Origin of the sequence: Arthrobacter sp. StoSoilA2 (assembly GCF_019977195.1) — a bacterium.
Taxonomy (GTDB): domain Bacteria; phylum Actinomycetota; class Actinomycetes; order Actinomycetales; family Micrococcaceae; genus Arthrobacter.
This window is the reverse complement of the sequence record NZ_AP024643.1, coordinates 1664704-1895389: the sequence shown is the minus strand read 5'-3', so window position 1 is coordinate 1895389 and position 230686 is coordinate 1664704. Positions and strand designations below refer to the sequence as shown.

General features: G+C 62.3%; 208 protein-coding genes, 2 tRNA genes, 3 rRNA genes and 1 pseudogene (2 of these 214 running past the window's edge). 71 read left to right on the top strand and 143 right to left on the bottom strand.

Annotated elements, in window-relative coordinates; all coding sequences use genetic code 11:
• The 8 genes from murF to dinB form a co-directional block, all read right to left on the bottom strand.
• Positions 1-997 carry the 5' portion of a UDP-N-acetylmuramoyl-tripeptide--D-alanyl-D-alanine ligase gene (gene murF / locus LDN82_RS08690; protein ID WP_224167052.1) on the bottom strand. 494 nt of this gene lie to the left of the window's left edge, so only the first 997 of its 1491 coding nucleotides appear in the window; its start codon is at positions 995-997; its stop codon lies off the left edge, out of view.
• Between the two features lie 6 nt (positions 998-1003).
• The gene (locus LDN82_RS08685; RefSeq protein ID WP_224089550.1) at positions 1004-2641 is read right to left on the bottom strand and encodes a UDP-N-acetylmuramoyl-L-alanyl-D-glutamate--2,6-diaminopimelate ligase; all 1638 of its coding nucleotides are present in this window, start codon (positions 2639-2641) and stop codon (positions 1004-1006) included.
• A gap of 104 nt (positions 2642-2745) precedes the next feature.
• Positions 2746-4542 (bottom strand): penicillin-binding protein 2, encoded by a 1797-nt coding sequence (locus tag LDN82_RS08680; protein WP_224089548.1) that lies wholly within the window; start codon positions 4540-4542, stop codon positions 2746-2748.
• A 42-nt stretch (positions 4543-4584) separates the two neighbouring features.
• The gene (locus tag LDN82_RS08675; protein WP_224167051.1) at positions 4585-5241 is read right to left on the bottom strand and encodes a hypothetical protein; all 657 of its coding nucleotides are present in this window, start codon (positions 5239-5241) and stop codon (positions 4585-4587) included.
• Positions 5238-6266, bottom strand: a complete 1029-nt coding sequence (gene rsmH / locus LDN82_RS08670; protein ID WP_224089544.1) for a 16S rRNA (cytosine(1402)-N(4))-methyltransferase RsmH — start codon at positions 6264-6266, stop codon at positions 5238-5240. The genes LDN82_RS08675 and rsmH overlap by 4 nt, the downstream gene beginning before the upstream one ends.
• Before the next feature lie 136 nt (positions 6267-6402).
• Positions 6403-6834 (bottom strand): division/cell wall cluster transcriptional repressor MraZ, encoded by a 432-nt coding sequence (gene mraZ, locus LDN82_RS08665; protein ID WP_216922947.1) that lies wholly within the window; start codon positions 6832-6834, stop codon positions 6403-6405.
• Between the two features lie 446 nt (positions 6835-7280).
• Complete coding sequence (locus LDN82_RS08660; protein ID WP_224167050.1) at positions 7281-7649, bottom strand: DUF3040 domain-containing protein; 369 nt, start codon at positions 7647-7649, stop codon at positions 7281-7283.
• A 237-nt stretch (positions 7650-7886) separates the two neighbouring features.
• Positions 7887-9149, bottom strand: a complete 1263-nt coding sequence (gene dinB, locus LDN82_RS08655) for a DNA polymerase IV (RefSeq protein ID WP_224089540.1) — start codon at positions 9147-9149, stop codon at positions 7887-7889.
• A gap of 74 nt (positions 9150-9223) precedes the next feature.
• On the opposite strand from dinB, the gene LDN82_RS08650 reads away from it, so the two are divergent.
• Both LDN82_RS08650 and LDN82_RS08645 read left to right on the top strand, forming a co-directional pair.
• The gene (locus LDN82_RS08650) at positions 9224-9793 is read left to right on the top strand and encodes a hypothetical protein (RefSeq protein WP_224089538.1); all 570 of its coding nucleotides are present in this window, start codon (positions 9224-9226) and stop codon (positions 9791-9793) included.
• Positions 9790-10884, top strand: coding sequence for a polyprenyl synthetase family protein (locus LDN82_RS08645; RefSeq protein ID WP_224089537.1), 1095 nt, complete (start codon positions 9790-9792; stop codon positions 10882-10884). The genes LDN82_RS08650 and LDN82_RS08645 overlap by 4 nt, the downstream gene beginning before the upstream one ends.
• A 116-nt stretch (positions 10885-11000) precedes the next feature.
• Here the strand turns inward: LDN82_RS08645 and LDN82_RS08640 are convergent, their stop codons facing one another.
• The gene (locus tag LDN82_RS08640) at positions 11001-11354 is read right to left on the bottom strand and encodes an Rv2175c family DNA-binding protein (protein WP_216922937.1); all 354 of its coding nucleotides are present in this window, start codon (positions 11352-11354) and stop codon (positions 11001-11003) included.
• A 260-nt stretch (positions 11355-11614) separates the two neighbouring features.
• Here LDN82_RS08640 and LDN82_RS08635 point away from each other — a divergent pair, with 260 nt between their 5' ends.
• Positions 11615-12949, top strand: coding sequence for a lytic transglycosylase domain-containing protein (locus LDN82_RS08635; RefSeq protein ID WP_224167049.1), 1335 nt, complete (start codon positions 11615-11617; stop codon positions 12947-12949).
• 76 nt (positions 12950-13025) lie between these two features.
• Positions 13026-15116, top strand: coding sequence for a Stk1 family PASTA domain-containing Ser/Thr kinase (gene pknB / locus LDN82_RS08630; RefSeq protein ID WP_224089534.1), 2091 nt, complete (start codon positions 13026-13028; stop codon positions 15114-15116).
• Between the two features lie 60 nt (positions 15117-15176).
• Here pknB and LDN82_RS08625 read toward each other — a convergent pair whose 3' ends face one another.
• Together LDN82_RS08625 and LDN82_RS08620 are read right to left on the bottom strand one after the other, a co-directional pair.
• On the bottom strand, positions 15177-16580 hold the full coding sequence (locus LDN82_RS08625; protein WP_224089531.1) for a 3-deoxy-7-phosphoheptulonate synthase class II: 1404 nt from the start codon (positions 16578-16580) through the stop codon (positions 15177-15179).
• A 72-nt stretch (positions 16581-16652) separates the two neighbouring features.
• A complete protein-coding gene (locus LDN82_RS08620) occupies positions 16653-17438 on the bottom strand; it encodes a lysophospholipid acyltransferase family protein (RefSeq protein ID WP_224167048.1) in 786 nt (261 codons plus the stop codon).
• 109 nt (positions 17439-17547) lie between these two features.
• On the opposite strand from LDN82_RS08620, the gene LDN82_RS08615 reads away from it, so the two are divergent.
• Genes LDN82_RS08615 through LDN82_RS08605 form a run of 3 tightly spaced genes read left to right on the top strand, consistent with a single transcriptional unit; the run spans position 17548 to position 19683 of the window.
• The gene (locus LDN82_RS08615; protein WP_224167047.1) at positions 17548-18336 is read left to right on the top strand and encodes an alpha/beta fold hydrolase; all 789 of its coding nucleotides are present in this window, start codon (positions 17548-17550) and stop codon (positions 18334-18336) included.
• Positions 18333-19136: an alpha/beta fold hydrolase gene (locus tag LDN82_RS08610; protein WP_224167046.1), complete on the top strand. Its 804-nt coding sequence runs from the start codon at positions 18333-18335 to the stop codon at positions 19134-19136. The genes LDN82_RS08615 and LDN82_RS08610 overlap by 4 nt, the downstream gene beginning before the upstream one ends.
• On the top strand, positions 19123-19683 hold the full coding sequence (locus LDN82_RS08605) for a hypothetical protein (RefSeq protein ID WP_224167045.1): 561 nt from the start codon (positions 19123-19125) through the stop codon (positions 19681-19683). Before LDN82_RS08610 ends, LDN82_RS08605 begins: the two co-directional genes overlap by 14 nt.
• A gap of 30 nt (positions 19684-19713) precedes the next feature.
• Here the strand turns inward: LDN82_RS08605 and LDN82_RS08600 are convergent, their stop codons facing one another.
• A complete protein-coding gene (locus LDN82_RS08600; protein WP_224089521.1) occupies positions 19714-20772 on the bottom strand; it encodes an ROK family protein in 1059 nt (352 codons plus the stop codon).
• Between the two features lie 187 nt (positions 20773-20959).
• On the opposite strand from LDN82_RS08600, the gene LDN82_RS08595 reads away from it, so the two are divergent.
• On the top strand, positions 20960-22771 hold the full coding sequence (locus tag LDN82_RS08595) for a long-chain fatty acid--CoA ligase (protein WP_224089519.1): 1812 nt from the start codon (positions 20960-20962) through the stop codon (positions 22769-22771).
• A 70-nt stretch (positions 22772-22841) separates the two neighbouring features.
• On the opposite strand, the gene LDN82_RS08590 is transcribed toward LDN82_RS08595, so the two are convergent.
• Entirely contained in the window at positions 22842-26237 is a 3396-nt protein-coding gene (locus tag LDN82_RS08590) for a pyruvate carboxylase (protein WP_224089517.1), read from the bottom strand.
• Between the two features lie 304 nt (positions 26238-26541).
• Here LDN82_RS08590 and LDN82_RS08585 point away from each other — a divergent pair, with 304 nt between their 5' ends.
• Complete coding sequence (locus LDN82_RS08585; protein ID WP_224167044.1) at positions 26542-27351, top strand: ParA family protein; 810 nt, start codon at positions 26542-26544, stop codon at positions 27349-27351.
• 91 nt (positions 27352-27442) lie between these two features.
• Here LDN82_RS08585 and LDN82_RS08580 read toward each other — a convergent pair whose 3' ends face one another.
• From LDN82_RS08580 to gcvH, 5 genes are all read right to left on the bottom strand, one after another.
• Positions 27443-28036 carry a MerR family transcriptional regulator gene (locus tag LDN82_RS08580; RefSeq protein WP_275965381.1) on the bottom strand — a complete coding sequence of 198 codons (594 nt, stop codon included), beginning with the start codon at positions 28034-28036 and terminating at the stop codon, positions 27443-27445.
• Positions 28037-28272: 236 nt separating this feature from the next.
• Complete coding sequence (locus LDN82_RS08575; protein WP_224089514.1) at positions 28273-28776, bottom strand: bifunctional nuclease family protein; 504 nt, start codon at positions 28774-28776, stop codon at positions 28273-28275.
• The gene (locus tag LDN82_RS08570) at positions 28776-29492 is read right to left on the bottom strand and encodes a MerR family transcriptional regulator (RefSeq protein ID WP_224089512.1); all 717 of its coding nucleotides are present in this window, start codon (positions 29490-29492) and stop codon (positions 28776-28778) included. The genes LDN82_RS08575 and LDN82_RS08570 overlap by 1 nt, the downstream gene beginning before the upstream one ends.
• 23 nt (positions 29493-29515) lie before the next feature.
• On the bottom strand, positions 29516-29992 hold the full coding sequence (locus LDN82_RS08565) for an FHA domain-containing protein (RefSeq protein WP_224089510.1): 477 nt from the start codon (positions 29990-29992) through the stop codon (positions 29516-29518).
• A gap of 138 nt (positions 29993-30130) precedes the next feature.
• Complete coding sequence (gcvH, locus tag LDN82_RS08560) at positions 30131-30517, bottom strand: glycine cleavage system protein GcvH (protein WP_216922914.1); 387 nt, start codon at positions 30515-30517, stop codon at positions 30131-30133.
• A gap of 117 nt (positions 30518-30634) precedes the next feature.
• On the opposite strand from gcvH, the gene LDN82_RS08555 reads away from it, so the two are divergent.
• Positions 30635-31216, top strand: coding sequence for a hypothetical protein (locus LDN82_RS08555; protein WP_224089508.1), 582 nt, complete (start codon positions 30635-30637; stop codon positions 31214-31216).
• Between the two features lie 88 nt (positions 31217-31304).
• On the opposite strand, the gene LDN82_RS08550 is transcribed toward LDN82_RS08555, so the two are convergent.
• A complete protein-coding gene (locus LDN82_RS08550; protein ID WP_224089506.1) occupies positions 31305-32513 on the bottom strand; it encodes an MFS transporter in 1209 nt (402 codons plus the stop codon).
• Between the two features lie 174 nt (positions 32514-32687).
• Here LDN82_RS08550 and LDN82_RS08545 point away from each other — a divergent pair, with 174 nt between their 5' ends.
• Positions 32688-33134, top strand: a complete 447-nt coding sequence (locus LDN82_RS08545; protein WP_216922909.1) for a MarR family transcriptional regulator — start codon at positions 32688-32690, stop codon at positions 33132-33134.
• A 182-nt stretch (positions 33135-33316) separates the two neighbouring features.
• On the opposite strand, the gene LDN82_RS08540 is transcribed toward LDN82_RS08545, so the two are convergent.
• The 10 genes from LDN82_RS08540 to LDN82_RS08495 form a co-directional block, all read right to left on the bottom strand.
• Positions 33317-33393: transfer RNA gene (locus LDN82_RS08540), tRNA-Pro, on the bottom strand.
• Between the two features lie 141 nt (positions 33394-33534).
• Positions 33535-35085: a ribosome biogenesis GTPase Der gene (gene der / locus LDN82_RS08535; protein ID WP_216922908.1), complete on the bottom strand. Its 1551-nt coding sequence runs from the start codon at positions 35083-35085 to the stop codon at positions 33535-33537.
• A 10-nt stretch (positions 35086-35095) separates the two neighbouring features.
• Positions 35096-35842, bottom strand: a complete 747-nt coding sequence (locus LDN82_RS08530; protein WP_224089505.1) for a lysophospholipid acyltransferase family protein — start codon at positions 35840-35842, stop codon at positions 35096-35098.
• Positions 35832-36545, bottom strand: coding sequence for a (d)CMP kinase (cmk, locus tag LDN82_RS08525; RefSeq protein ID WP_224089503.1), 714 nt, complete (start codon positions 36543-36545; stop codon positions 35832-35834). The genes LDN82_RS08530 and cmk overlap by 11 nt, the downstream gene beginning before the upstream one ends.
• Complete coding sequence (locus LDN82_RS08520) at positions 36545-37651, bottom strand: prephenate dehydrogenase (protein WP_224089501.1); 1107 nt, start codon at positions 37649-37651, stop codon at positions 36545-36547. Before LDN82_RS08520 ends, cmk begins: the two co-directional genes overlap by 1 nt.
• A 3-nt stretch (positions 37652-37654) precedes the next feature.
• The gene (locus LDN82_RS08515; RefSeq protein ID WP_224089499.1) at positions 37655-38860 is read right to left on the bottom strand and encodes a pseudouridine synthase; all 1206 of its coding nucleotides are present in this window, start codon (positions 38858-38860) and stop codon (positions 37655-37657) included.
• A gap of 142 nt (positions 38861-39002) precedes the next feature.
• A complete protein-coding gene (locus LDN82_RS08510) occupies positions 39003-39644 on the bottom strand; it encodes an SMC-Scp complex subunit ScpB (protein ID WP_224167503.1) in 642 nt (213 codons plus the stop codon).
• A gap of 7 nt (positions 39645-39651) precedes the next feature.
• Positions 39652-40527 (bottom strand): ScpA family protein, encoded by an 876-nt coding sequence (locus LDN82_RS08505; protein WP_224090947.1) that lies wholly within the window; start codon positions 40525-40527, stop codon positions 39652-39654.
• A gap of 44 nt (positions 40528-40571) precedes the next feature.
• On the bottom strand, positions 40572-41471 hold the full coding sequence (locus LDN82_RS08500; RefSeq protein ID WP_224089498.1) for an AAA family ATPase: 900 nt from the start codon (positions 41469-41471) through the stop codon (positions 40572-40574).
• Positions 41472-41733: 262 nt separating this feature from the next.
• The gene (locus LDN82_RS08495) at positions 41734-43080 is read right to left on the bottom strand and encodes a cation:dicarboxylase symporter family transporter (RefSeq protein WP_224167043.1); all 1347 of its coding nucleotides are present in this window, start codon (positions 43078-43080) and stop codon (positions 41734-41736) included.
• 139 nt (positions 43081-43219) lie between these two features.
• Here LDN82_RS08495 and LDN82_RS08490 point away from each other — a divergent pair, with 139 nt between their 5' ends.
• The 8 genes from LDN82_RS08490 to LDN82_RS08455 all read left to right on the top strand — a co-directional run bounded on the left by LDN82_RS08490 (position 43220) and on the right by LDN82_RS08455 (position 52884).
• Entirely contained in the window at positions 43220-44866 is a 1647-nt protein-coding gene (locus LDN82_RS08490) for a sensor histidine kinase (RefSeq protein WP_224167042.1), read from the top strand.
• Complete coding sequence (locus LDN82_RS08485) at positions 44863-45576, top strand: response regulator (RefSeq protein WP_224167041.1); 714 nt, start codon at positions 44863-44865, stop codon at positions 45574-45576. The genes LDN82_RS08490 and LDN82_RS08485 overlap by 4 nt, the downstream gene beginning before the upstream one ends.
• A gap of 57 nt (positions 45577-45633) precedes the next feature.
• The gene (locus LDN82_RS08480) at positions 45634-47259 is read left to right on the top strand and encodes a helix-turn-helix transcriptional regulator (protein ID WP_224167040.1); all 1626 of its coding nucleotides are present in this window, start codon (positions 45634-45636) and stop codon (positions 47257-47259) included.
• Between the two features lie 148 nt (positions 47260-47407).
• Positions 47408-48508, top strand: coding sequence for a class I SAM-dependent methyltransferase (locus tag LDN82_RS08475; protein ID WP_224167039.1), 1101 nt, complete (start codon positions 47408-47410; stop codon positions 48506-48508).
• A 71-nt stretch (positions 48509-48579) separates the two neighbouring features.
• Positions 48580-49221, top strand: a complete 642-nt coding sequence (locus LDN82_RS08470; RefSeq protein WP_224089489.1) for a GntR family transcriptional regulator — start codon at positions 48580-48582, stop codon at positions 49219-49221.
• Positions 49222-49243: 22 nt separating this feature from the next.
• Positions 49244-50764, top strand: a complete 1521-nt coding sequence (locus LDN82_RS08465) for an MmgE/PrpD family protein (RefSeq protein ID WP_224167038.1) — start codon at positions 49244-49246, stop codon at positions 50762-50764.
• Positions 50765-51670 (top strand): methylisocitrate lyase, encoded by a 906-nt coding sequence (gene prpB, locus LDN82_RS08460; RefSeq protein WP_224167037.1) that lies wholly within the window; start codon positions 50765-50767, stop codon positions 51668-51670.
• A gap of 74 nt (positions 51671-51744) precedes the next feature.
• Positions 51745-52884, top strand: a complete 1140-nt coding sequence (locus LDN82_RS08455; RefSeq protein ID WP_224089483.1) for a bifunctional 2-methylcitrate synthase/citrate synthase — start codon at positions 51745-51747, stop codon at positions 52882-52884.
• 112 nt (positions 52885-52996) lie between these two features.
• Here the strand turns inward: LDN82_RS08455 and LDN82_RS08450 are convergent, their stop codons facing one another.
• Positions 52997-53491 (bottom strand): NUDIX domain-containing protein, encoded by a 495-nt coding sequence (locus LDN82_RS08450; protein WP_224089482.1) that lies wholly within the window; start codon positions 53489-53491, stop codon positions 52997-52999.
• Between the two features lie 74 nt (positions 53492-53565).
• Between LDN82_RS08450 and LDN82_RS08445 the strand changes: the two genes are divergently transcribed.
• Positions 53566-54351 (top strand): hypothetical protein, encoded by a 786-nt coding sequence (locus tag LDN82_RS08445; protein WP_224167036.1) that lies wholly within the window; start codon positions 53566-53568, stop codon positions 54349-54351.
• A gap of 8 nt (positions 54352-54359) precedes the next feature.
• On the opposite strand, the gene xerD is transcribed toward LDN82_RS08445, so the two are convergent.
• The 15 genes from xerD to LDN82_RS08370 form a co-directional block, all read right to left on the bottom strand.
• A complete protein-coding gene (gene xerD, locus LDN82_RS08440) occupies positions 54360-55319 on the bottom strand; it encodes a site-specific tyrosine recombinase XerD (protein WP_224167502.1) in 960 nt (319 codons plus the stop codon).
• 2 nt (positions 55320-55321) lie between these two features.
• On the bottom strand, positions 55322-55984 hold the full coding sequence (locus LDN82_RS08435; RefSeq protein ID WP_224089477.1) for an NUDIX hydrolase: 663 nt from the start codon (positions 55982-55984) through the stop codon (positions 55322-55324).
• Between the two features lie 53 nt (positions 55985-56037).
• Positions 56038-57783: a CTP synthase gene (locus LDN82_RS08430; protein ID WP_224167035.1), complete on the bottom strand. Its 1746-nt coding sequence runs from the start codon at positions 57781-57783 to the stop codon at positions 56038-56040.
• Between the two features lie 146 nt (positions 57784-57929).
• Complete coding sequence (recN, locus tag LDN82_RS08425; protein ID WP_224167034.1) at positions 57930-59669, bottom strand: DNA repair protein RecN; 1740 nt, start codon at positions 59667-59669, stop codon at positions 57930-57932.
• A gap of 3 nt (positions 59670-59672) precedes the next feature.
• Positions 59673-60767, bottom strand: coding sequence for an NAD kinase (locus LDN82_RS08420; RefSeq protein WP_224167033.1), 1095 nt, complete (start codon positions 60765-60767; stop codon positions 59673-59675).
• Between the two features lie 13 nt (positions 60768-60780).
• Positions 60781-61593 (bottom strand): TlyA family RNA methyltransferase, encoded by an 813-nt coding sequence (locus tag LDN82_RS08415; protein WP_224167032.1) that lies wholly within the window; start codon positions 61591-61593, stop codon positions 60781-60783.
• Between the two features lie 3 nt (positions 61594-61596).
• Entirely contained in the window at positions 61597-61860 is a 264-nt protein-coding gene (locus tag LDN82_RS08410; RefSeq protein ID WP_224167031.1) for a hypothetical protein, read from the bottom strand.
• Positions 61861-61869: 9 nt separating this feature from the next.
• A complete protein-coding gene (locus LDN82_RS08405; protein ID WP_224167030.1) occupies positions 61870-62856 on the bottom strand; it encodes an HAD-IIA family hydrolase in 987 nt (328 codons plus the stop codon).
• Entirely contained in the window at positions 62849-64795 is a 1947-nt protein-coding gene (locus tag LDN82_RS08400; protein WP_224167029.1) for a hypothetical protein, read from the bottom strand. The genes LDN82_RS08405 and LDN82_RS08400 overlap by 8 nt, the downstream gene beginning before the upstream one ends.
• Positions 64796-65143: 348 nt before the next feature.
• Positions 65144-65260, bottom strand: a 5S ribosomal RNA gene (rrf, locus tag LDN82_RS08395).
• A gap of 147 nt (positions 65261-65407) precedes the next feature.
• A 23S ribosomal RNA gene (locus LDN82_RS08390) occupies positions 65408-68549 on the bottom strand.
• 517 nt (positions 68550-69066) lie between these two features.
• Positions 69067-70589: ribosomal RNA gene (locus LDN82_RS08385) — 16S ribosomal RNA — on the bottom strand.
• The 16S, 23S and 5S rRNA genes sit together here, the layout of an rRNA operon.
• 935 nt (positions 70590-71524) lie before the next feature.
• Positions 71525-72835, bottom strand: a complete 1311-nt coding sequence (gene tyrS / locus LDN82_RS08380; protein ID WP_224167028.1) for a tyrosine--tRNA ligase — start codon at positions 72833-72835, stop codon at positions 71525-71527.
• A gap of 37 nt (positions 72836-72872) precedes the next feature.
• A complete protein-coding gene (locus tag LDN82_RS08375; RefSeq protein ID WP_224167027.1) occupies positions 72873-75101 on the bottom strand; it encodes an AAA family ATPase in 2229 nt (742 codons plus the stop codon).
• A 99-nt stretch (positions 75102-75200) separates the two neighbouring features.
• Positions 75201-75848, bottom strand: coding sequence for a DNA-3-methyladenine glycosylase (locus LDN82_RS08370; protein ID WP_224167501.1), 648 nt, complete (start codon positions 75846-75848; stop codon positions 75201-75203).
• Between the two features lie 94 nt (positions 75849-75942).
• Here LDN82_RS08370 and LDN82_RS08365 point away from each other — a divergent pair, with 94 nt between their 5' ends.
• Entirely contained in the window at positions 75943-77433 is a 1491-nt protein-coding gene (locus LDN82_RS08365; RefSeq protein ID WP_224167026.1) for an AlkA N-terminal domain-containing protein, read from the top strand.
• Positions 77434-78080: 647 nt separating this feature from the next.
• Here LDN82_RS08365 and LDN82_RS08360 read toward each other — a convergent pair.
• The 9 genes from LDN82_RS08360 to argC all read right to left on the bottom strand — a co-directional run bounded on the left by LDN82_RS08360 (position 78081) and on the right by argC (position 87548).
• On the bottom strand, positions 78081-78815 hold the full coding sequence (locus LDN82_RS08360; protein ID WP_224167025.1) for a maleylpyruvate isomerase family mycothiol-dependent enzyme: 735 nt from the start codon (positions 78813-78815) through the stop codon (positions 78081-78083).
• Positions 78816-78891: 76 nt separating this feature from the next.
• On the bottom strand, positions 78892-80307 hold the full coding sequence (gene argH, locus LDN82_RS08355) for an argininosuccinate lyase (RefSeq protein WP_224167024.1): 1416 nt from the start codon (positions 80305-80307) through the stop codon (positions 78892-78894).
• A complete protein-coding gene (locus tag LDN82_RS08350) occupies positions 80307-81512 on the bottom strand; it encodes an argininosuccinate synthase (protein WP_224092452.1) in 1206 nt (401 codons plus the stop codon). Before LDN82_RS08350 ends, argH begins: the two co-directional genes overlap by 1 nt.
• Positions 81513-81584: 72 nt before the next feature.
• Positions 81585-82121: an arginine repressor gene (locus LDN82_RS08345; RefSeq protein ID WP_223936621.1), complete on the bottom strand. Its 537-nt coding sequence runs from the start codon at positions 82119-82121 to the stop codon at positions 81585-81587.
• Positions 82121-83125, bottom strand: coding sequence for an ornithine carbamoyltransferase (gene argF, locus LDN82_RS08340; RefSeq protein ID WP_224167023.1), 1005 nt, complete (start codon positions 83123-83125; stop codon positions 82121-82123). The genes LDN82_RS08345 and argF overlap by 1 nt, the downstream gene beginning before the upstream one ends.
• On the bottom strand, positions 83122-84387 hold the full coding sequence (locus LDN82_RS08335; protein WP_224092443.1) for an acetylornithine transaminase: 1266 nt from the start codon (positions 84385-84387) through the stop codon (positions 83122-83124). The genes argF and LDN82_RS08335 overlap by 4 nt, the downstream gene beginning before the upstream one ends.
• Positions 84384-85343: an acetylglutamate kinase gene (argB, locus tag LDN82_RS08330; protein WP_224167022.1), complete on the bottom strand. Its 960-nt coding sequence runs from the start codon at positions 85341-85343 to the stop codon at positions 84384-84386. The genes LDN82_RS08335 and argB overlap by 4 nt, the downstream gene beginning before the upstream one ends.
• Positions 85344-85353: 10 nt before the next feature.
• Positions 85354-86520, bottom strand: coding sequence for a bifunctional glutamate N-acetyltransferase/amino-acid acetyltransferase ArgJ (gene argJ, locus LDN82_RS08325; protein ID WP_224167021.1), 1167 nt, complete (start codon positions 86518-86520; stop codon positions 85354-85356).
• Complete coding sequence (argC, locus tag LDN82_RS08320; protein WP_224167020.1) at positions 86517-87548, bottom strand: N-acetyl-gamma-glutamyl-phosphate reductase; 1032 nt, start codon at positions 87546-87548, stop codon at positions 86517-86519. Before argC ends, argJ begins: the two co-directional genes overlap by 4 nt.
• Before the next feature lie 178 nt (positions 87549-87726).
• On the opposite strand from argC, the gene LDN82_RS08315 reads away from it, so the two are divergent.
• The 4 genes from LDN82_RS08315 to LDN82_RS08300 all read left to right on the top strand — a co-directional run bounded on the left by LDN82_RS08315 (position 87727) and on the right by LDN82_RS08300 (position 95264).
• Positions 87727-88815, top strand: a complete 1089-nt coding sequence (locus tag LDN82_RS08315; protein WP_224167019.1) for an acyl-CoA desaturase — start codon at positions 87727-87729, stop codon at positions 88813-88815.
• 85 nt (positions 88816-88900) lie between these two features.
• Positions 88901-89866: a quinone oxidoreductase gene (locus LDN82_RS08310; protein ID WP_224167018.1), complete on the top strand. Its 966-nt coding sequence runs from the start codon at positions 88901-88903 to the stop codon at positions 89864-89866.
• 87 nt (positions 89867-89953) lie between these two features.
• Positions 89954-93910 carry a Pls/PosA family non-ribosomal peptide synthetase gene (locus LDN82_RS08305; protein ID WP_224167017.1) on the top strand — a complete coding sequence of 1319 codons (3957 nt, stop codon included), beginning with the start codon at positions 89954-89956 and terminating at the stop codon, positions 93908-93910.
• 13 nt (positions 93911-93923) lie between these two features.
• Positions 93924-95264, top strand: a complete 1341-nt coding sequence (locus LDN82_RS08300; RefSeq protein WP_224167016.1) for a M1 family metallopeptidase — start codon at positions 93924-93926, stop codon at positions 95262-95264.
• Here the strand turns inward: LDN82_RS08300 and LDN82_RS08295 are convergent.
• The 4 genes from LDN82_RS08295 to pheS form a co-directional block, all read right to left on the bottom strand.
• On the bottom strand, positions 95261-95923 hold the full coding sequence (locus LDN82_RS08295; protein WP_224167015.1) for a 4'-phosphopantetheinyl transferase superfamily protein: 663 nt from the start codon (positions 95921-95923) through the stop codon (positions 95261-95263). The genes LDN82_RS08300 and LDN82_RS08295 overlap by 4 nt on opposite strands.
• Complete coding sequence (locus LDN82_RS08290; RefSeq protein ID WP_224167014.1) at positions 95920-96603, bottom strand: nuclease-related domain-containing protein; 684 nt, start codon at positions 96601-96603, stop codon at positions 95920-95922. The genes LDN82_RS08295 and LDN82_RS08290 overlap by 4 nt, the downstream gene beginning before the upstream one ends.
• Positions 96604-96956: 353 nt before the next feature.
• A complete protein-coding gene (gene pheT, locus LDN82_RS08285) occupies positions 96957-99500 on the bottom strand; it encodes a phenylalanine--tRNA ligase subunit beta (RefSeq protein WP_224167013.1) in 2544 nt (847 codons plus the stop codon).
• Positions 99501-99502: 2 nt separating this feature from the next.
• Positions 99503-100564 carry a phenylalanine--tRNA ligase subunit alpha gene (pheS, locus tag LDN82_RS08280; RefSeq protein WP_223936608.1) on the bottom strand — a complete coding sequence of 354 codons (1062 nt, stop codon included), beginning with the start codon at positions 100562-100564 and terminating at the stop codon, positions 99503-99505.
• 148 nt (positions 100565-100712) lie between these two features.
• Between pheS and LDN82_RS08275 the strand changes: the two genes are divergently transcribed.
• A complete protein-coding gene (locus LDN82_RS08275) occupies positions 100713-101132 on the top strand; it encodes a hypothetical protein (RefSeq protein ID WP_224167012.1) in 420 nt (139 codons plus the stop codon).
• Positions 101129-101761, top strand: coding sequence for an SIMPL domain-containing protein (locus LDN82_RS08270; protein WP_224167011.1), 633 nt, complete (start codon positions 101129-101131; stop codon positions 101759-101761). Before LDN82_RS08275 ends, LDN82_RS08270 begins: the two co-directional genes overlap by 4 nt.
• On the opposite strand, the gene pcp is transcribed toward LDN82_RS08270, so the two are convergent.
• Entirely contained in the window at positions 101730-102377 is a 648-nt protein-coding gene (gene pcp / locus LDN82_RS08265; protein WP_224167010.1) for a pyroglutamyl-peptidase I, read from the bottom strand. The genes LDN82_RS08270 and pcp overlap by 32 nt on opposite strands.
• A 77-nt stretch (positions 102378-102454) precedes the next feature.
• On the opposite strand from pcp, the gene LDN82_RS08260 reads away from it, so the two are divergent.
• Positions 102455-103549: an Rv2578c family radical SAM protein gene (locus LDN82_RS08260; RefSeq protein ID WP_224167009.1), complete on the top strand. Its 1095-nt coding sequence runs from the start codon at positions 102455-102457 to the stop codon at positions 103547-103549.
• 20 nt (positions 103550-103569) lie between these two features.
• Here LDN82_RS08260 and LDN82_RS08255 read toward each other — a convergent pair whose 3' ends face one another.
• Positions 103570-104004, bottom strand: a complete 435-nt coding sequence (locus LDN82_RS08255) for a (deoxy)nucleoside triphosphate pyrophosphohydrolase (protein ID WP_224092383.1) — start codon at positions 104002-104004, stop codon at positions 103570-103572.
• Positions 104005-104138: 134 nt separating this feature from the next.
• Between LDN82_RS08255 and LDN82_RS08250 the strand changes: the two genes are divergently transcribed.
• Positions 104139-105350 (top strand): MFS transporter, encoded by a 1212-nt coding sequence (locus tag LDN82_RS08250; protein WP_224167008.1) that lies wholly within the window; start codon positions 104139-104141, stop codon positions 105348-105350.
• Between the two features lie 93 nt (positions 105351-105443).
• On the opposite strand, the gene LDN82_RS08245 is transcribed toward LDN82_RS08250, so the two are convergent.
• The 5 genes from LDN82_RS08245 to infC form a co-directional block, all read right to left on the bottom strand.
• Positions 105444-106361, bottom strand: coding sequence for a cation diffusion facilitator family transporter (locus LDN82_RS08245; RefSeq protein WP_223936600.1), 918 nt, complete (start codon positions 106359-106361; stop codon positions 105444-105446).
• 92 nt (positions 106362-106453) lie between these two features.
• Positions 106454-107374 carry an RNA methyltransferase gene (locus LDN82_RS08240; RefSeq protein ID WP_224167007.1) on the bottom strand — a complete coding sequence of 307 codons (921 nt, stop codon included), beginning with the start codon at positions 107372-107374 and terminating at the stop codon, positions 106454-106456.
• Positions 107375-107400: 26 nt separating this feature from the next.
• Positions 107401-108081, bottom strand: coding sequence for a 50S ribosomal protein L20 (gene rplT / locus LDN82_RS08235; RefSeq protein WP_224092379.1), 681 nt, complete (start codon positions 108079-108081; stop codon positions 107401-107403).
• 119 nt (positions 108082-108200) lie between these two features.
• The gene (gene rpmI / locus LDN82_RS08230; protein WP_059387794.1) at positions 108201-108395 is read right to left on the bottom strand and encodes a 50S ribosomal protein L35; all 195 of its coding nucleotides are present in this window, start codon (positions 108393-108395) and stop codon (positions 108201-108203) included.
• Positions 108396-108514: 119 nt separating this feature from the next.
• Entirely contained in the window at positions 108515-109693 is a 1179-nt protein-coding gene (gene infC, locus LDN82_RS08225; RefSeq protein ID WP_224167006.1) for a translation initiation factor IF-3, read from the bottom strand.
• Between the two features lie 225 nt (positions 109694-109918).
• Here infC and LDN82_RS08220 point away from each other — a divergent pair, with 225 nt between their 5' ends.
• Positions 109919-110335, top strand: coding sequence for a DUF1844 domain-containing protein (locus tag LDN82_RS08220; protein WP_224167005.1), 417 nt, complete (start codon positions 109919-109921; stop codon positions 110333-110335).
• 158 nt (positions 110336-110493) lie between these two features.
• Here the strand turns inward: LDN82_RS08220 and LDN82_RS08215 are convergent, their stop codons facing one another.
• The 8 genes from LDN82_RS08215 to LDN82_RS08180 all read right to left on the bottom strand — a co-directional run bounded on the left by LDN82_RS08215 (position 110494) and on the right by LDN82_RS08180 (position 116703).
• A complete protein-coding gene (locus LDN82_RS08215; protein ID WP_224167004.1) occupies positions 110494-111798 on the bottom strand; it encodes an MFS transporter in 1305 nt (434 codons plus the stop codon).
• Between the two features lie 53 nt (positions 111799-111851).
• A complete protein-coding gene (locus LDN82_RS08210; protein ID WP_224092375.1) occupies positions 111852-112781 on the bottom strand; it encodes an SseB family protein in 930 nt (309 codons plus the stop codon).
• Positions 112781-113524, bottom strand: coding sequence for a bifunctional 1-(5-phosphoribosyl)-5-((5-phosphoribosylamino)methylideneamino)imidazole-4-carboxamide isomerase/phosphoribosylanthranilate isomerase PriA (gene priA, locus LDN82_RS08205; protein WP_224092367.1), 744 nt, complete (start codon positions 113522-113524; stop codon positions 112781-112783). The genes LDN82_RS08210 and priA overlap by 1 nt, the downstream gene beginning before the upstream one ends.
• Before the next feature lie 34 nt (positions 113525-113558).
• A complete protein-coding gene (locus LDN82_RS08200) occupies positions 113559-113699 on the bottom strand; it encodes a hypothetical protein (protein WP_224167610.1) in 141 nt (46 codons plus the stop codon).
• Between the two features lie 18 nt (positions 113700-113717).
• Entirely contained in the window at positions 113718-114479 is a 762-nt protein-coding gene (gene hisH / locus LDN82_RS08195) for an imidazole glycerol phosphate synthase subunit HisH (RefSeq protein WP_224092365.1), read from the bottom strand.
• Positions 114476-115102 carry an imidazoleglycerol-phosphate dehydratase HisB gene (gene hisB / locus LDN82_RS08190; protein WP_224167003.1) on the bottom strand — a complete coding sequence of 209 codons (627 nt, stop codon included), beginning with the start codon at positions 115100-115102 and terminating at the stop codon, positions 114476-114478. The genes hisH and hisB overlap by 4 nt, the downstream gene beginning before the upstream one ends.
• 46 nt (positions 115103-115148) lie before the next feature.
• Positions 115149-116267 (bottom strand): histidinol-phosphate transaminase, encoded by a 1119-nt coding sequence (locus tag LDN82_RS08185; RefSeq protein ID WP_224092364.1) that lies wholly within the window; start codon positions 116265-116267, stop codon positions 115149-115151.
• A 76-nt stretch (positions 116268-116343) separates the two neighbouring features.
• Positions 116344-116703: a LysM peptidoglycan-binding domain-containing protein gene (locus LDN82_RS08180; RefSeq protein ID WP_224167002.1), complete on the bottom strand. Its 360-nt coding sequence runs from the start codon at positions 116701-116703 to the stop codon at positions 116344-116346.
• Between the two features lie 356 nt (positions 116704-117059).
• Between LDN82_RS08180 and lexA the strand changes: the two genes are divergently transcribed.
• Entirely contained in the window at positions 117060-117803 is a 744-nt protein-coding gene (gene lexA / locus LDN82_RS08175; protein ID WP_224093932.1) for a transcriptional repressor LexA, read from the top strand.
• A 9-nt stretch (positions 117804-117812) separates the two neighbouring features.
• On the opposite strand, the gene LDN82_RS08170 is transcribed toward lexA, so the two are convergent.
• Together LDN82_RS08170 and hflX are read right to left on the bottom strand one after the other, a co-directional pair.
• Positions 117813-119870: an ATP-dependent DNA helicase gene (locus LDN82_RS08170; protein ID WP_224167001.1), complete on the bottom strand. Its 2058-nt coding sequence runs from the start codon at positions 119868-119870 to the stop codon at positions 117813-117815.
• Positions 119863-121425, bottom strand: coding sequence for a GTPase HflX (gene hflX / locus LDN82_RS08165; protein WP_224092358.1), 1563 nt, complete (start codon positions 121423-121425; stop codon positions 119863-119865). The genes LDN82_RS08170 and hflX overlap by 8 nt, the downstream gene beginning before the upstream one ends.
• A gap of 492 nt (positions 121426-121917) precedes the next feature.
• On the opposite strand from hflX, the gene LDN82_RS08160 reads away from it, so the two are divergent.
• Positions 121918-122532, top strand: a complete 615-nt coding sequence (locus LDN82_RS08160; protein WP_224167500.1) for a methyltransferase — start codon at positions 121918-121920, stop codon at positions 122530-122532.
• Here LDN82_RS08160 and dapF read toward each other — a convergent pair.
• The 6 genes from dapF to LDN82_RS08130 all read right to left on the bottom strand — a co-directional run bounded on the left by dapF (position 122513) and on the right by LDN82_RS08130 (position 128138).
• Positions 122513-123481: a diaminopimelate epimerase gene (gene dapF, locus LDN82_RS08155; RefSeq protein WP_224167000.1), complete on the bottom strand. Its 969-nt coding sequence runs from the start codon at positions 123479-123481 to the stop codon at positions 122513-122515. The genes LDN82_RS08160 and dapF overlap by 20 nt on opposite strands.
• A 62-nt stretch (positions 123482-123543) precedes the next feature.
• Positions 123544-124449: a tRNA (adenosine(37)-N6)-dimethylallyltransferase MiaA gene (gene miaA / locus LDN82_RS08150; protein ID WP_224166999.1), complete on the bottom strand. Its 906-nt coding sequence runs from the start codon at positions 124447-124449 to the stop codon at positions 123544-123546.
• A 20-nt stretch (positions 124450-124469) separates the two neighbouring features.
• On the bottom strand, positions 124470-125999 hold the full coding sequence (miaB, locus tag LDN82_RS08145; protein ID WP_224167499.1) for a tRNA (N6-isopentenyl adenosine(37)-C2)-methylthiotransferase MiaB: 1530 nt from the start codon (positions 125997-125999) through the stop codon (positions 124470-124472).
• A 98-nt stretch (positions 126000-126097) separates the two neighbouring features.
• On the bottom strand, positions 126098-126640 hold the full coding sequence (locus LDN82_RS08140; RefSeq protein ID WP_224166998.1) for a regulatory protein RecX: 543 nt from the start codon (positions 126638-126640) through the stop codon (positions 126098-126100).
• The gene (gene recA, locus LDN82_RS08135) at positions 126630-127670 is read right to left on the bottom strand and encodes a recombinase RecA (RefSeq protein WP_224166997.1); all 1041 of its coding nucleotides are present in this window, start codon (positions 127668-127670) and stop codon (positions 126630-126632) included. The genes LDN82_RS08140 and recA overlap by 11 nt, the downstream gene beginning before the upstream one ends.
• A gap of 270 nt (positions 127671-127940) precedes the next feature.
• Positions 127941-128138: a DUF3046 domain-containing protein gene (locus LDN82_RS08130; protein WP_263422287.1), complete on the bottom strand. Its 198-nt coding sequence runs from the start codon at positions 128136-128138 to the stop codon at positions 127941-127943.
• A 68-nt stretch (positions 128139-128206) separates the two neighbouring features.
• On the opposite strand from LDN82_RS08130, the gene LDN82_RS08125 reads away from it, so the two are divergent.
• On the top strand, positions 128207-128755 hold the full coding sequence (locus LDN82_RS08125; protein WP_224166996.1) for a MarR family transcriptional regulator: 549 nt from the start codon (positions 128207-128209) through the stop codon (positions 128753-128755).
• 122 nt (positions 128756-128877) lie between these two features.
• Here the strand turns inward: LDN82_RS08125 and LDN82_RS08120 are convergent, their stop codons facing one another.
• The 7 genes from LDN82_RS08120 to LDN82_RS08090 form a co-directional block, all read right to left on the bottom strand.
• A complete protein-coding gene (locus tag LDN82_RS08120; RefSeq protein WP_216925260.1) occupies positions 128878-129312 on the bottom strand; it encodes a helix-turn-helix transcriptional regulator in 435 nt (144 codons plus the stop codon).
• A 138-nt stretch (positions 129313-129450) separates the two neighbouring features.
• Positions 129451-129963 (bottom strand): nicotinamide-nucleotide amidohydrolase family protein, encoded by a 513-nt coding sequence (locus LDN82_RS08115; RefSeq protein WP_224166995.1) that lies wholly within the window; start codon positions 129961-129963, stop codon positions 129451-129453.
• Positions 129960-130562 carry a CDP-diacylglycerol--glycerol-3-phosphate 3-phosphatidyltransferase gene (pgsA, locus tag LDN82_RS08110; protein ID WP_224092346.1) on the bottom strand — a complete coding sequence of 201 codons (603 nt, stop codon included), beginning with the start codon at positions 130560-130562 and terminating at the stop codon, positions 129960-129962. Before pgsA ends, LDN82_RS08115 begins: the two co-directional genes overlap by 4 nt.
• Positions 130563-130571: 9 nt before the next feature.
• The gene (locus LDN82_RS08105; protein WP_224166994.1) at positions 130572-133436 is read right to left on the bottom strand and encodes a DNA translocase FtsK; all 2865 of its coding nucleotides are present in this window, start codon (positions 133434-133436) and stop codon (positions 130572-130574) included.
• A 73-nt stretch (positions 133437-133509) separates the two neighbouring features.
• A complete protein-coding gene (locus LDN82_RS08100) occupies positions 133510-135201 on the bottom strand; it encodes a ribonuclease J (protein ID WP_224092342.1) in 1692 nt (563 codons plus the stop codon).
• 27 nt (positions 135202-135228) lie between these two features.
• Positions 135229-136140: a 4-hydroxy-tetrahydrodipicolinate synthase gene (gene dapA, locus LDN82_RS08095; RefSeq protein ID WP_224166993.1), complete on the bottom strand. Its 912-nt coding sequence runs from the start codon at positions 136138-136140 to the stop codon at positions 135229-135231.
• Positions 136141-136214: 74 nt separating this feature from the next.
• A complete protein-coding gene (locus tag LDN82_RS08090) occupies positions 136215-136550 on the bottom strand; it encodes a hypothetical protein (protein ID WP_224092341.1) in 336 nt (111 codons plus the stop codon).
• Here LDN82_RS08090 and LDN82_RS08085 point away from each other — a divergent pair.
• The gene (locus LDN82_RS08085) at positions 136549-137175 is read left to right on the top strand and encodes a TOPRIM nucleotidyl transferase/hydrolase domain-containing protein (protein ID WP_224166992.1); all 627 of its coding nucleotides are present in this window, start codon (positions 136549-136551) and stop codon (positions 137173-137175) included. The two genes, LDN82_RS08090 and LDN82_RS08085, sit on opposite strands and share 2 nt — an antisense overlap.
• A gap of 71 nt (positions 137176-137246) precedes the next feature.
• On the top strand, positions 137247-138482 hold the full coding sequence (locus tag LDN82_RS08080) for a heparan-alpha-glucosaminide N-acetyltransferase domain-containing protein (RefSeq protein ID WP_224166991.1): 1236 nt from the start codon (positions 137247-137249) through the stop codon (positions 138480-138482).
• Here the strand turns inward: LDN82_RS08080 and LDN82_RS08075 are convergent.
• The 9 genes from LDN82_RS08075 to LDN82_RS08035 form a co-directional block, all read right to left on the bottom strand.
• Positions 138458-138946 (bottom strand): hypothetical protein, encoded by a 489-nt coding sequence (locus LDN82_RS08075; RefSeq protein WP_224092337.1) that lies wholly within the window; start codon positions 138944-138946, stop codon positions 138458-138460. The two genes, LDN82_RS08080 and LDN82_RS08075, sit on opposite strands and share 25 nt — an antisense overlap.
• 4 nt (positions 138947-138950) lie before the next feature.
• The gene (gene dapB, locus LDN82_RS08070) at positions 138951-139709 is read right to left on the bottom strand and encodes a 4-hydroxy-tetrahydrodipicolinate reductase (protein ID WP_224092335.1); all 759 of its coding nucleotides are present in this window, start codon (positions 139707-139709) and stop codon (positions 138951-138953) included.
• Positions 139710-139827: 118 nt separating this feature from the next.
• Entirely contained in the window at positions 139828-140283 is a 456-nt protein-coding gene (locus LDN82_RS08065; protein ID WP_224166990.1) for a molybdenum cofactor biosynthesis protein MoaE, read from the bottom strand.
• Positions 140273-140776 (bottom strand): MogA/MoaB family molybdenum cofactor biosynthesis protein, encoded by a 504-nt coding sequence (locus LDN82_RS08060; protein WP_223948552.1) that lies wholly within the window; start codon positions 140774-140776, stop codon positions 140273-140275. The genes LDN82_RS08065 and LDN82_RS08060 overlap by 11 nt, the downstream gene beginning before the upstream one ends.
• Positions 140773-141327: a cyclic pyranopterin monophosphate synthase MoaC gene (gene moaC, locus LDN82_RS08055; protein WP_224092331.1), complete on the bottom strand. Its 555-nt coding sequence runs from the start codon at positions 141325-141327 to the stop codon at positions 140773-140775. Before moaC ends, LDN82_RS08060 begins: the two co-directional genes overlap by 4 nt.
• On the bottom strand, positions 141315-142547 hold the full coding sequence (glp, locus tag LDN82_RS08050) for a gephyrin-like molybdotransferase Glp (protein ID WP_224166989.1): 1233 nt from the start codon (positions 142545-142547) through the stop codon (positions 141315-141317). Before glp ends, moaC begins: the two co-directional genes overlap by 13 nt.
• Positions 142548-142606: 59 nt before the next feature.
• Positions 142607-144184 (bottom strand): molybdopterin-dependent oxidoreductase, encoded by a 1578-nt coding sequence (locus tag LDN82_RS08045; protein ID WP_224166988.1) that lies wholly within the window; start codon positions 144182-144184, stop codon positions 142607-142609.
• Positions 144181-145425 (bottom strand): HAMP domain-containing sensor histidine kinase, encoded by a 1245-nt coding sequence (locus LDN82_RS08040; RefSeq protein ID WP_224166987.1) that lies wholly within the window; start codon positions 145423-145425, stop codon positions 144181-144183. The genes LDN82_RS08045 and LDN82_RS08040 overlap by 4 nt, the downstream gene beginning before the upstream one ends.
• A complete protein-coding gene (locus LDN82_RS08035; protein ID WP_224093930.1) occupies positions 145412-146143 on the bottom strand; it encodes a response regulator transcription factor in 732 nt (243 codons plus the stop codon). The genes LDN82_RS08040 and LDN82_RS08035 overlap by 14 nt, the downstream gene beginning before the upstream one ends.
• A 204-nt stretch (positions 146144-146347) precedes the next feature.
• Here LDN82_RS08035 and moaA point away from each other — a divergent pair, with 204 nt between their 5' ends.
• Positions 146348-147472 (top strand): GTP 3',8-cyclase MoaA, encoded by a 1125-nt coding sequence (moaA, locus tag LDN82_RS08030; protein ID WP_224166986.1) that lies wholly within the window; start codon positions 146348-146350, stop codon positions 147470-147472.
• 4 nt (positions 147473-147476) lie between these two features.
• Positions 147477-147743, top strand: coding sequence for a MoaD/ThiS family protein (locus LDN82_RS08025; protein WP_224092308.1), 267 nt, complete (start codon positions 147477-147479; stop codon positions 147741-147743).
• 33 nt (positions 147744-147776) lie between these two features.
• On the opposite strand, the gene LDN82_RS08020 is transcribed toward LDN82_RS08025, so the two are convergent.
• From LDN82_RS08020 to truB, 8 genes are all read right to left on the bottom strand, one after another.
• A complete protein-coding gene (locus LDN82_RS08020; RefSeq protein WP_224166985.1) occupies positions 147777-148238 on the bottom strand; it encodes a DUF1579 family protein in 462 nt (153 codons plus the stop codon).
• 101 nt (positions 148239-148339) lie between these two features.
• Entirely contained in the window at positions 148340-149683 is a 1344-nt protein-coding gene (locus LDN82_RS08015; protein WP_224166984.1) for a pitrilysin family protein, read from the bottom strand.
• A gap of 75 nt (positions 149684-149758) precedes the next feature.
• Positions 149759-152008, bottom strand: coding sequence for a polyribonucleotide nucleotidyltransferase (locus LDN82_RS08010; RefSeq protein ID WP_224167498.1), 2250 nt, complete (start codon positions 152006-152008; stop codon positions 149759-149761).
• A 240-nt stretch (positions 152009-152248) separates the two neighbouring features.
• A complete protein-coding gene (gene rpsO, locus LDN82_RS08005) occupies positions 152249-152518 on the bottom strand; it encodes a 30S ribosomal protein S15 (RefSeq protein WP_144652206.1) in 270 nt (89 codons plus the stop codon).
• 158 nt (positions 152519-152676) lie between these two features.
• The gene (locus LDN82_RS08000; RefSeq protein WP_224166983.1) at positions 152677-153660 is read right to left on the bottom strand and encodes a bifunctional riboflavin kinase/FAD synthetase; all 984 of its coding nucleotides are present in this window, start codon (positions 153658-153660) and stop codon (positions 152677-152679) included.
• A gap of 67 nt (positions 153661-153727) precedes the next feature.
• On the bottom strand, positions 153728-154183 hold the full coding sequence (locus LDN82_RS07995) for a hypothetical protein (RefSeq protein WP_224166982.1): 456 nt from the start codon (positions 154181-154183) through the stop codon (positions 153728-153730).
• 20 nt (positions 154184-154203) lie between these two features.
• Positions 154204-154557 carry a hypothetical protein gene (locus LDN82_RS07990; protein WP_224092294.1) on the bottom strand — a complete coding sequence of 118 codons (354 nt, stop codon included), beginning with the start codon at positions 154555-154557 and terminating at the stop codon, positions 154204-154206.
• Between the two features lie 2 nt (positions 154558-154559).
• A complete protein-coding gene (gene truB, locus LDN82_RS07985) occupies positions 154560-155492 on the bottom strand; it encodes a tRNA pseudouridine(55) synthase TruB (protein ID WP_224166981.1) in 933 nt (310 codons plus the stop codon).
• Positions 155493-155526: 34 nt separating this feature from the next.
• Between truB and LDN82_RS07980 the strand changes: the two are divergent.
• Positions 155527-156722, top strand: a pseudogene (locus LDN82_RS07980) (pyridoxal phosphate-dependent aminotransferase).
• On the opposite strand, the gene LDN82_RS07975 reads toward LDN82_RS07980, so the two are convergent.
• From LDN82_RS07975 to LDN82_RS07960, 4 genes are all read right to left on the bottom strand, one after another.
• On the bottom strand, positions 156716-157198 hold the full coding sequence (locus tag LDN82_RS07975; protein ID WP_224166980.1) for a nucleoside deaminase: 483 nt from the start codon (positions 157196-157198) through the stop codon (positions 156716-156718). The pseudogene LDN82_RS07980 and the gene LDN82_RS07975 overlap by 7 nt on opposite strands.
• Before the next feature lie 75 nt (positions 157199-157273).
• Complete coding sequence (gene rbfA, locus LDN82_RS07970; RefSeq protein WP_224092287.1) at positions 157274-157786, bottom strand: 30S ribosome-binding factor RbfA; 513 nt, start codon at positions 157784-157786, stop codon at positions 157274-157276.
• Between the two features lie 77 nt (positions 157787-157863).
• Complete coding sequence (gene infB / locus LDN82_RS07965; protein WP_224092285.1) at positions 157864-160740, bottom strand: translation initiation factor IF-2; 2877 nt, start codon at positions 160738-160740, stop codon at positions 157864-157866.
• Positions 160741-160892: 152 nt separating this feature from the next.
• Positions 160893-161147, bottom strand: a complete 255-nt coding sequence (locus LDN82_RS07960) for a YlxR family protein (RefSeq protein WP_309928035.1) — start codon at positions 161145-161147, stop codon at positions 160893-160895.
• On the opposite strand from LDN82_RS07960, the gene LDN82_RS22630 reads away from it, so the two are divergent.
• Positions 161067-161270: a hypothetical protein gene (locus LDN82_RS22630; protein ID WP_309928041.1), complete on the top strand. Its 204-nt coding sequence runs from the start codon at positions 161067-161069 to the stop codon at positions 161268-161270. The genes LDN82_RS07960 and LDN82_RS22630 overlap by 81 nt on opposite strands.
• Before the next feature lie 157 nt (positions 161271-161427).
• Here the strand turns inward: LDN82_RS22630 and nusA are convergent, their stop codons facing one another.
• Together nusA and rimP are read right to left on the bottom strand one after the other, a co-directional pair.
• On the bottom strand, positions 161428-162408 hold the full coding sequence (gene nusA, locus LDN82_RS07955) for a transcription termination factor NusA (protein ID WP_224092281.1): 981 nt from the start codon (positions 162406-162408) through the stop codon (positions 161428-161430).
• A complete protein-coding gene (gene rimP, locus LDN82_RS07950) occupies positions 162408-163019 on the bottom strand; it encodes a ribosome maturation factor RimP (RefSeq protein WP_224092279.1) in 612 nt (203 codons plus the stop codon). The genes nusA and rimP overlap by 1 nt, the downstream gene beginning before the upstream one ends.
• Positions 163020-163134: 115 nt before the next feature.
• Between rimP and LDN82_RS07945 the strand changes: the two genes are divergently transcribed.
• The 3 genes from LDN82_RS07945 (at position 163135) to LDN82_RS07935 (ending at position 166087) form a co-directional block, all read left to right on the top strand.
• Complete coding sequence (locus tag LDN82_RS07945) at positions 163135-164217, top strand: DUF4439 domain-containing protein (protein WP_224166979.1); 1083 nt, start codon at positions 163135-163137, stop codon at positions 164215-164217.
• A gap of 93 nt (positions 164218-164310) precedes the next feature.
• Positions 164311-165039: a VIT family protein gene (locus tag LDN82_RS07940; RefSeq protein WP_224166978.1), complete on the top strand. Its 729-nt coding sequence runs from the start codon at positions 164311-164313 to the stop codon at positions 165037-165039.
• Positions 165040-165073: 34 nt separating this feature from the next.
• Positions 165074-166087, top strand: a complete 1014-nt coding sequence (locus LDN82_RS07935; RefSeq protein ID WP_224166977.1) for an aminoglycoside phosphotransferase family protein — start codon at positions 165074-165076, stop codon at positions 166085-166087.
• Here the strand turns inward: LDN82_RS07935 and LDN82_RS07930 are convergent.
• Together LDN82_RS07930 and LDN82_RS07925 are read right to left on the bottom strand one after the other, a co-directional pair.
• Positions 166080-166874 (bottom strand): TSUP family transporter, encoded by a 795-nt coding sequence (locus tag LDN82_RS07930; RefSeq protein WP_216925296.1) that lies wholly within the window; start codon positions 166872-166874, stop codon positions 166080-166082. The two genes, LDN82_RS07935 and LDN82_RS07930, sit on opposite strands and share 8 nt — an antisense overlap.
• Positions 166871-168682 (bottom strand): proline--tRNA ligase, encoded by a 1812-nt coding sequence (locus LDN82_RS07925; protein WP_224092270.1) that lies wholly within the window; start codon positions 168680-168682, stop codon positions 166871-166873. Before LDN82_RS07925 ends, LDN82_RS07930 begins: the two co-directional genes overlap by 4 nt.
• 501 nt (positions 168683-169183) lie before the next feature.
• Between LDN82_RS07925 and LDN82_RS07920 the strand changes: the two genes are divergently transcribed.
• The 3 genes from LDN82_RS07920 to LDN82_RS07910 are packed head-to-tail and all read left to right on the top strand — an operon-like array spanning position 169184 to position 171305.
• Positions 169184-169945, top strand: a complete 762-nt coding sequence (locus LDN82_RS07920; RefSeq protein ID WP_224166976.1) for an ABC transporter ATP-binding protein — start codon at positions 169184-169186, stop codon at positions 169943-169945.
• Between the two features lie 8 nt (positions 169946-169953).
• Positions 169954-170697 (top strand): ABC transporter permease, encoded by a 744-nt coding sequence (locus tag LDN82_RS07915; RefSeq protein ID WP_224092267.1) that lies wholly within the window; start codon positions 169954-169956, stop codon positions 170695-170697.
• Positions 170694-171305 (top strand): TetR family transcriptional regulator, encoded by a 612-nt coding sequence (locus LDN82_RS07910; protein WP_224166975.1) that lies wholly within the window; start codon positions 170694-170696, stop codon positions 171303-171305. Before LDN82_RS07915 ends, LDN82_RS07910 begins: the two co-directional genes overlap by 4 nt.
• Before the next feature lie 60 nt (positions 171306-171365).
• Here LDN82_RS07910 and LDN82_RS07905 read toward each other — a convergent pair whose 3' ends face one another.
• From LDN82_RS07905 to dxr, 5 genes are all read right to left on the bottom strand, one after another.
• On the bottom strand, positions 171366-172244 hold the full coding sequence (locus LDN82_RS07905) for a GNAT family N-acetyltransferase (RefSeq protein WP_224167497.1): 879 nt from the start codon (positions 172242-172244) through the stop codon (positions 171366-171368).
• The gene (ispG, locus tag LDN82_RS07900; RefSeq protein WP_216925300.1) at positions 172207-173373 is read right to left on the bottom strand and encodes a flavodoxin-dependent (E)-4-hydroxy-3-methylbut-2-enyl-diphosphate synthase; all 1167 of its coding nucleotides are present in this window, start codon (positions 173371-173373) and stop codon (positions 172207-172209) included. The genes LDN82_RS07905 and ispG overlap by 38 nt, the downstream gene beginning before the upstream one ends.
• A gap of 49 nt (positions 173374-173422) precedes the next feature.
• Positions 173423-173716: a YciI family protein gene (locus tag LDN82_RS07895; RefSeq protein ID WP_224166974.1), complete on the bottom strand. Its 294-nt coding sequence runs from the start codon at positions 173714-173716 to the stop codon at positions 173423-173425.
• 73 nt (positions 173717-173789) lie between these two features.
• Positions 173790-175121: a site-2 protease family protein gene (locus LDN82_RS07890; protein ID WP_224166973.1), complete on the bottom strand. Its 1332-nt coding sequence runs from the start codon at positions 175119-175121 to the stop codon at positions 173790-173792.
• Positions 175122-175166: 45 nt separating this feature from the next.
• Positions 175167-176351 carry a 1-deoxy-D-xylulose-5-phosphate reductoisomerase gene (gene dxr / locus LDN82_RS07885; protein ID WP_224166972.1) on the bottom strand — a complete coding sequence of 395 codons (1185 nt, stop codon included), beginning with the start codon at positions 176349-176351 and terminating at the stop codon, positions 175167-175169.
• A 100-nt stretch (positions 176352-176451) separates the two neighbouring features.
• Here dxr and LDN82_RS07880 point away from each other — a divergent pair, with 100 nt between their 5' ends.
• Positions 176452-177930 carry a lipase maturation factor family protein gene (locus LDN82_RS07880; RefSeq protein WP_224166971.1) on the top strand — a complete coding sequence of 493 codons (1479 nt, stop codon included), beginning with the start codon at positions 176452-176454 and terminating at the stop codon, positions 177928-177930.
• On the opposite strand, the gene LDN82_RS07875 is transcribed toward LDN82_RS07880, so the two are convergent.
• Positions 177927-179021, bottom strand: a complete 1095-nt coding sequence (locus tag LDN82_RS07875; protein ID WP_224166970.1) for a LacI family DNA-binding transcriptional regulator — start codon at positions 179019-179021, stop codon at positions 177927-177929. The genes LDN82_RS07880 and LDN82_RS07875 overlap by 4 nt on opposite strands.
• 247 nt (positions 179022-179268) lie before the next feature.
• Between LDN82_RS07875 and LDN82_RS07870 the strand changes: the two genes are divergently transcribed.
• The 7 genes from LDN82_RS07870 to LDN82_RS07840 are packed head-to-tail and all read left to right on the top strand — an operon-like array spanning position 179269 to position 186584.
• Positions 179269-180594 carry an extracellular solute-binding protein gene (locus LDN82_RS07870; protein ID WP_224166969.1) on the top strand — a complete coding sequence of 442 codons (1326 nt, stop codon included), beginning with the start codon at positions 179269-179271 and terminating at the stop codon, positions 180592-180594.
• The gene (locus tag LDN82_RS07865) at positions 180591-181520 is read left to right on the top strand and encodes a sugar ABC transporter permease (RefSeq protein ID WP_224092251.1); all 930 of its coding nucleotides are present in this window, start codon (positions 180591-180593) and stop codon (positions 181518-181520) included. Before LDN82_RS07870 ends, LDN82_RS07865 begins: the two co-directional genes overlap by 4 nt.
• A 1-nt stretch (position 181521) precedes the next feature.
• Positions 181522-182427, top strand: coding sequence for a carbohydrate ABC transporter permease (locus LDN82_RS07860; protein ID WP_224166968.1), 906 nt, complete (start codon positions 181522-181524; stop codon positions 182425-182427).
• A 34-nt stretch (positions 182428-182461) separates the two neighbouring features.
• Complete coding sequence (locus LDN82_RS07855) at positions 182462-183721, top strand: Gfo/Idh/MocA family oxidoreductase (RefSeq protein ID WP_224166967.1); 1260 nt, start codon at positions 182462-182464, stop codon at positions 183719-183721.
• 11 nt (positions 183722-183732) lie between these two features.
• Positions 183733-184737, top strand: a complete 1005-nt coding sequence (locus LDN82_RS07850) for a sugar phosphate isomerase/epimerase family protein (RefSeq protein WP_224166966.1) — start codon at positions 183733-183735, stop codon at positions 184735-184737.
• 57 nt (positions 184738-184794) lie between these two features.
• Complete coding sequence (locus LDN82_RS07845; RefSeq protein ID WP_224166965.1) at positions 184795-185496, top strand: ThuA domain-containing protein; 702 nt, start codon at positions 184795-184797, stop codon at positions 185494-185496.
• Positions 185481-186584, top strand: a complete 1104-nt coding sequence (locus LDN82_RS07840) for a Gfo/Idh/MocA family oxidoreductase (protein ID WP_224166964.1) — start codon at positions 185481-185483, stop codon at positions 186582-186584. The genes LDN82_RS07845 and LDN82_RS07840 overlap by 16 nt, the downstream gene beginning before the upstream one ends.
• Positions 186585-186654: 70 nt before the next feature.
• Here the strand turns inward: LDN82_RS07840 and LDN82_RS07835 are convergent, their stop codons facing one another.
• The 7 genes from LDN82_RS07835 to LDN82_RS07805 are packed head-to-tail and all read right to left on the bottom strand — an operon-like array spanning position 186655 to position 194590.
• The gene (locus LDN82_RS07835) at positions 186655-187530 is read right to left on the bottom strand and encodes a CoA ester lyase (protein WP_224166963.1); all 876 of its coding nucleotides are present in this window, start codon (positions 187528-187530) and stop codon (positions 186655-186657) included.
• A 45-nt stretch (positions 187531-187575) separates the two neighbouring features.
• Positions 187576-188061: a MaoC family dehydratase gene (locus tag LDN82_RS07830; RefSeq protein ID WP_223948528.1), complete on the bottom strand. Its 486-nt coding sequence runs from the start codon at positions 188059-188061 to the stop codon at positions 187576-187578.
• Positions 188058-188810, bottom strand: a complete 753-nt coding sequence (locus tag LDN82_RS07825) for a CoA transferase subunit B (RefSeq protein WP_275965343.1) — start codon at positions 188808-188810, stop codon at positions 188058-188060. Before LDN82_RS07825 ends, LDN82_RS07830 begins: the two co-directional genes overlap by 4 nt.
• A complete protein-coding gene (locus LDN82_RS07820) occupies positions 188807-189595 on the bottom strand; it encodes a CoA transferase subunit A (protein ID WP_224166962.1) in 789 nt (262 codons plus the stop codon). The genes LDN82_RS07825 and LDN82_RS07820 overlap by 4 nt, the downstream gene beginning before the upstream one ends.
• Before the next feature lie 20 nt (positions 189596-189615).
• Positions 189616-190779: an acyl-CoA dehydrogenase family protein gene (locus LDN82_RS07815; protein WP_224092238.1), complete on the bottom strand. Its 1164-nt coding sequence runs from the start codon at positions 190777-190779 to the stop codon at positions 189616-189618.
• Positions 190776-192977, bottom strand: a complete 2202-nt coding sequence (locus tag LDN82_RS07810) for a biotin carboxylase N-terminal domain-containing protein (RefSeq protein ID WP_224166961.1) — start codon at positions 192975-192977, stop codon at positions 190776-190778. Before LDN82_RS07810 ends, LDN82_RS07815 begins: the two co-directional genes overlap by 4 nt.
• Before the next feature lie 2 nt (positions 192978-192979).
• The gene (locus LDN82_RS07805) at positions 192980-194590 is read right to left on the bottom strand and encodes a carboxyl transferase domain-containing protein (protein ID WP_224166960.1); all 1611 of its coding nucleotides are present in this window, start codon (positions 194588-194590) and stop codon (positions 192980-192982) included.
• A 119-nt stretch (positions 194591-194709) separates the two neighbouring features.
• On the opposite strand from LDN82_RS07805, the gene LDN82_RS07800 reads away from it, so the two are divergent.
• The 3 genes from LDN82_RS07800 (at position 194710) to LDN82_RS07790 (ending at position 198786) form a co-directional block, all read left to right on the top strand.
• Complete coding sequence (locus LDN82_RS07800; protein WP_275965342.1) at positions 194710-195360, top strand: TetR/AcrR family transcriptional regulator; 651 nt, start codon at positions 194710-194712, stop codon at positions 195358-195360.
• A gap of 50 nt (positions 195361-195410) precedes the next feature.
• Positions 195411-197516, top strand: a complete 2106-nt coding sequence (locus LDN82_RS07795) for a DUF222 domain-containing protein (protein ID WP_346347114.1) — start codon at positions 195411-195413, stop codon at positions 197514-197516.
• A gap of 397 nt (positions 197517-197913) precedes the next feature.
• Positions 197914-198786 carry an NAD(P)-dependent oxidoreductase gene (locus LDN82_RS07790; protein WP_224166959.1) on the top strand — a complete coding sequence of 291 codons (873 nt, stop codon included), beginning with the start codon at positions 197914-197916 and terminating at the stop codon, positions 198784-198786.
• 99 nt (positions 198787-198885) lie between these two features.
• Here the strand turns inward: LDN82_RS07790 and LDN82_RS07785 are convergent, their stop codons facing one another.
• From LDN82_RS07785 to pdhA, 3 genes are read right to left on the bottom strand one after another with little or no spacing between them, the layout of a single operon-like run.
• Positions 198886-200319, bottom strand: coding sequence for a dihydrolipoamide acetyltransferase family protein (locus tag LDN82_RS07785; protein WP_224166958.1), 1434 nt, complete (start codon positions 200317-200319; stop codon positions 198886-198888).
• Positions 200316-201326: an alpha-ketoacid dehydrogenase subunit beta gene (locus LDN82_RS07780; protein ID WP_224166957.1), complete on the bottom strand. Its 1011-nt coding sequence runs from the start codon at positions 201324-201326 to the stop codon at positions 200316-200318. Before LDN82_RS07780 ends, LDN82_RS07785 begins: the two co-directional genes overlap by 4 nt.
• Entirely contained in the window at positions 201326-202468 is a 1143-nt protein-coding gene (gene pdhA / locus LDN82_RS07775) for a pyruvate dehydrogenase (acetyl-transferring) E1 component subunit alpha (RefSeq protein WP_224092220.1), read from the bottom strand. Before pdhA ends, LDN82_RS07780 begins: the two co-directional genes overlap by 1 nt.
• Positions 202469-202689: 221 nt before the next feature.
• Here pdhA and LDN82_RS07770 point away from each other — a divergent pair, with 221 nt between their 5' ends.
• From LDN82_RS07770 to LDN82_RS07750, 5 genes are all read left to right on the top strand, one after another.
• The gene (locus tag LDN82_RS07770; protein ID WP_224092218.1) at positions 202690-203160 is read left to right on the top strand and encodes an Lrp/AsnC family transcriptional regulator; all 471 of its coding nucleotides are present in this window, start codon (positions 202690-202692) and stop codon (positions 203158-203160) included.
• A 150-nt stretch (positions 203161-203310) separates the two neighbouring features.
• Complete coding sequence (locus LDN82_RS07765; protein ID WP_224166956.1) at positions 203311-204036, top strand: hypothetical protein; 726 nt, start codon at positions 203311-203313, stop codon at positions 204034-204036.
• 130 nt (positions 204037-204166) lie between these two features.
• Complete coding sequence (locus LDN82_RS07760) at positions 204167-204574, top strand: DUF4383 domain-containing protein (protein ID WP_224166955.1); 408 nt, start codon at positions 204167-204169, stop codon at positions 204572-204574.
• A gap of 61 nt (positions 204575-204635) precedes the next feature.
• Complete coding sequence (locus tag LDN82_RS07755; RefSeq protein ID WP_224166954.1) at positions 204636-205232, top strand: hypothetical protein; 597 nt, start codon at positions 204636-204638, stop codon at positions 205230-205232.
• 70 nt (positions 205233-205302) lie between these two features.
• The gene (locus tag LDN82_RS07750; protein ID WP_224166953.1) at positions 205303-206322 is read left to right on the top strand and encodes a PHP domain-containing protein; all 1020 of its coding nucleotides are present in this window, start codon (positions 205303-205305) and stop codon (positions 206320-206322) included.
• Between the two features lie 77 nt (positions 206323-206399).
• Here the strand turns inward: LDN82_RS07750 and LDN82_RS07745 are convergent, their stop codons facing one another.
• On the bottom strand, positions 206400-208016 hold the full coding sequence (locus tag LDN82_RS07745) for a cation acetate symporter (protein WP_224167493.1): 1617 nt from the start codon (positions 208014-208016) through the stop codon (positions 206400-206402).
• An 11-nt stretch (positions 208017-208027) separates the two neighbouring features.
• The gene (locus LDN82_RS07740) at positions 208028-208408 is read right to left on the bottom strand and encodes a DUF485 domain-containing protein (protein ID WP_224092207.1); all 381 of its coding nucleotides are present in this window, start codon (positions 208406-208408) and stop codon (positions 208028-208030) included.
• 306 nt (positions 208409-208714) lie between these two features.
• Here LDN82_RS07740 and LDN82_RS07735 point away from each other — a divergent pair, with 306 nt between their 5' ends.
• From LDN82_RS07735 to LDN82_RS07715, 5 genes are read left to right on the top strand one after another with little or no spacing between them, the layout of a single operon-like run.
• Positions 208715-209917 carry a histidine kinase gene (locus LDN82_RS07735; protein ID WP_224166952.1) on the top strand — a complete coding sequence of 401 codons (1203 nt, stop codon included), beginning with the start codon at positions 208715-208717 and terminating at the stop codon, positions 209915-209917.
• 22 nt (positions 209918-209939) lie between these two features.
• A complete protein-coding gene (locus LDN82_RS07730) occupies positions 209940-210659 on the top strand; it encodes a LytTR family DNA-binding domain-containing protein (RefSeq protein WP_224166951.1) in 720 nt (239 codons plus the stop codon).
• Complete coding sequence (locus tag LDN82_RS07725) at positions 210656-211018, top strand: hypothetical protein (protein WP_224166950.1); 363 nt, start codon at positions 210656-210658, stop codon at positions 211016-211018. The genes LDN82_RS07730 and LDN82_RS07725 overlap by 4 nt, the downstream gene beginning before the upstream one ends.
• Positions 211015-212481: a cation acetate symporter gene (locus LDN82_RS07720; protein WP_224166949.1), complete on the top strand. Its 1467-nt coding sequence runs from the start codon at positions 211015-211017 to the stop codon at positions 212479-212481. The genes LDN82_RS07725 and LDN82_RS07720 overlap by 4 nt, the downstream gene beginning before the upstream one ends.
• A 48-nt stretch (positions 212482-212529) precedes the next feature.
• Positions 212530-213198, top strand: a complete 669-nt coding sequence (locus LDN82_RS07715; RefSeq protein ID WP_224166948.1) for a hypothetical protein — start codon at positions 212530-212532, stop codon at positions 213196-213198.
• A 13-nt stretch (positions 213199-213211) separates the two neighbouring features.
• Here the strand turns inward: LDN82_RS07715 and LDN82_RS07710 are convergent, their stop codons facing one another.
• From LDN82_RS07710 to rpsB, 6 genes are all read right to left on the bottom strand, one after another.
• The gene (locus LDN82_RS07710; RefSeq protein ID WP_224166947.1) at positions 213212-213796 is read right to left on the bottom strand and encodes a DivIVA domain-containing protein; all 585 of its coding nucleotides are present in this window, start codon (positions 213794-213796) and stop codon (positions 213212-213214) included.
• A 22-nt stretch (positions 213797-213818) separates the two neighbouring features.
• Positions 213819-214754, bottom strand: a complete 936-nt coding sequence (locus LDN82_RS07705) for a phosphatidate cytidylyltransferase (protein ID WP_224166946.1) — start codon at positions 214752-214754, stop codon at positions 213819-213821.
• Positions 214754-215311, bottom strand: a complete 558-nt coding sequence (gene frr, locus LDN82_RS07700) for a ribosome recycling factor (protein ID WP_216925335.1) — start codon at positions 215309-215311, stop codon at positions 214754-214756. Before frr ends, LDN82_RS07705 begins: the two co-directional genes overlap by 1 nt.
• 117 nt (positions 215312-215428) lie before the next feature.
• Positions 215429-216166: a UMP kinase gene (pyrH, locus tag LDN82_RS07695; RefSeq protein WP_224092194.1), complete on the bottom strand. Its 738-nt coding sequence runs from the start codon at positions 216164-216166 to the stop codon at positions 215429-215431.
• 121 nt (positions 216167-216287) lie between these two features.
• On the bottom strand, positions 216288-217124 hold the full coding sequence (gene tsf, locus LDN82_RS07690) for a translation elongation factor Ts (RefSeq protein ID WP_224092177.1): 837 nt from the start codon (positions 217122-217124) through the stop codon (positions 216288-216290).
• A 121-nt stretch (positions 217125-217245) separates the two neighbouring features.
• The gene (gene rpsB / locus LDN82_RS07685; RefSeq protein ID WP_224166945.1) at positions 217246-218088 is read right to left on the bottom strand and encodes a 30S ribosomal protein S2; all 843 of its coding nucleotides are present in this window, start codon (positions 218086-218088) and stop codon (positions 217246-217248) included.
• 422 nt (positions 218089-218510) lie between these two features.
• Between rpsB and LDN82_RS07680 the strand changes: the two genes are divergently transcribed.
• Positions 218511-219053, top strand: coding sequence for a M23 family metallopeptidase (locus LDN82_RS07680; RefSeq protein ID WP_224166944.1), 543 nt, complete (start codon positions 218511-218513; stop codon positions 219051-219053).
• On the opposite strand, the gene LDN82_RS07675 is transcribed toward LDN82_RS07680, so the two are convergent.
• A complete protein-coding gene (locus LDN82_RS07675; RefSeq protein WP_224166943.1) occupies positions 219028-220218 on the bottom strand; it encodes an acyl-CoA dehydrogenase family protein in 1191 nt (396 codons plus the stop codon). The genes LDN82_RS07680 and LDN82_RS07675 overlap by 26 nt on opposite strands.
• A 213-nt stretch (positions 220219-220431) precedes the next feature.
• Here LDN82_RS07675 and LDN82_RS07670 point away from each other — a divergent pair, with 213 nt between their 5' ends.
• Positions 220432-223200 (top strand): AAA domain-containing protein, encoded by a 2769-nt coding sequence (locus tag LDN82_RS07670; protein WP_224166942.1) that lies wholly within the window; start codon positions 220432-220434, stop codon positions 223198-223200.
• A gap of 64 nt (positions 223201-223264) precedes the next feature.
• On the opposite strand, the gene LDN82_RS07665 is transcribed toward LDN82_RS07670, so the two are convergent.
• The 5 genes from LDN82_RS07665 to LDN82_RS07645 form a co-directional block, all read right to left on the bottom strand.
• Positions 223265-223338, bottom strand: a tRNA-Ile gene (locus LDN82_RS07665).
• Between the two features lie 81 nt (positions 223339-223419).
• Entirely contained in the window at positions 223420-224616 is a 1197-nt protein-coding gene (locus tag LDN82_RS07660; protein WP_224092169.1) for a glycosyltransferase, read from the bottom strand.
• A 111-nt stretch (positions 224617-224727) separates the two neighbouring features.
• Positions 224728-225633 (bottom strand): DMT family transporter, encoded by a 906-nt coding sequence (locus tag LDN82_RS07655; RefSeq protein ID WP_224092167.1) that lies wholly within the window; start codon positions 225631-225633, stop codon positions 224728-224730.
• A complete protein-coding gene (locus LDN82_RS07650; RefSeq protein WP_224166941.1) occupies positions 225633-226256 on the bottom strand; it encodes a CDP-alcohol phosphatidyltransferase family protein in 624 nt (207 codons plus the stop codon). The genes LDN82_RS07655 and LDN82_RS07650 overlap by 1 nt, the downstream gene beginning before the upstream one ends.
• Before the next feature lie 49 nt (positions 226257-226305).
• The gene (locus LDN82_RS07645) at positions 226306-227154 is read right to left on the bottom strand and encodes a phage holin family protein (RefSeq protein ID WP_224166940.1); all 849 of its coding nucleotides are present in this window, start codon (positions 227152-227154) and stop codon (positions 226306-226308) included.
• 176 nt (positions 227155-227330) lie between these two features.
• Between LDN82_RS07645 and LDN82_RS07640 the strand changes: the two genes are divergently transcribed.
• The 3 genes from LDN82_RS07640 to LDN82_RS07630 form a co-directional block, all read left to right on the top strand.
• Positions 227331-228560: a multidrug effflux MFS transporter gene (locus tag LDN82_RS07640; RefSeq protein WP_224166939.1), complete on the top strand. Its 1230-nt coding sequence runs from the start codon at positions 227331-227333 to the stop codon at positions 228558-228560.
• Between the two features lie 56 nt (positions 228561-228616).
• Complete coding sequence (locus LDN82_RS07635; protein WP_216925346.1) at positions 228617-228796, top strand: glycine zipper domain-containing protein; 180 nt, start codon at positions 228617-228619, stop codon at positions 228794-228796.
• 111 nt (positions 228797-228907) lie between these two features.
• On the top strand, positions 228908-230686 hold the 5' portion of the coding sequence (locus LDN82_RS07630; protein ID WP_224166938.1) for a DUF2156 domain-containing protein. It continues 720 nt past the right edge of the window; only the first 1779 of its 2499 coding nucleotides appear in the window; its start codon is at positions 228908-228910; its stop codon lies off the right edge, out of view.

Here is a 230686-nt window from a genome sequence, read left to right as displayed (position 1 = left end):
AGCGGCTGGCGGCGGACTGGGAACTAAGCGAGGAAGCAATGTCGGCCGCCGGGATGCCCGCGGCAAATGCCGCAGCAGCGGCAGCCAGCAGGTTCGTCACGTGATGGCCGCCGATCAGGCGGCTGCGGACGCGAACGGAAGGGCCGCCGTCGGGCAGTACAAGATCAAACTCGGGGTGGCCCTCTGCGTTGACCACAACGTTGCGCGCTTCCACGTCTTCGTTCGTCGCTGGAGAGGCGCTAAAGCCCAGGACTTTCGCCGTGGTGCGGCTCTTCATGGCGGAAACCCGGCCATCGTCCAGGTTCAGGACAGCCGTACCGTGCTCACTGAGCCCTTCAACGAGTTCGCCCTTGGCCGTGGCGATGTTTTCCACACCGCCGAATTCCCCGGCGTGCGCGGTGCCGACCACCAGCACCACACCAATATCGGGCTGCACCATCCCAGCGAGGTACTTGATGTGCCCGATGCCGGTGGCTCCCATCTCAATGACGAGGAAGCGAGTGTCCGTATCGGCAGCAAAGACCGTCAACGGGACGCCGACCTCACCGTTGTATGAGCCGCGCGGAGCCACCGTGGGCCCGGCTTGGGACAACACGCCGGCGAGTAAGTCCTTGGTGGTGGTTTTGCCGGCGGACCCGGTAATGCCGATGACCGTAAATTCCTCGCCGCGCTGTTCCCTGGCGGAGCGGATGCGGCGGATTGCTTCGGCAGCAAGGGCTCCCATGGCGAGCACGGCGTCATCGACGACGACGGCGGGATACGGCTTGCCGTCGACATCGGTGACCTCGCGTTCGGCCAGCACCAGGACGGCACCCCGCTCGAAGGCAGCGTCGACGAAGTCATGACCGTCCGCGTGTTCGCCGGGCTTCGCCACGTAGAGCGAACCAGGTGTAGCTTCCCGGGAATCAGTGACGACGGAAGTGGGCGCGATGTCCCCGTCTCCGGTTAAACGGCCATGGGTGATGTGGGCGATCTCCGCCGCAGTAAGTGCAATCATCTCGGTTTAGGACTCTATCCGCTGGTCCGTTGAAACGCTGAATCCCCTGGATGTCAAGGCGGCCCGCAATTCCACTCTGTCGTCAAGGGCGAGGTTGACTCCCTTGACCTCTTGCCATACCTCGTGGCCGCGACCTGCGATGAGGATGGTGTCCTTCGGGGTGGCCAACTCCACTGCACGTCTGATGGCGGCATCCCGCGGCGAGGTTTCGATGATTTCACTGGTCAGGTTGCCGGCCTCACGGGCAGCATAGGCACCTGCCAGCACCTCTGAACGGATAGCTGCTGCATCCTCGTCGTGGGGGTCGTCGTCGCTGACGATGACAATGTCTGCCAAGCGTGCGGCGATGGCGCCCATCGTAGGACGCTTGCTTTGGTCCCGTTGCCCGGTAGCCCCGAACACCACGATCACACGGGAGCCTTCTTCGCGGGACCGCACAGCCTGAAGCGCGCGGGCCAGGGCATCCGGGTTGTGGGCAAAGTCCACCACGGAGGCCGGCGCGGTGGAGATGAGCTGCATTCGTCCGGGAACGGCCACGGTAAAGGGATCGTGGGCGTCGAGTGCGCCCTGGAGGGTCTCTGCATCGACGCCTGATGAAAGGACCATGATCGTGGCCAGGGCCGCGTTCGCCACGTTGAAGTCACCCGGCAAGCCAGTGTGTACGCTCAGGACACGGCCGTCCGTGTGCCGCAGTTCAAAATCGGTGCCGAGTCCACGGGCCGTGGTTGAGGCAACGGACCAATCGGCAGGGCTGCCTCCCGTCGTGGCAGTGAGTGTGGTTACCGGAATGTCCGCTGTTCGCGCCAGGTTGCGGCCCCATTCGTCGTCCACCATCACCACTGCCTGGCGTGCCCGTCCCGGGGTGAACAGCTCAGCTTTGGTGCGGAAATACTCGTCCATGCTGCCGTGCAGGTCCAGGTGGTCCTGGGTGAGGTTCGTGAACCCGGCGACGTCGAACATCACGCCATCCACGCGGTGATAAGCAACGGCGTGGGAGGACACCTCCATGGAGGCCGCCTCCAGCCCACGTTCCCGCATCAAGGCAAGCAGTGCATGGACGTCGGTGGATTCCGGCGTCGTCAACAAGCTCGGAATGGGATCTCCCCCGGCCAGGATTTCGATTGTTCCGATGAGCCCCGGGGTTTTACCCAGGGCACGGAGCAAGGAGTTGATGAAGTACGTTGTGGTCGTTTTACCGTTGGTCCCGGTCACTCCGAACAGTGTCGGGAACCCGCCGTCGTCCGGCTGGCTGCGGTAGATCAGGGCAGCCAAACGCCCGACGACGGTGCGCGGCTCCTCGACGATAAGGACAGGTACGGGCTGCTCGCCTGCCAAGGCAAGCTGCCGTGCCCCGGCGTCGTCCGTGACTACGGCGACCGCGCCGGCGTCGACCGCTTGGGGGACGAAGTCGGCACCATGGCGCGAAGCGCCGGGCAGGGCCATGTAAAGGTCACCGGGTTCAACGGCCCGGGAGTTCAGCGAGATGCCCGTCACTCCCCTGGTTCCGCCGTCCGCCGGGACGGCGACTCCCAGGGCTTCTGCAATGGTCGACAAAGGCACTGCAGCCACAGACGCCGGACGAAAGCCGGATGTGCCGGTCTCCGGCGTCTCGGCATGGAAAGCGGCCTCTTTGTGCTCTGACACGTGGTTCTCCGTTGATGCTCGGTGGAACGACCGGCTTGGGGCCAGCGGCGCCCAGCCGGTAGTGATGGATCAAATTCTTTGGCCGAAACAGACGCCCAAGAAGCTTACTTGACGAACTGCGGCAGGCGCGCGGGGGTCCCGGTGGATGGCGCCACGTTGTAGGTCCTGAGGACCTGCGACATGACCGAACGGAACACGGGCCCATTGGTGATGCCGTAGATATTTCCCCTCGGCCGCTGCAGCACGACTTCGACGATGAACCGGGGATCATCCATGGGCGCCATGCCCACCATCGAGGCCGTGTACCCGTCAAAGCCGGCGAGCCCATCTTCGCGGGGCGCCTGCGAGGTTCCTGTCTTGGCGCCCACCCGGTAGCCGTCGATGGCTGCGTCCTTGATCTGCCCCTCGGTCACTGCGCTTTCCAGGATGTCCCGCATTTGCTGGGCAGTTTCCTTGGACACCACCTGCCGGGACTCCTTGGCGGGAACCTTCTGCTCTTCACCCTCGGGGGTGATGTAACTGTCGATGAGCCTGGGCTGCAACATCACGCCGTCGTTGGCGATCGACTGGAAGGCCCGCACGGTTTGCAGCGTGGACTGCGATACGCCCTGACCGAACAGCACCGTGTATTGCTGGCGTTCATCCCACTGATCGGGCTTGGCGAGGATACCCGTGGCCTCCGCGGGAAGGCCGATGTCCGTTTGCTCGCCGACGCCGAATTTCTTCAGCCATTCATAGCGCTGCTCTTTGGTCAGCCTGCTTCCCGCCATCACGGTCCCGGTGTTCATGGACCAGCCCAGAATTCCGGCCAGCGTGCGTTCTTCGGTGCCGTGCTCGAACGCATCGGTGAACGTCTGGCCGTCAATGGTGTAGGACGGCGGGATAGTGAAATGGTCCAGCGGGAAGGACTTACCCTCCTCGATCACGGCAGAGGCAGTGATCATCTTCTCGACGGATCCGGGCTCGTAGGCGGCCGTTACAGAACGCACACCCCTGTCCTTGGCATCAACTTTCCCGGGATCGTTGGGGTCCGGGGCATTCGTGTCGGCCAAGGCAATGAGATTGCCTGTCTTGGTGTCGATCACAATGATGGAACCCCACTCGGCGTTCATCTTGTTGACCTGGCTTTGGATGGCCTGCTGTGCGAAGTACTGGATGTCCGTGTTGAGCGTCAGCTTGACGTCGCTTCCATCAACAGCCGGCGTGAGTTCATCAGTTGCCACGGGAATCCTGAGGCCATCGGCGCCAATCTCGAAAACACGCTTGCCCTCGGTACCGCGGAGGACCTGGTCCTGGGTTTGCTCGATGCCTGCCTGGCCTGTGGTGCCGTCCTGGAGGAAACCCACCACCCCGCCTGCCACGCTGCCGTTCGGATAGACACGCTTACTGACGCCTTCGGCGGCAACACCGGGAATATGCAGCTTGGAAATGCGGTCTTCAAGCTCGGGTTTCACATCCTTGGCCACCGTGAAGTACTTCTTGTCGCCAGTGAGGGACTCCCTGACCTTGGCGGGATCGGCCCCGAGGAGCGAAGCCAGTTCGGAGATACCCTGGTCCCGCGGGATGGTCTCTACTTCTTCGGTCTTCTCGTTGTAGCGCTTGAACTCAGCGGTGGCGGTGTTCAGGACCTGATCCACCACAATGTTGTAGCGGATGACACTGCTGGCCAGGACAGTGCCGTTGGCGTCCAGGATCCTGCCGCGTTCGGCCGGCAGTACCTGCGGCGTGAGGCGGTTCGCAAGGGCCGCCTCGGCCATGCCACCGACATCAAGGCCTTGCACCATGAAGAGTTTCCCGCCCACCACCAACAGCAGTGTCAGCATGATGCCAAGACCAACCCGGAGCCGCTTCCTCGCCGCCGGCACCTTCGTCTTTTTTGATTTGCCGGGGTTTTGCGCCACGTGGATTCCTTGCTGCTGGCCTTGCGTCGGTGATCTTGCGGGCTATTGCCCTGGTGCCTTCTGCCGGGGAGCGGGAACGGATCCCCCGTGAAGCTCTGCAGGCGCCTGGGCTGCGGGCTTGGCAGCGGGCGCAGCCGGTGTGGCCGCAGGCGCTACGGGTGTTGCCGGTTTGAGGTTTTCCAACGGATCCTTGGTAGTCACCGAGGGCACCACATCAAGCTGGCCGGCAACGGCGGGAGGGGCGATCACGGCCGCAGGGTTGTCACCCTTTACAGCCGGGGTCGCCTTTCCGGTGACCGTCATGGTGTTCAGATCGATCTGGCCCTTGACGGTGGACTGTACCATTCCCAATTCTGCAGCCTTTGCAGCCAGACTCTGGGGAGCCTCGAAGTTCTGCTTCTTCTGTGTCAGATCCTGGTTTTCCTTGTTCAGGGTGGCTGCTTCTGATTTGAGCTGCACCAACCGGTACTGGGCCGTGGATACAGAAATGTTAAGGACGAGCACTGTCAGCAGAGCGGCCGCCATCACCACGAAGCACAGGACGACAAAGGGAGTGCGCCGCTTCCCTGGGGCGCTGCGCACAAGCGAAAGCGGCGTACGGGCCTTTCGACCGGCGTCGGGCTTGCCGGCTGGAGCCGGAAGTGCCCTGGCCGTGTTGCCTACCACGGAGGGCAGTGTCTTCGCTGCGGCGGTGCTCATGCGACTCTCCTTGGCTTGATGCGCTCCACGGCCCTGAGTCGGGCAGACGCCGCGCGCGGGTTCTCGGCAATTTCTGCGGCCGTAGGCACTTCCGTGCCTTTGGTCAGTGTTTTCAGTTCGGGTTTGTGTTCTTCGAGTTCAACGGGGAATCCGAGCGGTGCTGAGGACTTGGATCCGGCCTGGAAAACGGACTTTACGATCTTGTCCTCCAGGGAGTGGTAGGACATGACGACAATCCGCCCACCCACGGCAGTCGCTGCGACGGCGGCTGGAATAGCCCGCTCCAGGACGTCGAGTTCTTCGTTGACCTCGATACGCAGTGCCTGGAAGGTCCGTTTAGCCGGGTGGCCACCACTCTTGGCGGCAGCAGCAGGTACTACACTGCGGATTTGCTCAACGAGTTCTCCGGTAGTGGCGAAGGGCTTCTCGGCGCGGGCGTTCACAATGCGATTGGCGATCCTGCCGGCAAATTTTTCCTCACCCCACTTGCGGATGATACGAACCAGGTCTTCTTCGCTGTAGTTGTTGACGACGTCCGCAGCTGTCTGTCCGCGGCTGGTATCCATCCGCATGTCCAGTGGCGCGTCATACGAATAGGCGAAGCCGCGTTCGCGCTCGTCCAACTGCAGGGACGAAACACCCAGGTCCATGAGGATGCCATGGACCTCCGGGATGCCGAGATCGGCAAGGACGTCCTCGATTTCGTCATAGACGGCATGAACCAGGTCCGTGCGGTCGGAGAAGGGCTCCAGCCGCGCGCCAGCCAAGGCCAACGCTTCCTCATCGCGGTCGATCCCCACGAGGTGCAAGTCCGGGAATCGCTGCAGCATGGCCTCGGAGTGGCCGCCCATGCCCAAGGTGGCATCAATAACAATCGGGGTCTCACCCCTGGACCGGGCTGCTTCGAAGCCCGGGGCGAGCAAGTTGATGCAGCGGTCCTTCAGGACGGGCACGTGGCGCTCAGATGTGGGCTTTGCCGCGTCCTGCTCTTCCACGTTGCCTCCTCTTTCCTCAATCGCTTGCATTCAGTTCCTTGGATCGGATCCCCATCCGCGCCTATCGTTCCGCCGGCCTGGCCCAGGGGAAGTTGAGCCAGGAAGACAGTTCGATGGGCGGCTGGAGATCCCATCCAAGGACCGGGGCCAAGGCCCCATCCCCCGGTTAGATGAACCCGGGCAGATTGTCATCGTCGGTTTCCGAGAAGGCTGCTTCCTTCTCGGCGAGGTATTCATTCCAAGCCTCGGCATCCCAGATCTCCGCGCGGGTACCGGCACCGATAACTGCCAATTCCCGGCCGAGCCCTGCATAGGCCCGGAGCGCCGGCGGAATCGTCACGCGCCCCTGCTTGTCAGGTACCTCGTCAGAGGCCCCAGACAGGAAAACCCGAATGTAATCACGAGCCTGCTTGGAGGACAGTGGTGCCTCCCGCATCGATTCGTGAATGCGCTCGAATTCCCTCTGGCTGAAGACGTAAATGCAGCGTTCCTGACCCCTTGTGAGAACCAGGCCCTCGGCAAGTTCCTCACGGAACTTCGCGGGAAGTATGATCCGGCCCTTTTCATCAAGGCGTGGGGAATGGGTGCCAAGAAACACCGGCCCACCGCCCCTCAGTCAAGGTGCCCGTTCAAACCCAACCCTGCCAATACCCTCTTATGCGCTCCACTTTACTCCACAAAGCCCCACAGTCAACGCACCACGGACCGTTTCTCCACCACTTTGAGTTTCCGAAGGCGCGTGAATGCGCGGATTCAAGGGCGTGGTGGGAAGTGGAGGGCAAGTGGAGGGCAGAGGAAGGCCTGGGGCATGCCCCATGCTCCCCGGTCGGAATCGGGTGCAGGGATGGCCGCGCTCCGCGTCCACAGCGGCTTATCAACCTCGAAGGGGTGGAAAGTGGAGGACAGGGGTTAAACGCAAAAAGACCCGTGAAGGGTCCTTTGTGTCCCCTGCCACCCAGGGGCATGCACCAGGTATAGGCGCAGGTTATTCAGGAATCGTCGCGTGGAAGGGATCCGGTTCCGGGCTAATGCTTGCGGCCACGCTCAATTGTCGTCGCGGCGGCGCTCGTCCCAGCGCTCCTCTAGATTGCTCATGAACGAACTCTTGGACTTTGACTTTCCGGCTTTCCCTTTCCGGGCCTTGCCGAACGCCGCGCCCCTAAGAGTCGCAAAGTAGACACCTGCGCCCATCACCACAAAGCCGAGGACGCCAACAAAAATTTGTTGAAGCGACACGCCGACCAGCAGCAAAAGGATGCCTGCGATGGCACCAAGGACACCAATTATCACGTGCCGGGTTGACCAGCTGCGGATGGGATCCGAACCCATGGTGTTGGCAAACTTCGGATCGTCCTCATGAAGCTGCTTCTCAAGTTGCTCAAGCAGCTTCTGTTCATGCTCCGAGAGGGGCATCGCGACCTCCTTTAGTCAGCCAGCGTCTGGACGAATCGCGGCCTGTGCGTCTGTTTCCAAAACGATCGGGCCACGAAAAGCGTTCCCCAAAAATTTCCGCCTTGTTAGCGGACATCCTGGGACCGACTGCTCAGGAAACAGCTGTCCAGACGATCTAAATATCTGTACTAATTAGGATAGTTTGTCAGGCGCTGTTCTGAAAGACGCGCGGAAGGCGCCTGCGTGGCATCGCAGCGGTCATTTCACGTCAGGAGTCTTGCCCGGATCCAGGAGCCTGGCCGGGAGCAATGTTTTGGAGCCGAAGCGTTCGGCGACGCGGTCAAGGGCCTGCTCCGCGGCCCGCCAGTTGTCATCGCGCCGGTCAAGGCTGAGCTGCATGGACGCTTGGCCGGCCGGTTCCAACTGCTCCGCACGGACACCCACGAGACGAACGCTCATGGATCGTGCCCCCAAGGACTCCAGCAGTTGCACGGCAACCTGGTAAATAAGCTGGGCGCTGTCAACGGGAGTATGCACCGTCCGGCTGCGGGTCACCGTGGAAAAGTCGGCGTACCGGAGTTTCAAAGCTACCGTACGGGCCAGCATCCCGGAACTGCGCAGCCGCGCCGCCGTGCGATGGGACAGCCTGAGTAGCTCCCTGTGCAGCAGGGCATCGTCCGCCGAATCCGTGGCGAAAGTCTCCTCCGCGCCGATGCTCTTTTCCAGCCTCGTAGGAGTGACCGGCCTGGGATCTATTCCCATCGAAAGCCTGTGGACGTGCTCTCCGCTGGCGCCAAGGACTTTTTTCAGCGATGCCACCGGCGTAGCCGCCACGTCGGCCACCGTCCGGATGCCGAGGCGTGCCAGCACCTCGGCGGTCTTGCCGCCGACGCCCCAGAGGGCACTGACCGGCAAGCTGTGAAGGTACGCGATGGTGTCCTCGGCGTCGATCTGGAGGATGCCGTCCGGCTTGCACCGCGTGGACGCGATCTTGGCCACAAACTTGGTTCCGGCAATCCCCACTGAAGCGGTGATACCAAGTTCAGACCGAACACGACGACGGATGAGATGTCCGATGTCCAAGGGAGATCCGAGACGTCGGATTGCCCCACCAACGTCCAGGAAAGCCTCGTCAACGCTCAAGGGCTCCACGAGGTCCGTAATGGAGGCGAAGATCTCCATGAGCTGTGCCGAAACCTCGTAGTAGAGCTTGTGGCGCGGGTGGATGATGACAGCGCCGGGGCACATCCGCATGGCAATGGCCATGGGCATCGCTGACTTCACACCTGTGGCCCGGGCTTCGTAGGACGCGGACAAGACGACGGAGCGTTCGGCAGGGAAGCCGACGATCACTGGCTTTCCACGCAAGTCCGGCCGGCTGCGCAGTTCCACGGAAACGAAAAAGGCGTCCATGTCCACGTGCAGGATGCTGGTTCGCCGCTGTTCCCGCAGGGCGTCTTGCGCGCTGCGGGCTGGTTCGCTGCCGGCGCTTTGGGCGCCACCGAATGCTTCCTGCCTCACAACGGCAATACTATGCCCGGCCACTGACTAAACTGGAGGCACAGTCCCCCGTCAGCCCAAGGAAGGATACCCCTGTGAAGCTCTTTGGAACTCCTCAATCGCGAGGGTTTACCCTGCTCGCAGCGAGTGTCGCCCTGGCGGTTTCCGCCTGTACTCCATCCCCCGGCAGCCCGGCTGCCACACCCGCATCCGGGAACTCCCCTGATTCCTCCACGGCTACGACCTCTTCCCCGGCCTCCGACCCATCGTCGTCACAGGCTCCTGACACGTCCGCGTCAGCCGGACCCGTGCCCGGCGCGACGGCCACAGTTGGCGCTTTGGTCCCGGGCTTTCCGGAACAGCTCATCCCGGTGATGCCCAAGACGTCCGTGCGCTCCAGCAGCTTTGACAAGAACGTATCTCCTGCCACGGTTGCCCTCGTAGGAACGGTCAAAGCTCCGCCGGAAAGCGTGGTGGATTACTACAAGACCTCGCTTGAAGCACAAGGATTCAAGGTTGTTCCAGGCCCCGAAGCCGTAGGAAACGTCACATCAATCGACTTCATCCGCGGTGACGGTGAGACGGTCAACGTGTCGGTGAGGCAAAAGGAAGGCGTTTCCACGTTCACCATCGGCGCCAACGTGGCGGCCGGGTCCGTCAAGTGACGCCGGTTTCCCAACTCCACACGGAGCAACTCGAGTTTATTGCCGGCGTCGCCGGGAAGCTGAACGGGTTCCTGGCGGTCCAGCAGGACATGATGGCTACGATTTCCCCGGACGTCGCCCCCCTCATGGGGTCAATATCCAGCCTCGTCACAGGCGGAAAACGGCTTCGTGCACTGATGTGCTACTGGGGCTGGCGGGGTGCGGGCGGTCCCGCGGGTGACGCGGACATCCTAACGGCCGGCTGCGCTTTGGAACTTTTCCAAGCCGCGGCCCTCATCCATGACGACATCATTGACCGTTCCGATACGCGTCGCGGAGGCCCCAGTGTGCACCGCCGCTTCAGCCAACTCCACGAGGCCAACGGATGGGCGCTGGACAATGAACGGTTCGGCCACGCCGCGGCGATCCTGACCGGCGATTTGTGCCTTTCCTTCAGCGAGGAATCCTTCACGGAAATCGGCCCCAGGGCAGCCGCAGGAAGTGAAGCACGCCGTATTTTCAACCTCATGCGGGCCGAGGTAATGGCCGGGCAATACCTGGACATTCTTGAGGAAGTAGCCGGTCCGGTACGCGATCGCGCGGGTTCCGTAGAGCGCGCCACCTCGATTATTCGCTATAAATCCGCCAAATATTCCACCGAGCACCCCTTGGCCCTGGGCGGAGCATTGGCGGGCGCATCGAAGGACCTGCTGAAGGCATATTCGGCATTTTCATTGCCCTTGGGCGAGGCGTTCCAATTGCGCGATGACGTCCTGGGCGTTTTCGGCGATCCGGAGACAACGGGAAAACCTGCCGGCGATGACCTCCGGGAGGGCAAGCGGACAGTGCTCGTTGGGTTTGCCATTAATCTGGCTCCCACGGATCAAGCCACGTACTTGGACGAAATGTTGGGGAAACCGAAGCTGGGTGAGGACGAAGTTTCCACAATCCGCAACATAATGGTCGAGTGCGGCGCCCTTGATGCCACGGAATCCCTCATCGACGAGCTGAGCGACAAAGCCTTCGCTGCCCTGGAACAACTGCCGCTGGAAGAATTACCGCTCACGGCATTGCGCCAACTGGCCGAGGCAGCTGTCAGCCGGGCCGCCTGACCGGGCATTTCCAGACGTTGAGACGACGACGGCGGTCAAAAACCGCCGTCGTCCACTGTTTAACTACTTATGGGAATCTAAGCGCCGGCTAACCGGCAACCAGGCGAGCGACTGATCTACCAGGCGAGCGATTGGGCGCGACGCCGAATCTCCGTCTTGCGTCCTTCGCGCAACGCATCGACAGGCCGTCCCCGCAATGAATCGTCAGGCGTAAACAACCACACGATGAGTTCTTCGTCGTTATAACCAGCATCGCTAAGAACCGCGATGGTCCCCTTCAAGCTGTCTACGACATGTCCATCTTGAATAAACAGCGCCGGGATCGAGCGGATATTCCGCTCTCCCCGCCTGATGGCCACCAGCGCACGCTCATCCAACAGTCCATGGACTTTGGTGATGGAAACTCCCAACAGCTCGGCGACATCCGGCAGCGGCAACCAGTCGGAAACAAGGCTTTCTACATTACTCACGGAACTAGGTTGCCACGCCGGGCTGCCAGTCGCCTAGCCGGAGTACGACGACGGTCCCTCCATGCGCGAGAAAGTCGCCTTTCCAGGGGGATGAATTCAGCGACGGGATTTCCATAGTGCAGGAATTGTTGTGCCGAATGAATAAGTGTGAGAGATTCACACTGATCACACTTGCAACATTGATAACATCAGTAACATTGGCAACACTGGTAACAGCGGCAACACAAACTATTCCCGCTGCTGAGATGAGGACACACTCCATGACGACGCCCCGCTCGCCGAAACGAACCATGAGCATGCCGGTAATTGCGGCAACCACGGCTGCGCTTCCCGCCGTGGTTTTGTCCTCGCTTGCCTTGGCCCAGCCAGCCACGGCTGCACCGGCACCCCAACCGCGCAAGATTCCGGCTACCCTCGCGGCAGCCATGAAGGCCCAGGCCACCAAAGTGGGCAACGTGATTCCCGCCCAAGCGGTTGCGGCAACGCTTCCTGCCGCCCTGAGGCCCATGGCCCCCGCTGTCCCGGACACCTACAAGATCGTCCGCGGAGACACCATCAGTGCCATTGCACGCCGCTTCAACCTGGACACGGCCGCTGTCCTGCAGCTGAACAAGCTCACGGCAACAACGCTGATCTACCCTGGCCAGACCATCAAACTCACTGGCACCGCCCCGGCCGCCCCTGAACAGACGCCGGCGCCTGCGGCACCTCCGAATGCCACCACCTACACGGTGGTTCCGGGCGATACGCTGGGCGCGATCGCCGCCCGGCACGGTGTCCCGCTGTCCAGCATCTTCAGCTGGAACAATCTCGGTGGAAGCTCCATCATCTACCCTGGCCAGAAGATCAAGGTCAGTGGCGGCTCTTCGCCTTCGACTCCGCCTGCTCCTGCCCCCGCCCCGGCACCTGCGGCCACTCCTGTCGCCAGCACAGGCTCGTATACCATCAAAGCGGGCGATACCCTCAGCTCCATTGCATCGCGTCACAACGTTTCGTTGTCAGCGCTGATGAGCGTGAATACAGTTTCGGCGACGACCGTCATTTATCCCGGGCAGAAGCTCACCATCCCCGGCACTTCGTCGCTGCAGCCCGCCGGGGAGACCAAGCCACTGGTGCCGAGCACCTTCCTCGGCTTTACGTACCCGCCCGCTGTTGTCAGCTCTGCGAACGAAAACAAGGCGCTGTTGAACGCTTCGCCGGTCCCGAGCCGGGATGAAATGAAGTCAATCGTGGCTGATACCGCCCGCCGCATGGGAGTCAGCCCCTCCTTGGCACTCGCTTTCGCCGAGCAGGAATCCGGCTTTGACCAGCGCGCGGTCTCCCCCGCCAACGCCATTGGAACCATGCAGGTCATTCCTTCCTCGGGCCAATGGGCATCGGATTTGGTGGGCCGCAAGCTCAACCTCTTGGATCCATATGACAATGCGACGGCCGGCGTCGCCATCATCAGGGCACTCATCGCCACCAGCAAAGACCTTGACAACGCCATCGCCGGTTACTACCAAGGGCAGTACTCGGTCAGCAAGTACGGCATGTACGACGACACGAAGCGCTACGTCGAATCGATCAAAGCCCGGCAACGCACTTTCGGCTAGGCCGTCCCAAGCACCTTTGGACGAGGCCCGGATTCCCCGCGGATTCGGGCCTCTTCCCTGCCTCGTTTAGGATCGTATGGTGCAGGAACCAACGCAGGACCACCTCATCGGGACCACGGTGGACGGGCGCTACCACGTCCGCTCACGCCTTGCCAGAGGTGGAATGTCCACCGTTTACCTGGCCACGGACCAGCGCCTGGAGCGCGACGTGGCCCTCAAAGTCCTGCACCCGCACCTGGCCAACGACGAAACATTCCTGTCACGGCTCAGCCGCGAGGCCAAGGCCGCCGCGAGCCTGTCCCATCCCCACGTTGTCAGCGTGCTGGACCAGGGCGAAGACGGGCATATCGCTTATCTGGTGATGGAGTATGTCAAAGGCCATACGCTCCGCGACGTCATCAACCAACAGGGCGCACTTCCACCGCGCCTGGCCCTCGCCCTGATCGATCCGGTCATCGAAGGCCTGGCGGCCGCCCACGGATCCGGACTCATCCATCGGGACATCAAGCCCGAGAACGTGCTCATAGCGGAAGACGGCCGGATCAAGGTAGGGGACTTCGGATTGGCCAGGGCTGTCACGGCCACCACAAGTACTGGCGCCTTGATCGGCACGGTCGCGTACCTCGCCCCCGAATTGGTGCTCGGCAAACCCGCTGACGCCCGCAGCGACGTCTACTCAGCGGGCATCATGCTCTACGAAATGCTCACAGGCAAGCAGCCATATGCTGGTGAATCCCCGATTCAAGTTGCTTACCAGCACGTCAACGCCGTGGTTGGCCGCCCCTCCGAGGCTGCCCCCGGTCTTGCCGAAGACCTCGACGAACTTGTGCAGTGGTGCACTGCCGTGGACGCCGAAAACCGGCCCGTGGACGGCTCCGCCCTGCTATCGGAACTGCGCCACATCCGGACCACACTCAGTGACGAGCAACTGGACCACAGGCAGCCGTCCTCCCGGCCTCTCTCCCCTGCAGCTGCTGCCGGGGCAGTTGGTTCCGTTGGGGCAGCTGCTTCCGCGGGCCCCGGTTCCGGCGCAACCCCGCAGGAGAATCCCACCGAGGCCCTTGCCACTACAGCATCGCCCACGGAATTCATTCCACATCAAAGCAACCCGACAACCGTCATGGCAGCGCGGCAACCACACAACGCCGGCCTCGCCCTTCCCGGTGCGAACGATGACCCGCGCCAGCCCGGCAAACGGGAGCAAAAAAAGCTGGAGCGGCAACAGGCTAAAGACCAAGCCCGGGCTGCTGCTACTCCTGTGCGCCCCCTTCGTGAAGGCAATCCCCGCCGACGCGCTGCGATTTGGACAGTCGTGATCGTGATCCTGGCCCTGCTGGCAGGTTCTGCCGGTTGGTTCTTCGGCATGGGCCCTGGATCTCCAGGCACGGTTCCCGATGTCAAGAACAAGACAGTGGCCGAGGCCCAACAGCTCTTGCGAACGGCAGGATTCCAGTCTGAGCCCCAGGACGTATTCGACGACGACGTCCAGGCCGGTCTCGCCGTCGGGACTGAACCAAAATCGGGGGAAGTGGTACGGAAATTTCAACCCATCGCCCTTTTCGTTTCGAAAGGCGCACAGCTCTTTGCACTGCCCGGGCTGGCAGGCGGAACCCTTGATCAAGCTAAGAGTGCCCTGAACGCCGCCCAAATGACCCTCGGAAATGTCACGGAGGCGTTCGACGAAAAGATCCCTGCGGGCATTGTCATCTCCCAGGACCCTGCACCGGGCAAGGAAGTCCGCCACGGCACGCCGGTATCCTTCGTCGTCTCCAAGGGACCCCAGCCCATCCCCGTTCCCGATGTTCGCGGCTTACAGCAGGATGCTGCCGTGAAAGCAATTCAGGACGCTGGCCTGAAGGCAGTCATTGCCCCTGAGGCTGTCAACGACAAAACCGTGCCCAAAGGCGCCGTGGTGGCACAGACGCCTGGCAACGGCACGCTCATCCGCGGCGAAACAGTGACCCTGACGGTCTCCAAGGGACCCAAACTGGTTAAAGTGCCTAACTTCATCGGGAAAAACGCAGATGCGGCGCAGAAAGAACTGGAGAAGCTAGGTTTTGTGGTCGTCAGAGAGCAAGACCTGGCAATCCTAAACGTCGTCCTGAAGCAGGATCCGAAGGACACGGAAGTCGCGGAAGGTTCAACCATCAAACTTTCCGTGGTTTAGCCGAGATACACGAAAGGCGCGGTTCGGACTTCTCCGAACCGCGCCTTTTGCGTTTTAGCGTTACCGCTTGGACAGAGCCCCTGCGACCAGGAAGGCCATCTCAAGTGACTGCATGTGGTTCAGGCGCGGGTCGCAGACAGACTCATAGCGGTCCAGGAAAGCGTCCTGGTCGATGGGATCTGCGCCACCGAGGCACTCGGCGACGTCGTCGCCGGTCATTTCGACATGCAGGCCGCCCGGAACCGTACCCAGCGAGTGGTGTACTTCGAAGAATCCACGTACTTCGTCAATGACGTCGTCGAAGTTGCGGGTCTTGTATCCGTTGGGCGAGGTCACCGTGTTGCCGTGCATCGGGTCCGTCACCCACAGGACCTGGGCGCCGGAAGCGGTAACGCGCTCGACGACGGCAGGCAGCTTCTCGCGGATGTTTTTGGCCCCCATGCGGGTAATGAATGTCAGGCGCCCGGGTTCGCGGTTCGGGTCCAGCTTGTCGATAAGGCGCAGGGCATCGTCGCCGCTGGTGGTGGGGCCTAGCTTGACGCCAATGGGGTTCCGCACACGGGAGAGGAAGTCCACGTGCGCATGATCGAGTTCGCGGGTCCGCTCGCCGATCCAGAGGAAGTGGGCGGAAGTGTCGTACGGCAGGCCCGTGCGCGAGTCGATGCGGGTCAATGCGCGTTCGTAGTCCAGCAGCAGCGCCTCGTGGCTGGCGAAGAACTCAACCCGCTTGAGGGCCTCGAAGTCAGCACCACACGAGTCCATGAACATGATGGCGCGATCAATGTCACGGGCAAGGGACTCGTACCGGGCATGTGCCGGGTTCTCAGTGAAGCCCTTGTTCCACTGGTGGACCAGCCTCAGGTCCGCGAAACCACCCTGGGTGAATGCCCGGATCAGGTTCAGCGTTGATGCGGACGTATGGTACGCCTGCAGCATCCTGCCGGCGTCGTGCGCGCGGGACTCGGGCGTGAAGTCGTAGCCGTTGACGATATCTCCGCGGTACGCGGGAAGTGTCACGCCGTCGCGGGTTTCATCGTTGGACGAGCGTGGCTTGGCGAATTGGCCTGCCATGCGACCCATCTTGATGACCGGCATCGCCGCACCGTACGTGAGCACGACGGCCATCTGGAGGATCGTCTTGACGCGTGCGCTGATCTTGTCCGCCGTGGCGGCTTCAAAGGTCTCTGCGCAGTCTCCCCCCTGCAGGAGGAAAGCCTTGCCCTGGGCGGCCGCAGCCAGGCGCTCCCGAAGAACGTCAACTTCGCCGGCAAATACCAAAGGTGGAACGACGGAAAGTTCCTTAACAGAGGCCTTGAAGACTTCAGAGTCAGACCACGTGGGCTGCTGGGAAATCGGCAGGTCCCGCCAGGCGTCGAGACCGGGGTAGTTTGCAGCCCCACTCTGGGCGGTGCTGGCGAGTGGGTCTACTACAGGGGGTGCGGTGTTCGCGGTTAGCTCAGTCACCCTTCAAGAGTAGTAGCCTCCGCCAAGGTTGGGGCACTGTAGGCGTAACTGTCCTTGCCGGATGCGTCACAGTCACCCGCTGGTTGCTCCCCCGTTTTCCTTGGGCCCGTCCTTGTCATCAGCGATGTCCGAAGGAGCCTCCTCGGCTTCTTTGACTTTTCCAACCGTCCCGGGTCCTTTGCCATCCATCCGGGCCTTGACCACAGCTGCGTATTCGTCCACATACTCCTGGCCGGAAAGCCGCATCAGCTCGTACATGATTTCGTCAGTTACGGCCCTTTGAATGAGCCGGTCATCTTCCATGCCGTAATAGCGGCTAAAGTCCATGGGCTGGCCGAAGATCACACCGATACGCCGGATGCTGGGCAGCCTCTTGCCAATGGGCTGGACCTTTTCCGTTCCAATCATGGCCACCGGCACTACAGGGACCCGGGTCTGGAGCGCCAGCTTGGCGACACCGACCTTGCCGCGGTAGAGCTTGGCGTCCGGACTGCGGGTGCCTTCGGGGTAGATTCCCAAGAGGCCGCCGGAATTCAGGACGTCCTTCCCGGCTTGCAGCGATAGTTCCGACGCGGCTCCGCCGGAACGGTCCATTGGCAGTTGGTTGGTCAACCTGAAGAACAGCGCCGTCAAGCGGCCCTTGATGCCCTTGCCGGTGAAGTACTCGGACTTGGCAAGGAAGATCACCGGCCGGTCCACCATCAGTGGAAGGAAGATGGAGTCCGAAAAGGACAAATGGTTGGATGCAAGTATCGCTGGGCCGTTTTCGGGGACGTTGTCCAGCCCCTTGACCCATGGCCTGAAAAGGAGTTTGAGAACAGGACCAAGAAAGATCCTCTTCATGACCCAATAGAACACGTTTGTCCTCTCACGGCCGGTTTACGGGCGTCCATCCGGTCAAGCCGGCGGCACTCAACAGCAACCCTACTCCAGTGAGAAATGTCGGGAAGAGTGACACGATGGAGCCATGACGGAACGCAACCAACCAGCCGCGCCGCTCGCCTTCCACCACCCCGGCCATGGAGCGAACGCTTCCACCGGAGTGGCCATCTGCCACGGGTTTACGGGTAGCCCGCTGAGCGTCCTGCCGTGGGCCGAGTATTTGGCCGGGCAGGGCTTTTCCGTTTCAGTGCCTTTGCTTCCCGGTCACGGAACCAGCTGGCACGATCTGGCCACCACACGCTGGCAGGATTGGTACAGGACGTTCGAACGAAGCTATCTGGATCTCGCGGCCCGGACGGAATCATGTTTTGTGGCAGGCCTGTCCATGGGCGGTGCCGTTGCCCTCCGTGTGGCTTCACTGCATGATGTTCCGGGCCTGGTCCTGGTGAACCCGGGTTTGAGTTTCTACGATCGCCGGGTCAGGTACGTCGGAGCACTCAAGTACGTCATGCGGACCACCTCACCCATTGAGGAAGAAAAGCCGACGGCGGCCGCCACGCAGGACGGTGACTACTCCAAGACGCCTTTGAGGTCCGTGCACGAACTGAAGAAGCTCTTCCGCCAGGCAACCCGCGCCCTCCCACAGATTCAAGCACCGGCGCTTGTCTTCAAATCTTCAGTGGACGGTGTCATCCCGCCCAGTTCCGTAGCTATGATCAGCAGGCATATGGACCCGTCCCGGCTCAAAGTGGTGACCCTCCCGGCGAGCGGCCACGTGGCCACGTTGGATGTGGATGCACCCACCATCTTTGAAGAATCGGCGGAGTTTTTCCGTCAGCATGCCGCGGACAGAGTAGCCTCAGAGTCATCATGAAAATGCTTCCCGATTTCTCCCCGTTCCTCAGCAACTGGACCGGCTCAGGCCCCAGGGTTGGCGTCGTTATGTCCCACGGCTTTACGGGAAGCCCGCACAGCGTCCGGCCCTGGGCCGAGCATCTGGCAGCGGCAGGATATGCCGTCAGGGTTCCATTGCTCCCCGGGCACGGAACTACTTGGCAGGACATGGCCACGCGTTCATGGCGCGAATGGCACCGGGCCGTTGACGATGCCTACAGGGAACTGGCAGGCGAATGCGATTTCGTCTTCGCGGCCGGACTGTCCATGGGCGGAACACTGGCACTGCGCATCGCGGCGACACGACCCGTGGCCGGCACCATTGTGGTCAACCCTGGCCTGGTCCTTGATGACCCACGGGCTGTCATTGTTGCCGCCCTCAAGTACGTCATAAAGAGCACTCCGGCGATCGCCAACGACATTTTGAAGCCGGATCAGGACGAAGGGGCCTATTCCCGCACCCCGGTTGCCGCGGCCCACGAGTTGAAGAAGATGTACAAGGATACGGCCGCGCTGCTGCCCCGCATTGGTTCGCCTGTCCGCGTCTTCCGCTCCACAGTGGACAATGTCATCTCCAATGCCAGCCTTGAGTTCCTCCGTGCACGGGTCCAGGCGCCCGTTGAAGTCACCTACCTCAGCAACAGCCATCATGTTGCGACCCTGGACAACGACGCCCCTGAAATCTTCGCGGGAACTGTCGACTTCATCCAAAAGACCTTGGCGGCACTGGCCGGCAGCGGGTCTTCCCTCGAAAAGGACAAAGCCGATGAACAGGCCTGATCCCAACTCTGCCGATCAGAGTGCCAACAAAGATGACGACGCCGTCTGGTTGGATTTGGTGGCACGGCTGGAAGCGACGGAATCCTCACCGCTCGGAGAGACCGCCGAGCCGGGTCGGCAGGAAAGGGAGCAAGCAGGAGCCGGGCCAGCCAGGGAGGACGCTCCGAAGGCCTTCAGGGACTTTGATCCGCTGGGACTGTCTACTCCGGCCACGGCAGCAGCGCCTGATGCCGGCACGACACCAGGAGAAAAGGAACAATTGAACGGCGGGCCCCTGGGTCCCCGCGATTTCGAGGTGGACGACGACGACGGCGCCTTTGTGCCCGAGGAGCCTCCCAGCCTGGTGGGAACAGACCCGCTGACCATGCTGGCGTGGATCGGCGCTGTGGGCGGCCCCCTCGCCCTGCTTTTTACGGCGATGTTCTGGCGTTCCGCACCGTTGCTGGCCATCCTTGGCATAGTGGTGGCCTTTGCAGCTTCCGTGGTCTACCTGATCATGCGGCTACCGCACGAGAAAAACGAGGACGACGACGGCGCCCGCATCTAGCTGGACGGGTCCGATTGCTTGTGGGCTTTCCTAGCTGTGGGCACGCCCGCTGACCCGGGAAAGATCAGCTGCGCCGATCATGCCTGCACGGGGTCCGAGAGCGGCAAGCTCAATCCTTGCCATCGGACGGAATCCACGCCCAGTCAGATTTCTGGCGAACGCCTCACGGGCCGGTCCGGCGAGCAGGTCCCCTGCGTCGCACAATCCGCCTCCGATCACGAACATACCGGGATCCAGTGCCGCCGCCAGGTTGGCCAGCCCCAAGCCCAACCATTCACCCTGGTCCGCCAACAGTTCCCTTGACGTGGAGTCCCCGGCCAGCGCCAATTCGGTAACTGCAGCTCCGGTGATGCTCTCCGCCACACCGCCGGCCCGCTCAAGGAGTGCGCGGCCTTCAGGCGAGTTGGTTCGCACCAATTGGCGGGCCTCACGGCCGAGGGCGTTGCCTGACGCATATTGCTCCCAGCAGCCACGGTTGCCGCATTCACAGCGGTGCCCGCCGGGGAAAATGATCTGGTGGCCAAATTCGCCGGCTACACCGTAGCGGCCGCGTTCAACTCTCCCGTCCATCACCATTGCGCCGCCGATGCCTGTGCCCAACGTGATGCACACGAGTCGGCTCTCACCTTGGCCGGCGCCAAAGCGCCACTCCGCCCAGGCGGCCGCATCGGCGTCGTTCGTTAGCAATACCGGCCGCCTCAACAGGTTCTGCAGGCTTTCCCTCAGGGGTTCGTTGCGCCACGCAAGATGCGGGCTGAAGAGGACCGTACCGCCGTCGAGGTCCATCCAACCGGCCGCGCCTATACCCACGGAGGCAATCCGGTGGTCCGCGCTGAGTTCGTCAACCAGTTCCACGATGGTCCGCTCCACGGCCCGGGGGTCGGCGCCAGGCGTGGACCTGCGTGCCTCTGCAAGGATCCTGCCCTCCGCGTCAACCACGCCGGCAGCTACCTTGGTGCCGCCGATATCGATGCCGATGGCCAGCCCCCGTCGGCCCAAATGGCTCCTGCGCCCAGCCCAGGGAACGTCCTTCAAGGCAGCGACGGGTGGCCGGGGCCGGGCACGGGAACTGGACCGTAGTGAAGGCATCCCAACATCCTATTCTGCCGGGGCAAGGCAGGTAGCCATCGGAAGGATTGGACAGCGCCAAGTTGCCCGAAACGGAGGGTCATCCGTAAAGTTACTCGCCAGTAGGTGAAATAGGACACACCTCCGCGGGTGGGCATACTAGAGTGAAAGCAGCCCCACGCGGCCCGTGCATATCAAAGGAGCTACCGTGCGTGAATTCAGTGTTCCGCCCCTTGTCAACGTTGCCCCTGAAACCAACATCACGGACCTCGTCGTCCGGGAAGCCGCCAAGGCTTCGAACCCGGCCCTGTTCGCCAAGCTGGACAGCAACAAAGAGTGGCAGGACATCCGGGCCACGGATTTCCTTGCCGACGTCAAGGCCTTGGCCAAGGGCCTTATCGCCAGTGGAGTGGGCGCTGGCGACCGCGTCGGCATTATGTCCCGGACCCGTTATGAGTGGTCGCTGGTGGACTTTGCCATCTGGTTCGCAGGCGCTGTCTCTGTCCCGATTTATGAGACCTCTTCCCCATCGCAGGTGGCTTGGAACCTGGGCGACTCCGGTGCTGTGGCCGCCTTCGGTGAAGCCGCACACCACGAGGACATCATCAGGCAGGCCGTCGCGGCCGAAGACATACAGTCAGTGGCCAACGTTTGGCAGCTTGAGGGTGCCGGCCTTGATGCCCTTCGCGCCGCTGGCACCAGCGTCACCGATGAAGAACTTGAGAAGCGCCGCTCCGCTGCAGGCCTGAAAGACCTGGCCACCATTATCTACACGTCAGGAACCACGGGCAGGCCCAAGGGCTGCGAACTGACCCACGGAAACTTCGTGGAGCTCTCCGAGAACGCCCGTGCGGCGCTGGGCGAAATCATCAACGAGTCGGCCAAGACCATCATGTTCCTGCCTCTGGCCCACGTCTTTGCGCGCTTCATCTCCGTCCTTGCCGTTGCAGGGGGCGTCAAAGTTGCCCACACGCCGGATATCAAACATTTGCTGGCCGATCTGCAGAGCTTCCAGCCAACGTTCATCCTTGCTGTGCCGCGTGTCTTCGAGAAGGTCTACAATTCCGCACTGACGAAAGCCGAGGACAGTGGCAAGGGCGCCATCTTCCACCGTGCAGTGGACACGGCGATCGAGTACTCCAAGGCGCGCCAGGCGGGTTCCCTGGGCTTGGGGTTGAAGCTCAAGCATGCGGTGTTCGACAAACTCGTCTATGGAAAGCTCCGCGCCGCCATGGGCGGACATGTGGCACACGCTGTCTCCGGTGGCGGCCCCTTGGGCGAACGCCTGGGCCACTTCTTCCAGGGCATCGGCCTGCAGATCCTGGAGGGATACGGCCTGACGGAAACCACGGCACCCATCTCCGTCAACACACCCTCGATGATCAGGATCGGCACCGTGGGCGCCCCACTTCCCGGCAATGCCGTCAAGATCGCGGACGACGGCGAAATTCTCGCCAAGGGCGTCTGCGTCATGCGTGGCTACTACAAGCGCGAGGATCTCACGCAGGAAACTTTTGCCGACGGATGGTTCCGCACCGGCGACATCGGCGAGCTGGATAGCAACGGCTTCCTCAAGATCACCGGCCGCAAGAAGGAAATCATCGTCACGGCAGGTGGAAAGAACGTGGTTCCTGCCCTGCTGGAAGACCAGATCCGTGCAGACGCCTTGGTTTCCCAGGTCCTGGTAGTGGGCGACAACCGTCCGTTCATCGGCGCTTTGGTAACCCTGGACGAGGAGGCGTTGCCGGGATGGCTGGAGCGCCATGGGCTCCCGTCCGGTACCACCCTGGAGGAAGCTGCCGGGAACCCGGTAGTACGGGCTGCCGTCCAGGACCTCATCAGCAAAGCCAACCAGTCTGTCTCCCAAGCGGAGGCGATCAAATCCTTCCGGATAGTCCCGGCGGACTTCACGGAGGCCTCAGGCCACCTCACTCCGTCGCTGAAGGTCAAGCGCGCGCAGGTCATGAAGGACTTTGACGCCGTGATTGAAGAGATGTATTCGGCGCCCCGGCCGCAGTAGCCAAGGCGCCACCGCAAACGAAAAACCCCTTCCGGAATTCCTCCGGAAGGGGTTTTTCGTTGATGGATCGTTAGCCGATCACCAGCAGCAAATCGCCGCCCTGGACCTGCTCCACCGAGGAGATGGCGAGGCGGGAAACCGTGCCGGCCACCGGCGTCGTGATGGATGCTTCCATCTTCATTGCCTCGATCGTGGCAACGGTATCGCCGGCGTTGACCACATCGCCTGCCTTGACCGTAACGGTGACCGCCCCCGCGAACGGGGCTGCAACCTGCCCGGGCTGTGCGGGGTCGGCCTTCTCTGCGGCCTTGACGTTGCTCACCACGGAACGGTCGCGGACAACCACCGGACGCGACTGGCCGTTGAGCGTACACATCACTGTACGCATGCCCTTCTCGTCGGCTTCGGAGACAGCCTCAAGCTGGGCGATCAGCCGTACGCCCTTCTCCAGCTCGATGACGTGCTCAGCACCGCGCTGCAGCCCGTAGAGGTAATCACGGGTGTCCAGCACGGAGATGTTGCCGTAGGTCTCCACGCTCTTGAGGTAGTCCTTGGTAGGACCTGCGAAGAGAAGCCTGTTCAGGGTGTGCTGGCGGGTCTTCGAATCACCCTTCAGCGCGGCGCTGTCCTCTGAACTGATCTCAACGTCCCGGACCTTGATGCTGCGGCCTTGGAGGGCCTTGGTACGGAACGGCTCCGGCCAGCCTCCGGGAGGGTTGCCGAGCTCGCCGGAGAGGAAGCCGATGACAGAATCCGGAATGTCATAGTTCTGCGGATTCTCGTTGAAGTCTGCGGGATCCGCGTTCAGTCCAACGAGGTGCAGGGCAAGGTCACCCACCACCTTGGAGGACGGCGTCACCTTGACCAGGCGGCCCAGGATGCGGTCTGCCGCCGTGTACATGTCCTCGATGGCTTCGAACTGCTCCCCCAGCCCCAAGGCGATGGCCTGCTGGCGAAGGTTGGACAGCTGGCCCCCAGGGATTTCGTGCTGGTAGACACGGCCTGTGGGACCTGGCAGCCCGGACTCGAACGGCGCGTACACGCGTCGGACCGCTTCCCAGTAAGGCTCCAGTGCGCCGACATTGGCAAGGCTCATCCCGGTGTCGCGCGGTGTATTGGCCAAGGCCGCAACGAGGGCGGATGCAGCAGGCTGGCTGGTAGTGCCCGCCAGTGAAGCAGAAGCGACATCGACGGCGTCGACTCCGGCATCCACGGCCGCCAGAATTGTTGCGAGCTGGCCACCGGCGGTGTCATGCGTGTGCAGGTGCACCGGGAGATCGAAGCGTTCACGCAAAGCCGAGACGAGCTTGGCAGCCGCAGCGGGACGCAGGAGACCTGCCATGTCCTTGATGGCGAGGATGTGGGCACCGGCATCGACGATCTTCTGGGCAAGGTCCAGATAGTAGTCGAGGGTGTACAGGTCCTCGTTCGGGTCAAGGAGGTTGCCTGTGTAGCAAAGCGCCACCTCTGCGACGGCCGTTCCGGTGGCACGCACAGCCCGTATTGCCGGGGCCATCTGGTTGACGTCGTTGAGGGCGTCAAAGATGCGGAAGATGTCAATGCCCGTAGCCGCGGCCTCGTTGACGAAAGCCTCGGTCACCTCTTCCGGGTAGGGCGTGTAACCAACGGTGTTCCGTCCACGGAGCAGCATCTGGATACAGGTGTTCGGCAGCGCCTGGCGCAAAGCAGCCAAGCGGTCCCAAGGGTCCTCGCCGAGGAAGCGCAGCGCGACGTCGTACGTCGCACCACCCCAGGCCTCCACGGAAAGAAGCTCCGGCAGCAAGGCAGTGACGGCCGGGCCGGCAGCCACGAGGTCGCGGGTACGGACACGGGTAGCCAGCAAGGACTGGTGCGCGTCACGGAACGTGGTGTCCGTAACGGCGACTGCCTGCTGCTCTCGCAGGGCTTTCGCGAAGCCCTCAGGACCGAGCTCCAGCAGCTTCTGGCGCGATCCTGACGTGGGAACCGGACCCTCGACGACGGGCAGTTTCTTGGCGGGATCGGAGTGGACCGTCAGCTCGCCATTGGGCTTGTTCACCGTGACATCGGCCAACCACGTCAGCAGTTTGGTGCCGCGGTCCGCGGAGATGTGCGACTTGAGCAGCTCCGGCCGCTTATCGATGAAGTCCGTGGCTACGTTGCCGGCGTTGAAGTCCGGATCGGCCAGCACGGCCTGCAGGAACGGAATGTTGGTTGACACGCCACGGATCCGGAACTCTGCCAGGCCGCGCCGCGCACGGGCAACCGCAGCCGGGTAATCGCGTCCGCGGCAGGTCAGCTTGACGAGCATGGAGTCGAAGTGCGGGCTGATCTCGGCACCGGAGTAGACGGTACCGCCGTCGAGACGCACGCCTGCGCCACCTGCGGAACGGTAGCCGGTGATCTTTCCGACGTCCGGGCGGAAGCCGTTGGCCGGATCCTCCGTGGTGATGCGGCACTGCAACGCGGCGCCCTTGATGGATACTGTCTCCTGGCTCAGGCCAAGGTCCGCAAGGGTCTCCCCTGAGGCAATACGCATCTGCGCCTGCACGAGGTCCACATCCGTGATTTCTTCTGTCACAGTGTGCTCAACCTGGATGCGGGGGTTCATTTCGATGAAAACGTGCTGGCCGGCCCGCTCACCCTCGGTGTCCACCAGGAACTCCACCGTTCCGGCGTTGACATAGTTCAGGGCTTTGGCGAAGGCCACGGCGTCACGGTATAGCGCCTGGCGGATGTTCTCATCCAGGTTGGGCGCGGGCGCGATTTCCACTACCTTCTGGTGGCGGCGCTGCAAGGAACAGTCACGTTCGAACAGGTGCATGACGTTGCCTTCGGCGTCCGCCAGGATCTGCACTTCGATGTGGCGCGGGCGCAGCACCGCCTGCTCGAGGAACATCGTGGGATCGCCAAACGCGGCATCGGCCTCGCGCATGGCGGACTGCAGGGCCTCGGGGAGGGCTTCGCGGGTCTCCACGCGACGCATTCCACGTCCACCACCGCCGGCAACGGCCTTGGCGAAGATCGGGAAGCCGATTTCGTCGGCTGCCGCAATGAGCTCGTCGAGGTCCTTTGAAGGCTTGCTCGACTTCAGCACGGGGACACCGGCCTTGCGGGCAGCTTCCAAGGCAGCAACCTTGTTTCCCGCAAGCTCAAGCACCTCAGCTGGCGGACCCACAAAGGTGATGCCCGCGGCCTTGGCAGCGCGCGCGAGGTCCGGGTTCTCGGACAAGAATCCGTAACCCGGGTAAATGGCGTCAGCGCCGGCTTCCTTGGCGACGCGGACAACCTCCTCTACGTCCAAATAGGCGCGGACAGGATGGCCCACCTCGCCGATCAGGTAAGCTTCGTCGGCCTTCTGACGGTGGATCGAGTTACGGTCCTCGTGCGGAAAGACGGCTACGGTCTTGGCGCCCAGTTCATAACCAGCGCGAAACGCCCTGATCGCGATTTCGCCGCGATTGGCCACCAGAATTTTCGAAAACATACTTCTCCTGCATCATTGCGGGTGGATCGGTCGGTGGTCACAGTGTGTAGTGCCGCCAGCATCAAACACAAATCTTTGTGGCAACCATCACAATGGAATCGTCATCTGGGCTGTATATGCGTGCGCGCGACTCCCTGCCGTGCTAATGCCCGCACCATCCAACGCTGCCCGGGCGCGTAGAAAGCGGGATTCCACCGCCCCGCCCCATATGATGTTGGAGGGGCTTCGGCAAGCCCCGGCTTCGGCGGTCCCGAAGCGGAAAACAGCGCGATACGGCAACCGGCGTTAGGTTTTGGGTTTTCAAGTGCAAGTAGTCAGCATCAGCAGCCTCAAAGGCGGAGTGGGAAAGACGTCCGTGACCACCGGCCTGGCGTCGGCGGCCCTCGCGGCCGGCATTCCAACCCTCGTGGTGGACCTCGATCCCCATGCGGACGCGACGACGGCACTCGGCGTCCAGCGAGGCGGGCAGTTGGACATTGGCCGCATGCTCAAGAGTCCCAGAAAAGCCAAACTCCCCGAGAACGTCGCCAGCAGCAGCTGGGTCTCCAACGGTTCCAGCGGCGGCAAGCTTGACGTTGCTGTCGGATCGGCTTTCACGGGCATCTATGATCGCCCGGACCTCGGCCGACGGGACCTTCGCAGGCTCTCGGCCGTTCTTGCAGGGACCACCAACTACGAATTGATTCTTGTGGACTGCCCTCCTTCGCTGAACGGGCTCACACGGATGGCATGGAGCGCGAGCGACCGCGTAGTACTCGTGGCCGAACCCGGCCTGTTCTCCGTGGCCGGTACTGAACGAACCATGCGCGCCATCCAGTTGTTCAGGCAGGAGTTTGCTCCGCACCTGGCGCCAGCGGGAATCGTCGCCAACCGGGTTCGTTCCGGATCAGCCGAGCACACCTTCCGGCTGTCCGAGATGGAGTCCATGTTCGGCGAGCTGCTCCTGACTCCGCACATTCCGGAACAGGCGAACTGGCAGCAGATCCAGGGCGCAGCGCATTCGGTACATCATTGGCCAGGCGATTCCGCCAAAAACTCCGCAAAACTTTTCGATGCACTCTTGCAGAGCCTGCTGCAAAGCCAACCCGTTTCGCGGAATCGGCAGCAGCGCTAGCCCTCAACTCAACAGCCATACAACGGAAGAAGCCGCACCCTGTATCCAGGGGCGGCTTCTTCCGTTGCTGAGAGATCCAGTGGGGGCGTTCTTAGCCGATGCGGCGTGCAACGCGCCGCTTGCTCAATTCGTCGTCCGGAAAGGACTGCTCGGCGGCATGCTCGCTCGGAAGCGCGGCAAGGCTTCCCTCGACTTCCCGCCATACACGTCCGACCGCTATGCCAAAGACACCCTGTCCGCCTTGCACGAGGTCAATCACTTCGTCGGCAGAGGTACATTCATAAACGCTGGCGCCATCGCTCATCAGCGTAATCTGCGCAAGGTCTTCAACGCCACGCTCGCGAAGATGCTCAACCGCGGTGCGGATCTGCTGGAGGGAAACGCCGGTATCAAGCAGGCGCTTGACCACCTTGAGCACCAGGATGTCGCGGAATCCATAGAGACGTTGCGAGCCCGAACCCGCAGCACCACGGACGGCCGGCTCGACCAAGCCCGTGCGTGCCCAATAGTCCAGCTGACGGTACGTGATACCTGCAGCCTTGCAGGCAGTCGGCCCGCGGTAGCCCGCGTCCTCGTCCAGCACTGGAAGGTCCTCTGTGAAGAGCAAACCTTGGGCGCCGGATGCGGGCGCAGCAATGCCGGTCGAGGCCTGCTTCAGCTCGCCTGCTTCGCCTTTCGGACTCACGTGACCTCCTTGTTCTCAGTTCCCTTGGGGACGGTGCGTACCACTGATCACAACGCCGAAATTCAGCCGTGTAATTCCCACAAGCCGCACCTTCCAGTGTGACTTGCGCGGGCAGTGTATGCAACGGGAACTTGATACCTTCGACGTTAGGCCCGGGAGGGCCCTAGGTCAAAGACCCCGGACGCAAAATCCGGTCGTGTCGAAAGTTTCACCCTCAACTTTAGGCTTAGGGTGATTCAGCCTTCGAAATCCTCAGGTTCGACGTCGTCCAGGAACTCGCGGAAACGCCGCATTTCGCGTTCTTCGTCCACGCTGGGATCCGGCTCTGAATCTTCGCCTTCATCATGCTCAGTGATCCGGACACCGGCTTCCTCCATCACTGCATCCGCGCACCAAATGCGGCACTTGGCCCGCAACGCAAGCGCCAACGCATCAGAAGCGCGCGAACTGACAACCGTGCCATCGTCGAATTGCAGCTGCCCATAGAAGATGTTGTCCTCAACCGCCACGATGTTAACGCTGATGATCGAATGCCCCAGGGCCTCCACGACGTCAATCAGGAGATCGTGGGTCATGGGTCGCGGTGGGACAACACCTTGCTGGGCCAGGGCGATGGCGCTGGCTTCGGGTGTTCCAATCCAGATGGGTACATGCCGCTCCCCCTTGATTTCGCGAAGGAGGACCAAGGGTTGGTTGGACGGCAGTTCGATCCGGACGCCGACAATTTCAACTTCGATCATCAGGTGTCCATCCGGGAGATACGGTCGTGGACGAGCGCCCTGTGCAGCGTAAGGCACAGTTCGCTGATTTCACGCGCCGCCTCGGCAGCCCGTGCTTGGGAGGCTGCGTCGCGCCTGGACGTCAGGGGCGCAACCGCTCTTTCCACCAGTCCGAACTCACGCTCGGCTGCGGCCTGGAACGGCCGGAGATGGCGGGGTTCCAAGCCGTGACCCTCCAACTGAACGCAAGCACGCGCAACCTGGAGGGCGTGCTCATCGAACTTGCCGCCAACGTGGCTGATAAGCCCGAAGCTCAGGAGCGACTCCAGCAAGGGCACACTGGCACCCGATTCGGCCCGGAGCTGCTCCTCGCTGAGGGCGCGCGCCCGGCCTTGGATTTCCGCAGCCATCTCCGCGGAAACCACCCGGGGAGACACCGTGACGCCCGGAGGCAGGTTCTCAGGCCGCTCCCCGCGGTCAATCGCGTCCAGGTAATCCTTAATCACTTTCAGTGGTAAGTATTGGTCCCGCTGAAGGGCAAGAACAAAACGGAGGCGCTCAACGTCGCTGTCCGTGTACTGCCTGTACCCGGCAGGGGTCCGCTTGGGGTTAATGAGGCCCTTTTCCTCAAGAAAGCGGATTTTGGACGCGGTCATGCCAGGAAAGTCGTCGCTCAATTGAGCCAGGACTTCCCCGATGTTCAGGACCTGCGGTCCGCGACGTTCCGGCTGGGCCATTGCCACAGGCAGGTACCCCGGGGTCAGACTTGGCCCGCCGGGCGGCCAGGGCTCAAGTAGTAAGTCAGCCGGAACTTGCCGATCTGGACCTCATTGCCGCTCTTCAACTGCACCCGATCCACGCGGTCGTGGTTCACGTAGGTTCCGTTGAGGCTGCCCATATCCACGAGTTCGAAGCCCGTTGGGGTCCTGTGGAATTCCACATGCTTACGGGACACCGTGACGTCATCCAGGAAGATGTCCGCGTCGGGGTGCCTGCCCGCAGTAGTGGTATCGGCGTCCAGAAGGAAGCGGGCTCCTGCGTTTGGTCCGCTGTGTGCGATGAGCAAGGCAGAGTCCGGCGGAAGGGCTTCAACGGACGCGCGCTCTTCCGGTGCAAGCCTGGGTGCAACCCTGGGCTCGTCCCACGTTGGCGTAATGCTGATCGAGGTGGTCTCCGACGTGGGTTGCTCTTCCGCGCCCTTTCCGACATTGGCTTGATTCTGTTCTCCGCCAACCATGGAATTTCCTCCTCATCCGCCGGCAGTTCCAAACCCCGCCAGCCACTTCCGCCTCCCGGTACCGCCGGGCAAATCGGTTGCTGGCCCGCCTTCCCGCGTCCTTGGCTAAAAGAACGCAGCCGGGCGGGCCAGATAACTTTAGCCTACCTGCTGTTCGTACTCCGATGCACTGAGCAGGGAATCCACTGCATCCGCTTCTGCCAGCTTTACTTCAAAAAGCCAACCGTCGCCGTAAGGATCAGAGTTGATCAGTGCCGGATCCTGGTCCAAAGAGTCATTCCGGTTAATGACTTCACCACTAACGGGAGCATAGATATCACTGACGCTCTTGGTGGATTCAACCTCGCCAACAACTTCATTCCCGGTGATCTTGGTTCCGGGTTCCGGCATCTGGGCGTAGACAACGTCACCCAGGGCGTCCTGTGCGAAGTCGGTGATACCAATCCGCACCACGCCATCGGCGTCAGGAGCGGAAACCCACTCGTGCTCTGCAGTGTAGGAAAGATCGGCTGGAATATTGCTCATGGGTCGCCTTTCATCGGGACATTTACGGATCTCGACGGCGGCCCGGGCATCCGGCCACCGCTGAAAGTATAGGCACAATTCCCCTGTGCCTGATGAGGTCTCTGCCATGATTGACCCATGACTGAACAAGCACAAGTACCGGCTCGGAAAAAACGCAATTGGGGCGTCAAAATTATTCTGATCCTGGTGGCATTGCTTGTCGCTGTGGCAGCCTACTTTATCCTTGGGGCCATCCTGCCGCGTTGGTGGTCCGACGTCGTGGCGGGGCAGATCCGACGGGACCTCGGCGCGAGCGTGCTGGTGGGCATGTTCTACGGCTTCGTCTTTACGTTCATTCCCCTCGCGGTGGCATGGCAGGCAACCCATAAGGCTGTCTCTTGGCCTTGGAAGATCGCCATCGTGCTGGCGGCCGTCGCCATTGCCACGCCCAACCTGCTTACGGCAGGCATTGTGTTCGGTTCCACCGAGTCCGCGCACGCCGGCCAGCGCACTTTGAGCGTGGATGCCGGATTCTTCACCACCTGGACCGCGATCTCGGCCGTAGCGGCTGCAGTGGTTTTTGTGGTGGTTACAGTTCTTTGGGCCCTGTGGCGCAGGCGGGGCAAGCAGATGAAGGTGTTGAAGCAGGCAGAGAGCGAACGAACCAGGGCTGCTAAGAGAGCAGAGCAGGCAGCCCGCGAAAGTACGCCCAAGCCCTAAGCGACCCCTGGGACGCTGAAGAGCCCGCCTGGAACGGTTGAACCGTTCCACGCGGGCTCTCACTTTCCCGGTCGGACGTCAGGAGACGTCAGGAGACGGCCGCCCCTTGGGGTTCGCGTTCGACGTCGGGCCTGGCCGTTGCTGCCGAATCTTCCTTGCGCTTGGCTGCTGCAGCGGCAGCCAGCATGACCAGCAACGCGGCCAAAGTAATCGCGGCCCCTGCCCAGATGGGCGAGGTGTAGCCCAAGCCGGCCGAAATGGTAACCCCTCCGAGCCAGGCGCCCAGAGCATTACCCAGATTGAAGGCGCCAATGTTGGCACCGGATGCCAGCGTGGGCGCGGAGGATGCATAGTGCATCACGCGCATCTGCAGACCCGGGACAGTAGCGAAACCGAAGCCGCCCATCAGTGCCAGTGAGAACAAAGTTGCGATGCTGCTGGCCGCGGTCAGGGCAAAGAAGCCCAGGACCAGCACCAAGCCGGCGAGGATCTTGACGAGCGATCCGTCCAGGTTTTTGTCGGCCGCCTTCCCGCCCAGGAAGTTGCCGACGAACAGTCCGCCGCCGAACAGCACCAGCAACCATGGGACGGCGCCCGGTTCAAACCCGGAGATTTCGGTAAGCGTGAAGGCAATGTACGTGAAAGCACCGAACATGCCACCAAAACCCAAAATCGTCACCAGGATGGAAAGCCAAACCTGGCCGGATGTGAACGCACCCAGTTCGCTGCGGAGACCCTTGGCCGGCTGCGTACTCCCCTTCGGGACCATCAACGCGATGCCAAGCAGTGCCATCACGCCGATACCGGTGATGGCCCAGAACGTTGAACGCCAGCCCAGGTTCTGGCCGAGGAGAGTACCGAAAGGAACACCAAGGACGTTGGCAGCTGTAAGCCCAGTGAACATGATGGCAATGGCACCGGCCTTTTTGTGCGCAGGGACCAGGCTGGCTGCCACCACCGAGCCGATTCCGAAGAACGCACCATGGCACAACGCCGCAATGATCCGGCCCACAAGCATGGCCATGTACGAGTCCGCGATTGCGGAGAGGAAGTTGCCGGCGATGAACAGAACAAGCAATCCGACAAGGACCGGCTTTCGCGGAAGCCTGGTAACGGCGGCGGTAACCAGGAGGGCGCCGACCGTGACGCTAAGTGCATAGCCGGAAATGAACCAGCCTGCCGAGGCTTCGCTCACCTGGAAATCTGCCGCTACTTCCGGCAAAAGGCCCATGATGACGAATTCGGTTAGTCCGATGCCAAATCCGCCAAGGGCAAGGGCTATCAACCCTGCGGGCATGTGGAACTCCTTAAGTGGGTGGCTCCTGAAAGCAAAGTGGATGTGCGCCTTCGGGAACCCGTAGAATAATAGTTGCAGACGCTGTATATATAGTTGCACACGCTAGATAATTGCGCAAGCAACTACTTTCGGCGACTGCGCTGATACGCAAACCAAGGCAGGAGCACAACAGGCATGGGCATCAAGGATGACGCCGTAGAAGTACGGGCACAGGGTTGGCGCACCCTCGCCGCCCTGCACGGAAGCATCGAGGCGGAACTCGAAAAAGCACTCCAGGCTTCCACCGAGCTGTCGGTAGTGGAATACACGGTTCTTGACGCCCTGAGCCGCCAGGACGGATGGCACATGCGGATGCAGCAGCTTGCCCGCGCCACGGCCCTTTCCAGCAGCGCCACGACGCGCCTGGTTAACCGCCTCGAGGACCGGGGGCTGCTGACGCGGATCCTCTGCGCCGATGACCGCCGCGGGATCTACACCGAACTCACGGTGGCGGGCCAAAAGCTGCTTGAGGCAGCAAAGCCCGTGCACGATGAGACCCTGGCGTCGGCGTTGGAGGCCGCTGAGCAGGTTCCGGAACTCGAACCTCTGGTACGCGCGCTCGGAGCGCTGCAGAAGGCCTAGGCAGGCACAAAGTCCGTCCTTGTTCGCTGAACGCCCCCTACAACGTCGAGTTCAGCGAACAAGGCCTTGCCTTGCTGCCTACAGCCCTGACTTGCCTTGCTGCCTACACCCTGAACCGAGGCCACCAACTCGTTAACGACCAAAGGCCGGAACCCCGCGTTTCCGCGTGGTTCCGGCCTTTATGGTCGGGCTGACAGGATTTGAACCTGCGACCCCTTGACCCCCAGTCAAGTGCGCTACCAAGCTGCGCTACAGCCCGCTGGTTCCACCGTTCTCCGCCCAGGTTTTCCTCCGAAGAGTCCCACCTAAGCAGTCCGGCCGAACCACCTCCAAAAGCTTACACGAAGTTGGAGGGTGCCAACGCCATCACAGCCAAACTCGGCTGTGATGCCCGTCTCATTTAGCGTTTCTTGCCGCGCTTCTCGCGGACGCGCATGTTGACCTCGATGGGCGTGCCTTCGAAGCCGAACGTTTCGCGCAAGCGACGCGTGATGAAACGGCGGTATCCGGGATCCAGGAAGCCGGTGGTGAACAGCACGAATTTCGGCGGGCGGCTGGAGGCCTGGGTGCCGAAGAGGATACGCGGTTGCTTGCCACCGCGAACCGGGTGGGGGTGGGCAGCAACCAGTTCACCCAGGAAGGCATTCAGGCGGCCAGTGGGGATACGGCGGTCCCAGCTTTCCAATGCGGTATCCAAGGCAGGAACCAGGCGGTCCTTATGCCAACCCGTCTTCGCAGAAATGTTGACCCGCGGAGCCCACTCAACGTGGGCCAGGTCCTGCTCGATTTCACGCTCAAGGTAGCGGCGGCGTTCGTCGTCCAGCAGGTCCCACTTGTTGAACGCGAGTACCAAGGCCCGGCCGGATTCAATGGCCAACTGCAGGATACGGACGTCCTGTTCGCTGAGGACCTCGTCCACGGCGAGGAGCACGACGGCGACCTCCGCCTTTTCGAGCGCAGCCTGCGTACGCAGTGACGCGTAGAAATCGGCGCCCTGCGCCATGTGCTGGCGGCGGCGGATACCTGCGGTGTCCACGAAGCGCCAGGTCCGGCCGCCAAGTTCAATGAACTCGTCCACGGGGTCACGCGTAGTGCCCGCCAGTGGATCCACGACCACGCGCTCAGAGCCGGCCAGCTTGTTCAGCAGCGAGGACTTTCCGACGTTCGGACGGCCGATCAGGGCGATGCGGCGCGGTCCACCGGAACGCTCCACGCCCTCCACCAGGGAGAACTCGGGCAGGGTGTCCATGACGTGGTCCAGGAGGTCCGCTACGCCGCGGCCGTGAAGGGCGGACACAGGGTAGGGCTGGCCGAAACCGAGGCCCCACAATGCTGCGGAGTCAGCTTCCTGTGCAAAGTCATCCACCTTGTTGGCCACCATGATGACCGGCTTCTTGCTCTTGCGCAGCATCTTCATGACGCCTTCATCCGTGGCGGTCGCGCCTACGGCGGAGTCCACGACGAAGAGGACAGCGTCGGCAAGCTCAACAGCCATCTCGGCCTGCTCGGCAACACGGGCGTGGATGCCCTTGGCGTCGTGCTCCCATCCGCCAGTGTCTACCAACGTGAAGTTGCGGCCATTCCAACGCGCGGAGTACATCACGCGGTCGCGGGTAACACCCGGGGTGTCCTCGACAACAGCTTCGCGGCGCCCCAGGATGCGGTTGACCAAGGTGGACTTGCCCACGTTCGGACGGCCAATGATGGCAAGCACGGGATCCAGCTTGAGGGGACCTTCATCGCCTTCGTCGTCGTAGTCGCCGCTAAGCAGCGCGGCGTCGTCTTCGTCGAGGTCGTAATCATCCAGTCCCGCCCGGAGGGTGGCTGCACGGAGTTCGGCCTCTTCATCGTCCAGGGCAGCCAGGTTTTCAGCCACCTGGTCGGTGCCGGTGGGCGTGTATTCGTCGTCGCCGGCTCCGTGGAGGCCGGATTTTTGAGTCGTATCGCTCATTGCACGTTCCTTAATGGTGGTCTGCCGGCGTCCCGGCTACTTCTGTTTGGCGGTGCTGCGGTGCGGATGGTCCGGACGGAGGTTCCTGGGGAAGGCCCTGCCCTGTAGTCCTGACTGCATCCTGGACGTGTCCTGCCAGTGCATCGCGGATTGCCGCAGCCGCCCTGTCCATTGAAACACGCCCCGGTTCGCCCTTCCGGCGCTGCACCGTGAGGGGTTCGCCGAAGCTGACATACAGCCTGCGGCGGGGTTTGGGAATATGGTCGCGGTGCTCATCGCCCTTACGGGTTCCGAGGATCGCGACTGGTATGACGGTGGCCCCGGAGTTGATGGCCAGCCAGGCGACACCATTGCTGATGCTGTCAGCGGAGCCGCTCCCCCGGGTACCTTCGGGCAGGATCCCAACGCAACGGCCGGCGTCGAGCAGTTGTTTGCCCACGTGCAGTGCGCTGCGGTCACCGCTTCGGTCCACGGGAATCTGCCCTGATCCCCTGAGGACGCGCCCCAGGAATCCACGGAACATCTCTTTCTTGACCAGGATGTGCATGGGGCGCGGCGAGGCGCCGAACATCACAGGACCGTCCAGGAAGCTGATGTGGTTGCCTGCAAAAATCACCGGACCAGCAGCGGGTATGTTGCTCTTGCCCGCCACGACCGTGCGGTAGATGACATGATCCAGGACCCAGCCAACGGGACGGCTCCAGATGCGTGTCCACTTGGCTGGGAGGCGGACCGCAGGAGGCTGGTTAGTCGCCATAGATGACCTTGCTAACGATCGCCAGGGCTGTTTCCACTGTTTCCTCAAAGTCCAGCTCCGAGGAATCGAGGGTCACGACGCCGTCAGCCGCTTGGGTAAAGTTCACCACCGTGGAGTCCTTGGCATCACGCTGCGTCACCTGCGCGGCAAGCTGTTCCTTGCTTTGCGTCCCACCCAACTGAATTCCACGACGCCGGAGCCTGGCCTCTTCGCTTGCGGTCAGGAGCATGCGGACCTCGGCATTGGGGGCAACCACCGTGGTGATGTCGCGTCCCTCCACCACCATCCGGTGATGGTGCTGGTCGATGAGCTGGCGCTGGCGGCGGATCAACTCCGTGCGCGCGCCCAGCGTAGTAGCCACGGCGCTCACGGAAGACGAAATCAAGGGATCGCGGATTTCATCGGTAATGTCCGTGCCGTCCACTGCCACGTACTCGGTGGCCGTGCTGGTGCTGATTTCCAAGGGCATGACCTTGGAAGCCTGCTCCACCGCAGCGCCGTCCTGGAGGTCGAGGCCTGTTTTGAGGCAGTACCACGTGAGTGCGCGGTACATCGCACCTGTATCCAGGTACGCCAGCTTCAAGCGCCGGGCTACTTCCTTGCTGACGCTGGACTTACCCGATCCCGAGGGGCCGTCAATCGCGATCACGAGCGGCTTGCCGGGGCGGGCAACTGTCTCCGGCCCAAAGAATTCACGCGTCATTACTGGAGTACCCGCCATCCACGGTCGGTCAAGGCTTCTACAAGGAGGTCGTGCTTGCTCGGCAGGACTGAAAGCTCCACCATGCCAACGTTCTGACCCGATGAATGATCGAGCCGGAGGTCTTCGACATTCACGCCGATCTCGCCAATTTCGGTCAGAAGCTGCGCGATCTGGCCCGGCCTGTCATCCACCAGGATAGTCAGCCAGGAATACGCCTGCGGAGGTCCGCCGTGCTTGCCCGGTATCCGGGCCTGTCCGGCGTTGCCTTCACTGATGAGCTGGGCGAGATCCAACCGCGCTCCGGGCGCAGCCGGCGCTTCCAAAGTCCCTATCAAGCGATTCAGGTCCTCACGAACGCCGTGCAGGATGGAAACAACCTTTTCCGCGTTGCCACCCAGTATCTGCACCCACAGGGTGGGATCACTGGCAGCGATGCGGGTGGTGTCCCGCAACCCGTTACCGGCCAAAGACAGCGCATGCAGGGGTGTTCCTTGCAAGCGGCTCGCCAGCAGCGAAGACATGATCTGCGGCAGATGCGAGACCAAGGCCACCGCTTCATCGTGCTCGTCGGCAGTGAACTGGGAGACAATTGCCCCCAGGTCCCCCGCCAGCGCACGTGCCGTTTGCAGTGCGTCGGTGTCGGTTTCCTCCGTTGGGCAAACCACCCATGGCATGGACGTGAAAAGTTCGCCCCTGGCGGCGACCGGCCCCGACTTTTCGCGGCCGGCCATCGGATGGGTCCCCACGTACCTCGCCAGGTCCACGCCGCGCTCCCGCAATTGGGATTGGATAGTGGCCTTAACGCTGGCAATATCAACGACGACGGCGGACGGGTAGTCCGCCAGGGCCTTCTCCACGACGTCGGCCGTCACGTCCGGCGGTGCAGCGACCACAACCAGCTGAGGCTGCCCGTCAAGCTCAGCCAAGGGCCGCCCAGCACCAATGTCTACAGCGACCGCCTGGTTGGTCGGCGACGGATCGAAAAGGAAAACCGGAACGCCGCGTCCGCGCAGGCCAAGGCCAATGCTGGCTCCAAGCAGGCCTGTACCAAGAACCACGACCGGGCCATCAAGATGGCCGCGGCCGTGCGTGCGGAATGCCGACATGCCCTAGAGCCCCACAGATGCCAGGAGGTGACCGACTTCCTGCCTGCCGAGGTTGCGGATGCTGCCCTGGCGCTGGTCTCCCAAGCCAATGGGACCGATCTTGACACGGACAAGACGCTCTACCGGGAAACCCACAGCATCGAACATGCGGCGCACAATACGGTTCTTGCCGGAGTGCAGGACAACCTCGATCAGGACGTGCCCGGGCGTGGAGTCAACCAGGCGGAACGAATCCACGGTTGCCAGGCCGTCTTCAAGCTCGACGCCGGACTTCAGCTGCGCGCCGACGCCCTGCGGGAACGGACCACGAACCTGAACCAGGTACGTCTTGGGCACCTCATAGGAAGGATGTGTCAAACGGTTGGCGAGTTCGCCGTCGTTGGTCAACAACAGCAGGCCTTCCGTGGCGACGTCCAAGCGCCCGACGTGGAAGAGCCGCTCACCCTTGGCGTTCTTCAGGAAGTCGCTGATGCATGGCCGGCCCTCGGGGTCTTCCATGGTGGAGACAACGCCCTTGGGCTTGTTGAAGACCATGTAGACGAGGGTTTCGTCGAGCTGGATGCGGATACCGTCAACGTGGATCACGGCGGTTTTGGGGTCGACCCGCATGCCGAGCTCTGTGGTGACCTGGCCATCAACCTCGACGCGGCCTTCGAGAATCATTTCCTCGCATACGCGGCGGGAGGCCACGCCGGCCTGCGCCATGACCTTCTGCAGGCGCACGCCGTCGACATCATGGAGGTCCGACTGCGGGACTTCCTGGCGCGGACCGCGGTTGCGGGCAGGCTTGCGGATGGGGCCCAGGTTCTGGCCGAAGCGTTCGCTGCCAAAGGCCTTGGAGCCGTACTGCCTTGCGGGCTTGGCCTTGGGCTTCAACGCACCGGGTGTTCCGGGAGCCTTGCCGTAACCGGGCTTGTTGGAGCCGGGCTTGCGGAAGGGCTTTGCAGGCCTGGCGGCCTGGCCGCGATCGTAATCGCCCGCCGTCGTGGGGTTATCGGGATCGAAGGGGGCCGCTTCCCGTGGCTTTGAAGCCTTGAACGGGCGGCCTTCGCCCTGGTTGAAGTTGCGCTTTCCAGCGCCGGCACTTCCGCCGCGGCCGGAGAAGCCGCCGGCGTTGGAGCGGCCCGTGCCGCCCCTTGCCTCATTGCGTCCAGAACTGTTGCGTCCCGAACTGTTACGTGGTGAACCCTGGCGTCCCGCCTGTGTCATGACCCGTCCTTGTGTAGTAATGGCCGGCATTCAGTGCTGCAATCAACACTAGCCAGCCGGGCAGACATCGTCTGCCCCTTGTTGCCGTGGCACCGTCCATGCGGTGCCGTGAATCAGTATGTAGTTCTCGTGCAGTGCCGGCTTACATCCGGCTGGCGTCGTAGTACTCGTCGATCCCTTCCAAACCCGGAAGGTGCGGCGAGAGCTGGGGCAATTCCGACACCGAGCCGATGCCCATCCGTTCCAGGAAGTAGGAGGTTGTCCTGTACAGCACAGCCCCGGATTCGGGATCGTTCCCGGAGTCTTCGATCAGACCACGCTGGGTTAGAGTCCGGACCACAGAATCGACGTTGACGCCTCGAATTGCGGACACCCGGGCCCTGGAGACCGGCTGCCGGTAGGCAATGACCGCCAGAGTCTCAAGCGCTGCCTGAGTGAGCCTGGTGGTCTGCCCTTCGAGGACAAACCTGCCCACAATGTCCGCAAAATCAGACCGTGAATAGATCCGCCACCCACCGGCGACATTCCGCAATTCAAAACCCCGGGGGGCAGCGCTGGCAACGGCAAAGCCGACAGCATCCACGTCCGGGGCTTTAACAGTATAGCCGCTATACTCCCGCTGCAGGTCCTGCAGCAAATCCTCGACGACGGCGACCGTTACGTTCAATCCCGCGGCCAACTCCTCCGAGGTGGCTGGCTCGTCGATGACCATGAGCACAGCTTCCAACGCTGCCCGTGCCCCGCCAGGCAAAGTTTCAAGCTCGGCAAGGCCGGCTTCGGCCATGTCCTGCTCAGTCACTGGCTGTCCCTTCGCTCGATTCCTCGTACTCTTCGCTCAGGTTCGAACTGTCCCATTCGGCCACGTCCCCGGTCCACCTAACCGTCAGCTCCGCCAACGGACCTGCCTGTTCGAAGGCCACAACCTTGTCCCGGAACATCTCCAGCAAGGCCAGGAAACGGGCCACGACCACCAGGGTTGTCCCGGCGTCCGCTATCAATGTGCGGAAAGAGAGCGGGGCTCCGAGTTGCAGGCGGTATCCGATGATCTCGGCTTGCTCCTTGACGCTCACCGGCGGTGCGTGAAGGTGATCCAATCCCACCTCAGAGGGCACGGAGTCTTTCGGTTTGAGCGCCTTGGCGGCAAGCTCCGCAAATTGTTCGGGGGTGTGCCGCCACACGAGTTCCGGCAGCAGCGCCGCGAAATGGCCTTCCAACGCCACCTGGCGAGGGTATCTGCGGCCTTCCTGTTCCAGCGTCTCACTGATGAGACCTGCGACGTGCTTGAACGCCTTGTACTGCAGCAAGCGGGCGAACAGCAGATCCCGGGCTTCCAGGAGGGCGATATCTTCCTCGTCCTCTACTTCGCCGGCGGGAAGGAGCCGGGCAGCTTTGAGATCCAGGAGCGTCGCGGCAATCACCAGGAATTCGCTGGCCTCGTCCAGCGCCCAATCCTCCCCCAGTTCCTGGAGGCGGCGGATGTACTTGATGAACTCATCGGTGACGGTGGCCAGCGCCACCTCCGTTATGTCCAGCTTGTGCTTGGAAATCAGGCCCAACAGGAGATCGAACGGCCCCGTAAAGTTGGCGAGCCGAACCTCAAAGCCCGGCTTGCGGGCTTCGGAGGGGCCCGCGTCGGAGGTATCGGCGTCGGGCGTTTCTTCCGGAATGACCACCGCGGAGGGCGGGGCGAGTGACCGTCCCACGCCGTTGGCTACGGTGCGCCGCCGCGCGAGATAAGTTCCTTTGCGAGGCGGCGGTAGGCGTCTGCACCGATGTGGTTGCCGGCATAGCTGGTAATAGGTTCAGCGGCCACGGTTGCGTCCGCGAATTTGATGGAACGCTTGATGACGGTCTCGAAAACCTTGTCCCCGAAGGCCTCCACGAGGCGCGAGATAACTTCGCGGCTGTGCAGGGTGCGGGCGTCGTACATGGTGGCGAGGACACCGTCCACCTGCAACCGCGGATTCAAACGGTCCTGCACTTTCTCGATGGTTTCCACGAGGAGTGCTACGGCGCGAAGTGCGAAGAACTCGCAGATCAACGGAATGATGACGCCGTGGGCGGCGGTCAGCGCGTTGACCGTCAGCAGGCCGAGCGATGGCTGGCAGTCGATCAGCACGACGTCGTAGTCATCTTCAACGCTCTTGAGCGCGCGGTCCAGGACTTGCTCGCGGGCGACTTCATTGACCAGTTGAACTTCAGCCGCGGAGAGATCAATGTTTGCGGGCAGAAGGTCCACGCCTTCCACTCCGGTCTGCTGGATGGCATCCCGGATGTCCACTTTGCGGTCCATGAGGACGTTGTAGACAGTGAGGTCGAGCTCATGCGGATTGGCGCCGAGCCCGGCAGAAAGGGCACCTTGTGGGTCAAAGTCCACCAGGAGCACGCGCCGGCCGTATTCCGCGAGCGCCGCCGCAAGGTTGATGGTGGACGTGGTTTTGCCCACGCCGCCCTTTTGGTTAACCATGGCAATGACCCTTGCAGGGCCGTGGGAGGCAAGCGGAGCCGGTTCCGGAAAATCGCGGTGAGGACGGCCCGTAGGCCCCATGATGGCGTCTTCCAGATCGAGCTCGGTGTCTCCCAGCGTAGCTGTTCCCCGTTCGCTGCTCACGTATCTAACCACTCTTTCGACGACGATCTTCCCTGCCGCTGTTCCCCTGGGTACAGCGCTGCTACCCACCTAGGCTACAGCCCCCGACACGGCATTTCGGGGAACTTGACTTTCGCCGATCTTTGAGCCTTTACCCTCTAGTTGAGGTCGAAGGTTAGGAAGTTGGGCCATGATTCGTTGGCATCCGCGCGAACGGCAGAGGACCGACACCCCTGTACGGGGGCCGGTCCTCGTTGCTTCGTATCCCGCGAAGCTGATCCTGCTAGATGGTTGCCTTGTCGCGGGCTTCAGTTTCCGGAGCCGTCTCAGCCTCTGCGCCATGGGCGATCATTGTCGTCTCGTCGAACGGTTCGCTGCCGGAGAGAACGCGCTCCACCTGGCCGTTGTCGATTTCCTTGACCCAGGTGCCGATCAAAACGGTGGCAACGGCGTTGCCGGTGAAGTTCGTCAGTGCACGGGCTTCTGACATGAAGCGGTCGATGCCAACGATCATGCCGACGCCGCCCAGGAGCTCGGGCTTGTGTGCCTGCAGGCCGGCGGCAAGGGTTGCAAGGCCGGCTCCGGTGACGCCGGCGGCGCCCTTGGAAGCGATGATCATGAACACCAGCAGCGAGATCTGGGCACCCAGGTCCAGCGGCGTCCCCATGGCGTTGGCCACGAACAAGGAGGCCATGGTGAGGTAGATGGCCGTGCCGTCAAGGTTGAAGGAGTAGCCGGTGGGTACCGTCACGCCGACAACCGGCTTGGAGACACCCAGGTGTTCCATCTTGGCGATGAGGCGGGGCAGGGCCGCCTCGGAGGAGGACGTGGAGAAGATGAGGAGGTATTCCCGGGCCAGGTACTTCATCAGCTTGAAGATGTTGACGCCGGCCACAGCACGAAGCAGGGAGCCAAGGATGACCACGATGAACACAGCGCAGGTGATGTAGAAGGCCAGCATCAGTGTGAACATGCTGAGGATTGCCTGGGCGCCAGTGGCACCCACGACGGCGGCGATCGCACCGAAAGCGCCCACCGGAGCCAGCCACATGATCATGATGAGGATCCGGAAGACAAGGCGCTGTCCGTGGCCGATTGCAGTGAGGATCGGAGTGCCCTGCTTACCCATCTTCTGGAGTGCGAAGCCCACCAGGATTGCTGCAAGAAGGGTGGGCAGGACGGGAATGTCGCCAGGGATGATGCCCAGCAGGAAGTCCACCGTGCTGTCCGTGGCCGCCTTCTTGTTGGGATCGTACGGAGTCAGCTTCAGGCCCTCACCCGGGTGGATGAGGTTGCCGACGACGAGGCCGATAGCCAATGCGAAGGTCGACATGGCCACGAAGTACCCAAGTGCGAGCCCGCCGACCTTTCCGACGGTGGCAGCTTTGGCGATGGAGCCGATGCCAAGGACGATGGTGCAGAAGATGACCGGAGCGATCATCATCTTGATGAGCTTGATGAAGCCGTCCCCGAGCGGCTTCAGGGATTTTCCAACCTCAGGGAACAGCAGGCCGACCACGGCACCAAGCACTACGGCCAGGATGACCGCGATGTACAGGTAATGCGACTTGTCGAGCCCCCTGCGTCCACCGGTGGCGGCTACTGCCGACTCTCCTCGTTGAGAGGTCATGGGATTCTCCTTCTGGATACTGTGTAAGGCGCTGCGGTCCTGCACTTGTGTCCAATCCGCTGCCCTTGTGTGATATCCATCATTCAGCTGCGGGTGACACACATCACCCTTGCGGTCATATTGGTCATGGGAGGCCTATTTGTTTCATCGCTGGAGCATCGCCCGCCGCTTGTTTGTGGCAAACCTGCTGTTCGTGCTGGTGCTGACAGCTGTCTTCGGCGCGTTCTCGGTGCTGGAGGCCCGGGACAGGGCATACGAGGATGCGGGCAGCCGGATGCTTGCGATCGCAACGTCCATTGCCAACAACCCCTTGGTGTTGCAGGCGGCGGCAACCTCTGATCCGTCGGCCATACTGCAGCCCTATGCGCTGGAGGTCATGAAGGACGCGGACGCGGATTTCATCACCATCATGGCTCCCGACAGGACCCGATGGACCCATCCCCGTCCCGAAGAGCTGGGCAAGCCCTATATCGGCACGATCGAACCTGCCCTGCGGGGTGAGACTTTCACCGAAGTCACTGCTGGTACGTTGGGGCCCTCGGTCCGGACCATCGCGCCGGTGAAGGACTCCGGTGGAACCGTCAAAGCCTTGGTGGCGGCAGGCATCACCGTAAGGACCGTGGATACCGATGTGGCCGAAAGGCTGGGAGTGATTGGCGGCATCGCGCTGGTGGTGTTGTTCTTTGGCTCCATAGCTTCGTGGCTGCTCGGACGTTACCTGCGGTCCGTGACGCGCGGATGGGGTCCGGAACAGCTCGCGCAGCTCTTCGCCTACTACGAATCAGTCCTTCACTCCGTTCGTGAAGGCGTGATCCTGATCGATACCCGGGGAAAAGCAGTGATGTACAACGATCAGGCCGCGGAGTTGCTGGGACTGGAACCTTCCGAGGCCGATCGCTCCCCCGATGACGCTCCCAAGCTGTCCGACCTCCCCTTTGACGGGAGCCTGCGAGCGCTTTTCGAATCCGGCAGGCCAGCCCACGACGAAATCCATTTGACTGGTTCACGGATCCTGGTGGTAAACCAAGCTCCGGCCGTGGGCCCGGTTCCTGCCCGCAGCCGGCAAAAGCCGTCGGTCTACGGCACCGTGGCCACTATTCGCGACCGCACTGAGATTGAGTCCTTGGGAACCGAGCTGGAAACCATGAAGACTCTCTCGGATGCATTGCGGGCCCAGACCCATGAACATGCCAATCGCCTGCATATGATCGTTTCCCTTCTTGAGTTGGGCCGCACGCCCCAGGCACTCGAGTTCGCCACCAAGGACCTGGAGCTCAGCCAGCAGCTCACGGACGACATGCTTGCTTCGGTGGATGAACCGGTGATGAGTGCTTTGGTGATGGGCAAGGCCGCCGAGGCCCATGAGCGCGGGGTCGAACTGGTGGTTCGGACATCAGGGAGTTCGGGTGTCCGGGGTCTGGAAATCCAGGACCTCGTGACGATCCTGGGAAACCTCCTGGACAATGCCATTGATGCTGCGGCGTCCGGTGGGATGCCCCGAAAGGTGGAACTGGACGTCGAAGCCAGTGCGGCCGGTGTTGGATTTACCGTTAGGGATTCCGGGGCCGGTATCGATCCCGGTTCGATCGATGACGTGTTGCAGTACGGGTACAGCACCAAGTCCGCCCAGGAGGGTCCACGGGGAGCCCATGGCCGGGGTGTCGGCCTTGCCCTGGTCCGGCAGGCGGTCCAGCGGCTGAACGGTACTATGACGATCAGCAATCCAGGCGGCGCCCAGTTCCATGTGGTGCTGCCCGCGCCCATTCCCGAGGAAGAGAAGGCATGACAGACATCCGCGTCCTGGTGGTCGAGGACGAGCCCATCGCCTCGGACGCCCACTCCATTTACGTGGGCAGGCTCCAAGGGTTCACGCTGGTGGGAACGGCTCCGGATGGTCAGTCAGCACTGCGCATCCTTGGCGAGTTCGCTGGCTCCGGCTCGCCCGTGGACCTGGTTCTCCTTGATATGAACCTGCCGGACCTCCATGGGCTGGATGTTGCCCGGCGCATGCGCTCCGCGGGAGTCTTCGCCGACATTATTGCCATCACAGCCGTCCGTGAACTGAACATCGTGCGCAGCGCCGTTTCCATCGGCGTCGTGCAGTATTTGATCAAGCCCTTCACCTACGCAACCTTTGCCGACAAGCTGAACAGCTACCGCACTTTCCGTGATCAACTGGCGGGCTCAGAGTCCGGCATCTCCAAGGCCGGAGCTTCCCAGAGCGATGTTGACCAGGCCTTCGCGAGTCTTCGGGCCCCAACGGAACTACCGCTGCCGAAGGGTTTGTCCGGTTCCACCCTGGAGTCGGTCAAGGATTTCGTCCGCGCCCGGAAACAAGCCGTGTCCGCCAGTGAAGTCATGGATGCCTTGGGAATGTCGCGGGTCACGGCCCGCCGGTACCTGGAGTACCTGGCCGACGCCGGGACGGTCACCAGGGCGCCGCGATACGGAACACCAGGCCGTCCGGAGAACGAGTACGGCTGGAACCGGGGCTAGCCTCCTGCCGAAGGAACAGCTCCCGCAGTAAGCTGGAGCCGAACCCGTGGAGAGCCCATGTCCCAGCAGCTGCAGCAACTTTCCGAGGCCCGCGAAGCCTTTGCCCGTGGGGAATGGGACGTGGCGCGCCGAAGCCTGGAACGTGCAGCCGTGGACGCTCCTCTCAGCTCCGCGGACCTTGAGATCCTGTCCCGTTCCGCCTGGTGGCTGGGAGACGTTCAACGCTCCATGTCCCTCGCAGAGGAGATCTTCCATCGCTTGGATGACGACCACCAGAGGCAGGCGGCGGCCCGGACGGCACTGACGCTGTCCATGCAGTGGGGCATCCGCGGCAACCTCGCCGTTTCTTCGGCGTGGCTTAATCGGGCGCGCCGGCTGCTGGAGAACATGCCCGAGGTACCCGAACACGGCTACCTGCTCTACCTTGAGGCCAATGACGCAATGAACCTTGAAGGCGATCCGGTTCCGGCCCTCGCCGCCTCAGTTTCACTCAAGGAGATGACCCGGAGGCACGAATCACCCGAACTGGCCAGCTTTGCGTACATGTTGTCCGGCCTGGCGGCGGTTCGGACAGGACAGTCCGCACGAGGATTCCAGGACCTGGATGAGGCCATGCTGCCCGTAATGGCGGGGCAGGTTCCGGCAGAGTGGGGCGGAGACATTTACTGCTCCATCATCCACCTCTGCTACGAGATGGCTGATTTCGCCCGGATGCGCGCTTGGACTGACGCGCTGGCCACATGGTGCGCCGGACTATCCCGGTCCTTCATGTACAGCGGGATATCGCGCGTTCACGAACTTCAATTGCTCGGCACTGAGGGCAATTGGGGACAGGTTGAAGCTGAGATGCCCCACGAAGCCGAGCGCCTTAGGAATGCCCACGGCTGGATCGCCGCGGACGGCTACTGTGAGCTGGGTGAGATCCGTCGGCGCCGGGGCGATGTTGCCGGGGCTGGGTCCGCGTTTGAGTTGGCCCGAGGGCTTGGCGTGGATGCGCAACCAGGACGTGCCCTGCTACTTGCCGATGCGGGAAAGACAGAGTCCGCCATAGAGGCGCTTCAGGCTGCCTTGGCGGACCGCGGAACCCTGGGGAGGGCCAGCCTTCTCTTGCCCCTGGTGGAACTGCTGGCTGCCCGGGATCCCGGTGCGGCGGCCACCCATTGCATGGAACTTGAACAGACCGCCGCTTTTTACAGGACCCCCGGCTTCCTGGCCTGGGCCCACCATGCGCGTGGCGCCGTGCTGATGGCGGAGCAGAGTTGGACTGAGGCGATCAATGAGCTTGAATCCGCAGCACAGGCCTACCGCTCCCAACACATGCGCTACGAACTGGCACGGATCCACGAACGCCTGGCAACTGTCCGGGCTGCCCTGGGTGAAAGCGGACGTGCTGAGGCCGAGCGTGCCACTGCGGCCGCCATCCGGAACCAGCTCGGCGCCAAGAACATTTCCTGGACGCGTCCCGCCCAGGAGCCTGGCGGCTTAACCTCCCGGGAAGTGGAAGTACTGGGATGCGTCCTGGCTGGTTCCAGTAACCGTCAAATTGCCAGGTCGTTGACTATCTCAGAGAAAACAGCCGGACGTCATTTGGCGAACATCTTTACCAAGATCGGGGTCACTTCCCGGACGGCCGCCGCTGCTTGGGCCCACCAGCACGGCATCCCGGAGCGGCCCGGATCGTAGTTGCCGATCCAGGGGCCCTGCATGGTTCGCCCCACGACTACAGAAAAAAATGCAGAAAATGCCCGAAGAGGCTCGTTGGGGTCTGAATTTACCGTGGGATATGGGCAACAGGCCGGAGCCACCGGTCCCCGAAGACCAAGGAAAAGCCATGGAAAGCACCCAGTCCGGAAAGTATGAAACGGCGACGATGCCCGGAAAATCACTTGAAGAAGCGGTGCAGGAAGCGACCGGCAGGCTGATTGACATCCTGAACAGCTCATCCATCGGACTGCTCATTGCCGTGGGCCATCAAACCGGCTTGTTTGAGACGCTTGCCTCGCTGCCTCCTGCGACGAGCCAACTTGTGGCGGATGCCGCTGGAGCACAAGAGCGTTACGTCCGCGAATGGTTGGGAGGGATGACGACCGCAGGAATCGTGGACTTCGAACCCGGCGATTCAACCTACTGCCTTCGTCCTGAATTTGTTCCTGTTCTGTGCGGGACCGGAAAGGAAAACCTGGCGCGCACCCTGCAGTATCTCCCGCTGATGGGCGAGGTGTCCCCCAAGATTGTCACGGCGTTCCGGGAGGGCGGTGGAACAAATTACAGTGATTACCCGCAGTTCCACCACATCATGGCTTCCGAAAGTGCCGCAGTGAATGACGCCTCGCTTTTGGACTCGATTCTCCCCTTGACCGGCTGCGAAAAAGCCTTGCAGGCAGGAATCGCCGTGGCCGATATCGGCTGCGGCGAAGGCCATGCTGTAAACCTGCTGGCCAGCACTTATCCCCACAGCACTTTCACGGGATATGACTTCGCTGACGCGGCGCTAACTGTGGCGCGGGCCGAAGCGGCAGCGTTGAAACTTTCCAACGTCCGGTTCGTGTCCAGGGACGTAACGACGCTTGAGGAAGAAGGCCGCTACCATCTTGTGACTGCCTTCGACGCCATCCACGACCAAGCGCATCCTGCCCAGGTCCTGAAGAATATCCACAAGGCGCTCAAACCCGGTGGAACGTTCCTTATGGTGGATATCAACGCCTCCAGCAACCTGGAAAAGAACGCTGACCTTCCGTGGGCCTCCTTCCTCTACACCATCTCCACGTTTCATTGCGTGGCCGTCTCCCTGGGACAGGGCGGGGAGGGTTTGGGAACCGTCTGGGGCAAGGAATTGGCAGCGGCCATGATCCGCGAAGCCGGCTTCACCAGCGTGGAAGTCAAAGAGCTCGAGGAAGATCCGTTCAACGCGTACTACGTGGCCACATGCTAGGCATGTATACATAGGCGCGCGATTTTGAGCTGTTTCCTGTACAACACAGGCTTTATGTATACACTGGAGTCATGCGCGCCAGTGATCGGGCCTACGCGGCTCTTCGTGAAGACATCATTGAATGGCGCCTGCGGCCGGGCACGGTTCTCGCGGAAGTAGAACAGTCCGAGCGGCTGGGTGTCTCCCGCACGCCTGTCCGGGAGGCGCTGGGCCGGCTCACCGCTGAGGGATTGACGACGGCGGCAGGCGGGCGCGGCGTCGTCGTCACCGATATTTCGCTGGACAGCATCGACGAACTGTTCGAGCTTCGCGAAACGCTGGAGGTCCGGGCCGCAGCCCTGGCCGCAGAGCGCGGAGAGCCGGGCGTTTTTGCCGAGCTGCAGGCGCAGCTGCTCCGGGCGCCGGAGCTGCTCAGCGAGGAGGATCCTGCACGGCACGAGTATTACGCGTTGGTTGGCCGGCTGGACGAGGCGATCGATGCCGCAATCTCCAACTCCTACCTGGCCCAGGCCATGCGCAGCCTCCGGGTCCATTTGGTCCGGGTTCGCCGCCTGGCGGCCGATGACGCCGCCCGGCTCCAGGCCGCTGCGGCCGAGCATGCCGCCATTGCTGAAGCGATCGCCGCCGGGAATCCACGGCTGGCCGAAGCCGCCACCACACTTCATTTGCACCGAAGCCTTACCCACGTCAAGGCCGCTCATGTGGCCCGCTAAGACCCTCATTAGAAGGAGCACCATGGTCAAGAACAACCACGTCCGCGTCTACAAGTCCGAAGAGAATCTCCCCCGTGAGGAGCAGTTGGCGCACAAGATCGCCGTGGTCGCTGCCGACCCCGTCGACGTAACCCCCGAGGTCACGGATATGGTGATCAACCGGATCATCGACAACGCCTCCGTAGCGATCGCCTCGTTGAACCGTGCACCGATCGTCGCGGCCCGCGCCCAGGCACTGACCCACGGGCCGTCCGCGAACGGCAAGGGCGGGCACGTTTTCGGCATCACCGAGCGGGTTTCCCCTGAATGGGCTGCGTGGGCGAACGGGGTGGCCGTGCGTGAACTGGACTACCACGACACGTTCCTGGCCGCGGACTACTCGCACCCGGGCGATAACATCCCGCCGATCCTGGCCGTCGCGCAGCACGTGGGCGCCAGCGGTGCTGACCTGGTGCGCGGTATTGCCACCGGCTACGAGATCCAGGTGAACCTGGTCAAGGCGATCTGCCTGCACAAGCACAAGATCGACCACGTGGCCCACCTTGGCCCGTCGGCTGCAGCGGGCATCGGCACGCTCCTGGGATTGGATGTTGAGACGATCTTCCAGTCCGTGGGCCAGGCGCTTCACACCACCACGGCCACCCGCCAGTCCCGCAAGGGCGAAATCTCCACCTGGAAGGCCCACGCCCCGGCGTTCGCGGGCAAGATGGCCGTGGAAGCCGTGGACCGTTCCATGCGCGGCCAGACCTCCCCCGTGCCGATCTACGAAGGCGAAGACGGGGTGATCGCGTGGATGCTGGACGGCCCGGACGCCTCCTACGAAGTCCCGCTGCCGCTGCCCGGTGAAGCCAAACGCGCCATCCTGGACACCTACACCAAGGAACACTCGGCCGAGTACCAGGCCCAGGCGTGGATCGACCTCGCCCGCAAACTCCACAAGGAGCACCCGGAAACCACGGACCCGGCCAACGTGAAATCCGTGTTGATCAAGACCAGCCACCACACGCACTACGTGATCGGTTCCGGCGCGAACGACCCCCAGAAGTACTCCCCCACCGCATCGCGGGAAACCCTGGACCACTCCATCCCGTACATCTTCACCGTCGCCCTGCAGGACGGCGCCTGGCACCACGTGGATTCCTACGCCCCCGAACGCGCAGCCCGCCCGGACACCGTGGAACTCTGGCAGAAGGTCACTACCGTGGAGGACCCGGAGTGGACCCGCCGCTACCACTCCCTGGACATCGCAGAGAAGGCCTTCGGCGGTTCCGTGGAAATCACCCTGAACGACGGCACCGTGATCACGGATGAGATCGCCGTGGCCGACGCGCACCCGCTCGGTGCCCGACCGTTCGCCCGCGAGCAATACATCAACAAGTTCCGCACCCTCGCTGCAGGTTTGGTGGAGGACGCCGAGATCGAACGGTTCCTCGCCGCCGTCGAACGCGTCACCGAACTCGGCCCCGGGGAACTGGACCAGCTCAACATCACCGCGGCCCCCGGCGTGATCAACCTCGACGCAGCTCCGAAGGGACTGTTCTAAATGCTGTACTCCACCACCACCCCCGAACAGAAGCGGGTCAAGCTGCGGGAGCTCCTCGCTTCAGGGACCGTGCAGCAGTTCCCCGGCGCGTTCAACCCGCTCTCGGCCCGGCTGATCGAAGAGAAGGGCTTCGCCGGGGTCTACATCTCCGGAGCGGTCCTGGCCAATGATCTCGGCCTGCCCGACATCGGCCTGACCACGCTCACCGAGGTGGCCACCCGCGCCGGGCAGATCGCCCGCATGACGGACCTGCCCTCCCTCGTGGACGCGGACACCGGCTTCGGTGAACCCATGAACGTGGCCCGCACCATCCAGGAACTCGAAAACGCCGGCCTGGCCGGCTGCCACATCGAAGACCAATTCAACCCCAAACGCTGCGGCCACCTGGACGGCAAAAACGTCGTGGACATCGACACCGCCACCAAACGCATCCGCGCCGCCGCCGACGCACGCCGCGACCCCAACTTCCTCATCATGGCCCGCACCGACATCCGCGCCGTCGAAGGAATCCAAGCCGCACAAGACCGTGCCCGCGCTTTGGTCGACGCCGGCGCCGACGCGATCTTCCCCGAAGCCATGGCTGATCTGACCGAGTTCCAGGCCATCCGCGACGCCGTGGACGTGCCCATCCTGGCCAACATGACGGAATTCGGAAAGTCCGACCTCTTCACCGTGGACCAACTCCAAGACGTCGGGGTAAACATGGTCATCTACCCCGTCACGCTCCTCCGCATTGCCATGGGCGCTGCAGAGCGTACGCTGGAATCGATCAAGGCTGCGGGGACCCAAGAGGCACAGGTGGAAAACATGCTCACGCGTGCGCGCCTCTACGAACTCGTGGATTACGAGGCATATAACCAGTTCGATACCGGCGTTTTTAACTTCCAGGTTCCTGGCATCCGCTAGGTCCGGGAATCATCAAGGGGAAAGCAAGCACTCCGGCCCACGGGGCTCTTGCATAATGAACGAAGGAGTTCAGCATGGCTGCTGAAGACATCAAAAAAGGCCTTGCCGGCGTCGTGGTGGACTACACCGCCGTCTCAAAGGTCAACCCGGACACCAACTCCCTGCTGTATCGGGGATACCCGGTGCAGGAACTGGCCGCCAAGTGCAGCTTTGAAGAGGTCGCCTACCTGCTATGGAACGGCGAACTGCCCGACGATGCCCAACTGGCCGAATTTGTTGCCCGCGAGCGGGCAGGGCGTGCGCTTGATCCAGTGGTCAAGTCAGTCATTGACACGTTGCCCACCACCTCGCACCCCATGGACGTTTGCCGTACGGCAGCTTCCGTATTGGGAGCCCGGCACGAGCTGACGGAGGATTCATCCCCCGATGCCAACATGAAGAAAGCAATCGACCTCTGGGCCGCGATGCCCGCCGTCGTGGCCTACGACCAGCGCCGCCGGCGGGGTCAAGAGCCCGTGGAACCGCGGGAGGACCTGGACTACTCGTCCAACTTCCTGTGGATGGCGTTCGGCGAAGAGCAGGTTCCCGAAGTGGTGGAGGCGTTCAACGTCTCAATGATCCTCTACGCGGAGCACTCCTTCAACGCGTCCACCTTCACAGCCCGCGTGGTCACGTCCACGCTCTCTGACCTGCACTCCGCCGTGACGGCAGCGATCGGTGCACTGAAAGGCCCTCTCCACGGGGGCGCCAACGAGGCCGTGATGCACACCTTCGACGAAATCGGCATCCGCAGCGAAGAATCCATGGAGGAAGCCGCGGTCCGTGCGCGGGCGTGGATGGAGAATGCCCTTGCCCAGAAGAAGAAGGTCATGGGCTTTGGACACCGCGTCTACAAGCATGGCGACTCCCGCGTGCCCACCATGAAGGCCGCCTTGGACAAGATGATCGCCCACTACGGACGGCCTGAACTCCTGGGGCTCTACAACGGCCTCGAACAGGCCATGGACGAGGCCAAGGCCATCAAGCCCAACCTCGACTATCCCGCGGGCCCCACGTACCACCTCATGGGCTTCGACACCCAGACGTTCACCCCGCTGTTCGTCGCCAGCCGGATCACCGGCTGGACAGCGCACATCATGGAACAATTTGCTTCTAACTCGCTGATCCGTCCGCTGAGCGAATACAACGGGCCGGAAGAGCGGCACGTGCCGTAGCCTCTTGGCTTCTGGCCGCGCCGGAAGCCCACGATGGCGGAGGAAGCATACGACGGCGGGTCGGTCACCAAAAGGCGACCGGCCCGCCGTCGTATGCTGGAAAACCTGTCTTCTAGTCGGTTCCGGCCCAATCGATGGTGTGCACTTCAGCCACGCTCTCGTTATCGGCAGCCAAATCGACTCGAACTGCGATCCGCTGCCCCGAAATCATCGCGGGCAGCCAATGCTCGGCGTCGGCCCACATGCGTTCCACCGGTAGCTTGGACACCGGGAACCATTCGGGCGCAATCTCGTCGCTCTCCGACGGTTCGCCTGCCCAAGAACGCGTCAGATACACAGTGGTGTACATGTTCCATTCGGGTCGGGCAGGAAACACGAAGTCGATGATGCCGGCGGGGATGAGGTCCGCGGCCTGGACCACCACGCTGATTTCCTCCATGACCTCGCGGCACACCGCCTGCAGCGCCGTCTCCCCCGGCTCCACATGCCCACCCACGCCCACCACTTTCCCACGCCCAAAACCGGTCTTCTTTGTACCGAGGAGGACGTGTTCCCCGTCCACGCCGTCACGGAGGAGGAAGCACAGTGTCACATGGGCTGCTGTCATGCTGCCTACCTTAACCCGATCTCCTGCACCTGAGGTCCCATTGCCACAGTCAGCCCAATTGCTACAGTGAGCCCATGAACGAAGGTGGGGGCGAAGTGCATGCCGGGACACAGGCACAAGCGCAAGCCATCAACCAAGAGGTGAAGGCCCAGGCCGGGGAAGATGCCGAAACTGCCCCTCTGGCCGACGCCCCATCAGCCACCAGAGCCGGGCAGGAGCGCGACGCCTGGCTGCCCCGCTTGGTGGTGGCCCATCCGCTCTACGCCGGCTGGGCTTGGACGGTGGTGTGGGCCGGGCTCATTGTTCTGGATGAGGTGGTGGACCTGGCTGGTTGGACGTGGTACCTGCTGGTCCTCATCGCTGCCCTGCCAACGCTGCTGTCCACGCTGGCCGTGCTGCATGCCACCCCTCGCAGCCACCTCAAGGCAGTGGACGCCACTGTCCTGGGCCATTTCTTCGTCCGCTTCCTGGCCCTGGTGGTCGCCTTCGTGGTGTGGGCTGCCTCCGTGGTGATGAGTGCTTCCATCTCGACCACGGTGCAGACCGTCATCGGCGACTCCGAAAAGGAGGTGACCGCACTCGGCTTCAACCTCATGCTGGCGTCGGTCCCGCTGGTGCTCTCTGTCCTGTGGATGGCGTTCATCGTGCGGTGCGCCTGGTTCCTTCGCCGGCTACGCGGTTGGCGGCAAATACCGTTGAAGACGCGGGTACCCAAAAAGTTCCTCAAGGGACAGCCGCGGTTGAAGCGGGTGGTGGTGGGACTGGCCCACCCAGGCCTTCTGCTCGTGGCCGGTTTGGGGACGTCGCTGCTGGCATTGTTCGTCGATGCCGTGGAGTTGACGTTCAGTGTATTGGACTAACTGCAGCATCAACCGAGCGCGCGGGGATGGGCAGCAGCGTAAACCTCGCGCAAGGTGTCCGCGGTAACCAGCGTGTAGACCTGGGTCGTGGTAACCGATGCGTGCCCCAACAGCTCCTGGACTACACGCACGTCAGCCCCGCCTTCCAGGAGATGCGTGGCAAAAGAGTGCCGCAAGGTGTGCGGCGAAACATCCTTGGTGATGTTTGCCTTCTCTGCAGCAGCCTTGAGGATTGTCCAGGCACTCTGCCTGCTGATTCGGCCGCCACGGGCGTTCAGGAACAAGGCGGGAGTGCCCTTGCCCTTGGAAGCCAGCAACGGCCTTCCGCGGACCACATAGGCTCCGACCGCGCGTGCACCGTAAGAGCCCAAAGGAACCAGCCGCTCCTTGGAACCTTTGCCGAAGAGCCTGACTATTGCTGGTTCGCCGCCTGCGTGCTCCAGGGATACATCGTCAACGTCCAGCCCTACGGCCTCGCTGATGCGCGCGCCGGTGGAATAGAGAAATTCAAGCAAGGCCCGGTCCCTTAGCCCGGTCGCAGAGTCCGAACCCGCAGCTTCGAGAATCCGCGTTACTTCACCGACACTGATGGCTTTCGGAAGTCGTTTGCCCGGCATCGGCGGGTGGACATCGCTGGCGGGATCCGACGTCGTGGTTCCTTCAAGGGCCCAAAATTTATGAAGTCCGCGCACGGCCACTATGGTCCTGGCTGCGGAGCGGACGCCGAGGGCCGCAGCGCCATCGGAGCCGTCTGACAAGGCTTGGGCAAAGCCGGTGACGTGATGGCGCGTGACGTCTCCGGGGCGTTCCACGCCTTGGCCAGCCAGGAAGTTCGAATAACGGGCAAGGTCACGGCGATAGGCAGCCAAGGTATTGGCTGCCAGGCCGCGTTCCACGCCCACGTGCTGGAGGTAGTCGGTAACTCCTCGATCGATGCCGTTGGCAGGACGGGTGGCGGCCTCGGCCATTCTTAGCGCTGGCTCGGGTGCGCGGGCCACGGCGCGTCAGCGGGGCGCAGGCTGGAAAAGCCGTCGGCCTTCGCGGCGGCGGCAGCCAGGATTCCCAGGACCGCGGACGGATTGTGCAGGCGCCCTTCAAGGACAGCCTTCACGGCATCGTCGAGCGGAATCCAGTGGAACTCGATTTCCGACTCTTCGTCCGTGCGGACATGCAGGTCAGCCTCGGGAACAGCGCTCAACCCACGAGCCAGATATATCCGGACAGCCTCGCTGGAGGATCCCGGAGAGTTGAAGAAGTCCACCAGGACATTCCACGTGGCCGCAACAAGATCAGCTTCCTCAGCGAGCTCCCTGGCAGCGCCCGCCACGAAATCCTCGCCCTCAACGTCCAGCAACCCGGCCGGGATTTCCCAGAGATCCATACCAACAGGGTGCCTGTACTGCTTCAGGAGCAGGATTTCACCGTCAACGTTCATCGGCAGCACAGCCACCGCGCCGGGGTGGTCGATGTAGTCGCGAACCAGGGTGTCCGTATCCTCGCTGAGCTGGAAGGCGTCGCTGACCACATCCCAGATGCGGCCTTCATAGACCTTGCTCGTAGACAAAAGACGGCGCGGGCTCGGCGCATCCGAAACCTGCCTTGAGGTGCTGGGGGTTTCGGAAATGCCGGGCATCGCGCCGTCCTTCGTTAGTGCTTGCGTTTACGGTTTACTTGGCGGCCACCGCGCTACTTGGCAGCTACCGCACCGGCACCGGATTTGGTTCCCACAACGGCACCTTCACGACGCTCCAAGGCTGCCTTCACGAGGCCCGCGAAGAGCGGGTGCGGGCGCGTCGGGCGGGAGCTAAGCTCCGGGTGTGCCTGCGTAGCAACGTAATACGGGTGCACTTCGCGGGGAAGTTCAACGTACTCCACCAGCTTGCCGTCAGGCGAGGTACCCGAGAAGACGAGGCCCTCCGCCGCGATCTGGTCACGGTACTTGTTGTTAACCTCGTAGCGGTGGCGGTGGCGTTCGCTCACTGAAGTGGTGCCGTACGTCTCGGCGACAACGGAGCCCTCGTCCAGCTTGGCTTCATAGAGCCCCAGGCGCATCGTGCCGCCAAGGTCTCCCTTGCCTTCCACAATGTCCAGCTGCTCTTCCATGGTGGCGATGACCGGGTACTTGGAGTCCGGCTCGAACTCGCTGGACGAGGCGCCTTCCAGGCCAACCACGTTTCGCGCGTATTCGATCACCATGCACTGCAGGCCAAGGCACAGGCCCAAGACCGGCAGTTTGGATTCACGGGCAAACTTCAGTGCACCCAGCTTGCCTTCAAGGCCACGGATACCGAAGCCGCCAGGTACGCAAATGGCGTCGACGCCGGCAAGTGACTTGGTGGCACCGGCAAGGGTTTCGCACTCGTCCGAGGGGACCCAGCGGATCTTGACCTTGGCCTCGTTGGCGAACCCACCGGCGCGGAGGGCCTCGGTGACGGAGAGGTAAGCGTCCGGAAGGTCGATGTACTTACCCACCAGGGCGATCTCGACCTCGTGCTTGGGGTTGTGGACCGCTTCAAGCAGCTTGTCCCACTTGCTCCAGTCAACGTCCTTGAACGGCAGGTCCAGTGCGCGAACGATGTAGGAGTCCAGGCCCTGCGAGTGCAGCGTCTTGGGGATGTCATAGATGCTGGGTGCGTCCGCAGCGTTGACCACGGCGTCGATGTCGACGTCGCACATGCGGCCGATCTTCTCCCGCATGGCCTCGGGCACTTCGCGGTCCGAACGGATCACGATGGCTTCGGGCTGGATACCGATGGAACGAAGGGCTGCCACGGAGTGCTGCGTGGGCTTGGTCTTCAGTTCCTGGGAGGGACCGATGTACGGAACCAGGGAAACATGGAGGAAGAAGACATTGTTCCGGCCGATGTCCTGGCGCACCTGGCGGGCCGACTCGAGGAAGGGCTGCGATTCGATGTCGCCAACCGTGCCACCGATTTCGGTGATGATGACATCCGGAGCGTTCTTGCCTTCGGCGGGAAGGCGCATGCGGCGCTTGATCTCATCCGTGATGTGCGGGATGACCTGAACGGTGTCTCCGAGGTATTCACCACGGCGTTCCTTCGCGATGACCGTGGAGTAAATCTGGCCCGTTGTGACGTTGGCCGAACCTTCCAGGTTTTCATCGAGGAAGCGCTCGTAGTGTCCGATGTCGAGGTCGGTTTCGGCGCCATCATCAGTCACGAAAACTTCGCCGTGCTGGAAGGGATTCATCGTGCCCGGATCCACGTTCAAATAAGGATCGAGCTTCTGCATAGTTACAGACAAACCGCGTGCCCGCAGCAGGTGGCCGAGGCTGGAAGCCGTCAGACCCTTACCGAGCGAGGACGCCACACCACCGGTGACGAAGATGTGTTTGGTCGTCTTGGACGAGCCCGGGAACCGGGAATTTACACGGGAATTTGATCGCTGCACCACGGAATTCGAGCTTATCATCAATTACGCCTTCCAAGCGTCCGTCCGGATTCCCCAAATGGTCAATAGTTGCCCAAGACCATGCCTGCAATCAAGAGCCGGGCGGGACCAAGTGCACGGATGTGATAGTGGTCGCAGTCCGGCACCGGCCGCGTCCCCGGAATTTCCTACGCCCGCTGGGGAAGCAACTTCGCGTCGTCCAGCAACTCCTGCGCGTGTGCCTGGGCAGATTCCGAGTCTTCCTGCCCGGCCAACATACGGGCAAGCTCCTTCACGCGTTCGTCGTCATCCAGCAGTTGCACATCGCTGGAGGTGAATCCCGTGGACGTTTTTCCGTCGGCGCCCCGCACTGAGGTTTTGGTAACCCGGATGTGCTGGTCTGCGAAGGCCGCAACCTGAGGCAGGTGCGTCACAACGAGGACCTGGACGTGGCGGGCCAACATGGCCAGCCGGCGCCCGATCTCGACGGCCGCCCGTCCACCTACTCCGGCGTCCACCTCGTCAAAGACGAACGTAGGAACAGGATCCACCGCAGCGAGCACTACCTCGATAGCCAGCATCACCCTTGAGAGTTCACCGCCGGAGGCTCCCTTGCCCAGTGGGCGCGCAGGAGCGCCGGAGTGTGGCTGAAGGAGGAAGGCGATCTCATCCGTTCCCCAGGGGCCAAGCGATCCGCTGTCCTCTATTTGGATGATCAACGTGGCATCCGCCATGGCCAACGCCTTCAACTCTGCACTCACACGGGCCGAGAGGTCCTTGGCCGCCTTGAGACGGGCCTTGCTGATCGCTGCGGCCTGCTTGCGCAGGGTAGCTTCGGTCGAAGCCACCTCGGCATCCAAGGATTCGATGCGGCTTGAATCGTCCTGCAGCTCGTCCAAACGCACACGGGCCGTGGCCGCCCACTCCAGCACTTCATCGATGCTTGGGGCGTACTTGCGGATCAGTTTGGCCAAAGCGGCGCGGCGTTCCTCGATTTCGGAGAGCCGCTCCGGGCCTTCGGTGTCCAATGCGGCCTGGTAGCTGGACAAGTCAGCGGCGATATCGTTCAGCAGGAAGCCAACTTCGGCAAGCCGTGCAGCAGCGGCCCCCAGCGCCTCATCATGTTCTGCAACATGCTCCAGCGTCCGCTTGGCCGCATCCACCATCGATGTGGCATCGCCGGCATCCCCGAATTCCTCCGCGATGAGCGACTCATGTGCCGCCGCTGCTGCGAGCCGGAGTTCTTCAACGTTGGCAAGCTTCACGGCCTCAGCCTTGAGGGTCTCATCCTCACCCGGCTGGGGATCCACGTCATCGATCTCTTTGAGCGCAGCGTCCAGCGACTCCGCCTCACGAAGCCGTTCCCGCGCCTCGCTGCGAAGGGTCTCCAGCTCGGCCTGAATGGACTTCCAATGGTTGTACAGATCCTGGTATTCCCCCAGGACCTTCGCCAAAGGTGCACCCGCGAAGCGATCCAGGGCGTGTCGCTGCGCGGTAGCGCTCTTCAGCCTGATCTGGTCCGACTGGCCGTGCACCACCACCAAACTCTCGCCAAGTTCGGCCAGAACCCCCACCGGCGCCGCCCGTCCCCCAACGTAAGCCCGGCTGCGGCCATCGGCACCAACGGTCCGGGCCAGCAGGAGTTCAGCGACGCCGTCGAACTCCTCCGCCTCACCGCCGGCCTCCTTGGCCCGCTCCACCGCGCTGTGGGCTGGATCAAGCTTCAAGACTGCCTCGGCGGAGGCAGATTTGGCGCCGCTGCGGACGGCACCCGCGTCTGAACGGGCACCCAGGAGAAGCCCGACGGCGGTCACCACCATGGTCTTGCCGGCACCGGTTTCGCCGGTAACCACGCTGAGGCCGGGGCCCAGCGGCAGGGCGGCATCAGTAATGACACCGAGGTCACGGATTCGGAGTTCTTCAAGCATGCTTCACTTCGCATTCGTGGGGTCGGATGGCTCACCGTGCCCCGGGTACAGGGATGTTTCGGCGGCCCGGGAATCGTTCGGCTCCCGGGAATCGTTCGAGTCCCGGGAATCATTCGCTTCCCGGGGAGTGGGCAAAGGAGCCGGTGAAAGGGTTCGGATCACGGGGATTGGGCCAGTGTGGACTTCCCCCGACCGGGGAGCCGGACCGCGCCAGCCGTGGATGGGGAGCTGGAACTTCCGCACAAGCCGCGCCGAAAAAGGAGTCCTGTGCGTCCGTGCCAGTCGTACAGGCGTGGCTGAGCGGGTCACCTCGACACGCGCACCCGGAGGCAGATCAACAGAACGCCTGCCATCGCACCAAAGGACGCCCAGGGCATCCGTCCTGTTCATGATTTCCACGGCGAGCTTGGAACGCGGAGAGACCACCAAAGGCTTCGCGAAAAGGGCATGGGCGCTGATCGGCACAATGACGAGCGCTTCCACTTCAGGCCACACCACCGGCCCACCAGACGAAAATGCGTACGCCGTTGATCCCGTTGGCGTCGCGAGGACCACGCCATCACAGCCGAACGACGTCAGCGGGCGTTCATCCACCTCAGTGACGACCTCGAGCATCCGTTCCCGGTTGGCTTTCTCGATGGCGGCCTCGTTCAGGGCCCAGGTATGCCAGATCTTCTGGCCCTTGATCCACACCTGGACATCGATGGTCATGCGCTCTTCGACGGTGTACTGGCGGCTCGCGATCCACTCAACCGTCTGGGCCAGGTCAGCACGTTCGCTCTCGGCAAGGAAGCCCACGTGGCCCAGGTTCACGCCCAGCAAGGGAACGTCCACCTCCCGGACCAGTTCCGCCGCGCGCAGGATGGTTCCGTCGCCACCCAGAACCATCACCAATTCCACGTCTTCCAAACTCACGTCGTCGTGGAGGATCTCAATGGGGGTGTCAACGGCACCAAAAAAGCGCTCGACATCTGCCAATTCCGACTTCTGGAGGACCGGAACCAGGCCCGAGGAGTGCAGCTGCGTACAGGCATCCCACGCCGCCCGGAGCGATTCCTCCCGCCCTGTGTGGGCAAGGACAAGTACATGCCTGCTCATCGGGTTCTGCTTTCTAGTCGTTTGGCCAGAGGTTCTTTATCAACGCAGCAACGTCCTCGTCCCGCTCTTCGATCTTAGGCAACACAGCGGACATCCTGCGCTTCATCCACAGGAAGTACTCAACATTTCCGTCCTGGCCCGGGAGTGGACTTGCTGCCAGGCCATGAAGTTCCAGCCCGGCATCAAGTGCAGCGCGGGCCACTTGGGCCACCGCCCGGCGTCGTTCATTCTCGGAAGACACCACGCCGGTGCGGCTCAGCCGCTCCTTGCCGACTTCAAACTGCGGCTTGACCATCAGGACAAGGTCTCCGCCGGGTTCCGTGCAGGCAGCAAGGGGGCCCAGGACCAACGTCAGGGAAATGAAGGACAGGTCTGCAACTGTGAGGGCCGCGGTGCCGCCGATCTGGTCCGGCGTCACGTACCTGACGTTTAGCCCCTCATGGACCACCACGCGGGGATCATCGCGAAGGAGCGGCACCAGTTGGCCGTGCCCGACGTCGACCGCCACCACTTGCGCGGCGCCTTGCCGAAGCAGCACGTCGGTGAAGCCACCAGTGGAGGCTCCGGCGTCGAGACACCGCCTCCCGGAAACTGCGACCCCCGGAAACGCTGCCAACGCGCCAGCCAGCTTATGCCCGGCGCGGCTCACGTAGATGTCCTCAAGGTGGGATTGGACGTCCAGGTCTGTACCGGCGTCCACCTGCTGGGCCGCTTTGGCCAAAACGACCCCGTCTGAACTCACCTTGCCGTCGCTAATGAGCTTGGCAGCATGCGTCCGGGACCTCGCCAGCCCACGCGTCACGAGTTCCTGATCAAGTCTTGCCATCCGCTATTTGTCGCCTTCCGGGCGGGTAGGACTGGCATGCCGGTCAGAAGCCGGCGGGAGGCCAGGCTCAGCATCCAGCGCCTCCAGGAGAGAGTCATGAAGTGCTGAATACAGCCCGGCATGCTCGGCCACCGGAGCGCCATGAACGCCCTCCAATAAACTGAGGGCACGGTCCACCGGAGCATCGCCGGTGGAATCGAGAGCCTCCGGCCAGTGAACAGCGGTACGTTCAGCCTCAGCTTCCGGGAGATTGATGGGCTCAGTCATCGCACCAGTCTAATGAGTTCGCCATTCCAGCTTCGGCGCTTGGGCCACAGCCGTGTCCGGAACCGCAGCCCACCAGGCAGCGCACGCCGCCCGCCACGTGTCGAGGTCATCCTTGTGCCCTGTTAGCGTGACCTTGCCGTCCTCGGCAATCGCAGAAGCTGCACCGCAACGGTAGGTGCCGCCGTCGCTGACGATTTCGGGGTATGGATTGTAAAGATCACCCAGATCCGCCAACAGGTAATCCGGGCGCTCTTCCGTCCGTGCAGCCAGAATCGTCAGCGTGGTATCGACGCCGGTGAGTACCGCCGCCGTCGCAAATCCCGCACGATTACCGCCCAGGATATCCGTATCCAAACGGTCCCCCACTACCAAAGGACGGTCCGACTTCAAGCGCTTGGCCGCAGCGTGGAACAACGGTGCTTCAGGTTTACCGGCCACCATAGGCGTCTTGCCCGTTGCGGCCGCAACAGCGGCAACGAGAGTACCGTTGCCAGGAGCCATACCGCGCGCCTGCGGGATGGACATATCCGTGTTGGTCGCGAACCATTGGGCGCCACCGGCAACAACATAGGATGCCTCAGCGAGGTCCTTCCAGCCGATCTCCGGGTTAAAGCCCTGGACAACAGCAACTGGCGACTCCGCCGCACTATGCACGGGCTTGAGGCCCACGAGCTCAATCTCGTGAGCCAACGCCGCACTGCCAGTGATGAGCACGTGAGCCCCCGCAGGCAGCATGGAAGCAAGCAACTCCCCCGCGGCCTGCGACGAGCTGACCACCTGGTGATCCTCCGCAGGCGCTCCCAATTCCCTCAAGTGCGCTGCAACCTGGGCGGGAGTACGCGAGGCGTTGTTCGTCACGTAACCCAGCCCGACGCCTACCGTCTCCAGGCGCTGCAGCGACTCTACAGCTCCGGGAATGGCGTGGGGACCCGCGTAAACGACACCATCAAGATCGGAAAGAACCGCGTCAAAGGACGAAATGAGTGAATCAGCCATGCTGGGAGTCAGTGCCCTGTTCGTGGGTAGCCTCTTCATCGATGGATTCCGCGTGGGACACGATTTCGTCAGCCTCTGCTTCTTCTTCGGCTTCGTCAGACTCTTCTGCTGAATCAATATCCGATTCGGCATCGTCCGACTCGAAGTAATCCGATTCGGCATCATCGATGTCAACGTCGTCGTGTTCGGCATCTGCAGCAGCCGCCTCGGCGATCACCGATTCGCTTTCCGGCCTAACGACGTCGGAATCCTCGCCGCGCTTCTCGAAGCGCGGCTTCCGCGCCGCTGCTGCTTCTTCCTGCTCGTCCCAGCCGAGATCAAGAATTTCCGGTTCAGCGAAGTCGCCAACACCCAAGGCATTCTCGGCAACCACTGCCTGGCGGGCCCACTTTTCGGCTTCCTCGGTGCGACCCACAGCCGTCAGTGCTTCCGCATACGCGCGGAACAGACGGGGGCTGTAGGAGAATGCCCGATTAATGTCCAGCTGCGGGATCTCAAGTTCGGCAACAGCAGCGTCAAGCTGGTTAAGGTCAGCGCGTGCGCCCGAAGCCACAATCGCCAGCTCTACCTTGCCCGGAGCATCCAGGTCCTGCGCTTCCGGAGAACGGACCATGTCCAGTGCACGGTCAGGACGGCCAAGGCCACGCTCACAGTCCGCCATGACAGGCAGGTGAACGTTGGACCCGCTGATGCGGCGGTACGTACGGAATTCGCGGAGCGCTTCGCCATAGTGACCCGCAGCGTAAGCCGTCAGGCCAACAGCCTCCCGGACAGCCGAGAGCCGGCCACCCCTGCGGCTGGCAGCCAAAGCGTGCTGGAAGGCCAACTCCGGCTCGATGTCGATCAGGCGACCGGCCATGACCAGGTGCTTGGCAACCCAGCCTGCGCTCTGCTCTTCGAGGGTCTTGATCTGATGGCCGGTGGCGCGGTCAAGTTCCTTACCCGTGACATCCTCATCGATCTCGGGAGAACGTTCGCGGTCAGGGCGGTTGGCGCTGCGAATGTCCTTCGCGTTGGGAACCCGGGCCGGACGGTCTTCCCATGAGTTGGCGCGGTCATTGCTGAAGGGACGACGGTCGCCGCCACGGTCCGGACGGTCACCGAAGGGCTTACGCTCGCCACGGTCATTGTTGAACGGACGACGCTCCTCGCCATCACGACGAGGACCATCAAAGTTCCGCGGACCACGCTCAGGACGGCTACCGAAGGGCTTACGCTCGCCACGGTCGCTGTTGAATGGGCGACGCTCACCATCACGCGCCGGACGATCGCCACGGTCGCCACGGTCACCGCGGTCACCAAAGGGCTTACGGTCACGATCGCCACCGAAGGAACGACGCTCGCCATCACGGGGCGGGCGGTCACCGAACGGCTTACGCTCGCCACGGTCATTGTTGAACGGACGACGCTCACCATCACGCGCCGGACGATCACCACGGTCACCGCGGTCACCAAAGGGCTTACGGTCACGATCGCCACCGAAGGAACGACGCTCACCACCACGCTCGGGACGGTCACCGAACGGCTTACGCTCGCCACGGTCATTGTTGAATGGGCGACGCTCAACATCACGCGCCGGACGATCACCACGCTCACCGCGGTCACCAAAGGGCTTACGGTCACGATCGCCACCGAAGGAACGACGCTCGCCATCACGGGGCGGGCGGTCACCGAACGGCTTACGCTCGCCACGGTCGCTGTTGAACGGACGACGCTCACCATCACGCGCCGGACGATCACCACGGTCACCAAAGGGCCTGCGATCACGATCGCCACCGAAGGAACGACCCTGCTCATTGCCGTCGCGATTCTCCCTGGAACGGAATCCGCGAGGATCTCCACCGGAGTTATTGTTGGGGCGGAAAGAACCGCGGTCGCCGCGATTCCCGCCAAAGTTTCCGCGGTTGCCGTCGCGATTGCCGCCGTTGTGCTCAGCCATGGTGGATTCCTCCTGTTGCGAGCCGACCACTGGCGCGTGCGTAGTCGCTCATAACCCTTATTTCGTTGTCACGCCGTCTGCAGCACGGGGCTGCCGACTCGTATGTCTTATGCAATTCTAGGCGACAGCACCTCAGTCGCCGAACGTCAGAGCAGCTCCAGGGGTGTCCCGTGGCAAGTCTCACAGCGTTATTGGCGCGGTGTCTTCCGGGGGTTTAAATGGGTCAAGCCCCGGCCGTGGTGGACGGGGCTTGTCTTGTGTTGGTCTGTTTTTTCTCGTTTGAATGCAGTCGCTTTAATGCGGGAGACCCCCAACCCTGTGTGGGTTGGGGGTCTCTACCTAATGTGTGTCCGGCGGTGTCCTACTCTCCCACACCCTCCCGGGTGCAGTACCATCGGCGCTGTGGGTCTTAGCTTCCGGGTTCGGAATGGGACCGGGCGTTTCCCCCACGCTATGACCGCCGTAACCTTGTTACCCGTCCCGCGCACCGGTTTTGGGGTGTGGGGTGGGAAGACTGTGTGGTTACAACTGTGGTGTTGTGTATTTAGTTGTTGGTTCCTGGAACGGTTGTTGTTCGGGAACCACATAGTGGACGCGTGCAGTGTGTTGTGTGTGGTGTAAGTTGTTGGCCTATTAGTACCGGTCAGCTTCACGAGTCTTTGGTCCTCGCTTCCACATCCGGCCTATCAACCCAGTGGTCTGGCTGGGGGCCTCTCACACGTATTGTGTATGGAAATCTCATCTTGAAGCGAGCTTCCCGCTTAGATGCTTTCAGCGGTTATCCCATCCGAACGTAGCTAATCAGCGGTGCACTTGGCAGTACAACTGACACACCAGAGGTTCGTCCGTCCCGGTCCTCTCGTACTAAGGACAGCCCTTCTCAAATTTCCTGCGCGCGCAGCGGATAGGGACCGAACTGTCTCACGACGTTCTAAACCCAGCTCGCGTACCGCTTTAATGGGCGAACAGCCCAACCCTTGGGACCTACTCCAGCCCCAGGATGCGACGAGCCGACATCGAGGTGCCAAACCATGCCGTCGATATGGACTCTTGGGCAAGATCAGCCTGTTATCCCCGAGGTACCTTTTATCCGTTGAGCGACGGCCATTCCACAATGTACCGCCGGATCACTAGTCCCGACTTTCGTCCCTGCTTGAGATGTCTCTCTCACAGTCAAGCTCCCTTGTGCACTTACACTCGACACCTGATTGCCAACCAGGCTGAGGGAACCTTTGGGCGCCTCCGTTACTTTTTAGGAGGCAACCGCCCCAGTTAAACTACCCATCAGGCACTGTCCCTGACCCGGATCACGGGCCGAAGTTAGATGTCCAAAGTGACCAGAGTGGTATTTCAACGATGACTCCACCCGAACTGGCGTCCGGGCTTCAACGTCTCCCACCTATCCTACACAAGCCACTCCGAACACCAATACCAAACTATAGTAAAGGTCTCGGGGTCTTTCCGTCCTGCTGCGCGTAACGAGCATCTTTACTCGTACTGCAATTTCGCCGAGTTTATGGTTGAGACAGCGGGGAAGTCGTTACTCCATTCGTGCAGGTCGGAACTTACCCGACAAGGAATTTCGCTACCTTAGGATGGTTATAGTTACCACCGCCGTTTACTGGGGCTTAAATTCTCAGCTTCGCCCACAAGGGGCTAACCGGTCCTCTTAACCTTCCAGCACCGGGCAGGAGTCAGTCCGTATACATCGTCTTGCGACTTCGCACGGACCTGTGTTTTTAGTAAACAGTCGCTTCCCCCTGGTCTCTGCGGCCCACACCCGCTCACGGAGAGCAAGTCTCCATCACGGGGCAGGCCCCCCTTCTCCCGAAGTTACGGGGGCATTTTGCCGAGTTCCTTAACCATAATTCTCTCGATCGCCTTGGTATTCTCTACCTGATCACCTGTGTCGGTTTGGGGTACGGGCGGCTAAAACCTCGCGTCGATGCTTTTCTAGGCAGCATAGGATCACCGGATCCCCCCGAACGGGAGTCCCATCAGATCTCAGGATCGTGCTCGAAACACACAGGAACGGATTTGCCTATCCCTGACCCTACATCCTTGGACCGGGGCAACCATCGCCCGGCCCGGCTACCTTCCTGCGTCACACCTGTTAATACGCTTACCTCCCGGGATCAGGTCCCGCGCTCGGCCAAAACCCACACACCACAAGGGTGGGCGGGCAGGCTCCGGGCGGTTAGTATCCCCCGCTTGGCATGGGCGGTTTTTCGCCGGTACGGGAATATCAACCCGTTGTCCATCGACTACGCCTGTCGGCCTCGCCTTAGGTCCCGACTTACCCAGGGCAGATTAGCTTGACCCTGGAACCCTTGATCATTCGGCGGACGGGTTTCTCACCCGTCTTTCGCTACTCATGCCTGCATTCTCACTCGTGTAGGCTCCACCGCTGGTTTCCACCGCGACTTCACTGCCCACACGACGCTCCCCTACCACTCCACACCCCTGAACCACGAAGGCTAGGGTACCGTGTGAAATCCACAACTTCGGCGGTGTACTTGAGCCCCGCTACATTGTCGGCGCGGAATCACTTGACCAGTGAGCTATTACGCACTCTTTCAAGGATGGCTGCTTCTAAGCCAACCTCCTGGTTGTCTTCGCAACTCCACATCCTTTCCCACTTAGCACACGCTTAGGGGCCTTAGTTGGTGGTCTGGGCTGTTTCCCTCTCGACTATGAAGCTTATCCCCCACAGTCTCACTGCTGCGCTCTCACTTACCGGCATTCGGAGTTTGGCTGACGTCAGTAACCTTGTAGGGCCCATCGGCCATCCAGTAGCTCTACCTCCGGCAAGAAACACGCAACGCTGCACCTAAATGCATTTCGGGGAGAACCAGCTATCACGGAGTTTGATTGGCCTTTCACCCCTACCCACAGCTCATCCCCTCCATTTTCAACTGAAGTGGGTTCGGTCCTCCACGACGTCTTACCGTCGCTTCAACCTGGCCATGGGTAGATCACTCCGCTTCGGGTCTAGATCACGCCACTACACTCGCCCTGTTCAGACTCGCTTTCGCTACGGCTACCCCACACGGGTTAACCTCGCGACGTAACACTAACTCGCAGGCTCATTCTTCAAAAGGCACGCCGTCACAGCTACAAGGCTGCTCCGACGGATTGTAAGCACACGGTTTCAGGTACTGTTTCACTCCCCTCCCGGGGTACTTTTCACCTTTCCCTCACGGTACTGGTCCGCTATCGGTCATTAGGAAGTATTTAGGCTTATCAGGTGGTCCTGACAGATTCGCACGGGATTTCTCGGGCCCCGTGCTACTTGGGATCCTCTCCAGGCGGTACACAACATTACGGTTACGGGGCTCACACCCTCTCTGGCCGGCCTTTCAAGACCGTTCACCTATGCCTGCACCTCACCTCACCGGTCCGGCAGAACCAGTACGGAAAGTCCCACAACCCCGCCCATGCAACGCCCGCCGGCTATCACACATGGAAACGGTTTAGCCTGATCCGCGTTCGCTCGCCACTACTAACGGAATCACTCTTGTTTTCTCTTCCTGCGGGTACTGAGATGTTTCACTTCCCCGCGTTCCCCCCACGCACCCTATGTGTTCAGATGCGGGTCACACAATCACCCAAAAGCGTTGTGCGGGGTTTCCCCATTCGGACATCCTGGGATCAACGCTCGGTTATCAACTCCCCCAGGCTTATCGCAGATTCCTACGTCCTTCTTCGGCTCCTAATGCCAAGGCATCCACCGTGTGCCCTTAAAAACTTGACCACACAAGATCAAAAACTTACTCGAGAGAACCACGACCACAAAGGGCCAGGTTCATTCATAAGAAATTGCTGTAAGAACACACACAAACATGTGCGTGTTCTAGATGCTCGCGTCCACTATGTAGTTCTCAAACAACAACCCCGTCAACCAGACCCCCAACACCCACACAGGGTGCCGGTACGAACCGGAAGCAGGAACAAAAGAAACACCAGAACTGTGTCCCCCTGCATTGCTGCAAAAAGGTCCTGTTGCCTCAGGACCCAACAGTGCGCCAAACACAACCCACACAAACCACGCCCCGGCACGTTCCCAACACCACACACCCCCAAAAGGGGCACGCACTGCCGTACTAACACCAGGACACAACCGGTCAGGCCATGCCAAACAAACGTTTGATTCGTTGATATTCCACCCATGAGCACCCACCGCAGAACATACGCCTGCGCAATGGGCAACACTGACAACCACCAGCCCCCGCATGCACGGGAACCAGACACGGTTGTTAGCAGCTCCTTAGAAAGGAGGTGATCCAGCCGCACCTTCCGGTACGGCTACCTTGTTACGACTTAGTCCCAATCGCCGGTCCCACCTTCGACGGCTCCCCCCACAAGGGTTAGGCCACCGGCTTCGGGTGTTACCAACTTTCGTGACTTGACGGGCGGTGTGTACAAGGCCCGGGAACGTATTCACCGCAGCGTTGCTGATCTGCGATTACTAGCGACTCCGACTTCATGGGGTCGAGTTGCAGACCCCAATCCGAACTGAGACCGGCTTTTTGGGATTAGCTCCACCTCACAGTATCGCAACCCTTTGTACCGGCCATTGTAGCATGCGTGAAGCCCAAGACATAAGGGGCATGATGATTTGACGTCGTCCCCACCTTCCTCCGAGTTGACCCCGGCAGTCTCCTATGAGTCCCCGCCATAACGCGCTGGCAACATAGAACGAGGGTTGCGCTCGTTGCGGGACTTAACCCAACATCTCACGACACGAGCTGACGACAACCATGCACCACCTGTAAACCGACCGCAAGCGGGGCACCTGTTTCCAGGTCTTTCCGGTTCATGTCAAGCCTTGGTAAGGTTCTTCGCGTTGCATCGAATTAATCCGCATGCTCCGCCGCTTGTGCGGGCCCCCGTCAATTCCTTTGAGTTTTAGCCTTGCGGCCGTACTCCCCAGGCGGGGCACTTAATGCGTTAGCTACGGCGCGGAAAACGTGGAATGTCCCCCACACCTAGTGCCCAACGTTTACGGCATGGACTACCAGGGTATCTAATCCTGTTCGCTCCCCATGCTTTCGCTCCTCAGCGTCAGTTACAGCCCAGAGACCTGCCTTCGCCATCGGTGTTCCTCCTGATATCTGCGCATTTCACCGCTACACCAGGAATTCCAGTCTCCCCTACTGCACTCTAGTCTGCCCGTACCCACTGCAGAACCGGAGTTGAGCCCCGGTCTTTCACAGCAGACGCGACAAACCGCCTACGAGCTCTTTACGCCCAATAATTCCGGATAACGCTTGCGCCCTACGTATTACCGCGGCTGCTGGCACGTAGTTAGCCGGCGCTTCTTCTGCAGGTACCGTCACTTTCGCTTCTTCCCTACTGAAAGAGGTTTACAACCCGAAGGCCGTCATCCCTCACGCGGCGTCGCTGCATCAGGCTTTCGCCCATTGTGCAATATTCCCCACTGCTGCCTCCCGTAGGAGTCTGGGCCGTGTCTCAGTCCCAGTGTGGCCGGTCACCCTCTCAGGCCGGCTACCCGTCGTCGCCTTGGTAGGCCATTACCCCACCAACAAGCTGATAGGCCGCGAGTCCATCCAAAACCACAAAAGCTTTCCACCACCATGACATGCGCCAGATGGTCATATCCGGTATTAGACCCAGTTTCCCAGGCTTATCCCAGAGTCAAGGGCAGGTTACTCACGTGTTACTCACCCGTTCGCCACTAATCCCCCCAGCAAGCCAGGGATCATCGTTCGACTTGCATGTGTTAAGCACGCCGCCAGCGTTCATCCTGAGCCAGGATCAAACTCTCCGTTGAAAACAAAAAATCAAACAGACACAACCACACCCACCGGAAATAACGGCGAACACGGCTGCACAAAATTCGAAACCAGCTGAAAACCAAACCACCACACACGGGGGTGCGCAGCAGCCTGGCCATAATTTCAACCAATCAAAAAACAATCGGCATCAACAAACTTGGCACACTATTGAGTTCTCAAACAACAGGTCACTATTCCAAAGCAGTACCACCAGCCTTCGCTGGATCGCTCCGGAGCAACTTTTCAAACTTACCCGATCAACCCGATCTTGGCAAACCAACGTTTCCGCGATTCCCGATCCAGGCCCCGGCCCCACCCGGCAACCAGCACGCCCAAAAGCGCACCATATTCCAGGCTGTTATCAAAGGGGGTCGGCCCCCGCAGTTCCCAGCACCAGGCTGTCTCACTCGCGGCGACTCAGAAGACATTACACGCCCACCAGCCCCCACACAAATCCACCCCAACACCACCCAAAAACCGGCCAAAACCGCCCAAACACAGGCCAAACAACGCCACAGACCCGCCAAAACCACCCCAAAACCCCAAAAACCAACCCCAGTGAAGCCCGTCACACCAACCACACCCCACCACCCCGCCGCCAAACACCCACGCCAACCACCGCCGTCGAACACCACACCCCCAACCCACCAAAACCCCGCACGATCCGAGAGAACGATCCCCCAAACCCCGCACGATCTGAGAGAACATCCGAAGAAGGCGGCGCCCATCCGGCAACGCGCGTCCAAGGCAGGAACGACCGAGCGCGCAGAGGAAGACCACCGCCTTCGCGCCAACCACCCACCCACCTTCGCGCCGCGCCAACCACCCAACCGCCTTCGGCGCCCACCCACGCACAAACACGCTTAAACGCAGAAAAGACCGGCAACCACAACGGTTGCCGGCCCTTTCAGGTATTGCGATGTACGGCGAACTAGGCCGAAACCTCAATCGTCGCCAGGTTCTTCTTGCCCCGGCGAAGGAGCAGGTACCGGCCATGAAGCAGTTCATCCTGCGCGATAACGGCATCCGGATCGGAGACCTTGGTGTTGTTCACGTAGGCGCCGCCCTCCCCGATGGTCCGGCGGGCTGCCGACTTGCTGTCGGACAAACCGGCGGCCACCAACAAGTCGATGATTCCAAGACCGTCGGCGCTGATCTTCGCGGAGGGAAGTTCCGCGGTCGCTGCTTCCAGGGTGCGCTCGTCCAGGACGGTGAGATCGCCGTTGCCGAAGAGTGCTGCCGAAGCGGCGATGACCTTTTCAGTCGCATCGATGCCATGCACCAAGGACGTGACTTCGAACGCAAGCTTCTTCTGGCCTTCCCGTGCGAAGGGACGCTCCGCAACAGCCTGGCCAAGCTCTTCAATTTCCGCACGTGAAAGGAACGTGAAGACTTTGAGCCGGTCCACCACGTCAGCGTCGGCCGTGTTCAGCCAGAACTGGTAGAACGCGTACGGGCTGCACATTTCGGGGTCCAGCCAGATGGCGTTGCCCTCGCTCTTGCCGAACTTGGTACCGTCCGAGTTGGTGATGAGCGGCGTACCCAGGGCGTGGACGCTCTTGCCTTCCACCTTGCGGATGAGTTCGGTACCGCTGGTGAGGTTGCCCCACTGGTCCGAGCCACCGGTCTGCAGTGCACAGCCGTAGTCGCGGAACAGTTGGAGGTAGTCCATGCCCTGCAGGATCTGGTAACTGAACTCGGTGTAGCTAATGCCCTCTTCGGAACTCAAACGGGAGGCGACAGCATCCTTGCGAAGCATGGTGCCCACCCGGTAGTGCTTTCCGATCTCACGGAGGAAGTCGATGGCACTCAGCGGCGCCGTCCAGTCCAGGTTGTTGACCATGCGTGCCGCGTTATCGCCCTCGAAACTGAGGAAACGGCGCACCTGCCCCTGGAGGTAGCCGACCCACTCCGCAACCGTGTCCTTGGTGTTCAAGGTGCGCTCCGCCGTGGGGCGCGGATCACCGATAAGGCCCGTGGATCCGCCAACCAGGCCGAGCGGCTTGTGGCCAGCCAACTGCAGGCGCCGCATCAGCAGGAGCTGCACCAAGTTACCCAGGTGAAGGGACGGAGCGGTGGGGTCAAAGCCACAGTAATACGTGATCGGGTCCCCGGCGAGCAGCTTTTCCAGTTCCGTTTCGTCGGTGGAAACGTGGATCAGGCCGCGCCATTTGAGCTCCTGCCAGATGTTGGCAAAGGCGGGATCGTTGTGCTGGGACTCGATGTTGTTTACGTGTGACACGAGTTCTAAGTTAGCAGGATTGTTGGGTTCACTTTTCCTAGCGTTCGATGCCGGCGGGCAGCGGTGCCGCGGCGATGAGCCTGAGCCGCTGCGTGGGTCGGGTCATAGCGACGTAGAGGTCGCCCACCTTGCCGTGCTCGTGATTGAGCATGGCAGCCGGCTCCAGGACGATGACGCCATCAAATTCCAGGCCCTTCGCTTCCTTGGGGCTGATGACCACGATGTCCTGCTCGTAGCTTCCGGCTCCCGAGCCGATGCGGCGGCCGTAGATCCCGCGCAGCGCGGCAGCCGCCTGCGGCAGCAGTGGGCCGTCGGCGATGACAGCCAGCAGGCCGCCGTCGATTGCTTCCACTTCCTCAGGCAGGACCTCGACCAGGCGGGAGACAATTCCGTCCGCTTCGACGCGGTCCACGATGGGCGACCATTTGCCTTCGCGCACGGCCTTCGGAGCCGAGACCACCAGGCCTGCGCGGTTGGCCATCCGAACAGCGGCTTCCGCGATCTGGGACGGCGTGCGGTAGTTGACGGTCAGTTCTTCGAGCTGCCAGCGGTCACCGAACGACGGCGCGAGCGCGCTTTGCCACGAATTGGCGCCTGCCGCTGCACTGGTTTGGGCGATGTCCCCCACGATCGTGAAGGACTTCAGCGGGCAGCGACGCACGAGGAGCCGCCACTGCATGGCCGAAAGTTCCTGTGCCTCATCAACCACGATGTGGCCGAAAGCCCAGGAACGATCGCTCGTGGCGCGCTCGGCTGCGGTGAGCCGGTTCTCGCGTTCCTGGTTCTGGTCTGCCAGTTCTTCGGCGCTCACCAGGACATCCACGCCCATGGCTTCCATGTTGGCCAGGGTCTGCCTGGCGTTGGCCAGATCGCGGGCGCGGTCGGCTTCCTGCTGGGCCAGTCCCCTGCCCGCGGCAGGATCCAGCTCACCGAGCAGCTCGGCAGCTTCGTCAAGGAGCGGCACGTCCGCCTCGGTCCAGGGCGCATCCGCTGGGCGTTGCAGAAGGGATCGCTGTTCCGGTGTGAGGTGTGGCGTGCAGGCTTCCAGGATGGCGGGCTTGCTGAAGAGCTCGGAGATCAGCTTCTCCGGAGTCATCGGCATCCAGCACAGGTTCAATGCGATGCGGACGTCCCGCGCGGACCGGACGTCTTCGGCGAGGTAGGCGCGATCGGCGTTATTGCCGATGTTCGATTCCTCGACGAGGTCCGTTAGTTGCTCCGTGAGCTCACGCAGAAGGATCTTGACGAACGTCAGCCGGGCTTCGTTGTGCGGCTTGCCCGTGGCCCGGGCCTTTTCCCGTGCGCGGCGGACCTGGCGGACGGTCAGCGTCAGCTTGCGGGAATCGACTTCGAGAATGCGGTCTTCTACAGGCGTGCGCTGCCGGTTTGCCACGGCGTTGGCCACCACCGTGGCCATGTCGAGCTTGCCTTTGAGCGCGGCAACGTCCGGATCTTCCTCGGGAACAGCGTGGATTCCGGGCATAAGCCGGCCAAGACTGGCCATGACGACGCCGGTCTCGCCCAGCGAGGGCAGTACACGCTCGATGTAATGCATAAACGACGACGACGGTCCCACCAGCAGAACGCCGGCACTCTTGAGCCGATCACGGTGCGTGTAAAGGAGGTAGGCGGCGCGGTGCAGTGCCACTGCGGTCTTACCCGTCCCTGGACCACCTTGTACGACGAGCGCGCCCGAGATCGACGAACGGATGATCCTGTCCTGCTCCGACTGGATGGTTCCCACGATGTCCGACATGCGGCCCGTGCGCTTGGAATTCAGGGCCGCAAGGAGCGCGCCCTCGCCCTGCAGGGAATCGTTGTCCGCGAGCATGCCGGCATCCAGGACATCGTCCTCGATCGCCTTCACGTCCCGGCCTTGCAGGATCAGGTGTCGACGGCGGCGCACGCCTTGGCGGTCGAAAGCGGTGGCCTGGTAGAAGTGGCCGGCCTCCGGGGCGCGCCAGTCAACCATGAGCCGTTGGAGATCGGCGGTAGACAACCCGATACGGCCAATGTACTGGGCCTCCCCCGAGTCCAGATCGAGGCGCCCGAAGACCAAACGGTCATCGACGGCGTCGAGCTGGGCAAGGCGGTCCTCATACAGCGCGGCGAACGCGTCACGTTCGGACACGTTTTGCATGGTTCCCACTGCACCGGCCTTACGCACCTGGGCCAGCTGGGCACGCTTTTCTTCGCGCAGCTCATCGAGCCGGGCGTACAGCCCAGCAACGTATTCCTGCTCGTGGACCAAATCAGCGTCGTGCATCGAACCGTAACCCCTATCGCAAAAGACAGACCGTCCATTCTACAGCGATTTTGGTAAACGTGTTTGGTCCAGGTCATATGGCGGACCAGCGGCCAAAGTTCACGCCCGGTTGCGTGGCCGCGCTGCTTTGTACCGTGACACCGTGGGATCATCTTCGATCCAGAAGCGCCACGGGTAGTCCGTACTTCCACCGGGACCAGCTACCCCAACCCGCGGTCCGCTGGCCACGGCCGCTACCGGCGTCTTGGGCAGCCAAAAGCTGAACGGTGAGGCGAGCGCGTCACGGCCCGTGTCCGCCGTCGTAAGTCCCAGCGCCGATGCCAGGCGTGCAGGCCCACTGGCCAAGTCCTTGTGCGTTTTTGAGGCAGGCCTCCGTACCGTGGCAAGCCCCTCGCCTTCTACAATCTCGCCGGCCCGCAGAAGCAACGCCGACGGCGAGCCTGCTGGACCGCAGACGATGTTGGCGCAGTAGTGCATGCCGTAGGTGAAGTACACGTACAGGAAACCCGGTGGTCCGAACATCGGCGCGTTACGGGCCGTGGGACCGCCGAAAGTGTGCGATCCGGGATCGGGGTGTTCGGAATCGCGAGGGCCCATATAGGCCTCCACTTCAGTGAGTCTCACCGCGACTCGACCGGCTTCGGAGTAGTGGGTGAGCACCGCGCCAAGGACCAGTGGAGCGATGACACGGGGGTCGCCTTCGAGGAACTTACGCACTTTTTCGGGATCGCTGACTCCCTTCTCCATGGACGAGCTCATGCCCAGACCCTAGCAAAAATCGTGAAACGGCCATGTCCGATTTCCGCTAGCAGCGGACGTGCACTCCTGACAGGATGAAGGAATGGACTTCTGGCAGCGCTACAGGGCAATTGACGCCCGCGACACCCGCTTCGACGGACAATTCTTCACGGCCGTCAGCTCGACTGGTATCTACTGCCGGCCGTCCTGCCCAGCCCGTACGCCGAAGGCCGAGAATGTCACGTTCTACGAGACATCGGCCGCTGCCCACGAAGCCGGGTACCGGGCTTGCAAGCGATGCCTGCCCGAGGCCGTCCCCGGAACACCGGCCTGGAACATCCGATCCGACGTTGCCGGCCGTGCAATGCGCCTGATCAACGACGGCGTTATCACTCGCGAGGGGGTCGACGGCCTTGCGCACCGCCTTGGCTACTCCGCGCGCCAGCTCAACCGCATCCTTAGCCACGAACTTGGCGCCGGCCCGCTCTCACTGGCACGGGCCAGCAGGGCGCAGACAGCAAGGACGCTGTTGGTCTCAACGAAGATGCTCCTCGCGGATGTCGCCTTTGCCTCGGGGTTCAATAGCGTGAGGCAATTCAACGACACCATCGGCGAGGTTTTTGCGATGACCCCGACGGCGCTGCGAGCCACCGGTGCGAAATCGGGAGTACGCAGGGGTGCCGGGGAGGCAAGCGACGGGACACCAGCCGCTCTGACGTTGAATCTGCCATATCGGGAGCCCTTCGACCCGGGAATCTTCGATTTCCTGGCGGTTCGTGCTGTGCCGGGCATCGAGTCGGCAAGCACCGGACACGACGGAACCAGGACCTATGCCCGAACCCTCCGCCTCCCGCGCGGCAACGCCACGTTCTCGGTGGCCTACAGCCCCTCAAGGCAGGGCAAGCCATTGCAGTTGTCGGCTACGGTGGTGGACCTCCACGACCTCCCGGTGTTGTTGAGTCGTGTCCGCAGGTTGTTCGATCTGGACGCCGACCCAGAAGCGATCGACGACGCCTTGGCGATGGACCCCCGGCTCAAAGGGAGCATCAAGGAGGTTCCCGGAATTCGCGTGCCAGGAGCAGTCGACCCCCAGGAATTGCTGGTCAGGGCTCTGATCGGCCAGCAAATCACCGTTGCTGCTGCCCGGACGGCACTGACCCAATTATCGGCCCTCGGCTCCCCGATCGACGGCGGTGTCCCCGGCCTGGATCGCCTGTTTCCGACCGCGGCGGAACTCGCCGAAGACGCGCGCACCCTGCTGCGGGGACCCCAGCGCCGCATCGAGTCAGTGGTTGCCGTGGCCGAAGCGATGGCCACAGGGGCCCTCGAGTTCGGCTACGGCGACGTCGTTGCAGGACTGGAGCGAAAGTTGCTGCCGTTACCAGGAATTGGGCCTTGGACCGTAGGGTATGTCGCCATGCGCGTGCTGGGAGCGCCCGACGTTTTCCTGAGCAATGACGCGGCCGTTCGAAACGGGTTGCGGGTCCTCCCTCCTGGTCCCGGCCTCACCCCTGAATTCCGGGAAGTCAGTCCTTGGCGGTCCTACGCCACCATGCATTTGTGGCGGGCGGCAACGAAGCCCAAACACTCGTAGCTCCCGTTTCCGCTCTCACATCCCGGCGCCCTTCCGCGATCCTTCTCTCACATCCCGGCGCCCTTCCGCGATCCTTCTCTCACATCCCAGCGCCCTTCCGCCATCCTTCACTCACATCCCAACGCTCTTCCGCCATCCTTCTCTCACATCCCGGCGCCATTCGCCGTTTCCTCTCTCACATCTCAACGCCCTTCCGCCATCCTTCACTCACATCCCAACGCCTTTCGCCGTTTCCTCTCTCACATCTCAACGCGGCAGGAAGTGAGAGAGGAAACGGGAAAACGCCGCGGGAAGTGAGAGAGCGTCGCCGGAAAAGCCTCAGGATCTGAAAGAGCGTCGCCGGAAACACCTCAGGATCTGAGAGAACATCCCCAAGGGACAAGGACTCGCAGCTCCCTTTCGTCTCCCATAACCCCGCGTCGGCATTCAGCCGGGTGCCGACGTCGCACCGCTCCCCCGGTGCATCAGGACGTTAGCGACCACGACCCAAAAAACGGCACGAAGTGAGAGAAGGACGGCCGAAACTCGTCAGGAAGTGATAGAGCACCGGCCGAAACACGTCAGGAAGTGAGAGAGCACCGGCCGAAACACGTCAGGAAGTGAGAGAACATCCGCCGAAACACGTAAGGAAGTGAGAGAAGGACGGCCTAGCCGGCAGGTTGTGCCGCGGGCCATGGGAGCAGCTCGGGCAGGTCGACACCGTCGGCCGCCGCGGTAGCTCGTAGGCTTCCCAAGCTCGGTTCGCGGCCGGCGAGCCATGCCGCGATGTCCGTGAGCATGCCCGTAATGGCAATCGAGGTGCCCCCGTGGCCAATGACCCGCTGCGGCAGTCCTGTGGGCTGCAGGACAAGTTTGTACTTCTCCGGAACGCGTGCTTCGAGGAAAGTGAACAGGTGCTCGCAGAAGGGCCGGCTCCAGGTTTCAGGCCCATATCCCAGTCCAAGATCCGATGCATGGATGGTGAGTTCGCGCCACAGTGCCAGACCGCCGTCGAGGACTGTTCCGTCCCGGTAGCTGATGCGCGCTTCCCAGTCGGCTGGTTCCAGTGCGTCAAACGCCGCCAAGGCACGAGACAGCGCGGTGTCAACGGACTCCTTATGGTCTGCGAGGCTGTGTCCGGCGGCCAGCTCGATGGCCTTGTTGCGGCCGTCCATGCCGCCGTCGTACAGTTCCACGGCCTCACCGCGCCGGGCGTACTCGAGCTGGCGGGCCATGGCGCGCGAAATCCCGGCAATATGGGCGAGGACGTGGCCACGGGTCCAGCCCGGGAGCTCGGACGGTTGCGGGACGGATGCCTCGTCCATTTTGGTGAGGAGGCGGGTAACGATGTCGGCGGCTTTGTGAAGCTCTGCGGGCAACGCCCCAGTGGTGATCTGAGTCATAGCGCCATGCTAACGCACCCCTTAAAGCCCTGTGGGACGGCACGTGATGTGCCATCCCACAGGATTGATGGTGCGTTTAGCTGGCGTAGCTGCGTGCTGCATCCAGTTCTGCCGTGAGCGCCACCAATTGGCGTTCGACGGCGGCCGGTGCAGTTCCGCCCTGGGAGTTGCGGCTGTTGAGCGAACCCTCAGTGCTGAGCACGCTGCGGACCTCGGGAGTCAAGTGCTCCGAGATCGCTGAATACTCTTCATCCGTCAGGTCCCACAGCTCAACCCCACGGCTTTCAGCCTGCTTGACCGCGGCACCCGAAAGCTCGTGTGCTTCACGGAAGGGAACGCCCTGGCGGACGAGCCATTCTGCGATGTCAGTGGCCAGCGCAAAGCCCTGGGGAGCCAGGGACTCCATGCGCTCGGTGTTGAACTTCAGCGTGGCGATCATGCCGGACACGGCGGGAAGCAGCAGCTCCAGGGTGTCGGCGGCGTCGAAGACCGGTTCCTTGTCCTCCTGCAGATCGCGGTTGTACGCGAGCGGCAGGCCCTTGAGCGTTGCCAGCAGTCCGGTCAGGTTGCCGATGAGGCGCCCTGCCTTGCCGCGCGCGAGCTCGGCAACGTCCGGGTTCTTCTTCTGCGGCATGATCGAGGACCCGGTGGAGTACGAGTCGTGCAGGGTCACGAAGGAGAATTCCTTGGTGGCCCAGAAGATGACTTCCTCGGAGATCCGGGAGAGATCAACGCCAATCATGGAGCAGACCCACGCGAACTCGGCGAAGACATCGCGGGAGGCGGTGCCATCAATCGAGTTGTGGACAGCCGAGAAGAAGCCAAGATCAGCTGCAACGGCCTCGGGATCCAGCCCCAACGACGAACCGGCCAAGGCACCCGAGCCATACGGCGAAACGCCAGCACGCTTGTCCCAGTCCTGGAGTCGCTGTACATCGCGCAGCAGCGCCCAGGCGTGTGCCAGAAGGTGATGGCTCAGCAGCACCGGCTGCGCATGCTGCAGGTGCGTCCGGCCAGGCATCGCCACACCCTGGTGGGCCTTTGCCTGCTCCACGAGTGCGTCGATGGTGGCGAGGACACCGCTGGCAATGATCCGGGCATGGTCGCGCAGGAACATGCGGCCGAGCGTTGCCACTTGATCGTTGCGGGAACGGCCCGCACGGAGCTTGCCGCCCAATTGTGTTCCGGCACGCTCGATCAGGCCACGCTCAAGTGAACCGTGAACATCCTCATCGCTCTCGGCCGGGAGGTAGGCACCGCTCGCCACGTCCTCGTCCAGCTGGTTGAGGGCGGCAAGCATGCCTTCAAGTTCGGCGTCGTCCAGCAATCCGGCCTTCGCCAGCACGCGGGCGTGCGCCTTGGAGCCGGCGATGTCATAGCGGGCCAGCCGCCAGTCAAAGTGCGTGGACTTGCTCAATGCTGCCAGCGCATCCGCGGGGCCGCCGGCGAACCGGCCGCCCCACAGTGCGCCTTCGTTTGTTGCGGACGTCATTATTCGCCCGAGACCCGCAGGTCGCGGCCGGAGGCAACCTTGGAGGACATGCCCCACAGCTCGATGAAGCCGCGCGCCATGGACTGGTCGAAGGTGTCGCCGGTGTCGTAGGTAGCGAGGTCGAAGTCGTACAGCGAAGTCTCGGAGCGACGACCGTTGACGATTGCCTGGCCGCCGTGGAGGACCATGCGGATGTCGCCGGAGACGTACTTCTGGGTGTCCTCGATGAACGCGTCCAGGGAGCGCTTCAGCGGGGAGAACCACTGGCCGTCGTAGACCAGCTCGGCCCAGCGCTGGCCAACGGTGGCCTTGAAGCGGGCCTGCTCGCGCTCGATTGTGACATCCTCGAGGTGCTTGTGGGCGGTGATCAGCGCCATTGCACCCGGTGCCTCGTAGATTTCGCGGGACTTGATGCCAACGAGGCGGTCCTCGACGACGTCGATGCGGCCAACGCCCTGCGCGCCGGCACGGCGGTTCAGTTCCTGGATGGCCTGCAGCGGGGTGACCTTCACGCCGTCGATGGCTACCGGCACGCCGGCTTCGAAGGAAATGGTGACCTCGTCCGGCGCCGGCGGGAACTCCGGGGTGGCGGTGTAGTCGTAGATGTCCTTGGTAGGTGCGTTCCAGATGTCCTCAAGGTAGCCGGTCTCGACGGCGCGTCCCCAGACGTTCTGGTCGATCGAGTACGGGTTCTTCTTGGTGGTCTCGATCGGCAGTCCCTTTTCCTCGGCGAAGGCAATCGCCTTGTCGCGGGTCAGGGCGAGGTCGCGGACCGGTGCGATGCACTTCAGGTCCGGGCCGAGCGTCTGGATGCCAACTTCGAAGCGGACCTGGTCATTGCCCTTGCCGGTGCAGCCGTGGGCGACGGTGGTGGCACCGAATTCGCGGGCAGCCTTCACGAGGTGCTTGACGATCACCGGACGCGAAATGGCAGACACCAGCGGGTAGTGACCCTGGTAGAGGGCGTTGGCCTTCAGCGTCGGCATGGCGTATTCGTTGGCGAATTCGTCGCGGGCGTCGGCAACATAGGCCTCGACGGCGCCGCAACCGAGGGCGCGCTGGCGGATGGTCTCCAGGGACTCGCCGCCCTGTCCGACGTCGACGGCCACAGCGATGACCTCGGCGCCGGTGGCTTCACCGATCCAGCCGATGGCTACGGACGTATCGAGGCCACCGGAGTAGGCCAGAACAATGCGCTCAGTCACGAGAGTGCTCCTTTGTTGTTGCTTGGTTCATTTGAAATCAATGCTGCGTAAATCGGTTGTTGCCACCGCGGGCTAGTTTCCCGGTCCGGCTTCCTCGGCCATTCGCAGGAAACGGGCCGCCAGTTCGGCTCCGCCGTCGGGATCCCTGGCAACCAACAGCAGAGTGTCGTCGCCTGCGATCGTACCCAATACCGACGGCATTACGGAGTGGTCGATGGCCAATGCCAGGAAGTTCGCTGCCCCCGGAGGTGTTCGCAGGACAACAATGTTGCCCGAAGCCTCGGCAGTTACGAGCAGCTCACCACACAGCCGGGAGAGCCGCGCGTCCAGGATTTCCTGCGTGACGCCGCTTTTAGCGTTGCGGTCACCGCCCTCCCCCGGAACGGCATAGACCAGTGCGCCTTCCTTGCCGCGAACCCTCACCGCGCCAAGTTCCACAAGGTCGCGGGACAGCGTGGCTTGAGTGACCTGAACGCCGTCGTCCGCCAGCAGGGCTGCAAGCTCTGCCTGGGAACGCACGGACTCACCCGTCAGGATCGCGGTGATGCGCGCCTGGCGGGCAGTCTTGGTGGCCGGGCTGGCGCCCGGAACCGACGGATTCGTGGACACTAGAACGTGCTCTCCCCAGTGCCCTCGACGGGAGAAAGACCTTCCACGAACGCGAGTCCGGAACGGTGCATCAGCCAGGCCATGAGTGCCTTCTGGGCATGGAGTCGGTTCTCAGCTTCGTCCCAGACGATCGACTGCGGGCCGTCGATGACGCCAGCGGAAATTTCATAACCGCGGTAAGCAGGAAGGCAGTGAAGAACGACGGCGTCCGGCGCGGCCTGCGCCATGGCGGCCTCATCCACGGAGTAGTCGCGGAAGAGCTGCAGCCGGGCTTCCTTCTCGGCTTCCTGACCCATGGATACCCAGGTGTCCGTTGCCACGACGTCAGCGCCTTTAAGGGCTTCGGCAGCATCGCTGGTGATGAGCACAGAGCCGCCCGTCTCGGCGGCACGCTCTTGTGCAGCAGCCACAATCTCCGGGGCCGGCAAGTAGCCAACGGGACCGGAAATACGGACGTGCATGCCAGCTGTGACGCCAGCCAGAAGGTAGGAATTGGCCATGTTGTTGGCCGCATCACCGAGGTAGGCCATGCTCAGGCCCTTCAGTTCGCCTTTGTGCTCCTTGACCGCCAGGAGATCCGCGAGGAGCTGGCAGGGGTGGTAGTCGTCGCAGAGGGCGTTGATGACCGGGACCTTGGAGTTCTCCGCCATGGCAACCAGGCCCGAGTGGGCCCCGGTCCGCCACACGATGGTGGAGACCATGCGCTCAAGGACCTTGGCGGTGTCCTCCACGGATTCCTTATGCCCGATCTGTGCTTCGCCGGGGTTGATGATGAGCGCGTTGCCGCCCATGTCCGCGATGCCGGTGGCGAAGGAAACACGGGTACGGGTGGAGGTCTTGTCGAAGATGACGGCGACGGTCTTCCGGCCATTGCCATCGGCCGCGAAAGGTTGGACGCTGTACGGCGCCGCTTTCATGCGGGCTGCGAGCTCAAGAACCTCGGCCTGCTCAGCAGCGCTCAGGTCGGTGTCCTTGAGGAAGTGACGGGTGGTGGATGTAGTCACTGTGCGTCCTTAGCAGTTTGGGCGGTAGCCGTTGTAATGAGCTCAGGCAGTGCAGCCAGGAAACGGTCTGCCTGCTCGATGGTGAGGATCAGCGGCGGTGCCAGCCGGATGGTCTTTGGCCCCGGGCTGTTGATGATGAACCCGGCGTCAAGGCCTGCAGTAACCATGGCAGGAGCTACATCGGCATTGACGTCGAATCCGATAAGGAGACCTTCACCGCGGACCTCAGTCACGGCGTCCACCCGGGCAAGACCCTCGCGTAGGTGTGCCCCGACACTCAGGACGTTCTGGAGGACACTTTGGCTCTCGATCGCGTGGAGCGTGGCAAGGGCAGCAGCCGTGGCCACGGGATTTCCACCGAAAGTGGTTCCGTGCTGCCCGGCGGTGAGCAGGGCCGACGTCGTGCTTCCGAAAGTAATCAACGCACCGACCGGGAAGCCGCCGCCAAGTCCCTTGGCAAGCGTGATGGCGTCGGGGACAATCCCCGCGTCTTCGCTGGCCAGCCATTTGCCGGTCCGGCCGATGCCGGTCTGGACCTCGTCCAAAATCAACAGGGCGCCGGCCGCCGTGGTGGCTTCGCGGGCTGCCTGCAGATATTCGGCGCTCAGCGGCCGGACGCCCGCTTCGCCTTGGATTGGTTCCAGGAAGACGGCTGCCGTGGATTCGTCGACGGCGGAGCGCAGGGCTTCGATGTCACCGAACGGAATGTGGACCACGCCGCCGGGCAGGGGCTCGAACGGTGTCCGGTAGGCCTCTTTTGCCGTGAGTGCGAGCGCACCCATGGTGCGGCCGTGGAAAGCGCCTTCGAGGGCAACAATCTTGGTGCGCTCGGCGTCGCTGTTCCGGCGGGCCAGCTTGAACGCTGCCTCGTTGGCTTCCGTCCCGGAGTTGGCAAAGAAAACCTTGGATCCGGCGGGAGCATTGGTGATGGCCAGCAGCTTTTCTGCCAGAGCGATCTGCGTGGGGCTCGTGAAGAAGTTGGAAACGTGTCCAAGCGTGGCGAGCTGGCTGGAGATCACCGAGGTGACGAAGGGGTGGGCGTGGCCCAGCGCGTTCACGGCGATGCCACCGAGGAGATCCAGGTACTCCTTCCCGTCGGCGTCCCACACGAGGCAACCCGCGCCGCGGACCAGGACCCGCTGGGGCGTGCCGAAGACACCCATCAGCGACGAGTTGTAGCGGGCCAGCCAGTCAGCGCCTGAGCTGTGGCCAGTAATGGCGTCTGTTGGGGATTCCACCAGTTCTGCTTCGTTCGCGGTCATGCGTTCACTTCCTCGTCAGGGACAACTTGGGTGCCGATGCCCGCGGTCGTAAAGGTTTCCAGCAGGATTGAGTGCGGCAGCCGGCCATCCACGATGTGCGCGCGTTCCACGCCTTCGTCGATCGCTTTCAGGCATGCAGCCATCTTGGGGATCATGCCCGACTCGAGCTTGGGCAGCATCTCGCGGAGTTCGGATGCAGTCAGCGAAGAGATCAGCGACGATTTGTCCGGCCAGTTCGCGTAGAGGCCCTCGACGTCGGTCAGGATGACCAGCTTGGAGGCGCCCAGCGCAGAAGCGACAGCTGCAGCCGCGGTGTCTGCGTTGACGTTCAGGACCTGGCCGGTAGTGGGACCGGAACCGTTGCCGTCGTCGAGGATTTCCGGGGCGACCGTCGAGATCACCGGGATGCGGCCGGCGTCGAGGATGTCCGTGATCCCGGCGGGGTCCACGCCTACAACTTCGCCCACCAGGCCGAGGTCAACTTCCTCGCCGTCCACCACGGTTCCGGTGCGGACTGCGCGCAGCAGGCCGCCATCCTCGCCGGACATGCCAACCGCATACGGACCATGGGAATTGATGAGGCCCACAAGTTCACGACCCACCTGGCCGGTGAGGACCATGCGCACCACGTCCATGGCTTCCGGAGTGGTGACGCGCAGCCCACCCTTGAACTCGGACTCGATGCCGAGCCGGCCCAGCATGGAGTTGATCTGCGGACCGCCGCCGTGCACCACCACAGGGTGGATGCCCACGTGGTGGAGGAACACGATGTCCTCGGCGAAGGCACGCCGAAGGTCATCGTTGACCATGGCGTTCCCGCCGTACTTGATCACCATGGTGGTTCCAGCGAAACGCTGGATCCAGGGCAAGGCCTCGATCAGCGTGCCCGCTTTGTCCTGGGCTGCTTCGGCCGAGACGTGGCTCGCGGACGTGGTTTCCCGGGTGTGCGCAGTCATAGTCATCCGCTCAGCTCGAGTATGCACTGTTCTCATGCACGTAGTCGTGCGTGAGGTCATTGGTCCAGATGGTTGCCTCGGCGTCGCCGGCCTGAAGGTCGATGTCGACGCGCACCTCACGCGGTTCCAGGTCCACCAGGTTGCGGTCCTCGCCGATGCTGCCGTTGCGGCAGATCTGCACGCCGTTCATGGACACGTTGAGCTGGTCCGGCTCGAACACGGCATCGGTGGTGCCCACGGCAGAGAGTACCCGGCCCCAGTTGGGGTCCTTGCCGAAGATGGCCGCTTTGAAGAGGTTGGAGCGCGCAACGGCGCGGCTAACGATCTCGGCGTCGCGTTCGCTTGCCGCGTTGAAGGTACGGATGGCGATGTCGTGGCTTGCACCTTCGGCGTCGCCGATGAGCTTACGGGCCAACTCGGCGCAGACCTTCGTAATGGCCTCGCTCAGCTGTTCCGCAGAGGGCAGTGCTTCGGAGGCACCCGAGGCCATCAGCACCACGGTGTCGTTGGTGGACATGCAACCGTCAGAGTCGGCGCGGTCAAACGTGACACGCGTGGCATCGCGGAGGACGACGTCGAGCTCGTCCGCCGGTACCTCGGCGTCGGTGGTGAGGACAACAAGCATGGTTGCCAGGCCGGGGGCCAGCATGCCAGCACCCTTGGCGATGCCGCCAACTGTGAACTGCTTGCCTTCGGCGTCGGTTCCTGTGAAGACGGCCTCCTTGGAGACGCTGTCCGTGGTCATGATCGCCGTGGCAGCGGCCGAACCGCCGTCTGCCGAAAGCTCGCCGAACGCGGTTTCAACGCCCGGAAGGATCTTGTCCATGGGCAGTTGCTCGCCGATCAGGCCAGTGGAGCAAACCACGACGTCGGAAGCTGAGACTCCCAGCACTTCGGCCACTTTCTCGGCCGTGGCATGCGTGTTCTGGAATCCCTGCGGGCCAGTGCAGGCGTTGGCTCCGCCGGAGTTCAGGATCACGGCGTCCACACGGCCATCGCTGACCACCTGGCGTGACCAGTGAACCGGAGCAGCGGCTACGCGGTTTGAGGTGAAGACGGCGGCAGCGGACTTTCGCGGACCGTCGTTGACGACGAGGGCCAGGTCCGGGTTGCCGGAAGCTTTGATGCCGGCTTTGATGCCGGAAGCCCGGAATCCCTTCGGTGCGGTAATGGTCACGGTGCAACTCCCTCCAGGTTCAGGCCGGCGGTTTCGTCCAGGCCGAGGGCTATGTTCATGGACTGCACGGCTCCGCCGGCAGTTCCCTTGGTGAGGTTGTCGATAGCGCACGTGACAATGACGCGGCCGGTGTGTTGGTCGAAGGCCACCTGCATGACTGCGTGGTTGGAACCTTGCACTGACTTGGTGCTGGGCCACTGGCCCTCGGGGAGAAGGTGGACGAACGGCTCGTCGTCATAAGCTTCCGCCCAGGCTTGGCGCAGTTCGGCGTAGGTAACTCCGTGCCCGACTTTCGCAGTGGCCGTGGTGAGGATACCGCGACTCATCGGAGCCAGGGTTGGAGTAAAGGACACTGTCACCGGCTCGCCGGCGGCATTGGAAAGCCCCTGCTCGATTTCCGGCGTGTGGCGGTGCCCGCCGCCAACTCCATAGGGGCTCATGGATCCCATGACTTCGGAGCCGATCAGGTTGACCTTTGCCGCCTTGCCCGCACCGGAGGTACCAGAGGCCGAGACAATTACGACGTCGTCAGTCAGGAGGAGGTTATTGTCGAACCCCGGCGTCAAGGCGAGCAGGGCCGACGTCGGGTAGCAACCCGGAACGGCGATGCGCTTGGCACCCTTGAGGGCGTCGCGCTGTCCCGGCAGTTCAGGGAGCCCATACGGCCAGGTCCCGGCGTGGGCCGAGCCGTAAAACTTTTCCCAGGCAGCCGGATCCTGCAGGCGGTGGTCCGCTCCGGCGTCGATGACTACTGTGCCTTCCGGCAATTGGGCAGCGATCTCCGCAGAAGCGCCGTGCGGGAGGGCCAGGAAGACGACATCATGCCCGGACAGGTTCTCCACAGTGGTGTCTTCAAGAATCCGGCTCGCCAAACCGTGGAGATGCGGCTGCAACTCCCCTAGTCTGGAACCGGCGTTGCTGTGCGCAGTGATCGCACCGATAGTGACGTTCGGATGGCCCGCAAGCAGGCGCAGCACTTCTCCCCCGGCGTAGCCGCTGGCACCGGAGACGGCAACAGAAATAGTCATAGCTCCACTGTACAGCAAAACTATTCATGGTTGCCGATATTTATGCACGCCGTCTTCTGGCAAGTGCACGGCGTCACATAAGTTAGTGCGGACGGCGTATGCTTAGTGGAGGGTGATCCAGACCGTGCAGTCCGAACGTCGGCTGCAGCGTTGCCCGTTAGCGATACGGGGCACATATATGGCACCCACGTCCACCGCTGAGCGCCCCAAGACACGCGCAATTCAGCCAAACCCCGTTGTTCAAAGCTATTCGGAGCTCCTTAAGAGCGTGAAAGCTGCCGGTCTTCTCGAACGGCGCAGCGGGTTCTACATCTGGCTCTTCGTAGCCCTCATGATCCTCATGGCCGCCACCTGGACAGGCTTCGCCCTGTTGGGTGATTCCTGGTTCCAGCTCCTGATCGCTGCCGCCGTGGGTATTTTCTGCACACAATTGAGCTTCCTGGCACACGAGGCCGGACACAAGCAGATCTTCGCGTCCCGTCGCGCAAACGACTGGTCAGCCCGCCTCCTGGCAACAGGAATCGCAGGCATCAGCTACTCCTGGTGGGAGCAAAAACACGGTGCCCACCACAACCACCCCAACGTCATTTCCAAGGACCCTGACATCCGGAACAACGCGCTGGTCTTCTACGAAGATGCAGCCGCCGAACGCAAAGGACGCCTGGCCTTCCTGACCAAGAAGCAGGGCTGGTTTTTCTTCCCGCTCCTCACGCTCCTTGGCCTGAGCCTGCAATTCGACTCGCTTCGCTTTGTCTTCGGCAAGCAGAAGGTGCGCCACCGCTGGGTGGAGACGCCTATCCTGGTGGCCCGTCTTGCCGCCCTTCCGGTCCTCGCTTTCACCTTCCTGCCCATCGGTATGGCGTTTGCGTTCCTCGGTGTCCAGATCATGGTCTACGGCTTCTACATGGGCGCCTCGTTTGCCCCCAACCACAAGGGCATGCCTGTCCTTCCCAAGGACAGCCGAGTCGACTTCCTCAACCGGCAGATCCTTACCTCCCGCAACATCTCGGGCGGACGCTTCATGGACTTCCTGCTGGGCGGACTGAACCGCCAGGTGGAACACCATTTGTTCCCTGACATGGCCCGGCCCCACCTTCACAAGGCCGCAGGAATCGTCCGCGAGTTCTGCACGAAGCATTCCATCCCGTACACGGAAACCACGCTGATTCAGTCCTACGGGATAGTAGTCAGCTACCTCAACGAGGTAGGCCTGGCAGCTGGTCGTGGCTTCGACTGCCCCGTCGCTTCGACGCACGGACGCTTCTAGGCCTCCACAACCAAAGGCGTCATCCTTCATAGGATGGGTTCTGGAACCGGGCACCGGAAGGACCGTCCCGGAGTAAGGAGCCACCATGACGCACGCGATTGTTGCCAAGGAGCCGGGAGGACCTGAAGTCCTCGAATATGCTTCCGTGGAGCCACCCGTACCTGGTCCCGGGCAGCTGTTGATCAAGGTCGCAGCTGCCGGGGTCAATTTCATTGAGACCTACCAGCGCCGCGGCATCTACAAGGTTGAGTACCCCTTCACTCCCGGCGCGGAAGCCGCCGGAACCATCGAAGCAATCGGTGAGGGTGTAGAGGACTTCTCGGTAGGTGACAGGATTGCCACGGCCGAAGGTTCCAGGACCTACGCTGACTACGCAATCGTGGAAGCTGCGAAGGCGCTCCCCGTGCCGGCCGGCGTCGATGATCACACCGCAGCCGCCCTGCCACTGCAGGGAATAACCGCCCACTACCTGATGAACTCCTCCTTCCGCGTGGAACCTGGCCACACGGTGCTGCTGCACGCGGGAGCCGGCGGTGTGGGACTGCTTCTAACCCAACTGTTGAAGGCGCGTGGGGCACGGGTCATCACCACAGTTTCCTCAGACGAAAAGGCCGACCTCTCCAAGCTCGCCGGCGCCGACGAAGTCCTCCGCTATGAAGGCTTCGCGGACAAGGTCCGCGAACTTACCAACGGCGAGGGCGTCAATGTGGTGTACGACGGCGTAGGCAAGGATACGTTCGACGACTCCCTGCGGAGCCTGCGCATCAGGGGTTCCATGGTGCTCTTCGGCGCCGCTTCAGGTCCCGTCCCCCCGTTCGATCCCCAACGCCTGAACTCCGGCGGCTCACTGACATTGACCCGCCCCACGATGGGCCATTTCGTCCAGAACACGCACGAGCGGCGTTGGCGCTCAGCCGAGATCTTCGAGGCCGCAGCGAACGGCACGCTGGCGGTTCGGGTCGGCGCTACCTACCCCTTGGCCGAAGCGGCCCAGGCACACAGGGACCTCGAAGGACGCCTCACCACGGGGAAGGTCCTTCTGCTGCCGTAACGGCAAAGCGATCATTCGTGCAACAAACCGTGAACGGCAGGAAGCCGCCGACACCTTTTGTTCACCTTTCTGGGCAAAGCTGACTGCGTGAGCACAGAACAATCTGCCGTGGCCGGGAACTTGGATGCCTTGGCCACCTACCGCCCCCAGTTTCCGGGGGCGTCTGCAGCACCTCCTCAGCGGACCCTGGTGGATATCCTCGAAGCGACTGCGGCAGCTTTTCCGGAATCCTCGGCATTGGACGATGGCCGGAAGTCACTGAGCTACACCGAACTGCTTGGAGCAGTCCGCGCGTTCGCGCGGGTCCTGAACGCCGCTGGTCTTGGCCGAGGGGACAAGGTCGGCGTCCGCATCCCATCCGGCACCGGTGATCTTTATGTCGCCATCCTGGGAATCCTCATGGCGGGGGCAGCCTACGTCCCCGTGGATGCCGACGACCCCGAGGAGCGCGCCCGGCTGGTTTTTGGCGAAGCCAAGGTGGCCGCCGTCGTTGGTGCCGGCTTGGCCGTTGAAGTGGCAGGCGGTGCGCGGAAGGCCGTGACGGAGCCGCAGAAACCTGGGCTGGACGACGACTCGTGGATCATCTTTACCTCCGGTTCCACGGGTACGCCGAAGGGCGTTGCCGTCAAGCACCGCTCGTCGGCCGCCTTCGTGGACGCCGAAGCCCGTCTCTTCCTGCAATCCGATCCCATCGGCCCGCAGGACAGGGTCCTGGCCGGCCTTTCGGTCGCGTTCGATGCTTCCTGCGAGGAGATGTGGCTGGCCTGGAGGCACGGCGCCTGCCTGGTACCGGCTCCGCGCGCCCTTGTACGGACCGGCATGGATCTGGGCCCATGGCTCATCAATCACGGCATCACCGTTGTTTCGACAGTGCCAACCCTGGCTGCTTTGTGGCCAGTCGAAGCCCTCGAGAATGTGCGTCTACTCATCTTTGGTGGGGAGGCCTGCCCGCCTGAACTCGCCGAACGGCTCGCCGTCGACGGCCGGGAAGTCTGGAACACGTACGGACCCACCGAGGCCACGGTGGTCGCCTGCGCGGCTCCCCTGGGCGGACCTGGCCCTGTTCGCATCGGACTGCCGCTGGACGGCTGGGACCTCGCCGTCGTCGATTCGGCCGGCGTTCCCGTGGCTAAGGGTGAAATTGGGGAATTGATTATCGGCGGAGTGGGCCTGGCCCGATACCTGGATCCGGCTAAGGATGCTGAGAAGTATGCAGCCATGCCGACCCTGGCCTGGGAACGCGCCTACCGATCCGGTGACCTTGTGCGCTTCGAAGCCGAGGGTCTGGTCTTCGTCGGGAGGGCCGACGAACAGGTCAAACTGGGTGGGCGACGGATCGAACTGGGCGAAGTCGACGCCGCACTGCAGTCTCTGCCTGGGGTGGGAGGTGCGGCCGCCGCGGTGCAAACGACGTCTGCAGGTAACCAGATCCTCGTCGGATACCTGGCGCCCACCGAGGGCTGCGTACTGGACCTGGACGAGGCCCGCAGACAGTTGGGCGAGAGCCTTCCTGCAGCATTGGTCCCCCTCCTGACGGTTGTTGGTTCGCTGCCGACAAAGACCAGCGGCAAGGTGGATCGTCACTCGCTTCCGTGGCCTCTTGCCGGCGTTGCAGCCAAGGAGGCGGGCAAAGCACCGCTGAATCTGCCGGACGACGCCCGATGGATTGTGGAGCAGTGGGAATCGGTCCTCGGCAGCCCTGTCAGCTCCCTTGACGCGGACTTCTTCGCCTACGGTGGCGGCTCGCTGGCTGCCGCGCAGCTTGTTTCCGCATTGCGTGTTCGGTACCCGACCATCACGGTGGCGGACATCTATGCGACGCCGCGGGTTGGCGCGCTCATAGAGGCTGCGCGGCAGTCGCTTCCCGACGGCGGCATGCCGGCTCCCGCTGCGGAGCGCACCGTACGGCCCACAGCCCTTAAGTCGCAGGTTTTCCAGGTCCTCATGGGCGTACCCCTGCACATCCTGGTGGGCATGCGGTGGTTGACCTACGTCATGGCTGCCAACAGGCTGTTGGCCGATTTCGCTGGATTCACCGCAGCCCCCGTGGTTTCCTGGTGGTGGATCGGGGCTTCCTGGCTGGTTTTTGTCAGTCCACTGGGCCGCATGGCGATCTCGGTCGTGGCTGCCCGCATCCTGCTGGGCAAGGTTGAACCCGGAACATATCCGCGGTCCGGCAAGACGCACCTGCGGCTTTGGCTGGCTGAGCAAATACAGGACCTCTCCGGTGCCATTGGCCTGGCCAGCGCACCGTTCGTTCCCTACTACGCACGGGCCCTCGGCGCAAAGATCGGAAGGGACGTCCACCTGCATTCATTGCCGCCGGTCACCGGTCTGCTGTCCTTGGGAACCGGGGCCAATATCGAGCCGGAAGTGGACCTCTCCGGCTGGTGGGTGGACGGCGATTCTGTCCACATCGGCCAAATCCATGTTGGCGCGGGAGCAGTGGTCGGCTCCCGAAGTACCCTCATGCCCGGAGCCACCATCGGCGCTGGCGCGCGCGTCGAGGCAGGGTCCGCAGTGCTGGGCAAGGTGAAGGCCGGGCACCTTGTAGCGGGCTCCCCGGCCCGACGCCGGGGAAAAGCAAAACACGACTGGCCTGAGCCCAGCAGCCGAAGCCCCATCGCGGCCCGCTTGTGGTTCTCGGCATTCGCCACCGGCTCCGCCGTTCTGGCCTTGATCCCATATATGTCCGCCTTCGCCGGTGCTTTGGTCATCTTCGCATTTGTCCGTGGGCATGAGTCTCTCGGAGAAGCCCTGCCGCAGATCAGCATGGCGTTGCCGCTTGCCGCCCTCGCATGGTTTTTCAGCAACCTCATCCTGATCCTGGTTGTTGCCCGGCTCCTGGGCTTGGGACTCAAGGAAGGGTACTACCGGGTGCGGAGTCGCATCGGTTGGCAGGTTTGGGCCACTGAGCGGTTGCTGGACATGGCAAGGGACCTGCTCTTCCCCATCTATGCGAGCCTGTTTACCCCCGTGTGGCTCCGTCTTCTGGGAGCCAAGGTTGGACGGAACGTGGAGGCATCGACTGTGCTGTTGGTGCCCAGGATGACGACGATCGGCGACGGCGCATTCCTCGCCGACGACACGATGGTGGCCTCTTACGAACTCGGCGGCGGCTGGATGAAAATCGCCCCTGCCAAGATCGGGAAGCGTTCGTTCCTGGGCAACTCGGGTATGACGGCAGCGGGCCGCAACGTGCCCAAGAACTCTCTCGTCGCCGTGCTGTCCGCTACGCCGGCCAAAGCCAAGTCCGGCACCTCCTGGCTCGGCAGCCCACCTGTCAGGTTGCGCCGCACCGCCGTCGACGCCGATCAGAGCCTCACGTTCCAGCCGCCCTTGAAGCTGAAGCTGGCAAGGGGTCTCTGGGAACTGTGCCGCCTGGTGCCTGTCATCCTCACGGTGGCAATCGGCGTCGGGGTCATGCTGGTTCTGGACGCGATCGCTCGAGGCTGGAGTTACTGGTTGGCCGCACTTCTAGGCGGTGTGGTGGTCCTGGCTGCCGGAGCGGTGGCGGCATTGAGTTCCATCATTGCCAAGTGGGTCCTCGTGGGCACCATTCGCGCCGGTGAGCACCCTTTGTGGAGCTCGTTCATTTGGCGCAATGAGGTGGTGGACACCTTCATTGAAATGGTCAGCGCTCCATGGTTCGCCCGTTCAGCCGCTGGAACTCCCGCTTTGGTGTGGTGGCTCCGCGGCCTGGGCGCGAAGATCGGGCATGGAACGTGGTGCGAAAGCTACTGGCTCCCTGAAGCGGACCTCGTGACGCTCGGCGAGAACTCAACCGTCAACCGCGGCTGCGTGGTCCAGACGCACCTTTTCCACGACCGCGTCATGAGCATCGATACTGTGACGCTGGGCAACGGCGCAACCATGGGACCCCATGGCGTCATCCTTCCTGCCGCAAGCATTGGCGACGGCGGAACCGTTGGTCCGGCGTCGTTGGTAATGCGCGGCGAAACCGTGCCGGCAGGGACCTATTGGATGGGAAACCCCGTGAGTCCTTGGGAGGGTCCGGCAGCACCGGCCGCCCGACTCAAGTAGATTGGGGCAGACCATGACGGCACCGATAATTACTACTGCGACCAACGCCGACCCATACACCTTGGACCACGGCAGCACCAGCTACCGTGTGGATCGGTACGAATTGGACCTCGATGTCAGGCTGGGCAGCAACAAGCTGATCGGCAAAGCGGTGCTGCGTTGCACGGCCCTTGAGCCGGCTTCCCGGATAGTCCTGGACCTGGTGGGCCTGCGGGCGTCCAAGATCCAACTGGATGGCAGGAAGGTCCAAAAGTTCAGCCAACGGGCCGAGCACCTTGTGGTCACTACTGTGTCCCCGTTGAAGGCCGGTCAGCCCTTCGTCCTTGAGATCCGCTACGAGGGTAACCCGCAACCACGTCGCGGCTTGTGGGGCGAGGTCGGCTGGGAAGAACTGAACGACGGCGTCCTGGTGGCCGGCCAGCCCAACGGCGCGGCGTCGTGGTTCCCCTGCAATGATCATCCGCGCAATAAATCATCGTTCCGGATCTCCGTGACCACGGATGACAACTACCGGCCGGTGTGCAACGGCCAGCTAGTGTCCCGGTCACGAAAATCGAGCCGCGAGACCTGGGTCTACGAGCATTCCGAACCCATGGCCACATATCTCGCCACGATGCAGATCGGCCGGTATGTCATGGTGCCGCTCAACCCTGCAGACACCCATCACCGAGTTCCGCAGTTCGCCGCGGTTACTGCGGACATGGCTGACGACGCCCGCCAGGGGCTTCAACGCCAGCCGGACATGATGAAGACCTTCGAGGACTGCTTCGGCCCCTACCCGTTCAGCGATTACACCTCGGTTGTCACCGAAGATGAGTTGGAAATCCCGCTGGAAGCACAGACCGTCTCCATTTTTGGCCGGAACCACATGCGTGATGCCTGGGATGCGCAGCGATTGATCGCTCACGAGCTGTCCCACCAGTGGTTCGGTAACTCCCTGACCGTCAGCAATTGGAAGGACATCTGGCTCCACGAGGGATTCGCCTGCTACGCCGAGTGGTTGTGGTCCGAGGAGTCCGGAACGATGCCAGTTGCAGCCCGTGCCCTCGCCGCCTGGAAAAAGCTCGACGCCGGGCGGCAGGACCTGCTCGTTGGCGATCCCGGTCCGGAGCTCATGTTCGATGACCGCGTCTACAAACGAGGCGCCCTGGCGCTCCACTCCGTCCGGGTGGCAGCCGGTGACGAAGCGTTCTTCGGTCTCCTCCAGAACTGGACATTGGTCAACCGCCACGGCTCAATTTCCACAGCGTCCTTCATCGAAGCCGCCGACTCTTTCATTCCGGGGTTCAATGCCGGTGCGATTCTCCGGCCTTGGTTGTACGAGGCCGCCCTCCCGCCGCTGCCGCAGGGCTAGGAAATAGCCACCGCCGCCACGAATCCCTCCGGCAGTTCCTGGCGTTCGCCGTTGATGCTGGTGATGTCCCATAGGCCGGGCCGGTCCAATACGTCCACTTCCGCGGGGTTCCTCCGCAGGCCCTCCCCGGTCATCTTCAGCCAGGCTTCCTTGCGTGCCCACAAGCGTGTACGCTGCACCGCCTTTTGATTTTCCGGCACACTCTTCAGGAAGTGCTTCTCCCCCGGAGTCAAGGCAACATCATCAAAGCCCTGGAACGCTGCTTGATCAATAGCTTCAAGGTCGACTCCCAGCCGGGCGCCCTCGGATGGATGCACGACGCCGGCCAGCAGCACCCAGCCCTGGGCTTTGGATGCGCTTAGCGCGAGAGGCGCGGGGACGCCGTCGAGCATGAAACCCGGGCGGCCGTGGTCCTGGGCCGGCCCGCACTGTGGGCAGCTGTAGTCGGGCACTAGCCGGGCCGGATCCACGTCGAGGAGCGAAGCAGCGAAGTGCCATAACGCCAGTCGGCCCGCGATGAAGTCTTCCCGGTCCTTGGCGCTGGCGAAACGGAGCGCCCGTTCCTGGGCGGGCCGCCCGAGCTCCTGAAGGCGGGCGCCCGCAACAAGCACTTCGTCGAGCCTGCGCAGTTCGAACACAGGACTCTGCACTAAGGTCACGCTGACCTGAATCGGGCGGCCACCGCTTCCCGCACAGCCGCCACATCAACATCGCCGGCTGTCTCCGCTGCAAGCACCTTGGCTAGGCGTTTCGGCCACAGCACGTGAACGCCACGAATGGAGAACCAACCTCCGATGAGGGGCCAATCGGCCTCTATGAAGCACAACGCGCCGGTGACGGGGACATCCCCTACGAAGTCTCGGACGAGATCGACTTGTTTGAGCACCCCATCGACCAGTTTCGTGCAATTGCGCCGGCCGACCAGCAGCTTCTCCACGCGTGGGCGAAGGATGCCACCCTCGATCTCCAGTTCGGGCCGTCCCTTGTACCGCTTGGCGTCGATCACCCAGATTCCACCCGGAGTGATGGCAATGTGGTCGATGTTGGCCTTCGAGCCGGGGATGCGGCGGTCATGAAGGACGGCCAAACCATCGGTGGCAAGGGCACTTAGCCTGGCGCCGAGTCGTTCTTCACCGACCGCGCCCCGATCCCAGGACTTGGTGTGCGGTCGCTCGTCAGAGAGCGCGACGGCGAGGCCGCCGAAACGACCCCACTTCCCGCGCAGCCTCTCCTCGTCCTTCGCCTTTCGGCGAACGTACTCACGTCGGGCCGATGAACCGGCTACTCCGGGATCTGCGACCGCACCCTCCGTTCCAGGCGGTTCCGTGTCGGAGGACATAGCTTCCGTAGCCTCGGTGGCACACTCCAAGCAGAGGACAGTCCTGGTCTCGCTCTCGTAGATTGCCGCTGTCCCGGCCGGAAGAGATGCACCGCACTCCCGGCACACTCCGGCGTACCGGAGCCGCATCTGCTTCACGAGGTTACGTGGTTCATCGTCGGCACGGACCGAACCGGTTGATAAATCACGGCGGTTAGACCGCGGATACGCTTTGCCATGGCTCAATCCTCCCCAAAGTATTCCGAGTCTCCATTGTCTGGCCAAACGGACCGAGCTGTCGCTGATTCCGGAGGCAACTGAAAAAAAATCCCCGGAACCAGGAGGTTCCGGGGATTTCATCGCATGCGAAGGCGCTACCGCTGCACTGCACCAAAACGCTCTGCAGCAACAGCCACAGCGCCGGCGCGGGCCTCCGAAGCTTCGTCGGCAGTCAGCGTGCGGTCAGCTGCACGGAAACGGAGGCCGAACGCGAGAGACTTCTTGCCTTCCTCGATGCCCGGGCCAACGTAGACGTCGAACAATGCGACGTCTTCGAGGAGTTCCCCGGCACCTTCACGCAACGCGGCAAGCACCTGGTCAGCCGGAACATCCTGCGGAACCACCAAGGCGACATCCTGCGTCGCCACGGGGAACCCGGAGATGTGCTTGGCCACAATGACGTCGGCGGCTGCATCGAACAGCGCCTCAACATTGACCTCAACCGCCACAGAGCGTGCTGGCATGTCGTGGGCTGCGAGGAGCTTCGGGTGCAGCTCACCGGCGTAGCCCACAACGTCGCCGGACCGCAGCGCGAGCTGTGCAGCACGTCCGGGATGGAAGGCCTGGTGGCTCCCCTGGCTGACTACAAGTTCAACGCCGAGAACATCCGCGATGAGCCGCGCGACATCCAAAGCGTCGGCCCAGTCCCAGGCACGCGGCGTGTGCGTCGCAGCAGCCGGAGAATCGTGGCCAGTCAAGACAGCCGCGATGTGCAGCGGCTGGTGCGGGACGCCGTCGTACAGTGCATCCAGTACCTCATCGGAAGGCTTGACGCCCAGCGGCGGGATGGATTCAGTACCGAGCTTTTCGCCGGGAAGGAACACCGAGCCGGCCTCATAGAGTGCCAGGTCACGGAAACCGCGGGAGTGGTTCCGGCGGGCAACCTCGATCAGTCCCGGCAGGATGGACGTACGTAGGTAACCGTGCTCCTCGCTGATGGGGTTGGCCAGCTTCAAGGCCGGACGTTCTTCGCCTTCCGCTGGCACGCCGAAGGTCTCGTTGGATGCCTTGGAGACGAACGGATAGGACAGGACCTCCGTCAGTCCGGCGTCCGCCAGAGCTTGCACGACGCGGCGCTTCTGCTGCTGGCTGCGGCTCAGGCCACGGCCCGGAGGCGCCACGGGCAGCGTTGCCGGGATGTTGTCATAGCCAACCAAGCGGGCTATTTCCTCGGACAGGTCTTCCTTGGTTTCGAGGTCGTTGCGCCAGCTCGGAGCCGTCACCAGATAGCCGGTGGAAGTCTTCTCCACAGCAGCACCAAGATCCACCAGGGACGTTGTGATCTGCTCTGCCGTGAAGTCGATACCGATACGGGCGGCGGCGAACTCTGCAGGCAAGTCAATGGTGACGGCGTCAGGAGCGGTTCCGACGTCGGTACCTGTCTCGTCCGCAGTACCTCCGGCAAGTTCAACCAAGAGGTCCACCACGCGCTGCGCGGCGACATTCGCAACGTGCCAGTCAACCCCGCGCTCGAAGCGCTTGGATGCTTCGGACGGAAGCTTATGGCGGCGACGGGAACGTGCAATCGATACTTCGTCGAAGTGCGCGGCTTCCACCAGAATGTTCGTGGTGGAATCCGAAACCTCGGTGTGGGCACCGCCCATGACCCCGGCGATGCCGATAGCTCCGGAGTCATCGGTGATCAGCAGGTCTTCGACATCGAGCGTGCGCTCTTTGTCGTCCAGCGTGGTGATCTTTTCCCCCGCCACAGCGCGGCGAACCACGATGTCGCCCGCAAGCTTGTCGAGGTCGTAGCAGTGGTTCGGCTGGCCGAGCTCAAGCATGACGTAGTTGGAAATATCAACCGGCAGGGAGATGGAACGGACGCCGGCCAGACGAAGACGTGCAGACATCCACGGCGGGGTGGGACGGGAAGCGTCCACGCCACGCACTGTACGTGCCACGAAGCGGTCACAGCCCGGCTTGCCATAGATGGGGGCGTCGTCGTTGAGCTTTACGCCGTACCCGCCTTGGAGGCTGGCCGGAGCGTTGACCTTGGAGGCCGGGTCAACGAAGGATGTTCCGGTGGCGTGGGCGTATTCGCGTGCCACACCACGGATGGAGAAGGCGTAGCCGCGGTCCGGCGTGACGTTGATTTCCGCAGCCTGGTCATAGAGACCAAGGAGTTTCATGGCGTCCGTGCCGATTTCCGGATCCAACCCGATCCGTGAGAGGACCAGGATTCCATCATGGTCATCGCCGATGCCCAGTTCGCGGACGGAAGCGATCATGCCCGCAGACAGGTGACCGTAAGTTTTCCGCGCCGAAATCCGGAAGTTGCCGGGCAGCACAGCTCCGGGAAGCGTGACAACAACTTTGTCGCCTTCCACGAAGTTGTGGGCGCCACAAATGATGCCCTGCACGCCGGAAGGATCGATTCCCTCGCCAGTCAGGGTCTGTTCCTGCCCTTCAGGGACAACACGGACCTGGCACCAGTTGATGGTCTTGCCATTGGATTGCGGTTCCTTGACCAGGCTCAGCACCTGGCCAACCACAATGGGACCCGTGAGTTCATCCGTGGGACGGTGGACTTCCTCTTCTTCAAAACCGACCTTGACCAGGTCCGCCATGACGTCTTCGGCCGTGGCATCGGCCGGAACCTGCGCAAATTCACGCAGCCAGGAAAGTGGGATACGCACTGTTAGATCTCCATCCCGAAGTGCTCGCTGAAACGTACATCGCCCTCGATCATGTCGCGCATGTCGCCGACCTCGTTGCGGAACATGAGCGTGCGCTCGATGCCCATGCCGAAGGCAAAACCTGAATAGACGTCCGGATCGATGCCGGCAGCCCGGAGGACGTTGGGGTTGACCATGCCGCAGCCACCCCATTCGATCCAGCGCGGACCGCCCTTGGCACCGGGGTGCCAAATGTCGAGTTCGGCTGACGGCTCGGTGAACGGGAAGTAGTTCGGGCGCAGGCGAATGGAGGCTTCGTCGCCAAACATCTGGCGGGCGAAGTGCTCCAGCGTTCCACGGAGGTCTGCCATGCTCAGGTTCTTGTCGATCGCCAGACCCTCGAACTGGTGGAAGACCGGGGTGTGCGTTGCGTCGAGCTCGTCCGTGCGGAACACCTTGCCCGGGCACAGGACGTAGATGGGCACTTCGCGCTCCAGCATGGAACGGACCTGAACCGGAGAGGTGTGGGTGCGCATGAGCAGGTGTGCCTCGGGAGGTTCCACGAAGAACGTGTCCTGCATTTCGCGGGCCGGGTGGTCCGGCTTGAAATTCAGGGCGTCGAAGTTGAACCACTCGGACTCCACCTCGGGACCTTCGGCAATTTCCCAGCCCATGCCCACGAAGATGTCCGAAACACGGTCCTGCAGCGTGGACAGCGGATGGCGCGCTCCCGCACGGCGTCGACGCGGCGCCGCCGTGACATCAACGGTTTCCTCCACCAGGATCCGGGCGTCGTTCTCGGCTTCGAGTACTTCGGTCCGGGCGGCGAGCGCCTGGTTGACCCGGCCCCGTGAGGATCCCATGAGCTTTCCGGCGGCAGCCTTGTGCTCCTTGGCGAGGCCACCGATTTCACGGTTGGCCAGGCTCAGGGGCGACTTCTCGCCTGTGTGGGCGAGGCGGACAGCCTTGAGTTCTTCGAGGGAGGAGGCAGCCGCTATCGCGGCGATCGCATCCTCAACGGCGGCGTTGATGGCGGCTTCATCCAGCGGATTCGGGATGGCAGCGCCTGGCAAAGTGTCAGTCATCTACTGTTCTTAGCTACGAGTCGGGAGCGGCCGGCATGGCTGGCCTGCAAAACGAAAGGGCAGTGCTCACCGCGGACGGCAGGCACTACCCTTCAGTCTAGTTGAAGCTCACAGGCGCCATTTAACTCCACAGGTCTAGCATGTCTTCATGACTCCCGGGCAGCGACTAAGGCAAGTCGCCAACTTCCTGAACCTGACAACACCCTTGGGGCTGTTGGTCGCGCGCGCCTCCCGATCACGCATTTCGCGTGGACCCCGGGGCCTGCTGATAGCGGCAGGGTATGCGTGGAAGCTTCCACACGCCGGAGCGTTCACGGTGGGGAACGTCGTCCTCTACCGTGCAGCGCACGACGTGGCAGGACGCAATGAGCTGCTCCTTGCCCACGAGGAACGGCACAGCACCCAGTACGCCTACTGCCTGGGGTTGCCGTTCCTCGTTTTCTACGGTGTCGCCGCCGGCTGGTCCATGCTGCGCGCGGGCAATCCGGCGTCCAGGAATTTCTTTGAACGGCAGGCTGGACTCGCAGCAGGCGGCTACATTGACCATCGAATCGAGGCCGAAGCATGAAACGCACCATTACCGTTACGGGAACGGCGAGCGCCAAGGCAGTGCCGGACCTGGTGACACTGACGCTGGGCGTCGAGACGCGAAGGGAGACTGCGTCCAAGGCATACGACGACGCCGGCAAGGCGGCCGCCGCCGTCGCCACCAGTCTGCGGGCGGCTGGCGTGCAGGATGCGGATCTGCGCACCAGCGGCTTAAACCTTCGGGCAGACCTGGTGTGGGTGGAGGGGCAAGGACAGAAGGTCGCTGCCTATGTGGCATCCATCAATGTGCACGTCGGCATCCGCTCACACACGGAAGCCCCCGCAACCATTGCTGCGGCGGTGGCTGCCGGTGGGGACGACATCCGGATCAACGGGATCGAGCAGGGCTTTGCGGACGGCTCCCAGGTCACGAGGCAGGCGCAGGAAGCGGCGTGGCAGGACGCGCTTCAGCGGGCGGAGCAGTACGCGTCCTTGGCGTCCGCCCGGTTGGGCTCCGTGGTTTCCATTTCCCAGCAGCCCCTGCCGGGCTCCCCCATCCCGATGGGCGGACTGGTCAGGGCCGCTGCTGTTGAAGCACTTCCCCTTGAGGCCGGCGAGTCGTCCGTGGCGGCAAGCGTCACCGTGGAATGGGAACTTTTGAAGCCTTAGGTCCATCCACCGGCGCCTGGACTGCCGTCCGCACCACCACTGCGATGCCGGCAGCCATCGCATCTAGCGGCATGGACGGCGTCGCGCTCCCCTCGGGCACCTGCTCCGGAAGGTAAGGAAGATGGACAAATCCGCCCCGGACGCCGTCCCGGGTTGCGAGGGCATGCATCAGCGCATAGAACACGTGGTTGCAGACGTAGGTTCCGGCCGACTGTGAGATCTCACCCTTGATGCCGGCGATCTGCAGGTTCCGTAGGGAGGCTTTGATCGGCAACGTCGAGAAGTAAGCTGCCGGGCCACCGGGAACCACTTCCTCATCGATGGGCCGCTTGCCCTTGTTATCCGGGATGCGGGCGTCATCGCAATTGATGGCTACGCGCTCCAGGGAGAGCCTCTCCCTTCCTCCAGCCAACCCCGCGGACAGTACGACGTCCGGCGCCAGGGATTCGACTGCGGCCAGCAGGACAGACGCTGACTCACCGAACACGCAGGGAAGCTCTACTGCTTCAACCTTGTATCCCTCGGAGCGAAGGATGTCACGTGCACGCAGCGCAGCCGTCCAAGATGGATTGACACTTTGATCGCCAAACGGTTCGAACCCAGTCAGCAGAATCATGGGCCAACCTTAGCAAGGTCCTGAATCGGCATTCGCGGTCCTTGACATTGGTTCGAACATACATTCGAATAGAGTGCATGAGATGGGACGCACAAGCACTTTCGCCAACGCGTGGACCGGCGTCCGAAAGCCTTGACAGTATGGCTCCTGGCCCTGCCCCGGCCTTGGACGCCCTGCTGCCCTTGGCCGGGCTTGTGCGCTCCATCTCAACACCCGAATTCTCCGGAGTCACCTTCCATGAGGTCACCGCAAAGTCAGTGCTCAACAAGGTGCCTTCCGGTTCCAATATGCCTTTCGAATGGACAGTGAATCCCTACAGGGGTTGCAGCCATGCCTGTGTTTATTGCTTCGCCCGGAAGACGCACACCTACCTGGAGTTCGACGCCGGGCGTGACTTCGACTCCCAAGTGGTGGTCAAGATCAACGCGGCCGAGGTCCTGCGGAAGGAACTGGCCAAACCCTCCTGGGAGCGGCACCAGGTTGCCTTGGGAACCAACACAGACCCCTACCAGCGCGCCGAAGGCCGATACGCGCTGATGCCAGGGATCATCCGGGCCCTTGCAGATTCAGGGACCCCGTTTTCCATCCTGACCAAAGGCACGTTGCTGGCCCGGGACATTCCCCTGCTCAAGCATGCGGCCACCCAGGTCCCAGTGGACCTGGGCATCTCACTGGCCATGACAAATGAGGATCTTGCTGGGATTGTTGAACCCGGCACCCCTTCCCCTAGGGCCCGCCTCAAGCTTATTGCGCGGCTCCGTGAGGCAGGTCTGGGTTGCGGAGTGATGGCCATGCCTATCCTGCCTTGGCTCACGGATTCAGACGAGGCCCTTGAATCCTTGTTCTCAGAACTCTCCAAGGCCGGCGCCACAGGCATCACTGCAGGAGCCCTCTACCTGAAGCCGGGTACGCGTGAGTGGTACATGAAGTGGCTTGCCGCCCACCATCCCGAACTTGTAGGACGGTACCGTCGCCTGTACGGGCAGGGTTCTTATGCCTCCAAGGAATACCGGACCTGGTTATCGGGGAGGATTAATCACTTCAAAGCCAAGCATGGCTTCACCGGGACGCATGGCTTCAGCCACCGCAATGCCCGGCCAGCCACCGCTCCAGCTTCGGGCACGGAGCCTGCGGTCGGGACGCCCCTGCCAGGGCAAGAACCACTTTTCTGAACTGACGCCTATGAAGAGGCCTAGGCCCTTGCAGTCACTCTTTCCAGCAACGCCCGGACTATCGGGAAGTCAGCCGGGATCCACGCAAGCCCAAGAGCTTCTTCGTCATCAAGCAGGGATACCCAGCGCAGCTCGTCGTGATCCTCAAGGGCACGAGGTGTGCCTTCAGCGAGTTCAGCCAACCAGACACGCATAGCCGCGCGCTCATTGAGGGGCCACCCCGCGACCTCACCGGACTCCAGCTCCGCCCCGAGCTGAACCGTAACTCCCAACTCCTCCGCGAGCTCCCGATGAAGGGCAGCTTCGGCCGACTCGCCGTCTTCTACTTTGCCGCCGGGAAATTCCCACATTCCGGCGAACTGCGGGGGCGCAGTACGACGTGCTACAAGGAGTCGGGCCGGGGCGTCCAGGGAGTCGACGACGGCGGCGCCCACAACGTTTATCAGTCCAGTCACTGAAACAGTCTATGGGTGCCGCGCATCATGGGCATCGTCACATAGCGACGTCAAGTCACGGTTACGGGTCTAAGCTTGTTATCGGATTTTCTCCACCTTTTCCCAGCCCTCAAGGCACCTCACGAAGCAGGCTCATGACTATCACCGTGTCCCCACCCGCCGCCTCCACAACAGCAAGGCGCCACCTGGGCCTGGCTATCCTCGCGCTTGCCACGGGCGGGTTCGCCATCGGCACCACAGAATTCGCGATGATGGGACTTCTCAAGGAAATCGAGGAAGGACTGGGCATCAGCACGCCCGAGGCCGGCAACCTCATCTCCGCCTATGCCTTGGGGGTTGTCATCGGAGCCCCCATCTTCGCTGCATTCGGAGCCAAACTTCCCAGGAAGCGCTTGGCCCTGGGGTTGATGCTGTTCCTCTCCATCGCCAACCTGACCTCCTTCATTGCTCCCGACTACGGTTTCATGCTGCTCTCCCGCTTCGCGTCCGGGCTCCCCCATGGGGCGTTCTTCGGCGTGGCTGCCGTTATTGCGGCCGGCTTGGTGGCCCCCACAAAACGGGGTTGGGCCATCTCCATGGTCATGGCTGGCCTCACAGTTTCCAACGTCATCGGAGTGCCACTGGCCACCTGGGTGGGGCAGACCTTCGGCTGGCGCCTCCTCTTCATCATCGTGGGGGCCATCGGCCTCCTGACCGTGGCCATGGTCTGGAAATTCGTCCCCTTCGAAGCAGCGCACCCTGAAGCAAGTATTCGACGCGAGCTCGGTGCACTCAAGCGGCTTCAGGTATGGCTTGCTTTGCTGATCGGCATCATCGGCTTTGGTGGGTTCTTCGCCGTCTACACCTACATCGCGCACACCATGACCGGCGTGGCCGGCATACCCGAAAGCCTCATTCCGGCAGTGGTGGCGCTATACGGGCTAGGCATGGTTGCGGGCAACATCATCGGGGGCCGCATCGCGGATAAGTCCGTCATGGGCACCATCTACTGGGTCATGCCCGGCATCGCCGCAGCGTTGGTGGTTTACGCCATTGCCGCCCACTGGGCCTGGTCCGCCTTCATCATGGCCTTCGTCGTCGGCGGCATAGGCTCCATGCTCACACCAGCGTTGCAGACCCGTCTCCTGGATGCCGCTCCCGGCGCCGCCTCGCTCGCTTCGTCACTGAACCACTCCGCCCTCAACATTGCCAATGCCCTGGGAGCCTTCCTCGGCGGGACCGTGATTGCCTGGGGCTGGGGCTACGTGGCTCCGGCCCTTGTGGGCGCAGTCCTCGCCATCCTCGGGCTGGGAGTTGCCATCATCAGCGGGCTGCTGGAACGCAAGAAGCCGCTGGCTACCGCATGAATCGCTAGCGGATAATCCAACTGCTCGAAACCGCAACAAAAAAGATGGGCTCCTCGGTTTGAGGAGCCCATCTTTTGGTTAATGCTGACCTGACTAAGCCTGAACGCGCTCAACATCGGGTTCAAGGTAGATGACCCGCGCGATCGGAACGGCCGCCCGGATCCGTTGCTCGGCGTCGTCAATCACGCGGGCAATTGCTTGACCGGTATCGGCTGCACCCATGGTGATCTTGGCGGCAACCAGCAGTTCTTCCGGCCCCAGGTGCATGGTCTTGAGATGGATGATCCGGGTGCCATCCGCCTGCAGTGCCTCGGTGATGCGTGCGACGTCGTCCTTAGTGGCCGATTCACCCAGCAGGAGCGATTTGGTCTCCACAGCAAGGATGACAGCGATGGCGACAAGCAGCAGGCCGATCATGGCCGTACCCAAGGCGTCCCACACGCCGTCGCCGGTTACGAGGGTCATGCTGACGCCGAACAGGGCGAACACCAAGCCCAGCAAGGCGCCGAAGTCTTCAAGGAGGATGACCGGCAGTTCGGGCTGCTTGGCATTGCGGATGAACTTGGCCCACGTCTGCTTGCCACGGATATGGTTCGATTCCACGATGGCGGTTCGGAAAGAGAACGACTCGGCAATGATGGCGCCAACCAGGACGGCCAACGGCACCCACCAGAAGTCGCCTTCGATGCCATGCGGGTGCTGGAACTTCTCCCACGCCTCGTACAGGGCGAAGAGGCCACCCACGCTGAAGAGGACGATGGACACGATGAACGCGTAGATGTACCGTTCGCGGCCGTAGCCAAAGGGGTGCTCGGGGCTTGCCGCACGCTGTGCTCGCTTGCCTCCTACCAGGAGAAGGATCTGGTTGCCGGAGTCAGCCACTGAGTGAATGGCCTCAGCGAGCATGGACGATGACATCGTCAGGACGAACGCAACGAACTTCAGGACAGCGATGGTCAGGTTCGCGGCGAGGGCCGCCACGATCGCTTTGGTACCGCCACTTGCAGCCACGAAAGCTTCACCTCTTCGGTTTTGGGAAAGATTGGAATGGGCCAAGAAGAGTCGTCATCGTGACGATCTTGCAAGAAACACCGTACCGGGCGTCAGGCTATTTCTGCATTCCCGACCCGGGCGCCTTGCTGCGAACGGGCGCTTGCATAGAGGCAAACGGTGGCCGCTGTACCCAGGTTCAAGCTCTCCGCCGCCCCATAGACAGGAACGGCTACGCGGTGATCCGCAAGCGCCAATTCGGCGTCGGACAATCCTTGTGCCTCATTGCCGAACAACCAGGCCGTGGGCGCTTCAAGGGCATAATCAGAGGCGACATCGCCGTTTCCGAGCCTCCGGGCAGCATTCTCGTCCTGGAGCTGGTCAAGGTTTACCGTCCCATATCCGTCGGCGGCCAGGATCCCTATACCCAGTGCCCGGCAACGCGTGACGAGATCTTCAACATCAGCCCCCAGGACCACCGGCAGGTGGAACAAGGAACCCGCCGTGGACCGTACCGCCTTGGGATTATAGATATCCACGCTGGAACCCGTCAGGATCACAGCATCGGCACCAGCGGCGTCGGCCGCGCGCAAAACTGTGCCCGCATTGCCGGGGTCCCGGACCTGGCACATGACCGCAAGAAGGCGAGGACCGGCGTCGAGCACTGATTCAAGGCTGACATCCACAAAACTGCAGACAGCAACGATGCCCTGCGGGTTGACGGTGTCCGCCATGGCGGCCAGGACGTCGTCATTGGCCAGCCGAAGCTGTGTTCCTTCTGCAAGGTCTGCGAGTTCCGGGAGCCGCTCCAGGCATGCCTCGCTCGCAAAGACTTCATGCACGACGGCGGAACCCCCTGCCGCAATGCGCTCCCGGTGAAGGGTCAAAGCCTCGCGAACCGCCTGTGGACCCTCAGCCAGGAAACGGCCGCGCTTTAAACGGGCCGGGCGCCCGGCAAGCTTGGCAACGTCCCTTACCCGATCTGCTCGGGGGTTGGTCATCGAAAAGTCTTGCGGGCGCCCGGTTTGGTTCATATAAAGAACTTTAGTGGCAGTTGCGACTAGTTCTTGATCTGCTGGCGGGCTTCGCCGCCGGCCGGCTCGAAGCCGGCAGCCTTTGCAGCCTCAACCGTGGAGAACCAGTATTCAGCAGCAGTGTTCTCGTACCAAGTGGAACCCGGTACGTGGTACTTCTTGGACTCAGCGTTGCCCTTGATGGCGTGGCCTTCCGGGGCACCTTCGCCTTCAACGGCAGCAATAGCGCCATCGATGGCGGGCTTCTCAGAGACAGAAGCCTTGACAGCCGTTGCGGTAGCAGCAGCCGGAGCAACCTTGGCAGCCTTCGGTGCAGCAACCTCGGCCTTGGCAGCCGGAGCAGACGTGTCGGCAGGCAGGGAGGCCTTGGCAATGTTCACCAGAGCGGCGAATGCGTTGGCGTCCGAAACAGCCAGTTCGGCCAGCATGCGGCGGTCAACCTCAACCTCAGCGGCCTTCAGGCCCTGGATCAGGCGGTTGTAGGTGAGGCCGTTGGCGCGGGATGCAGCGTTGATGCGCTGGATCCAGAGGCGACGGAAGTCGCCCTTCTTCTTACGGCGGTCGCCGTAGCTGTACACAAACGAGTGCAGCAGCTGCTCTTTGGCCTTGCGGTACAGGCGCGAACGCTGACCGCGGTAACCCTTGGCGCGTTCGAGGATAACCCGGCGCTTCTTGTGGGCGTTTACCGCCCGCTTCACACGTGCCACGTGCGTACTCCTTCAGAAATCTTTATCCCAAGCTGCTACTGCCGGAAACCCGGCCGGCCTGAGAAGGCTTTTGGTGTAGTCGGCCGCTACCGGATGGCAGCAACCAAAGAACTTGGAACTTAGACGCCGAGCATCTTCTTGATGACCTTGGCATCGCCCTTGAAGACGATCTTGTCGCCGGCGAGGCGACGGGTCAGTGTGGAGGACTTGTGCTCCAGGTAGTGGCGGCGGTTGGCCTGCTGACGCTTCAGCTTGCCGGTGCCGGTCAGCTTGAAGCGCTTCTTAGCACCGCTGTGGGTCTTCATCTTCGGCATGGGAACCGATCTCCTTACGTATCCACGGACAAAGTCCGCAGTTCTTTCGTGCAGCCGGCCTACAAGGGCTGGCGTGCTGGTTGCTTGCCGTTGGAGGCCAGGGCCTCCGGGGCGTTGAACTAGTTGGTCTTGCGTGATGCAGGCTTCGGCGCAGCCTTGGGGGCTGCGGGCCGAGCTGCCGGCTTGGGAGCTGCCGGCTTGGCGACGGGCTTCGGAGCCGAGGGAACTGCAGGCTTCGGGGCAGCTGCCGGAACAGCTGGCTTCGGAGCTGCGGGTGCAGGGGCTGCTGCCTTGGGGGCCGGTGCTTTCTCCGCTGGTGCAGCCTTCACAGCCGGGGCTTCCTCAACCACGGGTGCTTCTTCGACTACAGGAGCTTCCTCAACAACCGGAGCCTCCTCGACTACGGGAGCTTCTTCAGCTACGGGCGCTTCCTCGGCTTCTTCAACAACCGGTGCCTCTTCAGCAACGGGGGTTTCAGCTGCGGGAGCCTCGACAGCCTCCTGCTTGGGCTCTTCTTCGGAAGCAAGCAGGCCTGCCGGAAGAAGGTCGCCCAAGGTCTGCGTCAACGGAGCCTGGTCACCTGTCGTGTCCACGCGCCCGGATGCCTTGGCCTCATTCTGGGCCTTGGCTTCTGCACGCTGGGCTGCACGCCGGGCTTCAGCCTTGGCTTCGGCCTTGTTCTTCAGCGGACCGATCACCATGACCATGTTGCGGCCATCGATGCGTGGGCTGGACTCAACAATGCCCACCTCTGCGACGTCTTCAGCAAACTTCTGAAGCAGGCGGATGCCCATCTCCGGACGCTGCTGTTCGCGGCCGCGGAACTGGATCATTGCCTTGACCTTGTCACCGGCGCCGAGGAAGCGAAGTGCATGTCCGCGCTTGGTTTCGTAGTCGTGCTTGTCGATCTTGAGGCGGAAACGGATTTCCTTCAGAACCGTGTTGGTCTGGTTCTTGCGGGCCTCACGCGCCTTCACGGCAGCTTCGTACTTGTACTTGCCGAAGTCCATCAACTTGCAAACAGGAGGCTTAGCCTGCGGGGCAACTTCAACGAGATCGAGATCGGATTCGGCAGCAAGACGCAGGGCGTCCTCGATGCGGACGATTCCTACCTGTTCGCCGGCAGGGCCGACCAGCCGCACCTCGGGGACGCGGATACGCTCATTGATTCTTGGCTCGCTAATGTTAAAGCTCCTGTGGTTGTGGTGAGTTTCACCGGCAAATAGAGAAGGCCTCCAATTGCTGGTGCAATCGAAGGCCTCAAGGATCGGGTGTGCTCCCTTGAAGGGGGCACGCACTCCAGAGGCTACGCCTCGGTGTGTCCGACCAGTACCCGGCAACCTCTTGTTCCGTGAAGGAATCCTGTTCCCCGGAGGGAAAACGGCTGACGCGGGTGGGAGAGAACTCCGCTTGCAAACTGAAAATCAATTCTACAGAAATAACCCGCCAAGCGCACATTGCACGGGGCGGGAGCATTTAATGCGAATAACGACTTCCAGTCGGTCTGTGACAAGCTTACCAGTATGAGCACTGAAGACAGCAATTCGCGCAATTCCTACTCCAAGGACGCCGACACAACCACAGCTGCGGCCCCCGCGGCCGATTCCGGGGTCTCCCAGCAGATCCGTGACATCGCGGAAGTTCCGGCTGTAGAAGTCATCACCACCGGCGCGGTCCACCTGATGAGCGCCGCCGCTGTGAAGGTCGGCCTCGCCGATGACCCCAACGCAGAAGACCTCAAAGACCTTGACGAGGCCCGCAAGCTCATCACTGCATTGGCCGGCCTCGTAACGGCGGCCGCCCCCGAAATCGGTTCGCAGCATGCCGGGCCCTTGCGTGATGGACTGCGCTCCCTCCAGTTGGCATTCCGCGAAGCTTCCCTTATCCCTGACGCGCCAGGCAAAGGCCCGGGTGAGAAGTTCACCGGGCCGGTGAACTAGCCAGGAACTGCCCAAAGTACCTACAACGGCGGCCCGACCACATATGTGGCCGGGCCGCCGTCGTCGTTAATGCCGCCGACACAGGGATTACGGCGAACATTTAGCGATGCTGGAGCTACACCTGGCAATACAGGAGCTAGACCCTGGCAATGCTGGAGCTACACCCGGGCGCGGCGGCGCCGGGACATGAGGGCGAAGCCCGCGATGCAGAGTACGACTCCGGCGAAGCCGACGGAAGCAAAACCTCCGGACGGCCCTACATGGTCAATAAATATCCCGGCAAGGGGTGCGCCGAACGCAATCCCGGCCGTCAGCGCGGATCCGTACCACCCCATGGCCTCGCCGCGGCGTTCCTCATCGACAAGGTCCGCCACCTTCTCCGATGACGCAGACAGCACTGGAGCGCAAAGAAGGCCGGGGAGAATCGAGAGCACCGCCAGCGTCCAGGTATCGTGTGCGAAACCCATTGGGATGGTGAGCGCGGCCATGCCCAACAACAGCAGCATGGGAGAGACCGGACGATTCATGGCACCGTAGATGAGGCCGCCCACAACCGATGCCGCACACCAGAAAAAGAAGACGATGCCAATCTCGTTCTGGTGTCCGCCGCGCTCCAACAGGCCAACAATGCTGACGTCCGAACCGCTAAGTACCATCCCCGATCCCGCAGCTACGGCGAAAAGCGCTGCAACGGAAACCGTAAACCAGGTGAAATTGCGGGCCACGCGGTTCCGAAGTCCGGCTGTACGGGAGATGGCTGCCGGTGCCATTTCAGACGCCGCCTCCTGCACGTGGCCCGGTGCGGAGGCGACCATGGCTGCCTCGGCGGCGGCAAGGTCCGCAGCGGCCCGTGCCGCGGATTCCTCCGGAGTGCACTTGGCATCACTGCGGGTCGGAGGGTTGAACCAGATCAAGAACAGGCCGGCCACGGAGACAGAGATGCCCACCGCGGTAAGTCCCACGGCCGAGAAGCCGCTCGTTGCGACGATCGCGCCAACAGCGGGACCTATCATGAACACGAGCTCAGTGGCGATGGAATCAAGCGCAAACGCGGAGCGTCGCTGGTCTCCGTCCACCATGACGCCCAACGATTGACGCACCACGCTGAAGATAGGCAATGTGAACAAGCCCCCCACGAAGACCAAGGGAAGCAGCCAGGCGTACGGGACATGCGGAACAAGAGACCAGATCACTGTTTCCGAGATGACGGAAGGGATCAGCGCCTTACGCAGGCCCACCATGTCAACGCGCCGACCACGCCAAGGCGCCCCCAAGGCAATACCTATGGTCATGACGGCGGCAGCAGCGCCCGCGGCGGCGTAGCCCTGCCCCAGCGACAGGACAATGTGCAGCGTCAGGAGCACGCCAGCCGCTGAATGCGGAATACGGGCGACCATGCCCACCAGCAGGAGCCGCCGGACAGGGCGGATGGAAAGCATCTCCTTGTAGAGAGCGAAGTTCACGGGCTAATTCCTCTTGTTCCCCCGGGGCAGTCCCCGGTGGACGGGTACTGCCGTTAGTGCCGCCCAGGCTCCTGCGCCGCACGTTGCAGTTTTACTTCAATGGAATCGACGCCCTCGGCAAAGGATTCCAGCTGCGCCCACGCCTCGTTCAGGTCAGCCACCAGCGATTGGACGGCAGCGGCGTCGAGTCCGTCCTCAAGGAACAGCACTATCCGCAGTTCCGGGCCAGCGCCTCCGCCCGGGACCGTGCGGCCGTCCGCAGTCAGGGAGGCGACGCCACCACCGGCCTGTGTTTCGAGCCGGCGCACCGCCGGAAACGACTCGGCCTGTGAAGCGAGAGCAAACTCCAGTTGATCATCAAGGTATGACGGCGTCCAGTCCCGCTGCTGAGCCAACGCCCACATGGCTGGCCGCCGAACCACGAAAGTGAACGTTGAACCGGGGTCCAACACCAGCAATTGAGCGCCTTCGGAAACGGCCGAAAGGGCCGCCCTTGCCGCATAAACAGCTACGGGCCGGGCCTCTGCATGCCACGATTCAAGAGCGGCGGCCGTGGTGAAGACCGGCATTGCCTTCCGGCCATCAGGCGCCTTAAGTGTGACTAATGCCATATCCGCCTGCTTGTCCGCGTGCAGCCCGCCAACGCCTTCGGCTTCCTCGGCGAGCTGGGCTATCACGGGAACAAAGACCCTGGCGGTAGCGAGTGAAGCCAGGACGTCTGCCTCACTGCCCGTACCGTTCAGCAGTGCAGCAACGGCCGCGAGGTAACCGGCATCAGCCGTGCCGTCGTCGTCTTCGAAATTGTGGATCCTGGCATCGTCACCACTCAGGCTCCGGCCTTCCCAAGGTTGCCCCGCGGAGTCGGTGGCTCCCCCGGCGCCAGCCAAGGCAGCAGCAATGTGGCCCGGAAGTTCGCGTCGTCCGGCATCGCGGTTGCCCGGGTGGTTCTCCGGGCCGGAATCTGTGGGACGTGAAGCAGCCATCAGCGGCGACCGGCTACATCCAGGGCTTCGGGCAGAGTGAAAGCACCTGCATAAAGGGCCTTGCCAACAATGGCACCCTCGACGCCCAAGGGCACGAGTTCGCGGAGCACGCGAAGATCCTCAAGGCTGGAGATACCGCCTGAAGCCACCACGGGCTTACCCGTTTTCTGCACCATCTGGCGCAGCAAATCAACGTTCGGGCCCTGCAGCGTTCCGTCTTTGGTGACGTCGGTGACCACGTAGCGTGCGCAGCCAGCGTCCTCCAGGCGGACAAGAACTTCCCAGAGGTCGCCGCCTTCTTTGGTCCAGCCGCGACCAGCCAGGGTGGTACCACGGACATCGAGGCCGACGGCGATCTTGTCACCGAAGCGGTCAATGGCACGCCGTGTCCACTCAGGGTTCTCCAGTGCTGCCGTACCGAGGTTTACCCGCTCCACGCCCAAATCCAGGGCGCGTTCCAGCGACTCGTCATCCCTCAGACCGCCGGACAACTCAACCTTTACGTTGAGCTGGGAGACGACCTCGCTGATGAGGTCCGCGTTGTTGCCACGGCCAAAAGCGGCGTCGAGGTCCACCATGTGCACCCACTCAGCACCGGCGTTCTGCCAGTTCAAGGCAGCTTCCAGAGGCGTACCGTAGCTGGTTTCCGAGCCTGCCTCGCCTTGCAGCAGGCGGACTGCCTGGCCATCAACGATGTCGACGGCGGGGAGGAGTTCCAGAACGGACTGGGCAGAGGTGGTCATGTGTGTCCTAGGAGTTGATGGGGACGCGAGGCGTTCAGTTGCCCGGCAGCGTCAGGAGATAGGCGGCAAGCAGGGACATCCCCGCCAGCACATAAAAGGAAACGGAAACCCACAGTGGCTTCTTCTGCTGGTGGAAGGAGATACCTCCACCCACCAGCACGCCGGCAAGGCCCATAAGCACTACCGACCACACTTAGGCTGCACCACGATCGTCCGCTGCCGGACCTTGTGCCACCTTGGCTTCAGGTTTGCGAAGCCCGTCCACCCAGTTGCGCAGGAGGCGTGCCCCGGCATCTCCGGATTTCTCGGGGTGGAATTGGGTGGCGCACAGGGGGCCATTTTCAACAGCAGCGATAAAGGGGGCTCCGTGCTCGGACCACGTCACCAAAGGTGGAGCCATCCGGGGCTGGACGACGTCGAAGTTCCACTCCTGCACGCCGTATGAGTGCACGAAGTAGAAACGTTCCTGTTCGACGCCCGCGAATAGCTTGGATCCTTCAGGCACGTCCACCGTGTTCCAACCCATGTGGGGAACCACGGGGGCGGGAAGGAGCTCAACTTTGCCCGGCCATTCGGCCATCCCCTCGGACTCGGTTCCGTGTTCGACTCCGGCCTCGAAGAGGACCTGCAACCCAACGCAGATCGCCAGGACAGGCCGTCCACCCGCGACGCGGCGGCCAATCATGCGGATGGCATCGACGGCCTTGAGTTCCCTCATCACCGTTTCAAAGGCACCCACGCCGGGGACCAGCAGCCCGTCGGCATTCAGTACGTCCTCAGGCTTGGAGCTAAGAACCACCTGGGCGCCTGCACGCTCAAGGGCGCGAACAGCCGAACGGACGTTGCCTGAACCGTAATCCAGCACCGTAACCGTGGGCTTGCCTTCGGGAGACTCCGGCTTGACGGTAGCCGAAGCGTCAATAACCGCACCGTCCTTCAGGATTTGCCCGCTCATAGCGCCCCCTTGGTGGATGGAATGCCCTCCACGCGGGGATCCGACTCCACTGCAGAACGAAGAGCCCGGGCAAAGGCTTTGAACTGGGCCTCGACGATGTGGTGGGGATCCCGGCCTGCGAGGACGTTCATGTGCAGGCAGATACCGGCGTGCAACGTGATGGCCTCAAAGACGTGACGGGTCAGCGAGCCTGTGAAGTGGCCACCGATCAGGTGGTACTCCTGCCCTGCAGGTTCTCCTCCGTGCACCAGATACGGGCGTCCCGAAACATCCACGACAGCGTGCGCCAAGGCCTCGTCCAGAGGAACCGTTGCTTCGCCGAAGCGGCGGATTCCGGCTTTGTTGCCCAGGGCAGTACGCAAAACCTCACCAAAGGCAATGGCCACATCCTCCACCGTGTGGTGGGCATCAATGTGGGTGTCACCCGTGGCCTTGACGGTCATGTCAATCAGGGAGTGCTTGCACAACGCCGTCAGCATGTGGTCATAAAAGGGAACCGTGGTGCTGATGTCCGAGACACCGGTGCCATCCAGGTTGATCTCCACCAGGACGGAGGATTCGCTGGTGGTGCGCTCCATGCGCGCAGTGCGGTCAGCGGACGGCTTGGCGCCGGTTTCGCTCATTGGGACGTCCTTATACACGAAGAATGGGGTGGGTCTATTGACAAGTTTAGTTGGGCTGGGACGCAGCGCTGTCCAGAAGGGCTTCCAGGGCCTCCAGGAAGGCCGTTGTTTCCTTTTCTGTTCCCGCAGTCACCCGCAGGTGCCCTGGAATACCGACGTCGCGGATCAGGACTCCCGCATCCAGCAAGCCCTGCCAGACTGCGTGCGGGTTCGAAAGCCCACCGAAGAACACGTAGTTTGAGTCCGAGGCCGCAGGCTTGAGTCCCATTCGGAGGAGCTCGGTCACAATGCGGTCCCGCTGGACTTTGATGTCTTCGACGTCGGCCATGAGCGCTTCGCGGTGGTTCAGGGCGGCCAGAGCCGTGGCTTGTGTGACGGCTGAAAGGTGGTAGGGCAGCCGAACGAGCCTGATGGCATCGGTGACCTCAGGCGCGGCAGCCATGTAGCCCAACCGGGCACCTGCCAAGGCAAAGGCCTTGCTCATGGTGCGCGAGACGATCAAACGCTCCCGCCCGGGAAGCAGCGTCAGTGCGCTCGGGGTGTTGTCGTGCGCGAACTCGTGATAAGCCTCGTCCACGATGACGATTGCCTGGCTGGCCTCGCCGGCTTCGTAGACGGCTTCGACCACGTCCAGGCCCAGTCCCGTTCCCGTGGGGTTGTTCGGCGAGCACAGGAAGACGATATTTGCGCCGGTCTCCCGCACCTGGGCAGCCGCAGAAGCCGCATCCAGGCCATAGTCATCAGCCCGCACCCCACGGACATACTCAGTGTCCGTGCCACTGGCAAGCAACGGGTACATGGAATACGTGGGAGGGAATCCCAGCGCCTTACGCCCCGGACCTCCAAAGGCCTGCAAAATCTGCTGGAGGACCTCGTTGGAGCCGTTGGCTGCCCAGATATTCTCCGCGGAAAGCCCGTGTCCGAGGTAATCGGCAAGGGATTCACGGAGTTCCGTGAATTCGCGGTCAGGGTACCGGTTCAGGCCAGTGGCCGCGGCGGCAACAGCCTGGGTAATCGCCGCTTGCACATCTGCCGGCACGCCATGGGTGTTCTCGTTGACGTTGAGCAAAATGGGGACGTCAAGCTGCGGCGCGCCATAAGGGCTCAATCCACGCAGGTTGGTCCGAAGGGGAAGTCGGTCAAGTCGCTCAAGCTGGTCACTCACCAAGACAGTTTAAGGTGCCGGTGCGACTGCGGAGTAACTGTGACGCCAGAGACGCTGGCCCCTCGCCCCTGGCCGCTCAATTGGCGGGAACGAACAGCTGCTGGCCGGGCTGGATGCGTCCCCCGCGGAGATCGTTCAACTGGATGATTTCCGCGATGACATCACGGGGGTCCCGCTCCGGCGCGGCCGCACCGGCGATGCCCCACAGGGACTGCCCTGGCTGGACGGTAACCGTAACTGCCACCGGCGGCTGCAGCTGGGCTTGGGAATCAGAAGCTTTGGCCGGGGAGTTGATGAAGCCGGCAAGGCTCAGCAGCGCGGCAAGGAGCAGCATGACGGGAATTCCAAAGAAGACGATCCTGCCGCGTTGGGTAAGCCGGAGACGCGCAGGAGCCGGAGTGTTGCGGAATTCGTGGAACGTAGAGATTGCGGACATGAGCTGAGCCCTTCTGAGCGATTGCCTGCATCGGATGCCCGTTGCCGGCTGCCAATTCCTTGTGTTCGCCGAGCCCGGCCCCGAATGTTCGAACACTTTCTTCGAACATCCGAACCGCGCTCAACCTTTATAGAACACATATTCGAACCTTGCTATGACATTTTTAGCACTTATCATCGAACGGTGTCGAGACTCGCTAGAACGAATGTTTGATAAACGCCTGTGCCTGGCCTAGGTTTGAGTGAAGAAACAGGCACTGTTTCAGTGGAACAGGAGGGTCTGACATTTTTTCGGATCCCACATCCCCGGGCACACTTCAGACCGTGGCCGGGCGGAACGGAAGGGCATTGGCGAACATGGCAGCGAAAGCCACCGGCGGCGGGGCACCCCTGCGGAGCCAGCAGCCTCAAAAGAGTCCCAAAAGCCTGACTGTCCGGCAGAAGAAAATCCTGGAAACCATCCAGCGGTCTGTCAATGACAACGGGTATCCGCCCAGCATGCGCGAAATTGGCGACACCGTGGGTCTCGCGAGCCTCTCCAGCGTCACGCACCAGCTCTCCCAGTTGGAGAAGCTCGGCTACTTGCGCAGAGATCCCAAGCGCCCCCGCGCCATGGAAGTACTCATGCCTTTGACCCTTGACGGCGGGACAATTCCCGGAGTGGAAGCAGCTACTACACTCCGCAGCGCAGGCGGACTCGCCGTGACGGAACTGGCCAGCGCCAGCGACACCGCGATGGTACCCCTGGTTGGACGCATTGCTGCCGGTGGGCCCATCCTCGCCGACCAGACTATTGAGGATGTCCTGCCCCTGCCCCGGCAACTGGTGGGCCACGGCGAACTGTTCATGCTGAAGGTCGCTGGGGACTCAATGATCGATGCCGCAATTTGTGACGGTGACTGGGTGGTTGTCCGCCGCCAGAATGACGCCATCAACGGCGATATCGTGGCAGCGCTCCTGGATGACGAAGCCACGGTAAAAACCTTCCGCCAGCGGGACGGCCACACATGGCTGCTCCCCCAGAACACGCAGTACGAACCGATACTTGGAGACCAGGCCACCATCATGGGCAAGGTCGTCTCGGTACTGCGCTCCCTCTAGGGAGTTCGCCTACGTTTTCTTTGCGCCCAGGCGTTCCAGGACGCCGCGCACCACGTTGCGGTCCGTCGTTGCCCAAAATGGCGGCAAAGCGGCACGCAGGAACCCGCCGTACCGTTCGGTGGAAAGCCGTGAGTCCAGGACGGCCACCACGCCTTTGTCGCCGGTGGAACGAATGAGGCGTCCTGCTCCCTGTGCAAGACGAATTGCCGCATGCGTAGCCGACACCGCCATGAACCCGTTGCCCCCGGACTGTGCAACGGCCCGTGAGCGTGCGGTCATTAGCGGGTCATCGGGCCTCGGGAACGGAATGCGGTCAATCACCACAAGGCGGCATGAACCGCCAGGGACGTCGACGCCCTGCCACAGGGACATGGTGCCGAAGAGGCAGGTGTCCGGTTCATCGGCAAATTGCTTCACCAGTGCTGCCATGGTGGATTCTCCCTGGCAGAGGATGTCCACATCCAGCCGTGGGCGCATGGCATCTGCAGCTTCTTCGGCCGCCCGACGCGATGAGAACAGGCACAGGGCTCCCCCACCGGATGCACGGATGAGGTCTTCAAGCTCATCCAGGGCCTCGGGTGAAGTGCCCCTGCCGGGCTTGGGCAGGTGCTTGGCCACGTAGAGCACACCCTGCTTCGGATAATCAAAAGGTGACCCGACGTCCAACCCGGTCCAGCTTGGCGCCCCATCTCCAATAAGCCCCAGGCCACCGGCTGCGGGTTCAAAGGCAGATCCAATGGCCAGCGTGGCAGAAGTAAGCACCACTGTGTGCCCCGCGAAAAGGCCCTCCCGCAGGCGGCCGGCAACGCTAAGCGGGGCGATGTTGATCAGTGCGGGCGCGGTCTCGTCCGGGTGTGAGTATCCCTGCTGGGGATCGAAGGTGCTGTTTCTGGAGAACCACACCACTTCACGGTTCTCCTTGGCTGCGAGCATCCGCTCGCACAGTTCCAGAATGAGCATGAGCCGTGAGCGCGCAAGCTGCCTCCCGCCGTCGACCGCGTTTGAAGAGTCGGTTTTCGAGTCGGACAATGCGGCGCGTGTGGCATCGCGCAGCTGGTCCAGGCAGTCCAGTTGTTCGTCGTTTAGCCCATTGGGCAGCAGTCCGTTGGGGACACCGGCAATGGCCATGTCCAATCGATCGGCGGCCGCGTTCAGGGCGTCTACGGTAATAGCGGTGTGTTTGCGCGCGCTCGAAGCCGCAGCATGCACCATTGCCACGGACAGCTGACCTGTCACAGCTCCCGTGACCCGGTCCTGCAGCTCATGTGCTTCGTCAACCACAACGACGTCGTACTCGGGCAGGACAGCAAGGCCTTCGAAGGCACTGACGGCCAGCATGGCATGGTTGGTCACCACGACGTCAGCCTCAGCCGCCCGGGCCCGTGCCTGCTCGCTGAAGCATTCCTCGGCAAGCGGACATTTTTGCGCTCCCAGGCACTCCATGGACGTCACGGAGACCTGCCTCCAGGCGCGGTCGGTGACACCCGGCATCAGTTCATCGCGGTCGCCAGTGGCCGTCTTTTCGGCCCATTCACGGAGCCGGACCACTTCCTTGCCCAATTGCGACGACGGGCCGCCAACCGCCGCTGCGAAATGGGGAACGCTGGTGTCCTCACCCAGGGAAAAAAGTTGCCCCTCGGACGGCTCTTCGCTGGGGAAGCCGCCCTCCAGCTTTTGCAGGCAAACATAATTTGCCCGGCCCTTAACGAGCGCCACGTTCACGGGACGCTCAAGGGCCGGGCTTATGGTCTCCAACAGCCGGGGCAGGTCCCTGCCAACAATCTGCGTTTGCAGGGCCAAGGTAGCGGTGGACACAAGCGTCGGTTTGTTGCTGTCCATGGAATGGGCGATCAACGGAATCAGGTACGCCAAGGACTTACCCGTTCCCGTTCCAGCCTGGACCAACAAATGTTCACCGGACTCGATGGCCTTGGTGACTTGCCTGGCCATCTCGTGCTGGCCTGAACGGCTTTGACCGCCCATCCCGGCAACAGCTTTGTCCAACAGTTCGAGGGTGAACTTCTCCCCCACCGACTCGACGACGTCCGCCGCCACCTTCTCAACCATTGCTGACGAATGACTCCAGTTCGGCCGCCAATCCCTCACGGACCATGGCCACCACGCGGGTTCCGTTTTCCTCGTGCTCGAGGCTCAGGATTTCCGAATCGGAGTTGTGCAGCTTGTTGACCATGTCACCGCGGTCGTACGGGATCAACACTTCGAGGCGGACTCCCGGCCGGGGAATGGACCGGCTGATCTCTTCCAGGAGCTCAGGAATGCCCTGGCCTGTGCGCGTGGAAACCACGGCGTGCCGCGGCTCCTTCTGCTTCAGGCGTTCCACTACGAAAGGATCAGCCACGTCCACTTTGTTCAGGACGATGATTTCGGGGACCTTGCGGGCGTCGACCTCGGTGAAGACAGCACGCACTGCCGCGATTTGCCCTTCCGGGTCGGGATGGGAGGCGTCCACGACATGCAGGATCAGGTCTGCGTCGGCTACTTCCTCCAGCGTGGAACGGAAGGCTTCCACCAGTTGCGTAGGCAGCGAGCGGACGAACCCAACGGTGTCGGCCAGCGTGTAGCCGATGCCGTCCGGCGTTTGCGCCTTCCTGACCGTCGGGTCCAGGGTGGCGAACAGCGCGTTTTCCACCAGCACTCCAGCATCGGTCAGCCGGTTCAGGAGCGAGGACTTACCAGCGTTGGTATAGCCGGCAATCGCAACCGAAGGTACGGCGTTACGACGGCGGTTGGCCCGCTTGGTCTCGCGCGCAGGCTTCATGGCGGCAATCTCCCGGCGAAGCTTGGCCATGCGCGTCCGGATCCTGCGGCGGTCGAGCTCGATCTTTGTTTCACCGGGACCACGGGAACCCATACCGGCGCCGGCTCCACCCACCTGGCCACCGGCCTGGCGGGACATGGAGTCACCCCAACCACGAAGCCTGGGGAGCAGGTACTCAAGCTGTGCGAGCTCAACTTGTGCCTTGCCTTCACGGCTCTTTGCATGCTGCGCGAAGATATCCAGGATCAGCGTGGTCCTGTCCACCACCTTGACCTTGACGATGTCCTCAAGTCCGCGTCGCTGCGAGGGGGAAAGCTCGGTGTCCACCACAACGGTATCGGCTCCCGTGGCAGCCACGATGTCCTTGAGTTCCTGGGCCTTGCCCGACCCCAGGAACGTTCCGGGATCCGGTTTCGTACGGCGCTGAACCAGTCCGTCAAGGACCTCTGATCCGGCAGTCTCTGCCAGTGCTGCGAGTTCGCGAAGCGAATTCTCGGCGTCAGCCAAGGTGCCTTCTGTCCACAGGCCGGCCAGGACGACGCGTTCCAGGCGCAGCTGCCGGTATTCGACCTCTGTGACGTCTTCGAGTTCGGTGGAAAGGCCCGCTGTACGGCGAAGTGCACGACGCTCGGCCAGGTCTTCCTGGTCGCCGTCGTAAATGCTGTGTTCGTGGTCAAGCGTGGAGATCGCTTGTGCCCTGCCGAAAACGCCCTTGGCATCATTGTCATCGGATGCCTGTGCGGGTACATCCTTGGAAAGAATCCGGTCAATGACGGCCTGGATTTGTTCAGGACTCATGTCCTGGGCGTCGGAATCGGATCCGGAGTGCTTCTGGGTGGTCATGGTCTCCTTAGACTGTTCGGCATATCCAGAATAGTGCTGTTTGGTGTCCAATGGGACGGTATTCGCGGTGGGCTGACGGGCTTCGGCCATATAGGGCCTCCTGTGGTGCTTGAATCGAGCGGGTTGGTCCGCGGGAGGTCCTGTCCTGCAGGAGAATTCGTCGCCAATCCAGAAGCCAGGCGCTGACGGCAGATGGCTGGGCCACTGCTTTCGCGACAGCTGGGTGGGACATGTTCTACTGAGCAACCGCGATCCACCAACAACGGGAGATGCGGAGTCTGCCGGACGGAACCTGCGGGCGGAATGGCCATGCGCCGGGCTGATGTGCCAAGCGGGCCTGCATCGCGGGCAGGTGCCTTGCCGACTGTTTGGCCGGCTCGGGCTGATTACTCAAAGATCAAGAACATGCCTTCCACATTAGCAGCACTGTCAAACCGTCCCGGCCCGAGGGCAGTTTCCCAAGCCGCCGGAAGCCAACTAATCTGGCAAATTATGGAGTCTGCACACTATTTCAGCGCCCAACCGGCCGGTCCGTTTACCCGCAAGCCCCTCACTGTGGAACTGGCTGGAGCTACCCGTCAGGTGCAGACCTCGTCGGGCATCTTCAGCCCCGACGGTGTGGACAAAGGCACCAAGGTCCTTCTGGCCGAGGTTCCACCGCCCTCGCCCCGGGGCAACCTGCTGGATATCGGGTGCGGTTGGGGCCCTATTGCCCTCACCATGGGGCTCATGGCGCCCCATGCACAGGTCTATGCCGTGGACGTCAACGAGCGCTGCATCGCCCTGACCAATGAAAACGCCGTTTCCCTGGGCTTGAACAACGTGAAGGCCAGCCTCCCGCAGGAGGTAGATCCCGGCGTCGAATTCGACACGATCTGGTCCAACCCGCCCATCCGCATCGGCAAGGACGAGCTGCACTCGCTTCTCCTGACGTGGCTGCCCCGGCTGGCACCGGGCGGCAACGCATGGATGGTGGTCCAGAAGAACCTGGGCTCGGACTCACTCCAACGCTGGCTGGCCAACGAACTGGACAAGTCCTACACAGTCTCCCGGGAAAGCACTTCCAAGTCCTTCAGGATCCTTCGGGTCAGGAAAGCGTCCCACTAGCCACAATGACCGCCGGCCCGCTGAGCTCAACGTGTTCGCGGCCGTCCTCGCCGGGGAAGAACTTCACTTCCACTACGCCGCCGGGAACGTTGACCTGCCAGGCATTGGGGGCGCTGCTGCCAGCCCAGTGACGTATTGCGACGGCGGCCGCACACGCACCGGTGCCACACGATTGCGTCTCGCCTACGCCGCGCTCGTGGACGCGCATGGTGATACTTCCCACACCGTCGTGGACCAGCGGTTCAGCGGGCACCACGAACTCGACGTTGGTGCCATTGGCAGGCTTGGGATCCACGACCGGAGCTGTGAACAGTTTCGTGGCGGCGAGCTCACTGAGCTCAGCAAGTGCTACCACCGTGTGCGGGTTGCCCATGCTGACCGACAGCCCGGGCCGGGCCACCTCCAGACCATCTGCGCTGACCAAAGCATCCATGGCTTTGCTTTGTGCTTCTGCAGGGAAGATGAATTCCCATGGGCCCATATCCACGGCATAACCGCCGGACGTGCGCACAATCTTCTTGATGCCGCCACGTGTTCCGATGGTCAAGGACTGACCCGGCCCGAGCTCAACCAGGCCTTGGTCGATCAGGAAGTGCACGAACACTCGGACACCGTTGCCGCACATCTCGGAGAGCGAACCATCGCCGTTTCGATAGTCCATGAACCATTCGGCAGAGGCGTCCTGCTCAAGCAGGATGCGGCCTTCGGGCAAATACCGCGAGGGGACAGCCCGGATAAGACCGTCACCACCAATCCCCCGATGCCTGTCGCACAGCTGTGCTACCTGCTCTGGAGAAATCTCGTGGACAGCACCCGGATCAGCAATCAGGACGAAATCATTACCCGTTCCATGGCCCTTGGAAAACGCCAAACCGGAAAGGCTGGCAGTGGACTCGGTGGCACCGGCAGCGGCGGACTGCTGGGCGGGAACTGCGGCGGTTTGATCCATGGGACTAGGCTACCCGCCGGGCAGGTTCGGTCAGAAATTGCTGTATGGGAGTGGCGGTGCGGCTAGGCCAGCGCCACTGCCTTGGACACAAGGTCAGGGTCCTGCCAATCAAGCCAGGCGATGCGGGGATCGGCCCGAAACCAGGTCAATTGCCGCCGGGCGAACTGCCGCGTGGCCACAATGGTTTCCTCAGCTGCCTCCGGGATAGTGGCTTCGACGTCGAGCACCCTGAGGAACTGCGCATATCCCAAGGCACGCGAGGCCGTCTTGCCGTGCCGCAGCCCAGCCGCATCAAGGCGTTCCACTTCCTGGAGCAAGCCCGCATCCACCATCCGGTGTACGCGGAGCGCAAGCCTCTCCCGCAGAACCTCCCGTTCCACAGCCAGGCCAATCTGTATGGCCGGCTGGAAGTACTCGCGTTGCGGCATGAACGAGCTGAACGGCCGTCCCGTCATTTCGTAGACCTCCAAGGCCCTGATCACCCGCCGGGCATCCCCCAGACGCCCCGCCGAGATGGGATCCACCTTTTCAAGCCGGGCCCGCAACGGCGCCAGACCGAACGTTTCCCATTCGTCCTCAAGCCGTTTTCGCAAGACAGGGTCCGTGCCGGGAAACTCCAGAACATCCAGGGCGGCCCGCACATAGAGGCCAGAACCCCCCACCATGATGGCGCGCTTGCCGCGGGCGTGCACGTCACTAATGACGGCGCGGCATTCCGCCTGGAAGTCCGCCACGCTGGCTTCCTCCGTGACATCCTTTGTGTCCAGCAGATGGTGTGGCACACCCCTGCGCTCGTCCACAGTGATCTTGGCCGTCCCGATGTCCATGCCCCGATAGAACTGCAAGGCATCAGCGTTGATGACCTCACCATCGAGGGCAAGGGCCAGCTCGACGCCCAGGTCCGATTTACCGGAACCGGTGGGGCCTACGACTGCGATGACCGGCGGCGCGGCATGGGAGGGAGCCATTCGACCTCGAATAATGGGCGTTAGGCGCCGCGAACAGGCAGCGACGGCATGCCCAAAGACACGCCTTTACTGCCCGACGCCGCACCCGCGCTCGGAACACCGCAGGAGTCTGCCTGCGAACGATCCCAGGCGTCACCAGCCCTTGACCGGCGCAACATGTAATCGTCCAGGCCGGCAGGATCGGCAACCAGGTGGAATGCCGCGGCTTCGGTAATGGTCACGGTGACAAAGTCACCTGGGCGGGGGGTTTCCGCACCATCAGGTACCGAGAAGTGAACGAGTCGCTGATCCTTGGACCGGCCGGACAACCGGTGCGTTTCCTCTGCTTTGCGGCCCGACTGCGCTGTCACCAGAATCTCCACACGGCGACCCAGCTGCTTTGCGTTCTCCTCCGCGGCGATTCGGTCCTGAAGGGCGGTCAGCCTTTCGAAACGCTCCTGGACCACTGCTTTGGGAAGTTGCTCCGGGAGCTCGGCAGCAGGCGTACCAGGCCGTTTGGAGTACTGGAAGGTGAAGGCTGAGGCAAACCGCGATTTCTCGACGACGTCGAGCGTCGCTTGGAAATCCTCTTCGGTTTCTCCGGGGAAGCCAACAATGATGTCCGTAGTGATGGCCGCATTGGGAATCCGCTCACGCACCTTGTCCAGGATGCCAAGGAACTTGCTGGAACGGTACGAGCGCCGCATATCCTTGAGTACCTTGTCCGAGCCCGATTGCAGGGGCATGTGCAACTGCGGCATCACGTTGGGTGTCTCGGCCATCGCATCAATGACGTCGTCCGTAAACGCTGCCGGATGCGGGCTGGTGAAGCGTACGCGTTCAAGGCCTTCGATCTCACCACATGCACGCAGAAGCTTTGAGAAGGCCAAGCGGTCACCGAACTCAACCCCGTAGGAGTTCACGTTCTGGCCCAGCAACGTAACTTCCACGGCGCCGTCGTCCACCAAGGCCTGAATTTCGGCCAGGATTTCTCCGGGACGCCGATCCTTCTCCTTGCCGCGGAGCGATGGCACGATGCAGAACGTGCAGGTGTTGTTGCAACCTACTGAAATCGAAACCCAACCGGAATAGACGGAGTCGCGCTTGGTGGGGAGCGTGGACGGGAAGACGTCCAGGGACTCCAGAATTTCGAGCTGGGCCTCGTTGTTGTGCCGCGCCCGCTTCAGCAGTGCCGGAAGTGCTCCTACATTGTGGGTGCCAAACACAGCGTCCACCCAAGGAGCCTTCTTGACGATGGTTTCCCGGTCCTTCTGGGCGAGGCAACCGCCCACGGCGATCTGCATGCCAGGGTTGGCTGCCTTGACCTGCCGAAGCTGGCCAAGGTTTCCATAAAGCTTGTGGTCGGCATTTTCCCGAACGGCGCACGTGTTGAACACCACGATGTCCGCAACCTCACCCTCGGCGGGCACGTAACCAGCATCCTCAAGGAGGCCAGCCATACGCTCGGAATCGTGGACGTTCATCTGGCAGCCGAAAGTGCGGACCTGATACGTCCTCGGTTCAAACGGGGCAGATTCAGACGGCGCAGGTTCAAACGCGGCAGATTCCATCGGGGCACGGACATCCGTCACTTGGGCATCAGCATTGGTTGCCAATGCTACGGCCGAAGGCGTGGTTTCTGCTGAGGGGGAAGGAATGGTCAAACTCACTACTCAAGGGTACCGGCTTGGGCAAGTACCTCACCGACGATCCGGAAGGCCATCGAAGGGGCATAGCCCTTCCGGGCCAGCATGGATGCCAGCCTACGGGTGTACTTGTCACGTTCTGCACGATCGGAGAGATCCACGCCTGGCCTCAGTTTGCGCTCAACGAGCTCACGAGCGGCGATTTCCTCGTCTTCATCGCTGAGCTGTGAGAGTGCTTCCTCGGCATCATCGAGCTCGATACCCTTCTCCGTCAGCTCACGGCGAATGGCACCTTTGGCCAGTTTTCTGCTTTGGGAGCGGCTGCGCACCCACATTCTGGCAAACTCAGCGTCGTCAATGAGCTGGACTTCCTCGAAGCGGTCCAGCACAGCCTCAGCAACATCCGGAGGGACATTCCGCTCGGCCAGCTTGCGGGACAGCTGCAGCCGACTCCGTGGCGCCATCGTCAATTGCCGCAAGACGATGGCGCGGGCCACGGATTCGGGATCAGGCTCAGGATCGCCGGAGACGGAGGACTCCGGGTCCGGCCCGGTTCTAGCCGTCAACGGCCTTCAGCTTTGGGGAATCTGCCTCCGGCTTGACACCCACGCCAAGCTTTTCCTTGATGAGACGCTCAAGTTCCTGTGCCAGCTCCGGATTATCACGCAGGAAGCGCCGTGAATTCTCCATGCCTTGGCCCAGCTGATCGCCGTCGTACGTGAACCACGAGCCGGACTTCTTGATGATGCCGTGCTCTACGCCCATGTCAATGATGCCTCCCTCCCGGGAGATGCCCTGGCCGTAGATGATGTCGAATTCAGCAATCTTGAAGGGCGGGGCCATCTTGTTCTTGACGATCTTGGCCTTGGTCCGGTTACCGACGGAGTCGGCACCTTCCTTCAGCGTCTGAATGCGACGGACGTCGATGCGCACTGAGGCGTAGAACTTCAGGGCCTTACCACCGGTGGTGGTTTCGGGCGATCCAAAGAAGACGCCGATCTTCTCACGCAACTGGTTGATGAAGATGGCGGTGGTCTTGGTCTGGCTCAGGCGACCGGTGATCTTTCGCAGGGCCTGGCTCATGAGCCTCGCCTGAAGGCCGACGTGGGAGTCGCCCATCTCGCCCTCGATTTCAGCACGTGGGACCAAGGCAGCCACGGAGTCAATGACGATAATGTCCAGGGAGCCGGAGCCCACAAGCATGTCCATGATTTCCAGGGCCTGCTCACCAGTGTCCGGCTGCGACACGAGCAGTGCGTCCGTGTCCACCCCAAGTTTGGCGGCGTAATCGGGGTCAAGGGCGTGCTCGGCGTCGATGAAGGCCGCGATGCCACCGTTACGTTGCGCGTTGGCTACAGCGTGCAGCGCCACTGTGGTCTTACCAGAGGATTCCGGGCCGTAGATCTCCACGACGCGGCCACGGGGCAGGCCGCCAATGCCAAGGGCGACATCCAGTGCGATGGATCCAGTAGGAATGACTTCGATCGGGGCGCGGGTGTCATCACCCAAGCGCATGATGGAGCCTTTGCCGAACTGCTTGTCGATCTGGGCAAGCGCTGCTTCGAGCGCCTTTTCACGATCCGGGGTTGCCGCCATGGTTCACACCTCTGATGCTTTCTCGCTGTGGAGTGGCCTGAATGGCCGCTTTCCTGTCATGTCAGACGCTATTACGGCTCCCTGACATTTTTTGAAGCCGATGTGGGCTATGTGGATAACCAACCCTCGGATTGCCTGTGGAATGCGTCCTTCAGGAACAATTTTCCTCTCACAGGAGCATATCCCTATCCGAACAGATATTCGAACAACGCGCGCGGGCGTGTCACCACCACAGGGCTGGAAGTCCCCCGGCAAACATGGCCGGAGACTTCAGTTGGCCGCAGGCTTGATATCCCTGCCGAGCCTGCGCTCCAAAGGGACATCCTGGACTTCGCATATAGCCAGCCAGACTTCCCGTGGCTGGTAGCCGGCAGCCAGCGCCTCTACGGCAGTCCGCCCTCCCACCCCGGCCAGCACCAGGGAATTGGCCAGGACGCGGGAATAGCCTGCCCCAAATTCATCGTCCATTAATCGCCAAAAGTCACTTGCCCTCACGGATAGAGTCTCTCACGACGCCGGACTCTAGAATGGTTGCCATGAGCAATCCTCTCCAGAGCACGCCCCCCGAGGCCGTGCCAGGCGAAACCATAGACGACGCCCTTCAGCAGGTGGAACACCAGCTGAGCTTGCTCTGGCGCCGTGCCCGTTCCATCTCGCATCAGTTGTCCCGCCAGGTCCATCCCGACATGGAGCCTGCCGCGTACGGACTGCTGACGATCATTCGCCGCGAAGGCCCCATCCGCCTGACGGACCTTGCCTCGTGCATCGGAGTGGGCAAGCCCTCAGTGAGCCGCCAGATCGCATTTCTGGAAAGCATCGGCTTGGTCTACAAGGAGGCAGATCCGCAGGACGGGCGCGCCCAGTCCATTCGCCTGACGGAAAAAGGCGAAGAGAAGATGCACCAGGTCCAGGACGCCCGCCGGCAGGTGTTCCGTGAGCGACTCGGTGAGTGGCCCCTGGAGGATGTCCAAACCCTGGCCGACTACATGGGCCGGCTCAACGCCGTCTACGGTGAAAGTATCATCAAGGACGCCACCCTGAAGGAGACCGAGTCCGGGGAGACCACCAATCCCACCGAGGACTAACGCGCCTCCAAACCCGGCTTTAGGCCGCGCAGCAGCACATGCGAAATGTCGCCGGACGCGAAAGGTCCCCAGCCGTAGGCTGGGGACCTTTCGTGCTAATTCCTGATGTGTGGGTGTGACCGTTACCGGGCTCCGGAGAGCATGCCCTGCGGGAAGTCGTCGGTCAGGTCAAGATCGCGACCGTAACGCTGGGAGAATTCCTGCGGAACGGTGTCCGGAACAGCTACGCCCTCCGCAACAGCCACGCGGTCACTGACTTCGCGGAGCATGCTGGACAACGGAACGTCCAGGGCGGTGCAGATAGAGGACAGGAGCTCGGAAGAAGCCTCCTTTTGGCCGCGTTCAACCTCACTCAGGTATCCAAGTGAGACACGGGCGCTGTGCGAGACCTCGCGGAGGGTACGGCCCTGACGCTGGCGGACATCGCGCAGTACATCACCGATTTCGTGGCGTAGTACAACCATTTTGCGCTCCTTCTGTTCGCTCTGTGCCTGCTTAGCCAAGCCCACATCCTTCCAGCGGACAACGCCGTTTACGGATACGGGCTGCTTTACCATCTGTATCGCCTTGCTCCCTCGTTCATCCGGTTCGCTGACTGGCGGACCGGTGTGGTTTTCTACATCCTAGGCGCCCCGGCTGTTCCGAAGCGACACAATGACACAACTATTGGCAATGAGTTTTTGTTCCCGGCTACTTTACGAACGGTAACCAACCCCTTCCAGCGCATCAAGCAGGCGCGCCAGCGCAGCTTCACAGGCTTGTTGCCTGATACTCTGCCTGTCCCCCGAAAAGCTGAATTCAAACGACCCCGTGCCGGTTCCCGTAGCGACGCCAACAAAAACAGTTCCCACGGGTTTGCCGTCATGGGGCTCCGGACCAGCCACCCCGGTGGTGGATATTCCGACGTCGGCCATGCAGGCCCGCCTGGCGCCCTCCGCCATCGCCTCAGCTACTGCGCCGTCCACTGAACCAACGGCATCAAGCAGTTCCGTTGCAACACCGAGGACGGAGGCCTTCACGGAGTTCTGATAAGCAACCACGCCGCCCTGTAACATTCCGGACGCACCGGGAGTGTTGGCCAGGCTTGCCGCCACCATTCCGGCTGTCAGCGACTCCGCCGTCGCCACGGTCAGGCTCTTTCCCAGCGACAGGGCCACTGCCGCCGTCGCCAGCGCTGCCGCTTCGGCAGCGTCTCCGGGGTGACTCATGCTCCGCGGCCAGCGGCACGAAGCCGGAGCGCCTGGACGACGTATTCCGCTCCGGTCCATAGCGTGATGGCAAGGGCGGCCATCATGACCCAGAAGGCCACAATGACCAACCACGGTGCGATCGCCTCGAGCGGCAGGATGTACAGGAAGATGGCCACCGTCTGGATGACTGTTTTCAGCTTTCCGCCGCGTGAGGCCGGCATGACGCCGTAGCGGATCACAAAGAACCTCAGTGCCGTGATGCCCCACTCGCGGACCAGGATGAGGATAGTCACCCACCAGGGCAGTTCCCCGAGGATGGACAAGAGCACCAGCGCTGAACCGATGAGCAGTTTGTCCGCAATGGGGTCCGCGATCTTGCCGAAGTTGGTGATAAGGCCACGCGCGCGGGCGATATCGCCGTCGAGCTTGTCGGTATAGATCGCTACGGCGAAGGCCACGACTGCCGCCCACCGCCAAATGCCTTGATGGCTGTCATCTGCCACGAGGAACCAGACGAAAAACGGAACCAGGACGATGCGGAGCATCGTGAGGATATTGGGAAGGTTCCAGACGTCGGAGCTGCTGGAAGAGGCGTTGTCACCTTCGGCTGTAGTCACCCCTCTAGGCTACCGTCCGGTGAGCGACCAGGCGTCCTCGCCATCCTCGTCCTCGTCATCGGAGCCGTCGGCGCCGTCGAAATATTCAACAGCCTGGGTCCGGTTGTCCAGATCCGCTGCCACCAGGTCCTCGGCATAACCGCCGACGGCGATGTTGGAGTTCGCGTTATCGCTCAGGGCCGCAGTGTGGGCGTCAGGCGCAGCCGGGGATTCCTGTCCCTTCATGGCAGCAAGCACGGCAGCGAGGTCATCCGGCTTGACCAGGACATCGCGGGCCTTGGACCCCTCGGAGGGACCCACGACGCCGCGGGACTCCAGGAGGTCCATAAGGCGTCCGGCCTTGGCAAAACCGACACGAAGCTTGCGCTGCAACATGGAGGTGGAACCGAACTGGGTGGTGACCACCAATTCGGTGGCCTGGAGCAGCACCTCGAGGTCGTCTCCGATGTCGTCGTCGATCTGTTTCTTGGGAGCCTCGGCGGCGACGTCGTCGCGGTACACGGCCTGCAACTGGCCTTTGACGTGTTCCACAACTTTATGGATTTCGGATTCCGTCACCCAGGCACCCTGCACACGCATGGCCTTGGAAGCGCCCATCGGCAAGAAGAGCGCATCACCCTGGCCAATAAGTTTTTCGGCGCCCGGCTGGTCCAGCACCACTCGGGAGTCCGTAACGGACGAGGTGGCGAACGCCATGCGGGAGGGCACGTTGGCTTTGATGAGGCCCGTAACAACGTCCACGGAAGGTCGCTGCGTAGCCAGCACCAGGTGGATGCCCGCGGCACGGGCCAGCTGGGTGATGCGAACGATCGAATCTTCGACGTCGCGAGGCGCCACCATCATGAGGTCCGCGAGCTCGTCCACGATGACCAGCAAATACGGGTAGGGCTTGATGACACGCTTGGAGTCAACCGGCGGAGTGACCTTTCCTGCCCTGACCGCCTTGTTGAAGTCGTCGATGTGCTTGTAACCGTAGTTGGCGAGATCGTCATAGCGGGCGTCCATCTCGCGAACCACCCATTGCAGGGCTTCGGCAGCCTTCTTGGGATTGGTGATGATGGGTGTGATCAGGTGTGGAACGCCTTCATAGGCAGTCAGTTCAACGCGCTTTGGGTCCACCATGACCATGCGGACTTCGTCAGGCGTAGCGCGCATCAGGATCGAGGTGATCATGGAGTTCACGAAGCTTGATTTACCAGCACCTGTAGCACCGGCCACCAGGAGGTGGGGCATCTTGGCAAGGTTGGCCACTACATAACCACCCTCGACGTCCTTGCCGACACCCATGACCATGGGGTGGTCGGTCCGGCGTGCGTTCTGGCTGCGCAGCACATCACCCAGGGAGACCGTTTCGCGGTCCGTGTTGGGAATCTCGATGCCGATCGCGGACTTACCGGGAATGGGGCTCAGGATGCGTACGTCGCTGGATGCCACCGCGTAGGAGATGTTCTTGGAGAGCGCCGTTACGCGCTCCACCTTGGTGCCGGGAGACAGCTCGATTTCATAGCGTGTCACTGTGGGGCCGCGACTGAAGCCGGTCACGGCGGCATCGACGTTGAACTGCGTCAGAGTGTCCGTGAGGGCGGCCACGACGGCGTCATTGGCCTCGGTGCGCTCTTTCGGAATGGAACCTGGCGTGAGGAAGTCTGAAGCCGGCAGGGTGTACGTGACGTCCCCTGCCAGGGACAGTTGCTCCGTTCGCTGGGGAATGGGCGTCGGCGGCGGAGGCGGCGTTGCCGGCCTGGCCGGAACCTGCGCCACAGTGGGTGCGGTCATCTCCGGGGTGAGGACGGGAATGGCCTCGGTGGGGTTGTCGATGCCGGGAGCAGCACCCAGGCCCTGGGCAGCCTTGATCTTACCCACCGCTATCTCGGCCTGGGTGGGGCGACGTACGCCCGGCGGAACCCGGGGTGCAGACGGTTGGGGAGTTTCGTCGTCGTCGACTATTGCGTGCTCAAAGGCCTCGTCACCGACGTAGCCTTCCAAACCGGCATCGGTGTCCTCATCCTTGCCGAAGAGACGCATCCGTTTCTTCTTCTTGGGCTGTGCAACAGCCCCGTTTTCATAGAGGTAACTGCGATCATGGGCATCCTTGCCGGACTCGGCGTCCATGAGGTCCACGCCCATGAGGTGCTCGTAGGCAGAGCGGATCCTGGAGGGGATCGCCCCGAACGGCGTGGCCGTGACGATCAGCACCGATACGAAGGCCAACAGGCTGTAGACGATCACCGGGACAATGGCATGGATGGCAGCCAGCGGAGACGCTGCAAGGAAGCCCAGCATTCCACCCGCCCTGCGCAGACCATCAAAGCCATCAGCCACGGTGGGCTGGCCACCAATAATGTGGGCCAAGCCGGAGCCGGCAAAAGTCATGATCATGAAGCCGATGCCAACGCGGTTGTTGCCGCGGCTATCCTGCGGTTTGCGGAAGAGGCGGAAAGAGCAGATGAAAAGCATGAAAGGCAAAACAAGCGACATCCAGCCGAACGTGCCGTTGACCACGCTGTAGACGGCGTCAGGCAGCCATCCTGTCAGACCCCACCAGGCGAACGTTGCAATGCCGATTCCCAGCACCAGGTTGAACAGGGCTGCGCCGTCGCGGCGATCGGCGGGATCGAGGTCGCTAACGTCGTACCCGATCCGGCGGACTCCTGCGCCCACAACGTGGCCAATACCCTGCCAGGCGCCTGCGAGCATGCGCAACGGCAGCGGCGCGTGGGGCTCGACGGCGGCCGGCTGCTTGGAGCGTGCACTGCTGCCCCGGCCGTTCCTGGACGTGGCTGCACTGCTTTTGGATGCAGCTGCGCCCCGGCCTGTGCCGCCGGATTTACTGCTGGAGCTGCCTCGTGGCGTGGAGGAAGTACGGGTCGCCATGGTTGCCACGCTACCGCAAGGGGGCCTGAAATCCGCGGATTTCAGGCCCCCTTGGATGCATGTTGCCGGTGGACTACGCTTCCAGGACCACAGGAATGATCATGGGACGGCGACGAAGCTTCCGGTTCACCCACGTTCCGATGATCCTGCGCACAACCTGCTGCAGCTGGTGGTTGGTGTGGTCTGCGTGGTTGAGCACGGCTTCTTCCAACGCAGCGTTGATCTTGGGGATGATTTCGTCGAAGACGGCGTCGTCCTCCGCCACCCCGCGTGCATGGATCTCCGGTCCGGAGACGATCTTGCCGGTGGTGCGGTTAATGACCGTGATGATGGAGATAAAGCCTTCGTCGCCCAGGATACGGCGGTCCTTCAGATCCGCATCGGTGATTTCACCAACGCTGGAACCGTCCACATAGACGAAGCCGACCTCTACCTGGCCAACGATGTTGGCCTTGTGGTCCTTCAGGTCAATGACAGTGCCGTTATCGCTGAGGATGATGCCTTCGGAGGGCACGCCGGACTCTTCTGCAATGTTTCCGTTGGCAATCAGGTGCCGGGTTTCACCGTGGACAGGCATCGCGTTGAGGGGCTCAAGGATGTTGTAGCAGTAGAGCAATTCGCCGGCAGCTGCGTGCCCGGAAACGTGAACCTTGGCCGTTCCCTTGTGGATGACATCGGCACCGAGCTTCAGCAGGCCGTTGATGATGCGGAACACGGCATTCTCGTTGCCTGGAATAAGGCTGGAGGCCAGGATCACGGTGTCGCCCTGGCCAACAACCACACGGTGGTCGCCGTTTGCCATGCGTGAGAGTGCTGCCATGGGCTCGCCCTGGGAACCGGTGGACATCAGGACCACCCGGTCATCGGGGAGATTGTCAATGTTCTTGATGTCCACCAGGATCCCGTTGGGCACGTCAAGGTACCCCAGTTTGGCTGCGATAGCCATGTTCCGGACCATGGAACGGCCGACGAACGCAACGTTGCGGCCGTGCTTGGCTGCGGCGTCGAGGACCTGCTGGACGCGGTGAACGTGGGAGGAGAAGGAAGCCACGATGATGCGCTTCTTCGCCTGCCCAAACAAGCGGTCAAGGGTGGGGCCGATTTCCTTCTCGGCGGTGGTGAACCCGGGAACGTCGGCATTGGTGGAGTCCGCCATGAAGAGGTCCACTCCTTCTTCGCCCAGGCGGGCGAAGTGGCGGAGGTCAGTGATGCGGCCGTCCAAAGGCAGTTGGTCCATCTTGAAGTCGCCCGTATGCAGGACAGTGCCGCCCGCGGTGCGAATGAAGACGGCCAAGGCGTCGGGAATCGAGTGGTTCACTGCGATGAATTCGCATTCGAACGGGCCGAACTGCTCCACCTGGCCCTCGCTGACGGTCAGCGTGTACGGCTTGATCCGATGCTCCTGCAGCTTCGCCTCCACCAAGGCCAGCGTCAACTGGGAGCCGATCAACGGGATGTCAGCTTTGAGGCGCAGCAGATACGGAACAGCACCGATGTGGTCTTCGTGGCCATGCGTGAGCACCACCCCAACAACATCCTGCAGCCGGTCCTCGATGTAAGAGAAGTCGGGAAGGATCAAATCAACGCCGGGCTGCGTTTCCTCGGGAAAAAGTACGCCGCAGTCAACGATCAGCAACTTGCCGTCGATTTCGAAGACCGCCATGTTGCGGCCTATCTCCCCCAGTCCACCTAGCGGAACAATCCGCAGTGTGCCTTGCGGCAGTTTCGGCGGAGTAACCAGTCCAGGAAGGGCTGTTTGGGTCATATTGTGCTTCTTTCCGGCGGTGCCGTCCTAGACGTTGAAGTCCATTCCGGCTTCCGCCAAATCCCCGCGGATGGTTTTGATCTCGGCCTCGTCCGGCTCCACGAGGGGCAAACGGACAACCGAGTTGGGCAGGACTCCCTGCCACTTGAGAATCTGCTTGGCGGCTACAGCGCCTTGGACCCGCGTCATGGTTGCGCGCACCACGGGTTCCAGTTCAAAGTTGATGGCCCGCGCCGTGGCAAGGTCATTGGCATTGACAGCGTCAATGAGTTCGCGGAATCGGCGGGTGGCCACGTGCGTGGTCACGCCCACGAGGCCTGCTGCCCCCAGCGCCATCCACTGCAGCGTGAGGCCGTCGTCGCCTGAGTAAAAGACCAAATCGGTCTCGGCCATGACGCGGGTGGCTGCGGCGAAGTCCGCCTTGGCGTCCTTGACGGCCACGATGTTCGGGTGCTTGGCAAGCCCGATCATGGTCTCGGGCGCGATGGCAATGGACGAGCGGCCGGGGATGTCGTAGAGCATGACCGGCAGGTCCGTAGAGGACGCAATCGTCTCGAAGTGGGCGCGAACGCCGGCCTGGCTGGGCTTGTTGTAGTAAGGAGTGACGATCAGAAGGCCGTCGATGCCAATCTGGGCCGCGCGCTGGGACAGATGCACGGAGTGCGCGGTGTCGTTGGTGCCGGTTCCGGCAATGATGGCAGCTTTGCCCCCCACGGCTTCCTTGACCGCACGGAACATGCCGAGGTTTTCTTCGTCAGTAAGGGTTGAGGTCTCTCCAGTGGTACCGGTGACCACGAGTCCGTCGCAACCGTCCTGGACCAGCTTCTCCGCCAACGCCGCGGCTTGGTCGTAGTCGACCTTGCCATCCTCGGTGAACGGGGTGACCATGGCGGTCAGCAGGGTACCAAGTGCGGGAATGTGGGCGCGGGAGTCAGACATAAGAAAAACGTTACCCTGTCACAGCCATGTTCCGGGAATGGGTTCCGCGTGATGGTCGTCATCGGCCCTGCTGACTATGCGGGCTTGGGCGTCCTGGCAGTGCCCTCAGAGCAATATTGCGCGACCGCTTTTTCCTTCAATTGTTCCGCCCAGGCAACCAAACGCTGGGACGCGCGAACGTAGTCGAAGAGTTCCCTTGGCGTGAGGGCCTCAAGGTCCGTTTCAGCCAGGCGACGTGCAAGCTCAGCACCCGGCGCCTGCTCGGCAAGGACCGTTCCCTCGCTGCGCCACTGGACATCTTCCGGCGGTTCACCTGCCACGAGTTGCCTGAAAAGGAAGTCGACAACACCTGGACTCATCGCCCTCATGGGTCCCTGGAGGCCTTCCGGAGGCTTTGGAGCATCGTTCATGAAGGCCATGTTATTCGAACATATATTCGAAGACAAGGCCTGTGGGCCGGCAGCGTGTGTCGTTCATACTGGTTCCATGCGGGTGACGACTGTGTTGGTGGAGGGCGAAAGTGACCGGCTTGCGGTGGAGACACTGGCCATTCGCCTTGGCCATGACCTGAAGGCTGAGCGCGTCGCTGTGGTGCCGATGGGAGGCGCGACCAACATCGTTCGCTTCCTTGACCGCTACGGCCCGAAAGGCACGGACCACCGGTTACTCGGACTTTGCGATGCAGGCGAAGCACAGGGCATCGCCCGCGCACTCAGCCGGGCAGGCCTTGGTTCCGGCTCCTTGTCCGGGAGCGGCTTCCACGTGTGCCAAGCGGATCTGGAGGACGAACTCATCCGCTGCCTTGGCGTCGATGCGGTGCTCAACGTCATTGCGGCCCAAGGTGAGCTTGCTTCGTTCCGGCTCCTCCAACGCCAGCCCTCACAGCGCGGCAAGCCGGCACCGGCACAGCTGCGCCGTTTCTTCGGGGGACGCAGCGGCAACAAAATCCGGTACGCCTCCCTGCTCGTCGACGCACTGCCGGCGGGACAGGCACCCCCACCGCTCGCCCGTCTCGTGGAATCATTTCCGCAATGAGCCATCTGCTGCCACGATGCTTCCAGCCCGCTTCACAGCAGGGCCACAGTCCCTTGTGAGACGATCGCAGCATGACTTCGCAAGAGACGGCGCCAGCCCGGAAGGTGCCCAGGGGACGCAAAGTCTCCACCCGCCTTACGGGCATAGATGCCGCCCGCGGCCTGGCCTTGCTCGGAATGATGGCCACCCATCTGATGCCGACGTTCGGCCCCTCGCCCCAGTGGGAACCCACGTGGGTCGGACTGGTTTTCTCGGGCAGGTCCGCTGCGCTGTTCGCAGTCCTCGCCGGAATCGGGTTGGCACTCACCACCGGAAAGCAGGAGCCGCGCCAGGGCCTGGACCTCTGGGCGGCGAGAAGCGGTGTCGCGATGCGCGCCTTGGTGATTGCCGTGGTCGGGCTGACGCTTGGGGGTCTGGACGTCAACGTCGCGGTCATCCTGGTGCACTATGCCGTCTTGTTCCTGTGCATCCTGCCGTTTCTGGGATTGCGACTGAAAGCGCTCTGCTTATGGGCGCTCGGCTGGGTACTGGTCTCACCCCTGATCGCCTACCTCGTCCGGCCCTGGCTGCTCGACGCCAACCCTCCCCTTCAGTTGGGGCACAACCCAAACAGCGAGGACCTTGAGACACCGGGACGCTTGGTCGCCGACTTGTTCTTCACGGGCTACTACCCGGTGTTCCAATGGATCGCCTATTTGCTGATCGGACTGGCGATCGGCCGTTTGGCGCTCACGACGGCGAACGTCCAGTTGCTGCTGTTCACCTGCGGATTCGCGGTGGCCGCTTTGGCGAAAATCGTAGGAACCCTGGCCATGGAGGTATGGGGCGGCCGCGCCGCACTGGAAGCACTGCCGGGAACACGGGGATACCCGCTGGAGAGCATGCTCCAAGTGAACCTGACAGGATTGCAGCAGGTGGACTCGTGGTGGTGGCTGGCAAGCGCGGCACCGCATGCCGGCACCACCCTGGATCTGCTTCACACCGGTGGCGTGGCTGCCGCCGTCGTCGGCTTGTTCCTGATGCTGGGCACCCTTGCCCAACGCATCAAGGTCAACTTCCTCATACTCCTCAGCGGTCCGGGCGCCATGACCCTCACGCTGTATTCACTCCACGTCTGGGTGGTATCCGGTTTCCACAACGAGCCACTGCCAGCAGGGTGGACTGACGAAGGAATGTATTGGACGCAGGCCCTGGCCGCTGTAGGCATCGGCGTCTGCTTTGCCCTCCTGCGCTGGCGCGGACCACTGGAGTGGCTGGCCCACCAGGCGTCGCGCCTGGGCAGTTACCGCCCGGCCACCGTGGGCTGAGAGCGGAAGAGCTTCACGGCGTCGCGCATTGAAGCGCGGGCACGTTTGCGATCGCCGGAGGCGTCGTAGGCGCAGCTCAGCCGGAACCAGGAACGCCAATCCCCGGGTGCTGCCTCGGCCTCAGCACGATACTTTTCGAACTCGGCGTCAGCGGCAGCCCGGACAATCCGGCCACCGGGCGTGCGCGGCAAGGTGTCCACAGGAAGGCCTCCCTCGGCCTCCAGGACCTTGGCCATCTGTTCGGTCCGCGCCCCAAACAGCAGCTCACGAATGAGCGCCCAAGCGCCAATCACAGGCAAAACGAGGTAAGCCGCGCCGATACCTTTTGCCACCGGATTGGGATCACCAAGCAACAGGATGGAACGCTGGAGGGACACCACCAGATACAACACCAAGAGCAGGGTGATGGCACCAACCCAGATTTTGGTGCGGTTTTTCTTCACAGACTCCCAAAAAGTTCCCATGATCCTAAAGCCCCAGGTCCAGGTAGCCATCCAGGCCCACGGTCAAGCCTGGGTGCTCCGCAACTTTGCGAAGCCCGAGCAGCACACCTGGCATGAACGAGGCACGATCGAAGGAGTCATGGCGCAGCGTCAGCTGTTCACCAGGCCCGCCGAACAGCACTTCCTGGTGCGCCACCAGCCCGCGGAGCCGCACGCTGTGGACACGTACACCCTCCACATCGCAGCCCCGGGCGCCGTCCAAGGACGTTTCCGTGGCGTCAGGACTTGCCGGCACACCCGCTTCCTGCCTGGCCTGGGCAATCAGCTGTGCAGTACGCACGGCCGTACCTGAAGGAGCGTCAACCTTGTTCGGGTGATGCAGTTCAATGATCTCCACGGACTCGAAGTACTGCGAAGCCTTCGCCGCAAACGCCGACGCCAGCACGGAACCCAAAGCAAAGTTCGGGGCGATCAGAACGCCCGTTTCCGGCTTCTGCTCCAAAAGCGTCCGCAACGACCCAAGGCGCTGCCCATCCCAACCGGTGGTCCCGACCACTGCATGAATGCCATGTTCAACCGCGAAACGGACGTTGGCCTCGGTAGTGTCCGGAACAGTCAGGTCCACAACATACTTGGCACCTGCGTCGAGCAGCGTCTGCAGGGAATCGCCGCGACCGAGAGCCGCTACCAGCTTCATATCGTCGGCTGCTTCAACAGCCTTCACGGCTTCAATTCCCATGCGCCCGTAGGCGCCCAGCACTGCAACGGCAAGTTGTTCGGTCATGCCTTTAACCCTACCGCCGGGCCGGGGTGCGGCAGGAACCGTGACTTCGCAACCACTCCCCCGGGCCCTTCCCCCTGCTCCCCGGGCCGTACCCTCTTACTCCCCGGGCCGTACCCTCTTACTCCCCGGCCCCGACCCATTCCACGGTGCCGTCGCTGAAGAACTGTTCCTTCCAAATAGGCACCTGTTCTTTGACCCGGTCCACAAGTTCTGAACAAACGGCAAACGCCTGGCCCCGATGGGCGGCCGCCACGGCACACACCAACGCGGGATCACCTATCTCCAGCATCCCGATCCTGTGTGCGGCCCAAATCCTGACGGGCTGCGCTGCTTCGCCGGAGTGCTCGGCCACCAACTGCGCGACTACGTCGGCCATGATTCGGTGCGCTGTCGGATGCGCGCTGTAGCTCAGGCGGTCCACGGGCTTGCCCGAATCGTGGTTGCGCACGACGCCGCTGAAGCTGACTACTGCCCCGGCGGTGTCAGACTCCACCGCGGCAATTGCCTGGTCCACGGAGATGGGCTCGGTGCTCAGGACCGCGCTAACAACTTCAAAGTCTGTTTCAGTGCCCATGGCTTCCTTCCAATTGATCGCAAAGGTGCCCGATCACCGGATCCAGGACGGTCAAGCCGTCCATGACGCCCTTCGGGGAACCGGGCAAGTTAATGATGAATGTCTTTCCTGCTGCTCCTGCGTGCCCACGGCTCAGCATTGCCATGGGCGTCTTTGCAGCGCCCGCCCGCCGAATGCCTTCCATAATGCCCGGGATCTCACGATCCAGCAGCGGCAAGGTTACTTCCGGCGTCCTGTCGTCCGGGCTCAGGCCCGTTCCGCCACTGGTGATGACGACTGCGGGCTGCTGGGTCAGGAGCGCCCTCAAAGCCGCGCCAACGGGCTCGCCATCCGGCACCACCATGGTGGGAAAGGCATCAAAGCCGTGCTCCTTGAGCCAGTCCAGGATGACGGGGCCTGTTTCGTCGGCGTAGATTCCCGCTGCCGCACGCGTGGACGCTATGACGACGCCGGCCTTCCGCGGCCCGTGGGCGTTTGGTTCGCACGCACTCATGCTTGGGCTCTTTCCGGCGCCGAACTGCCCCGGTTCCAGTCACCGTGCTTCCAATCCCCACTTTTGCCACCACTTTTTGCCAGCACCTGAATATCCGTCAGGACTGCGTGCTTATCCACGGCCTTGATCATGTCGTAGACGCTCAGGGCCGCTACAGAGGCAGCGGTGAGAGCTTCCATTTCGACGCCGGTGACACCACGCGTCTTCACAGTCGCCAGTACTTCGATCGAGTCGGCTCCCAGCTCAAAATCGACCGTGACCTTGGAAATCGGCAACGGGTGGCACAGCGGGATCAGTTCGGGTGTCTTCTTGGCGGCCATGATCCCTGCCACGCGCGCCACTGCGAGCGCGTCGCCCTTGGGAAGTTCGCCGGCGCCGAGAAGGGCCAGGACTTCGGCAGTACTGCGGACCGTGGCCGTGGCTGTCGCCTCACGGGTGGTGACTGCTTTCTCTGAGACATCCACCATCTGGGCGGTACCGTCTTGACGGAGATGGGTCAGGCCGCCGGTGTTGCCGGACGTGTTCGTGGGAGTTTCATTCACAGCATCCATACTTCCACTTCGCTTCCCTCAGCGAGTTCCGTGACGTCGCTGGGGATCTGCACCAATGCGTTCGAGCGTGCCAAGGCATGCACCAGGTGGCTTCCCGCGCCACCCTCCATGCGGACGGAGCCGTCAGGCAGCACCGTTCCGCGGCGGACTTGATGCTTGCCCTCTGGTGAATGCAGCGGTTCCACCAAACGCGCCCGCTGTACCGGCCTCATTGCCGGGACGCCGTGGATCAGCGAAAGGGCAGGGCGCAGGAACATCTCATAGGAAACGAGGCAGCTGACAGGGTTGCCCGGAAAGCCGAGGAACGGAACGCCTTCAAAGCGGCCGATTCCTTGTGGGCCTCCTGGCTGCATGGCCACGGGCAGGAACTCCACGTGCTGGGCGGCCATGGCTTGCCGGACGACCTCGTATGCCCCCTTGCTGACGCCGCCGGTGGTCACTATCAGGTCTACCGGGCGCCGGCCGTCATCGCTGCCAAGGTGGCTGCGAAGCAGTTCGAGCAATTGCGCGGGATCATCATCGGAGATCCGGCTTCGCACGACGTCAAGGCCTGCTTGGCGCATGGATGCTTCCAGGAGCGTTCCGTTGGAGTCGTAGATCTTGCCGGGCGTAAGATTCCGGCCCGGTTCCAGGACTTCATCGCCCGTGGTGACCAGCAGGACATGCCATGGCCTGCGGACTTCGACGGCGGTCAACCCCAGCGCGGCCAACAGGCCAAGCTGAGTGGGTCCTAAACAGGTACCTGCGGGAAGGGCCAGGTCCCCTTCTTTGATGTCGCTGCCCGCGTGCCGAACATAGGTATTGGGAGCAACGGCGGGGAGTTCAACCTCAACATCCCTTGCCTCGGGATTCGGGAAAGTGCTAGGGCGTGCCCGCTCAATGGGGACTACGGCGTCGGCGCCCTCGGGGATCATGGCGCCGGTCATGATGGGCGCGGCAAAGCCTGGCTTCAGCACCTCCGGAGCCGCCCCCGCCGGAACAGGTGCCGCCACCCGTAGCTTCGCGCCGCCGTCGGGAATCCCGGCAGAGTTGACGGCAAAGCCGTCCATTTGGGAGTTGGCGAATGGCGGCAGGGAAAGTGGCGCGTGGAGGTCCACGGCCAGCACCTTGCCCAGCGCGTCAAGCAGTGGCAGCTGTTCAGTGGCCATGGTGGCGGCAGGACCGCTCAGTAGTTCCACCACGGCGTCGCGATGGGCAGCAACGGATCTGGGCAAGGACATCCTCCTGTGTGGTCACGCTCCTGTCCGGAGATTATCAGGACGTACCCAGAGTAGGGCCTTTATGTGACCTTGACGTTGATGGTGTGATAGCCGGTGGCGCCGTCGGGAGCTACGGGGGTCCGGTCTTCGGTTTGTGGTTTGCCCGTAGAGTCCGTGGCACGCACTTGGACTTCATAGTCGCCGGGTGAGAGGTCAACTCCCAGCTGCCACTGGTACCAGGTATCCGCGGATATCCCTGGTGCAAGCATCACCTGTCGCCAGGGGCCACGGTTGACACGGAGCTCCACATGGTCCACCCCACGATGCTGGGCCCAGGCCACACCGCCAAATTGCACTTTACCTGCTTTGACCGTGCGCCCACTACGCGGTACATCGATGCGGGACTGCGTCTTGATGGGGCCGTGATCGCTCCAGCCACGGGGAGTCCAGTAAGCGGTGTCGTCCGCAAACCGGGTGACCTTGAGTTCGGTGAGCCATTTGGTTGCCGAGACGAAGCCGTAGAGTCCCGGCACGATCATCCGCACCGGGAATCCGTGTTCCAGAGGCAGCGGCTCGCCGTTCATGCCAACGGCAAGGAGGGCGTCGCGGTCGTCCGTGAGCGCTTCCAGGGGCGTACTTGCCGTCCAGCCATCGTTGCTGGTGGAAAGCACCATGTCTGCCCCTGGTTTGGGACCGGCCATGGCCAGGAGTTCCCGTACAGGCCAGCCAAGCCACAGGGCATTACCGATGAGGTCGCCGCCCACTTCATTGGACACGCACGCGATGGTGATGTGCCGCTCCGTCATGGGCTTTGTGAGGAGCGTCGCGAAGTCGAGTTCGACCTCGCGATCCACCATTCCGGTCACTTTCAGTTTCCACTGTGGAGGATCGATGGCCGGCACAGTCAAAGCGGTGTCGATCCGGTAGAAGTCAGGGTTCGGTGTCACCAGGGGGCTGATCCCTTCCAGGGGCAGCGATGCCCCTGCAGGGATAGCCTGCTGCGTCGTCGATGGAGCCGGCAGCGTTAAAGAGCCCCTGAAACCGGAAGCCACGGTGGTGGCCCGCGTAAGGATACTGGTGACCACTCCGCCTACGGCTGCCGCAAGCGATGTGGCCGCCACGGCGTTCAGGAAGCTCCGCCGTGCCAGAGGGGCAGGTTCCGGCGGAGGTGAGGCACTGGCCGGATCTGACGGCACCACGCCGGCTGACGCTTCACGTAGCGGCATCCACGTGCCTAGGCGGCGAATCAGCGTGCGGAGCAGCAGCATGGTGACGACGGCGGCCACGATGGGTGCGATGGCGGCCTGCGGTGTTGTTTGGGCCCGGGTCAGGACAGCGCTGAGGCCCGCCGCACCGGCCAACGCCGCCAGAACAAGTCCGAGTCCGGTTCGACGGCGCTCCAGAATCCCGGCCAGGGCAGCCAGAACCACGGCCACAACCGGGATGGAAGCGACCAGCACGATCTTGTCCGCCGTCCCGAAGAGCTGTACGGCGAGGTCCTTCACTCCGGGAGGAACGGAATCGATGACGGCGCCGCCCAGTGCCGTCACTGGCGAAACGAGGGGGCTAAGGAAGCCCGCGCTCAGCTCGCCTGCCGCAATGCCGGCTCCCCCGGCCGCCACACCGGCAACCGCAGCCCAGAATCCGGGCTTTCTCATGCTGCGCCTCCTTGGCGATCCACAACAGATCCTGTTTGAACAGATCCTGTTTGAACAGAACCCGCAGGGAGGGAACCAGAAGGAAGCGAACCAGCCGGAAGTGACAGCGCAAACCGACAACCGCCGTCGACGTTTTCCACCTTCACCGCTCCCCCGTGCGCCTTGACAATGCCAGCCACCATGCTCAATCCGATTCCTGCTCCGCTGTAGCTTCCCTGCGATCCCGCCGGGTTCCCCCTTGAAGGGTCCTTCTGCCAGCCGGTTTCGAACAGGTGGGGAAGGTCCTCCTCCGGGATGCCCCCGCAGTGGTCCTGAACTGCGACCACGGCGTTTCCGTTGTCGCGCCCCACGCTGGTGTGAACGTCCGTGTCCGGCCTGCTGTAAATGATCGCGTTGAGCAGCACGTTCCGGATCGCCCTTGCCATGCTGGGTCCGTCGGCCACAGCCATGCACTCGCGGTCTCCTCCGCCGGTGAGCGTAATGCCGCGTTGGGCGGCCAGCGGCGCCAGATCGGACAGAGCATCACTGACAAGGTCGTAGAGGTCCAGGGACTCGGCGCGCAAGCGAAGGCTTCCAGCCTGGATCTTGGACAACTCCAGAAGGTCGTTGACCATGGCAGTCATTTGTTCGGTCTGCCCGATGATCTTCCGGTAGTACTCCGGGATATCGGCCACCATGCCGTCCTCAAGGGCTTCGGTCATGGCGCGCATGCTGGCAAGTGGAGTACGGAGGTCATGTGAAATCCACGAGACGAGCTCGCGCCGCGCGGTTTCAATGGCGGCTTCCCTGGCCCGCGACTCCGCAAGGTTACGGCTGCTGGCCTCCAGTTCCTGGGCCAGTTCAGCGAGTTCCGAGGTCATGGCAGGTCCGGTCCGCTTTCCGTTTTTAGTGCTGTGGTCCAGGGTTTCGCCCCGGCCCAGTCTCCTGGCCGCCGCCACAAGGCGCGCCGCGTTCCGGGATACCCCGGCTCCCAGCACGAGCGATAAGGCCACTGCTACTGCCGAAGCCATGGCCAGGATGTACCACATGACCTCAAGGTCCCTGGCGGAAATGAACATGGCATTGAACGCACTGACCATGCCTGCCACAAGGACAGCCACGGTAGCCACCACAACCAGGCAGATCTGGGCCAACACCGAAGCCCGGCGAAGGACACGTAGCAGCACAAGCGTGATGGCACCGATGACCACTGCCCACAGGAGCACCCAGGCAAGGATGGTTGCAAGCTCAGTGCCCTCCATGGCCATCCCCCTTGGCGTCGAACCTGTAGCCAACGCCCCAAACCGTCTTAAGGAGCTCAGGCTTGGTGGGGTTGACTTCGATCTTCTCGCGGAGGCGCCGCACATGGACGGTCACAGTGGAAAGATCGCCGAAGTCCCAGCCCCAGACTGCCTTGATGAGTTCTTCCCGGCTGAAGACCTGGTTTGGCCTGCGAAGCATGAAGGCCAGGAGATCGAACTCACGCACCGTCAAAGTCAGCGGCGTTCCACGGTGCGTGACGGTCCGGGATGCGGGATCCAGTTCAAAGCCTGCCAATTCGACAGGTGGTTCGGGGGAGAATTCCTTCACGCTGCGGCGAAGGACGGACTTGACGCGAAGGACAAGCTCCCGCGGCGAGAACGGCTTGGTGACGTAATCGTCCGCGCCCATCTCCAAACCAAGGATGCGGTCATCTTCGGTTCCCAGTGCCGTAACCATGATGACCGGCACGCTCATGCTCTGGCGGAGCCGGCGACACACTTCCACACCGTCCAGCCCGGGCAACATGCGGTCCAGAATCACAAGGTCCGGCTGTCGGGTTGCTGCGAGCCTGAGCGCCGAGAACCCATCCCCGGCCACGTCAACCTGGAACCCGGCTTGCAGGAGATAGTCGCGGACGACATCAGCGATGGTCTGCTCGTCTTCGACGAGAAGGATGCGGCGATTGCCGGGCTCTGCCGCTGTTGATGCCGATTGCATGCTCACGCTTTCAGCATAGGTACGCCGAAGCTGCCCGGCATCGGATAGGGGTCACTTCCGGGTGAATGTCCGCATTCCGTAAGAACTGCCGAGGGCACCGGACATGGCCGCGGCCTTTTCAGGATCAGCCGAACCAATGTCCGCTGAGTGAAACGAAATGTAGCCGGTATCACTGTTCAGCCCACGGTGGCGTAGCCTGAATTCATGAGTGTTCAGCTTGGCATGCCTGTGCCTCCTTTGGGCAGCGCTGCAGGCGGCCCGGTTCCGCCGCCGCGTCCAGCTGGCACGCCCACCGGTTTGTGGGACCGCTATGGACGCCGCGCGACTGATATGCGCCTTTCCCTGACAGACAAGTGCAATCTGCGGTGTACGTACTGCATGCCTGCGGAAGGGTTGGAATGGCTCTCCAAGCAGGCGGTGATGACCAAAGACGAAATCATTCGCATTGTGCGTGTAGGCGTTGGCGCCCTGGGCGTGCGGGAACTGCGCCTCACTGGCGGTGAGCCGTTGGTCCGGGCTGATCTGGTTGACGTCATTGCAGGCATCCGGAACGAGCACCCTGACCTTCCCATTTCGATGACCACCAATGGCGTGGGCCTGGACAAGAAAGCGGCCGCCCTCAAAGCCGCAGGACTCACCCGGATCAACGTCTCCCTGGATTCGCTCCACGAGGAAACCTTCACCAAGCTCACGCGCCGGCCTTTCCTGGACCGTGTCCTCGCCGGCGTGGACGCCGCATGGGCTGCCGGTCTTGGTCCGGTCAAGTTGAATGCCGTGCTGATGAGGGGCATCAACGATGCCGAGTCTCCTGACCTCCTCGCCTGGGCCTTGGACCGTGGCTACGAACTTCGCTTCATCGAACAGATGCCGCTGGATGCCGACCACGGGTGGACCCGGCGCAACATGATCACTGCGGCTGAAATCCGGGATTTGCTGTCAAAGGACTTTGTCCTCGGTCCGGACCCGCGGGAACGCGACGGCGCCCCTGCCGAACGATTTGAAGTACGACGCCGGAACCAGGCAACGGGTGAAGCTGAAGGGGCGGTCCTCGGTACAGTCGGGATCATCGCATCGGTCACCGAACCGTTCTGTTCAGACTGCCGCCGCACCCGGATTACGGCTGAAGGCAAGATCATGAGCTGCCTGTTCTCCCGTGAGGAGTTCGATCTCCTCGGACTGCTTCGGGAAGGCGCAACGGATGAGGAGCTTGCCCAACGTTGGCAGGACGCCATGTGGGTCAAACCCAAAGCCCACGGCATGGACCACACTGGCCTCGGCGCACCGGACTTCGTGCAGCCGGACCGCAGCATGAGCGCAATCGGAGGCTGAACCCTTGCTTGTACGTTACTTCGCTGCCGCACGCGCCGCTGCAGGTGTCGAAGAGGAAATCCATCCACTCCCGGAAGGATCCAGCCTCGAGGCCTTGCTGGAAGCTGCCCTCGCCGTCGAACGTCCTTTGCCTCCGGAGGGGACACCAACGCTTGCCCGCATCGTGGCCCGCAGCAGCTTCCTTAGGAATGAGGTAGCGGTTCGAGACCCTTCTGCTCCTCTGGGCGCCGAGGATGTTATCGACGTCCTTCCTCCGTTCGCAGGCGGCTAAGGGCAGAGGCAACAAACCCGGATTCATAAGCCGTCAGGTTTTCCGGAACACGCTCTTGAGCAAAGGAGTGAACTCGGCCGTGCCCTCAAGCCGCAGTTCCGCGGTGTGCACCAGGACGCCATCTTCAACACGGAACGCGTGCCGGGCTACGCCCTCCGGCGTTCGCCGGTCCACCGTCAGCGTCCCCGCATGCCATGTACCGCGCACCGGGGCACTTGGTGGCCGGCCCATGCTGTCCACGTAATACCAGAGCGTATCCCCATGGGCCGGATCCACTGTGAACATCCCGTGCCCTTCGAAATGCGTTCCATCCGGCTCACGGTGTCGGTAGCTCTGCACAACGGCGTAGCCCCCCGCAGCTTGCGTGAAAACGGCTTCGGCCTCTGCGGTCCGCGCTGCGCCCCATGGAGACTGTGCTATCTCGGTGATCCCCCGCCAGTGTCCAATAAAGTCCCTTAGCAGTTCTGCGGCATGTCCTTTTGAGGGCACATCCATCACGACTCCAATGTGAGCAGGGCAGCATGATCGTGTGATCATGCTGCCCTGTTTACAGTGCGGGAGTCCAGAGATGGAGGACCAGCTGAACGCGCTGGGTCCTAAAGACCGAAGGTCTCGCTTTCTTCAAACGGCCCGACGACGGTGATGGTGCGGGGAGCTGCGGCAAGTTCCCGGGCGAGCTCCTGGACTTCGTCCACAGTGACTGCCTTGATCCGGGCCAGTGTCTCGTCAATGTCCTGGAACTCCCCGGACACGAGTTCCGCCCGGCCGAGTCGGGACATACGTGAGCCCGTGTCCTCGAGGGCGAGGACAATGCCGCCGCTGAGTTGTCCCACGGCCTTCCGGAGTTCCTCCTCTGTGATGCCCTCCTTGGCGAGCTTGTCCAACTCAACACCAAGAAGATCGAGCACTTGGCGCACTTTTGACGGCGTGCACCCTGCATACATGCCGAAATAGCCGGCATCGGCGTACGCGGCGGTGAAAGAGTAGGTGGAGTAGACCAGGCCGCGCTTCTCGCGGATCTCCTGGAAAAGCCTGGAGGACATTCCCCCACCGAGCACGGCATTGAGCACGCTCATGACGAATCGGCGATCATCCGTTGCCACGATAGTGGGGCAACCCATAATGATGTTTGCCTGCTCCACGGGACGCTTGACCACATGAAGGCCGGATGTGCCGGTGATCACGGCTCGGTTGGTGGCCCGACGATCTACCGGAGCTGCTTCCGGATCCAGGTGCCAGCCTGCTGCTTCCAACGCCTTCTGCACGAGATCGCAGACGACGTCATGGTCCAAGCCGCCAGCCGCGGTGATAACCAGTTCTTCCGGACGGTAGTAGCGCTGGTAGTGCTCCCAGACCGAGTCCCTTGCAACGGCCTTGATGGCGTCCGGAGTTCCGCCGATAGGACGCGCGAGCGGATGGCTGCCGAGCACGGCTGCAACAAATTTTTCGTGGGCCACGTCTGTTGGGTCATCGCTGTCCATGGCGATTTCTTCAAGAATGACGTCCCGTTCCTGTTCCAGCTCCGCCGGATCCAGGACAGCGCCGGTGATCATGTCCGCTATGACGTCGATGGCCATCGGCAGGTCCGAATCGAGCACCCGGGCAAAGTAACAGGTACTTTCCTTGGCAGTCGCAGCGTTGGACTCGCCACCCACCTCATCAAAGGCTGAAGCAATTTCCAAGGCGGTACGGCGCTTGGTGCCCTTGAACAGGAGATGTTCCAGGAAGTGCGTGGAACCATGCTGACCATCGGCCTCGTCGCGGGAACCGACTGCCACCCAGAATCCGATGGTGGCCGAACGCTGCCCGGGCATTGCCTCGGTGAGGACGCGGACGCCGCCGGGCAGGACCGAACGCCGTACGACGGAACCGCCCTCGGCACCATGGATGAGGTCGCCGCCGGGAAGTGTCTGCTCCAACGGCAAGGGTACGACAGTCATTAAGACCTTTCGGGTAAAGCCAGAGGGGCCCGTGGACCTTTCAGCCCACCGGCCCCTCCGGGTACTGCTTACAGACTACTCTGCGGAAACTTCGGCTTCTTCTGCAGCTTCCTCGGAGGCTGCGCCTTCTTCCTCGGCAACAACCGGGGAGAGGGAAAGCTTTCCGCGGTCGTCGATCTTGGTGATTTCGACCTGGACCTTCTGGCCCACCGAGACGACGTCATCAACGTTGTCCACGCGCTTGCCGTTGGCGAGCTTGCGGAGCTCGGAGATGTGCAGCAGGCCGTCCTTGCCCGGGGTAAGGGAAACGAATGCGCCGAACGTGGTGGTCTTGACGACCGTGCCCAAGTAGCGCTCACCGATTTCCGGTACCTGCGGGTTGGCGATGGCGTTGATAGCGGAACGTGCTGCATCAGCAGACGGACCGTTGGTGGCGCCAATGTAGACCGTGCCGTCATCTTCGATGGAGATGTCCGCGCCCGTGTCTTCCTGGATCTGGTTGATCATCTTGCCCTTGGGGCCAATGACCTCGCCGATCTTGTCTACGGGGATCTTCACGGCGATGACGCGGGGGGCGAACTCGGAGAGCTCATCCGGGGTGTCGATCGCTGCGTTGATGACCTCAAGAATGTGGAGGCGGGCTTCGCGGGCCTGCTTCAGCGCTGCTGCCAGCACGGAAGCGGGGATGCCGTCGAGCTTGGTGTCCAGCTGGATGGCCGTGACGAACTCGGACGTACCGGCAACCTTGAAGTCCATGTCGCCGAAGGCGTCTTCGGCGCCGAGGATGTCGGTCAGGGCTGCGTAGCGGGTCTGACCGTCAACCTGGTCGGAAACCAGGCCCATGGCGATACCGGCAACAGCTGCCTTCAGCGGGACACCTGCGTTGAGCATCGAGAGCGTCGAAGCACACACCGAACCCATGGACGTCGAACCGTTGGAACCGAGGGCCTCGGATACCTGGCGGATGGCGTAAGGGAACTCTTCACGGGTAGGCAGAACCGGTACCAGGGCGCGCTCAGCGAGGGCACCGTGGCCGATTTCGCGGCGCTTCGGGGAACCGACGCGGCCGGTTTCACCGGTGGAGTACGGCGGGAAGTTGTAGTTGTGCATGTAGCGCTTGCGCGTTACCGGCGACAACGAGTCGATCTGCTGCTCCATCTTGAGCATGTTCAGCGTGGTGACGCCCATGATCTGGGTCTCGCCACGTTCGAAGATGGCCGAACCGTGAACGCGGGGCAGAACTTCGACCTCTGCGGTGAGCTGGCGGATATCCGTCAGGCCACGGCCGTCGATGCGGACCTGGTCCTTGAGGATGCGCTGGCGCACAACGTGCTTGGTGACCGAGCGGAAAGCTGCGGACAGCTCCTTCTCGCGGCCTTCGAACTGGCCGGCAAGTGAGCCAAGGACCTCATCCTTGAGCTCGTCGGAGGCGTTGTCGCGGTCCTGCTTGTCAGCGATCTGGAAGACAGCAGCCAGCTTGTCAGCGGCAGCGGCCTCAACGGCAGCGTAGACGTCGTCCTGGTAGTCCAGGAAGACCGGGAACTCGACGGTCGGCTTCGCTGCACGGGCAGCAAGATCGGCCTGGGCTTCGCAGAGAGCCTTGATGAATGGCTTTGCGGCTTCGAGGCCCTCGGAAACAACTTCTTCGGTGGGAGCAGTTGCGCCCTGTTCCTTGATGAGGTTCCAGGAGTTGTCGGTTGCTTCGGCTTCAACCATCATGATGGCGACGTCGTCGCCTGCGATGCGGCCGGCAACAACCATGTTGAACACGGCGTTCTCAAGCTGGGAGTGCTTGGGGAAGGCAACCCACTGTGAGCCCTGTTCGTCGGCGATGAGGGCAACGCGGACGCCACCGATCGGGCCGGAGAACGGGAGGCCGGAGAGCTGCGTGGACATGGAAGACGCGTTGATGGCCACGACGTCGTAGAGCTCGTCGGGGTTGATCGCCAGGACGGTCACAACGATCTGGACCTCGTTGCGCAGGCCCTTCACGAAGGCCGGGCGCAGCGGGCGGTCCATCAGGCGGCAAGCCAGGATGGCTTCCGTGGAGGGGCGGCCTTCACGGCGGAAGAACGAGCCCGGGATACGGCCGGCAGCATACATACGCTCTTCGACGTCAACCGTCAGCGGGAAGAAGTCGAAGCCTTCGCGCGGCTGCTTGCCTGCGGTGGTTGCCGAGAGGAGTGCGGTGTCTTCGTCGATGTAGACCATCGAAGCGCCGGCAGCCTGCTTGGCAAGGCGGCCGGTTTCAAAGCGGATGACACGCTTGCCAAAACGGCCGTTGTCAATAATCGCTTCGGAGAACTGGATTTCGGGACCCTCCATGAGAGTCACCTCCGTTTCTGATTTAGCGGAAGTCCGCCGCATCAACCCAGGCCTCTTCTTTATTCCTGGCCTGTACGACACCCGGTCATCGATCGAGATCCACGGGCAAATCGTCGCCGATTTCTTCCCGGGAATCACTACCGAGGACCGCGAATGCGCGATGCGGTTGATTCCTTTTTTTAGTTGTTTTTGAAGAAGGCGGCCCGTTCCGCGAGGGATCGGGCCGCCCCCAAAGGCAGACTAGCGGCGCAGGCCGAGGCGCTCAATGAGCGAACGGTAGCGGGCGATGTCAGTGTTCTTCAGGTAGGAAAGCATGCGCTTGCGACGACCAACCATGGCCAGCAGACCGCGCTGGGTGTGGAAGTCGTGCTTGTGCTCCTTCATGTGCTCAGTCAGATCCTTGATCCGCTGGGTCAGGACTGCAACCTGGACCTCGGGCGAACCGGTGTCGCCTTCAGAGGTTGCGTATTCCTTGATGATGGACTGCTTTACAGCGGCGTCAAGTGCCACGTGAACTCCTAGAGTTGTGCCGTGCCTCCCGGTGCAGCGCCTCGCTGACGGGTTGCTTCCGATGCGTCTCCGCACACAAAAACAGGTCCAGCCGCCACGGACTGCAGCCGGATCCACTAACAGTTTACCGGCAGGTCAGCATTGTTGTCGAAATACCGCTAGCGCCGGGTCAGCAGCTCGTGTGCCTGGGCTACATCCAGGCACATCTGCTCCACCAGGGCCTCGGGCCCGCGATATGCCACCATTCCGCGGAGGCGCTGGGTAAATTCGACCGCAACAGTCTGGCCGTAGAGGTCAAAGTCCTCCACGTTCTCCTCGGGACGGTCAATAACGTGGGCCTCCACTTGTCGGCTCACACCGTCGAACGTGGGGTTGGAGCCAACGGAGATGGCGGCGGGCCACCGCGTTCCGGACTGGTCTATCAACCAGCCTGCATAGATACCGTCGGCTGGTACGTACCCTGTGGAATCATGCGAAAGGTTGGCGGTGGGAAAACCGAGGTTCCTCCCGCGGGCAGCTCCATGAACCACCTCGCCGCGCATGCGGTGGGGACGTCCCAGGACGGCGGCTGCCGTTACGACGTCGCCTTCGGACAAAGCTTCCCGCACCCAGGTGGAGGAGCAACGGCGGTCGGCATCCCCGTCTTCGTGGACCGGGAAGCCTCCTGCGCCATACTCATTGACAACCTGGACGCCAAAGCCCAACTGCTCGCCGAGTTCCTGCATGGTGACGACGTCTCCCACATTCCCTGCGCCGAAGCGGAGATCGTGGCCAACCACGACGTGCGCAGCGTGAAGGGACTGGAGGAGGATTTGGCGGACGAACTCGATGGGCGTCATGGACGCGAGGTCCAGCGTGTATTTCATGACCAGGACAGCGTCCACCCCTGTTTCGCCGAGGGCGTCCAGTTTGTCCTGGAGGCCCATGATCAGCTCCGGGGCCGACTCCGGGCGGTGGACCTGGGCGGGGTGGGGATCGAAGGTCACGGCCACTGACGGGATGTGGTGACGCCTGGCGGTGTTCGTCAGTTGCGCGAGAACATGCTGGTGGCCACGATGGACGCCGTCAAAGTTCCCGATGGTAACGACTGTTGGTCCGAAGTCCCTGGGGACTTCGGTGGGATCGTTCCAGATGTGGACCATCAACCTCGCCTTTTACTGCAGATATTCGTTCCGCCCGGCAACCTCCCGGCGCCGGAACATTCTAAGGTTACCCGCTGTGGCTATTCGCTTTGGACGGCCGCCTCTTGTTCAACCACAGGAGTCCGAGGACGGGCAGCATGAGCGGGACAAAACCATAACCGCGTCCAAACAGCGACCACACAGTGTCATGGGGGAAAGCCACGGGATCGAAGAGGCTTATGGCTCCAACCACCAGCACGCCGAGCAGTTCCACAAGTACCGCGGCCAACGACACTTTGAACCAGGTGCGGCCCGGTTTTGCCAGCGAGATGGTGGCTACGACATAGACGACGGCGGCGAACGCAGACAGGATATGCGCCAGCGGAGCTTCGGCAAACTTGGTGGCAATCTGATAGCCGGCCCGGGCAGTGGCTGAGAGTGCGAAGACGGCATAGACCGCGATCAGCAAGCGCCCAGGGCCGGTGTTCCGTGTGTCTTTTTGGGGTGTCCGGCCGGCGTTTGCCTCAGTCTCGGTTCCAGTCATGTTTCGTTTTTCCTTCAAGGTCAGTACCAGATCTGATTCATGCGGGCAGCCATGACGAGCGCTGTGACGCCCACCGCCGCCAGGACGAAGTTGCTCCAGCGGGTCCGCTCAAGGATGGCCCAGTACACGGCCCCCAGCGGGATCATCAACGCTGTGATCAGGTATCCCCAGAACTCCCAGGCTTCACCGGCCATCCGTTCACCCACGGCAACCCGGACAATCGAACCAACCAGGTAGACCAGCAGGGCCAGCTCTACGGCCAGCACGGAGAAGATGGTGACGTCGTTTGGGGCCTTCTTCATCAAGCCTGCCACGACGCACGCGATCGTGGATACCAAACCAACAATAAGGATGGAGTAGAAATAGCCGTCCATGCCTACTTTTCCTCGCCGACCGTGGCGGTTCCGGTTCCGGGGGCAAAGACCAGCACAGGCTTCGCGAAGCTCCCGGTATCGGCCAGCAGGGCCACCAGCTCTCCCGACGGCGCGAACGCTGCGGCAGGCTTTTCGGCCGTGGCGGCGTCCGGTGTTCCTGCTCCTGGCCCCGCGGCGATGCGCCGGCCGAAGGAGATCTCGGTAGTTTCTTCTTCGCTGAGCTCCCGGTTGGGCATCAGCGAGCGTGCTGCCAGGGACATCTCCAGAACCTCGAGTTCTTCTGCGAGCTCCTCCAGCGTCCGGGCCTGGTCAAGGGAGTACGGGCCAACCTGCGTCCTGCGCAGGGCCGTGAGGTGTCCACCGACGCCCAAGGCGTTGCCGAGGTCGCGGGCCAGGGCCCGGATGTACGTACCGGAGGAACATTCCACCGTGACGTCGACGTCGACCACCCTTCCGCCGTCGATCCTGTTGATGGCGTGGATGTCGAAGCGGTGGATGGTTACGGGCCGGGCCGCAAGCTTGACCTCTTCGCCGGAGCGGACACGCGCGTAGGAGCGTTCGCCGTTGACCTTGATGGCGCTGACGCTGCTGGGCACCTGCTGGATGGGCCCGGTGAGGGCGGCAACACCGGCGGCAACGGCGTCGTCGGTAATGTCCACTGCGCTGCGCGCCTCCGTGACTTCGCCTTCTGCGTCATCGGTGATGGTGGTCTCGCCGAGCCTGATGGTAGCTGTGTACGTCTTGGACGTTCCCACAATGTAAGTCAGGAGCCGTGTGGCCTTGTTGATCCCAAGGACCAGCACTCCGGTAGCCATGGGATCGAGCGTGCCCGCATGCCCCACTTTCCGGGTGCCGGCCAGCCGCCGCATCCGGCCAACCACATCATGGCTGGTCCATCCCTGCGGTTTGTCAACGATTACCAGTCCAGAAAGCACGCTTACCAGTATATGGGTGGCTAGGATAGCTCCCATGCCTGAGCTTGCCGCGCACGTCCGCGACGTCCCCGTGAACCAGATCCGTGAAATCACCGAGGCCGCCTGGAGGACCCCGGGAGCGATCGTGCTGAGCATCGGCGAACCGGGCTTTGCTCTCCCACGGCACATCCTCGACGCCGGAATAGCATGCCTTGAGCGGGACGAAACCAACTACACCCCAAACGCAGGCATCCCCGCGCTGCGCGAAGCCTTCGCCACGAGGTTCCGTGAGCATCATCACGTGGAAATCGGTGCCGAGCGGGTCTACGTGGTGGACGGAGCGCAGCAGGGCCTGCACTTCGCCATGAGCCTGCTCCTCTCCCCCGGCGACGAAATCCTGATTCCCAACCCCGGCTATCCCACGTTTGCCATGACCAGCCGACTCCTGAACGCAGTGCCCGTCCGGTATCCCCTGTACCCACATAACGGGTTCCAGCCGGACATTGCGGACATCGAAGCCCTCATCACGCCGCAGACCCGCGTTCTCGTGCTGAACTCGCCGTCCAACCCCCTGGGCGCCGTCATCAGCGAGGATGCCGTCCGCCAACTTGTGGAACTGGCCGTCCGGCACGATCTCTGGATCCTCTCGGACGAGTGCTATGAAGCCTTCACCTTTGACGTCCCGCATGTCAGCCGGCCCGGTTCGATAGCGACATCCCCGGCGAGTCGCGCGTCTTCACGTCCCTGACGCTGTCCAAGACGTACGGGCTCACCGGCCTACGGATCGGAGCCTTGATCTGCCCGCCGGGCTTGGAAAAGAAAATGAACAATGTCATGGAAGCGATCGTTTCCTGCGTTGCCTCGCCATCGCAGTATGCCGCCTTGGCCGCATTGACCGGCCCCCAGGACTACGTGACGGATGCGCGAAACCACTATAGGAGCAACCGTGATGCCGCCTCCGCCGTCCTGGAAGGCAAGGGCATTCCGTTCCTTGGCGCGCAGGGAGCCTTCTACCTGTGGGCTGATGTCTCCCACGTCAGTGGCGGCGATGTCCGGGCCTGGGTCCACGCGTTCCTGGCCGATTCGGGAGTAGCGTTCGCGCCCGGCACTGCATTTGGGTCCATCGGCGAAGGCTGGATCCGGATTGCGCTGTGCGGCGATCAGCAGGAACTGCTCGACGGCGTGTATCGGCTTCCTGCCCGGGCCCACGTACTCCCGCCGCAATCGGCGCAGCGATGGGAGCGTCAGTAGTCGGTGCGTTCCGCGTTGTTGCGCCAAGCATCGAAAGGCGTCTCGGAAGCGGCTACCGGCGCGTGTTCTACAGGAAGCAGCTCAGGCCTCCCGCCGGCAAAGTACTCGTAGAACACCGCATCATCGAAGCCGGCCCGGGCGGCTCCGTGCCTGTCCGCGGCGAAGTACACCCGGCCGATCCTGGCCCAGAGCGTGGCCGAGAGGCACAACGGGCATGGCTCGCAGCTGGCATAGAGCACTGAGCCGTTGAGATCGAAGTTGCCGATGTCGGCTGCGGCCCGGCGAATGGCCACCACTTCCGCATGCGCGGTGGGATCGTTGTCCCGTGTGACCCGGTTGACCCCCTCATGGATTCGCCCATCCGGGGTGACGACGACAGCGCCAAACGGCCCCCCGCCGTCGGAGACGTTCTGCACCGCGAGCCGAATCGCATGGTTCAGGAATTCATCACGTTGCTGAGCACTGTGCGCCGACATGCTCCGATCTTAGCGAGCATGGACGGCAGAAAGGCCGGTTCCTCATGAGGAACCGGCCTTTCGGCAAGAAAACTTCTAGCGGTTGGCGTCTTCGTCGAGTTCGTCATCGTCCGCGAGGTCGATGTCTTCTTCGTCGAAGTCGTCTTCGTCGATTTCTTCGGAGCCTTCGGGGCCCTCGCCCTTGTAGGGGTCAGCCTCGCCTGCGTGCTTGGCGCCGGCAGCCAAAGCGGCTACCTCGGCGTCGCGACGCTTTGCTTCACGGAGCAGCTCCTCAAGGTTGGATGCGTTGACAGGAATCTGGTCAGCAACGAACTCAAGGGTGGGAGTAAGCCGTACGGTGATATTGCGGCCGACTTCCTGTCGGAGCACACCCTTGGCCTTCTCCAATGCCCTGGCGGCATCGGCGTGGGCTATGTCGTCACCAAAGACGGTGTAGTAGATGGTGGCGTGCTGAAGGTCGTTGGTGACGCGGGCGTCGGTGATCGTGATGGACTCGACGCGCGGGTCCTTGACCCTGCGGCCGAGGGCCTCGGCGACGACGACCTTTATCCGCTGCGCCAACTTGGCAGCGCGTGCCGGATCGGCCATGACTTCCTCCTGGAAAGTAGAAACGGGTACGGAACGGGTCCGCCGGGGCTACCCAACGGACCCGCTCCAAGCGGAACCTAGACGCGCGGCTTTTCGCGCATCTCGAAGGTCTCGATGATGTCGCCTTCGGAGATGTCGTTGAACGAGCCAAGACCGATACCACACTCGAAGTCAGTACGGACTTCGGTTGCGTCATCCTTGAAGCGCTTGAGCGTCTCAACGGTGAGGTTGTCACCGATGACCTTGCCGTCGCGGCTAACGCGTGCCTTGGTGTTACGGCGGATGATGCCCGTGCGGACGATCGAACCGGCGATGTTTCCGAACTTGGAGGAACGGAAGACTTCGCGGACTTCGGCAGTACCGAGCTGGACTTCTTCGTACTCCGGCTTGAGCATGCCCTTGAGGGCCATCTCGATGTCATCGATTGCTGCGTAGATGACGGAGTAGAAGCGCATGTCCACGCCTTCACGGTCAGCCAGTTCAGCGACGCGCTCAGCCGGCTTGACGTTGAAGCCGATGATGATGGCGTTGTCCACCGTTGCCAGGTTGACGTCGTTCTGCGTGATGGCACCCACACCGCGGTGGATGACACGGAGCTGAACGTCGTCGTCTCCGACATCGATCTTGAGCAAGGCATCTTCGAGGGCTTCCACGGCACCGGAGACGTCACCCTTGAGGATGAGGTTGAGGGTGTCGATCTTGCCTTCTGCAACGGCTTGGTCGAAGTCTTCCAGGCTGATGCGCTTGCGACGCTTGGCCAGTGCGGCGTTGCGGTCGGCAGCTTCACGCTTCTCGGCGATCTGGCGGGCCGTACGCTCGTCCGGCGTCACCAGGAAGGTGTCACCTGCACGCGGTACGTTGGACAGGCCGAGGACCTGGACCGGACGCGACGGCAGTGCGACATCGAGGGCCTCGCCGTTCTCGTCGAACATTGCACGGACGCGGCCGTGGGCCGTACCGGCCACGATCGTGTCACCCACGGCCAAGGTACCGGACTGCACCAGGACGGTGGCGACGGAACCGCGGCCCTTGTCCAGGTTCGCTTCGATGGCAATGCCTCGAGCGTCCTTGTCCGGGTTGGCGCGCAGATCCAGTGCGGCATCGGCCGTCAGCAGGACGGCGTCGATCAGTTCGTCGATGTTGAGGTTCTGGCGGGCAGAAACCTCAACGAACATGGTGTCGCCACCGTATTCCTCGGGAACCAGGCCGTACTCGGTGAGCTGACCCTTGACCTTGTCAGGGTTGGCGCCTTCCTTGTCGATCTTGTTCACTGCGACGACGATCGGCACGTTGGCTGCCTGGGCGTGGTTGAGTGCTTCAACCGTCTGCGGCATAACGCCGTCGTCGGCTGCAACAACCAGGATCGCGATATCGGTGACCTTGGCACCACGTGCACGCATGGCCGTGAAGGCCTCGTGACCGGGGGTGTCAATGAACGTGATGTCGCGGGCCGTGCCCTCGTGGATGTGGCTGATCTGGTAAGCACCGATGTGCTGGGTGATTCCACCGTGCTCGCCGGCCACAACATTGGAGTTGCGGATGGCATCAAGCAGGCGGGTCTTACCGTGGTCAACGTGACCCATGACGGTGACAACCGGCGGACGTGCCTCAAGGACATCGTCACCTTCGGCGTCAAGCTCGTCCTGGATGTTGATGTCGAACTGGTCCAGCAGCTCGCGCTCTTCGTCTTCCGGCGAAACAACCTGGAGCTTGTAGCCAAGTTCGGCGCCGAGCAGTCCAAAGGTGTCTTCGTCGAGGGACTGCGTAGCCGTTGCCATCTCACCGAGGTGGAAGAGAACGGTCACGAGCGACGCGGGGTTCGCATCGATCTTCTCTGCAAAGTCCGTGATGGAGGAACCACGGCGCAAACGGATGATGGTCTCGCCATCGCCGCGGGGTACGGATACGCCGCCCAGCGACGGAGCACTCATCTGCTCCAGTTCCTGGCGCTTTGCACGCTTCGACTTGCGCTGCTTGCCACGACCGGCGCCGCCCTTGCCGAAGGCACCCTGGGTACCACCGCGACCGCGGCCACCCTTGCCGAAGCCACCGCCGGCGGGAGCGCCGCCACCGGTACCTGCACCTGGTGCGCCACCGGGACGACCCGGTCCGCCACCCGGACGGCCTGCGCCACCGGGACGACCTGCGCCGCCGGGAGCCGGACGCTCAGTGCGGTTGGGCATCATGCCCGGAGTAGGCCGGTTTCCACCGGGGCCACCAGCCGGACGCGGAGCACCACCGGGACGGGGTGCACCGGGGCGCGGAGCACCCGGACGGGGACCACCGCTGCCTGCTGCGGGACGGGGTCCGCCTGCACCTGCTGCGGGACGGGGACCACCGGGGCGTTCGCCATCATTGCGGCCACCTGCACGGGGCATGCCCTGCGAGGTTGCAAACGGGTTGTTTCCCGGACGCGGCGGACGTTCGCCGTCGCCACCACGGCCGCGGGGCATGCCCTGGGACGTGGCGAAGGGGTTGTTGCCCGGACGGGGACCGCCGGGACGCGGGGCCTGGCCGCCTTGGCGGGACGGAGCCGGAGTCTCTGCCTTGGGAGCAGGACGGGCACCGGGCTTTGCCGAAAACGGCGTGGATGCAACGGGAGCCGAGGGCGCTGCCGGAGCAGGCGCCGCGGGAGCTGGTGCTGCGGGGGCAGGTGCCGCCGCGGCCGGTGCTGCCGGAGCCGGAGCCTTGGGTGCAGCGGGGCCCGGAGCCGGCGCTGCCGGACGGGATGCTGCGGGAGCAGCCGGAGCCTTGGGGGCGGCTGCAGGTGCGGGGGCAGCTGCCTTTGCAGCGCCTGCACCGGGGTAGGCGTCGCGAAGCTTCTTCACGACGGGGGCCTCAATGGTGGAAGAGGCGGAGCGAACGAATTCGCCCAATTCCTGCAGTTTTGTTACTGCATCTTTGGAAGTAATACCGAGCTCTTTGGCGAGCTCATGTACGCGGACCTTGGCCACATTTCTCCTGTCTCGGTCCGCACCGAGCCAGGCACGAACCGTCTACTTCTTACTGCGGGCCCCTGCCGCTAGCGCGACTGAAAGGCCCATTGCAGAGCGCAACAAAGTTGTCATCGTTACGCACTCATCGCTGGGAACTCATCGGGTTTCCATCAGTTTTCTGACCCGCTTTCAGGTTTGGACGGTTTTCCTGTGGCAGCCGGAGCCTCCACAAGTGGCGCGCCTGACATGAAGTAGCTTTCGACGGCGGTTGTTTCAGCAGCGCCCGCGAGGGCCCTTCCGAAAGCACGCCGCTTGATTGCCAATGCCAAGCACTTTTCGCTGGGATGCAGCCACGCACCCCTGCCGGCCATCCGGCGTCGAACATCGACAAGGACAGTGGACGAACCACCACCTTGGGCGACCAGCCGGACAAGCTCGGACCGGGAGCCTTGCTTCCGGCATCCGATGCACGTACGAACAGGGCCATGGCCGCGTTCAAGCAGTTCAGCCACGACGTGTCCTTACCTGCCTCTGCAAACTTGCGCTGACGACCCACACTGCACATGCAGATAAGGCACGTCAAAGCGCGCGGATACCGGACGTAAGCCCGGTTCCATCTATTCTAGCCCCCCGGCCCCGGACAGCCGAAACCGGCCGCACTGTAAGCGCGGCGCGGTTCCGACGGCCAAGCCGCCGGAACGATCGCTATTCGGTCTTGGCCGGGGCGGCGTCGGACACGATATCGATCCGCCATCCGGTCAGCTTCGCAGCGAGGCGTGCGTTCTGGCCTTCCTTGCCAATCGCCAAGGACAGCTGGTAGTCCGGCACAACTACCCGGGCCGAGCGCGTTGCCTCGTCCGTAATAGTGACCGAATTCACCCGGGACGGTGACAAGGAGTTGGCGATGAAGGTCGCAGGATCCTCGCTGAAGTCCACGATGTCGATCTTTTCGTCGTTGAGCTCAGTCATGACTGCACGGACCCGGGAGCCCATTTCGCCGATGCAGGCGCCCTTGGCGTTGACACCCGGGGTGTTCGCCTTGACGGCAATCTTGGTGCGGTGGCCGGCTTCCCTGGCAAGTGCCACGATCTCGACGGAACGATCCGCGATTTCCGGAACTTCCATTTCGAACAACTTGCGGACCAGGCCCGGGTGCGAACGCGACAACGTAATGGACGGGCCCTTGGCCCCACGGTGGACATCCACCACGAAGGCACGAAGCCTGCTGCCGTGAATGTACTTTTCGCCAGGAACCTGCTCCGGCGGCGGCAACAGGGCCTCCACCGATCCGAGGTTTACCTGGATCATGTGCGGGTTGTTGCCCTGCTGGATCATGCCGGCGACCAGTTCGCCTTCGCGACCCTTGAATTCGCCCAGTACGTTATCGTCCTCAACGTCACGAAGACGCTGCAGGATGATCTGGCGTGCCGTGCTTGCCGCGATCCGGCCGAAACCGGCCGGGGTGTCCTCGAACTCCCCGATCGCCTCGCCGTCATCGTCGATTTCCGTTGCCCAGATGGTCACGTGGCCGCTCTTGCGGTCCAGCTCGGCGCGTGCCTTCTCGAAGGCACCGGGCGTCTTGTGATAGGCCACCAGGAGCGCTTGCTCGATGGTGGGAATCAGGAGGTCCAGCGGGATTTCACGCTCACGCTCCAGGAGTCTCAGTGCGCTCATGTCAATATCCATTAGGCCTCCTCGGAAGGTCCATTGTGTTCGTCTGCCAGCCCGGCCTCGTGGAGGTGGCTGAATTCAATCTCGACTTTTCCGTGGCGGATCCTGTCGAAAGGAATAGTGATGGGGTCGCCCTGTTTGGGCTTCATGCCCTTCTTGACCTCGTGCTCCGGAATGAGGGTCACGCCGGCGTCATCTACTGACGCAATCCGGCCAAGGACGTTCTCACCCTGGATGACGTTGACCCTGACCATGCGGCCGCGCGCCCTGTGCCAGTGGCGCGGTTCCGTCAGAGGACGGCCTACTCCAGGCGAAGAAACTTCGAGGTCGTAGGGACGGCCGTCGTCGTGGGGATCGTTGTCCAGAATATCGGACAACCCACGCGAGACATCTGCGATGGCGTCAAGGCTGACGCCCCCGGTCTCCTCCTGCGGAAGATCCACGACGACGTGGACCGTGCGGTGTGAACCGGCGACGTGGATGGAAACATCCTCGAGGTAGAGCCTGTTGGCAAGGACTGCCGGTTCGAGCAGTGCCTTTAGCCTGCGCTCTTCCGGGTTGTGGATGGTGGCCGTTGAATTCGACTCAGTACGGTCTGTTGAAGTCGTGGCTTCCGAGTCACTCACGTTGCCCGCCGCCTCCCGATAGATGTTGTTGTGACTACTAGCCTAACGATTTTCGGCAGCACATGGTGCACGGCTTTTCCCTTGTCCGCCCGTCCACGTGACACCATGGTGTGTTGTGGACGAGCAGACAAGTGAAAAACGACGATCACCAGCGTGGGGCCGGCTCCTTCTCATTTCCGTGGTTGCGCTGCTCGTTGCGGGCACGGGAATCGTCCTTCTACCGCGGGATTCCGGGACTCCTCCTACAGTTTCGTTCTCCGTATCTGCCCTCGCCGACGCTTCCGCCGATACCAGGAAGCTGCAGGAATCTGCTGCTGGATTGATGGCAGCTGCAGGATCCGGTTCCCAAACGGCCGCCCTGGACGATGCTGTGACATTGCTGACAACACAGTCCCGGGCCCTCCTTCCGCCTTCTCCCGCAGCTTCAATGACAAGCGACAACAAAGACACGGCCACGGAAGCCACGCCTGCCTCGGTCGTGGCCGGCCTGATCGCCAGCGGCCGGCAACGGCTGGACGACGCACGCGAGGCCGACGGCGGGACCGCCCGGTTGCTGGCCGCCGTCGGATCCGCCCAACTTCTCCAGGGCGAAAAACTGGCTGCGGCGTGGCAGGTGCCGGTGCCGTTGCCGACGTCGAGCGGTATCCCGTCTGCCACAACACCTGCTGTAACAACACCGGCTGCGCACCAGTGCCCTTCAGTCAGCCCCACTCCGGATGCAACCGCTGCCACTACCGATGCCGCTCTTGCGGCGACTGTCCGTTCCGAACAGGAAGCCATTTACGTCTACCAGGTGGCGCTGAAGCGATTGGACGCTGGCGCAACTGCCCAAGCCGCCAAGGACCTTGCAGTGCACGAGCGGCTCCTTCAACAAGCAGAAGCCCTGACCCGCCGTAATTGTGGCGACGTCCCCACCCGCGAGGCCGGATACAGGCTGCCGGCACAGTTCGCTGAAGACCCGGCTGCCGGCTTGGGGGCCTTGGAGTCGGACTCCCTGCAGGGATTTGGCGATCTCATCGCGCTTTCGACAGGAGAGACCCGGGACTGGGCTGCCAGCAGCCTGCTGGCCGCCGTCCGCAGGAGCGTGGATTGGGGTGCCACGCTTGCCGCGTTGCCGGGTTTGGAGGTCGACGACGATGACTTGCCTCCGCTGCCGACGCCCACTCCCAGTAGGACGCCCACTCCCAGTAGTGAGTAAATCCCCCACCCCCGGTAGTGAGTAAAGCGGCGCATGGGATAGGCGAGCCTAGCCATGCTGGTCAAGGCGGCCCGCCGGTGCTTGGCTTGAAGCATGGCTTCCGCAGAAACTGCCACCACACATGAGAACGAACCGCATCGTGATGACCTTGCCCATCGGCTGAACTGGCTGCGCGCCGGCGTTTTGGGTGCGAACGACGGCATTGTCTCCGTCGCAGCAATCGTCGTCGGCGTGGCCGGTGCCACGACCAACACCGGCAGCATCCTTGCTGCGGGCACGGCGGGCCTGGTAGGTGGAGCCATTTCCATGGCGTTGGGCGAATATGTATCCGTCAGCAGCCAGAGCGACACGCAGAAGTCGCTCATTGAGAAGGAACGCCGGGAGCTCGCCGAGCAGCCGGAGGAAGAACTCGAAGAGCTCACCTCGATCTACCAGGCGAAGGGGCTCAGCGCGCGTACCGCCCGGACAGTGGCCGAAGAACTGACGAAGCATGATGCCCTTGCCGCCCATCTGTCCGCCGAGCTCAATATCCACGAGGACGACATCGTCAGTCCGTGGAACGCCGCCCTTGCATCGGCAGTGGCGTTCACCCTTGGCGCCGTGCTTCCCATGCTGGCCATCCTGCTCCCTCCCCCGGCGATGCGCGTTCCGCTGACGTTCGTTGCCGTCCTGCTGGCTCTCGCGATCACGGGAGCCGTGGGGGCTTGGATTGGTGGGGCGCCCAGGTTCCGCGCCGCAGCCCGGGTGGTGTTGGGCGGAGCGTTGGCGCTTGCAGCCACGTTCTCGATCGGAAGCCTCTTGGGCGCCAGCGGCGTTTTCTGAGGGTACTGCCGCCGGGCAGAGCTAGGCTGATGGCGTGACCCTTCACGCCATGATTCCGATTCCGGGCGACCTGCACGCCCGATACAACCGCGATTCCGCGGGGCGGGACTGGCTGGCGAGCCTTCCGGGGCTTATCCGTGAGGCTTTGGACCGTTGGCAGTTGTCCGTGGACCTCGCACCCGGTGAAGAGCCGTGGAACGGACACGGAGCCTTGGTTGTGCCCGTTCTCCAGCACAGCAGGCAGGCTGCGCTGAAGATCGCCTATCCGCATGAGGAAGCCCTTGTAGAGCGCCATGCCCTGGCCCTGTGGGGTGGCCACGGAGCTGTCCGGCTCCTGGCTGCCGACGCCGCCAGTTGCTCCATGCTGCTGGAACGCCTTGACGCGTCCCGTTGGCTGCAGGATGCCCCCATGGATGAAGCCCGGCAGGTCTGGGGTGACATCATTCGCGGGCTTTCCATTGCGCCGGATGATCGTCCCGAGTGGCGGGGCTTCGATCACATCGCCGCCACGGCCGAGCGCTGGAGCGACGAAATGCCTTTGGAGTGGGAGCAGCAGGACCGCCCCTTCCCGCGATGGTTACTGGAGGCCGCGTTGGAAGTGTGCCAGACCCGCGGTGCTGTTGGCCGACGATCCGGCAGGGACGTCCTGGTGCATACCGATCTCCACTTCATGAACATCCTCGCCACCTTGGACGCGGACCGTCGAGGCTACCTGGCCATCGATCCCCAGCCGCAGATCGGTGAAGCCGAATTTGCGGTGGCACCTGTTCTGTGGAACCGGATCAAGGATTTGCCGGATCGCGATCCGGGGGCTGCCCTGCGGGAGCGATGCCGGGACTTCAGCCTCGCCGCCGGCCTTGATCCGGAGGTCGCGCGACAATGGAGCATCGCCCGCGAAGTGAACAATGCCCTGTGGTCCGCGGGAAAGCGGGGTCATGAAGGCGATGTGGCCCGTTCCCTATGGGTGGCGAGCACACTGGCGGGCAGGACGCTCGAAGGACTTCCAGCAGCAAGGGATTTGCCCGAGCCCGGGGACGCAGTCAGCTGACGTTGTCGTTCCAGACGTCCACGCCGAGCTTGATGATCAGTGCCGCGACGACGATCAGGAACACGATCCGCACAAAGCTGCTCCCCCTGGCTACAGCTGTGCGGGCGCCAAGGTATCCGCCCGCCATGTTTGCCAGGCCCAGCACCAGGCCCACTCCCCACAACAAGGAGCCGTGGGGGAGGAAGAAAATGAGGGCACCGGCGTTGGTGGCCATGTTGACGATCTTGGCCTTCGCGCTGGCTTCAAGGAACGCGTAGCCCATGGCCGAGACCAAGGCGATCACCAGGAAGGATCCTGTACCGGGCCCGATCAGGCCATCGTAGAAACCGATCACGGCACCGATCAGGCAGGCCACCACATAGTGCTTGTGCCCGTCGTGCCTCAGAGCAGTCAGCTCGCCTGCGCTGGGGCGCAGTGCCGTGAAAATCGCGACGGCGATCAGCGCCAGGACAATGATGGGCTTGAAGACGCTGGCCGGCAACGATGCAGCGAGGATGGCACCGCCAAAGCTCCCCGCCAGCGCAATCACCGCCATGGGTATTGCCGTCTTGAGGTCCGGTCCCACCCGCCGGTAATAGGTAGTGGCACTGGTGGTGGTGCCGAAGATGGAACCCATCTTGTTCGTTGCCAGGGCCTGGACGGGCGTGATGCCGGGCACCAGCAGCAGTGCGGGGAGCTGGATCAGCCCCCCGCCACCTACTACCGCGTCAACCCAGCCGGCTGCGAATCCAGCCACCACAATCAGGATGATGGTGGTGAGCTGGATAGTCTCGAAGCCGGAAATCACCGGTTACGGACAGCGTTGACCACGTAATCCACGGCCTTTTCCACCGAGATGTTCTCGGCTTCACCGCTGCGGCGGTCCTTGATCTCCACAACGCCGTCCACGAGCCCACGTCCGACGGCCAGGATGGTGGGCACTCCGACGAGCTCGGCATCGCCAAACTTGACGCCGGGAGAAACCTTGGGCCGGTCATCAAAGATGACGTCGAGGCCTGCAGCCTCGAGTTCCGCCGATAGCTTCTCTGCGGCTTCGAAAATTTCGTCACCGCGCCCCACAGCCACAACGTGTACGTCGGCAGGGGCCACCGTGCGTGGCCACACGAGGCCGCGGTCGTCATGGTTGGCCTCGGCAAGGGCTGCGACAGCACGGGTGACACCAACACCGTAGGAGCCCATGGTGACAACAACCTGCTTGCCGTTCTGGTCAAGTACCTTCAGGTCCAGCGCCTCTGCGTACTTGCGTCCGAGCTGGAAGATGTGGCCCATTTCGATGCCGCGGGCAGTTTCAAGCGGTCCGGAGCCGTCAGGTGCCGGATCCCCTGCCCGGACGTCTGTGCATTCGATGACGCCGTCCCAGGTGAAGTCGCGGCCCGCTACCAGTCCGAAGACGTGCTTGCCATCAATATTGGCGCCCGTCACCCAGGTTGTGCCGGAGACGACGCGGGGATCCACGAGGTACAGCAGCTTGGAAGATCCTTCCAGGCCCAGAACTGCTTCATCCAGGGATAAACCAGGCCCGATATAGCCCTTGACCAGCCAGGGCAGCTTCTTGAGGTCTTCCTCGTTGGCTGCCTCCAGGCCGATCTCGCCCGCGATGGGAAGGAACGAACCAATGTTGGCTTCCACCCGCTTGAGATCCACGGCGCGGTCACCTGGAACGCCGAGGACGACGATCTGGCGTTCACCGGTGGGCAGCGTCACGGCGAGGACGACGTTCTTCAACGTGTCAGCGGCAGTCCAGGCGCCGCCGTCGGCCTCGCTGCGGGGTGCCAGCTGGTTGGCTGCGTCAACCAGGGTCTCGATGGTGGGGGTGTTCGGTGTGTCCAGAACCTGGGCAGCCGGCGCGTCCGTGAAGTCAATATCCTCAGGGACAACCGTGGTGACTGCTTCGACGTTGGCGTAATAGCCCCCTGCCGAGCGAACAAAGGTGTCCTCGCCGATCTCCGTGGGGAAGAGGAATTCTTCGCTCTTGGAGCCGCCCATGGCCCCTGCCGTGGCAGCAACCGGAATGACTTCCAGACCCAGGCGGTCGAAGATCTTCAGGTAGGCAGCACGGTGGGCGGCGTAACTTGCGTCCAAGCCGGCGTCGTCAACGTCGAACGAGTAGGAGTCCTTCATGATGAACTCGCGGCCACGGAGGAGGCCTGCGCGGGGTCGCGCTTCATCGCGGTACTTGTTCTGGATCTGGTACAGGCTCAACGGCAGGTCCTTGTACGAGGAGTACAGGTCCTTGACCAGGAGGGTGAACATTTCCTCGTGCGTCGGAGCCAGGAGGTAATCGGCGCCCTTGCGGTCCTGAAGCCTGAACAGGCCCTCTCCGTACTCCGTCCAGCGGTTGGTGGCCTCGTAGGGCTCGCGCGGGAGCAGTGCCGGGAAGTGGACTTCCTGCGCGCCAATGGCGGACATTTCCTGCCGGATGATTTCCTCCACCTTGCGCAGGACGCTGAGTCCCAGCGGCAGCCACGTGTAGATGCCCGGCGCGGCACGGCGGATGTAACCGGCCCGGACCAGGAGCTTGTGGCTGGCGACCTCGGCGTCGACGGGATCTTCACGCAGGGTGCGCAGGAACAACTGGGAAAGGCGAAGGACCACGGGTACGTATCCGTTTCTATGGCAGATGTGGCAAAAACAACTGTCTACTAATCTACCGGCTGCCAGCGCGCCGCTCCGCACAGTGCTGCTTCGCACGGAACGGCCAGCACAGAGAAGAGCCACGCCGTCGCGTCTGGAAGCCCCTGGCCAAAGATCGGCTGGTCATCCTGCGATGGCGTGGCTCAGCGGCCGGCCGGCCGCAGACTCTGTCCGGGGACTAGCCCCCCGTTCCCTCCAGCGGAACGGGATCGCCTGCGACTGGGAAGCATTGGTGACTGCCGAGCTCACGGATGGTGCGGCTGCCGGAAGCAGCCTTCAAGGTCTTTGCCATAATTCCCCCTGTAACCACCCGTGCCCCATCGACACGGCTTGGGAAAAACCTATGTGATAGCGGACACGTTTTCAAGGATTTTGATGGCAAAGGCCTATTGACCGCACCGTTGACCCGACTTAGCGTTAATTCATCACTTGGTGAATTACTCGGTGGGGCCGGAGGCAGCCATGTCACAAGCAGCAATAGAAGCTACCGACCTGCACATCTCCCGGGGCCGGACAAGAATTTTGCGGGGCCTGGACTTCGCCGTGGGCAGCGGGCGCATCACGGGACTGCTCGGCCCGTCAGGTAGCGGCAAGACAACACTCATGCGCGGCATTGTGGGCGTCCAGCGAATCACGCGCGGATCCATCAGCGTTCTCGGCCGCCCCGCGGGCAGCGCACCGTTAAGGCACGACGTCGGGTATGTCACCCAAGGCGCCAGCGTCTACGCGGACCTCAGTGTCGAAGCCAACGTCAGGTACTTCGGTGCCATGCACAAGGCAACGGCGACGGACGTAGCGGAGTCGATTGCCGCCGTCGGGCTCGAATCGTTTGCAAAGCAGAAAGCCGGGAACCTCTCGGGCGGTGAGTTCAGCCGCGTGTCCCTCGCATGCGCGCTGGTGGCACACCCCAAGCTGCTGGTCCTGGACGAACCGACAGTGGGCCTGGATCCGGTACTGCGTGCGGAGTTGTGGGAGCGGTTCGTTGACATGGCAGCTGGCGGAACAACGCTTTTGGTTTCCAGCCATGTTATGGAGGAAGCGTCGCATTGTTCCTCGTTGCTGCTTCTGCGGGACGGCCTGCTGCTGGCGCAGCTCACACCGGCCGAGCTTGCCAGGCGGGGACGCAGCAATGACCTTGAGCGCGCGTTCCTGAACATGATCAAAGACGCCGAACGTGGTCCGGACAGCGGTCAGCCAGCAAAGAAGAGCCAGGTGGCATCATGAATCTTCGGATGACCTTTGCCACCACAGCCCGGGTCCTTGGTCAACTGCGGCACGATCACCGCAGCGTGGCGCTCATTATGGTGGTCCCGGCGCTGCTGCTCACCGCCGTCTACTACCTTTTCGAGAACGAAACACTGCCCCCGGGCTTTCCACGCACCTTCGACCGCGTCGGCCTGATGATGCTGGCGATCTTCCCGTTCGTCGTCATGTTTCTGGTCACGTCCATCACCATGCTGCGGGAACGAACCTCCGGGACCCTGGAACGACTCCTCACCACACCCATCCATAAAGCAGACCTCTTGTTCGGCTACGCCATTGCGTTCTCCATCATGGCCGCGTTGCAGTCCCTGGTGGCGACGGCAGTTGCATATTGGATCTTCAATCTCGACATCAAGGGAAGTCCCGGGTTCGTCGTGATGATCGCGGTGATCAACGCTGTCCTTGGAGTGGCCTTGGGGCTGCTGTGTTCAGCCTTTGCACGCACCGAGTTCCAGGCTGTCCAGTTCATGCCTGTAGTGGTGGTGCCGCAGATCCTGCTCTGCGGACTGTTCGTTGCCCGGGAGCAGATGAACGACGTCCTCGAGGCCATCTCCGGCGTCCTTCCCCTGACGTTTTCTGTTGATGCCCTTCAGGAGATCGCAGGAAACATCGATGCGACTGACGCCCTGTGGCAGGACACCCTGGTGATGGGCGGAATCGTGGTGGGAGTCCTTGTCCTTGCCTCGTTGACGCTGAGGCGGCAGACCTCATGAGCCTGGAACCCCTGCGCCGCGGCCGTCGAAGCGGAAGCGACCATTCGCGCGAAGCCATTCTGGTGGCGGCCCGGAAGTTGTTCGCAGAGCAAGGGTTCGACGGCACGAGTCTTCGCCAGGTGGCGCGGGAAGCCTCAGTGGATCCGGCCATGGTCCATCACTTCTTCAAAGGCAAAGACGAATTGTTCGCCTCCAGCGTGGAGTTGCCTGCCGATCCTGAACAGGTCCTGGCAGGCGTTGAAACCCTGGAACCGGAGGCGAGGGCAGAAGCGCTTGTCCGTGCGGTTGTCCGGTTGTGGGAGGGCCCGGCGCAACCCGGCTTGGTGGCATTCGTTCGGGGCACCATCGGATCGAAGGCCAAAACGGCACTGCTGCGGGAGACCGTGAGCCGGACCATCCTGTCCCGGGTCATGGTGGGCGTGCAAGGCCCCGCTGAGGAAGTCCGCCTGCGTGGCAATCTGGTGGCCACACAGGTGGTGGGACTGATGCTGCTCCGCTACGTGATCCGGCTCGAACCCCTGGCGAGTGCAGACCAGGAGGAAGTAGTGAGCCTGGTGGCACCGACCATCCAGCGGTATCTCACCGGAAACCTGAACCCGCCCAAGTAAGTAGCAGCTGATGCCGTTTAGAGACGGCAAAACGGCATCAGCTGCTACTTGGATTGCCTGCTAAAACAAGACCGTTGCGAATGTACCGACTTGCTCGAAGCCGACTCTTTCGTAGGTGGCGCGCGCTTTGGCGTTGTAGTCATTGACGTACAGGCTCGTTACCGGCGCAAAGGTACGTGAGAGATTTACGACGGCGGCCATGTAGCCGGCGCTCTGGTGGTGTCCACGCATGTCCGGATTCATCCATACGCCCTGGACCTGGGTGACGTCCTGGGTAACTGCACCCAACTCTGCCTTGAAGACAACTGTCCCGGCAGCGTCGATGTGGACCAGGGAATGCCCTTGGCGGATGAGCCCCGCAACGCGCCTGCTGTAGAAGTCCTGGCCTCCCAGGAAGGGCGAATAGCCAACTTCTTCTTCGAACATGGCGGCGCAGGCAGGCAGAATGCGTTCGAAGTCCGCCATCGTGCCGAAGGTCAGCAACGGATTGGCTTCGATGGCCGGGCCACCGGAAATGGTCAAGAGGGGCTGCCTGGAACGGACTTCGTGCGCGAAGTGGCCCAACTGCTCAAAGCGGGAGTAAAGCGCCAGCACTGTTTCCGCCGGCCCGAAGATGGAGGCGTACCGCCTGCCGGACTGGTGGGCCGCCGTAGCCACATATCCGGTCAGCCCGGGGTCGAGTTGCACCGGGACCAGATTGGCCCCGGCCCAACAGGCTCCAAGGAGGGTGTCGTCGTCGAACACGCCAAAGACGCTGGCGCCGCCGCTGGTGGGCGCTGCCGTACCTACGCTGTCCAGATGCGCCAGGATGAAGACGTTGGCAACGGGATCTTCGCTCGCAAGCGCGCGAAGGGCCAAGGTGTCGGCACTGCCGAGCACCCTGACCCCCAGGCCTGTCTCGTTACGAGACGCTAACCACGGGGCTACCCTTGACAGCATCTTCGCCATCGGCCTCCCCCATCTCTTCAGCGATACGCATGGCCTCTTCGATCAGTGTCTCAACAATTTCGCTTTCAGGCACTGTCTTGATGACTTCGCCCTTCACGAAAATCTGGCCTTTACCGTTTCCGGAGGCCACACCGAGGTCCGCTTCGCGGGCTTCGCCCGGACCGTTGACTACACAACCCATGACAGCAACGCGGAGAGGGATTTCCATCCCCTCAAGGCCGGCGGTTACTTGCTCAGCCAGCGTGTACACGTCCACCTGGGCGCGGCCACAGGACGGGCAGGACACAATCTCAAGCTTGCGTGGACGCAGGTTCAATGACTGCAGGATCTGGTTGCCAACCTTGATTTCCTCCACGGGTGGCGCCGAGAGGGAAACGCGGATAGTGTCGCCGATGCCTCGGGACAGCAGTGCCCCGAAAGCAGTTGCGGACTTGATGGTTCCCTGGAAGGCCGGACCCGCTTCAGTCACGCCAAGGTGCAGGGGCCAGTCGCCCTTTTCGGCGAGCATCTCGTAGGCGGCCACCATGATCACGGGGTCGTTGTGCTTCACGGAGATCTTGAAGTCGTGGAACCCGTGCTCCTCGAAGAGCGAGGCTTCCCAGACCGCAGACTCCACCAGCGCTTCAGGGGTGGCCTTGCCGTACTTCTTCATGATGCCCGGTTCCAGGGAGCCGGCGTTGACGCCAATGCGGATGGACGTCCCATGGTCTTTCGCGGCTGCGGCGATTTCCTTGACCTGGTCATCGAACTTCCGGATATTGCCGGGGTTCACACGGACCGCTGCGCATCCCGCTTCAATGGCCGCGAAAACATACTTCGGCTGGAAGTGGATATCGGCAATCACGGGGATCTGGGATTTGCGGGCAATGATCGGCAACGCCTCGGCGTCGTCGGCTGACGGACAGGCAACACGGACGATGTCGCAGCCCGAGGCCGTCAGTTCAGCGATCTGTTGAAGCGTGGCGTTGATATCCGTGGTGGGCGTCGTAGTCATGGACTGCACGCTGATGGGTGAATCAGAACCAACGCCAACGGACCCAACCTTGATCTGCCGCGTCTTGCGGCGAGGGGCAAGGACGGGGGGTGGGGCTGCTGGCATTCCCAGGCTGACCGAGGTCACGTGGACTCCTTGGGTTTGGGGTGGATCGTTGTGGTGGAGGACGCGGGAGCTAGGATGCGTGGGCAGCCAGGACGCCGATAATGGGGTCCCATTCCGTGGTGCGGATGCCGGCTATGACTCCGGCTTCGGCGAACGGATCCTGCTTCAGGAGGTCGTTGAGTTCGGCTTCATCAGCCGACTTGAAGATGAGCAGGGCGCCGGCGCCGTCACCGTAGGGGCCGCTGGCAAGCAGGGTGCCGTCTTCTGCGAGGTCGCCGAGCCAGGCGCGGTGCGCCGGGCGGGCTTCGTCGCGGAGGGCGCCGGATTCGGCGACGTATACATACTCAACAGCGAAAACAGTCATGGAGCTAGCCTATCCCGCCGCGTCCGATGATCCGCCATCCATTCCAGCCCACTGAGTGGTCCCTGCGGGAATCTCAGCCAAAGATATTCACTGGCTTGACGATGTCCGCGTAAATCAGCAGGGCTCCCATGGCCATCAGCAGCGCGGCCACCACATACGTGGCAGGAAGCAGCTTTGCGATATCGAAAGCACCCGGATCCGGCTTTCCCCTCAGCCTGGCCACCTGGCGCCGGGCCCCCTCATACAGCGCACCCGCCACGTGGCCGCCGTCGAGAGGCAGCAGGGGTACAAGGTTGAAGATGGCCAGCGCGAAGTTCAGGCCCGCAAGCAGCCCTACCAACGTTCCAATGCGCGCCTGGAGGGGGACCTCTTCCATCGCAGCGACCTCGCCGGCCACACGGCCGACGCCAACCACACTGATGGGGCCGTTGGGATCCCGGGGTTCCTCGCTGAAGGCGGCCTTTGCCACACCAACCACACGGGCGGGCAGGTTAAGGATCACTCCGGATATCTGCTTGATGTTCTCCCCCGCCATGGGAAGAACCGACGACGCCGGCTGGGGAACCAAGGCGCTCTGCGGGCCGATTCCCAGGAAGCCCACCTCCTGGTACTTCAGCGTGCCGTTGGCGTCCTGCTCCTGGCGTCCATCGGCACCCACAACCGGCCGCGAGGACAAAACCGGAGTAACTGTGGTGGAAACTTCCGAGCCGTTGCGCTCGACGGTGACGGGTACTGCTTTGCCGGCGGAGGCCCGGATCCAGCCGGTGAGTTCATCCCAGCTGGTGACAGCCTTGCCGTCGAAAGTCTTGACGACGTCGTTCGGCTGCAGCCCGGCAGCCGCAGCAGGTGTTGGCTTGCAGTCCGCCGAGTCCGGGTCCACCGTTTTCCCCGCAGCCACCTGGCACTTTGAGACGTCCGCGATGGTTGTGGTGGGCGTGGCAACGCCAAAACCCATGAGCAGGATGGCAAGGAGAACCAAACCGATCAGCATGTTCATGGCCGGACCGCCGAGCATGACGATGATCTTCTTCCAGACCGGAAGCTTGTAAAAGACCCTGCCTTCGTCCCCGGGGCCAACTTCTTCGTGGGCGACGGAACGGGCTTCGCTGGCAAGCGTCTGGAACATGCCCGTGCTGGAGGGACGTACCCCGCCATCTTCTTTGTTGGGCGGGTACATGCCGATCATGGCCACATAGCCGCCCAAAGGAAGGGCCTTGAAGCCGTACTCCGTTTCGCCCTTCTTCCTGGACCACAAGGTGGGCCCGAAACCAATCATGTACTTGGTCACGCGCACCTTAAAGAGCTTCGCGGGGACCAGGTGGCCAACCTCATGCAAAGCGATGGACACTGCGACGCCAATGGCGACGAAGACGACTCCGAGGATGAAAAGAAGGACGGGACTCATGCCGACGGGACTGCTTCCATAGGGGTTTCTTTACCGGTATCTCTGCTATACGGAGCTGTTGGCTAAACGATCATGGGTGCGCGTGCGTGCCCAGCTCTCAGCATCCAGCACGGACTCCACCGTAAGCTCCGAAGAACCTGAATGTTCGCTGAGGACGGACTCCACTGTGTCCACGATGTCCGTGAAGCGGATGCGGCCGGCGTGGAAAGCCTCCACGGCTTCCTCGTTGGCCGCGTTGAAGACGGCAGGATAGGTGCTGCCCTGCTTCGCGGCCTCCTTGGCGAGCTCCACGGCCGGAAACGCAACTGAGTCCAGTGGTTCGAACGTCCAACTTGTGGCTTGGGTCCAGTCGCATGGCTGTGCTGCCCGTGGAACCCTCCCGGGCCAGCCCAGGCCCAAGGCAATGGGAAGCCGCATGTCAGGCGGCGACGCCTGGGCGATGATGGACCCATCCACGAACTGGACCATCGAGTGGACCACCGACTGCGGATGGACCACGACGTCGATCCTGTCCAGGGGTACGTCGAAGAGCAGATGTGCCTCGATCACTTCAAGGCCCTTGTTGACCAGGCTCGCAGAGTTGGTGGTGACCATGAGGCCCATATCCCATGTTGGATGCGCCAGGGCCTCAGCGGGTGTGACATCGTGCAGCTGCTCACGGCTGCGGCCACGGAAGGGTCCGCCGGACGCCGTGAGAATCAACTTCTCGACCTCCTGCTCGGTACCCGAACGCAGGCACTGGGCGATGGCCGAATGTTCGGAATCGACAGGCACAATCTGGCCGGGTCCGGCAGCTGCTTTTACCAGGGCACCACCGACAATCAGCGACTCTTTATTGGCGAGCGCCAAGGTGGCACCGGATGCCAGCGCGGCCAGGGTTGGCGCAAGGCCAATGGAACCGGTGATGCCGTTGAGAACGACGTCGCATTCCACTTCTGCGATGCGGGTGGACGCGTCGGGTCCAACGAAAATTTCCGGTGCAAAGTTGCGCAGGCCGCTTCGGGCAGCGGCGGCGTCAATCAGGTTCTGCAATGCTTCGGGATCGCCCTGGGCAATGCCGATTGCCTGCGCCCGCGTGTGCACAGCTTGATGGGCAAGCAATTCCAGGTTCCCGCCGCCGGCGCTCAGTGCCACAACTTCGAAAAGGTGCGGGGCGCCGTCGACGACGTCAATCGCCTGTGTGCCGATGGAACCGGTGGACCCGAGGATGACGATCTTGCGCGGCTGCATTGCTTAAGTATCCCAGCACGTGCAGAAGGCTGCGAACGGAGCATCGGGCTAAGTGGAAAACCCTGCTTGACCACTTCTTTCCCGCGCGTAACGTGGAATTGTGGAGTGGCTGGCCTGGTTTGACGCGCAGGACTGGTTTGACGCGCAGGACTACGAATTTGCGCGCCAGGTATTGCAACGCGGAACTGCCGCCCTTTATCTGGTTGCGTTCCTCTCCACCATGAACCAGTTTCCTGCACTCCTTGGCGAGCACGGCCTGCTTCCCGTCCCGTCGTTCCTTGACATGGCACGCCGTCTGGCCCGGCCCACTCTCTTCTCGTGGCGGTACTCGGATGCCCTGCTGCGTGCTGTCTGTTGGGTGGGAATTGCCGTGTCGGCCTTGCTGGTGTTGGGCCTGCCGCAGCTGGGACCGCCGTGGCTGCCGATGCTGGCGTTCCTCACCCTCTGGTTCCTGTACATGTCGATCGTGAATGTGGGCCAGACGTTCTACGGCTTTGGTTGGGAGATCCTGCTGCTGGAGGCCGGTTTCACCGTAGCTTTCCTTGGCTCGGACCAGGTTCCACCGCCCACCACCATCCTGGTCCTGATTGTTTGGCTGGTGTTCCGGCTTGAGTTCGGCGCGGGAATGATCAAAATCAGGGGCGGTCGAGAGTGGCGCGACCTGACCGCGATGCTCTACCACCACGAGACGCAGCCGATGCCCGGGCCGCTGAGCCGGCAGTTCCATCTCCTCCCCCGCCCCCTGCACAAAGTGGAAGTGGTGGGGAACCACTTCGCGCAGTTGGTGGTTCCGTTCTTCCTGTTCGCGCCGCAACCGCTGGCCAGTATCGCGGCAGGAATCATCGTCGTGACGCAGCTTTGGTTGGTGGGCAGCGGCAATTTTGCCTGGCTGAACTGGATGGCAATCGTCCTTGCCTTCGCTGCAGTGAGTGATCCGGTGGCGCATGGGGTTCTTCCCGTCATCCCGCTCGAGTGGCATGCAGGTGCCGAAACCCCGGCGTGGTGGTTCGTCGTCGTACTTGCCGTGACGGTCCTGTTGCTGGTCCTCAGCTACCGGCCGCTTCTGAACCTGTTCTCGCGCCATCAACTCATGAATGCGAGCTTCAACCGCTGGCGCCTGGTGAATGCCTATGGTGCGTTCGGTACGGTGACGAAGCAGCGGATCGAGATCGTCGTCGAAGGCACCATGGCTGAAGAGCCCGATGCAGCTGACGAGCAGTGGCTGGAGTACGGCTTCAAAGGCAAACCCGGGGACGTGCGCCGCATCCCGCGGCAGTGGGCGCCATACCACCTCAGGCTTGATTGGCTCATGTGGTTCCTGCCCCTGCGGACCGTCCACGAAGGGTGGTTCTACGCCTTCCTGGAGAAGCTGTTGGAGGCAGACAAGCCCACGCTTGGGCTGCTTCGCCATGACCCGTTCGACGGCGAACGCCCGCGTTGGGTGCGTGCACGCAGCTATCTTTACCGTTTCGCCAGCCGTGCGGAGTTCCGTGAGACGGGTGGGCGTTGGGTGCGGGTGCTCCTGTATGACGCCATTCCGCCGGTCTCCCTTACGCCTCGACGGCGGCGGCTCCTTTAGTGTTGTCTGGCCTGGGATGCGGGCACGGCGGGTTTGGCCTGAGCGGATTTGGCGTGGGACGCGGGCGGTGGTGCTGTGGACTCACGGACCACCAGGTGCGTTGCCAGCTCCACGCGGCGGGAGTCGATGTCCTCGCCACGGACCTGGCGCAGGATGAACCGCAGGGCAGAGCGGCCCATCTCCTGCAATGGCTGTGACACGGACGTCAGGGGTGGAACGGATTCTTCCGCCTGGTGTGTGCCGTCGAAACCGACGAGGCTCATGTCCTCCGGGATCCGGATGTTCTGCCTTCGCGCTTCTGCCAGGACACCCAGCGCGATGCTGTCACTTCCAGCGAATACTGCCGTGGGCGGATCCTCAAGTGCAAGCAGGGCCTTCATGCCCCGCACACCGTTCTCGGGCCGGAACGGGCCGGAGGAGACATAGTCGTCGTCCACGGCAATGCCCTCTGCCATGAGTGCCGCCATATAGCCGTGGAGCCGCGCCTGGCTGCATTCAGCCGTGGCAGGTCCGCCTATATAGGCGATTTTGCGGTGTCCCAACCCGAGCAGGTGGGTAGCCGCGGCCTTGCCTCCGGCCCAGTTGCTTGCGCCAACGCTGAAGACGTCTGCCGGCGGCGGGTTGAGGGGGTCCACCACCACGATGGGGATCCGGCGGCGTTGGAACGCTTCCAACTGCGCGGAGCCAAAGGCGGAAGTGACCACGATCATTCCGCTGCGGCCTTCGTCGATAATGCGTTGGGCCCGCTCCTCGGGTCCCAAGGGTGACGCTGTTTGCCTGCTGGTCACCGAGAGGATGACCTCCATGTCCGAGACCGCCGCATGCTCCATCACCCCGTTGAGGACTTCCACGGAGTAGGCCGAGTTCAGGGAGTCGAAAACCACTTCAACTGACTGCCGGAGCGGAAGGCTTTTGCGTTGGAGGGGCGATTTGTATCCGGTTCGTTGCAAGGCCTCAAGCACGCGCGCCCGGGTTTCCTCGGCCACGTCCTCCCTGCCGTTCACCACCTTGGAAACCGTAGGCGCTGAAACCCCCACCTCTTTGGCCACGGCAGCCAATGTGAGTTTGAGCGGACGTTGCTCGCGTTTCATAGTCCCCCTGCTTTCGAAATATTTCGGCTTGGTTCGAGTATGCGGGATGCCCGCGGAAAGCTCAACACCGCCGCAACAGCAGGCGACTCCTCGCAGAAGTAAGCCTTGACGTGTGATCGAATGCACTTTAGTTTAGACCGTGACCTAAACAGCATTCGCGAAATATTTCGGTATTTTTCGAGACACGGTCACTCCTTTGGGAGATGGGCACGCAGTGCCCAACGAGGCGACTACACATGGAGAAGCAATGAAGCAGTTCCAATCATCACGGCGTTCTTTTCTGGCTCTGGCGGCAGTTACACCATTCGCAGTCATGGCAACCAGTGCCTGCGGTACGTCCGGACCGGGCAGCGCGAGCGGAGGAGGAGCCAGCATGTGGTTCCTCTCCGGTGAGCCGAACCAGACCACCATCCAGAAGGCCGTCGATGCTTTTGGTTCGTCGAATCCCGACAACAAGATTGCTGTGACGTACTTCCAGAACGATGCTTACAAGACGAAGATCAAAACCGCGATCGGCGCCGGCCAGGCCCCAACCATTGTTTATGGATGGGGCGGCGGAACGTTGAAGACCTACGCCGAGGCCAACCAGGTGGAAGACCTGACCAGCTGGTTCGAGGCCAACCCGGACCTGAAAAACAAGTTCTTCCCCGCTTCGTTCGGTGCAGCCACCGTCAACGGCAAGATCTACGCCCTCCCCAACCAGTACGTGGCCCCTGTTGTCCTGTTCTACAACAAAGAGCTCTTTGAAAAGGCCGGGGTGCAGCCACCCAAGACCTGGGATGACGTCATGTCATTGGTCAAGACCTTCAACGACATGGGCGTAGCCCCGTTCTCCTTGGGCGGTCAATCCCGCTGGACCTCGATGATGTGGCTGGAATACCTGCTGGACCGCATCGGAGGGGCCGAGGTGTTCAAGGCAATCTTCGAAGGCAAGCCCAACGCCTGGATGGATCCGGCCGTGATCGAAACGGGAACCAGGATCCAGGAACTGGTATCCGCCGACGGCTTCATCAAGGGCTTCTCCTCCATCACGGCAGATTCGAAGGCAGACCAGGCGCTGTTGTTCACCGGCAAAGCCGCCATGTTGCTTCAAGGTTCCTGGGTCTACGGACCTATGAAGAAGGAAGGCCAGAACTTCGTCCAGAACGGAAAACTGGGCTTCGTCACCTTCCCGACAATCCCGGGAGGCAAGGGAGATCCTAAGAATGGCGTAGGCAACCCTGCCCAGTACATGTCGATTTCGGCCAAGGCCACCGACAAAGAAAAGGAAACGGCCAAGAAGTTCTTCAAGGACGGCATCATGACGGATACGGTCATCGACGCCTACATCAATTCCGGATCGGTCCCGATCGTCAACGGAATTGAAGACAAGCTCGCAACGTCGCCGGACAAGGACTTCCTGAACTTCGTCTACGACATGGCCAAGAATGCCCCGAACTTCCAGCAGTCCTGGGATCAAGCCCTGAGCCCGACTGCGGCCGAGGCCCTGCTCAACAACATCGACCAACTGTTCCTCAAGTCGATCACGCCACAGCAGTTCGCCGAGAACATGAATGCCACCCTGGGCAAATGAGTTCAACAACCACTCACAGGGCTGCCACTGGATCGCGGAAAGTCGAGCAGGCCGGGCAGCAAAAATCTGCACTTGCCTGGCTGACAGTGCCGGCTTTGATCTTCTTCGTGGTGTTTGCGCTCGTGCCGCTGGTAGGTGTCCTGGTGCTGAGCTTCGCCAACTGGGACGGCATCGGCGCCATCGGAGCGGCCGGCCTGGAGAACTGGTCCTCAGTACTCACCGACCCTGGACTGTACAACGCATTGGGCCTGACTTTCCTGATCATGATTGTCTCCTGGCTGGTTCAGACTCCCATCAGCCTTCTCCTGGGAGTCTTCACGGCAGGTACACAGCGTTACAGGGCTGCCTTGGCAGTGTTGTACTTCTTGCCGCTTCTCCTCTCCTCCGCGGCAGTTGCCATCGCATACAAGGCACTGTTGGACCCTAACTTTGGCCTGGCCATGGGACTGGGATTGCCCATCCTGGCCCAGGACTGGCTGGGCGTCCCGCAGTTGGCATTGGGCCTGGTCATCTTCGTGATCGCCTGGCAGTTCGTGCCCTTCCACACACTCATCTATCAAGGTGGCGTGCGGCAAATCCCCAAATCCTTGTACGAGGCAGCTCAGATCGATGGTGCGGGAATCATTAAGCAGTTCTTCCACATCACGCTTCCGCAGCTGAAATACACCATCATCACCTCGTCCACCCTGATGGTCGTAGGATCGCTGACGTACTTCGACCTCATCTTCGTCCTCACCGGTGGCGGGCCTGGTAATTCCACCCGCATCCTGGCCTTGGACATGTACTTGCGCGGCTTCCGGGCCAACCTGATGGGCCCGGCAAGTGTCATCGCCGTCATCCTCGTCGTTATAGGCCTTGTCCTTGCCTTGTTCCTCCAGCGCCTTGGAGGCAAGGACAAGCAGGGCAGCCAATTGGAAGGTTTGTAAGGTGAGCACTGTCCTTCAAAGCGATTCGAAAACCGCTCCGGCCACTCCCCCGGGCCATTCCATGAAGGCCAAGCAGAGCCTTGGTTCACGGGTCAGGCGGCTGAACATTCCCGGCGGCCTCGGCGGTTGGATATGGCTGGCCATCATCATTGTGCCGATCTATTACATCGTCATCACCAGCCTGAAGACCTCCGAAGGGTACTTTGGGCAGAATCCGCTGGCCCTCCCGACGGCTCCTACGTTGGAGAACTACCAACTGGTTCTCGAGGCGAACTTCACGACGTACTTCATGAACAGCGTGATCGTCACACTTGGCTCCGTGATCCCCACGGTGTTGATCTCCTTCATGGCTGCCTTCGCGATCGTTCGTGGTCGCGGCCGGTACCTGAAGTTTGTCAACGGCATGTTCCTGATGGGCTTGGCGATTCCGCTCCAGGCGACCATCATTCCGATTTACCTGATGATCATCCGGCTGAATCTGTATGACAGCCTCCTTGCCATCATGCTTCCCTCCGTAGCGTTCGCCATTCCGTTGACGGTCCTGATCCTGTCCAACTTCATCCGCGATGTGCCGAACGAATTGTTCGAATCAATGCGCCTGGACGGCTGCAGTGATTGGCAGACGATGTGGAGGTTGGCGCTGCCCTTGACCCGCCCGGCGATAGTAACCGTGGCAATTTACAACGGCTTGCATGTCTGGAACGGATTCCTGCTGCCCTTGGTGCTCACCCAAAGCCCCGGACTCCGTGTCCTCCCCTTGGGACTGTGGACTTTCCAAGGCGAGTTCAGCGTCAACATCCCCGCCGTACTGGCCTCTGTCGTCCTGAGCACCCTGCCAATCCTGGTGATTTACGTCCTTGGACGCCGTCAGCTGGTCAGTGGCCTGACCGCAGGCTTCAGCAAGTAGCCAGGTGCGAATTCAGACAAGAAAGGACTTTCACATGTCAGAACCGAAACCCCTGCGCGTAGGCATGGTGGGCTACTCCTTCATGGGTGCCGCCCACTCCCACGCTTGGCGCACTGCTCCGCGGTTCTTCGACCTTCCGCTCGCCCCGGAATTGGCTGCCGTCGCCGGCCGCAACGAAGAAGGCGTCAATGCTGCGGCACGCAAGTACGGTTGGGATTCCGTGGAAACCGACTGGCGCCGGCTGATCGAGCGCGATGACATTGACCTCATCGATATCTGCACCCCCGGAAACACGCACGCCGAGATCGCCATCGCCGCCTTGGAAGCGGGCAAGCACGTTCTCTGCGAAAAGCCACTGGCCAATTCAGTGGAAGAGGCGGAGAAAATGACAGCCGTCGCCCAGGCGGCAGCACAGCGCGGCGTGCTGTCCATGTGCGGCTTCAGCTACCGCCGCACTCCCGCTTTGGCGTTGGCAAAGCGGATGGTGGAGGAAGGGCGCCTGGGCGATATCCGCCACGTCCGGGCGCAATACCTGCAGGACTGGCTCAGTGACGCCGATGCGCCGCTCACGTGGCGCCTGGACAAGTCCAAGTCCGGCTCCGGTTCCCTTGGCGATATCGGTGCCCACAGCATTGACGCCGCGCAGTGGATCACGGGTTCCACAATCACCGGGGTCTCGGCGCTGCTGGAAACCTTCGTGAAGGAACGGCCTGTGGGCGGTGACTTCGTGGGCCTCGGTGGCCGCGGCGGTTCGGACGCTCCCAAGGGCCCGGTCACGGTGGACGACGCCGCGCTGTTCACCGCCCGTTTTGCCGGAAAGCACGACGACGGCGCTGCCGCCACCACCGCCACGGAAGGCACCGCCGTCGGGACTCCTTCCGGCACTGGTTCCAGCGCTGTGGCAGGGCCCATCGGCATCTTCGAAGCCACTCGCTTTGCCCTGGGCCGCAAGAACGCCATGCGCCTGGAGCTCAACGGGACCAAGGGCTCGCTGGCTTTCGACTTCGAGGACATGAACTCGCTACAGGTCTACGATTCGGCGCTGGAACCTGACGCCGGATTCCGGAAGATCATCGTCACCGAACCGTCCCATCCGTACACAGGCAATTGGTGGCCCACCGGGCACGGTCTTGGCTACGAGCACGGATTCACCCACCAGGTGGTGGACCTGGTGAATGCCATCGGCGCTGGGGAGCAGCCCTCGCCGTCGTTCTCTGATGCCTTGCAGGTTCAAAAGGTGCTGGCCGCCGTTGAGGCGAGCGCGGGCAACGCGAGCCGCTGGCAGAACGTCTGAGAGGAACCAACATGACCCGACCCATCACCCTTTTTACCGGCCAGTGGGCCGACCTGCCGTTTGAGGAAGTAGCGCGCCTGGCTGGCGAATGGGGCTTTGACGGCCTGGAGATAGCCTGCTGGGGCGATCATCTGGACCCGCAGCGCATCGTCGAGGACGACGCGTATCTTCAAGGCAGGCTGGACATCCTGGAGAAGCACCACCTATCGGTCCACGCGATCGCCAACCACCTCACCGGGCAGGCAGTTTGCGATGACCCCATCGATGAACGTCACCGGGACATCCTGGCACCGGACGTGTGGGGCGACGGCGATCCTGAGGGCGTCCGCCAGCGTGCTGCTGAAGCCATGAAGACCACTGCGCTTGCGGCGGCAAAGCTTGGCGTCAAGACCGTCACGGGGTTCACGGGCTCGTCCATCTGGAAGTGCGTCGCAATGTTCCCGCCGGCTTCCGAAGCCATGATCGAGCGCGGCTACCAGGACTTCGCAGACCGTTGGAATCCCATCCTGGATGTCTTTGACGAGGTAGGAGTCCGATTTGCCTTGGAAGTCCATCCTTCGGAGATCGCCTACGACTACTGGACCGCCAAACGCACCCTTGAGGCCATCGGGCACCGGGAGAACTTCGGCCTGAACTTCGACCCCTCCCACTTCATCTGGCAGGACCTTGACCCCGTGATGTTCCTCCAGGACTTCGCGGACAAGATCTTCCACGTGCATGTCAAGGAATCCGTACGCCAACTCAACGGACGCAATGGCCGCCTTGGATCCCACCTGCCGTGGGCGGATCCCCGCCGCGGCTGGGACTTCGTCACCGCAGGCCATGGCGACGTGAACTGGGAACCCATTTTCCGCATGCTCAACTCGATCGGGTACGCCGGGCCCACCAGCATCGAATGGGAAGACGCCGGAATGGACCGGCTGATCGGCGCTCCGGAAGCGTTGGACATGGTCCGCCGGTTGGCTGCCATCCGTCCCCCGGCTGCGGCTTTCGATGCCGCCTTCGCTGCCCGCTGAACCCGCTTACGAACACTCAACAGACTCACCCGGACGTTTAAGAATACAAAGGAAAACATGACAACCAAGAGTAAGACCGCACTTGTGGTTCGGGGCGGCTGGGACGGACACCAGCCGGTGGAAGCCACCGAACTGTTCCTCCCCTTCCTCAAACAGAACGGCTATGAGGTCAGGGTGGAGGAATCCCCCAAAATCTACGCAGACACTGAATACATGGCCGGAGTGGACCTCATCGTGCAGTGCATGACGATGTCCACCATCGAAAAGGACGAGTTCGAGGGGCTCCGCGCCGCCGTCGAAAATGGCACGGGGCTTGCCGGATGGCATGGCGGGATCGCCGATTCCTACCGCAACACTTCGGACTACCTGCACTTGATCGGGGGCCAGTTCGCCTGCCACCCGGGCAAGCATGAAGACGAACGGACCGGGGAACAGTCGGACAACTATGTTCCCTACACGGTGAACATGCTCCCAGCCGCAGCAGAGCATCCCATTACCCAGGGAATCGCAGACTTTGACCTCGTCACCGAGCAGTATTGGGTTCTGGCCGACGACTACATCGACGTCCTGGCGACCACTACGCAAAAAGTACGCGAATGGGACCCCTGGAACCGTGAAGTGACCTCCCCCGCCATCTGGACCAGGCAATGGGGCAAGGGAAGAATCTTCGTTTCCACTCCCGGCCACCGAGTCGAAATCCTCCAGGACAGCAACGTCCGCACCATCATCGAAAGGGGCATGCTGTGGGCATCCCGCTAAATGTAGGAATCATTGGCTGTGGCGCCATCATCGCCCAGTACCTGACGAACTTCCGCCGACTGGATGCGATCAACCTCGTGGCCGTCGCGGACCTTGATCCCGCCCGGGCCCAAGCAGTTGCCGACTCTTACGACGGCGTCCGTGCTCTGTCGGTGGACGAGCTGCTGGCCGCAGAGGACGTCGAGCTCGTCCTGAACCTGACCATTCCGGCAGCGCATGCCGACGTCGCGCTCAAGGCCATTGCCGCGGGCAAGTCCGTGTACGGCGAGAAGCCGCTGGCAGCGACCACCGCCGAGGCCCGGCAAGTACTCGACGCCGCCGCCGCGGCAGGCGTGGCTGTCGGCTGCGCTCCCGACACCGTGCTGGGTACCGGCATTCAGACAGCGCGCAAAGCGATCGACGACGGCCTGATTGGCGCTCCGGTTTCGGCGACCGCCACAATGGCTACGCCCGGGCATGAGCGCTGGCATCCGAACCCCGATTTCTACTACCAGCCCGGCGGGGGTCCGCTGCTGGACATGGGCCCCTACTACGTATCCGCTCTGGTCACGCTGCTTGGCCCCATAGTGTCCGTGGTGGGCGCGGCCAGCCACACGCGCAGCGAACGAACCATTGGCTCCGGTCCCCGCGAGGGGCAAAAAGTGCCGGTGGAGATCGATTCCCATGTCACAGGTGTACTGGTGCACGCATCCGGCGCCCTGTCGACGCTGTTCATGAGCTTCGACGCCGTCAAGACCAAGAGCCCCAACATCGAAATCCATGGGGAGAAGGGGTCGCTCGTTGTTCCGGATCCCAACCACTTCGACGGCGACGTGCAGTTGTTCGAGTTGGGAGCCGACGACTGGAAAACCCTCCCCGTATCCGCGGGTTACGTCGACGCCGGCCGCGGCTTCGGCATCGCCGATTTGTCAGCAACTCCGGCGGGACAAGAGCCCCGCGCGGGTGGCCAACTCGCCTTCCATGCCCTTGAGGTCATGGAGTCTGTGCTGGAATCCGCCAAGACCGGACAGGCGGTAGCCATCCAGAGCACCGTCAAGCGTCCGGACATGGTGGAACTGGCAGAACTCACGACGCCGGTACGCGCCTAGCGCTGAGGGCACGCCGAGGTGAGAGTTGAACCCACAGTTCGGTTTTCCCACGAACGCGTGGGTTCAACTGTCACTTCACGTGGCGGGCCCGGCGCAGTGTTGCCTCGGCGTGCTTAAGAATAGGGCCGTCGATCATCTTGCCCTTGAACTGGAAGACGCCCGTTCCGGCCGCAGATGCTGCATCGAGAAGCTCGGCGGCCTCGGTCACGGCTTCGGGCGTGGGCGCGTAGGCTTCCCGTACGGTTGCCACCTGGCTGGGGTGGATGCACGCCTTGGCACCGAAACCACTGGCCACGGCGTCAAGGGATTCAACAGACAGGCCCTGGAGATCGGGGATGTTCACATAGACGGAGTCGATGGCTTCCTTGCCGGCGGCTTTGGCAGCAAGCAGCACAGCGGACCGTGAGTGCAGTGCCACGGCCCGGTAGCCGCCGTCGTCGTTCCTGCTGGAGAGGCCGCCCAGGGAAGCCAGCAGGTCCTCCGCGCCCCACATCAGGGCAACCACGTTGGGTTCCGCGGCGATGGCTGCAGCATTGACGATGCCGGCCGCTGTTTCGCAGAGAGCAATCACGCGGTAGCCCTCAAGTGCCCTGAGCTGCTCAGCACTCTCCGCTTTGGCGAGCATGACGGTGCGGTAGGGAGCGTGCGCAAGGCTGTGCAGGTCCTTCTCGAATTCTGCGGAGCCCGCCGGGTTGACGCGGATAATCGTCCTGCTGGGGTCCAGCTCAGCAGTCTCTCCTTCGGATCCGAGCTGCGCGAGGATCGCGCCCCGGGCCCGCTGCTTGTCCCCCGGAGCCACGGCATCTTCGAGGTCAAGGATCACGGCATCCGAGCGCTCCGCCGCCTTGCCGAAACGCTCCGGCCGGTCAGCTGGGCAAAACAGGAGTGCCGGCCCCATGGTGAACGGCGTAACGGCTCCGTGGAGTGACGAGTCGGAAGAAGGCATGAACGGTTCCTTGCTGCTGGAATGCTGACAAATGTGGAAAACAGCCTAGGACTGTGCGGCGTGTGCTTCCTGGGTCCACATCAAGCAGGTACGCGTGGCAAGTGCCACCACCACCCCGTCCTGGTTCCTGCCAGTATGTTGCATGGTCACCACACCTTGGCCAGGACGCGAGGACGACAACCTTTTGGCGGTGATCACCGTTTCCGTGTACAGGGTATCCCCGTGATAGAGCGGGTGGGGAAAGGTGACATCCGTCAGCCCCAGCTGGGCGATGATGGTGCCCTGCGTCAGTTGGGTCACTGACTGCCCCACCATTGTGGACAAGGTGAACATCGAGTTCATCAGCCGCTGCCCGAATGGCTGCGCGGAACTCCAGGCTGCATCCAGGTGCAGCGCCTGGGTGTTCATGGTCAAAGTAGTGAAAAGGACGTTGTCCGTCTCCGTCACGGTTCGTCCGGGCTTGTGGGCGTAGATCACGCCCTCTTCAAGCTCATCGAAGTACAGTCCACGCTGCTCAACAACACGCGTCATACGGTGAGTTCCTGGTCCTCTTCGAAGAGTTCAGCCCCGGTGGCAGCCACTACATCGTCCAAAGTGACGTTGGGGGCGAGCTCACGAAGGACCAACCGCGGCTCCCCTTCGTCCTTGACGACGTCGATCACGGCAAGGTCGGTGATGATCCGGTCCACGCAGCCTTTGCCCGTGAGGGGCAGGGTGCAGTCCTTGACGATTTTGGGCCTGCCGTTGCGGTCCACATGCTCCATCATGACGATCACCTTCTTGGCGCCGAACACGAGGTCCATGGCCCCACCCATGCCCTTGACCATTTTTCCGGGGATCATCCAGTTGGCAAGATCACCGTTGGCTGCCACTTCCATGGCCCCCAGGACCGCCACATCCACGTGGCCGCCCCGGATCATGCCAAAGGACGAGGCCGAATCGAAGAATGCAGCCCCCGGTTTGGTGGTGACAGTTTCCTTGCCGGCGTTGATGAGGTCCGGGTCAACCTGGTCCTCGGCAGGGTACGGGCCAACGCCCAGAATGCCGTTCTCGGAATGGAGGATCACTTCCACACCCGCGGGAATGTAGTTGGGGATCAGGGTGGGCATCCCGATCCCCAGGTTCACATACTGACCGTTGGTGAGTTCCCGGGCTACGCGTGCGGCAAGTTCGTTGCGGCTCCAGCCTTTGGCCTCGTGATGGTCGACGTCGGCACGCCGGTACTCGTGCCTCACGGCTTCGGGGCGGGGCGGGATGTCATGATACGAGTTGTCGTTCACTGTGCTGCTCCTGCCTGCCCGGTTGCCTGGCTGGTGGTCAGGGCCACCGTCCGTTTCTCAATCCGCTTCTCCATTGTGGGAGCCACCACCACCCGCTGGACGAAAATACCAGGGGTATGGATGTGCTCCGGATCCAGCTCGCCGGTTTCCACAAGCTCTTCGACCTCGGCGATTGTTGTCCTGGCAGCCATGGCACAGAGCGGGTTGAAGTTCATGGCTGTTGCATGGAAAACGAGGTTGCCGTGGCGGTCCCCCTTCCACGCATGGACCAAGCCGAAGTCCGGAGTCAGCGACTCTTCCAGCACATAGTCGGCGTCATTGAAGGTGCGCACCTCCTTCGGCGAGGAGGCGATCGCAACGTTCCCCTCGGCGTCGTACTTTTGCGGCAAGCCGCCCTCGGACACCTGGGTGCCCACACCGGCCTTCGTATAGAAAGCGGGAATGCCTGCACCGCCGGCCCGCAGTTTCTCGGCGAGTGTTCCCTGCGGCGTGAGGACTACCTCCAGTTCACCGGCGAGGTACTGCCTGGCGAATTCCTTGTTCTCACCCACGTACGAGCTGATGGTACGGCGGATACGTCCGTCCCTGAGGAGGATGCCCAGGCCCCAGTCGTCCACTCCGCAGTTGTTGCTGACGGTTTCGAGGTCCGTGGTGCCTTGGCTGTGGAGTGCGTCGATGAGTGACACGGGGATACCGCATAAGCCAAAACCGCCAACGGCGAGCGAGGCGCCGTCCGGTATGTCCTTCACCGCTTCCGCGGCGCTGGCAACAACCTTGTCAATCATCCTTGATCCTTCCCGTACGGTTACAGACCCAGCTCGCGGGCGATGAGCATCAGCTGAACCTCGGTGGTGCCCTCCCCGACTTCAAGGATCTTGGAGTCGCGGTAATGGCGCGCCACCGTGAATTCGTTGATGAAGCCATAGCCACCGAACACCTGGGTGGCGTCCCGTGCGTTGTCCATGGCTGCCTCGCCTGCGACCATCTTAGCGATGGCCGCTTCAGTCTTGAACGGCTTGCCGGCCAGCATCCTTGCCGCGGCATCGTAATAGGCCAAACGAGCCGTATGGGCCCTGGCCTGCATCCTTGCGATCTTGAATTGGATGGCCTGGTACTTGCCGATGTTCTGGCCAAAGGCGGTGCGTTCCTTGGCATACTTCACCGAAAGGTCCACACAACCCTGGGCCGCGCCCGTGCCCAAAGCGGCAATGGCAATGCGGCCCTCGTCAAGAATCGACAGGAAGTTGGCATACCCCCTGCCCCGCTGGCCCAGGAGGTTCGCCTCAGGAACCCGGACGTTGTCCAACGTCAGCGGATGCGTGTCCGACGCATTCCAGCCCACCTTGTTGTAGGCCCGCTCTGCCTTGAAGCCCGGGGTTTCGGTGGGAACCAGAATGGTGGAGATCTCTTTCCTGGTGCTGCCGTCCGCGTTTTCCGTCTTGCCCGTGACGGCGGTGACCGTGACCAAGGTGGTGATGTCCGTGCCGGAGTTCGTGATGAACTCCTTGTTTCCGTTGATGACCCATTCCCCGTTGTCCACGTGGGCGTGGGTCTTGGTACCGCCCGCATCGGAACCGGCTTCCCGCTCAGTCAACCCGAATCCGGCCAAGGATCGTCCGGATGCCAGCTCCGGAAGCCAGCGCTCCTTCTGTTCCTGCGTGCCGAACCGGTACACCGGCATGGCGCCCAGGGACACGCCGGCCTCAAGGGTGATTGCCACGGACTGGTCAACCCGGCCCAACTGCTCCAAAGCCAGCGCCAGGGCAAAATAGTCCCCGCCCATTCCGCCGAACTCCTCCGGGAACGGAAGGCCAAACAGCCCCATCTCCCCCATCTGCTTGATGACTTCATAGGGGAAGCTGTGTTCTTCATCGTGTTTGGCAGATACGGGTGCCACCACTTCGTCGGCGAATTCGCGGACGGAATCACTGAGGTCCTGGTATTCCTCGTTGAGGTCAAAACTGCTCATAGCTGGACTTCCTTGTCTGTTTCTGCGGGCTTGTCTGTTTCTGCGGGCCCCTCCAGAGGGGCTGCCGCGTGGATAGTGGCGAGCACCTGGTCGGCTTTGACCAGGTCGCCCGGTTTGCTGGTGAGGTGGACGGTTCCGGCAACCGATGCCACCAGTTGGTGCTCCATTTTCATGGCTTCGACCGACAGGAGCGGCTGTCCCTCCTGGACCATGTCGCCGCTGGCAACTGCCACGGAAACCACCGTTCCGGGCATCGGCGAGCGCACCTCCGGGTCCGCAGCACCTTCTTCGCGCTGGATGCCTGCCAGCATCCTCTGAAGACGTTCGGCGCGGTCCAGGACTTCCAGACGGCAGGACCAGCCGTCGTTGCCAAGGTAGATGTCCCGGATCCCGCTCACGTCTGCTGGTGATAGACCAACCGCGTAGGTGACCCGACCGCCGTCGACCTCCAGGACGATGCCGTCACCGGTGCGCTCCACCACTGTGACCTTGGCGGCCCCGCCGGTTTCAGGGCCGTCGTCGATGATTGCCGCGAAAGTGCCGGAGTCCTCCGTCAACGCGACTGTGGCGGTGCCGCCCCCTGGCAGTCCGAAGCTGGCTCGCCAAGCGGCCCGCTGGCCGATCCGCCACGAGTCCGGCGAACTCCAGGCGCTACCGGCGAGCATGAAGGCCCCGGAGTTTTCCTTCTTTTCGAGCCACAGCGCCAGGGCTGCAGCGATCAACTCGTTGGCGCCGACGTGCCTGAATTCCATGGACGGCAGCTTGTGCTCGATCAGTCCCGTGTCCAGGTGGCCGTCGCGGACGTCAGGATCATTGATCAGCAGCCGGAGATATTCCACGTTCGTGTCCAAGCCCAGGAGCGTGTACCTGCCCAGGGCAGCGTCCAAGGTGTCCAGCGCAGCGGCGCGGTTGTCGCCCCAGGCGATGACCTTGGCCAGCATGGGATCGTAGTCGCCGGTGATCTCAAGGTCCTCGCGCATAGCGGAGTCGATCCGGACGTTCGCGTTGGAGCGTTGCTCGCCGAGCACCTTGGGATCCGCCCCGCCATTCTCGGCGAGCGCAACGACGCGCCCCATCGAGGGCATGAAGTTCCGTTCCGGTACTTCTGCATAGACGCGCGCCTCTACGGCGTGGCCTTCAAGAACGACGTCGGACTGCGCAACGGTGAGCACCTCACCGGCGGCGATCCGCACCTGCCATTCAACGAGGTCTATCCCGGTGACCATTTCGGTGACGGGGTGCTCCACCTGCAAGCGCGTGTTCATCTCCATGAAGAAGAACTCATCGGGATGTTCGTCGGACACCAGGAATTCCACGGTGCCGGCACCGCTGTATTTGACCGAGCGTGCTGCGTTGCAGGCTGCTTCTCCAATGCGGGCCCGTTCGGCCGGGCCGTCCGCCAGCGATTCGAAGAGTGCCGAAGGAGCTTCCTCGATCACTTTCTGATGGCGGCGTTGGAGGGAACATTCGCGCTCGCCCAGGTGGATGACGTTGCCGTGCTTATCCGCGAGGACCTGGACCTCGATGTGGCGGGGTGCCTTGATGAGCCGCTCCAGGAACAGGGTGTCATCGCCGAACGCCGAAGCTGCCACGCGCCGTGCGGTCTGCAGCGTGGCAGCCATGTCTTCGGGCCGCTCCACGATGTGCATCCCTTTGCCGCCGCCGCCTGCCGAGGGCTTGATGAGCAAAGGAAAACCTACGGACGGCGCAGCGTCGATTAGTTCCTGGTCCGTGAGTCCGGGTACTGCGATTCCGGGTACGCACGGGACGTCGTAGGCCATGACGTGGTTTTTGGATCGGATCTTGTCACCCATGACCTCGATCGCGTCAATGCCCGGTCCGATGAACGTTATCCCCGCCGCGTCAAGGGCTTTGGCGAACTCCACATTCTCGGACAGGAAGCCGTATCCGGGGTGGACGGCCTCCGCACCGCTGCGGCGGCAGGCATCGATGATGGCCTCGATTTTCAAGTAGCTCTCCGAGGGCGCCGTGCCCCCGATCGCCACTGCGGTATCGGCAAGGGCCACGTGCTTGGCGTGCTTGTCCGCGTCCGAATAGACGGCAATGGAGCGGATGCCCATGTCCCTCAGGGTCCGGATCACGCGGCAGGCGATCTCACCACGGTTGGCAACGAGGACGGCGCTGAACGGACGGGATGCCGCGGTGGCGGCCGGTGCGGTGGTGGTTGGCAGAGTCATGGTCACATCCTGAAGAGACCGAAGGAGGTCTCGGGCAGTTGCTGGCGGGAGACGACGTCCAAAGCCAAGCCCAGGACCCGTCGGGTGTCTGCGGGATCGATGATGCCGTCATCCCAAAGCCGGGCCGTGGAGTAATAAGGGCTTCCCTGGTCTTCGTATTGCTGTTTGATGGGAGCTTTGAAGGCTTCTTCTTCCTCGGCGGACCATTCCTGGCCGGCGGCCTCGTACTGGTCGCGTTTTACCGTTGCAAGGACACTGGATGCCTGGTTTCCGCCCATCACTGAAATGCGGGCAGCTGGCCACATCCACAGGAAACGCGGCGAGTAGGCCCGCCCGCACATGGAGTAATTTCCGGCGCCGAAGGAGCCGCCGATGACAACTGTCAGCTTGGGGACCCTCGCTGTTGCGACCGCCGTGACCATTTTGGCGCCGTTCTTGGCGATGCCGCCTTGCTCGTAGTCCTTGCCCACCATGAAACCCGAGAGGTTCTGCAGGAAAATCAGCGGGACCCCGCGTTGATCGCAGAGTTCGATGAAGTGGGCGCCCTTGAGCGAGGACTCACTGAACAGGACCCCGTTGTTGGCAACGATGCCAACCGGGTGCCCATGAAGATGGGCGAATCCAGTCACCAGCGTGGTGCCATAGTTCTTTTTGAACTCATGGAATTGGGAACCGTCCACGAGCCGGGCAATTACTTCGCGGACATCGTATTGGGCGTTGACGTCTGTGGGCACCACGCCATAAATACCGGAGGGGTCGACGACGGGCGGCAGGACGACGTCGAGCACGTCCCATGCCGGTTTCGCCGGCTTGGGCAACGTCGCCACGATGTCCCGAACGATCTCCAGCGCGTGCTGGTCGTTCTCGGCGAGGTGGTCTGTGACGCCCGAAATCCGGGAGTGAACGTCGCCGCCTCCCAGTTCCTCGGCGGTGACGATCTCGCCGATCGCTGCCTTCACCAGTGGCGGGCCGCCGAGGAAAATGGTGCCCTGATTTCTTACGATGACAGTCTCATCGCTCATGGCCGGGACATAGGCACCACCGGCCGTGCACGAGCCCATCACCGAGGCAATTTGCGGAATGTTGGCCGCTGACATTTTGGCTTGGTTGTAGAAGATCCGGCCAAAGTGCTCTTTGTCGGGAAAAACCTCGTCCTGCTTGGGCAGGAATGCTCCCCCGGAATCCACGAGGTAGATACACGGAAGCTTGTTTTCCAGGGCAATTTCCTGAGCCCTGAGGTGCTTTTTTACCGTCATGGGGTAGTAAGTGCCGCCCTTGACCGTGGCATCGTTGGAAATCACCAGGACGTGCCGGCCATGAACCAGCCCAATACCGGCAATCACTCCTGCGCCCGGCGAATCATCGTTATACATGCCGTTGGCGGCCAGCGGCGCTATCTCCAGGAAGGGGCTGCCATCGTCCAGGAGGTAGTCGATTCGCTCGCGTGGCAGCAGTTTGCCTCGGGCGACGTGCCGCTCCCTGGATTTCGCGGGCCCCCCGAGGGCTGCCGCGGCAAGACGTTCCTTCAGCTCCCCTACGAGGGCCAGCTGCGCTTCCTGGTTGGCTTCAAAGGTGCCGCTGTGGGGTCCTGCCACGCTGGCGATTGTCTCCATTGACCACTGTTCCATTCCCGGCCCCAGGCCATTTCGGTTAGTGCCACGTAACTGAAATTTAGGTTAGTCTGTATTAACTGTGATGTCCAGCACGGTGGAACTTCACCAAGGAGGAGAATGTGACCGGAGGCCCGGAAACAGGAACTGTCCCCAGCCCAGCCCCAGCAAGCAATCCAGCCCCAGCAACGCAGCGAGGCCAGGCCAAGGAACTCCGCAGGTTGGCATTGCTTTCAGCGGCCGCGGGACTCTTTGCGGAGAATGGCTTCACACGGGTTTCGCTGGAGGATCTTGGGGCGGCGGCAGGCGTCAGCGGGCCTGCCGTGTACCGGCACTTTCCCGGCAAGCAGGCTGTCCTCGCCGAGCTTCTCCTCAGCGTCAGCCGCGATCTGCTCGACGGCGGCCTCCGCGTGGTCTCGGAAGCCGGTAAACCCATGGATGCGTTGAAGGGCTTGATCCAGTTCCAGGTGGATTTTGCGTTGAGCAACCCGGACGTCATACGTGTCCAAGACCGCGACTTCGGGAGCCTCAGCAGCACCGACCAAGCCGAAGTCCGGTCCTTGCAACGCGCCTACGTTGAAACGTGGGTGGACGTCCTGGCACGCATCCACTCCGACGCAGATGTCGGTGGCCTCCGTGTCCGGGCGCATGCGGCCTTCGGCCTTATCAACTCCACACCCCACTCCGTCCGCCATCACGGGCGGAAGATCGCGGTCAAGTCGGCCAGGCCCATCCTGGAACAGATGGCCCTGGCTGCGCTGACAGCAGCCTGACTGCTTACTCTTTCCGGGAGATCGTGACCGTCTTCCGAGTGCATCTTAAAATGTCAGACCCCGATGTAATGATTTTGATCATGGAAGACATGGGGCAGCTGACAGCACTTCGGACGGAACCGTCCCCTGTTGTCGCTGCCCTGGCCGCGATCCGGTCACAACGCTTCTTGAGCATGCCGGACTTGGTCAAGGCCGGGTTCAAGGATTCGACGGCGTCCATCACCGCCATCAGCCATTTCCACGCTGGACTGGGCGACAGAGCTGGGCTGGGCAACGACACTGGGCTGGGCAACGACACTGGGCTGGGCAACGACGCTGGGCTGGGCAACGGCAAGGCCAAGGTCGCCCGGGCTTCAGGGCCCGCGGGCGACATAGCCACGAGTAGCGGGTCAACAGGCGCCAGATCCATGGACACCGGGTCTACGGGCGCTAGATCCACAGGCGCCAGATCCACGGACACCGGGTCCCCAGGCGCTCCGATGGTAGACGCCTCGGCCCCCGCCGCCGGAAAGAACAGTGACTCAGAGGGGAAAGCTCGCACCGGCCATGGCCCGGAGCTTGCTCAGCCGAGCCCCCATTTCGAAATTAGGCATCCCAATCCTGCAGCTACCGGAAGGGATCTGGCGGCTCTTCTTGGGGACAGTGCGGCTCTTTCGGACCCCATGCGGTTGTCCGCAGCGGCCGATGCCGCGCGACTGTGTGGGTTTTTTGAGGCCGCTGACTTTGCCGGCAGGATCGAGGAGATCTCCCGGTCGTTGGAGTACTTGCAGGTTGTCGCGGCGCAGGCGGTGGAAAGGACGCGGAAGGAAGCACAGCTAGCGTCACCGGGGTCGTCGGCTGGCGCGCCCGGGTGGCGAACCGGTTGGACCGAACCAGCCTCGGATGCGAGGGTTACGGGAACGGGCAGCGTCCTGGATGACGGGTACCGGAATGCCGCTGAGTTCCTTCGGGCCCGGTTGCGGATCAGCATCGGGGAAGCCCGGCGCAGGCTCGCCCTCGCACCCGACGTCCTTCCTCAGGCCGGAATGGCCGGGCAGGAGATCCCGGCCCGGCGCGAAGTGCTGGCCGAAGCCCTCTCCTCAGCTCTGGTGCCTTCCCGGTCCGCAACGATCATCAGCACCGCACTGGACAAAGTCCGGCAGCTCGCCGATGACGGCACCATCGCCCGGATGGAACACGCCCTCACCGCCACGGCCAGTGAATCCGACCCGGATTTCGTCACCAAAATGGCCAAACGCTGGGTCGATTCGATCGACCAAGACGGTCCCGAACCGTCCGAAGAAGTTCTCCGCCAAATCCAAGGCGCGTTCCTCCGCCGACGACGCCGCAACGGGCTGCACCACATCGAAATCTTCGCCACCGCAGAACAATACGAAACCCTGGCCACCGCCATGAATACCGCCACCAATCCACGACTCATGGGCCACAACGGCGAGCCCGCCATCGCGCCCGACGCCAGCACCAGCACCAGCACCAGCACCGACGATGGCACCGGAACGGCCCTCCACCCCGGACCAGAACACTCGTCAGGCGGACCGGATCTGGACCGTCGCACGCGGGCCCAGAAACTGCTCAACGGCCTCATCGGAGCCTGTGCTGTCGCGATGACCACCGGGAAACTGCCCTCCAACGGCGGACTCCGCCCCCAACTCGCCGTCACCATCGACGAACGCGACCTCTTCGAACGACTCACGGGCCACCAACGACTCACGGGCCGCCAAAGACTCAGCACCGGCACAGCAACGTTCCAGGGTCCGATGCACCCAAACACCATCCGCAAAATCGCCTGCGACGCCGACATCCTCCCCGTCCTGCTCGGAACCGACTCCCGCATCCTGGACATCGGCCGCACCACCCGGATCTTCCCGCCACACATCCGCAAAGCCATCACCGCCCGGGACCAAGGCTGCGCGTTCCCCGACTGCACCATGCCCGCCCCCTGGTGCGAAGCCCACCACATCACCTACTGGTCACATGGCGGCACCACGTCAACCAACAACGGCACCCTGCTCTGCAGCCACCACCACCACCTCATTCACAAAGAAGACTGGCGCATCGACATCACAACAGGGGTTCCGTGGTTCATCCCGCCACCCCACATCGACCCCAAACAAACACCCCGACGCAACCACCACCACACACCCCAGAGAACATAAACCTGCCCGACAAAGGTGCCGGGTGCGTCCAGGGAGTGCCGCGGTATGCGGAAGGTGCCGGATGCGATGTACAGATGGTTGCCGGGTGCCTGCGCGCGTGCACAGACGGGTTCCGCGCGAGTGCACAGACGAGTGTCAGCGCGCGTGTACAGACGGTTGCCGCGCGCGTGCACAGACGAGTGTCAACGCGCGTGCACACGTGCACAGACGGGCGCCAGGCCCCTGGCTCTACCTGCGTCAGTTGCCTGATTGCCCCTACCTGCAACCCGCAACCTGCTACCCGTATGTGCTTGGGCTGTTCCAGTATTCCTAGGACTCACAGGGCCAGTTTCAGGGGCTGTGCGGTCCTCCTGCGGCACATAGGCTGGAGCGGATTACATAACGCGAGGAGCGCATCATGAGGATTGCTGTCACTGGGGGAAGCGGAAAATTGGGCAGGAGCGTGGTCCGCCGGCTGACGCAGGACGGCCACCACGTGCTCAACATGGACCGCGCAGGCAAGAGGGGCCACGGCTACGTAAGCGTAGACCTCCGCAACTATGGCGAGGTCCTGGACGTGGTACTTGGTTTGGACGACCAACACAGCGGCTTGGACGCGATCGTCCATTTGGCCGCCATCCCCGCACCGGGGTTGGCTCCGGACGCCGCAATTTTTGAAAACAACATGCTCTCCACTTACAACGTCTTCCAGGCAGCCCGGCGAGCGGGCATCAAGAAAGTGGTTTATGCCTCCAGCGAGACAGTCCTGGGGCTCCCTTTCGAAATCGACCCTCCCTACATTCCTGTAGATGAGGAGTACGCGGCGCGGCCTGAGAGCACCTACTCACTGGTGAAACACCTCGAGGAGCAAATGGCCATCCAGCTCACGCGCTGGGATCCGACGTTGAGCATCACCGCGCTCAGGTTCTCCAACGTGATGGACCCCGAGGATTACGACGCCTTCCCGTCCTTCGACTCGGACGCCACCCTTCGCAAGTGGAATCTGTGGGGCTATATCGATTCCCGCGACGGCGCCCAGGCAGTGGTTCGCGCCCTGGAGAAAAGTGCAGCCGGTTTCGAGACCTTCATCATCGCCGCTTCGGACACCGTGATGAGCCGAAGCAGCGCCGAACTAGCCGCGGAAGTCTTTCCCGGCGTCGAGGTTGTCAAGGAACTGGGCCAGAACGAAACCATGCTGTCCATCGACAAAGCCCGGCGGCTCCTTGGCTTTGAGCCGGAACACAGCTGGCGCGATTACCACTCCAACCGGACCACGCCCACAGAGGACTGAACGCGCGGGCCTGAACACGCAACGGCCCACCCCTTAGCCGCAGTTTCCTGCAAGCACTCGTAAAGGGGTGGGCCGGCGCAGCTTCCTACATTCGTGAAGCTAGACCATAGTCAACACCATGGCGGGGTCGGACAGGATAGCGCCAAGGTCGGCCAGGAATCGTGAACCCTGTTCCCCATCCACCAAGCGATGGTCGAAGGACAAGCTCAGGGACATCACCTGGCGTACGGCGATCTCATCATCGACCACCCACGGCGCCTTCCGCACGGCACCCAAGGCCACAATGGCCGCCTCGCCCGGATTCAGGATGGGCGTTCCGGCGTCGATCCCAAATACTCCGATGTTGGTGATGGAGATGGTGCCACCCGAAAGATCTGACGGAGACGTCTTGCCGGCACGTGCTGTGTCCGTGAGTTCCGACAGCGCAGAGGCAAGTTCCCGTAGGGTCAGGCGATCGGCATCCTTGATGTTCGGTACCGTCAGGCCTCGCGGCGTAGCGGCCGCGATGCCAAGGTTGACGTAGTTGAACTGGATGATCTCCTGGCGCGCCTCGTCCCAACGGGAATTCAACGTTGGGTTGTTCCGGAGCGCTATCAGGACCGCCTTGGCCGCAACGGTAAGCGGAGTGAGCTTGTAGCCCTCAAACGCTTTGCTTGCCCTGAGCCGCGTGAGCAATTCCATGGTGGCGGTGACATCGATCGTCAGGAATTCCGTCACGTGCGGCGCGGTGAAAGCGCTCTGCACCATGGCAGCGGCCGTGAACTTCCGGACACCCTTGATAGGCGTGCGCGTTTCACGCTCGCCGGTGGTTGCCGGCGCCGTTGGTACTGCGCCTGTGCCTTCCGGCTCAACCGTGAAGTTCTGGACGTCTTCCCGCGTGATGAGTCCCCCTGGACCAGTGCCGGGAACCAGCTGGAGGTCAATTCCAAGATCGCGCGCCAGCTTACGGACCGGCGGTGTGGAACGTGGACGCTCTGCGGGGACATCGTCGGATTTGGGCCTTGGCTGCACTGTTGTTGCCGCAGCCTGTACAAGGCCGCGGGCGCGGCGGACCGGGCGCCCGGTCTCCTCGACGACGGCGCCATAGCCCACCAGGTTCGGCTCCCTCTTGGCGGGGGTCGCGTCAGCCTCAGGCGACTCGGCCTGTGACGTTTGAGATTGTGACGTTTGAGATTGTGGCGTTTGAGATTGCGGCATTTCAGGTTGTGGCGCTGCAGCCTTGGTCTCGACGGCGGTCGGGTTGCCACCGCCGTTGGCATTGCCCCCGTTGGAGGCCCCGGCGTCGTCCACTTCGAAGGAGACGATCGGCTTGCCGACCTCCACCACGGAACCAGGCTGCTCGTGCAGTGCCGCTACGACGCCAGCGAAAGGCGACGGCAGCTCAACGACGGCCTTGGCCGTCTCAACCTCCGCGATGACCTGATTGAGGGTGACGGTGTCCCCCACTGCGACCTTCCAGCTAAGGATTTCCGACTCGGTCAGGCCTTCGCCAAGGTCCGGCAGCCTGAATTCCTTGATCATGGTAGCGGTCATCCTTCCAGTCCACTCAGGGAGTTGTGGCGGCCCAACGTGCGGTCCACGCCATCCAGAATCCTGTCCAGATCGGGCAAATGATGCATCTCAAGCTTCGAATAGGGATAGGGAACGTCGAAGCCAGTAATGCGGACGGGTGCGGATTCCAGGTAGTTGAAGCAGCGCTCGGTAATGCTGGCCGCAATTTCCGCTCCGAGGCCACCATTTTGGCCGGCCTCGTGCGTGATGACCAGCCGGCCTGTCTTGCGCACGGATGCCTCAACCACCGGGTAGTCAACCGGGGACAACGAGCGCAGGTCGATGACTTCCACGGAAATTCCTTCATCAGCTGCAGCCTGTGCCGCAGCCTTGGCGGTCTTTACCAGAGGGCCGTAAGCCACCAGGGTGACGTCCGATCCGGCGTTGACCACTGCCGCTTTGTCCAATGGCATCGCTTGGGAGAGGTCGATGGACTCATCGACGTCACCCTTGTCGTGGTAGCGGCGCTTGGGTTCGAAATAGAGAACAGGATCATCGGAGGCAATGGCCTGCTGGATCATTGTGTAGGCGTCCTGCGGGTTGGACACCGCCACTACCCGAAGCCCTGAAGTGTGGGTGAAGTAGGCTTCCGGCGATTCCGAGTGGTGCTCCGGCGAGCCAATGCCACCACCGAAAGGAACGCGGATGGTGATCGGCATCTTGACCCGCCCCTGCGTCCGGTAGTGCATCTTGGCCACCTGGCTGACGATCTGATCGAAGGCAGGATAGATGAAGCCGTCGAACTGGATCTCGCACACTGGGCGGTAGCCCCGGTAGGCCAGGCCCACTGCGGTTCCGATGATGCCGGACTCGGCCAGCGGCGAATCGATCACCCGGTGCTTTCCAAAGTCCTTCTGGAGTCCGTCGGTGACACGAAAGACACCACCGAGGGAACCAATGTCCTCGCCCATGAGGATGACTTTGGGATCGTTTTCCAGGGACTTGCGGAGGCCGGCGTTGATTGCCCGGGCAAATGTGAGCTTGGACATCAGAGTGCACCTTCCTCGACGGGCTGGTTGAAACTGCTCAGGTAGCGCGAATAGTGATCCTTCTGGCGTTCAATCCAGGAGTTGGGTGTGCTGTAGACGTGGTTAAAAACGTCCAACGGCTGCGGATCGGGCATATTGACGCAACTGGTTCGGAGCTCGGCTGCGACGGCGTCGGCCTTGGCTTTGACTCTGCCTTCCAGTTCTTCAGTGAGCAGGCCCTTGGCGTCAAGGAGCCGCCGCAGACGGAGGATGGGATCCTTGGCAGCCCAGTCCTCCAGCTCGTTCGGGTCACGGTATCGCGTGGGATCATCGGCCGTGGTGTGCGGGCCCATGCGGTAGGTGACCGCTTCGATAAAGGTTGGGCCGCCGCCGCTGCGGGCACGGTCCAAAGCCCAGCGGGTAGCAGCCATGACGGCGAGGACATCGTTTCCGTCAACGCGCAGGCTGGGGATGCCGAACCCTGTTGGCCTGTCGGCCAGTTGAACGTGGGACTGCACGCGCACGGGTTCGGAAATAGCCCAATGGTTGTTCTGGCAGAAGAAGACCACGGGAGCCTGGAAACTGGCCGCAAACACCATGGCCTCGCTCACGTCGCCTTCGCTTGTGGCGCCGTCCCCGAAGTAGGCCAGTACTGCCGTGCTGGCGCCGTCCAACTGGACGCCCATGGCGTAACCAGTGGCGTGGAGGCTCTGGGAACCAATGATGATTTGGGGTGTCGCCATGTTGATCCGTTGGGGATCCCAGGCGTACAAGGCGTTTCCGCGCCATACTTGGGCGATCTCTGAGACGTGCGCGCCGCGGATGTACGCCACGCCGCTTTCACGGTAGCTGGGGAAGACAAAGTCGTCGTCGCGCAAGGAGCGGCTTGAGCCGATCTGGGCTGCTTCCTGCCCAAGCAGCGGCGGCCACAGGGCCAGTTCGCCCTGCCTCTGGAGGGCTGTGGCCTCGGTGTCGATGCGGCGGATGACTGTCATGTCCTCAAACAAGGAGCCCAATTGTTCATCGCCGATGTCCTTGATCCAAAGATCAAATTCCGGGTGGCTGATCCGTTCGCCTTCCGGCGACACCAACTGGAGGAGGTTGCCCCCCGTCCGCAAAGGATTTTGTGCACTTTGTCCGGGGCGCGGAGCGTCATTTTGCACTCCCTTGCCCGCCTTATCCGTTAACACAGGTGATCGCAACCTTCCGGCTAGGTTTTGCCGACCCTGCTGGACTTGTGATCCAAGCGCAGACCGGCCCCCTGGCTCCTTCGCCAGCGTTAATTGTGACCCTACTCACAAGACGCATCGGGTACAACTACCGTTGAAAAACTTGAGCATTCTGCCATGTTGGGAGTGGCCGAGCCGTGCTAATCTTGCGCATTATGCAACCTTTGGATGGCACTGACACCCGGCTCCTTTCAGCGATGGCAAAGGATCCCAGAGGGACCGTTGTGGCTCTCGCCCAGAAACTTGGTTTGTCCCGCAATACTGTCCAGGCGCGCATGGCCCAACTCGAGAAGAAGCACGCATTCCTCTCCTTTGAGCGGCGAATCAATCCGGTTGCCCTCGGCTACCCCCTTACGGCGTTCATCACCGTGCATGTCCAGCAACAGAAACTCGCCTCGCTCGCGAAGGATCTTGCGGACATCCCGGAGATCCTGGAAGGTTTCGGGCTGACCGGATCAGCCGACTTGCTCCTGCGTGTGGTGGCGCTGGACGCCGAAGACCTCTACCGGATCAACGGCAAGATCCTTGCATGCGACGGCGTTGACCGCACCGATACTGCCTTAGCGATGCGGGAAATGATTCCGTACCGGGTGCAACCCCTGCTGGGCCGGCGCTCCGAAGGCTGACACCCCCCGTATTCACCTGCCCTTACTACCCTTTGGCCCTTGCCTGTGGAACTGCGGATGCGATTTGATTCAGGTGGACGCATCGGGGGCCGGCCAGCGGTTCCTGGCTACGTGGTGGCGCTGCCGCAGGCTGCCGAAAGGGGCACTACAGTGAGCAACCCGCAAGAACCGAATGGTCGCGACGAAACCCGACACAGCGGAAGCGAATACGGCCAGAACCCACCACCCGTCCCACCCGGCCCCGGGTACCCCCAACCAAACGGGACTCCAGCGCAGTGGCAACAGCCGCCGTCGTCCCCGGGTCCCCAAGGCCAGTATGCGCCGGGACAATATCCGCCTGACCAAAACCCGTACCCGCAAGGCCAGTACCCCCAGGGGCAGTACCCACCCGGCCAGTACCCGCCCGGCCAGTATCCACCCGGCCAGTACGGCCAACAGCTTCCGCCGCCGGCCAAGAGCAAAAAGGTGCTCTGGATTGTCCTGGGCATTGTGGCAGGAGTGATCGTCCTGGCCGTGGTGGGCATCCTGGTGCTGGTGAACGTTGTGGGCGGCGCGACGTCGAAGGCGAGGTCTTTGGCTGACGAGTTCACCAACCTGGTGGTTTCAGGGCAAACTGAGCAGGCCTATGACAACTACCTCCACCCGGCCTTGAAGGAAGAACTGGATAAGCAGTCCTTCATCGACGGTATTGCCAGCCTGGAACTTGATGATTCCTGCAAGCCAAATTACAACTCCGTCAGCGTGAATTCGGATAACGGGAATAACAAAGCGGACATCGCGGGAACCTTGCAGTGCACCGGCAAGACCATCGATCTCAAGTACGTTTTCGAGGGCACCAACGATCTCAAAATGAGCAGCATCCGCCTCCGTCCATAAGGGCGGGAAAAAATATTCCGGTTTCCACCCATCCGCAGCAACGCATGGTCCGAATCACTGCTTGAGAGCCCCGTCCGGGGCTCCACAGGACGGCCGGGAACACCCGGCCATCACCGGAAGGTTCGGACCAATGCGTACTTCGCCCAATCGCTTGATCGCCACCATCTTCGGAGCCGTATACCTCTTGGTAGGCGTGCTCGGATTCTTCGTCACCTCAGGAACCGGCTTCTCCGCCACTGAAGGTGCCAACCTGATCATCTTCGCGGTGAACCCCCTGCACAACGTCATTCACCTGGCCATTGGTGCCGCCCTTCTTTATGCAGGTATGAACAGTGTCACGCTTTCCAAATCCGTCAACACGGCGGTGGGCGGTGTCTACCTGTTGGTAGGTATCCTCGGGCTGTTCCTCGTTGGAACTTCCCTGAACATCATCGCCCTGAACGGGGCAGACAACGTGCTGCACCTGGCCAGCGCTGTGGTGCTTCTGGGCGTTGCCCTGTCCCAGGACAAGGCCGTCGTAGCCTCAGCCCGCGCCTGATCACAGAACCCCTGATCACATAGCCCCTGATCACAGACCCATCGAGACCGAGGACAGCGCCATGGCAGCCAAATATCACCCCACGCTGAACGCCGCTGCGTTGTTGTTCGTCTACTTCGCAGCCATGGCCGGCGGGATAGTGGAGCTGTCCATTGCGGCCGGCTACCTCACGGAAGACGGCGCACCTGGCATGGTGTTTGCCGGAGTGGTGGCCCTCGCAGCCGGGCTGGCCTTCCTGGCGTGGTCTTTGTGGGGACTCCACCGGAACTCCCTTGTCTTGCGCCGGCTTGCCTTTCCAGCTTTGCTGGTTGCCGCCGCTGCCCACATCACTGTCCTTGCAGGGGGTTTGGCGGCCAGTGAAGGCTCGCTTGGAATGAGCCATCTTGCGGCTCTGGGACTAACTCTGATGGCACTTGCCGGAGGCGGTTGGCTGTGCCGGCAGCAAAAGACCAACGACGGCGGCGCCCACGGCCTGCCAAGGACCGGGCGGCTTCTGGCAGCCGCGTTCGGAGCCGCCGTCGTTGTTGCATCGGTGGCCACGCCGGGATTGGCCGCATCCATGGCCGGCCAGCAGGCCGTTCCCCATGGGGAACATGGACTGGCACCCTCGGACGGAACACCTTCCGGACTGATTCCAGGCGGCCACCACCAGAAGTAACGGCCCGGACCGGCGCACCGTCAACATTGCCCTCTGTTGATGGTGCGCCCGGTTCGTGGATCATGGAGCCATGGATCCCGTTGAGGCGCTCGAAGAAATCTCCTTTTGGCTGGAACGCGGCCAAGCCCCCACTTTCAAGGTCCAGGCCTTCAGGAAAGCGGCCGACGCCGTGCGGCAGCTTCCGCCCGACGAGCTGGCCAGGCTCGTCCGAAATGGAAGAGTCACCAGCCTGAAAGGTGTTGGGGACCGAAGCGCGGAAGTTATTACCCAGGCAATGGAAGACAGGGTGCCCGACTATCTGGCCGACCTTCGCACGCGCGGCGCGGAATCGTTGGCATCCGGCGGCGACACGCTCAAGGCAGCGTTACGCGGCGACCTGCACAGCCACAGCAACTGGTCCGACGGCGGTTCACCGATTGAAACCATGGTGGCTGCTGCCAAAACCCTGGGCCGTGAATACCTGGCCCTTACTGACCACTCCCCCAACCTGACCATCGCCAACGGCCTCAGCGTAGAACGGCTTGAAAAGCAGCTGGGTGTGGTGGAAGGGATCAACGCCAATCAGGACGGCTTCCGGTTGCTCAAAGGCATCGAAGTGGACATCCTTGAGGACGGGACATTGGACCAATCGCCGGAAATGCTGGACCGGCTGGACGTGGTGGTGGCCAGTGTCCACTCGAAGCTGCGCTCGGACAAGAAGACCATGACCAAGCGGATGCTTGGTGGAATAAGCGATCCACACACGAACGTTCTGGGGCATTGCACCGGCCGTCTGGTCCAAGGATCCCGCGGCACCCGGCCCGAGTCCGAATTCGACGCCGCCAAGGTCTTCACCGAATGTGCCGAGTGGGGTGTCGCCGTCGAAATCAATTCACGGCCGGAGCGGCAGGACCCTCCGGACGCGCTGATCAAGATGGCGCTTGATGCCGGCTGCTTGTTCAGCATTGACAGTGATGCCCATGCCCCCGGCCAGCTCGATTTCCTTCAGTACGGCGCCGAACGTGCCGAGGCGCTTGGCGTGCCTAAGGAACGGATCGTCACCACATGGCCGTTGGAGCAGTTGAAGGAATGGCTAAGCCTCAAGAAGTGAGTTAGTGCTGGCGCGCCTGGGGGCTCCCCCGCCGTATGGCAGAGGAGCCCCCGCGTTTGGCCTGGTCCTTGGTGACCTTAGTGCTCCACTGCTTTCTCTGCACCGACACCTGTCAGCGAGCGGACTTCCATCTCCGCTTGTTTGGCTGGATCCTCACGGCGCTTGTCCAGGACGGTCCCCAGCCAGCCCAGCAGGAAGGCGAGGGGGATCGATACGATGCCCGGGTTGCTCAGCGGGAAGAACGCGAAGTTGGCTCCCTGGATCATGGACGCCTTTGCACCGGAGACCACGGGCGAGAACGTGATGAGCAGGATGGCCGAGGCCAATCCGCCGTACATGCTCCATACGGCGCCCTGCGTGGTGAACTTCCGCCAGAACAACGAGTAAACGATGGTTGGCAGGTTGGCCGAAGCTGCAACTGCGAAGGCGAGAGCCACCAGGAAGGCCACGTTCTGGCCGTTGGCGAAGATACCGCCGAGGATGGCCAGGATGCCGATCACTACTACGGTGCGCCGGGCCACCTTGACCTCTGTGGTTGCATCGGCTTTGCCCTTTGAGATGACGTTGGCGTAGATATCGTGGGCAAAGGACGCTGCCGCGGTGATAGTCAGTCCGGCCACCACGGCAAGGATGGTGGCGAAAGCAACGGCCGAAATGAAGCCGAGCAGCAGCGGCCCGCCGAGGTGGAAGGCCAGCAGGGGCGCGGCAGAGTTGACGCCGCCTGGGGCCGATTTGATGGTGTCTGCTCCAACCAAAGCTGCAGCACCGTAACCCAGCACCAGCGTGAACAGGTAGAACAGGCCGATCAGCCAGATCGACCAGACCACGGATTTGCGTGCTTCCTTGGCGGTGGGAACCGTGTAGAAACGCATCAAAACGTGTGGGAGGGCAGCTGTGCCCAGGACCAACGCCAAGCCCAGGGACATGAAATCAAGCTTGGACGTCTCCGTCTTGCCGTACTGCAGGCCTGGGTTGAGAACGGCAGGGTTGTTGGCTGCCTCAGCCGCGGAACCGAGCAGGTTGGAGAGATTGAATCCGTAGATCGCCAGTACCCAGGCAGTCATGACTGCGGCCCCTGCGATCAGCAGGATGGCTTTGATGATCTGTACCCACGTGGTGCCCTTCATGCCTCCGATGAGGACGTACATGATCATCAATGCGCCGACGACGATGATCACCAAAGCTTGTCCGCCCCAGTCGCTGATGCCCAGGAGGAGCGAAATCAAGCTGCCGGCTCCTGCCATTTGCGCGAGGAGGTAAAAGAAGCAAACCGCGAGGGTGGAGAGGGCAGCCGCTATGCGGACCGGCCGCTGGCGCAGCCTGAAGGACAAGACATCGGCCATGGTGAACTTGCCGGTATTGCGCAAGAGCTCGGCCACGAGGAGCAACGCCACCAACCAGGCGACAAGGAAGCCGATGGAGTAAAGGAACCCGTCATATCCGTTGATCGCAATGGCGCCAGTGATACCGAGGAACGAGGCCGCAGAAAGGTAGTCGCCCGCAATCGCGGTGCCATTCTGTGAACCGGTGAAGGAACGGCCGGCCGCATAGTAGTCGGCCGCGGTCTTGTTGTTCCTGCTTGCCCGGAAGACGATCACCATGGTGACCGCCACGAAGAGGGCGAAAATGCCCATATTGAGGAGCGTCGTATCCTTCAATGCTGCAACGTTGACCGCGGGGACAACGGTGATGATGTGGTTCGTGTTCATTTGGCTGCCCCGCGGATCATGTTGCCATCCTTATCGAACTGGTGGCCTTCGATCTCATTGCGGATCGATGCCGCGATGGGGTCCAGCTTCCTGTTGGAGTAGCTCACGTACCAAGCCGTGATGCCGAAAGTGGTGACGAATTGGAGCAGCCCGAGGATCAGGCCGACGTTGATGTTGCCCCAAACTTTGATGGACATGAAGCCGACGGCGTAGTCGGCCAAGAGGACGTAGGCGAAATACCAGAGCAGGAACGCCACTGCCATCGGGAAGACAAAACTGCGGTGCCGCTTGCGCAGCGTCTTGAACCGTTCCGTCTGCTGGACTTCCTGGAAGTCCACGGACGCTGTTGCGTCTTGGGGTTGGGCCTCATTACCCATGGTTCCTCCTGATTGTGATGTGTCCACATCAGCTCCACACGCTTTGCCAATGTGACTGCAATCACTATCGAACGGGCGGTGCCAGCGGTTCCAGAGAACCAGCGGCCACCGTCGCCCAGCGGTCAGGATGCTGCGCCGAACGGTGGGATGTGAGAGAACATTGGGGAAAACCCGGTGGGATGTGAGAGAACGTTGGGGAAAACCCGGTGGGATGTGAGAGAACGTTGGGGAAAACCCGGTGGGATGTGAGAGAACGTTGGGGAAAACGGCGCAGGATGTGAGCGGGCATCCGGCTACGCTGGCTCTATGCCTGACTCCCCGCTCTTCACCGCAGCCGCGATCGCCGTGATCGTGCTGGCCGTCGCCGTCGTCGTGGGTGTTGGGCTGAAGGTGATCCGCTCCTTCCGGGACCTGGGCACGGATGCTGAACGGGCCACGTACAACACACTCCACGCCGCCTCGCGTGCGGGGCAGCATCTGCGTGGCGGGCTGCAGGCGGCCGGCGCGGCCAAGGCGAGCAAGCAACTGCGAATGCTGCTGGGCTGCGACGCGTTGGCCATTACCGACACCGATTCGGTCCTTGCATGGGACGGGTTTGCCGAGGAGCTGCGGCCTTCCCTCATGGGCCTCGCCGCGGAAGTGCTGGCGACGGGCCGGACTGCCGTGGTGCCCCACGCCGGTCATTCGGCCTCCGTAAGATCCGAGCACGGCCACCACGATTTCAGTGCCGTCATTGCCCCCATCCGTGCCGGCTCCAAAGTTGTCGGATCGGTGGCAGCATTGGCGCCTGCGGCCGGAGCCGGCTTGGTACGGGCCACCAGCGAAGTGGCTGACTGGATTGCCGCGCAGCTTGAGCTGGCTGAGTTGGAAGCTTCCCGGACCCTGCTGATGGAGGCGGAAGTCCGGGCTCTTCGTGCCCAAATCAGCCCGCACTTCATTTACAACTCCCTGAACGCGATCGCTTCCTTCATCAATACCGATCCGGCCCGGGCAAGGGAGTTAGTGGTGGAGTTCGCCGACTTCACCAGGTACTCCTTCCGAAGGCACGGCGACTTCACCACCGTGGCCGAGGAACTGCGCTGTATTGACCGCTACCTTCTTCTGGAACGGGCCCGGTTCGGCGAGCGCGTGCAGGTGAGCCTTCGGATCGCACCCGAGGTGCTGAGCACGGTCATACCGTTCCTTAGCCTGCAACCACTGGTGGAGAATGCGGTCCGGCACGGTCTTGAGGCGAAGGAAGGCCCTGGACACATCACCATCTGTGCCAACGATTCCGGCGCGTTCGCTGAGGTCACTATCGAGGACGACGGCGTGGGGATGGACCCGGAGCACCTGCGGTCCGTGCTTGCCGGACATACGGACGGTGAGCACGTAGGCCTGCGGAATGTCGACGCCCGCTTGCGGCAGGTCTATGGGGACGAGCACGGCCTCGTCATCGAAACGGCCCCCGGCGAGGGGACGCTGATCACCATGCGGGTCCCCAAATCCCAGCCCGGACATGACGCCTGACACACCGGGCTAATCTTTAATCATGATCAACGTGCTCGTCGCTGACGACGAACTGCCTGCCGTGGAGGAGCTCGCTTTCCTGCTGGGGCAGGATGCGCGCATCGGCACCATCCACCGGGCGTCATCCGGGGCGGAGGCTTTGCGGACGTTGGAACGGGAGTCCGTTGACGCGGTGTTCCTCGACATCCATATGCCGGCCCTTTCCGGTTTGGACATCGCCCGCGCCATTGCGCGCAGCAGCAGTCCTCCCGCCGTCGTGTTTGTTACTGCTGACGAAGACTGCGCGTTGGAGGCGTTCGACCTCGCTGCCATTGACTATCTCCTCAAGCCGCTGCGTGCCGAAAGGCTGGCACGTTCCGTTGACCGGATCAGCGAGCTGATCAAGGACGGGGCTCCTGCTCCCGAAATGATCACGGTGGACCTGGGCAGCACCACCCGCATGATCCGTCGCGATGATGTCAGCTATGTGCAGGCACAGGGCGACTACGCCAGGCTACACACGGCCGAAGCCAGCTACCTGATCCGTGTCCCCCTCAGCGATCTGGAACAGAAGTGGGCGGAAGCCGGTTTCATCCGGATCCACCGCAGCTACCTGATTGCGCTCAACCATGTGGGTCATCTGAAGCTCTCTGCCACTTCCCCCAGCGTAAGAGTTGCCGGTGCGGAACTGCCCATCAGCCGGCGCCACCTGCCATCGGTGCGGGACAAGCTGCAATCCACGCGCATCCGGCCACAAGGATGACGCGCGTTCGGGTCACAGCACCACGCCAATCAGCGAAACCGGCTCCCCTGCGCTTCCCCTATGGTGGCGAAGTCGCCGAGGATTCGGACGTGGGACGGGTTTTCGTCCGTTCCCTTATCCGCTCGCAGTTGCGGCTTGCCCTGGTGGTGGCCTGCGGCTTCCTGTTGATCCTTGCTTCGTTCGCGGTGTTCCTGGTCTTCGGACCAGGGGTTGCTGACACAAGGATCCTGGGCATTCCGCTCGACTGGCTGTTGCTGGGTGTGGGGATCTACCCTGTGATCGGCCTCAGCGCCTGGCTCTACAACCGTGCGGCCGCCCGGAATGAAGCGCGCTATAAGGACCTTGTGGAGGACAAGTGAACCCTGCTGTTGGCTTGGTCGCCTTTCTGGCAGTTTCGATCACGACGGCGGTCATCGGCTTCTGCGGACTGCGCATCTCACGCACCACGGGTGACTTCTATGTTGCCTCGCGGACAGTCCCGCCGTGGTGGAACGCCTCAGCGATTGGCGGCGAATACCTCTCGGCTGCGAGTTTCCTGGGAGTCGCGGGACTGATCCTGCTGTCCGGAACTGATGCCTTGTGGTTCCCTGTTGGTTACACCGCGGGCTACCTCATGCTGTTGCTTTTCGTTGCCGCTCCCCTGCGGCGCTCCGGCGCGTACACCATCCCCGACTTCACCGAGGCGCGGCTGGATTCCAGAGTGGTTCGACGCGTCACAAGCCTTGTCGTAGTGGCCGTCGGCTGGCTGTACATCGTGCCCCAGCTTCATGGCGCTGCGCTCACCATCCGCATCACCACGGGACTGCCATCGTGGGTAGGTTCGACGGCGGTGGTGCTGGTGGTGTGCCTGACGGTGGTGGCTGGTGGGATGCGTTCCATTACGTTCGTTCAGGCTTTCCAGTACTGGCTCAAACTGACTGCGTTGGCTGTTCCTGTAATCTTCGTGCTCCTGGTCCTGGCTGGAAACGGCACCCCGCAGCAAGCCCAGCTCCCGGTCAATCCCACCGGCCAACCAGCGGCCAGCGCCTATCAGAACATTTCGCTCATGGTGGCATTGCTTTTCGGGACACTGGGCCTGCCGCACGTCCTGGTGCGCTTCTACACAAATCCCGATGGACAGTCTGCACGCCGCACCACACTGATCGTCCTGGGGCTGCTCTCCGTGTTTTACCTCTTCCCCACGCTTTCCGGTGCGGTGGGCAGAATCTTCGCCCCGGAACTTGCACAGTCCGGACAAGCCGATGCGTTGGTCCTGCTGTTGCCCGGCAAGCTCGTGGGAGGAACAGCAGGTGAACTCCTCTCAGCGCTCGTGGTCGCCGGCGCCTTCGCCGCGTTCCTCTCCACCACGTCCGGGCTGGTGGTTTCGCTCTCGGGCGTCATCAGCCAGGACCTCTTCGGAGGAAGCGTCCGGGGATTCCGCCTCGCAGCGCTGCTTGCCGCCGTCGTGCCTTTGGGTTTTGCCTTCATGACAGACACCCTGGCCTTGGCGGGGAGCGTTGGGCTCGTCTTTGCCTTTACTGCATCCACCATTTGTCCCGTATTGCTGCTGGGAATCTGGTGGCGCGGGCTGACTGATGCCGGGGCAATTGCAGGGATGGTGACCGGCGCGCTGCTGTGCGGCGGGGCCATGGTGATCGGCACTGTCATGGGTCAGGGCAACGCTCCTGCCTGGCTGGCCCAACCGGCTGCATGGACGGTCCCGGCCGCTTTCGCAGTGACGCTGGCGGTCTCGGTCTGGACAAAGAACCGCGTGCCGGCTTCCGTGAACCGCGTGATGTCCCGCCTGCACGTTCCAGAACGGCCAGTGGCTACCGAACGGTAACGGCCAGCACCTGTTGTCCATGCATTGGGCAAGGTGGACAATGACGCCATGTCCGAAGAACCGGATGCCGCCAGCCCGGCTTCCCTTAGCATCCGGGCGCAATTGCTGGCCACCGAGCACTGGAGCCTGCTTGCCTCAAGGAGCACTACGCAAGGTGAGGTCCTCACGCGTATCAGCATGTTCCTGACCTTCACGTCGGCCAGCCTGCTGAGTGTGGCACTGGTGGGTCAGGCTACGCAATTCTCCGACGCCTTCAGGGCATTCGCGCTGACTATCCTCACCATTGACCTTATGGTGGGGCTCTTAACCCACATACGCGTCATGAGCGTGGGGATGGAGGACCTGATGTATGTCATTGCCATGAACCGGTTGCGCGCCGCATATCTGGATCTGGACCCCGGCATTGCCAGGTACCTTATGGCTGGATCCCACGATGACGAGGAAGGCGCCAAACGGACGTATTACTTCTTCGGCGGCAGGAAGGACTTCAGTCAGGTTGCCGGCAGCAGCATGGTGTTCATGGCGACCGTAAACGCAGCCCTGATCGCCTTGTTGGTGGGCTCGGCGCTGTTGGTTGCAGGACTGCCGGCCGTTGTAGCGGTGAGCGTCGCCGTAGTGGCAGCACTGGCTTTTTTCGTTACAGCGCTGGCCCGTGGAAGGCGCCGCTACCTCGATGCGTGGAAGAACAACCCACCCATCTCTCCAACGCCACGGTAGTTTTGCGGACTTCTTAGTCGATGGCCGCCATCAGTTCAACCACACGGTCAAGGAATGCATCCACCTGGGCTTCCTCATAGCCTTCGTCACCCTTGGCCGCACGGAAGACTGCACGACGAACGGTGTCCACGCTGAGGGGCTGATCGTGTTCCAGGTAACCGATAAGTTCGGCGCAGAGTGCGTCCACATCCTGGACGTTGTAGCTGCGGACTTTCTTCTTGGCCGGGCGGCGGAACCGTTCGCCGTCGGGCCGGTGCAGCCGTCCGCGAAGGATGCCGGAAAGTTTACCGATCTGCCGCAGCCAGGCTTCCTCGCCCTGCTGGCTGATGAGGTCGTCGCGTTCCCGGCGTGCGAAGGCGTCCTCAAGCCGGTCCAAGGCAGCGTCGACGCTGTTGGCGTCGTAACCACCCTTGACCGGGTCAAAAGCTACATCGCGCACGTCCGTGCTGGACACTTGATCTGCGGCACCCACAGGGTTCTCGAAAGACGTCCTGGCGCGGCTAAGGAACGCATCCACTTGCTTGGCGTTGTAGCCGTACTTGCTGCGCTCAACGCGATCGAACGTTGCGGGAATCTGGCGACGAATATCCAAAGCCACTAATTTTCCTTCATCGGGGTTGTCAGACGCCGCTCAGCAGCGCGAACAGAACATAGGCTACAGGAGCCGCGAAGACGATCGAGTCCAAACGGTCCATGACGCCGCCGTGGCCAGGGAGGATGCTGCTCATGTCCTTCACGCCCAGTTCGCGCTTGACCATGGACTCGGCGAGGTCTCCCGCCGTCGAAGCAGCAACCATGCCGGTAGCCAGCACCAGGCCAACCCACCACGGTTTGTCCAAAATGAGGACACACGCGAGAACGCCAATGATCATGGCGCCCGCGACAGAACCCGCAAATCCTTCCCACGACTTTTTGGGACTGATCTTCGGTGCCATGGGGTGCTTCCCGAAGGAAGCGCCAACGATGTAACCGAACGTGTCGTTCGAAACGACCAGAAGCAGCATGGTGGCAATCTGCCAGGCTCCCTCTGGAATCCCGTCCGGCCATAGGCCGACTGGAGTCGCGCCACCGCTTGCATGCAGTGGGAGCGCCGCGAAGCTGATCAGGAACGGTATCCAGGCGAGAGTGAAGACACCCGCGAAAACGCTTCGGGGAGCACCTGCAGCACTCTCGATGGAGCGCCACAGCAGAACCGCGACGCAGCTTGCGGTCATGGTGAACAGCAAGCCTTCCAAACCGCCGAAGTAGGCGGAAACCGGCATCACCAGCGTTCCGATCATCACAGGGATGATCGGCATCCTGGTTCCCTGGGCCTCAAGGGCCCTGAAGACTTCCCAAACGCCCAGCACCGCAAACGATGTGGTGAGCAGGACGAAGCCAAGCGGAAGGAAAAGCAATCCCCCAAGAACGGCGAAAAGCATGGCAAGCCCGACGCCGATGGCGGCCGGAAGATTGCGGCCTGCCTTCGGCGTCGGGTTACCTCGCAAACGCCTGACGCGTTTGCTCGTATCGCGTGTCGGGACCCTCCCAGCGGGTGCCGGCTCTGCCTGGTTCATTAGACCTCGAGCAGCTCGGCTTCCTTGCGCTTGAGCAGTTCGTCGATGCTGTCGACGTGCTGCTTTGTGATGGCGTCGAGTTCCTTCTCGCCGCGTGAACCTTCGTCCTCGCCGGCGTCGCCATCCTTGACGAACTTGTCAATTGCGTCCTTGGCCTTGCGGCGGATGCTGCGGATGGAGACCTTGGCGTCTTCACCCTTGCCCTTGACGATCTTGACGTACTCCTTGCGGCGCTCCTTGGTGAGCTCCGGGATGGTGACACGGATGATGTTGCCGTCGTTGGAGGGGTTGGCGCCAACTTCGGAATCGCTCAAGGCTTTCTCGATGTCACGCAGGGCCGTCTTGTCGTACGGCGTGATGAGGATGGTCCGTGCGTCCGGAACTGCGAAGGATGCGAGCTGCTGCAGCGGAGTGGGAGTGCCGTAGTACTCCACGATCACCTTGTTGTAGAGCCCTGGGTTTGCCCGACCCGTACGGATCGAGGCGAAATCTTCCTTGGCTACCTCAACCGCCTTGTCCATCTTCTCGCCGGCTTCGAGCAAGGTCTCTTCGATCACGGGTTTCTCCTCAGAAAATAGTCGCTGCCCAACTGCGGGCGGCAATGCACGTTACAGGAATGCACAGTAAAGATCCGCCACGAGGGGCGGACGGTCCTAGAAATATCCTAGCCGCTGCTAGGGAGTAACCAGGGTTCCCAGCGTTTCACCCAGGATGGCGCGGGTAACGTTGCCCTCGCCCTCCATGCCAAAGACCACCATGGACAGGTTGTTGTCTTTGCACATGGTCATGGCCGTCTGGTCCATCACACGGATGTCCCGGCGCAGGGCGTCGTCATAGCTGAGGACATCAAGCTTTTCGGCAGATGAATCCTTCTTGGGATCTGCGGTGTAGACGCCATCCACACCGCTCTTGGCCATCAGTACGACGTCGGCGTGGACTTCGAGGGCGCGCTGCGCAGCTACCGTGTCCGTGGAGAAGTACGGCAGGCCGGCTCCTGCACCGAAGATGACCACGCGGCCCTTTTCCATGTGGCGGATGGCCCTGCGCGGAATGTACGCCTCTGCCACCTGGCCCATGGTGATGGCGCTTTGGACACGGGTTTCCACGCCTGCTTGCTCCAGGAAGTCCTGCAGCGCGAGGCAGTTCATGACCGTGCCAAGCATGCCCATGTAGTCCGCACGGGACCGGTCCATGCCGCTCTGGGATAGTTCGGCTCCGCGGAAGAAGTTTCCACCGCCAACCACAATGGCTACTTCAACGTCAGCGACGGCAGCAGCGATCTGCTTGGCAATAGCGCGGACGGTTTCAGGATCGACGCCGAGCTTGCCTCCGCCGATGACCTCGCCGGAAAGTTTCAGAAGTACACGGCGGCGGGTCTTCTCGGGCTGGATTGCAGTATTGACGGTTTCCATGGTGCCTTCCCGTTGGTGGACTCTGGCTAGATTATCGTGCTGTGGGTCCGCGCAGATACTACCCGGACGGGTGCATGAAAAAGGGGCGGCCACCGAAGTGACCACCCCTTTTCATGAATTACTAGTTTCCGACGCGGAAACGGGATACTGCGGTTGCCTTGACGCCGGCTTCTTCGAGGACCTGTGCAACGGTCTTCTTGGAATCCTTGGCGAATGCCTGGTCAACCAGGACCTCACCCTTGTAGAAGCCCGTCACGCGGCCTTCGACGATCTTGGCGAGTGCAGCTTCCGGCTTGCCTTCAGCCTTGGCGGTCTCTTCAGCAATGCGGCGCTCGGACTCGACCAGTTCGGCCGGGACGTCTTCGCGGGTCAGGTAGTTCGGAGCCATGGCTGCCACGTGGACGGCGATGTCGTGTGCTGCGGTGGCAGCGGCTTCGCCTTCGCCGTCAACAGCGAACAGGACGCCGACCTGTGCAGGAAGGTCCTTGGAGGTCTTGTGCAGGTAAGCGTCAACCGTGGTGCCCTCAACGCGGGAAATACGGCGGACAACAACCTTTTCGCCGAGGACAGCGCCCTCTTCGATGACGATCTCGGACAGCGGCTTGCCGTCGACCTCGGTGGCGAGCAGGGTTTCGAGGTCGGCAGCGCCGGACTCGACTGCAACGTTGAGGACCTTGTCAGCCAGCTGGATGAACTTGTCAGCCTTGGCGACGAAGTCGGTCTCGCAGTTGACCTCGATCATTACGCCCACGCCGTCGGTAACCTTGGCAGCAACCAGGCCCTCTGCGGTGGAGCGGCCTTCGCGCTTGGTAGCACCCTTGAGGCCCTTGATGCGGATGATCTCGATGGCCTTCTCGGCGTCACCGTTGGCCTCGTCAAGAGCCTTCTTGACGTCCATCATGCCGGCGCCGGTGCGCTCGCGCAGGGCCTTGATGTCAGCAGCAGTGTAGTTCGCCATGTGAACCCCTCTGTCTAGAAAGTTGTGTGTTTACGGACTGACAGGACGGCAGCCCACCATGTGGGCCGCCATCCTGTCAGATGCCCCCGATGCCGTTTCCGGCCTCAGGGAAGGTCCAGATTTAATTGGCTGCTTCGGCTTCGCCGGCTGCAGCTTCAGGAGCCTCGGCAGCCTCGGCGGCCGGAGCTTCTTCAGTCTTGCTGCCTTCGAGGAGCTCGCGCTCCCACTCGGCCAGCGGCTCTTCCGGAGCCTCGGTGGTGCCGGTGGCGCGCTGGTTGCGGGCGATGAGGCCCTCAGCAACGGCGTCGGCAACAACGCGGGTGAGCAGGTTGACGGAGCGGATGGCGTCGTCGTTGCCCGGGATCGGGAAGTCAACTTCGTCGGGATCGCAGTTGGTGTCCAGGATGGCAACAACCGGGATGTTCAGCTTCTTGGCTTCGTCGACAGCAAGGTGTTCCTTCTTGGTGTCAACAACCCACAGAACAGACGGGGCCTTGGTCAGGTTGCGGATACCACCGAGGTTGGACTCAAGCTTGGTGAGTTCGCGCTTGAGGAGCAGGAGCTCCTTCTTGGTGTAACCGGAGCCGGCGACGTCCTCGAAGTTGATCTCTTCGAGTTCCTTCATGCGCTGGATACGCTTGGCGACGGTCTGGAAGTTGGTGAGCATACCGCCCAACCAACGCTGGTTGACGTACGGCTGGCCAACGCGGGTAGCCTGCTCGGCAATTGCTTCCTGAGCCTGCTTCTTGGTGCCGACGAACAGGACGGTGCCGCCGTGGGCGACAGTAGCCTTGACGAACTCGTAGGCGCGGTCGATGTAGGACAGCGACTGCTGGAGGTCGATGATGTAGATGCCGTTGCGCTCCGTGAAGATGAAGCGCTTCATCTTCGGGTTCCAACGACGGGTCTGGTGTCCAAAGTGGACGCCGCTGTCAAGCAGCTGGCGCATAGTTACGACGGGCATGCCGACGCTCCTTCCGGCAGGTCATTCATGAGAGAGCCCATGGGGCTGCTCTTACCCTGCCAATAGTTGACGGTTGTTTAGCCTTTGCCCGGACGGGCGCGGCTCCTGGCATCCATTGCGCTTCTCATCCGGAATGGAGCCGCAAAGGCTCAACCGGACCGCAAGAGGCACAATCCTCCGCAGCCTAAAGCCAAGCGGCTTCGCTGGTGGAGGGCTGGATACGCGTAGTCAGCTCTGGACCCTCACATATCTGAATGAGACATGTTCCTGAATTAGCTTGAGGGCACAGCAAACTGCTCCACCAAGTGTACTACAGCGGCACCACTCGTTTGACCTCCCGAACCCGGATGTTGTCGGGGACATTGTCCACATAGGACAGTCCAGGGATGGCACGGCAGGGCGCGACCGGAAAGCCTTGGTACATGGCCATTTTGAAGCTTTCCATTTCCCTGCTCGTCCTCGCCGCGACTGCGGCTGGAGGCCCCGGCGGATCCGCACCCACAGGCGAGCGGTGGAGCTGGCCCCTCTCCCCCAAACCCGGAGTCGTTCGGACGTTCGATCCGCCAGACAAACCGTGGCTCAGCGGGCACCGCGGGGTTGACCTGGGGCCAGCGCTCGACGGCGCTTTGGTCGCCTCGCCTGCCGACGGCGTGGTGACCTTTGCCGGCGTCGTGGTTGACCGTCCGGTCCTCACGATCGATCATGGCGACGGACTCCGGAGCAGCTTTGAACCCATGACGAGTGACCTGAAGCCTGGAGATCACGTTCGCAAGGGCCAGTCCATTGGCTCCCTGGCGCTGGGGCACTGCAGCGGAACCCCCTGCCTTCATTGGGGCGTCCGCCGCGGCGAGGACTACGTGAACCCTTTGGGATTCGTGGAAGACCTGCGGCCTTCCATCCTGCTGCCCTTGGACCAGGTCCTCACCGACAAAGGACCACCTAGACGATCGCGGACACGCCGGTGATGGCGCGTCCGGTCACCAGGGTGTTGATCTCATGGGTGCCTTCATAGGAGTAGATGGCCTCGGCGTCGGAGAATATCTTGGCCATTTCATAATCCGTGACGATGCCGTTGCCGCCCAGGATGCCGCGGCCAAGGGCAACACTTTCGCGCATGCGTGCGGTAGTGAATGCCTTCGCCAATGCTGACTGCTCGTCCTTTGCAACCCCCGCATCCTCGAGCTGCGCCAACCGCACCATCATGCCCATTGACGCCACCGCATTGCCCAGGATCTGTACCAACTGGTTCTGCACCAGCTGGAAGGCTGCCAAGGGCCTGCCAAATTGCTGGCGCTCCACTGCATAGGCTCGGGCCACATCGAAGGCAGCGAGCTGAAGCCCCACGGCTTGCCAGGCGACGGCAAGGCGGGTGACCTTGAGGACTTTGTTGGTATCGCGGAAGCTGTTGGCGTTGGCCAGCTTGAAGAAGTCCGGGACCACCACGTTGTCCAGGACGATGTCCGCGTTCTGAACAGTACGCAGGGAGATCTTGTTCTCGATCTTGCGTGCCGAGTATCCGGGAAGCGAGGTGTCCACGAGGAATGCCTTGACCTGGTTGTCTTCCACATCCTTGGCGTAGATGACTACCCAATCGGAGAACGTGGCGTTGCCGATCCAGCGCTTGGCCCCGTCGAGGATCCAGTGGTCCCCCTCGCGCCGCGCCGTGGTCCGGGTACCGCCAGCCACATCTGAACCACCCAGAGGCTCAGTCAGGCCGAAAGCGCCGATCTTCTTCAGGGAGTAAATGTCCGGAAGCCAGGCATCCTTCTGCTCCTGGGAAGCCAGGGCCTCGATAGAGCCCGTGAATAGCCCATCATGCACTCCCATGAACGTCGCGATCGATGCATCGGCACGGGTCACTTCAGCGTGGAGGATGCCCGCAAACAGATTGGAGTACCCCTGCCGGCGCACCGGGCTGACCAGATCGAGTTCGGCGAGCTTGGGAATGAGGTCCATGGGGAATTCGGCGCGGTTCCAGCAGTCCACGGCGATGGGCTTGACCTCGCGCGCCAGGAACTGGCGGACCTCGGCCAGACGATCCTGCTCCTTGCCCGTCAGCAATTGCTCAAAGGCGTAAAAGTCACCATCAGCATAGGGGAGGTTGTTGGCATCAAATGCAGCGTTGGACATGTGCGCTCCTTCAAGGGTGGTGGTCACCTGCCACCACGTCACGGCCCCGGAAGTTACCGGCGAGTAGTAAGTTACTGATGAGTAACATACCGCAGCTTCACGGTTTACCGCAACGCTGGAGACACCTCACCCGATTCCAAATCATCTGATCGCACGGGACACTTCTGTAACGTCGCTAGTGCAACGCCGCACACGAGTTTGGGGGAAGTGCAGATGATCAATCCACGGAGCGAAGCCATTTTGGTCCGCAATCGTAGCCGGAACGGCTTTGATGACAAGACCGCGGAACTGGTGGAGTACCGCGCCGCGGGCGCGTTCACGTATGTAACCTTCAGTTCCGGGAAGACATACAAATACTCGGCGGACAACGTCATTATTCTTCGAAATCCCGCACCCATATTCCTCAGCCCCCACGACACCGTCATCGTGCGTGGCAAGGTTCTCGAAGCTGTCACAGAGGTCCTCCGTTTCGATTCCCCTCAGGGGCCATGGTGGCGCGTTTTTCATATGGGCGGCCCAGGGCCCTGCTTTCAATCTTGTGGTGACAGTGAGATAGCAATCTCCCGGCCATCCGAGGAAGAAATACAAGCCCAGGTCGTGCTTGATTATTGGCGGGATGTTGCATCGAAGCTGAGCGCAGACGATCCGCTGCGCGGGCAGTACGAGAACTTCAGGAGCGTCCCCAAAGGAAGCGCGCTGGATGTGCTGCTCCAGCGCCAGCCCCTGGTTTCCCCGGAATTGGTTCAACAGCACCCGATACTGCCTTTCTCGTCAAACATCAGCCAACGAGAGGCTCTCCTGAGAGGACTCGGCCATCGAATATCGGCGATCGACGGCCCACCCGGTACGGGAAAGACCCAAACGATACTGAACCTTGTGGCCAACATCGTGACAGTTCCGGGGCAGACGGTTGGAATCGTCTCCTTCAACAACGCCGCCGTGGAAAATGTCGGGGACAAACTCGCCGAGGAAGGCTACGGATACCTCGTGGCGGACCTCGGCCGGAAAGAGAAAAGTACCGAATTCTTCGCCAAGCAGGAATCCAGGAACGCCAGGGTCGATCAATTGGTCGGCAGGCCATCCGGCGAGGCGCCGCCGTCAGAGTATGTGGCCGAACTCGACAGTCAATTGCAGACCCTGCAAGGGACCGCAAGACAGCTGGCCATATTGAAGCAGGAGCTGGACGCGTACCAACTCGAGAGGCGTCATTTCCTTCTGCAGGCAGACGCCCGTGAGGTGCCCGGCCTGGAAGGCGTCCCGCTACTGCGTGGCCCATCCGGTCGGATCCTGGAATTCCTGGCCGAGACCGCAATCACGCCCGTCGGATCGGGGCCACTCCGTAAACTTTTCCAGCGTCTTGGACTTCGCCTCCGATATGGACCACTCGGACGAATCGATCCCCACGACACCGATGTCGTGGTGCGGCTTCAGCGAGCCTATTACGACAGCAAGATACGGGAGCTTGAACAGCGTATCGATCAAGCGGAGCGGCTGCTGGCAAACAAGGACTACGGGCGTCTTGAGGAAGACCACCGGCGGGCTTCCAGACAGACCCTGGAAGCATCTCTCCACCGCCGCTACAGCCGAACCCGCAGGCGGATCCATTCAGAGGCCACCTACAAGTCAAACTTTGCAGGCTTCACCGCTGACTATCCGGTAATTCTGAGCACGTGCCACTCCCTGCGACGAAATGTTCCCACCGGCCAGCTCCTCGATTATCTGATCATTGACGAGGCCTCCCAAGTCGATCTGCTCGCCGCTGGACTGGCACTCTCCCGCGCCCGGAACGTCATCGTGGTCGGGGACCTTCAGCAACTTCAGCACATCGCCGATGAGAAGGCTTCAAGGAACTCCACGCGAGCCCCGTCCACCAGCGTGGACTACAGGAAGCACAACATTCTGTCCTCAATCATCGAGCAGTTCGGCGATGACCTTCCCCGCACTATGCTTCGGGAGCATTACCGCTGCGATCCGGCGATCATCGACTTTTGCAACAGGAAGTTCTACGGCGGGAGGCTGGTCCCGTACACCTCCAGCGGGCCGGGCGGTCAGCCGTTGGTGGTAGTCCGGACGGTGGAGGGGAACCACATGCGCCAGCACAGCAGCGGGGGTCGGACCAACCAGCGTGAGGCGGACGTCATTGCCAAGGAGGTCCTCGGGCGATACTGCTCAGGTATCAGCAATGACCAGATTGGCGTGGTGACCCCGTATCGACGGCAAGTGGACAAAGTGGCTAAAGCCCTGCTCAGTAGCATCCACGCCGACACAGTCCACAAGTTCCAAGGGCGGCAGAAGGACGTGATCATCATGAGCACAGTCCTGGACGAGACAAGCAGCGGACACCAGGGCGTCAGCTTCGTCGATGACCCGCACCTCGTCAATGTCGCCGTCTCCCGGGCAGTGAAGCGGTTCGTACTTGTAACGAACAATGAGATGCTGCCAAAAAGCCGGCACCTTCGAGACCTCGTGCAGTTTATTCGCTACCGAAATCCGGAGGACGGTGTTTTCGACAGCAGCGTCCTGTCCGTCTTCGACCTCCTGTACCGAGAGTATTCAGCGTTGCTACGACCCTTGGCCGGCCGACTCCGAAACGGCTCCACATTCGCTTCGGAGAATATTGTCTGGACCCTCTTGTCGGAGGTCCTCGAGGAAGAGGACTTCTCCGACTTGGCTGTGGCCCCACAGGTCCTGCTGAAGAATTTGCTTCGCGATCCTGCAACGCTCACGTACCAACAGGCTTCCTTTGTCCAGAACCGGGCGAGCCTGGACTTCGTGGTCTATAACCGCGTCACCAACCTGCCGGTCCTGGCCATTGAAGTTGACGGTTTCGCATTCCACGAAGACAAGTCCGCTCAACACGTCCGGGATGAACTCAAAGATGCCATCTGCCATGCCCATGGGATTCGTCTCCTGCGTTTGCCTACGACGGGAAGCGGGGAGGAAGCCCGCATTCGCTCGGAATTATCAGCGGCAGTGGGATGAACAGCCGAAGCGCAAAGAGCCGTGGCAGACGTATGAAACGCCAGCCACGGCTCCCGTGCAAAGGTAGGGCTACTCGGACTTGAACCGAGGACCTTAGGATTATGAGTCCCGCGCTCTAACCAGCTGAGCTATAGCCCCGTGACGCCCCAAGCCGCTAAAAAGCAACAGTTGGGGCAAATGCACTCTAGCAATACTAATAGCTACTCAAGAGTGCTTTTGTCACACCACCATGTCCTCGTAGGAAGCACCGCGGTAGAGGTCCTCGAATGTCTGAAGGGTGCCGTTGATGCTGTGCGGCTCCACCATCTCGCGGCTGACCTTCCCCATGGCCTTAAGTTGGTCTTCAGGAAGCTCCACCAGCTTGGTGATCTTCGCGGCGAGTTCCGTGCTGTCGTTGGGCGTGAACAAGTATCCGTTTTCGCCGTCGCGGACCAGGTGCGGCAGTGCCATGGCATTTGCCAACAGCACGGGCGTGGAGGCGGACATGGCTTCCAGCGTCACCAACGACTGAAGTTCCGCAGTGCCGGGCATGCAGAAAATATCGGCCTTGATGTAGGCCTCGCGCAGCTCTTCATCGCTTGCCAGCCCCAGGAACTTCACTCGATCCCCCAATCCAAGCCTGGCCACCTGTGCCTCCAAGGCCGGGCGGACTTCGCCGCCACCCACGACCTCCAGGTGGACGTTGAGTTCGCGCGGGGTCTTGGCAATGGCGTCGATCAGCACATTGACGTGCTTCTCTTCCGCAAGCCGTCCGGCGAAAAGGACAGTGGGGTTGGCATGGGGTTCGATCGTCTCGCCCGGCTGAAGCTCGTACGCTGCGGAATCAATGCCATTGGACAGGGGCAGGACTTTACGGAGGAACGCGTGCTGGTGCATGGCCTTGGCGGCAAGGGGTGTGGGTGTCGTGACGACGTCCGCCTGGCCCATCACCTTGCCCATGTCCTTCCAGGAGATGCGCCCCACGATGTCCTTGAACCACTGCGGGAACGGAAGGAACGGGTTCAGGTTTTCAGGCATGAAGTGGTTGGTGGCAATAATCCTGATGCCACGCTTCACTGCCTCGTAGAGTACGTGTTCGCCAATCATGTAGTGGCTTTGGATGTGCACCACGTCCGGTTGGACTTTGTCGAACAGGAGACTGATTTCCTTCTTGATTTCCCAGGGGAAGCAGATGCGGAAGTATTCGTGGGTGAACACCCCATGGGAGCGCAGGCGGTGGACGGTTGCCTCGTCACGGAACTCGGTGTAGCTCTTGCCCGTGTCCGGACGGCAAGCCAACACGTGCACGTTGTGTCCGCGCGCCGTCATTCCCTTGGCCAGGCGGTAGCCGAACTGCGCAGCACCGTTTACGTGCGGCGGGTAGGTGTCCGCCGCGATCAGGATGGTAAGGGGTTTGTTGGTGTCGGGAATGGTCACGTGGAGAACTCCTGATGGTCACGGTGCGGAACAGCCTTGAACGGGTCAATGCTGCGGTGTCGCCGGGTTGCCGGACCGCTGGGAAGCGGTGGCGCAAGGATCAAACTTTGCCTAGGCCTTCCGGCTTGCAGCCGCCTTCGCGTCCTTCTTACGCTTGGTGACTTCCGGATGGTGCCGGCTCAAGGCAATAACCCCCACGATAGCAAGGGAAGCTGCGGCGGCCATGCTGATTGCCATCACGGCATGGACATCGGGACGAAGCTCACCAAGGATAACGATGCCGATGGCGATGCCCACCATGGGGTCCACCACGGTCAGTCCGGCAATAACCAGATCCGGAGGGCCACCTGAATACGCGCTCTGGACGAACCAGGAACCAAGGCCGCCGGCGGCGGCGATGGCAATGAGGGTGTACCACTGCACATTGAGCAGGAACAGGCCATTGGGGTCCAGGAGGTGCTTGCCGATGATCCGGGTCAGGACGGCCACGAAGCCAAACAGTACACCCGCTCCCAAGATGTATATGAAGGCGCTCATGCGGTGTTTGAACAGCACTGCAAGAGTGCCGAAAAGGCCCACGGCCAGGGCCAGGAGCAGCACGATTGTCAGTTCGTCTTCAGCGTTAACATGGTGGTTTTCCTGCGTGACGTTAACTGCCAGGAGTACGAACAATGCCGATCCGGTGACGCAGGCGGTAATGGCAACCACGGTGGCGCGGTTGATACTCAGGCCCTGGTCCTTGGCATTGACCACGGTGGTAATGACCAGTGCGATCGCGCCAATGGGCTGCACCACCGTCAGGGGTGCCGATACAAGGGCGATCGCATTCATCACCATGCCAAGGCACAACAGCAAGAGCCCAAGCATCCATCGTGGGTTGCGCAGAAGCCGCAGGAACCCGTTGGAACTCAGGGCCAGTCCGCCGGTATCAGCCTTTACCGCGCTTCCCTGGCGTTGTGCGCCGATGGCAAGGAAAAAGGCGCCAAGTACGGCAAGGAAAACCGCCAGCCACACCATCAGCCGTGTCCGCCGTCGTTGGCCCGCAGTTCTTTGCCTTTGCGCAGGATGGCCCAGTAGTAGTTGTACGCCGCAATCCAGTGGCCCAGCAGGCCGAGGCCGAGGAAGACCCAAGCAGCGGCGAAGTAGGCGTCGGTGTAGGGAATCGGCAATTTGGAAAGTACCAGCAACGGAGTGCCCACCAGCAGCAGCCCGGTGCGGATCTTGCCGATGATGCTGACGGGAAGGTCTGGATGGCTGCGGAAGTAAATCAGCGAGGCAATGGCAAGAATGGCGTCAGGCACCACCAGCGCGGCCAGATACCACCACTGCACGACGCCGGCGATCGCCAAAGTGACGGCAACGGCTATGAGCGCGGCCCGGTCCGCCAAGGGGTCCAGGATCCTGCCCAACTTGGAGGTTTGGTCATAGCGGCGGGCGATATAGCCATCCACCCAGTCCGTGCTGCCCATGATGACCAGCACGAGCACAGCGAAGCCATATTCCTTCTGCCACAGGACCAACCACACAAAGAGCGGGACGCCCATGAAGCGCAGTACGGTGAGCACATTGGGAACGGTAAAGACGAGGTCGTGGTCCACCTGGGGACGGTCCGGATGCGAACCAGCACCGATGAACCTCATGGTGTCCCCCTTTCCTCTCCTCCAGTGTGTGCGGTACCGCGTCAGGCTGCTACTTCTTCAGCAGCTTCCGCAGGGCAACCACGAAGAGTGCAGCCGCGGCGGCGAAAGCCACGAGGTCCTTCCACCGGGACGCAAGGCGCCCGGCGAGGTCCTCGGGGACGGCCTCCCCAAGGTCAGCGAACTTGGCCGAAGCAAAGTCCTTTCCCTCCTGGAGTTTCACGGTGGCTGCCCCAAGCAAAGCCTGGCTCTGCTTCTTGACGTCCAACTGCTCGCCAAGCTCATCGCGCACGCCGGTAAGGTGTTCGCGCCGTTTGTTCAGGCGCAGGCGGAGTTCTGCCTCCGTGGGCGCCTTGGCTGCGTCCGCTTCCTTGGCAGCTTCCTTTGCAGCCTTTTCTGCCTTCGCCTTTTCGGCGGCAGCTTCCTTGGCAGCCTTCTCCGCCTTGGCAGCGGGCGAATTGGGATCGAGGATCGATTCGTCGAAGGCCGAGCCCTCCTTCGCAATTCCCAGATCGTGCTTGAGTCCACGGATGGTGTCTTCAGGGATCAGAGGCATGGCCTTCTTGAACTTGGAGACACCGATCAAGGCTCCGAGCGCGACGATCACGAGAAACACAGCTGCAACGATCAACGCCGCAAGCCAGCCCGGCATGATGGTAGCCAAACCGAGAATCGCGGCCACCACCAACGCGATCACCAGGAGCGACATGAAGACAAGGGCTACGCCAAAGAACGCGCCGGCCACCCCAACCTGGGTGGCCTTTCGCTTGAGTTCGACCTTGGCAAGGGCGATCTCATCGTTGAGTTGCCTGGGAGCCAAACGGGCAACGAGCTTGAGGGTCTTCGGCAAAGTACGGATGGCTGGTCTCGTGCTGGTCCGGCCGGTGTGACGTCCACTCATTGGGTTCCGCCTAACTGCTTCCTCTGGGCATCGTGTCGGGCGAACGCGGCCGGAAAAAGATCGCCGCGGGCACCTGTCCTCAAAACTATCATTCAGGTTCCGGCTCAACTTTCGCCGATGACACCGCGGCGCGCCTGACGCAGCTGCATAAATATGATGTGACGGCCATAGGATAGATGATCGTGACCAATCCAATTGCTCCGGGCGATTCCCTGAGCCGACGCGAAAAGCTTGTCTACATTGTCCTTCTCGGTGCCCTGACCGCTCTGGGGCCCTTCACAGTGGATCTCTACCTTCCTGCGTTCCCTGCGCTGGAGGAGAGTTTTGGCGTATCAGCCACGGCGATCCAACTGACGCTGACCGGCACCACGGTTGGGTTTGGCCTTGGACAGTTGGTGGTTGGTCCCTTCAGCGACAAGTTTGGCCGTCGCCTGCCCTTGATCCTAGCCACCGCCCTGCATATTGGATCGTCATTGGGCGCTGCCTTGGCTACGGACATCGGGTTCCTGTCCCTTTTCCGTGTGCTCATGGGTATCGGCGCCGCGGGCGGCGGCGTTGTCGCCATGGCCATGGTCCGGGACCTGTTCCACGGCTATTCGATGGTCCGCATGTTCTCCCGGATGTCTTTGGTCAACGGGCTGGCTCCGATCCTGGCCCCCATCATCGGTTCCCAATTGCTGCTGGTGTTCCCGTGGCCCGGCATCTTCTACTTCCTGGCCTGCTATGGCACGTTGGTGATAGTGGCCGCGATCTTCTTTATTCGCGAAACCCTCCCAGCGGAAAGGCGCGGGAAATCCACAGTCACGGTGCGCCAGCGGTACAAAACGGTGCTGACGGACCGGATATTCGTGGGCATGTTGATGGTTGGCAGCCTCAACTTCGGTGGCTTGTTCGCTTACCTCTCCGCCTCCACCTTCCTGTTCCAGAACGTCTATGAATTCTCTCCCCAGGAATACGGCCTCCTCTTCGGGGTCAATTCACTGGGCATCGTGGCGGGCGTCCAGATCAGTTCGAGGTTGATCCGACGCGTCGCGCCACAGTGGATCGTGGCCGGAGCCACGGTATTCATGCTGCTTATGGCGGCCCTGATTATCGTGCTCGATCTCCTCCACGTGGGTCTGTGGGGCATCCTGATTCCGCTGTGGTTCTACATTTGCGCCACAGGCTTCCTGTTCCCCTGCGTCCAGGTCCTGTCCCTTGCGAACCATGGAGCCCAAGCGGGGACGGCGGCGTCGCTCCTGGGGGCAGCGCAATTCATGATGGCGGGCATCGTTCCCCCCGTTGTCGGCTGGCTCGGTGTCGATTCAGCGATACCCATGGGCGCGGTCCAGGCTGTTTGCATCACCGGAGCCATTGCCGCACTGTGGCTGGTGGTCCGGCCGCGGACGGTCCCGTCAATTCATTAGGTCCCCTCAATCCACTAATTCGGCATTTCACCTTGACCCGACCAAAGGCAGTGACCATGACCAAGAAACCGCACCGCAACGGTAGGGGCCTTTTCCTCGGGGCCGTGCTTGGCGCCGTCGTCGGGGCGCTGTTGGGCCGTCTGGCCGGGAGTGCACTGTTCGGGGCGATACTTGGCGCCGTCATTGGAGCGGCCCTGCTGTACCGGGTGAACCCGGGCCCCTGGAACAGGGACTAACAGTAACCGGACCTATCGGCCCGTATAAGCCCTCCCCTTAGGGCGCCTGGCAGGGCAGAATGGTGGCCAGCCGGGGGTTTCCCCCTGCTTCGCCGGTGAAGGGGACATCACATGAGTGCGACTGATGGATACAGGGGCACTGTTTACGGCCTGGCGGCCATACGGCGGCTGCCCCTGACCCTGGGACTCGTGCTGTTCCTTTGGGTTGTCGGCGCAGTTACGGGCAGCCTTGTCGCCGGTCCCAGCGAGTCACTCCTGGAACAAGTCGGGCTGGGTTTGGCGCTGGATCCGGGACCGGGATGGTCCATCTTCACATCATCTTTCTTTGCCTCATCCTTGCTGGACTATCTGGCATGCACCGTTCTGATCCTGGTGGGCGTGGGTATCGCCGAGCGCACCATGGGGCCATGGCTGGCGCTGGCAGCATTCATCTTTGGTTCCGCTCTGAGCGCTCTGGTGCTGATGGGGCTGGTTGCTTTTGGAACGGACAACAGCGACCAATGGCTGAGTTTCCTGGGTGGCGAGTACGTTGTGGGCGCCTACGGTGGTGCCGCCGCTGCGTTGGGATGTTCGACGGCGGCGCTGGAGGCGCTGTGGCGTCGTCGCCTCCGGACATGGTTGCTGGCCGCCACGCTCATGTTCGCGTTGTTTGTAGGCGTCGCACAAACACTCCAGGCCCTTGCCGGCGCTGTCATCGGCATTCTGGCCGGTTGGGCCGTCCAAGCCCTCGTGCTGCGGCGGCGTGCGGGCTCCCTTCACTCCTCTAGCCTTCGTGAGACCCGGTTCCTTGTGGGCACAGTGGTGGGTGTGTTCGCCCTGGGTCCCTTGCTGACGCAGCTAACGGGCACGTTGGAGGTCGGCCCGCTTTCTGTGGTTTCCGAGGTGATGCTGCAGGCAAGCCCCAGCGTGGACGAAGTCAACGAAGCATGCGACAACGACAAGAGCTGCGTCACGCTGCAAAGTGTTGTGGGCGTGCAGAGTTTCGGTGCCACCATCCTCACAGTGATCCCGGTGCTGTTGCTCCTTGTCTGTGCCGAGGGGCTGCGCCGTGGTCGCCGCCTTGCGTACAGGCTGACCCTGGTCATCCAGCTGTACCTGGCGTTCGTGACGAGCGTGGCAATCCTGCAGTACGTGACGGATCCGGAAGTGACACTCGGCAATGACGACATCGGCTACCTCCTGCTCTACGCCGTGCCCGCTATCCTGGCACCGCTGATCATCGCGGTCCTGCTGGTGGTCAACCGCCACAAATTCCGGGTGGAATCCAGCGACGCCGGATATCGCGTCCTGGGCAGGACAACCCTCATCATGGCTGCTGTGGCGGCGGCCCTCTACGTGGTCTTCTGGTTCCTGGAGGGCAACCCCAGCCGCTCATCCCTATGGGACCTCGCAGGCCAATTGACCCATATCCTGGTCCCCTTCCCCGTTCCGTTCGTCGTTGAACTGCCCCAGGGACTGCTGAGCACCGTTCTTTACGGACTGGGCGGGGACGCCATTTGGCTGTGCATCCTTTTGATGGTCCTGAACAATTTCCAGCGGTTCCGGGCGCTGGCGAAAGACCCTGCTGCGGATCTGGGACACACCCGTGAACTGCTTCATGACGGCGGGGGCACCTTGTCCTGGATGGCCCTGTGGGACAACAACCAGTACTGGTTCACGCCGGACAGGAGGGCTGGCCTCGCCTACCAAGTGCACAACGGGGTGGCACTGACGGTGGCGGGTCCGTTCGGAGCCCGCCAACACCACACCGAGGCTGCCACAGGCTTTCTGGCACATTGCGCAGCACTGGGCCTCACACCGTGCTTCTACTCGGCCACGGCGGAGCTTGACGAAGCTCTCCTCCCCCGCGGCTTCCGCAAACTGGAGGTGGCGGAAGAAACCCTGCTGAAC

Coding starts and splice junctions, on each gene's coding strand:
- LDN82_RS07870 (WP_224166969.1), top strand. CDS start 179,269: ATGAAGCAGTTCCAATCATCACGGCGTTCTTTTCTGGCTCTGGCGGCA.
- LDN82_RS07865 (WP_224092251.1), top strand. CDS start 180,591: ATGAGTTCAACAACCACTCACAGGGCTGCCACTGGATCGCGGAAAGTC.
- argB (WP_224167022.1), bottom strand. CDS start 85,343: ATGACTGCGCACACCCGGGAAACCACGTCCGCGAGCCACGTCTCGGCC.
- LDN82_RS07905 (WP_224167497.1), bottom strand. CDS start 172,244: ATGCTGTCAAGGGTAGCCCCGTGGTTAGCGTCTCGTAACGAGACAGGC.
- rbfA (WP_224092287.1), bottom strand. CDS start 157,786: ATGGCCGATCCGGCACGCGCTGCCAAGTTGGCGCAGCGGATAAAGGTC.
- LDN82_RS08510 (WP_224167503.1), bottom strand. CDS start 39,644: ATGGCCGAAGCCGGCCTTGCCGAGCTTGAAACTTTGCCTGGCGGGGCA.
- LDN82_RS08100 (WP_224092342.1), bottom strand. CDS start 135,201: ATGACCCAAACAGCCCTTCCTGGACTGGTTACTCCGCCGAAACTGCCG.
- xerD (WP_224167502.1), bottom strand. CDS start 55,319: ATGGCCGAGGCCGCCACCCGTCCTGCCAACGGCATCGATCGAGGAGTT.
- LDN82_RS08455 (WP_224089483.1), top strand. CDS start 51,745: ATGGCTGCTGAAGACATCAAAAAAGGCCTTGCCGGCGTCGTGGTGGAC.
- LDN82_RS07680 (WP_224166944.1), top strand. CDS start 218,511: ATGGCCATTTTGAAGCTTTCCATTTCCCTGCTCGTCCTCGCCGCGACT.
- LDN82_RS07850 (WP_224166966.1), top strand. CDS start 183,733: ATGACCCGACCCATCACCCTTTTTACCGGCCAGTGGGCCGACCTGCCG.
- LDN82_RS07990 (WP_224092294.1), bottom strand. CDS start 154,557: ATGGACGGCTATTTCTACTCCATCCTTATTGTTGGTTTGGTATCCACG.
- tsf (WP_224092177.1), bottom strand. CDS start 217,124: ATGGCGAACTACACTGCTGCTGACATCAAGGCCCTGCGCGAGCGCACC.
- LDN82_RS08445 (WP_224167036.1), top strand. CDS start 53,566: ATGAACGAAGGTGGGGGCGAAGTGCATGCCGGGACACAGGCACAAGCG.
- LDN82_RS08065 (WP_224166990.1), bottom strand. CDS start 140,283: ATGGGCACTGAAACAGACTTTGAAGTTGTTAGCGCGGTCCTGAGCACC.
- LDN82_RS08075 (WP_224092337.1), bottom strand. CDS start 138,946: ATGGGAACTTTTTGGGAGTCTGTGAAGAAAAACCGCACCAAAATCTGG.
- LDN82_RS08080 (WP_224166991.1), top strand. CDS start 137,247: ATGACTTCGCAAGAGACGGCGCCAGCCCGGAAGGTGCCCAGGGGACGC.
- LDN82_RS08405 (WP_224167030.1), bottom strand. CDS start 62,856: ATGGCTGATTCACTCATTTCGTCCTTTGACGCGGTTCTTTCCGATCTT.
- LDN82_RS08615 (WP_224167047.1), top strand. CDS start 17,548: ATGACGGAACGCAACCAACCAGCCGCGCCGCTCGCCTTCCACCACCCC.
- LDN82_RS08435 (WP_224089477.1), bottom strand. CDS start 55,984: ATGCCCGGCATTTCCGAAACCCCCAGCACCTCAAGGCAGGTTTCGGAT.
- LDN82_RS08545 (WP_216922909.1), top strand. CDS start 32,688: ATGGGCATCAAGGATGACGCCGTAGAAGTACGGGCACAGGGTTGGCGC.
- LDN82_RS08090 (WP_224092341.1), bottom strand. CDS start 136,550: ATGAACGATGCTCCAAAGCCTCCGGAAGGCCTCCAGGGACCCATGAGG.
- pknB (WP_224089534.1), top strand. CDS start 13,026: ATGGTGCAGGAACCAACGCAGGACCACCTCATCGGGACCACGGTGGAC.
- LDN82_RS08610 (WP_224167046.1), top strand. CDS start 18,333: ATGAAAATGCTTCCCGATTTCTCCCCGTTCCTCAGCAACTGGACCGGC.
- priA (WP_224092367.1), bottom strand. CDS start 113,524: ATGACCACCTCTGCCCAGTCCGTTCTGGAACTCCTCCCCGCCGTCGAC.
- recN (WP_224167034.1), bottom strand. CDS start 59,669: ATGCTTGAAGAACTCCGAATCCGTGACCTCGGTGTCATTACTGATGCC.
- LDN82_RS07790 (WP_224166959.1), top strand. CDS start 197,914: ATGAGGATTGCTGTCACTGGGGGAAGCGGAAAATTGGGCAGGAGCGTG.
- LDN82_RS08240 (WP_224167007.1), bottom strand. CDS start 107,374: ATGAACCAAACCGGGCGCCCGCAAGACTTTTCGATGACCAACCCCCGA.
- LDN82_RS07735 (WP_224166952.1), top strand. CDS start 208,715: ATGCCTGACTCCCCGCTCTTCACCGCAGCCGCGATCGCCGTGATCGTG.
- LDN82_RS08115 (WP_224166995.1), bottom strand. CDS start 129,963: ATGAGTCACCCCGGAGACGCTGCCGAAGCGGCAGCGCTGGCGACGGCG.
- LDN82_RS08170 (WP_224167001.1), bottom strand. CDS start 119,870: ATGGTTGAGAAGGTGGCGGCGGACGTCGTCGAGTCGGTGGGGGAGAAG.
- LDN82_RS08360 (WP_224167025.1), bottom strand. CDS start 78,815: ATGACTCAGATCACCACTGGGGCGTTGCCCGCAGAGCTTCACAAAGCC.
- pheS (WP_223936608.1), bottom strand. CDS start 100,564: ATGACTGACACTTTGCCAGGCGCTGCCATCCCGAATCCGCTGGATGAA.
- LDN82_RS07675 (WP_224166943.1), bottom strand. CDS start 220,218: ATGTCCAACGCTGCATTTGATGCCAACAACCTCCCCTATGCTGATGGT.
- LDN82_RS08220 (WP_224167005.1), top strand. CDS start 109,919: ATGAGCACTGAAGACAGCAATTCGCGCAATTCCTACTCCAAGGACGCC.
- LDN82_RS07820 (WP_224166962.1), bottom strand. CDS start 189,595: ATGATTGACAAGGTTGTTGCCAGCGCCGCGGAAGCGGTGAAGGACATA.
- LDN82_RS07895 (WP_224166974.1), bottom strand. CDS start 173,716: ATGACTGTTTTCGCTGTTGAGTATGTATACGTCGCCGAATCCGGCGCC.
- LDN82_RS08635 (WP_224167049.1), top strand. CDS start 11,615: ATGACGACGCCCCGCTCGCCGAAACGAACCATGAGCATGCCGGTAATT.
- LDN82_RS08400 (WP_224167029.1), bottom strand. CDS start 64,795: ATGGCTGAGCACAACGGCGGCAATCGCGACGGCAACCGCGGAAACTTT.
- dapB (WP_224092335.1), bottom strand. CDS start 139,709: ATGACCGAACAACTTGCCGTTGCAGTGCTGGGCGCCTACGGGCGCATG.
- LDN82_RS08045 (WP_224166988.1), bottom strand. CDS start 144,184: ATGAGAAAGCCCGGATTCTGGGCTGCGGTTGCCGGTGTGGCGGCCGGG.
- LDN82_RS22630 (WP_309928041.1), top strand. CDS start 161,067: ATGCAGCCACGCACCCCTGCCGGCCATCCGGCGTCGAACATCGACAAG.
- LDN82_RS08290 (WP_224167014.1), bottom strand. CDS start 96,603: ATGTCCTCCGACACGGAACCGCCTGGAACGGAGGGTGCGGTCGCAGAT.
- LDN82_RS08130 (WP_263422287.1), bottom strand. CDS start 128,138: ATGGACGATGAATTTGGGGCAGGCTATTCCCGCGTCCTGGCCAATTCC.
- LDN82_RS07875 (WP_224166970.1), bottom strand. CDS start 179,021: ATGAAACGCGAGCAACGTCCGCTCAAACTCACATTGGCTGCCGTGGCC.
- LDN82_RS08415 (WP_224167032.1), bottom strand. CDS start 61,593: ATGGCAAGACTTGATCAGGAACTCGTGACGCGTGGGCTGGCGAGGTCC.
- LDN82_RS08120 (WP_216925260.1), bottom strand. CDS start 129,312: ATGGTAAAGCAGCCCGTATCCGTAAACGGCGTTGTCCGCTGGAAGGAT.
- LDN82_RS08555 (WP_224089508.1), top strand. CDS start 30,635: ATGACTGAACAAGCACAAGTACCGGCTCGGAAAAAACGCAATTGGGGC.
- LDN82_RS08060 (WP_223948552.1), bottom strand. CDS start 140,776: ATGAGTGCGTGCGAACCAAACGCCCACGGGCCGCGGAAGGCCGGCGTC.
- LDN82_RS08430 (WP_224167035.1), bottom strand. CDS start 57,783: ATGATAAGCTCGAATTCCGTGGTGCAGCGATCAAATTCCCGTGTAAAT.
- LDN82_RS07645 (WP_224166940.1), bottom strand. CDS start 227,154: ATGAGTGGACGTCACACCGGCCGGACCAGCACGAGACCAGCCATCCGT.
- LDN82_RS08660 (WP_224167050.1), bottom strand. CDS start 7,649: ATGCCCCTCTCGGAGCATGAACAGAAGCTGCTTGAGCAACTTGAGAAG.
- dapA (WP_224166993.1), bottom strand. CDS start 136,140: ATGTCTGACTCCCGCGCCCACATTCCCGCACTTGGTACCCTGCTGACC.
- LDN82_RS08520 (WP_224089501.1), bottom strand. CDS start 37,651: ATGTCGGCATTCCGCACGCACGGCCGCGGCCATCTTGATGGCCCGGTC.
- LDN82_RS08040 (WP_224166987.1), bottom strand. CDS start 145,425: ATGGAGGGCACTGAGCTTGCAACCATCCTTGCCTGGGTGCTCCTGTGG.
- recA (WP_224166997.1), bottom strand. CDS start 127,670: ATGGCGGCAACCCCGGATCGTGAAAAGGCGCTCGAAGCAGCGCTTGCC.
- LDN82_RS07725 (WP_224166950.1), top strand. CDS start 210,656: ATGACGCGCGTTCGGGTCACAGCACCACGCCAATCAGCGAAACCGGCT.
- LDN82_RS08675 (WP_224167051.1), bottom strand. CDS start 5,241: ATGAGCACCGCCGCAGCGAAGACACTGCCCTCCGTGGTAGGCAACACG.
- cmk (WP_224089503.1), bottom strand. CDS start 36,545: ATGACGCGTGAATTCTTTGGGCCGGAGACAGTTGCCCGCCCCGGCAAG.
- gcvH (WP_216922914.1), bottom strand. CDS start 30,517: ATGAGCAATATTCCAGCCGATCTTTCCTACACTGCAGAGCACGAGTGG.
- LDN82_RS07845 (WP_224166965.1), top strand. CDS start 184,795: ATGACAACCAAGAGTAAGACCGCACTTGTGGTTCGGGGCGGCTGGGAC.
- LDN82_RS07940 (WP_224166978.1), top strand. CDS start 164,311: ATGGCTTCCGCAGAAACTGCCACCACACATGAGAACGAACCGCATCGT.
- glp (WP_224166989.1), bottom strand. CDS start 142,547: ATGTCCTTGCCCAGATCCGTTGCTGCCCATCGCGACGCCGTGGTGGAA.
- LDN82_RS08475 (WP_224167039.1), top strand. CDS start 47,408: ATGGAAAGCACCCAGTCCGGAAAGTATGAAACGGCGACGATGCCCGGA.
- LDN82_RS07760 (WP_224166955.1), top strand. CDS start 204,167: ATGCGTACTTCGCCCAATCGCTTGATCGCCACCATCTTCGGAGCCGTA.
- LDN82_RS08275 (WP_224167012.1), top strand. CDS start 100,713: ATGACTCCCGGGCAGCGACTAAGGCAAGTCGCCAACTTCCTGAACCTG.
- LDN82_RS08420 (WP_224167033.1), bottom strand. CDS start 60,767: ATGAGCAGGCATGTACTTGTCCTTGCCCACACAGGGCGGGAGGAATCG.
- LDN82_RS08575 (WP_224089514.1), bottom strand. CDS start 28,776: ATGATCGAAGTTGAAATTGTCGGCGTCCGGATCGAACTGCCGTCCAAC.
- rpmI (WP_059387794.1), bottom strand. CDS start 108,395: ATGCCGAAGATGAAGACCCACAGCGGTGCTAAGAAGCGCTTCAAGCTG.
- LDN82_RS07920 (WP_224166976.1), top strand. CDS start 169,184: ATGTCACAAGCAGCAATAGAAGCTACCGACCTGCACATCTCCCGGGGC.
- LDN82_RS07830 (WP_223948528.1), bottom strand. CDS start 188,061: ATGACGCGTGTTGTTGAGCAGCGTGGACTGTACTTCGATGAGCTTGAA.
- LDN82_RS08085 (WP_224166992.1), top strand. CDS start 136,549: ATGAAGGCCATGTTATTCGAACATATATTCGAAGACAAGGCCTGTGGG.
- LDN82_RS07705 (WP_224166946.1), bottom strand. CDS start 214,754: ATGAACCAGGCAGAGCCGGCACCCGCTGGGAGGGTCCCGACACGCGAT.
- prpB (WP_224167037.1), top strand. CDS start 50,765: ATGCTGTACTCCACCACCACCCCCGAACAGAAGCGGGTCAAGCTGCGG.
- LDN82_RS08035 (WP_224093930.1), bottom strand. CDS start 146,143: ATGCAATCGGCATCAACAGCGGCAGAGCCCGGCAATCGCCGCATCCTT.
- miaB (WP_224167499.1), bottom strand. CDS start 125,999: ATGGAATCTGCCGCGTTTGAACCTGCGCCGTCTGAATCTGCCCCGTTT.
- rsmH (WP_224089544.1), bottom strand. CDS start 6,266: ATGCAAGCGATTGAGGAAAGAGGAGGCAACGTGGAAGAGCAGGACGCG.
- LDN82_RS07910 (WP_224166975.1), top strand. CDS start 170,694: ATGAGCCTGGAACCCCTGCGCCGCGGCCGTCGAAGCGGAAGCGACCAT.
- LDN82_RS07795 (WP_346347114.1), top strand. CDS start 195,411: ATGTCAGACCCCGATGTAATGATTTTGATCATGGAAGACATGGGGCAG.
- LDN82_RS07810 (WP_224166961.1), bottom strand. CDS start 192,977: ATGACTCTGCCAACCACCACCGCACCGGCCGCCACCGCGGCATCCCGT.
- LDN82_RS08605 (WP_224167045.1), top strand. CDS start 19,123: ATGAACAGGCCTGATCCCAACTCTGCCGATCAGAGTGCCAACAAAGAT.
- argC (WP_224167020.1), bottom strand. CDS start 87,548: ATGACTATTTCTGTTGCCGTCTCCGGTGCCAGCGGCTACGCCGGGGGA.
- LDN82_RS08515 (WP_224089499.1), bottom strand. CDS start 38,860: ATGACACAGGCGGGACGCCAGGGTTCACCACGTAACAGTTCGGGACGC.
- LDN82_RS07975 (WP_224166980.1), bottom strand. CDS start 157,198: ATGTCGGCGCACAGTGCTCAGCAACGTGATGAATTCCTGAACCATGCG.
- LDN82_RS08470 (WP_224089489.1), top strand. CDS start 48,580: ATGCGCGCCAGTGATCGGGCCTACGCGGCTCTTCGTGAAGACATCATT.
- LDN82_RS07815 (WP_224092238.1), bottom strand. CDS start 190,779: ATGAGCAGTTTTGACCTCAACGAGGAATACCAGGACCTCAGTGATTCC.
- LDN82_RS08315 (WP_224167019.1), top strand. CDS start 87,727: ATGGCACCCACGTCCACCGCTGAGCGCCCCAAGACACGCGCAATTCAG.
- LDN82_RS08570 (WP_224089512.1), bottom strand. CDS start 29,492: ATGGCCCAGCCGGAACGTCGCGGACCGCAGGTCCTGAACATCGGGGAA.
- LDN82_RS07635 (WP_216925346.1), top strand. CDS start 228,617: ATGACCAAGAAACCGCACCGCAACGGTAGGGGCCTTTTCCTCGGGGCC.
- pcp (WP_224167010.1), bottom strand. CDS start 102,377: ATGATTCTGCTGACTGGGTTCGAACCGTTTGGCGATCAAAGTGTCAAT.
- LDN82_RS08565 (WP_224089510.1), bottom strand. CDS start 29,992: ATGGTTGGCGGAGAACAGAATCAAGCCAATGTCGGAAAGGGCGCGGAA.
- LDN82_RS08020 (WP_224166985.1), bottom strand. CDS start 148,238: ATGGATGTGCCCTCAAAAGGACATGCCGCAGAACTGCTAAGGGACTTT.
- LDN82_RS07835 (WP_224166963.1), bottom strand. CDS start 187,530: ATGCCTTCTTCCGACTCGTCACTCCACGGAGCCGTTACGCCGTTCACC.
- LDN82_RS08210 (WP_224092375.1), bottom strand. CDS start 112,781: ATGGCTGCTTCACGTCCCACAGATTCCGGCCCGGAGAACCACCCGGGC.
- hisH (WP_224092365.1), bottom strand. CDS start 114,479: ATGAGCGGGCAAATCCTGAAGGACGGTGCGGTTATTGACGCTTCGGCT.
- rpsB (WP_224166945.1), bottom strand. CDS start 218,088: ATGCCCGTCGTAACTATGCGCCAGCTGCTTGACAGCGGCGTCCACTTT.
- LDN82_RS07785 (WP_224166958.1), bottom strand. CDS start 200,319: ATGACCGCTACCATGATCAAGGAATTCAGGCTGCCGGACCTTGGCGAA.
- LDN82_RS08270 (WP_224167011.1), top strand. CDS start 101,129: ATGAAACGCACCATTACCGTTACGGGAACGGCGAGCGCCAAGGCAGTG.
- LDN82_RS07750 (WP_224166953.1), top strand. CDS start 205,303: ATGGATCCCGTTGAGGCGCTCGAAGAAATCTCCTTTTGGCTGGAACGC.
- LDN82_RS07995 (WP_224166982.1), bottom strand. CDS start 154,183: ATGACTGGAACCGAGACTGAGGCAAACGCCGGCCGGACACCCCAAAAA.
- LDN82_RS08000 (WP_224166983.1), bottom strand. CDS start 153,660: ATGGTCCACATCTGGAACGATCCCACCGAAGTCCCCAGGGACTTCGGA.
- LDN82_RS07650 (WP_224166941.1), bottom strand. CDS start 226,256: ATGAGGTTCATCGGTGCTGGTTCGCATCCGGACCGTCCCCAGGTGGAC.
- miaA (WP_224166999.1), bottom strand. CDS start 124,449: ATGGCTCCCTCCCATGCCGCGCCGCCGGTCATCGCAGTCGTAGGCCCC.
- LDN82_RS08485 (WP_224167041.1), top strand. CDS start 44,863: ATGACAGACATCCGCGTCCTGGTGGTCGAGGACGAGCCCATCGCCTCG.
- LDN82_RS08010 (WP_224167498.1), bottom strand. CDS start 152,008: ATGGAGGGTCCCGAAATCCAGTTCTCCGAAGCGATTATTGACAACGGC.
- LDN82_RS08200 (WP_224167610.1), bottom strand. CDS start 113,699: ATGGGCCTTGCCGGCGTGCTGGTGGGTGGAGGTATCTCCTTCCACCAG.
- LDN82_RS08260 (WP_224167009.1), top strand. CDS start 102,455: ATGAGATGGGACGCACAAGCACTTTCGCCAACGCGTGGACCGGCGTCC.
- dapF (WP_224167000.1), bottom strand. CDS start 123,481: ATGGATCAAACCGCCGCAGTTCCCGCCCAGCAGTCCGCCGCTGCCGGT.
- LDN82_RS08300 (WP_224167016.1), top strand. CDS start 93,924: ATGACGGCACCGATAATTACTACTGCGACCAACGCCGACCCATACACC.
- LDN82_RS08530 (WP_224089505.1), bottom strand. CDS start 35,842: ATGGCGACTAACCAGCCTCCTGCGGTCCGCCTCCCAGCCAAGTGGACA.
- moaA (WP_224166986.1), top strand. CDS start 146,348: ATGAGTGTTCAGCTTGGCATGCCTGTGCCTCCTTTGGGCAGCGCTGCA.
- LDN82_RS08015 (WP_224166984.1), bottom strand. CDS start 149,683: ATGACTGTCGTACCCTTGCCGTTGGAGCAGACACTTCCCGGCGGCGAC.
- LDN82_RS07740 (WP_224092207.1), bottom strand. CDS start 208,408: ATGGGTAATGAGGCCCAACCCCAAGACGCAACAGCGTCCGTGGACTTC.
- LDN82_RS07855 (WP_224166967.1), top strand. CDS start 182,462: ATGTCAGAACCGAAACCCCTGCGCGTAGGCATGGTGGGCTACTCCTTC.
- LDN82_RS08375 (WP_224167027.1), bottom strand. CDS start 75,101: ATGCACGACGCTGATTTGGTCCACGAGCAGGAATACGTTGCTGGGCTG.
- der (WP_216922908.1), bottom strand. CDS start 35,085: ATGAGCGATACGACTCAAAAATCCGGCCTCCACGGAGCCGGCGACGAC.
- LDN82_RS08600 (WP_224089521.1), bottom strand. CDS start 20,772: ATGCCTTCACTACGGTCCAGTTCCCGTGCCCGGCCCCGGCCACCCGTC.
- LDN82_RS08335 (WP_224092443.1), bottom strand. CDS start 84,387: ATGACCGCGAACGAAGCAGAACTGGTGGAATCCCCAACAGACGCCATT.
- hisB (WP_224167003.1), bottom strand. CDS start 115,102: ATGAGCGAAACCGGCGCCAAGCCGTCCGCTGACCGCACTGCGCGCATG.
- LDN82_RS08180 (WP_224167002.1), bottom strand. CDS start 116,703: ATGTCCGCAATCTCTACGTTCCACGAATTCCGCAACACTCCGGCTCCT.
- hflX (WP_224092358.1), bottom strand. CDS start 121,425: ATGACCACCCAGAAGCACTCCGGATCCGATTCCGACGCCCAGGACATG.
- LDN82_RS07715 (WP_224166948.1), top strand. CDS start 212,530: ATGTCCGAAGAACCGGATGCCGCCAGCCCGGCTTCCCTTAGCATCCGG.
- LDN82_RS07730 (WP_224166951.1), top strand. CDS start 209,940: ATGATCAACGTGCTCGTCGCTGACGACGAACTGCCTGCCGTGGAGGAG.
- LDN82_RS08160 (WP_224167500.1), top strand. CDS start 121,918: ATGGAGTCTGCACACTATTTCAGCGCCCAACCGGCCGGTCCGTTTACC.
- nusA (WP_224092281.1), bottom strand. CDS start 162,408: ATGGATATTGACATGAGCGCACTGAGACTCCTGGAGCGTGAGCGTGAA.
- LDN82_RS07670 (WP_224166942.1), top strand. CDS start 220,432: ATGATCAATCCACGGAGCGAAGCCATTTTGGTCCGCAATCGTAGCCGG.
- lexA (WP_224093932.1), top strand. CDS start 117,060: ATGGCAGCGAAAGCCACCGGCGGCGGGGCACCCCTGCGGAGCCAGCAG.
- LDN82_RS08590 (WP_224089517.1), bottom strand. CDS start 26,237: ATGTTTTCGAAAATTCTGGTGGCCAATCGCGGCGAAATCGCGATCAGG.
- LDN82_RS08370 (WP_224167501.1), bottom strand. CDS start 75,848: ATGGAGAAGGGAGTCAGCGATCCCGAAAAAGTGCGTAAGTTCCTCGAA.
- pyrH (WP_224092194.1), bottom strand. CDS start 216,166: ATGGAAACCGTCAATACTGCAATCCAGCCCGAGAAGACCCGCCGCCGT.
- LDN82_RS07780 (WP_224166957.1), bottom strand. CDS start 201,326: ATGTCCAAGCTCACATTTGCCCGGGCAATCAACGCCGGCCTCCGCAAG.
- LDN82_RS07655 (WP_224092167.1), bottom strand. CDS start 225,633: ATGGTGTGGCTGGCGGTTTTCCTTGCCGTACTTGGCGCCTTTTTCCTT.
- LDN82_RS07915 (WP_224092267.1), top strand. CDS start 169,954: ATGACCTTTGCCACCACAGCCCGGGTCCTTGGTCAACTGCGGCACGAT.
- LDN82_RS08250 (WP_224167008.1), top strand. CDS start 104,139: ATGACTATCACCGTGTCCCCACCCGCCGCCTCCACAACAGCAAGGCGC.
- LDN82_RS08495 (WP_224167043.1), bottom strand. CDS start 43,080: ATGACCTCTCAACGAGGAGAGTCGGCAGTAGCCGCCACCGGTGGACGC.
- LDN82_RS08550 (WP_224089506.1), bottom strand. CDS start 32,513: ATGCCCGCAGGGTTGATAGCCCTTGCCCTTGGCGGATTTGGCATCGGA.
- LDN82_RS08365 (WP_224167026.1), top strand. CDS start 75,943: ATGGACTTCTGGCAGCGCTACAGGGCAATTGACGCCCGCGACACCCGC.
- LDN82_RS08410 (WP_224167031.1), bottom strand. CDS start 61,860: ATGACTGAGCCCATCAATCTCCCGGAAGCTGAGGCTGAACGTACCGCT.
- LDN82_RS07890 (WP_224166973.1), bottom strand. CDS start 175,121: ATGAGTCCCGTCCTTCTTTTCATCCTCGGAGTCGTCTTCGTCGCCATT.
- LDN82_RS08450 (WP_224089482.1), bottom strand. CDS start 53,491: ATGACAGCAGCCCATGTGACACTGTGCTTCCTCCTCCGTGACGGCGTG.
- LDN82_RS08125 (WP_224166996.1), top strand. CDS start 128,207: ATGAGCAATCCTCTCCAGAGCACGCCCCCCGAGGCCGTGCCAGGCGAA.
- LDN82_RS07805 (WP_224166960.1), bottom strand. CDS start 194,590: ATGGAGACAATCGCCAGCGTGGCAGGACCCCACAGCGGCACCTTTGAA.
- LDN82_RS07770 (WP_224092218.1), top strand. CDS start 202,690: ATGCAACCTTTGGATGGCACTGACACCCGGCTCCTTTCAGCGATGGCA.
- LDN82_RS07755 (WP_224166954.1), top strand. CDS start 204,636: ATGGCAGCCAAATATCACCCCACGCTGAACGCCGCTGCGTTGTTGTTC.
- argH (WP_224167024.1), bottom strand. CDS start 80,307: ATGACGTCCGCAACAAACGAAGGCGCACTGTGGGGCGGCCGGTTCGCC.
- dxr (WP_224166972.1), bottom strand. CDS start 176,351: ATGCAGCCGCGCAAGATCGTCATCCTCGGGTCCACCGGTTCCATCGGC.
- LDN82_RS08310 (WP_224167018.1), top strand. CDS start 88,901: ATGACGCACGCGATTGTTGCCAAGGAGCCGGGAGGACCTGAAGTCCTC.
- LDN82_RS07640 (WP_224166939.1), top strand. CDS start 227,331: ATGATCGTGACCAATCCAATTGCTCCGGGCGATTCCCTGAGCCGACGC.
- LDN82_RS08105 (WP_224166994.1), bottom strand. CDS start 133,436: ATGGCGACCCGTACTTCCTCCACGCCACGAGGCAGCTCCAGCAGTAAA.
- LDN82_RS08480 (WP_224167040.1), top strand. CDS start 45,634: ATGTCCCAGCAGCTGCAGCAACTTTCCGAGGCCCGCGAAGCCTTTGCC.
- LDN82_RS08465 (WP_224167038.1), top strand. CDS start 49,244: ATGGTCAAGAACAACCACGTCCGCGTCTACAAGTCCGAAGAGAATCTC.
- moaC (WP_224092331.1), bottom strand. CDS start 141,327: ATGGATGCTGTGAATGAAACTCCCACGAACACGTCCGGCAACACCGGC.